Here is a 230,686-nt window from a genome sequence, read left to right as displayed (position 1 = left end):
CTAACTTCTGAAAAGGCGAGTTTTGATTCTGAACAAAGAGAAAAATTTAAGCAGCATAATATAAAAATCATAGAAGCTGAGATATCCGAAATTGAGCATGACAATGGTTACGTCAAGAATGTGATTTTCACTAATGGCGATAAAGCTCCATTTACTGGTATTTATGCCGCTATCCCATTCACACAGCATTCAGACATTCCGGCTTCATTAGGATGTGAGCTCAATGAAAATGGATATATAGAGGTCAACTTCTTACAAAAAACCACTATTGAAGGTGTATTTGCTTGTGGTGATAACTCAGCCATGATGCGTTCTGTTGCTACTGCAGTATATGGCGGAAACCTTGCAGGCGCTATGGTAAATAAAGAGTTGGTGGACGAACAATTTTAAGTCAAAGGCAAAATCAATGGTTATGATAAATGTAGAACTAATTGCCTCATCGATAAGTAGTTAAGTAGTATAATTTTTGGAAAGCCAACTTTACGGTAAAGCAAGAAACATAGAGTCTAAATCAGGCACATCAAATGATCAGCTTAATGCCTTTATTACTTCGGGCTTTCTTTAAAGGATAAGCACACTTGTGCATTTTCTACTTTCAACTGCCCTCAGTTAAACCGTATCACCCAAAAAGTCCCATATTTCATAAAAAGGTATTTTTACGACCTGAATTACATTACAGTACGACCGTTTTTTGTAAGCAATCTACCTTTGCTTAAACATTAAAACTTATTACCGATAACTTGTAAAAATGAAGGATTCAAAAACAAAGACAGAATCAACGATTAATCAAAAAAAATTCCCTGATCCAAATCAAACATTTCCACTCAAAGGGTACGAACAACTATGCTTCTTAAAAAACATAATTCGAAACCCAAATATTATTGTAGGCGACTTTACCTACTATCACGACTTTGAGGATGTAAAAAACTTTGAGCGAAACGTAAAGTACCATTTCGATTTCACGGGCGATAAATTGTTTATAGGAAAATTCTGCATGATTGCCTCAGGAGTGAAGTTTATAATGAACGGAGCAAACCACCTATCAGAGGCCATCAGCTCCTTCCCTTTTGCTATTTTCGAAGGCTGGGAACACGCTATGGACGGAAAGGCATATCCCTATAAAGGAGATACCCATATTGGAAATGATGTTTGGTTAGGTAATGACGTAACCATTATGCCCGGAGTGACAATAGGAGACGGAGCCATTGTAGGGGCAAATTCTGTAGTAACCAAAGATGTTCCTGCTTATAGTATAGTTGGGGGCAATCCGGCAAACATTATTAAAATGAGGTTTAGTGATGAACGCATTAAAGAATTGCTAAAAATGGCTTGGTGGAACTGGCCCATTGAAAAAATCAGCGCTCATGTATCTGAGCTAACAGGTAAGGATTTTATGCAAAACCACACATTGAAGACATCATCAAAAAAGGAATAATAGGTTTTGAGTTGGTATCATGACTTTAACACCAAATACTAAACGCAATATTCAAAGAATTGCTCCATTCGGGATAATTTGGCTTATCACGGGTTGGGTTTTTCTTTTGATTGAGTCTGCTGCAACTGGAAACCAGAATTTGAATCCAGAAGAAGTAATTACGCTCAGTCCTAAAGTATTCGTTTTTGCTAGTATAACCATTACCGTAGTTGGGCTATTAGTGGGAATTGCCGAAGTCATGCTCCTTCACAAACTCTTTGATCGATACAGCCTATCTACTAAAATTCTGCTGAAATTCGCTTTTTACCTATCTTCCTTATTTCTAGTAGTAGTTATTCTTTACCCACTGGCCGCAAGTATAGAGCTAAATTTAAGCCCACTTGACAAGCAAGTTTGGCTTAAATTCAAGAAGTATCTTTTGAGTATTGTCTTTCTAAGCAACATAGTCCAAATATCCTTTTCGCTCATATTAAGCTTATTGTACGCAGCCGTCAGCGACCACTTAGGTCATAACGTTCTACTCAACTTCTTTTCAGGAAAATATCATAAGCCCATTAAAGAGCAACGCATCTTTATGTTTTTAGACATGCGTTCATCTACTTCAATTGCCGAAAAACTAGGGCATGAAAAGTACTTCGAACTGCTGAAAATGTACTACCAAGCAATGGCTCGACCCATCATCGACCATGAGGGAACTGTTTATCAATACATTGGAGATGAGGTAGTGGTTACTTGGAAAAAAGAGGTTGGACTGAACAACGCTAACTGTATCGCCTGTTTTTTCGCTATTCAGAAAAGTATTCAAAGTCTAAAAGATAAATTTCAAAGTCAGTTTGGTTTAGTTCCTAGTTTTAAGGGAGGCCTTCATTTGGGAGAAGTAACCATAGGTGAGGTAGGTGCACTAAAGAAGGAGATTGTTTTTACTGGCGATGTACTCAATACTACAGCACGAATTCAGTCCTTATGCAATGAATATAAGCACGACTTAATAATTTCTGGCGATTTGAAATTAAATCTGAACTCATATCAAGCCTTCAAGTTCACATCCTTGGCCTCACTCAACCTAAGAGGTAAATCAGAGCTCACCGAACTCTATGCTGTAAACCTTCCTAAGCCTAACCTTTTACTCTAATAAGGTGCGGAATTACGCTAAAAAAGTACGAAAAGGTAAATCAAGACGATAAGCCCCTTCATCCATTCCATTTTTGAGTCACAATCAGCCCGAAGGCTATTTCAAACTCAAAAACAAAAACATTATGAAAACAACGTTCAAACTAAGTGTGGTGCTTATCATCTTCATCAGTGCGTGCTCACCAAAAATCAATTACATCGGTAATCAATACAACCCCACCTCAGAAGTTGAATTATTTTTTGACTCAAAAGACATAAAGCGTGAATATACGGTCATGGGTTTTATGCAAAATGAAGGTCGAGAATTCGCTAATGACCCAGAAGACATTAAGGTTGCGCTAATCGAAGAAGCAAAAAAAAGAGGCGCAGATGCGATTCTTTTTGGCGATGGTTACCAAGAGCTTATAAACAGCACTGATGGTATAGGCTTTGGAGAAAAAATAGGAAACGGTGACGTTCTTGGGCTCAACTCCGGTTTCGTCAATCGAGTAAAAGTATTCAAAGTTAAACTGATCAAATATCAGTAGTGCATTTATTCACAAAACAGGTAGTTAAACTCATTAGTTGATTTTAACTACCTGTTCAAAAAACCATAAACAAAAGGGTTTGCAGTAACACCAAGTTGCTTTTCAAGCCACAAAAACTACTTATCGCCACTTTCTTCAGACGGGATAAAGAGAAAATACAGAAGGTATTTAGAGTTTAAAAAAACACTTTTGTATTTTCGGTCAAGGATCAATTAATTTCCCCTTGATTAACCAAAAATCTATAGCTGTTCTTCCGTTCGACAACCTAAGCTCTGATCCTGAGAATGAATATTTTTCGGATGGTATGACGGAAGAAATAATCAATGCGCTAAGCAAAGTAGAAGGCTTACAAGTAACTGCTCGCACTTCTTCATTTCTATTCAAAAACAAGAAGGAGGATGTTCGGCACATTGGAAATAAATTAGGCGTTTCCACGGTTTTAGAGGGCAGTATTCGCAAATCTGGCGACCGAGTTAGAATTACCTCTCAACTGATAAGAACGGATAACGGCTTCCATATTTGGTCAGAAAATTTTGACCGTAACCTCACAGATATTTTTGATCTTCAGGATGAAATTAGCTTACTAATTGCAGAAAAAATCAGAGAGACTTTCGGTCACCTTGAAATTAATGAGCATTTAGTTTCTCCTTCAACCCAAAACATTAAAGCCTACGAAGTTTTCTTAAAGGGAACTTACCATTTTAAAAGAAAGGATTTTGATGACATTCAACTGGCCTTAAAGCTTTTTGAAGAAGCCGTTACGCTCGATCCAAATTATGCAGAAGCCTACGCTTACATGGGTGAAACATACATTCATTTGAGCGGGTTTAATTTGTTGACGCCAGAAGAAGGTTTTAAAAATGCCCGAAAATCTGCCGAAAAGGCCATTGAAATCAATAAAGAAGAGGCACGCGCCTATAAAGTGATTGCCAATGTTGACCTTTTTTACGACTGGAAATGGGATGAGTCCATCGCGGCATATAATATGGCCATCAAATATGGAATGGCCTCAGATAATGACTTCATTTCTTACTATTACATCTTCATTCAAAAAGATTATGAACTGGCCATTAGTATAGCAAAAGAAACGGTAAGCAAAGACCCCCTACATGCCATAACCCATTGGCAACTTGGTTTATGCTACTATTTTGCCCAACAATTTCAACCCGCATTGGAGGCCTTTAAAGCAAGCATTCGGTTAGACGAGAATTTTGCCGAGTCTATGCGATGGGCTGGCCTAGTTTACGCCTGTTTAGGTGATTTCGAAAACGCTTTTGATTATGTGAATATGGCCTTAAATAAAATGCAGGGTCAAGGTCTTGCTAATATAGACCGCCTTAGTATTCGCATTCTCAGTGGCGAAAAAGAAAATGTAATCGAGGATATTGAAAACCTAAACACGCCAGATCCTTGTGATAAGGCTCAGTTATATAGTCTTCTGAAAATGCCAGAAAAAGCGGTTCCACTTCTAAAGAAAGGCTTTGAAACTCGCTCTACCATGCTGGTTACCTTAAAACATTATTGGATTTGGGATAATATTCGTGAAGATCTAGGTTTTAAAGAAGTGGTGAAAGCCATGAATTTTGGCGACCAAAAAACGCACAAACCTCATCAACAAACCTCTCAGTTGGTTCCGGTAAATAACTATGGGCTAACAGAGGGCGATATTGAGCAGATAATGACAGCTCTTAATGAAGCCATGAATCATGAAGAGTATGTTACAGATCATGAATTATCTTTAAGAAAACTGGCAGAGTTAATCAACCTCCACCCCAACAAGTTATCATGGGTTTTGAACGATCAAATGGGTAAGAACTTTAACGAGTTTATCAACGAACACAGATTAACACTTTTTCAACACAAAGCTAAAGACCCCGCCAACAGCCATTTTTCAATCCTCGGCCTTGCTTATGAAAGCGGATTTTCTTCAAAATCAGTTTTTAATGATTTCTTTAAAAAGAAGATGGGCACCACTCCAAAAGTTTGGATGAAGCAGTAATATAATGACTGATACAAGCATTAAGGCAGCCCCACTTAACAGATATCAGGTACTAATAACGGTAATCATAGTCCTACTCCTGTTTACCATTGTGGTGGACTACATGTTACTTTCTGCCCTTAGCGCCATTCTTTTACCTGCGCTTAACTTAAGTACTGAACAATTTGGGGCCTTGGCTAGCGCCTATGCTTTCAGTGCTGCCATCTCCAGTTTTATTTCAACAGGTTTTGCCGATCGGTTTAATAGAAAATCTTACCTGCTTTTCTTTTATTTTGGTTTTATACTAGGTATCGTTTGCTGTGCCTTGGCTCCCTCATATTGGGTTTTATTAGCAGCCAGAATAGTAACCGGCATTTTTGGTGGAATAGTAGGTTCTACCTGTTTTGCAATTATAGCCGACCTTTTTCTACTAAACCAAAGGGGGCGAGTTATGGGCTTTGTTCAAATGTCGTATGCTGCTGGTCAAATCGGTGGCTTGCCATTGGCCATGTACGCAGCAAATGAATTTACTTGGCAAGCACCATATTGGATTATCGCTTTTTTAGGCTTAGGAATAGGTCTAGCCTTATTCTATTTTATGCAGCCGCTAAAAGAGCACTTAAAGCAAGTTCAAAATCAAATGCCTTGGCAAAAAGTGCTTCAAGTTATTCACAAAAAAAACCATTGGAATGTGTTTTTGAATAACGCCCTTCTTGTAATAGGCGATGTATTAATACTCACTTTTGACGCTGCTTACATGGCCAATAACTTAAAGTTAAGTTTAGAAAAAATTCCACTAGTTTATGTAGTTACTGGTGGTGTTACTCTACTATTTGGCCCCATTTTCGGTAGGCTTTCTGACAAACTCGGTAAGTTGAAGGTTTTTACTATTGGAACTGTGCTCTCAATCGGGGCGATTGCCATGTACTCTAACCTGCAAGAAGCTACTTTTGCAATGATAATAATCATTCACGCCTTGCTATTTATCGGTATCAATGCCCGAATGGTATCTTCTACAGCCCTAGGAATGGAAGTGCCAAAACTTAAAGACCGAGGTGCCTTTATGGCTTTTGACTCTTCAGTACAACAATTGGCCAGTGCCCTAGCCGCAGCATTTGCTGGCTTGGTTCTCTACACAACTGCAGACGGTTCTCTAAGCCGCTATTGGTTACTAGGCCTTATCGTAATTTCTTTTATGCTCACTACCCTATTTTTCATGCAACGCATACAAAGCACTATTCACAAGGCGTAGAATTCCTTTTAAAAGAAGTCCTAAATCTCATTCCAATGTACTGTATATGCTAGTACGGACGATTGGCATAAGCCTTTGCCAGACATTTGAAAGAAAAAAAGGCAATGAGAAAAACAACACCATTATTCACACAACTGGCTTTAGTAATTATAATGTGCTTAGCCAGCAATGAAACTAACGCGCAAACACAAGGCATCCGTCTCAGCAACGAGGTAAGACAATTTACCCTTTATGTTCCTGAAGGCATTGAAAAAACTGACCCCACGGCTTTAGTTATCAGTTTACACGGTTCGGGAATGACAGCCTTAGAACATATGTTTTATACTGAAATGAACAAAACTGCAGATAAAAAAGGCTTTATCGTAGCTTATCCGCAGGGCAAAAACAACGACTGGAATGTAGGTTTTGATCAAGAATATGATTCAGGAAACGATGTTGAATTTATCGACTCTCTAATCAATAAAATAAAGAAACACTACCATATTAAAGACCAAGAAGTTTTTGCCGTTGGCTTATCAAGAGGAGGCTTCTTTGCTCAACGATTGGCGACTGATTTACCAGATGCTTTTACAGCCATTGCCAGCATTGGCGCTCCTATTTCTGACAAAGTGATTGAAAGGTTTCCTGAGCAAACCAATACTGGTTTTTTACTTGCCCACGGTACGGCAGACCAAATTGTAGCTTTTAATGGTAAAAAAGGTGCATACTCCTCAGCCGAGGAAACAATTAATTTTTGGAAGGCCAAACTCAACCTCAATCAGAAAGCGAAAGTAACCAAGCACAATTCTCGAGAAGACGCCACACAAATTGAGCTAGAGGAGTTTTGTGGAAAGAAAAAAGTTGTTTTCCTCAAAATTATTGAAGGTGGACATACCTGGCCTAATGCCTCTGACTTCAATGTGGGTTTTCCTTTGGGACGAACTACACACGACCTAGACTTTAACGCATTCTTATGGGAATTCTTCCAAGGCAACCTGAAGTAAAAGTCTGAATCGCAACAACGCTAACCTTTAGGTATGAAACTTAAAAAAGCACTTAGCATTATTTGGCTTATCGGCTTTGAGAATATGGTAATAGCCGAAGCAATCACTTATGCAACTCCCAAGATTCTCCAAGCCATATTAAATACGGTTGGCGGGAAAGAATTTTCATTAAAAGAACTTCTCTTTTTGGTTTTGTTCATAGAGGCTTCCGTAGCCACATTCTTCATTTGCAGACTTTTAAAAGGGAAAATCAACAAGTTAAACAACATTCTTGGCGCGGGTATCACGCTGTTAGTCATCATCAAATTAGAGTCTATGAATTCAGAATATTGGTTGTTTGCCATTATTGAAACCGCCTGTATGGTCTCTATAATTATACTCTGTTTCCTATTGTCACCAAAAGCACAAGAGGATTCAACTTATAAAATAAAAAAGTCCGACTTCTCATAATTGAAGGCCTGAAATAAAACCTCGGACGATTACGGTCGATTGGCTCCCCAACTTTGAACCATCAAATTTTTAAAGATCAAAAACTATGAAAACAACAATTAAACAATTATTCATTTTAGTCATCATCGCATTGGTTACGGCATGCAGCGATGACGATAAGCCAATACCAGATTATACAAACGCTGAAGCCTTATTAGAAGAGAATGGTTTTCAAGGAAGTATACTTATTAGAAAAGGAAACACCGACTTTCTAAGAAAAGGATTTGGAATGGCCGATGCGCAAGAAAACATCACCAATGATCCTAGCCTAATTTACCGAATTGGCTCTGTAACCAAAACTTTCACAGCCATGGGGCTTGCCGCTCTAAAACGCGATGGACTTATTGATAGCTACGATCAGACCATAAGCGATTTTGATGATGAGTTTCCCAATGGAGACAAAATTACTTTAAGGCACTTGCTCACTCATTATTCAGGTATTCCTGATTATACAAGTGCTGTGGAAGAATCGAGCATATTTTTCACTCCAAATGACATATACGATTTACTAAAAGAGTCTGCCGAAACAGACGGTCTTCTGTTCGAGCCAGGTTCACAGTTTGCCTACTCAAATTCAAACTACCTCATTTTAGGTTTATTGATAGAAGCCCTTTCCGATATGAGCTATCATGAATACCTACAATCCAAAGTATTCGGTCCGCTTGATATGGAAAACACAGGAAAAGGAGAAAATGAAATTGAAGGTGAAAACTTTGCAAAAGGCTACCTAAACGGTGTTGAGGTAGCTCCTTATCAAATGCAAATTGCATACAGCGCTGGCGACTTAATAAGCACCATTGGTGACCTTGAAAAATGGGCCGATGCAATGATGGGCGACAGCTTTATTTCCGCACCAGAGAAAGCAGAAATATTTGCCGAACCACATTCAGAAGATAATTTCTTTACCCCAGGCTTAGGCTGGTACACCATAAAAGTAGACGGTACGCTCATTTATAACCATGGGGGAAATATTGACGGTTTCACTTCAATCATCGCCCTACTTCCAGAAACCAACAGCATGATCATTATGCTCAGTAATCAAGATAGCTGGGAGCCGATTAATGAAGTATTAGATGCCTTAATCAACAACGAATTTTAATTAGAAAACAGGTCATGGTTGTCGAAAATCGATTCAGACAACAATCAAATTCAATCTCAAACAATAAAACTCAAAAAAATGAAACGTTTATTATTAATTATGTTGGTGCTACTATGCACCAACATAGCGGTCAACGCTCAAGATAGCTCCGCTACCCAAACCATTCGCGGCACCATTGTAGATGCTGACAGCAAATCAGGAATTTATGGGGTGAATATCAAAATCGTAGACAGTAACCCATTAAAAGGAACCATCACAGACCCAGACGGAAACTTTAGGATAGAAAATGTACCGGTTGGTCGTGTTTCGCTTCAGTTAAGCTTTGTAGGTTACGAAAGCAGAATCATATCAAACATCATTGTTAATGTAGGCAAGGAAGTGGTCTTGGAACTTCAAATGCAAGAAGTGGCCATAGACCTTGATGACATAGTGGTTACTCCAGAAATTGAAGAAGGCGTGCCCGCTAATGAAATGGTTTTGATCAGTGGCCGGTCTATTTCTATGGAAGAACTAACACGAATGGCAACAGGTTTTAACGATCCTGCTATGATCACGTCAAACTTTGCTGGTGTTGCGAACGCAGGAGATGGCGGAAACGATATTATAGTAAGAGGAAACTCGCCAAAATATGTGCAATGGAGACTAGAAGGTATGCCAATGACCACTCCCAATCACTTTGGTGATCAAGGAATGATTAATGGTACCACCGGAATATTGAACAGTAATCTGTTAGCCAATTCCGATTTCTTTACGGGCGCTTTTTCACCAGAATTCGGAAACGTAATTGGAGGTATTTATGACATCAAATTGAGAAAAGGTAATAACGAAAAGCAAGAAGCTATTGCTGGTATTGGTTTATTGGGTACAGACCTTACTTTAGAAGGGCCTCTAAAAAAAGGGTACAATGGTTCTTACCTAATCAACTATCGTTACTCAACTGCGGATGTATTAAATCAATTGGGGGCTTTAGATGTAGAGGGAAATCCTAAATTTCAAGATGCCGCGGTTAAGTTTCACCTGCCTACAAAGAGAGCTGGGCTCTTTTCAATATACGCTTTAGGGGGAATAAGCAGCCTTGGTTTTGACGATGTTCAACCAGACGACTGGAATATTCCTGGATCAGACGAAATGATTCCGAACCTTCAAACTGAATTTGACAAAAAGTCTTTCCTACTCAATACAGGAGTTAGCCATACCTACTTTTTTACAGATGATAACTTTATTGAAACTGGGCTTTCGGCCACTTTTGATGGAGTAAAAGATGATGTGTTCCGCAATGAAAGCGATACAGAACGTATTCATAGTTTGAAAAGTGATTTACAAAAATCGGCATATAGAGCGCAGGCAAACTATCATCATAAACTGAATGCAAAAAATAAAATTCAGGCGGGAGTGATCTACACACTTTTTGATTATAAGAATCAACAAATCCGTCAAGATTTTGGCGAAAACCAAGCTACTCCGGTGTTAGATTTTAACGAAAACATGGGCAATATGAGAAGCTATATTAGCTGGAAACATCGTTTCAATCAGGATGTTACCCTTGTAGCAGGGGTACATAATACCAACGTTTTCTTCAACAAAAAACACACACTTGAGCCAAGATTAGCCCTAAGCTGGCAAATGAGCCTAAAGAGCAAGCTTAATTTCGGTTATGGAAACCATAGCACCATGGAAGGAGTGAATCATTATTTCGCTCAAATAAGAGATGGGAATGGCAACCTTACACAGCCCAATTTAAATCTTGATCTTTTAAAAGCACATCATCTAGTATTGGGTTACAACTACAAAATCAATCAAAACTGGGATTTCACCCTAGAAATGTACTATCAAGATCTTTATGATCTACCCGTTGAAAACAATGTAAATAGTATTTTTTCTACCGTTAATGAAGACCTAGATGTTACCTATGTAGCCCTAGTAAATGAAGGCAAAGGAACAAATACCGGTATTGAACTTACCATAAACAGAAGCTTTGCCAATGGCTACTACTTTATGGCCAATACCTCTGTCTTCGAATCTCACTATACGGCTTTAGACGGTGTGGAGCGTAGTACTCGATTTGATAGTGATTACCGCATCAATATTTTAGGCGGACGAGAGTTTTCAGGTTTAGGTAAAAAGAAAAACCAGACGATTGCCATTAACGCTAAACTCTTTTTCCAAGGAGGACAAAAAATACTACCCCTACTTAGAACTGAGTCAGGCAGCTTAAACGTAGACCCAGACAATAATAAGTTTTGGGATTATAGCAAAGCCTACCAAAATAGTTTAGAAGACCTTTATGCCCTTACACTTTCCGCAAGCTTTAAATGGGACAAAAAGAGAACTACCCACGAACTGTTAGTCAACCTAGAAAACATAACCGACAATAAAGGGAAACTGAGAGAGTATTACGATGCAAGTGAGCCAGGAGGAGTTGGCTATACCACTCAGTTCGGTTTGCTACCAAATCTGATGTACCGAATCTATTTTTAAGTAAAGAATCATGAAAATTAGAATACTCATTTTAGGCATTCTCGTAGCGGTTTTTCTTATCAGTAGCCACTTAAAAGGACAAGAAGCGCAAACAAGAACTAAGCTAATCAAGGAAGTATTCCATACATATACTCAGGAAGAAGGCGTGCATAATGCCTTCTTCCAAATTGAGTCAGCCGAATTAGAAATAAATGAAGGCTTCGTTTTTGGAGCTTTCAAAAATGGAAATAAGGTTACTTCCAATACACCATTCTATACGGCCAGTATTGGTAAAACATTCACAGCTGCGGCCATAGCTCAACTTGTAGACGCAGGAAAACTCGGCTTTAACGATAGAGTTGTAGATTATTTAGGTGATTTGATTAGTGGCCTTCATGTAATTAATGAGCAAGACTACACGAATGAGCTAAAAATACATCACTTGCTAAACCACACTTCTGGGCTGGCCGATTATTTTGAGGATAGACCTAAGGGTGATCAACCAAATATGATTCAAGGACTCTTTGTAGAACCAAATCGTTTTTGGACGCCACAAGAATTACTAACCTTTTCGAAAGAGAATTTTTCAGCACTATTTAAACCCGGGTCGGGCTACCATTATACCGATACAGGATATGTTCTCCTTGGTTTGATTATTGAAAAAATCACTGGAAAAAAGCTGCACGAATACTTTGAAGAATCATTGTTCAAACCCCTTTCTCTAGAATTAACAAGTATGAATTTAAGATCAGAACCCATTCAACAACCTGATTTCCCTTTAGCTGAAATCTATGTCGGCCCAACGGAAATAAGTCATTTCAAAAGCCTAAGTACCGATTGGGCTGGTGGAGCGATAAGAAGTACTGGAAAAGACTTAAATGCATTTCTAAAAGCGCTATTAAATGGCGATTTAATCAAAGGCATAACCCTAAGCCAAATGCAAAAGTGGATTCCCGAAAGCAAGGGTACTTATTATGGTTATGGCTTACGAAAATGGGTGCTCAATGAGCTTTCTAGTGAACTACCAAAACTCACAATTATTGGCCATTCGGGCCTTACAGGGTCGTTTATGTACTACTGCCCAGAATTGGATACTTACCTCAGCGGCACATTTAATCAAACTGAATTATTACAAAATCACATCGTCTTTATTGCCGAACTACTGACAAAGCTAAAAGCAAATAATTAGAAAATTTAGCAAAATGAATACAAGAAGAATTATCGTAGCAGGATCGACCGGCTACTTGGGAACACATATTATTAAAGAGCTACAGTTTAGAAATGCTGACTTTGAAGCAATCACTCGAAACGAAATAAAACTACAGGCTTTTGGGTTAAAGCCTCAGCAAATTATAACCGCTGAAGTAACCCAACCAGCAACTCTTAATGGTGTTCTTCAAGGAGCAGACGTACTCATTTCAACAGTAGGTATAACTCGCCAAAAAGATGGTGCTACCTATATGGATGTAGACTATCAAGCCAACATGAATCTGCTCATCGAGGCCAAAAAAGCTGGCATAAAAAAGTTCATCTATATCTCAGCCATTAATGGCGAACAAATGCAGCACCTCAAAATTATGGCTGCTAAAGAAAAGTTTGTAAATGCCCTAAAAAACTGGGGTGGCGATTACTGTATTATCCGGCCAAATGGCTTTTTTTCTGACATGAAAGACTTTTTAGAAATGGCTAGAAAAGGAAGAGTCTACTTATTCGGAAACGGTGAGTTTAAGCTTAACCCTATCCACGGAGCAGACCTTGCTAAAGTAGTAGTAGATGCAGCTTATTCTAATCAAAAGGAAATTGAAGTCGGTGGCCCAGACATTCTTACTCAAAACGAAATAGCAAAACTAGCCCTTAAAGCTTGGAAAAACCCTGTTAAAATTACCCATATACCCAACTACTTAAGAAAAATGCTCATTGGGTTCTTAAGAGCATTCACCTCACAAAAAACCTACGGGCCATATGAGTTTTTTCTCACCATGATGGCCCAAGATAATATAGCACCGCGCTATGGAATTCATCGTATTGAAAGTTTCTTCGAAAAAGAGGTCGACCAATTAAGTAAAATGAATTAGCGCTGATAGGTGTAACAGTCTCTTGCATGGCCACAATTATGTAGATGACCGTCCCGACCGTTAATTTGTAATTATTGAGAAAAGCAGTTTATTCCCTCACTTGGCAACTCGGTTCGTGCCGAACAGGGAAATTACAGGAATTGGCAATGAAGCAAAGCTCATTAGCTTTATAATGCAACTGATTTGCTTCTTCAGTTCTATTTTTGTCTGTAATCGTAACGGTTGGTCTAAGAATTACTTTGGTAAATCGGCCACCGCCATTGGGCGTTTCTTCCATTGTACCCGAAGCATTATCAACATAATCTACCACCGTAATTCCAGCGTCCGCACATAAGTGCAAATAAAATAGCATATGGCAGGCCGACAGCGAAGCCACCAGCATATCTTCTGGATTGTGCTTGGTGTTGTCGCCTCTAAAAGCAGGATCGGACGAACCTAAAATTTCTGGTTTTCCTTCTACCTGAATACTATGGCTTCTTTCATAAGCTCGGTATGAACTGGTGCCCGTTCCTTTATTTCCAGTCCATTCTATTTTTACATTGTAGCTGTGATGCTTTGGCATTGCACTAGATTAATGGTGGTTAAATCAAAAGCCAATTTACATGGCCTTACCTTAAATTCGCTCTACCTCTATTAAATATATTTCTTAAGTAATAGCTCAGCCTTTTACGAAACTGCCAATTGCAATGTGAGAGTTTTAGGTGATCAAAATAAAAGGCAATAGGTAGAAATATCAACAAGCCTTACCCTTCGCAAAGCCAGGTGAAAAATGGGTGTTGGAGAGGGTTTTTGGGTTGTAGTGTTACGGAAAACTATCGGTGTTTAGGAATATTTTATTTACTAAAATATGGAAGTATTAGTTTGATCCATCCAGCAGTTAATAACAGAAAAGAAATTATCCGCAAAGTGTTGTAGGAAATATCAATCCACTTATACATTCTATTACCCTCGTCAATTTGTTGAGAGAATTTAGAGAATCTGGATGAATAGCTAATTTCAATTTCATTCCATGATTTTAGATTCATAGAATCTGTAAATTCATGGACAGGTGCTTCTAAATCACGAATTATATTCAGGAAATGTTGGGACTTCTTTTGTTTGTAAATATTAGAAATAAGAGGCCATCCAAGGTTAATAAAAATTACTACTGAAAATAGCCAGATCTCAAATGAGGTGCGATGATTTATTGAGTAGTTAATTCCGAGTGAAGAAAATGACAGAAAAGCTGCCATCATAGCGGTTTCTGACTTAGCTAATGATGAATATAGGTGTTCAAAATACTTGTACTGGAAAGCTCTCGTATTGTCCAGGTGTTGGTTCAGAAGCGAGATCCTTCTCTTTTGTATTTCATCCATGTAATTTGTGTTCATATATGTCTATACCTTCAATGGTATCTTGATGTGGGTAACGTTATATAACGCCCACTTTTACAATTTCCAGAAAAGCATGATGGGTGTAAGCGGGAGGCATGTTTTTCTATGATAAAGAAAGACATTTAAGAGAATATTTACAAGGGATAAGCCGCATCTGTCACTCCTATATTTCAGAGGAAGTCCAATACATTTATCGGGGTAATTTTTAGTTGCTATAAGCTGGAAAGACATTCGGAAAAATAGAAGCCAGTAAGTGGCCCTATGCGCATCACTGCTAGCGCTTGTTGGCATCAGTTAACTTATCTAGTAGTTTATCTGAATTTTGCCGATTATCCCAGATCACAAGTAGTTTGATATATTTGGGAGTATTCGTATAAAACAGAGAAACCGTTTTATGTATTACCAGTTTCCTGATTTGAGTATTTTGAAAAGCCGTGCCAAGTTCAGGGTTGTTTTGAAGCTGGTTTATTCGATATTCCAGTTGTTCAACAAAACCATCATTGACGTTGGAATTCCATAGTTCGAGAATAAAATCTGAAGTTTCTTGAAGGGTTTTCTTGGCGGTTTCAGTCCACTGAACTTCTTTCATCGCATATTCAGAATATCCCTAACACTTGTATGCTTAATGAGATTTTCCTCCGGCTCAGCTTCTGCCATTTTAAGTAATTCTACTATTGCTTTAGGAAGCTCATCCAAAGAAGACTTTTGAAACCCTGTTATTTGATCAATTATCGCCTCGTCTTCAAGGTTTGTTATCCAGTTAATAAGCGATATTTTCTTTTGTTCGATCGTCATGAAGTAAAGATAAAGATTTTCGTCATCAAGTCAATTGAAGCAAGTAAGGTAAAGTCAAAGCCCTCCACCATAGACTAAACATTCCAACTCATTTCTGTAAATTGACCCTTTCAACAAGCCCTGTCCATGGCAAAAGAAAGCGTAAAGTGGAGGGCTATTTTTTTGAATTAAGAGAATAAAAAACCGATGCTCAAAAAACGAATTTTCAGTTTAATCATACTTTGCCAAGTAGTGGGCATATCACTATTTGCCCAAAAATACCCTTACCAAAACGCTAAGCTTCCGGTAGAAGAAAGAGTTTCTGACCTTCTTTCAAGAATGAGTTTGGAAGAAAAGGTACGGCAGATGGACATGTACAACGGAGCAAACCTTAAAGAAGGAGAAGTCTTTTCACTCACGTTGGCCAAAAAGTTAATCGGAGAGAAATTGGGTGCAGGCGCGGTACATGATTACTATCCGAAAGACGCCAAAGCAGCCAATCAACTTCAAGAATTTATCATCAAGAATAACCGTTGGGGAATTCCCGCATTACTCATGTCTGAGTTTTTGCACGGTTATATGGGTGAGGGCAGCACTGCTTTCCCCATGAATATTGGCCTTGGCGCTACTTGGGACAAAGCCTTAATGGAAAAGGTGGGGCAGGTCATTGGCACTGAAGGCCGGGCGCATGGCGTACATTTCGGTTTAGGCCCCAACCTCGATTTGGGCAGAGAACCTCGTTGGGGAAGAATTGCGGAAACGCTGGGAGAAGACACCCACTTATCTGCTGTACTCGGTACCGCCTTGATCAAAGGCATCCAAGGAAAAGACTTGAGTTCTGACCGCTCGATGGTCGCAGAACCCAAACATTTTGCCGCCCACGGATCTCCACAATCGGGAGGCAATGCAGGACCTGTTTTGTTGGGAGAAAGATCCGTAAGACAGAATTACCTTCCCGTATTTAGAAAAGCATTTATGGAAGGAGGCGCTTTGGGCACCATGGCCGCGTATTCCGAAATTGATGGAATTCCCAATGCCTCGAATGAATGGCTAATGACGGAAGTGCTCCGAAACGAATGGGGCTTTAAAGGCATCGTGGTTTCTGACCTTGGCGCGATTCGCTTTTTGCAGAGCAGCCACAAATCCAGCGATTCTCCTAAAGAATCTATCCGGCAAGCCATTTCCGCAGGCATCGACATGCAGTTCTACGACTTTCCAAATGATCAATTTCAGCAAACCATTATAGAACTGGTGAACGAAGGAGCACTTGATATTTCTAAAGTGAACAGAGCGGTATCAGGGGTTTTAAGGTTGAAATTCTTGTTGGGATTATTTGAAAATCCATATACAGAACAAAAACTTATTGACGAAAGGCACCACAATCAGGAAAACCAAAACCTGGCATTGGAAGCAGCCTTAAAATCGATGGTATTGCTTAAAAATGAAGGTGATTTATTACCCTTCAGTAAAAACCTGAAGAAAGTGGCGGTGCTTGGGCCATTGGCGAATGAGTCCGTTTTGGGTGGCTATTCTGTAAAAAACAAAAAAGCCATCACGGTTTATGAAGGGGTGAAGCAATTGCTCGGAGCGAATACGGAAGTAGTGTATTCCGAAGGGGTTCCCCTTATTTATAAAGGTCAACCCATTCCGATGGCCAACTTTAAAACCAAAGACAAATCGCAAAACGGATTGAATGCCAGTTTCTTCAACAATAGAAATGTAGAGGGCGAACCTGTGCTCACTAGAATTGACAAGCAAGTAGCGTTTGAATGGCCGGGCTCTCCAGGCGAAGGAGTCGGTGAAGATCACTTCTCTGTCACATGGGAAGGTTACCTTCAACCAGATGAATCATTTAGCGGATGGTTGGCCGTAAGTTCAGACGATGGCGTAAGGCTTTGGGTAGACGACAAACTGGTGATTGACAATTGGCAAAAGGGAGCGACAAGCATTGAAACCACGCCAATGGATTTTGTAAAAGGCAAGGAATACAAAATCAGAATGGACGTTTGGGAAGGTGGTTATGGCGCCAAAGCCTATCTCAACTGGAACATGCTAAAGCCCGATTTAACAGAAGCGATCGCGCAGGCAAAATCATCAGATGTGGCCATTGTGGTGGTCGGTGAATCGAACGAACTAGTTGAAGAGAATAAAGACGTAAGCAGTCTGGAGCTCTATGGCCTTCAGAAGGAATTTGTAGACGCCATTCTTGCTACTGGAACTCCCGTGGTGTGCGTTGTGCTCAACGGCCGCCCTTTATCCATTAACAGTTTAGATCAGAAAGTGCCTGCCATTTTAGAGGCTTGGTTTCCTGGAGAAAAAGGAGGCTTGGCGGTGGCACAAACCCTATTTGGAGACTATAATCCTGCGGGTCGTTTACCTGTTACGGTTGCCCGAAGCGTAGGCCAATTGCCCATGTATTACAGTGCCAAACCCACCAGAAACCACCGCTATGTCGATGAGAAAATTACACCACTCTACCCTTTTGGCTACGGTTTAAGTTATACCTCTTTCGATTATAAAGACCTTCAGGTTACGAATCAAGGAGAAGGTAAAATTCACATCGAAGTAACAGTGACCAACACCGGAAATCAATCGGGTGAAGAAGTCGTACAACTCTATCTAAGCGACTTGATTAGCTCTGTAACCACAGCGGTAAAAGAACTCAAAGGTTTTCAACGCATCCACTTCAATGCTGGAGAAAGCAAGCGCGTGAGTTTCGACCTAAACCCTGAAGATCTCTCCCTTTGGAACAGGAAAATGGAGCGTGTAGTTGAAGCGGGCAAGTTCCGAGTTATGGTTGGAAAGAATTCTCAGGAAGGGCAAAGCGATACTTTCACTATAGAATCAACGATTAAACTGAAGAATTAAATAGTAAAACCTATATTAAGGCGTTGTTCAAAGCAAACTGCACAAGTTGTGATGTGTTATGCAACTCTGTTTTTCTCAAAATATTCTTTCTATGTGTTTTAACCGTATTTTCAGAGATAAACAGTTTTTCAGCAATCTGCTGACTAGTAAGTCCCTCAGCCAGTAATTTGATAACTTCAATTTCCCTATCTCCCAATTTGTATTGGGTTATTTGATTTTTGTTCTCATTAAAAGTCTGGATTAAATCATAGTAAGACTTCCCACTACTCACCCTTAAAATGGCCTCTTTCAGTTCTTTGCCAGTATTACTCTTTAATAAAGATCCATCTATTCCAATTTTTAACATCTCCTCAATAAATGACTTTTGAGCATACATGGTAAGAATGATAATCTTAATTTCTGGATAAGAAGTCTTAATCCGTTTTGCGCAGGTGAGCCCATCCATTACAGGCATGTTGATATCAAGCACTACAACATTAATGTCGTTTCGACCCTGTAGGATACTAAGTGCCTCCTCTCCATTATTGGCTTCACCGCAAATATCAATCTCTTCATGACCATCAAGCACGGCTTTTAATCCCTCAATAACTATGGCATGATCATCTACAAGTAGAACTTTGATTTTCATTTTAGTGGGATTTCGATTACTACATTAATTCCTTTCTCCTCTGACTCAATAGAAATATCTCCTCCCATTTTATGTACCCTTGATTTAATATTTATCAGCCCAGCTCCTGAAACAGTTTGGCTTTGATTAAAGCCAATACCATCATCTGTATAAATAAAGCTTAAATATTCATTAGCAACCTCATGCAATTCAATACTAATGTGTTTTGCTCCAGCATGTTTTAAAGTGTTGTTAATTAATTCTTGGGTTATTCTGTAAACGTTCAAAGAAATTTCTCCACTGATAGAGTTGTCTATCAAAATACTGCTTTTTACTTTAATATGCCGCGTATCTTTGATAGCACTCACCAAATCATCGAGTGCGGTTTTGAGGCCAAAATGCTTTAAAGAAACAGAGTCAAGCCTATGCGATAACTTACGTGTTTCATCACTGGCCTTCGTTGCAATTTCACTAATGCGGTTGATTAGTTCATTTTTACGCTTTATGTCGGTAGTAGACAGAGCGGTATCAGTGTACATATTCAGTGTAACCAGTATGCTGCCCAAATTGTCATGAAGCTCTTCGGCAATTCGCTTACGCTCTAGGTCTTGACCCTGCATTAATGCGTAAGTTGATTTTAATTCCTGCTCTTTTAAAAGGTCTTCAACCTCCTGAAATGCAATCTTTTTCTTGAGCAGTTTACGTTGATATAAATAGATAAAGAGCACCACTGCGCTAGCCAATAATAGCATGCCCAATGTGCCTAAATAGACGAAAGTCCTGTACGCTATTTCTTGCTCGCTTTCCATAAGCCAATGGCTAAAAACACATTTTTTAGAACATTTGATATATTGTGTAAAATCCAGAGTGGTGCATCTGTCAAAATATATTTACTAAGCGTAAAAGTGAAAAATGCGCCCGAAAAGTACACTAAAACCCCAATGGAGATCCAGAATATTGGAGATCGATCAATGAAAATATCTTCTTCCAGTTTAAAGAATTGATAAAACAACCGGAGGGATAAAAAGATCATTATCAAACATTCAACTGACCTACCAATAGTATTAAATACACCCCATTCAAACCAAATAGAATTAATCAGGTAGAATACTGAGAAAGCTATGGCCAAAAAAGGAATCCATTTTTGGTTTTTTATTACGGTATTGAAAAACCAAAAGAGTATCAGCGCTTCTAAAAATCCATACAGATGAAGCACTGTGTAATTATTCCCAAACAAGAACACAGATACCAAATCAGTTAAAAATGAGAGGGAAATAAAAAGTATAATGATCCTCAAAGGAGCATTATACCTTCCTCTCAGTAAAAAAAATAGGGGTATAAGCGGTGAAAACACCGAACTATAAACAAAAAAGTAATCCCAATTGGTCATATTAATTTTGACAATTGTTAGGGCATGGGGCGGAGGTGTTTAGGAGCATATCAATCGAATCAGTGTCCATAGTTCTGTTGTAAAAAGTTTCATCGAAATAGTCTTTACCACCGTTTTTTACAGGGATAAATTGCAAATCCAGATGATGCGTTAATTGATCATTGAAATCTCTCGATTTTCTCCTTGATAGGTAAGCCCTTACGCCAATAATCTCATCCCCGTTGCCATTGGCATTAACAGAGTCGATGTCATTTAAGAGTTCTCTGATTCGATATTTGCCAAAATAAAACCCATAAGGTCTAATTTTTCTTCTAACCCTTAATGGCCAATTGTTCCATGTATCAAATGAATCTCTTTTATCTTTTGCACGAACATAAGGTAGGGGTTTCCCAGTCATGGAGTCTAAATCAGACAATAGCCACTCACCGTCAAAATCATTCCCAACATCTAAGAAATCAAAAAATTCAATTAGTTCTTCTTCAGGAATATCATCCATAAGATTCGCATAAAGATTAGTTTTCCTTTCGAGAAGATTCTGATAATAAATCACTACACCTATTAAGGCAATTAATAGTAAAATGGTGGAGGTTTTGTAAGGATTTTTCATAAAAAACTGGTTTTGGTTGACTGCTAAATTCTCTTTAAAAATGATGCTCTTCAATACCTATCTGGGGGTAATTGGTATAAAAAAATTGCTATAGGCTATAGTATCCCTTCCTTAATAAGTCCTGACTCTATCTTTTTCCTAATAAGGTAATAATAAATACCTATAAAATAACCTTAGATGCCGCTAGGTGGGTATTGTAGCTGGATCGAAGTGGTTTTAAGTTTGAAAAAACATTTTTAATTAAAACAATAAAGTCATGAAACAAGAAGAGTTTTTTTTCAAAAGAGTTGAAAATTTGGAATTAGATGAAGTTAAATACTTGTCTGAAATTCCAGAATTTAATTTGGACGCGGATAACTATGCCGATTTTCAATTGCAAAGCTGTTGGTCTTACGGACCATTAGGGATTTGTATGAAACAAGAAGGAGATAAAATTAGGGCTTATTTCTATATCTATGGAGTTCAGGTTGGTAGTGCAACGTTACTCAAAACAAAACCATGTGCTGGGTGGAGTTATGATAAAAATGGGGTCAAGGTTTCAATAGAAGTATGTGCTGATTTCAACAATAGAAGGGTCATTGCAAAAGGAAAAGTTTGCCTATTCATTGCGTGCGTTGAATTCAACCAAGTTATATTTAACTGGTAACTACTTTGATTAAAACAACACTAATACCAATTGGTTAAAATAGTCAATTGGTATTAATTTTTGGAAAAACCTATAAAGAACAAAGAGGCTTGGGTGTTTAAGGTTGAAATTTTCTGAAAGCAATTAGCTCTTTTTCATATCTTGAATACTTACTCAAAGGCGAATGATGAAAAAAAGCAAAACGTACTCCTTACTTACTAGCTATTTCATTTATGTAACAATAATAATGGGCTGCTCAAGCCCTGAGTATATTCAGCCTCCAGAAGGTATGCAGTACATTCCAAAAGGAAAATCAATTCCTGCGTTTTTTATGGATACCTCGCCTGTAACGGTCGCTCAATTTCGTGCCTTTGTGGAAGCCACCGAATACGTTACCGAAGCCGAAAAATTTGGAAACTCTGGAGTCTTTACCATTGAACAAAACTGGTTTCTAGAAGAAGGTGCCGACTGGCAATATCCACAAGGGGCAAATGCTGAAAAAGCCAATGACGATCATCCCGTTACCCAAGTATCTTATAACGATGCGCTCGCCTATGCCAACTGGGCTGGCAAAAGGCTTCCCTCTCAAGCCGAATGGCAGCATGCTGCTAAAGATGCGGATGACATCAACACCATTTACAATTGGGGCGACCAGCTGGTGGTAGAAGGAAAATACATGGCCAATACTTGGCAGGGTTCTTTTCCGTTTGTCAACCTCAACAAAGATGGTTTCGCACTTACTTCGCCCGTAGGTGCCTTCGGAAAAACCAAGCTTGGCCTTACCGATATGGCGGGCAATGTTTGGGAATGGACCAGCGATTGGTTGATTCCTTACGGAGTTAAACCAGAAAATTTTGTACCGAACCAAACCAGTCAGAAAATATTAAGGGGAGGGTCCTTTCTCTGCGAACCAAGCTTTTGCCATGGTTATCAAATTACCGGCACCAGCGAATCGACTCCCGAAACCAGCTTAATGCACACAGGTTTTAGGTGTGTAAAAGATATTTAGTTATCGAAGCCTAAACTATAAATCAACTTTAGACCATGAAACAGCTCCTCGCCTTATTGTTTATTTCCGCCATTTGTTTTGGTTGTGAAAAGCCAGAACAAGCTCCTTCCAAACCCAATATCATTTACATTTTAGCCGATGACCTTGGCTATGGTGAACTGGGTATTTATGGCCAAACCAAAATCCAAACGCCCAATATCGATGCGCTGGCCAAATCGGGCATGATGTTTACCCAGCATTATTCTGGCGCTCCCGTCTGCGCCCCTGCCCGCTACATGCTGATGACCGGAAAACAACCAGGTAAAGCTTATATCCGCGGGAATGACGAATGGGCAGAACGAGGGGAGGTTTGGAACTATGAAAAAGCAGTGAATGACCCTAATCTAGAAGGTCAACGACCTATTCCCACAAACACTGTCACTTTAGGCAAGGTATTACAAAGCACTGGTTATAAAACGGGCATCGTTGGTAAATGGGGTTTGGGTGCTCCCTTGTCAGAATCAATTCCCAACAACATGGGTTTCGATTTCTTTTACGGCTACAATTGTCAGCGTCAAGCCCATCAGTTATATCCAAAACACCTCTGGAAAAACGAAGAAAAAGTATGGCTAGACAATGACTTGGTGAAGCCTAGTCAGAAGTTGGCTGCCAATTTAGACCCAATGGATTTGGCCAGTTACGACATGTTCAACAAGCAGCCCGACTATGCGCCTGCTCTAATGCAAACCGAAGTGCTCAACTTTATTGAACAAAATAAGGATCAGCCATTCTTTATGTATTACGCTACGCCAATCCCACATTTACCTATTCAGGTACCGCAAGAATACACCGACCGCTATGTGAAATTATGGGGAGAAGAAGAACCATATGTGGGCGACAAAGGCTACTTCCCTAACCGATATCCAAAGGCAGCTTATGCAGGAATGATTACTTACTTGGATGATCAGGTAGGCGAAATTGTAGCCAAATTAAAGGAGCTCGGACTGTATGAAAATACGCTCATCGTGTTCACCAGCGATAATGGACCCACCTATACTGGCGGAGTAGATGCGCCCTATTTTGAAAGCGCGTCTCCTTTCGAAACGGAGTATGGCCGCACCAAAGGCTTTACTTATGAAGGTGGAATTCGTGTACCAATGATTGCTGCTTGGCCAGGTCAGATTGAGGCGGGCGCCAAAACCAATCATGTTTCTGTGTTTTGGGATGTAATGGCTACCGTGGGTGAACTTACCAATACTGAAATACCCAAAGACACCGATGGCATCAGCTTTCTTCCTACCCTAACGGGCAAAGGAACCCAACAAGACCGTGAATATTTGTATTGGGAGTTTCCTGAATACCAAGGTCAGCAGGCCATACGAATGGGTGATTGGAAAGGGATCAGAAAGGACATTAAAAAAGGGAATATGGCCATAGAGCTCTATAACCTTAAAACCGACCCAGCCGAGCAAACCGATATTGCCGCGCTTCATCCTGACATTATCAAACGCATGGAGGAAATTATGATCAAGGAACATACCTCTGCCGAACTCGACCGTTTTAAAATGACACAATTGGGCGATGTAATAACCGAAGGAAAATAATTGAGCAAACTCTAATGCGCTAGCTTGTCTCGTTTTAAAGTTGCAGACAAGGGCTATTCTGGAATGGTTTATATCCCCCGCTGACGGGGTAGGGGGTGGAAAATCACACTTCATAAATTACTTAGTCAATCAGCATACACCAAACCCCTTTAAGTGAATAGTGATTTATTCTTAATTCTTCATAAACCAAAACCTCCTTCCTTGGTTAATTAAAAAGCATATTTCATCACCGCTATGGAGAATTATGGAGTTATTTGTACAGGATAAAATTTACATTGAAGAGATTAATTAAGAATCGTTTTTTAAGAATACTGACCCGAGTCATCATCGGTGTGCTTATTTTTTTCGGTTTGCTGGTTCTTTTTATTCGAAGCCCATGGGGCCAGAATATAATTGTTAATAAGGCGGTAAGCTTTATCGCTGACAAAACAGGCACCCAAGTAAGCATCGATAGGCTGTACCTCACATTCTCGGGTAATCTCTATGTAGAGGGGCTTTATTTGGAAGACGAGCAGCAAGACACGCTTGTTTATTCTAAGGATTTAGAAGTGTCGGTGGCGCTACTTCCCTTAATCAAAGGCGATCGCATCAATGTGAAATCTGTTGACTGGGATGGATTGAAAGCCAATATTCACCGACCCGCTTCAAGTGAAAATTTTAACTACAATTTCTTAATCGAGGCCTTTGCTTCTACCGATACTACCACAACAGCCAACACTCCTCCCTCGGCCAGCCCTGAGATTGTGATTGGAAAAATAAGGCTCAGCAACTTTAATATATCGTATAACGATGAGCTTTTAGGCATCAAAGCCACCGCGCTTCTAGGTGAGCTCGATTTGGAAGTAGACGCCTTGGACCTAGAGCAAATGATCTATGAAATTGATGAACTCTCCATTGCCGATAGTCAAATCAAATATGAGCTCAGCAAAGCAACTGCGGTAGACACAGCCCAAACCAATAACAGCCAAACTGAAGATTCTGTCCTACCCACCCTTTCTCTAGGTGCATTAGTACTGAAAAATGTAAGCCTAGATTATAATGCAATTCCCGACCGAACTTCTGCAAAACTTGAGATTGGAAATTTTCGGGTTGAACTGCCGACAGCCAACTTAGCAGAACAAAGAATTGTATTGGATGAATTGAGCTTAGATAACTCCAAAGTTTTTGTAAAGCAGCTGTCAAATAATACCCAAGCAGTTCCGCAGGACTCAACAACATCAGAACCCATCAGTTTTGAATGGCCGAATTGGAACGTGGAGGTCAACGAAATTTCGTTCAGTAAGAATGACATTACCTTTCAAACTACAGACAGTTTACCCGAAAATGGAGTTTTCAACCCCAATTGGCTAGAAGTCGAAAACTTCAATTTTGACGCAGATGACATTGCATACCAGCCGGGCAAAGCCAGCATGTCCGTCAATGGCTTTTCCTTTACCGAAAGAAGCGGGCTTGCACTTAATAAACTGGCTTTTGATTTAAATGTAACTGACGAATCACTTTCAATTGAATCGCTAGACTTTGCCACCCCAAAGAATATGCTGTCGGGTGACTTGAGTCTGCAATATGCCTCGTTGACGGACTTGATAAACTCGCCCGATGCGACTTCAATTTCTGCCGATTTAGACAAGTTTGGAATCGACTTGCTCGAAGCAGCAGTCTTTAGTCCAGAGCTGACTCAGAATGAATCCCTTCAGTCGCTTTCCAAAAGGAAAATCACTGGGCAGCTGAATGTAAATGGCAGCCTAACCGACTTACAAATTTCTGAGGCTTTGGTGAATTGGGGGAAGCAGACCACTGTCAATATTGCTGGCCGAGTAACCAACCCAACAGACCCCTATCAGTTGAGGTTCGACCTGCCCACATTGAGCGCCAAAACCACCAGGATCGATATTTCTCAAATCATTGACACCACAGCTTTGGGCTTGGGTTTGCCAGAAAACATGGCCTTAACCGGATCTTTCAAGGGCGGGCTGAATGATGCACAAACCAACCTCACACTCAAAACCACAAGTGGAAATGTTGAGGTAAAAGGCCAATTCAGCCAAAACGAAACCATCACGTTTGACGCATTGGTTTCTGTAAAAGAACTTCAACTCAATCGATTGCTTCAGAATGAACAACTCGATACGCTAAGTTTTACTCTGGACCTAAAAGGAAGCGGAGCCAGTCTGAATGATTTAACTGCAGAGCTAAAAACAGATTTCGAGCGACTGAAATACAACGACTACGATTTTTCTAATCTGGAATTGTCGGGTAAAATCACCAACGGAAGTGGCAATATCGATTTGCGTTTTAAAGACGAAAACCTAGACATGGCCATGGAAACTAAGCTAGCGCTTGATTCTGTTGCGCCAAAAATCAATACCAATCTAACTGTGAAAGGAGCCGATTTGTACGCCTTGGGTTTGAGTCCACAAAACATAAAAACTGCCTTTGTTTTAGATGCTAGCTTTGAAGGCAATGCTTCAAGTTTCGATTTAAAAACTAAACTGAATGATGGTATAGCAATTTATAACCAAGAGGCTTACACTTTCGGAAGCTTCAATTTGGTGGCTAAATCTGCTGCCGATACTTTAGGTATAATGATCGACAGCCAAACCATTGATGCAAAAATTGTGGCCAATAAAAGCCTAATGGAAATTCTTCCGCTATTGCAAAAAGAGTTTACCCGCTACCTCGAAAATGGTGGAAATTTTTCAGACCAAGATTCGCTGAAAACTGATGCCACCTTAAAAATGACGATGGTGGCAAGGCCAACAGCCATAATTTCTGAAGTGTTTTTGCAAGGCTTAGAACGCATGGATACGATTGCTTTCGAATTTGATTTTGATGCGATGACTAACAAGCTTTCAGCAGAACTAATGGCGCCATACATCAATTTTCAAGGAACCGAAATTGACAGCTTGGGATTCAAAATAAATGGAAAAGACGATTATTTAGACTTCCTTTTGGGTTGGTCACAGGTAAGTGCTGGCCCAGTTACAATTGACAAAACCAAACTGCAGGGCAAGGTAGATGCAGGTACAGTTACTTCTCGTTTCAACATTATCAGTAATCAAAAAACACTTATCAACATTAACTCGGAAGTAAACCTTACAAGCGACACCATTCAGATACACTTTATTCCTGACACCCTAATATTTAATAGTGAACAATGGAATATTTTAGAGAGCAATCAGGTTACGCTGGCCAGTAGTTACATCAACATCAATGGTTTTGAACTTTCCAACGGAGCGCAGAAGGTAACATTAAGCACAACATTGCCTGGTCATGAACAGAAACACCTAGGGGCTGTTTTTAGTAATTATCAGTTAAGCACAATCACCAGCCTTTTTAATGCCGAAAAGCCACTGGCTACTGGAATACTCAATGGTGATATTATCATGGAAAATCCCTTCAGTGGTTTTGGAGTAATTGCAGGGCTAAATATTTCAGATTTGGCGGTTATGGAAGTGCCTTTCGGACAGCTGAAATTAGAAGCAGAGGGAGCAGGCGTTGAAAAATATCAGGTAGATCTTTCGTTGAAAGGTGATAATGCAGACCTAAATCTGACGGGAAATTACACTGCTTCGGCTACCGGTGGCGATTTAAATCTCAACCTCGACTTGAACGAATTAAAAATGTCGGCCGTAGAGGCTTTTTCAAATAATAGCCTTTCCGAATCGAAGGGTAGCCTTTCCGCAAAAGTAGACGTTTCAGGAAATGTGAATGAGCCAAAATATGCGGGAACGCTCAACTTTAGCCAGGTTGGTTTTTTGGTGAATGAATTGAACGCACGCTTTGCCATTGCCAATGAACAGTTAAAGGTTGATAACTCGGGGCTATTTCTCGATAGCTTCACCATAACCGATGGCAACAATAATGACTTTGAACTGGCAGGAAAAATTTTAACCGATGACCCAGTAAACCCAACCTTCGACCTTAAAGTACAGGCCAATAATTTTAGGGTTATAAATTCAGATAAAGAAGACAGCAACCTTTTTTATGGGCAGTTAAATGTTGGGGCAGACCTCACCATTACTGGCGACTTAAACATCCCAAAAATTAGAGGAAATCTAGAAGTAATAGATGGTTCAACGCTCACATTTACGGTGCCCGAATCGCAGTTAGAGCTAAAAGAACGTGAAGGAGTAGTACTTTTTGTCAACCGAGAAAATCCTGATGACATTTTAACTAAAGTGGATCAGAGCGAGGTCTCCGCAAACTCTGCCGTAATTGCTGGCTATGACATTGAAACCATTATTTCGATAGGAGATAATTCTGAATTCAACATTATTATTGATGAATCTACAGGTGACAACTTACGTGTAGTGGGCGATGGGGATTTCAACTTAAATATAGAACCCAACGGCAGAATTGGTCTTTCTGGTAAATATGAATTAAGTGGTGGCCATTACGAAGCCAATGTTTTCAACTTGGTAAAACGCAGGTTCGAAATTGCACCGGGCAGTAGCATTTCGTGGTCGGGCGACCCCTACGATGCCGAACTTGACGTAAGCGCGATATACAACATCAAAACATCGGTTGAACCTTTGATGGCAATAAGAACATCTGCCGAAGCTACTGGTGCCGAAGCTTCTTATCAGCAGCGGCTTCCGTTTGATGTATACATTAATGTAGATGGTGAATTGTTGACCCCTACCATTTCCTTCAATTTAGACATGCCAGAAGAAGAAAGAGGCTCCTTAAGCGGAACCGTTTACAGCCAAGTTCAACAACTGAATAGTCAAGAAGAAGAACTGAACAAGCAGGTGTTTTCATTGTTGGTTTTAAACCGGTTTTTCCCAAGCTCAGGAAGTGACGGCAGTAGCGGAGGACCTACTTCTATGGCTTTAGATAATGTAAACAATGTGCTTTCTGGCCAGCTTAATAATTACTCCGAAAAAATCTTTGGCAATACAGGTATCGATGTGGGCTTTAATCTGAACAGTACCGCGGGCAACGCAGATAATGGTGGGCAGTTACAAACTCAACTTGGCATTACCGCCAAAAAGGAGTTTTTCAATGATCGACTGATTGTAAAAGTAGGTAGCGAAGTAGATGTAGCCGGTAGCCAAAGTGCTTCGGAAGGAGCACCAATTATTGGCAATGTGAGTTTAGAATACCTGCTAACGGAAGATAAAAGGTTGCGCCTCCAAGGTTTTAGTAGAAACCAATACGAAGGCGTAATTGATGGTCAATTGACGGTTTCGGGTATTGCGCTGGTGTTTACCCGCGAGTTCAATAAATTCAAAGAACTCTTTGCCAAACAGGTAAAAGAAGAAGTAGAGAAACAGGAAAAAGAGAATAACAATAAATGAGTTTTCGTCAGTCATCGGTTCGATTAATTTTTGCATTGCTCGTGAGCCTAGTATTGTTCAGCTCTTGCAGTGTAAGGCGGTTTATTCCTACAGACGAATACTTATTGAAATCGTCTAGTGTTTCAATTAGCGCTCCTGATTCGGTGAAAAATATAGGGGGGGTTGAAGAAGAACTGGAGGGACTTTTACGGCCAGAACCCAATTCTATATTTTTGGGCATGCGCGTGGGTTTAAATGCCCATTATAAATCTCAAAGAGAAAACCCCGGCTTCATAAATAAATACTTAAACAGAAAGTTTGGCGAAGAACCGGTTTACTTATCTGATGTAGACTCTAGCCGTACCATGGACTTAATTACCAACAGGCTAGAAAACAACGGTTTTTTCAATGCCAAGGTGTCCTCTTTAACCACTACAAAAAAGAAACTGGCCAGTGTAAAATACAGCGTAGAATTAGGCCAACCCTATACTTTGGAGCGGTTTGAACTGGACTCCGCAGCAGGTACAATTTACGAGGGCATTGCACAGTCATTAGAAGAAAGCAAGATTATTAAAGGTAGCCGCTTTAGCTTAGACATGATGCAGCAAGAACGTGAAAGAATTGATACCTACTTAAAAGAAAGAGGCTACTATAACTTCAATGCAGACTTCCTGATTTTCGAAGCCGACACTAACCAATACAATAGCAGGCGATTCAACCTGTTTTTAAGGTTGAAAAAAGAGGTGCCACAAAAAGCTCTATTGCCTTATAAACTCAATAAGGTTTACGTTAACCCAGATTACTCCTTTAACAACAAGGCATCGAAGGCAGACGCCTATGCCGTAAACGGAATTAACTTTATTCAAGACCCAGAGTTCTTCAAACCCAACCGAATGACTCCCTACATATTGTTTAAAGAAGACCAAGTTTATAATCCAAAAATTTCTCGACTCACCAGTAGCCGCTTGGCTTCCATTGGCGCGTATAAATTTGTAAATATCCGCTACGAACCCGCTTTTGACGAAGTAACCGATCAAGACACTCTAGGCTTAGAGGCCAATATTTACTTATCACCCTTAAAGAAACGGTCTGTTCGGGCAGAGCTAAAAGCAGTCACCAAATCGAATGGTTTTGCGGGTCCTGCCTTGGCGGTGGTATACAGTAATCGTAACCTTTTTAGAGGCGGAGAAACACTTAACCTTTCTGGAAATTTTGGTTATGAAGTTCAATTGGGTTCAGGAGAAGCAGAAGGTTTGAGCAGTACACAATTTGGTTTAGAAACGGGACTTGTAATTCCCCGCTTACTCCTTCCTTTTAATGTAAAGGATACTGTGCTTTATGCGGTGCCGAAAACCAACATTAAGCTTGGTTACGATTTATTTAGCCGCAGCGACCTCTATAATCTCAATGCGCTAAATTCCAGTTTTGGTTACAACTGGCGAAATACTCAGGCCATTTACCATGAGTTCAACCCCATAAATATCAATTATGTAAACACCTCTAACATTACTCCAGCCTTTCAAGAAATTCTCGATCGAAACAGCTTCCTTCAAAGTAGTTTTGAACAACAGTTGATTACTGGAACCACTTATAGTTTTATTTATAATCAGCTTACAGAAGGCAAAAAGAGAAACCCTATTCTGCTAGTCACCAACTTTGAGTTTGCAGGAAATGCGCTGGATTTGGTAAGCAAAGATTCCAATGGCGATGGGCAAGAAACGCTGTTCGGAATTGCATATGCACAGTTTTTTAAGGCAGATTTAAACTTTGTATACAATTACCGACTGAGCAGCAAACAAACCATAGTAGGACGAATTTTTGGCGGTTATGGCTTGCCTTATGGTAACTCCGAAACGCTCCCCTTCTCAAGACAGTTTTTCTCTGGTGGTCCTTCGAGCGTAAGAGCATTTAGGTCCCGATCACTTGGGCCGGGCTCCTATGACCCTACCGTAGAAGATCAAGGCGCATTCTTCGACAGGGCTGGCGATATTCGTTTAGAAGCCAATATTGAATACCGTTTCCCTATCTACTCTTTCTTAAAAGGGGCGCTCTTTATTGATGCCGGTAATGTTTGGCTCAATAATGAAAATGCTGCCTTGCCGGGCGGAAAATTCAGTAAAGATTTTATTAAGGAACTGGGTATTGGCTACGGTGCAGGCCTAAGGGTCGACATCCAAAACTTTGTCATCCGACTCGATTTGTCCAGTCCATTCAGCAAACCCTATTTACCTGTTGGCCAACGCACCGGCTTCGACCTCTCAGAAATACTCTTCAATTTTGGGATTGGTTATCCTTTTTAACGGTTTAGTCAAGAATGGCTATTGTATCCGTTTATGCCTCATGCCCCCCATCTGACCTTCGATACCGATGGGCTTACCGTCAGTACCGTAGGTCGGACGGGAGATTGTAGATGAAACATACTATTCCTCTCAGCTTCCTAATTGCATCAATAAAACAGGCTTTACAGTGATTGCTAATAGATTTTAGCTAATTTCTAAAATTCATAGCTCACTTTTACGCCATTACGTGAGCTATAAAAATATTTTTATAGCTCATAAATTAGCTATATCTTGAGCTATAAACCTGTACTTTATAGCTCATGCAGTGGAACTGGCAACAAAAAGACTGGCCTAATTTTGTCTATAACGAAGAACAATTCTCAAGTGATGAGAATCGATTTCTGCATAATGCAGGCCTTCTACTTGGCAGCATGAAACACATTAGTGTTGATGATCAAGAGATTTTAAAAGTCGATCTGATCATGAATGAGGCTTTGAAAACCTCAGAAATTGAAGGAGAGGTTCTCAACCGAGACTCCTTACAATCCTCCATCAGAAAGCATTTTGGTTTAAAAACAGACCAAAGAAGAATTTTACCAGCCGAACAAGGCATTAGTGAAATGATGGTTGATCTTTATTCCAACTACAAAAAACCTTTGGATCATGAGCAGCTTTTTGCTTGGCATGAAATGCTCACAAGAGGTCGAAGAGATTTACTAGACATTGGCCAATACCGTACTCATGACGACCCGATGCAAATTGTTTCTGGCTCCATCAACCAGCCTAAAGTTCATTTTGAAGCTCCGCCATCAGATAGAGTGAAACAAGAAATGGATGCCTTTATAGAATGGTTCAACACCGCTAAAATCGAAAATGTACTTATCCGTTCTGGCATTGCACATTTATATTTTGAGAGCATTCACCCTTTTGAAGATGGTAATGGCAGAATTGGCCGAGCGCTTTCTGAAAAGGTACTTTCTCAACATTTAGAGCACACCACGCTAATTGCCATTTCTCAAATCATTCAGTCTGATAAAAAGAGTTACTACGAAGCATTACACGCCAACAGTTTTAAGCTAGACATTAACAAATGGCTTAAATACTTCTGCAAAATGGTATTAGAGGCACAAGATTATACGCAAAGGATGATCGATTTTCTGATTCAAAAAGGAACGTTCTATCATCGTTTTGATGTAGATCTCAATGAGCGACAAAGCAAAGTGATTGATCGCATGTTTAGAGAGGGTATTGAAGGATTTAAAGGCGGCTTGAGTGCTGAAAACTATATCCGCATAACTGGAACAACCAGCTCTACGGCCACCAGAGATTTGCAAAAACTAGTAGAGCTTGGTGCCCTTCTTCGAAAAGGCGAAAGAAAGAGTACACGTTATTTTCTTAATTTGAAGTGATTCCACTTCTCATAAAATTAGGCCATAGGGGTTCTTTAGCATTGATTAAAGCACTACTGCATTGCATCATTAAGCCATCCATCTGACCTGCGGTACCGATGGGCTTACCGTCAGTACCTCAGGTCGGACGAGAGATTCATCTGTATCTCTAGTCTTATAAATTAAGCTTCCTCAAAACCCTAATCTTTTGTATGTTTAAAATGTAAACAGTTACATTTTTAAAAACCAACCCTATGGCTACTCCTGAAGAAATGGCGCAAACCATGATCAATAACCTTCCCGAAAAAACCGGGAAATCTATCACCGAATGGAGGGCTTTGCTGGCCACTTCTGGATTACAAAAACACGGTGAAATCATAAAACTGCTCAAAGGCGAACATGGGGTAACTCACGGTTTTGCCAACCTGATTGCACAGCTTTACCTTAAGCCTGACTTGCTCGAAAACAAAGTCGCTGAAAATCCTGATGAAGATTTGCTGGCAGGAAAAGAGGCCATTGCAGAAGTGTATAAAAAAGCCAAAGCACTTTTTGAAAATGCAAATGGCGAAGTAGAATTTGCGTATAAGAAAACCTACATCAGTCTTCGGACACCCAAAAAGCAGTTTGGCTTATTACAGCCCAGCACCAAAACTAGGGTAGACATTGGTCTCAATTTAAAAGGGGTTGAGCCCGAAGGAATAGTGGCAGCGGCAGGCAGTTGGAACAGCATGGTTACCCACAGAATCAAACTTTCTTCGGTGGAAGATGTGGATGCTTCTTTGGCCACTTGGGTGCAAAAAGCCTACGATGCCAACAGTTAATGAATAAGTTTCAGCCTGTCGACTTTCAGGATTTAGATGATCTTTTCGCCTTTCTTCCTGAGCATGAACTCAAGATCGTTGAGGCTTTAAGAAATTTGGTCTATGAATGTATTCCTCAAGTAAAAGAGAAGCTTTCTTACAATGTGCCGTTTTTTCGCCTACGCAAAACCGTTTGCTTTATCTGGACCGGAGCTGTGCCTTGGGGTGGCACTTTCGAAGGCGTTCAATTCGGTTTTACTTATGGCCATTTGCTCACCGATGAAAATGGGTATTTAGCTGCTGAAAAAAGGAAGTTTGTCCGCACCAAAACTTTCAAGTCTTTGAAAGAAATTGACTTCGACCAATTGAGAATCTTACTTTTTGAGGCCGCAGAAATTGACGCCCAGAAAAGGTAATTGCAAACAATTTTTTAAGGAATGTGAGATAATATCAATCGGCATTGATTAAACTTATAGTGTGAATCTGGTTAAAGCAGAGTAACCCTCCAAAAGTTGTTATAATTAGAACTTCCGTGGTAAATTATTCCATCTAAAGTTGAAGCGAGAACTTTTGGAGGGTTCTGTCAATCGAGACTGTCCCAAAAAATAACCGGAATTTTATTTCAAACCCTAAAACAGCAATTCCATGTCGAACCAAGGTTTAATTATTGAAGAACGCAGCCGAGATATTGGCGATTTTATAGTCGGCAGACTGATTCCGTTTAGGAAAAAGCGCATGGTGGGTCCGTTTATTTTTATTGACCATATGGGGCCTGTCACGATTAAGCCCGGGCATTATATGGACGTTGGACAGCATCCGCACATTGGCCTTTCTACCCTCACTTATTTATTGGAAGGCGAAATTACTCACCGCGATACCCTGGGCACTGAGCAACTGGTCACTCCGGGTTCGGTGGGTTGGATGACGGCTGGAAAAGGAATTGTACATACCGAACGCACTCCCCAAAACAGACGAGACGGCAGCGAATTTACCGCCCACGGTTATCAAATCTGGGTCGCCCTTCCGAAGGAATTGGAGTTTATGGAGCCGCAGTTTTCTTATACACCTAAGGAAGATTTACCAACCTGGGAAGAAAAAGGTTTGCAGTTTAAACTGGTAGCGGGGCAAGGTTTTGGACGCCAATCGCCTGTGCCCGTTCATTCCGAATTGTTTATGGTAGAAGTAAAATCTACCGCGGAAGCCCTACTAAATATTGATGGGCAGCTTTCAGGGGAAATAGGAATTTGCATTGTGGAAGGGCATATTATGGCTTGCGATGAGCGTGTAAACAAAGGCAATATGTTGGTGTCGAAAGAAGAAGATCTTTGCAAAATTACGCTGGGAGAAAACACACACTTATTGATTTTCGGGGGTCAGCCTTTTCCAGAAGAAAGGCACATCTATTGGAATTTTGTAGCCTCAGAAAAAGCCACACTTGAAGTCGCCAAAGAACGCTGGAAGGCCAAAGCCTTTGATATGGTACCCGGTGAAACGGGTTATATTCTGTTGCCGGGTTAAGAAATATTACGTTTATCCCCTTATAAATTTAAACCTTATGTTCGAAGCCAAAGTAAAAGGAAAATCTGACCAAGAGCTGGAAGATATTGTCAACCACCCGAAAGATTATCAACCCGAATTTCTAAGCGCAGCAATAGAAGAAATTAAAAGTAGAGGGGTTAAAATTGACACTTCGAAAACTGAATTCGTTATAGCTGAAGAACAGCAAGCCAAGGTTGATTCAGCCCAAAGATGGAAGACTCCTGAAAACCTTCATCCAACGATACGGCTGGCTTCAAACCTTATATTCGCTTCTTTAATCCTTTGGATAATCCGTACATTCTTCGCTCAATCATCTGTCAATATAAATGGGCTTTCTGATGATGGACTATTTAGTGGTCTCGTTGTTATTGCTTTAGCATACGCCATTAGGCTAGGTATCTCATGGATAAGGGTAGTTTTACTCGTTTTTATGATCTTTGGCCTTCTTTTAGAAGTTTTTTTTGTGCCTTTCTACATTGACCATGCTCCAATTGCTGGTGTTTTAGAACTCTTACAAACACTAGTTCAAGTGTACGCTTTGGTTCTTCTTTTCCAAAAACCAGCAAGACAGTGGTACAAAGAGAATCAAGGTTCGTTTTCAAGTTAGACCGTTTATCTCGATATTAAAATATGCCCACCTACGATTCCCTTATTTCACGACTACAGGAAAAGCTTCAAGAGGAGAAACACTTGACTTGTCATAAAATCATTAGGCAGTTTATTCATCTTTTTGAGCAATTAAAAACGCGTGAAATTCCGATTGAAGAACTTGGAGAACCCATTGACAGACTTGACAAGTTTCTGGAAATAGAACCCTTACGTTTTGGGCAACTAAGAACACTCAAGGCTAATATTCATGGTGTATTGAAGAAGAAATTCGAAATACTACCTCCACATTTCTATAGAGGTCAATGGATGTCATTAGGAATGGTGATTTTTGGAATACCATTGGGAACCGCATTAGGCAATATTGGTTTTATGGCAATCGGTATTCCCATTGGACTCGCCATTGGTGTTGCCAAAGACAAAAAAGCCCAGGAAGAAGGTAAAATGCTAACAGATATTTAGCCCTTCAAAGCTTCTTTAATTCCATTATAAATTGTTTCTATTTCAGCAATACGAATGCTGAGCTCATCAAAGGTTTCTTTATCGGCTTTGGCTTGTAATGCTTCTAACGCTTTTACTAAATCTGTAGCACTGAGGTGACGCGCTGGAGGAAGCATTTTATGGGCTTCGTTTTTAAGGCTCTCTCTAATTTTAAGCTGAATCGCTTTCTTTAAATTCTCTATACTTCTGGCAGAACTCGACTTAAAAATGGACACCATTTCTTTTACAAAATCGTCATCGCCCATTTCGCGCAAGCCAGAGAGATCAAACTTGGCTACTGCTTTTACCATTTTAGGGGCTGATGAACTCTTCATTTTGGTTTTCATCGTTTCTACACGAATCATTTCAAGCAAAGCATTTTCATCAAATGGTTTTCTCAATACTCGATTAAAGCCAGAAGCCAAGCTCTCTTTCATTTCTTGCTCAGAAACAGTAGCGGTAAGGGCAATCATTGGGGTTTGACTGTTCTTTCCTTTTCCGGCCCGAACTTTCCTTACTACCTCTAAGCCGCTGAGCCCTGGCATTTTAACGTCTAAAATGGCAATATCAAACACCTGGGTTTCAAGTGCTGCAAGAGCTTCGGTTCCATTATGTGTCTGTACCATTTTTATATCGTGAGTTTTAAAAATGGTTTCTAAAAGTTTTAGGTTGAAGGGCTCGTCATCGGCAACCAAAACCGCAATTCCTGATAAATGAATTAGGTTTTCATCTTTCGATTTTACCTCTTCTTTTATGCTTTGGCTAAGTGTAAAAGGCAAAATTAGAATCATTTCTGTGCCTTGGTCGGGCTCGCTTTCGATTAAAAACTCACCCTCATGTAGTTTTACCAGCATGGCAGAAATAGCCAAACCAAGTCCGGTTCCTTTGGCTTCATCGGCCACTGTGGCTTGTTCAAACTCTTCAAAAATTTTGGCTTGTTTGTTCTTTGGAATACCCACACCACTGTCCTTCACCGATATTCGTAAACTCACATTTTCTGCTGACTTAGACACTACAGAAGCACTCAGTTCGACATAGCCTTTTGGGGTAAACTTAATAGCGTTATGCAAAAGGTTAAGTATTATTTGACGTAACCTGTGCTCATCTCCTATTACATAATTCGGAATGCCATCGAAAGACGTTTTCAATTTCAAACCCTTTTCATCGGCCATTTCCTCAAAAATGCGCATGGTATCGTTGAGCAATAATTTAAGGTCGAAGGCTTCCTTATTCAGCTTTACCTTATTGGCGTGAAGTTTAGAAAAATCAAGAATGTCGTTCAGTAAATGCAACAGGTGATCGGAAGAACTTTTAATTATTTCTAATTGGTCTTTTTGTTCTCCAGGGGCTGTAGTTTTTAATAACTGATTAGTAAAACCCGAAATGGCATTCATTGGTGTACGGATTTCATGACTCATATTGGCTAAGAATTTCTCTTTAGCATCGGCCAGTTCTTCTGCGTTCTTTTTGGCTTCGCGAAGCACTGCTTGGTATTTTCTATTTCTACCTACATAATTCAACTGGCTGATTAATGTAATAAGCAAAAGCGCGCTTGATAATGCTGAAAAAATAACCACTTCGCGGTTGGTGTCATTGGCCAAGCCCTGAATATCTTTTACATGATCTCTACCCTCTTCAAGTTCGTGTGATTCAAGCGCATTAATTACATCTATAATTTTATTCTGAAATACCTGAGATTCTTTTTCCAAGGTAGAAAGCTGATAACGCAATTCAGACCCTTTTTCCTTACTCTCTTCTTTCGCTTTGGCCAGTTCTGACATAATTTCGGTTTGGAGAATCTCTGATTGAGTTGGCGCTACGGTGGTATCTGCTTTTATTCTGTTCTCTTTTTTTCTAAACAAATTCGTGACCTTTGTCCCAAAACCTATTTTTCTTGTAGTTTCCTTGAGTGTATCCGCCTCAGAGATTGCCTTTGGCAACGCCTCTATTTTCTGAGTTAAATCTTCCAATGTGTTTTCAAGCAAATCCGAATTAATAGCCGTCAATTTGGTCTGTACTTTGGCTCGTTCTTTTATCAAAAAGGAAAGGGAATCGCAGAGGGCGATCATTTCATCTTTTGTATAATTTGCTTTAAGTGAGTCAATCAAGTACTGACTGTTGTCTAAAGACGCATTAAAATTTCGGATATAATCGGGTTTGGAATTATTTCGATAAGCATCAATTTGAGTTTCCATCTCGTTAACATAGAAGGATACATCCTTCAAAATCAATAGATTAAAGTTTTGCTCTGCATTTTGCTGCAGCTCACTCACCATGTTGTTCAATCTTTGGTATGCCTTATAGCCTGCCACCGAAATAACTACGGTAAGCACGATCAAAGCCAGATTTACAATCCATGCTAAAGTGAGTCGGTTATTGAGTTTGAAACGAGCCATCTATCGCCTAACGTTGAAAAAATAAAATATTGAAAATTACTTTCTCAATATACGCTAGATAACCTTCCGGTAGACAATATGTTCAACTCAAAAAAGAGAAAGGCACCCAACTGAAAGTATTCAGCAGGCGCCTTTCGTTAATCAATTATTGAAATAAGTTGATTAGTAAGTTGGTTACTATTTTTGCTTGTACTTCAATAACTGATGTGGTTTCACCATCTATTGAAACTTCAACCTGCGTGGCTGATTCAAACTTTAATTCACCACCTAAAAGTTGATCTCTTTTATAAGAGGCTACAATTAGCTCATAATCACCTTCTGGCATAAAGGCCAAGGTAAAGTTTCCGCTAGCATCTGCTACAGCACTATTTACTGAATTCTCAAATCTTGAATTTCCATCAGTCGGCTCGTCCATTTCAGAGTCTTCAAAAGTACCTTCTAAGTATGCATATACAACTACTTTGTCAGCATCATCCATATTGTCTTCATCTACGGCTCCTTGAATCATACCTGCAGTAGATTTAGTAATCAATCTGGCTGTTGGTCTTAAATTGAATTCACCACTACCCTTTTTAACAAGAGCTTTTCTCAAGTCTACATCAAGTACAAGTTCATTCATGCTATTGGCCATTACTTCAAAATCGCCCGTAATTGCATAGCCCGAAGTTGATCCATTTGGCACTACAACTTCTTCAGTCGATCCATTAAGATACTTCACATAAGCTTCGTTAGAAGAAGTCAAGATCAAACGAATTTCATCGTAAGCGCCAGCTTCCAATTCAGTTTCACCCAAAATATAGGTTTCACCATTTTGGTAATCCATCAGGTTAAACTCTTTTGGAGATTCAAACATGATTGAATTCTGAATTTGACCATTGGCCATAAATTGCGCTTCGTCTACAGACAAGAAAACGCCAGTGATATTCTCTGCATCCACTGCAGCATCGGTTGCTTCTAGCCTAGCGGTTCCTGTTCCGTCAAGCTCAATTGAATTGTCGTCATCGCAACTCGTAAACATTAATGTTGGAATGATTAAGAGTGTAGCGGCTAGTGATTTTAGATATTTCATAACTTTCAGTTTTAATTTAGAATTTAACTCTTGGCCATTAGGCGAACATGATGCCATTCATGCCAAAGGCCTTTAATTGGCCTATTTTGGACTTTTCAGAAAATTCAACCTCAAGATTTTTTTCACATTGAAAAAAGCTTTGTCATTTTGATAAAGGAGTACCAAAAACTATATTTTTCGTTGTCCCAGTGCTTGTCTAGCAATACAACAAACCTTCTATTTCCAGACTTTTATAAATAGGAAATTGAAAGCGCAGTGGATTTTTCTATTTTTGAAGAAGCACAAAAATCAAATTCAATTTATGGCGAAGGCAAAGGCAGAAGTGAAGGAAACCCCGTTGATGAAGCAGTACAATGCCATCAAAGCCAAACACCCTGAGGCGCTGTTGCTTTTTAGGGTAGGCGATTTCTACGAAACCTTTGGCGAAGATGCTATTAAAGCCAGCAAGGTGCTTGATATTGTGCTCACCAAACGCGCCAATGGCTCTGCCAGCCATATTGAATTGGCCGGTTTTCCGCATCATTCCTTAGATAACTACCTGCCTAAATTAGTTCGAGCCGGAAACAGAGTTGCCATTTGCGATCAGCTGGAAGACCCAAAGTCGGTAAAAGGAATTGTAAAGCGCGGGGTTACTGAATTGGTGACTCCTGGTCTTTCCTTCAACGATAACGTGCTCGATAAAAAGCGAAACAACTACTTGGCTTCGCTCTTTTTCGATAAAGACCAAGTGGGTATTTCCTTTCTCGACCTTTCTACGGGTGAGTTTTTAACGGCACAAGGCTCTAAAGAATATATAGACAAACTCGTACAGAGTTTAAATCCTTCAGAATTCATTTTTTGTAAATCGAACCGAGAGGTTTTCTACGATCGCTTTAAAGAATCCCACAATACCTACCATTTAGATGACTGGGTTTATGCCTATGATTATGCTTACGAAAAGCTGACTAATCATTTTGAAACCGCTAACCTTAAAGGTTATGGTATAGAAAGCCTTGGCTTAGGCATTATTGCTTCGGGCGCTATTCTTCATTATTTGGAAGAAACAGAGCATAAGGAAGTAAAGCACATTGCCTCAATCAGTAGAATTGAAGAAGATAAATACGTTTGGCTCGATAAATTCACCATCCGAAACTTAGAATTGGTTTACCCGCAACAAGAAGGCGGAGTACCCTTAATTAATATTCTAGATCATACCTATACTCCAATGGGTAGCCGTTTAATGAAACGCTGGATGGTGCTTCCGCTAAAGGAAAAAAGCAGAATTGAAGAACGCCTTTCTATTGTAGATGCTTTTGCAGAAAACACTGAACTGCGCGATGAAATTTCTGCCCACCTTAAGCAAATTGGTGATTTGGAGCGATTGATTTCTAAAGTAGCTGTTGGTAGAATTAACCCTCGCGAAATGAATCAGCTGCGCAAAGCTTTGGAGAATATTCGGCCAATTCAGGGTTATGCGGCCAATGCGCCACACAAAGCATTGCAAGCTTTGGCAGACCAACTAAACCCTTGCGACAAACTATTAGAACGCATTCAAGAGCAGTTAAAAGAAGAGGCTCCTATGCTAGTGCACCAAGGCAATTTTGTGCAAGATGGCGTAGATGAAGAGCTAGATGAGCTTCGGAAAATATCGCATTCTGGAAAAGATTATTTGCTGCAAATTCAGCAGCGAGAAACGGAACGCACAGGCATTACTTCGCTAAAAATTGCCTACAATAAAGTATTCGGTTATTACTTAGAGGTTACCAATTCGCATAAAGACAAAGTGCCTGCGGAGTGGATCAGAAAGCAAACCTTGGTGAATGCAGAACGCTACATTACCGAAGAGCTAAAAACCTACGAGGACAAAATCTTAACTGCCGAAGATAAGATTCAAGCCATTGAGCAGCAGATTTTTCTCGACTTGGTTTCATTTGCGGCTGAATACACTGCTCAAGTACAGCAAAATGCCAAGGTGGTGGGCATGTTAGATTGCCTCATTTCATTTGCCACCGTAGCCGAGATTAACCATTATTGCCGTCCGCAAATCAATGACAAAATGATCATTGATATTCAGGAAGGCCGCCATCCTGTGATTGAAAAGCAATTGCCTGTGGGTGAAAGCTATGTGCCGAATGATGTTTTCTTGGACGACCAAACGCATCAAATTCTAATTATTACCGGGCCAAATATGGCGGGTAAATCTGCGCTCTTGCGCCAAACGGCCCTGATTGTGTTGATGGCGCAAATGGGTTGCTATGTGCCGGCCAAAGCCGCTATTTTAGGCATTACCGATAAAGTATTTACAAGAGTAGGCGCCAGCGATAACCTGTCGAAAGGCGAATCTACATTCATGGTAGAAATGACCGAAACGGCAAGCATACTTAATAATTTGAGCGATCGAAGCTTGGTGTTAATGGACGAAATTGGTAGAGGAACAAGTACTTACGATGGAATTTCCATTGCTTGGTCGATTGTGGAATACTTGCATAACCACGACAAATTCAAACCTAAAACGCTTTTTGCTACGCATTACCATGAGCTGAATCAGTTGCAAGAAGACTTTCCTGCGATTAAGAACTTCAACGTTTCGGTAAAGGAAGTGGGCAACAAGGTGATTTTTATGCGCAAGCTCAAAGAAGGCGGCAGCGAACACAGTTTTGGTATTCATGTAGCGCAAATGGCGGGTATGCCAAACCCCGTTGTCATTCGCGCTGCGGAAATAATGCATCATTTGGAAAAGGACAAAATCCGCAACCAAACGGACGACAAGATCAAGGATATGCCAAAGAACAACTTTCAGCTGAACCTCTTTGAAGCCGACCCAACTTTCAATGAAATCAAGGAAATTCTTGAGACGCTAGACATCAACACCATTTCGCCAGTAGAAGCATTGCTCAAACTAAATGAGATTAAAGGAAAGTTGAAGAAGTAGATTTTCGTTATTTTTGACAAAAAAGACCCGTATGAGCAGCGCAGATATCAGGGAGAAATTACACGACTTTATCAACAAGGCAGATGACAAAGCACTTGAAGCGCTGTATTCAATCGTGCAATCTGGTATAGATGAATCAGATTATACCCTGAGTAAAGAACATAAAGCTCTTCTTGAAGAAAGACTTGAAGAACATGAAAAGTACCCAAACTCTGGTTCAAGTTGGGAAGAAGTTAAAGATCGAGTGAAGCTGTTAGTTGTTTAGCATTTCCGCTCTAAACAGACAGACTCTAGCGGTTTCGATTTACAAACTCAACCTCAGAGTGACGGTTAATAAACGAAAAAAGCCCTCTTTCAAGGGCTTTTATAATCTTCAATTTGTTAGAGTTCTACTCCTTTCCATAAAGCGCTTTTCCTGTTTCGTAGTATTTATCACTTTCAATCCAGAACGGAGTTTCATCTGCATTTCCGATAAGGCGTGAAGCCAATACGTAACTGCTGAAGAACTTAAATAGATAGTCGTAATCTACTGTTTCGGGGTTGTCTCCTGGTTGGTGATAGTATTTGGTTACATCTCCATCAAAAGCACGGAAGCCCAAGCTATAAGTAGGTGCTGGAATTCCCTTTCGTGCAAAGCTCACATTATCCGATCTATCGAATAGGCCTTGCTCACCCGCAGGATCATCAATGGCAGTAAGGCCATAAGCCGTGTTGGCGTCCTTTATCAATTGTGGCACTACGGTAAATCTTTCCAAGCCTACGACAGTAGAAATGGTGGTATCGTTATAGCCAGCGTTGTCGCTATTCCAGCAAAACACAATTTCATTTAAAGGCACAATTGGGTTATCGGCCATCCATCTACTTCCGATAAGACCTTTCTCTTCGCCTGTGTACAACACAAAAAGCGCAGATCTTCTCATTGGGTACTTACCAATATTCTCTGCAGCAGAAAGCACCGTTACTGTTCCAATCGCGTTATCTCGAGTACCGTTGTAAATAGAGTCTCCTGTTTCGTCTGGTCTTCCAATGCCTACGTGATCGTAGTGTGCAGAAAACATGATGAACTCATCTTTCAATTCAGGATCAGTACCCTCAATCATGGCCAAGACGTTTTTGTCTTTGGTCAGCTCATTCACCATTCCCTTGATTTCAATATTCGCTCTTTTGATGCTGCGCGTCATCATAAACCTTTGGGTAGAATTGTCGGCATCCTTCAACCAAAGCTGAGGAATGATTTTTCCTTCATCACCATCAGGATCGATACTCAAGCTAGTGCTTCTGAAACGGGCTCCTACTTGTTCGAACGAAGTAGGAAGGTTATAGAATTCTACGATTCCAGCTGCTCCATTTTCTAAAGCCAATTGGTATTTCTGACGGCTGAACTGAAGAATTTGACGTGTGTCAGTAGCTTCCCCATCGCCAATTTTTGCGAATACTATTTTGCCCTCTACATCCTTTCCTTCATAATCGGCTGCCAATGCATAATTGAGGTATACGATTTCGCCTTCCACTTTTTCGCTTTGGCCTTCTAATACTAAAAGGTTGGTTCCTAGTTCAAAATTCTTACCCGAGAAATCTAAAGTAGCAGACTCCGCTGGGCTTTTCTTTCTAATTGGTACAGCCTGAAAATAACCATCGGCACCTGGCACAGGTTTAGCACCATAAGCTTTCAACTGATCAGCAATGTAATCTGCTGCTTTTAAAATTTCTGGTGAGCCAGTATCGCGGCCTTTCATTTCATCTGAAGCCAAGTAGTAAATGTGCTCCTTGATGGTTTCTTTGTTTACCGTAGCGTCTGTTTTTTCTTTGTCAGTAAGAGGACTGCAGGCGCTACCAATAAACAGCAACAAGCCTGAAAAAAGGAGTGTCTTTTTCATATTACTTCAATTCAAAATATTTAAAAACAGGGTATTCAACAGCTTTTTGATCAATGCCATTTTTTTGGAAATACTCATCAAAGAAATTCCAAGTTACTAACCCATCATCTGATTCTGGTTCTAACATATAGAAAATAAGATTGGCCAAAGGCTGAGCTAAGTCTACCCAATAATCGCCTTTACCAAATTTCTTAGTGGTGTTTTCAAAGGCTCCTTCAATAGTCGCCATGTTGTGCTTTTCGAAAGGTCTTTGCGCTAGCGCTAATTTTGTCGCTTTATATGCCTGACCTGTTGCTCTCACATTCTTTTCAAGCTTTGTCACCTTCACCCCGTTCTTCATTAGGTGTTCGGCAATGTTGGCAAACTCGGCCGGAATAATGTAGCCCTTTGGTAAAATGGCAGTAACTGTTGGGGTAAACGCACTGTAATTCACTACATCAGGCAACTCAACAATTTCTGGCTTTCTCAAGTAACGTTTTCCAGGTCTATTGCCTTCAGTTTCTTCATACTCAACGTAATTGTATGCTCGGTAAGCAGGAATTTTTTCTTCCAAAGGTGTCATTTCAAACCTTACTCCTTTGCTTACTTTGCCACCTTGTTCTTTTACCAATTGAATGGCTGCGGCTTCGGCTTGGGCATTTACCTTCAACATTTCCTTTCCATTCTTATTGGTGAATTCCAAAATCTCTCTTATAAACGCATAGGTAGAATTGATACGTTGGTACAAACGCTCATGAGCAAAGGCTTCACTCAAAATTGCCATTCTATTTCTTAAACCAAACTGGTTCACCAAATAACGTGGGTGGTGATTATAGGTACTAATAGACTTAATCGGCCAGCCTTCTCTCTGTGGGTAGAAGTAACCATATGGGCCGAGGTATACATTATCTTTCTTCTTTACTTGCTCGGTTACCTCTGGAAGAATTCTATCCCAAGTAAAATCATATGGCGCTTTTTCGCCAGCGGTATGGTAGCTAGGTGCCCAAGTAAGTGAATAGCCATGCCAAACACCGTTAGTGGTGTGTAGGTCTACGAAAAGCGCAGGGTCCCAAGGCACAATGATATTTTGAATAAGTCCGTTGGTTTCTAAGGCTTCTTGTTTAATGCCATCACGGTTCAAATCCCAGCCTTGGCTATTTTCTCTAATTCCTACTTCTTTTGGGCTGTCTTCTTGCGAAGGTCTACGGCCAGCTTCCATTTTATCGTTAGAATCGGTATTGTAGATAGGCGCAAAAAGGATGATTTGATTGTCCAAAAGATAACCCTTGTCTCCGTGAAGGATTTCGCGAAGCATTACCTGCACCGCTTCTTTTCCTTCTACTTCACCCGAGTGAATATTTCCTTGGATATAAATGATGGGCTTGCCACTTGCTTTTGCCTCGGCTGGCGTGCTCACTTTTGGGTTTGCCAACACCAACACAGGAATGTCTTTTCCTTCTAAACTCTTACCCATAGAAATACGGGTTATCTTATTGCTTCCTTTACTCACGGCATCTATAAATGCCATTACATCGGCATAGCTAGAGGTTTTCTCGTAGTTTGAAAGTTCTGGTGTGGTTAATAATGCTTTTGGTAGGTCTTGCGCAGTTACTGAAAAGGCAAAACAGCTCAACATCAAAAGATAAAAAAGTCTCATAATTATCAATTTAGGGTCGGTGAAATTACCAAAAACAAGCAGATGTTTTGCTATGTTCAAATTGCTTTTATTTCGCTTTTATATAGGCGGTACTGCCTTTAATCGTATCCTTTTATAATTTCAATTGACCAATTCTAGCCTATATGAACAGACGTAATTTTGTAAAACAGACAAGTTTAATTACCGGCATTGGCGCCACAACGGGCTTCTCCTTTTTAAGCGCTTTGTTTGATCAAGGGGGTTATAAAATGAATCCATTAAGAAATAACGTGGGCTTTTTTACTGAAAAAGGCGGAACGATTGGTTGGATGGCTTCTAATAATGGAATTGTAGTGGTAGATACGCAGTATCAAGATTCTGCTGCTCATTTGATTGAAGAGTTAAAGAAAAAAACGAGTCGACAAATCGACCTTTTGATCAATACGCATCATCATGGCGATCACACTTCGGGCAATATTGCTTTTAAAGGCTTGGTTAAAGAGTTTGTTGCTCATGAAAACTCGAAATCTAATTTAGAGCGAACCTCAAGAAATCCGGAAAGTACCCTCTTGCCCGATACCACCTATAAGTCTGGAAAATGGAGTAAAAAAGTAGGAGACGAAACCATGGCGCTACATTATTTTGGGGCAGGTCATACAGATGGAGATTCGGTGGTTCACTTCGAAAACGCGAATATCGTTCATATGGGCGATCTGCTTTTTAACAGAAGACCACCCTTTATTGATAAATCCGCTGGGGCAAATATGGCCAATTGGCAAGTGGTTCTTGAAAAAACTTATAATACCTTTGACAACGATACGATTTTCGTTTACGGACACGCTGGAGATGGTTATAATGTTCAAGGAAAGCGCGAAGATTTGAAGGCTTTTAGTAACTATTTGGCCAAATCATTAGAGTACGTTAAAAAAGGAATTGACGGAGGAAAGACAAAGGAAGCTTTGTCGGATGTGAATGAAATACCAGGTGCTCCTGAATGGAAAGGAAACCAATCTAGAACAATTGATGCAGCCTATATGGAGCTGTTTGAAGGAAAATAATGATTTTAAAAAAACTTACTTTATCTGTTTTATTCATACTTTTTGCCCTTCCTACTGAGCAAAATGGTGTTGGCCTAAGCTTACTGGAAAAAATGTACGAACGCTACCAAGGCAAATGGTATAAAAATCTCACTTTCGATCAACAAACCATTAGATACGATGAAGATGGAAATGTAGTGAGTGAAAATATTTGGTATGAAGCCATCCAAATGCCCGACAAGCTGGCCATCAAGTTTGATGAAATAGACAAAGGCAACGGAATGATTTTCAGAAATGACTCTATCTATCAACTGAAAGAAGGAGTTGTTACGGCTTCAAGAATAATGTACCACCCTTTGCTAATTTTAGGCTTTTCTGTATACGATCAGCCGGCTACAAAAACAGCTAGGGCTCTTACTATTTTGGGATTTGACTTAGAAAAGGCTTACCAACGAGACTATAATGGTAAAAAAGTATATGTGGTAGGAGCGCTAGAAGGAGATGAAAGTTCGAACCAATTTTGGATTGATAAAGAAACGCTTCTGTTTGTTAGAATGACGCAGAACTTTGGAAACGGACGAAATCAGGATGTCCATTTTGGTAAATATGTGAAAGTTGGTGGGGGCTGGGTGGCCACTGAAATAAAGTTTTATACCGACAACAAGTTGAGGTTATTGGAAACCTATTCCAATATCAAATCACCTAAATCGCTTTCTCCTGAAATATTTGAGCCCAAAAATTTTGAAGGCGCCAAGTGGATGCCTTAAATGCTTGTATAACATTAGAGCATAAAAAAATGTCTCTCAGAATTAATTGAGAGACATTTTTAATATTTGTCTATAAGGTTTATAAATCGAATAGATGAGTATTTAGCTTTTTAAGCGCTTCCTCTTTAGAGCCCTCATCTGTCAATAAAGAAATATTATGTCGGCTACCTCCGTAGGAAATCATTCGAATTGGAATGCTGGTTAGGGCTTCAAAAATATTATTGACTACCCCTTTTCTTTCGGCCACAAAATTACCCACTACACAAATGATGGTTTGATTCTTATCTACCTCCACGGTTCCAAATTTCTCTAGTTCGGTAAGAATTTTATTCAAATAAGTATCGTCATCTATGGTTACTGAAACCGCTACCTCAGAGGTAGTAATCATATCGATTGGTGTTTTATACTTCTCAAAAATCTCGAACACCTTTCTTAAGAAACCATAGGCCAATAGCATTCGGCTCGACTTGATCTTGATGGCGGTAATTCCATCTTTTGCAGCCAAGGCCTTCACATCATCAGAAGTAGTTGCCGTGCTAATCACTGTGCCTTTTGCCTCTGGCTGCATGGTATTCAACAAACGCACTGTAATTCCCATTTTCTGCGCTGGCCAAATAGAAGCAGGGTGTAAAATCTTCGCTCCGAAATAGGCAAGCTCAGCAGCTTCGTCAAAAGAAAGCTCGGCAATCGGAAAAGTTTTATCTACCACCCTTGGGTCATTGTTGTGCATTCCGTCAATGTCGGTCCAAATTTGAATTTCGGTGGCATTAATGGCTGCGCCTACTAAAGAAGCCGTGTAGTCACTTCCTCCACGCTGCAAATTGTCAATTTCACCTTTATGATTCTTGCAGATATAGCCTTGTGTGATAAATATTGTAGCGTCATTTTCCTTTGCCAAAATAGCTTTTAGCTTTTCAGAAATGAGATCTAAATCTGGCTCTTCTTCCTCATTGGTACGCATAAACTCTAAGGCTGGAAGCAGCTTTGCACTTACCCCAATCTCTTCTAAATAAAGCGTGAAAAGTTTGGTGGACATCAGCTCACCTTGTGCCAAAATATCTCTGTTCAGCGCCTCATTGAATGATATTTTGAGCGTAATGAGCAAAAACTCAAAGTGCTCATCAATCATTTCTTGTGCTTCTTCAGTCTTTTCTGAAGTAGAAAATAAAGCTTCTATAAAAGTAGCATAATGCGCCCTAAGAGACTCAATCTTAGATTTAGCTTCTTCCTTATCGCTTTTGGCCAATGACTCACCAATGGAAACAAGAGCATTGGTAGTACCTGAAAGGGCCGATAAAACAACAATTTTTGAGTGCTCATCTTTTGTAATGAGCTGAGCCACTTGGTGCATTCGTTCCGGTTTTCCAACCGAAGTTCCTCCGAATTTTAAGACCTGCATAAATTGATCTGGAAAAGTAAATAGTGAAAATTATTAATTAGAAGCCGAGCATTTTCACCGCAGTAATTGCGGCTTCATCTCCTTTGTTACCATGTTTTCCTCCAGCCCTATCTAAAGCTTGTTGTTGGGTGTTTGGGGTAAGTACACCAAAAATCACAGGCTTATTGTACTTTAACGACACGTTGGTAATGCCATGCGCTACGGCATCGCAAATAAAATCGAAATGACGCGTTTCGCCCTGAATAACACAGCCCAAGCAAATGACGGCATCAATTTCTTCTTTTTGGGCCATCCATTGAGCGCCCATTGAAAGCTCGAAACTACCTGGTACCATTTTCTTGATAATGTTTTCCTTGGTTACTCCGTTGGCAATTAGGGTTTCATATGCGCCTTGGTAAAGCGATTCGGTTACTTCTTCATTCCATTCTGAAACCACAATGGCAAACTTTTTCTTACCCATATCGGTAAGGTTTTTATCGCTGTAATCGCTAAGGTTTTTAAGGTTAGATGCCATAATTTTTATCGTGTATTGCTGTAGGTTTATTTCTAATTTAAAAAGTGAGTTTAGCCCTATGCTAAATAAAAAAGGTAAGACCTTACGACCTTACCTTCATTGTTAATTTTTTTTGAATCAAGAATTAACTCCCGGCAAGACCTTCTAGGCGAGCCTTATGCTTTCGTGCGCTAGCGTACTCAGCAGTTCCAAAGTGATTCTTAATAATATCGTCTAAAGGCTTAATAGCCGCTTTAAGGTCTCCTTGTTTTTCGTAAGCCAAAGAAGCTTTCAATAAATAAGCTGGAGAAAAAGCATCGTCATCAGCAGTACTTGCTGCTTTTTCGTATTGGCTTGCTGCATCACTGAAATTACCCAATTCCATGTAAGCATCACCTGTTAGCTTATAAGCTCTTGCTTGAATCAATTCTTCAGAAGAAGAAAAGTCTTTCAAATGATCTAAAGCCAATTGAAATTTTTGCTCTTTTAAATAAATCGCTCCAACATAATAGTTAGACAAGTTTGCTGCTTCTGTTCCACCGTAAATATCGATGATACTTAAGAAACCAAGGTTTCTACCGTCACCATTTAAGGCCAAATCAAGGCTGTCTTGCTCGAAGTAATACTGCGCCTGAAACATGTCTGCCTGAGCGCTATCGTTTTTATTCGACTTACTATAATTAAGTAGGAAAATAGCGCTGGTTACTACAATAATTACCAAGCCCACTATCATACCAACAAAACCTGCTGGTCCTAGCTCTTTCTTCATTTTTCCAACTGCTGAGTTGGTATCGTTATGCTCGTTGTGTGCTTCTTCTGAAGTCTTTTGTGCCATCTCTTGAAAATTAGGTCGCAAATATAAGGAAAATGTTGAACAACAAGGGATTAAATCCTATTCGGTGATGAACGGGTAATCCTCTTGTACATAAACGTCTTTGTAAGCCTCAGACGGATCTGGATAATCAGACTCTTCTGCAAACTTAACCGACTCTTCCACAGTAGCTTTGATCTTCTTGTCTATCTCTTTCAATTCTGCTTCAGTAGCCCATTTGTTCTCCAAAATCTTAGCTCTTACTTGCTCAATTGGGTCTCTATCTTTGTATTCGTTTAATTCCTCTTTAGTTCTGTATTTCGCAGGATCAGACATTGAATGCCCTTTATAACGGTAAGTTCTGAATTCCAATAAAGTTGGGCCATCTCCTCTTCTTGCTCTGTCGGCAGCTTCTTCAACGGCAATGTGAACGTTTTCGGGGTTCATGGCATCAACCGCAGCAGAAGGCATATCATATGATTCACCTAAAGTATGAAGGTCGGTTACGTTAGAAGTTCGTTGTACCGAAGTTCCCATGGCGTAACCATTGTTTTCGATTACGAAAATCACAGGCAATTTCCAGTTCATGGCCATGTTGAGCGCTTCGTGGAATGCTCCTTGACGCACAGCACCATCACCCATCATACAGATACAAAGCTTACCTGTTTTATTATATTTTTCGGCAAAGGCAATACCTGCGCCCAAAGGCACCTGCCCACCTACAATACCATGACCGCCCATAAATCCAACTTCTTTGTCGAACATGTGCATAGAACCACCTTTTCCTTTAGAAACACCTGTTTCTTTGGCCATCAGCTCGGCCATAATTGCATTAGGGCTAGTGCCCAAAGCCAATGGCTGACCGTGGTCTCTGTAAGCAGTAATCCACTTATCGCCTTTTTCTAAGGCTGTAACCGAACCACTTGAACAGGCTTCTTGGCCAATGTATAAATGGCAAAAACCTTTAATTTTTTGCTGTCCGTAAAGCTGTCCTGCTTTCTCTTCGAACCTTCTTTGTAACAACATGTTCTCGAACCAGAACATATAAGTCTCCTTAGAGAACTTTGTCGCCTTTGTTGCTTTTGCTTTAGATGTTGCTTTAGTTGCGGCCATTCGTCAATATATTTGAAGGAAATCTCCGTTTCCTTTGCTTGTACAAGTTTAAATCGGAGTGCGAAAATAAGACAAAAACGTTCAACTTCGAAATTAATGCATCTCGAATCTATCGGCCTTAATAATTTCAAGAACTACGAAAGTTTAAAGATCGACTTTTCGAAGGAAATTAACTGCCTTGTGGGGAAGAATGGAAGCGGTAAAACTAATCTGCTAGATGCCATTTATTACCTCTGCATCACCAAAAGCGCCTTTAACCCACAAGATGTTCAATGTGCCCTCCACGGACAAGACTATTTTTCTTTACGAGGAAAAATTTCTCTGGGCGAGCGAACTCACACCCTTGTTTGTGGTTTGCAACTGGGAAAAAAGAAATTAATTAAGCTGGATGAGAAGCCTTACAAGAAAGCGAGCGAGCATATTGGTAAGTTTCCGGTGGTACTTATTGCGCCTAACGACACCGATGTAATCCGCAATGGTAGTGAAGACCGAAGGCGGTTTTTTGATGGAATTATTTCACAAACCAGCCAAAGTTACCTCAACGACCTTATTCAATATAACCACGTACTCAAGCAGCGCAACAGTTTGCTAAAACAGTTTGCCGACCGTGATTTTTTCGATGCGGCTCTGCTTCAACAATATACCGATCAACTCATTGAAATTGGCCAGCGCATTTACCAAGTAAGGAAAGGCTTTACTCAGGCTTTCCGTCCGTTGGTGCAAAAGCATTATGCCCTGCTTTCAGAAGAAAGTGAGCAAGTAGACTTACAATATGAGTCGGACTTTGGGCAGGACATTGCTGCCATGTTTAAGCAAAATCAGAAAAAGGATTTAATTCTGAAGCGCACCAATGTGGGCATTCACAAAGATGAGTTTCTATTTGAAATGGAAGGCGAACTGATTAAAAAGTTTGGGTCGCAAGGGCAGCAGAAGTCTTATTTGATTGCACTTAAGCTGGCGCACTTCGATTATATTTTTACCGAAACAGAGATTAAGCCCATGCTGTTGCTCGATGATATTTTCGATAAGCTAGATGATTTCCGCATTACCAAACTGATGGAAATGGTGGCCTCCGATGCCTTTGGGCAGATTTTCGTTACCGATGCCCGCCCCGAGCGCAGCCAAAAGATATTCGAAGCCATTGGCCATGAAGTAAGGTTTTTTGAGGTAGAAGGAGGAGAAATTGAAGCTACTAATCCCTAACTTTCGATTATGGAAGACATCATATACTTAGACCATAACTCTACCACACCTCTAGACCCACGTGTTTTAGAGGCTATGATGCCTTATTTGACTAACCAATATGCCAACGCCTCCAGTAATCACATATTTGGGCACGAGGCCAGTCAAGCGGTTAAAAAGGCCAGCAACCAAATTGCCGATCTGATTCACTGCCAACCAAATGAAATTGTCTACACCAGCGGTGCAACGGAATCCATTAATTTGGCGATAAAAGGAGTAGCAGAATCTTATATAGGAAAAGGCAACCACATCATCACCGTACAAACTGAGCATAAAGCTGTATTGGATGTTTGTGAATATCTAGAAACAAAGGGTTTTGAAGTTACCTACCTTCCGGTGCAGCCTGATGGCCTTATAAGGCTTGAAAATTTGAACGCAGCAATCAAGGATACCACTATTCTTGTTTCAGTAATGGTTGCCAATAACGAAACAGGAGTAATTCAGCCTATCCAAGAAATAGCAGAAATTACACACAATGCAGGAGCATTGTTTTTTACAGATGCCACACAGGCTTTTGGAAAAATCCCTTTGAATGTGGACAAGATGGGAATTGACTTGATGGCTTTTTCAGGGCATAAAATATATGGCCCAAAAGGAGCAGGAGGGTTATTTGTAAGAAGCAGAAGGCCAAACCGTGTAAAGCTAGAAAGCCAAATCCATGGAGGTGGACACCAAGGCAGAAAACGAAGTGGAACGCTGAATGTACCGGGAATAGTGGGCTTGGGGACAGCTGCCGAACTAGTTAGGCAAGAAATGGCACAAAATGCCAAGCACACTTCCGAACTGAGAAACTATTTAGAAACTGAGCTTTTAAAAATTCCAGGCACGAAAGTAAATGGCAACAGAACCCATAGACTCCCAAATACCACCAATATCTACTTTGAAGGAATAGACTCGGATGCTTTAATGATGGGAATGCCTAATATTATGGTTTCAAATGGTTCTGCTTGTACCTCAGCACTAATAGAGTCCTCTCACGTCCTTCATGCGATGGGGTTAATGGAACTAGAAGCCTTTAATTGTTTGAGATTTGGCTTAGGAAAACTAAATATATTAGAACATGCTCAAAGAACTGTCACTCAATTATCCAAAACTTGTTATTCACTAAATAAATTAGTATAATTGACCTAATAATTTTGGCATTATGATTATTCAAGAAATTTCACAGGGAGCAACTTCTTCAGGTCCAGTATGGGCGGATTCTGCAATTCTGGCAGCAGCAATTGGTGCAATAGGTGCATTTATTGTCGGTATAGTTTCACTAATCCTCAATTATAAAACGCATAAGGAGCAAATTACCGAAAAGAGAAAAGAGGAAAGAAGACAAGAAATATATAAAAAGCTGAATGATTTCTATGGCCCCTTTCAGTCCTACCTTAACGCAAGTAAAGAGTTTTACAAAATTTTCATGGTTGGTAAACCAGCTGAATTTAGAACTTTAACTTTCCTTTTAAACAAAGAGCAAGAATATCAATTTCAAGATGGCACTACTCGCAAAGTGGCACTAAACCAAACTGACAAAGAGCTCTTAGAACAAATTTTATATATCGGTCAAAAATTAGAGGATTTAATCATTGAGAAGGCAGGCCTAGTTGATGACCCAGAGCTTAGATATGATTTCAGAACGGATGCAGATGTAACAGATGCAGCTTTAGAAGGCAACGGTCTATTAGCTTTCGCAAAAACACATTTTCAAATAATTAGATTAGCACACTTAGGAAAATTCAGTGGAGAAATCGATCGGTTTAAGAACTATGTTTTTCCGAGACAACTTCCCATTAAAATTGAGGAGAGGATTGTAGCTCTTCAAAATGAAATTAAAGAACTGAAATACTAATCGCTTCTGTAATTGAAGTGAGCTGTTATTAACTAAATTTGAGGCCAAACAACTCGTTAAATACATGCTCAACGATTTTCCTGAAATCATCTACTTCGTCATCATTTAGTGTGGTTGAAGCCTTTTTATGAATTAAATCACAGCGATGATTATAGTACCAACGTATACTATTCCATAAATCCTGATCGAAGTTTGTATGCTTTTGAATTTCTAAGTGTACTTGATTCCGATCTTTAAAAATATTTTTTAAACGATCCTCGCTGTAGGCATCAGGAGCCTCATAAACCAAAAACTCTTTAAAGCCTATTTCAAGCGAACTATCAAGGATTATCAAGAGTACTCTGTTTTTTTGAGAAATATCTAGTTTTTGTATAGCCTTGTATGTAATTATTGTTTCATACAGGCCACGGGTATATTTCTTTTTTTCAACAACTTCTTTGTTGAGCGATTTAAGAGTATCCGAAAACTTCTTTTTAGAGGTGATTATAGGCATTAAATATTTGTTAATTGACACTCTGCCTACATCTATAGTGCTCGTTACTAACTCTCCATTTTTATAAGGAAACACATTGTCCTTCCAGCCTCCTTCACTCCTTTCAAAACTCCTTGATACCTTCACCCAATATGTTGTCAATTCAATGATCTTTTTTTGAATTAACTTGAAGCTCTCATTATGATAATTAAAGCGACTTTTACTACTATCCCATGGCATATATTTAGCTGGCCCTTCAAGCTCTACTATCACGCGCATACTGTTTAAGTGATCGGAAGAACCAGCGTTGCTTTTCACATACCCTACTTCTGGACTTCTTTCCGCCTTTACTATTAATCGCTTATTGCAATATAAATATACTCCATGTCGTCCATCACCAGCGCATCCTTCTTTCAATAGGCCTCCTGTTATTCTAGCTTTCACGCTCCGATTCTCCTCTACCAAAAAATGCATATTAAAACTTTGCGGGGGATTACTGTCTGGGTAGGCCCAATCAGTATCAAATGCTAAAGGGCTTATTTCAGTATTATTCAAAACAATACTTACATGTCGTTCGGTTAGATATTTAGAATAAACTTGACCAAGATGACCTCTTAAAATACTTTCAGAGTTTTCTTCTATCTCCTTTCTAAGAGTACTCAAGTAAAGTTCCGTATTCCCCGCTAAAATCGAACGAGTCTTTCTTAAAGGTAGATTCCAAGAATCTTCTTGGAGCCAATCGGTAGTTATCTCAACCAAATGAGTATCGGGTGAATCAATATGATGGGAGAGTATTTTTGTATTCTCTGACAATGCTACTATTGCCCTTTTGGAACCCACTCCAAAAATGCCTATCGAATTATCAAGATCAGAATTACTTGATGCTCCAGGACAAACTAATAGCCGCATTCCTTCAGCGGTGACACCTCCAGCATTATCTGTAAATAGAATAGTCTGCTGACGTTTATCTAACTCTATATTGATACAAAGTAAACTTGAAGAATTACTTTTATCCCAGTGATCGATTGAATTATCTATCAATTCACATATTGATAACTTTAAATCGTAATCATTTACTATTGAGAAAAATGACCTTTTTTCTGGAGTTGCATCGATGTTTTTTATGAATTTATCCACGACCGGAGAATTGTGACAGCTTAAAGTTGCTGAGACTCTTGTATTCAGCTAAATTGGACAGAGACTCCCCCTTTTGAATCTTACCCATGTTTTTAATCAAAGCATTATGCTCTTTCTCACCAACCCCTAAAAACTTACTCATCAAGCGAACATTACTTTTATCCTTAATATCTAACAAGAAGGCTGTTTCACAGTTGCTTGAGAAGTCAATATCGGGTTGGTTAAACTCTTCAATACCTTGAGAAAGTAGAAAAACAGAAACTCCTTTTGAGCGTATTTCTCTAAGGATTTTGTCTAGTAAACCTTGTGCCTTTTTGTTGTTGAAAACATTGTGTGCCTCATCAATTAAAAAAACATATCGCATACCCACTTTCCCATCTTCAACAGGCGTGTTGGCCATGTTCATAAAGGTGTTGTATATATAATTGATGATCAGGAATGTAGCGGTAAAACGTATTTCAGAGGGTAAGTCTCCGGAAAGAGAGAAGTAATAGTTTTTATCTAAAAATGTATTTAAGGGATCTACCTCGGTTTCAAAAATAGTATAATCACTTAAGGTAAAAAGTATGTTACGAAGGGTGCTTTGCTTATCCCCCTCAATCTCCATAGCAAAATCAAAGATTTCCTTCATGCTAGGGTATTTGCCATCTTTCACATGGCTGTCGAAAGCCGCTAAGGTGGCCTCTCTTAAAGACTGTTCTTTGTTCTTGCCAATGTTGGCAAAGCTTGAAATGATATCCACAAACTTTCCAACCCCCATCTTCTTGTTGGTATCATTGTCTTTATCTATAAATGACAATGGATTTAAAGGAAACGGCTTTTGCGGACAGTCAATGTAGGTGGTGTTTGTACTGTCAAAAAATGGTTTGAGATAATTTAAATCATCTCCTTTTAAGCCTTTGAAATCCAGATAAACAAAATTGACAAGACCTTTAGAGGCTTCGTTCATTTGTCTTAAAAACTCAAGAGCAAACTGGGTTTTGCCTGTTCCAGAAGCACCTGCTACAGCAATATGTTGATTGTTGTGGATGTTGACATCATTGATTTTAAACTTGATGGGTTCGGCCTCATCTAGCGTTTGCCCTACAATGATTTCGATTAAGTCTTGATAGGCAGCCTTATCCTTTACTTTCAGGTGTTTGCTACCCTCACCATAGATAATCGGCTCAAAAGAAACATCAGAAGATTCTAAGGCCTCTATACCTTTTTCAAGCTCGGCTGAAAGAAAATCAAAAGCCGTAAAATGAGGGTTTTCTTCAAAAATGGTATTGATGCGTTGCAAACCATCATCGATGTGCATTTTTATGTATTTGCCTATGTTAGGGTCGGATTTGTGTAGATTATAATGCTGACATGTCAACGCAACGTAGAAGTCCTTATATCTCCCAAACAAAACGTCATCCTTATATTCTTTACCCTTGCTATCCGTAAAGTCCTTATCTAAATTGAGTGTTATGTTTTGGGCAATAGAGTAACTGAAAGCAATTCTGGAAATCACATTCTCAGATGCCAAACTAAGCTTATTGCTAAGGCTGGTAACTACCTGCCTATTCTCCTCTGATGTTTTAATATTAAACTGCATCTGCACTTATTTCTTCGAAAGCCTGAAAAAGGTCTTCTGGATTTTTCACTTCTTTAAATTCAGAATGGTCATTCCCTAAGTTATGGATCAAATAGACATTGGATACTCTTGGTAGGATAATATCATATTCATCTTGAGTCATCTCCTTTTTAACCAGTGGGAAAATCACAACTTGATCACTAATACTTGGATAAAAATAGCGCACAATGTTCTCCGCATGCTTAACATCAAACTTCTGCATTGGACTATCAATAAAAACAGGGAATTCAATATTCGATTCCTCTACAAGGCCTTTAAGCAAAGCCGAAGCATACATTTGTTTTTCTCCGTTCGAAAGACCTTCCTTTCTTATGACTTCATTGCGTTCATTTCTCAATTGAATATCTATCTCATCTCCGATAATATCTACATCCACTTTCTTGATAAAGCTCTTTTTATGCATCAGGCTATTCAATCCAGAAAGAATTTCTCTTTCTAGAGACTCTTTTTTCTGCTTTTTAAACTCCTCAATAAAAGTCTGAAGCTCTCCAATTAATCGTTTTGTAGTTTCATCTTTTGCTTTCAAAGACTTAGACACTTCAATCTTTTGAGAGATATTGTCTATCCTCCTTTTTAATTGACCTTTATTGTTATTTGCCGCACCAATTTCTTGGTGTAACGAGTTAACTTTTGCAGTTAGAGATTCTATATCATTATCAATCTTCTTTTTCTTTGTTCTAAGTGCTGAAATAACGGGGTCTTCTGCATTAGACTCGGCCAACTTTAGTTGCCTCCTAATTGTAGAAAGTTCGTTTTTACTATAATTGTAGTCACCATTTATTCTACGAAATGACTCTTTAAATGAGAGTTTGAGGCTGTTCACTAAAGCCCCTAGTTCATTTTTCTCAGTATCCGAATAGTCATGAATAAATTGAAATTCAGGATCAACTGTTGGTACGCCAGAAAAGAAGTGTTTTCTAATAAGACTCTTGATAGTAGTTTTGTAGAAGTCCTCAACTCTATAGTCAATTACTACATCCTTAGGTTTCGGCTGAGCAATTAAATCATTGATTATTTTGTCGGTTGAATCCTTTACTTGTTCCTCACTTAACTGCGCATTTTTGAGTTCAGACTCAATATCCAGTTGATTTAGTACGCTCAATAATTTATCTCCAGCAATTGCAAATGGTATTACATCATAAGAGGACTTTAGTTCGTCTTGTAAAATTTTCAATTTGGACTCAAGGGTAGCCGCTTTTCCTCTAAGTTCCTCAAGCTGCTGAGCAGTCATTTGATTCCCTTCTCGAATCAATTTTTCTTGAATTTGAGTAGCCTCAAATTCCAATTTTTCAATGTCACTTGTATTGTTATCTATTTGTTCTGTTTTGACTTCAACTTCAATGTTAATCTGATTATACTCAGCTTGAAGTTTTTCTAGTTCCATTCTTTCATTGGCACTAGCTGAATCTTGGCGGATTCTTAAAAGAACCTCCTCTAATTCAGCTTTGAGGTCTTCGTACTTCTTTATCCCTAAAACCTCAGAATAAGCTCTATTTAGACTTACTCGCTGTTGCTTATCAGCAACCTCAGCTAGGGTAATGATTTTTTCCGCATCAAAGAAAAAGAACTTGGCAATCTCCATCGGCATGATAAAATCACGAATAAAGATTTCTTCAGCAGTAAGCTTTGTATCTCCAAGGCCTTTCACGAGTTCGCTTTCATGGCCATCAATAAGTATTTGCACCTTATCAGAGGCACTTGTAACTACATCGTATGCTCTCGTGATTTTTATTTCCTGACAAGGTATCTCAGGAATATTGAGATCCGTGATAACAATAGAAACTGAAAAAACAGTACGTCCTTCTTTTAAAGCAAGTCTATTTAAACTGTTACCTATATACTTATCATAACCACCATAACTCTTGATTTCCTTCTTGTAAAAATCATCCACTTGATCCATTTGTCTGCCATAGAGACACCAAACCAAGCCCATTAAAAAAGTAGTTTTACCAAAACCGTTCATTCCACTAACTACAGTGATGTTTTTGTCAGCGGATGGGGCTAAATAGATTGGGTTATTGCCCTTATAAATCCGGAAATTATTGAACTCTACCTCTGTGAAAATCATTTATTGTCCTTTATGAATTTCTCAATATGCAAGGTTATATCATCTTGCAGTCCTCTTTTCTTAATCATGAGAGTTTTGGTTTTTTGAAGCTTTAGTAACTCTTGAATCAAGCCAAAATCCTTTTCGTTTTTTCCACAAGATTTTTTGAGCAGTTCTTCTTCCTTTCTCAGTTTTTGTTCGTGTTCACCCATAGCAATTTCTTTTTTATAGACACGGTTGTATATTTCAGCTACTTTGTATTTAAATAAGCTATCTCTGTACCAAGCCAATTGAATGGCCACTAATTCTTGATGTCTTATTAGCTCCATTTCGGGTTGCTCCTGTTGAATTTCAAACTGTGCTTCTAATAGCTTCTCCAAAAGCATCGCTCTAACCCATTCCCTGTAAGGTCCTGGGCCTTCTTGCCCATTCTTCCTAAACTCCTCTCTCCACTCCGGATTACTTCGTTCGTCTGCAATCAGATTTCTGATCTCTACCAATGGTAACATCCATTCTTCACCGTTATCAATCAAGCCTTCCATTGACTTGTCCTTCTTAACGACTGTACAAACCCAACAGCCAAAACGACTACTACCACATGAAGGAGTAGTTTTGTCGATTACCAATGGACAATCATCAGAATTGGCATTTCTATAGAGTGTAACCAGCTCTTTATGTGAGCCTCCCCATGGAGGAGACATTTGCATTAAGTATTGCCAAACTTCATTTGTGGTTACATCTTTAATAGGAGCAAAAACATACGCATTTGGCAACACATGCTTTCTCAGGCGCGCCTGTCCATACTTTTCATGCTTCTTCATTGATTTCGCCCTCGAGCTACTTTCATCTGAACGAGTTCCAAGCAATATTATAGCCTCTCCTTGTTTTTCAATTATACTTTGGATGTATTTCGTAGTAGGCTTTATTTTTAACCTATCTGTACACCATCTAAAATTAGAAATCGGAGCTGGATACCCTCTTCCCACAAGATTTACCCAAAAACTATCGCTTAATTCAGGTGTTGTTTGCACAACATAAAATGGCATACTTTGCTCGGCAGCAGCCTTTTGTAATCTATCTAATGTCCGGTCAATAAAAGATAAAATTCTTGGGTTCTCTACCAACGTATTATTACAAACGATATGAACCTCTCTGCTTCTTAATTCACTTGGGATCTTTTTTAAGACATTCCAAACAAGTTGTAAAAGTAAAGTAGAGTCCTTTCCCCCACTAAAGCCAATAACCCAAGGTCGCTTCTGATTTTCATCATATAAATACTGACTTGTAATCTCAGACTCGATTTCTTGTATTTGATAGAAAAGCATTAAGTATACTGTATAAAAGAATGAATGTAATAATTGTAATCCTTTAAAAAAAGTTCGGGCGATTTTCCCCTTGATATTGAAGGCAAATTAATTGAAATTAATCCGTTCAAGGTGGAAAAACAATAATATATACCGCAGATAATTTTCAAAAAGATCGAATAATCGACAACCAAATACGTAATCACTTACGTATATACCCTATTTACTTTATACTACCACTTATGAAAAATAAGCTAAAACAAACTCCCCTGTTGGTCTTAGTACTCTCCGTATTGGCCATTGGGCTTGTCAGCGCCAACTTAAAACCAGCAGATGGCGGTTATGATTACCTCAAACAAAGGCTAGAAATTACCAAAGCCTTCACTATTGAAGTGTTTAATGCTATGCCAGAGGCAGATTACAGCTTCAAACCCAATGATGAACAACGCACATTTGGGGCACAGGCCTACCACATTGCCTATAGTATCGATTATTATCGTAGGGCTTTCCAAAACCGAGGGCAAGCCGAATGGAGTCCTGGCGATGAAAATATTAAAAGCAAAGCAGAGCTGATCAAATGGGCTAGAGAGCAATTTGATGCCATGCACAAATTGATTCTTGCGAGTGAACAAAATGACGCAGTTACGGCTCTAGTAATTTCATACTTAGACCATAATGCCCACCACCGAGGCCAAATGGTAAGTTACTTAAGAATGAAAGGAATTAAGCCTCCTGCTTATCGTTAAACGAATTGTATTGTGTATTGGAATGGGCTGTGCCGAAAGGTGCGGCCTTTTTTTGTTACTCAGGCCCAAGAATTACCCAGCCTTGTTAATTCCATGGATATTACGTTTATTTAATCTTTGTATAGAGAAATTATAATGCGATATAATCCTATTAAAATACTTTTGGCTGTATTACTACTTAGTTCTTGCGGAGGAACTGAAAAAAGTGAGAAAACCGATAACATAATAGCCGAAAGAAAGCCACTTGAGCTTATTGATAAAGGAATCAAGACTTTCGCTCTGGATGACGAAACCAATTTTGAGCGGCTCATTGATCTAAAATTCAATACAATTGAAGGAGTAGATTACTTATCATTCTTTGACAGACAAGCATACTCCATATACATGTATGATTATAAGCAATCTACCCCAGTTCGTAGAATTCAATTGGAAAAAGTTGGGCCAAATGGAATACAAGAATTCTTTACGTTTCAATTTTTCTTCCACGCTATAGACTCCATCTTTATTAGAGTTCCATTGATAGGTCAATATCTAATCAATGATAAAGCAGAAGTTATAGATAAACATGCAGTCGAAGGTTTAAAGCTCTCTCAAAATGAAATGAGAAATGCTTCTTACGATGGCGCTAGTTATTACGAAAATGGCAAAATCAATACCCTGTGGACTAACTCCAATCAGAGCAAAAATCAAGAGCAAACATACCTAAGAGCAGTAATAGATTGGAAAAATGACTCTATTGCTTCAAAGAATATTTCTGCCAATCAGGTCTTTGCAGATTATCCAAAAATCAAGGAGATGCTGAACCGTAAGGATAAAACATTCATCCCCATTAAAGTCCATTTTTTAAGAAGTTCCGAATTCCTATTTGCCAGTACACCAATCTCTGATAGTATTTTCCTTTTTAAGGACAACCAACGGGTAAAGTCTATTTATGCAGGTAACCCCAACTATAACATCGCTGATTACGAAACTTTCTTGAAATTAAGAGAGATCAAAAACATTCGTTCTGGGTCAAGTGGAAGCGTTTCAAAAGTTCAGGAACCTATTCATCCTCCATATTACGGAGACAATAGTATTTCCCCAGATGGAAAATACATCTATCGTGTACTTTCACATGGAACCAAGCCCCTCTATAATGAAGTGCTCGAACGAGATATACCCGATGTAATTGGCGCAACATTGATTGTGGTAAACACAGAAACAGATGAGATAAGCTACTTCGAACTGCCTATCGATGAAATTGACCTAAAGGTGCCAGAAAGCCCTAATGTATTTACTAGCAATGAGGGCATTCATTTTCGCGTAAAAGATCAACAAAACGAAGACGAGATCCAATTCAGAGTTTTTGGTGTGAAGTAAACCCACTACAAAACAGCATTACATCTTCTCAACAGTTCAGTGCAGACAAATTACAGTTCATTGCATTGCGGTTTTTTCTTGCGCGGCATCTTCCCATCATTGTAAGGTCGATTAGCCATTTGGCGCATCGGCAAGAGGTCAAGCCCGATAGGTCATCGGGAACTCAAAACAACAAAGACAGTTGAAAGGCAGGTTTGGTCACCTGCCGGCAACTGCCTAAAACGAAACAAACTATGAAAAACCAAAGCACAAAAACTCGAAGTATAATTATGGGAATGGTCGTTGCCCTATGGGCAATGCTTTCCATGGCCAATGATCTTTCCGCCCGACAGATTACTATTTCAACCTCTAGGTCAAATTCCAACTCAACAAGCATTTCTCAAAAAAATGGCACCTATCGCTATAGCAGCAAACAAGGCAGCAATGGTATTGAAATAGAATATGAAGGCGACATCGCATTTACGGATGATGATAAAGCCATCAAGTCCATTTCCCGAGACGGTTATATCAAAATAAGAAAAACCTCTTTTGGCGAAAGAAGAGAGTTATTGGCCGAAGGAAATGCAGATGGAACCATTGACTATCAGTTTTACGAAGGCCGAAGAAAGGCCGATTTTGATGCCGCTGCCCAAAAATGGTTAGCCGATGTGCTGCTCGAAGCCATTCGCGCCACAGGCATTGGTGCCGAAAGCAGAACCCAAAGAATTTACGCCAAAGGTGGTCTTGATGCGGTTTTAAAAGAAACCAACGAAATCAAAAGTGACCATGTAAGCCAAATGTACCTTAAAGCGGTGCTCGGCAAACAAAACCTGAACAACAAGGAACTGGTAAAAATTGCGGCTTATGTACCTGCTAACTTAAGTTCCGACTATTATATCACCGAAGTTTTTAAGGATTACAGCACGCTCTTTTTAAAGAACAACGAAACCACAGAGGCTTTTTTAAGCGCCATTGGTCGAATGGATTCTGACCACTATATAAGCACTATTTTAATGCGTGCTTTGAAAGAAGATTTGAGCGATGCCATGATTTCTAAAGTACTAGATGCTGCAGAAAGAATGGATTCTGACCATTACAAAACTGAAGTGATCAAAAGAGTAATGGATAGAAAAGAGCTTTCGAGTAGCGCAGTAAATAGAATCGTAAAAGCTACTTCCGACATTGATTCGGATCATTATTCTACTTTGATTTTACGAGAGGCCCTTGACAGACCAAACCTAACAGATGAAGCTTTTGAAAGCCTAATGGATGCTATGGCGAACATTGATTCCGATCATTATGTAACCGAAACCATGCGTAGCCTTTTAAGACAAAACAACCCTTCCGACAGGGTAGTAGAAGCGGTGATAAAAAGAGTAGGGCGAATGGATTCTGATCATTACCGAACATTGATAATCAATGATTTAATGAAGAACCAACAGGTTTCTAAAAAATACTTCAATGACTTATTGGTAACCGTTAATGATGTTGACTCCGACAATTACGCTGCCCAAATATTGAAAAGCGTATTGCGCGAGCAAGATCTTTCAGATGAAAACTATGATAAGGTGTTGAGCAGAGTAGCCAACATTGATTCGGATTACTACAAAGTAAACATATTACAAGATGTACTTAAGGCTAGAAATTTGAAAAAAACGCACATGATCAGCATCTTGAAAACGGTGTCCAGCATCGGCTCAGACTACTACAAATCCGAAGTATTGAAAGGCGCTTGCAGTTCAGTAAGTAGCGCTGACGCAGAAGTAAAAGACTTGTTCAGATCGGTAGCTAAAACCATTAAATCAGATACCTATTATGGCAAAGTAGCCCGCTGTATTGACTAAGATTTTCTGTCCAAAAGAGAGGGAAGTGCAAATGCGGCTTTTGAATATATTTCGATAGACCGTTATTTTGCCCCTCTCTTTTTCTTAAATTTCTATCCAACCAACTCTAAAATATGCCCAAGCTTATCCGGCTTGTACTTTTTACCGTCATAGGAATTCTATTTCTAGAATACCTCTATTATAGCGAATACGATTTATTACCTAATGTATATAAAGAGGCTCCGCTATATATATTTACTATTGTTACCAGTATTATCTCTGGCTGGGTTATTAGCAGCATCAACCTAAAGCTCAACGAAAAACTACCTTGGCGCAAAAGCATAATGCAGCGATTTATCGCTGGACTGGCCTTTGATTTTCTAGCCCTCGCCATTATTCTTTTAACCTTAAACTGGTTGGCTGGTGTTTCAGGAATGATTGATTTTCACTTGTTTGAAGCAGCACTCACCGAAAGTCAGCTTGAAGTAAAAGTGATTATCCTAAGCTTTATTCTGCTGTTTATTGTAACACTGGTAGAATTCAATACTTATTCCTACAGCGAATTTTCTGTGGGGCAAATCCGGAAGTTAAAATCGGAACGAAAACAACTTGAATTTCAGTTTGAAGCCCTTAAAAGCCAGCTTAGTCCGCATTATTTGTTCAATAGCATGAACACCATTTCATCGCTCATTTATCGCGATCCTCAAATTGCAGAGAACTTTATCCGCAACCTGGCCGAAACATTCAACTATGTTTTGAATACCAAAAATGTAAAGCTGGTCAGTCTAAAAGAAGAAATTGAAGCCCTGAGAGATTTTAACTATTTGTTGGGCATCCGCTACGGAAATGCGCTGGATCTTAAAATTGAAATTGATGATGCTACGCTCTCTTACCCTATTCCCCCTTTGAGCCTTCAGCTTTTGGTGGAAAACGCGGTAAAGCACAATGTAATTTCTGATGACGAACCGCTGAGGATCAACATTAGAAATGATGAACATCACATCATTATTTTGAACAACAAAACCGAAGCGCCTACCAAAACCAGCTCACATAAAGTGGGCCTCGACAATATAAAAAAGCGATATGCCTTTTTTACCGTGCTCGAAGTAGAGGTAAAAGACGAAGATTATTTTGAAGTGAAACTGCCGATTCTAAAAGATTCATGAAAAAGAACCTACTAGATCAGCCGCTTTTCCGCATTACCGTGCCGCCCATTTATGGGCTGATGATGTATTTTCTGATTCTGTTGCTCAACAACAGCCTTGCTCAAATCACGGACACCGTCCTCACCCAAGAATTACTGCTTTGTGTAGTGCTGGCTTTTCTTACTTCTGAATCGCTACGGCTTACCATTGTGCTCTTCGAGAAAAAAGTGGGGCATGAATTAAGGAGAACGGGCAATATTACTTTACTCTTTTTTACTTCTTTACTGATTTCAGCAGCGATCATCTTCGCTGCCGTGTATTATTACTTTTCTGAAATTGAAGGCAATTCCTATTTCGTTCTTTTTAAATCGAACTTGATAAAACTTGTTTCCATTTACTCTATTAGCGGCCTGCTTTACACACTTTTCTACCTGAGCATTTATTTCCTTTCCGTAAAAAACGAAACTGAAATAAAGCGCGAAGACCTCAAGCGCCAAAACCTCGAACATCAGCTCGAAATCTTCAATAATGAAATCAACCCGAGCCTACTTTTCCAAAGTCTGGAAACGCTTATTTCGCTGGTGCATCACAATATAGACGCTGCCGAAGATTTTGTGGACAGGCTGTCGCTGGTCTATCGTTACATTTTAGATAACCGAAAAAAGGAATTGGTAAAAGTGGAAGATGAGCTTCAGGCCACCAAAAACCTATTCCTCCTTTTCAAAGAAAAGTATCCTGAGCAAATCAGCTTAACTATTGCGCCTTGGACTGGGGAAAAAGGAAAATTATTGGTGCCGAATTCATTGCCGATGTTGCTCGATTGTGTGGTCAACAGTACCATCATTTCAGGCTACCAACCTTTAAATATTCGAATTAGTTTTGATGAAGAAGGTTACCTAGTACTTCAATACCAAGAAAATGATAAATTGAGTTTGGATGCAATGATTAAGAAAAGGCATAAAAACCTGCATCAGGCCTTTGCTTATTTTTCGGACAAACCCGTAATCCAAATCAAGGCCTATGGTGACGCCTTTATAAAACTGCCATTGCTCGAATTGAAAGAAGAACTATGAAGGTATTTATTATAGAAGATGAAATTCCGGCAGCCGAAAAGATTCAACGCTATTTAAAGCGCTATGATGAAAACATAGAAATCTTGGGTCAGGCCATGAGCGTAAAACAAGCCGTAAGTTGGCTTGATGAAAATCATGATGTAGACCTGCTGTTAATGGACATTCAGTTGACAGACGGCCTCAGCTTTGATATTTTCAAGTCGGTTAAAATTGACATTCCCGTGATTTTCACCACGGCTTATAACGAATACGCCATCGAAGCCTTTAAGGCCAACGGCATAGACTACCTCCTCAAGCCTGTTACTTTCGATGCCATTTCGGAGAGTTTGGATAAATTCAAAAACCTTAAAAACCGACTTTCAGAACAAGGAAAAGTAGAAACTGAATCGGTCATTGATTTACAAGCGGCCCTACAAATGCTGAGCAAGCGCGAATACAAAACGCGTTTTATGGTGAAGATTGGAGAGCACATTCGCTCCGTAACCACCGATACCATTCACCTGTTTTATGCCGAAGGGCGAAATGCTTATATCGTTACTGAAGAGGGCAAGCGCCTGATCATTGATTACAAGTTGGAAACGCTGGAAGAAATGCTCGACCCCAAAAAGTTCTTCCGGGTAAACCGAAGCTATATCATCGAAATCAATGCAATTAAAGATGTGCTGGTTTATTCGAACAGTCGCCTGAAAATCATCCTTCACCTAAATTTCGACCGAGAGATTATCGTAAGTAGGGAAAAAGTAAATGCTTTTAAGACTTGGTTTGATGGGGAATGATTTGGTCATTGGTTGATTAGTCATTGGTCATTAGAGAGACTCATTTGCCCTAACTTTGCGACAGGAATTGTAGAAATTTGCCCTAACTTTACAACAACACAGGTCATAACTATTTGTTAATAAGCGAGTTAATCGACCTTTCCTTTTTTACATCTATTCCTCAAATATATCATCTCATTTAGGGTCTACTTTGTGAGGAAATTTGGTTGTTCAGCAGTCACTCATTTCATTTTCAGCCAAAGTATCGCTATTTTGGTTTATGAAATTTTTAGGAATAAGTAATAGGATTAGATTTTTTTCACTGGGCTTCTGTATCATTTCCTTCTCTCTTCAGGCTCAGACAGAGAAACAAGTAGTTTACGGAGACGACTTTGTTTTCAATTTGGATTACGAAACCTCCTTTGAGGCATTCGGCCCTGTGCGGTATAAAGATCATTTTGCTTTTTACAACCCCGTAAATTCCAGCTTAAAGCTTTTTGACCAAAAGTCTCTAACAGTTGCTAGTACAATTAATATTGTGAAAGAAGGGCCAAAGAGCACCGCGAAGCCCTTTGGAGTATTTAGTAATGGAATGGGTGTATTCACGTTAGACTTTTACAAACAAGTGATCAATCAAATTGACGCAAACGGATTTGTTATAAAAACTTACAATATATCATCCCAGGCAGTAGGCTCTAATGATGGTTTACTGCCGCTACCCCTCAGTAGTATATATTTTCAAGGCCCTTACATCTACATCCCTATTCCAGGAGGTATTTCCTTAAAAACCAATTTTACGAACCATAGCCGTAAAACCATATTGAGGGTAAATAAGGAAAATGGGACAAAGGATACATTTCTCAATTACCCTGAAAATTATAGCCATAATATTGGTGGAGGCAGACCTTCAATATTGGCCACAACTTCTAATTCAAAAAGCAAATCCTTGCTGGTGAGCTACCCGCTCGATCATCGGATTTTTGAGTTAACCATAGAAGGAGAGATAAAAGTACATATGGCAAAGTCATCCGATTTTGATGACTTTGATGATTTTTATTACAAGGAAGACAGAATAGATGATGGTGGTAGTAACGGGACTTTAAAAAAATGGCTAGGCAATTACAGTTACTCCTTTCTTTTTTATGATGAATTCACGGACACTTATTGGCGCTTTGTGAATTTACCGTTGAGCTATGCTCAGTTGAACCAAAAGGAAGTTATTGAAGCTAAGTTTCGAATTTATAAAGTTTTGGTTTTAGACAAAAATTTTAAAAAAGTAGCAGAGAGCGATGAACTTCAAGGGATTGATCTATCCCTTATGAGTGGGAAAATATTCTCCACAGAAAAAGGAATTCACATCTACGCTAAAAATCAAGAGAACGAAGAAGAAATGAGGTTTAAAACGCTGAAGATCAAGTAAACCAATTCAAAATATATAAGTGGTTACCTTTTTTTAGTGAATCGAAGTAATTTTGTTTAAGCAACCATATTTTATGTTGAAAACTCTTTTTTACTCGGTCATTGCGTTTGTTGTTCTTTTTAAATTTCAGGCAAACGCTCAAGTTAAGTCGGTCTATGTAGAAACACCCCCAAAAATAGATGGGGTTTTAAATGAAGACATTTGGAAAAATAGCCCCAATGTAACTGGCTATAAAACCTTTGTGCCAGATTTTGGAAAGGACATGCCTTTTCAAACCATCGCTTATATGGCACATGACGATGAAAACTTATACTTCGCCTTTAAGTGTTTTGACGACCCCAAATTGATTAAAACATCTATTGCAGCACGCGATAAAATTTCGGCCGATGATTGGATTTGCATCAACCTCGACTCGTTTAACAGTGCCCAATCACTCTACGGCTTGTACGTAAACCCAAATGGTATTCAAATGGATACGCGATTTGCCGCAGGTAATGAGGATGTTGGTCTAGATTTGATTTGGTACAGCGCGGCTAAAATAGTGGATGATGGCTACGTGGTAGAAGCCAAAATTCCTTTTAAAAGTATTCGCTATACTGTTAAGGACGGCCAGGTAGAAATGGGTGTAATTTTCGAACGAAGGATTAGCCGTTTTTCTATTCAGGGCACTTTTCCGGCACTCGACCCAAAACAGGGCTTTGCTTTTCTTACCCAAATGATGCCGATACAGTATGATAGGGTAAAGAAACCCAAATTAGTGGAGATATTGCCTGCTGTTACTTACGCCATCAATAAGGAACATATAAACGGAGCATACAAAAAGGAGTATAATTTTGAACCCAGCCTAACGGCTAAAATTGGTATTACGCCCGAATTGGTTTTTGATGCTACCATCAACCCAGATTTTAGCCAAGTAGAATCTGATGCGCAACAGGTAGAAGTAAACCAGCGCTTTCCTGTTAACTATCCTGAAAGAAGACCTTTCTTTTTGGAAGGAAATGAGAACTTCAATTTTGCTGGAACAGGTGGTTTCTCTCCTGTAAGCTCAGTGGTCAATTCTAGATCAATTGTATCTCCGAAAAGAGCCGCTAAACTGACGGGTAAGATTGGCGATAAAAACATTATTTCAAGCATATATGCAGTAGACAGAGCAGATGAACATTTACCAGATTTTGCCCAAGATGAAACTGCCGATGTTGGTGTAATGCGCTATATGCGCTCGCTTTCTCAAGACAGCTATGTAGGCTTAATTGGCACAACCCGTAGAAGAAATGGGGCTTCGAATGATGTATTAGGTTTTGATGGCCAATACCGTTTCAATCAGTCGAACCAAGTGACAGGTCATTTTTTGAATTCTAGAACCAAACTTACGGAAGACGGCCCTTTGGCTAACAGTATTTCTAGCTCCATTAGTGTTTCAAAAAACACCCGAAATTTCAATGGTTCTTTTAGTCTGTTAGATATTGGTGAAGACTTTAGGTCAGAGGTAGGCTATATTACCCGAACAGGCATTAGTCGTGCTACGCTAAGCTTAAACCCAAAAATATTTCCAAAAGGAGATGGTTTAATCAAGCGCATAGATCCACAGCTTTATACCTCCCTCACCAAAGACAAACCCAGCGGACTTAATGAGCATGTGCTTTACCTTTCATTGGCAGCTACACTGCCCCGAAACACACGTTTGTCTGTTTCTGCAGACCATTCTTCGGAAATTTACTTAGGCCAAGAATTTAAAGACGGAACCATTAGCCTACAGGCGAGTTCTCAGATTACAAAACGCATTTTCTTTAAAACTAGCTACGACTGGGACAACGGAACTTACTACAGAGAATTGGCCCAAGGGTATGGCAAGCGCATTAGCAACAACCTTACCCTTCAGTTGTCCGACAAGTTTAGCGCGCAGTTCACCCATACTTTTAACTCGCTTTACAATTCAGACACGGATGTAAAATACTATGATATTCACATTGCTCGTGGACGCGTAGTTTACCAAATGAATAAGTACCTGTTCTTTAGGGGTATTGCCCAATACAATAGCCTTTCTAAAGTATTTAGCCCTAATTTCTTGGTGTCCTTTACCTACATTCCTGGTACTGTAGTTCACCTTGGCTGGGGCTCCGTATATGAAAAAACCCGCTGGGATGGCGCCCAGTACGTAAACGATGACCAATACCTACAAAAAGCCAGCGGCTTCTTTTTTAAAGCCAGCTATTTGTGGAGATGGTAGGCGGGTGTGTAGTTAAGAGGGATTGGTTAGGGGTTATGGGGTGTGGTATAAAGAGCTTATGAAGTAGTAATAGCGTTGAAAAGTAAATTTATTCAGAAGCCTGAACTGGATAAATACCTTTTTCAAGCATCCACTCCATGGCTCTATTTATCTCCGACTCCGAAAACTTCTTCTTTTCATCAGCCCAATTATAAAATTTGGAGTGAAGTAGTTGACTGTTAAAATCATTACCCTCTTCGAGAATCTCTTTCCAGCAAGCAAAAATTGTTGCTATCAATTCAATTTCACTAGTCTTTGTTTTCCTAAATATTCCGATCAAATCATTAATTTGAATCAGCTTATCTTTATAATATTTCTCAAACCATTCTTTATGACCTCCTGACTTTGCAAGCGGCCAATATTTTTGATTTGAGCCTCTTCTAAACTCAAACCATTCATTTTTCTTAAACTGGGAATCGATTGACCTCATCAAACTAGGATCATATGGTCCCATTGCTTGCTTTAAGAAATTCGCATGAATAGCCATACCCAATGAATTCTGACATAAGAACATTAATTTTTGCAACTTTACATGTCCCAATGACCATTCATGGTGTAATTGATAAACTATCTCTGCAGCAAGGACAGTTCTTTTATGGTAATCAATCCCTGTTATTTCTTTAGTTGATTTCTTAGAGGCTAATAAAATCGCAGTAGGATCAATTTTATTAATATCAGCCTTAAACTCAAAACTCTTGAAAGTCAGTCTAAACTGATCAATCTGATCTGAAGATTCTGGAAACCCAAAACCGGTACTATTTAGAAAAGCACTTATCTTATCCATTTTCATGTAAATCAGATTCTAAAGCTCTGAGACCTAATAGAGCAATGCTAATTTTATCGAGAGTTTCCTTTTTATAAGTTCTTATTGTTCCTTGTTCTATGCCCAAATGCTCACGCAGCTCTTTTAAAAGCTTTCTTGGGAGATTACAGCCTGCATTTTCATAAGACTTATAGGTTAAGTAAATCACTTTATGACTGTATGGTAGTGAACATAACACTTTATAAACTATTTGGTTTTCCAAGGATGCCTCAGTCGGCAACTTTGGTAATTCCGTTATAATAACCTCTGATCCGTCTGACCAATTACCCTCTTCCTTACGTTTCTGTATTCGATAGAAATCGGTAAGGTTGTTTTTCGCAATTGCAGCTAAATATATAATAAAGGAATCATCATCAGTCTTTCCCTTTGCTTCTTTTAAATCAAAGCCAGGTTTCTTGGCGTAAGACTCAAAAGTCTTAAAAACAATTTCCTCAGCTACTTCATGCGATTGACCAAACTTTCTACACCTCATCTCACAAAAGTTGAGTAAGTCCTGTCTAAACCTCAAAACCAGTACAGAAAATGCCTCCTCACGATTAGGGAGATCCACGTTTTGATAGGTGTCAATTAAGTCCTGAGTAGATTTCTGATGGTATGTCATCAACTCTTCATTTGGTATACGCAAAAGCGTTGGGAACCTATTTCAGTAATTCAAGTAGAGCGCAACTACTTAAACACAATTATATGATTTTTAAATTAATTTTTATGTCATATATAAACAAAGTTCAGGACTGAGAGAATAGGAGATGGTTCAGGACCTGAAAGTATAAAAAGTTATTGAACCAAAAGAGATGCTATTAGACAAGAAAAGGAGATGACTTTTTAAAAAAAATTACGGGAAGAAAAACAAATTACTATATGCTTATTACATCAAATGCAAAAACCCAGTTAGAAGACACCCTCGCTAAAATGGCAGAAGCTGCCGAACTGGATAAAACACGTTGGAGTCGATTGAATACCGCCTATGAAGCCATCAGCAAATGGCTTAGTGATGACCCCGAGTTTTTCGGAGGTGTAGAAATTGAAATTTATCCACAAGGATCGGTATCCATAGGAACAACAACGAAACCTTATGGAAAAACTGAATTTGATTTGGATGTGGTTATCCACATCAAATTACTCTCATCCAATTATGATCCTAAGACCATTTTTAATGAGGTGGTACGAAGACTTAACGAAAACGAAACTTATCGTAAGATATGTGAGCCTAAGTCAAGGTGTGTAAGACTAAATTATCAAGGCGATTTCCATCTTGATGTTGTACCTGGTTGTATGGTGATAATTTACAATCACGAACTTATAGATATAACAGATCAAAAGAATGAAATATGGCTCAGGTCAAGCCCAAAAGGTTATCAGAAATGGTTTTTGGATATTGCTAATCGAGTAGAACTTACACTACTAGAAATGACTTTTTCTGCTCATAAAGTAGAGATTGAAGAATATGCAAAAAAGAAACCTCTTCAAAGAGCTGTACAGTTGATTAAAATGAGAAGAAATATCTATTTCGATCAAAACCCAGAAAATGCGCCAACCAGTATAATTCTTACAACACTTGCAGCTCAATTTTACGAAGGGCAATCTTCAATTTCCGAGACCTTTGAAGGCATCATTTCGAAACTCAAGAACCACATAGAAACCCTATTTCCTAATAGACCTTTTGAACTTCCAAACCCTGTAAACCCCAGTGAGAACCTGGCAGATATTTGGGTTGACAAACCAGAACTATATAAGCATTTCATTTCCTTCATTAACAATCTCCACAATGAGTGGCAAGACCTTAAAAAGGCACATGGAATCGAAGAAGAAGCCATATTAATGAAGGGAATGTTTGGCAATGACCCTTATATCAAGGCTATGGAAGCAAGAGCTGAAACGGTAAACCAAAAAAGGGGAAACGGATTGGGAATTCTAGCAACCGGTGTAATGGTTGATAGAGCAGTTGAAAAGAGTTTACCAGTTATGCCCAATACATTCTATGGAGATTAAAGATATTCCCATTCACTTTCAGCATGCCGCTTTGAAAACTAAGATTAAAGAATGTGATCTCTTTTTAGATAAAAACTATTTGCGTGTTAGGGGCAAATTAAAGCCGACTTCTCGAAGTTGCTGGTACTCTTATGAAATAAAATATTGGTATCGGGAAAAGATCAAAATATTTATCAGAGAGCCCATGATAAAGACTGAACTGGATGGCAAAAAAGCTGAGCACTTATATAAAGATGGAAGCCTGTGTCTATTCTTTCCAAAAGCAAAAGAGTTTGATTCAAAAAAGTTAATAGTAGACTACATCGTGCCATGGGTTTCATTGTGGCTCTTTTTCTATGAAATATGGCTTGTTACAGGAAAATGGCAAGGTGGCGGAATTCATCCAAATTAAGACAATCATGAAAAATGTAATTGCAAATGTTTCGACTGCTATAACTCTAGCTTTAATGATCCTTTGGATAAAGTATCCTAATAGAATTGAATGGGAAGCTATAATAGGAATTCTTTTAGTTATTAAAGAGGTAACCATAAGATGGCAAATAGGAAAAATAGAATCCCTTGAGTTTTCACCCGCTATATCTTTAGCTCATGGTTATGTGAACAACTTCCTAGAGCCTGCAATAAATGAACTCCTTATGAAAGCCAGCAATAATATTAACTTTAGCATCTATATACCACACGACCTAGAGGAGTTAAGCGATCAACAAATTGATAGAATGAAACTACAAATAGAGGCAAATGGCTATCGACTTAAGGAAATTAAGCTCAAAAAGAAAACAGGAAGGCCTCATGACCTCCTTTTAGTTGAAAAACAAGAAGGAACCCTTTCATATTTCGACTTTCCTAGAACTCTCTTATCCCTTCAATCATACATTGATTATAAGGTAGACTCTACCAAGAATGAATTCTCAGAGGAGAAAAAAATAGCAATGGGTGCAAAATTAGTCGATGCTTTTCATAATGAAGTAGATAGACTTATAAAAAAGAAAAACCTAGAAGGAATCGTCACTTTTGTGAGTAAAGACTTAGAGTTATATTGAGAAACTATGGAGTGACTCATTTATCAACATTCTTGCGTCTAAACTAAATCTACCCTCTACGAAACCCTCCCCCAATTCACTAAGGTCTTTTTTAGCTCTAACGTTTAGCTTTCAATAAGAATGTTGCACCCGTTTTTTTGTGCATAACACTAACATGCACAAGAAAACAAATATATGCTTACATGTTTCATGAACGCGCACAAAGAAGTGCCGTTTGTTGTGCACATAGCCGTTTGGGTAGCGCGCTCTATTTATAAACCTTTGTACGCCATCGAAAACAAGAGTAATTTTGTTATAAAAGACTCATCAGCTTGTTGGTGAAGAACATCAACAAGGGCAGAAAAGCTGATGTTTTCATCTTTCCTGATCTACTGATAACTGATTTCTAAACACTACGAAATCCTCCCCCAATTCACTACGGCTTTTCTAAGCGACTTGATGTGGCGTAGGATATTGCGGTTTTCTTCTTTTTCTAGCTTGGGGTCGGCTTCAAGAATATCGCTAGCGGCATTTCTAGCGGCCTGCAGAATTTGGCCGTCTTTGGCGATATCGGCAATCAGTAAATCGAGCACGCCACTTTGTTGGGTTCCGGTAATATCGCCTGGGCCACGGAGCTGAAGATCTACATCGGCAATCTCAAAACCATTGTTGGTGCGCACCATGGTTTCCAGTCGCGTGCGGGCTTCTTTGCTCAGCTTGTACTCTGTCATCAGAATACAATAAGATTGCTCTGCACCACGGCCCACACGGCCCCTCAACTGATGCAATTGTGCCAAGCCAAAGCGTTCGGCATTTTCAATCACCATCACCGAAGCGTTAGGCACATTTACCCCTACTTCGATTACCGTGGTGGCCACCATAATTTGGGTTTCGTGCTTAATAAAACGCTGCATTTCAAAGTCTTTGTCCTGCGGTTTCATTTTGCCATGCACAATACTAATGTGCTGATCGGGAAAAGCCCTGCGAATGGATTCATAACCATCGTCCAAATCTTTCAAATCCAGCTTGGCAGATTCTTCAATAAGCGGATAAACCACATAAATCTGCCGGCCCTTTTTGATTTCTTCCTTCATAAAACCAAACACCTGTAGGCGTTTGGCATCGTACTCGTGTAAGGTTTTAATGGGCTTTCTGCCCGCAGGCAATTCATCAATAATAGAAACTTCTAGGTCTCCATACAGCGTCATGGCCAAAGTACGCGGAATTGGAGTGGCCGTCATTACCAATACATGCGGATGGAAACGTTCGTTTTTGCCCCAAAGCTTCGCCCTTTGCGCTACACCAAAGCGGTGCTGTTCATCAATAATGGCCAAGCCTAAATTCTTGAACTGAACCACATCTTCGAGCAAAGCATGTGTACCCACCAAAATACTGATGCTGCCATCGAGTAAGCCTGCGTGAATCACTTTGCGCTCACTCTTTTTGCTAGAACCCGTGAGTTTTGCAATGCCAATGCCCAAAGCATCGGCAAAGGGTTTCAAACCTTGATAATGTTGGTCGGCTAGAATTTCAGTTGGCGCCATAATACTGGCTTGCGCACCAGAACCTACCACCAAAAGCATGCATATAAAAGCTACAATAGTTTTTCCACTTCCTACATCTCCTTGCAGCAAACGGTTCATCTGTTTGCCCGACTTCATGTCGAAATAAATTTCTTTGATTACCCGCTTTTGGGCATTTGTTAAATCGAAGGGCAAATGGTTATTGTAGAAATCGGTAAGTAAACTGGAGTCGCTATACACAGCTCCTCGGTACTTTTCAGTTCGGGTCAGTTTTAGCTTTAGCAGGCGCAACTGAATAAAAAACAGTTCTTCGAATTTTAAGCGGAATTGAGCTTTCTTCAATAACTCTTCATTGCCCGGAAAATGAATGTGCCAAAGCGCGAGCTTCTTTTCAATCATTCCATACTGGGTCACTAAACTTTGAGGAAGAGTTTCGTTGATATGCGGTTCAGACAAAACCATTACCTGGCGTACCATTTTAGAAATGGCTTTGCTGTCCAAGTATTTGGCCTTCATTTTTTCAGAAGTATGATACACCGGCTGAAGGAATGAAGCTTTTTCGTTTTGAGTGGTTAGCACTTCAAGCTCAGGGTGCGCAATGCTAATTTTTCGACCAAAAGTAGCAGGTTTGCCAAACACCACGTATTCCACCCCCAACTGTATTTTCTTAGCGATAAACTGAATTCCCTTAAACCAAACCAGTTCTAGCGTACCGGTTCCGTCCTCAAAATGTGCAACGAGGCGTTTTTTCCGCATTTCGCCCACGGTTTCAATTCTTCTGATTTTACCTTTAATTTGAACGAAGGGCATATCGCCATGTACTTCTTCAATAGGGTAAAACTTGGTGCGGTCTTCGTAGCGGAAGGGATAATGTTGAATAAGATCACCATAAGTGAATAGGCCAATTTCGGCACCTATCAGCGCTGCTTTTTGCGGGCCAACCCCCTTAATAAATTCTATGCGTGTTTCGAAAAATGACGGCACGGAAACAATTTAATATTTCCATTCTAAAGTGTTCAACATTTCAATTGCATCCTTCTTAATAAATTCAATTATTGGTCGAAGTGAATCGTTTTTGTTGGCGGTGTTGAAATATAATGCTCCTCTAAAAAAATGTGTAGTGCTATCGGTAGTAAAAAACTGAAACTGGCTAGGCACTTCTCCTGCCAACTCGGCTATGCTTGCTACTTGGTTGTTGCGCATTGCAATTATACTTTCCCTAATTGAATAAGCTTTAGGGTTATGTTTCATGGTAAGGTCAAAGGCTTCGGTAAGCAGTTCCTCCACGTTATTATCAGGGTTTTTCAAATCTTTATATGTGATTTGAATGACGGCATCGTAATCGGGGTAAAACAAATTGATGTAATACCTACCCGATTTTGGAAAAGTATCGCGCGATAGCTCTGCATATTGAGAATAAAAAAACTGATACGGGAAAGTATCGGGCAAAACCTGATAAGCTGATTCTGGTAAATCGATTCGATTGTAAGCTTTTGGTTTAGGCAAATAAGTTTGCTCACAAGCCGAAAAGCCAAGCATAAGCACAAATGAAAGCAGTAGTAATTTCTGAATCGACTTTTTCAAACTGAAACTTTACGGTTGATCAAAACTCTAACCCTCTTAATCCTACGAACGTCCACCGCAACTATTGTGAAAAGGAACTTATCGAACTTAATTTTTTCTCCGGCTCTCGGCAGCTTGCTGTGCAATTCGAGTAAGAGTCCACCGAGCGATTCGCTTTCTCCCTTTACCTGATCAAAGTAATACGGGTCGATTTCCATGATTTTACAGAAATCATTTAAGGAGGTTTTGCCTTCAAAAACGTAGGTATTATTGTCTAATTTGTTGAAGGCGATATCGTCATCATCAAACTCATCATTGATTTCACCTACAATTTCTTCAATAATGTCTTCCATGGTAATCAGCCCAGAAGTTCCTCCATACTCATCCACCACAATGGCCATGTGTACACGTTTGTCTTGGAAGTTTTTCAAGAGGCTATCTACCTTTTTATTTTCAGGAACAAAGAAGCCTGGGCGCATCAACTCTTGCCATTTAAAATCTTCTTCCTTGTCTACATGAGAAAGCAAATCTTTGATGTACAAAACCCCTTCAATTTTATCAATTGTCTCGTTATAAACAGGAATTCTAGAAAATCCGCTCTTGTTGATTTTGTCCATCAACTCGTGAAAATCAACTTCGATATCTACTGCGGTAATGTCCATTCTTGATTTCATTACCTGCCGAACAGTAAGCGTACTAAAGTTTACAATTCCCTTTAGTATTCCCTTTTCTTCATCTGTTGTATCATCACCCGTAGTCATTTCAAGGGCCTGATTCAGTTCGTCTACCGTAATATTGTGCCCCTTTTTCTTTACGCGCTTTTCAATAAGTTGAGTGAATTTGATCAACACGTAAGCCACAGGCTTTACAATGCCTTCAAAGAAAAAAAGCATTCGAGCCGTTGCTCTCGAAAATCTTAGGTTGTTCTGGGTGGCAAAGTTTTTAGGAAGTACTTCTCCGAAAAAGAGAATTACAAAAGTAACCACTGCAGTTAAAGCCACTACGATGGTTCCTTCACTGGTTTTCTCACCTATAATTTCCCAGGTTACAAAAGTGGTAAGGGTAACAATGGCAATGTTGACCAAATTATTCATGATGAGAATAGTGGCCAATAAATGGCGCGGCCTTTCCATCAATTGAATAATTAATCGGCTAGCGGGAGAGTCGTCATTTTTACATTCATCAATTTGGTCATCATTCAAGGAAAAAAATGCCACTTCGGAACCTGAAATAAGGGCCGAGAGTATAACCAAAAAAATAAAAACCACTCCATTAACCACTAGGTATGGAGTGGAAACATCTTGAGCTAAGGCCAAAAGGGCCAAACTAGGATAGGGATCGTCAGTTGCTGATTCCAATATTCTATTTTTAACTAATTAAAATGGCAAATCATCTGAGTCGTCCTCAGGAATGCTCGAAACTTCACTAGATTTCTCTGAACTAGGTGAATAAGAAGAGCTACCTCCCCCACCTTCGTTATCAGACTTAGTACCTAGCATTGTTAAATTATTTCCAACAACTTCGGTAGTATATCTCTTATTTCCGTCCTGATCATCCCAAGATCGGGTGGTCAGTTTACCTTCAATATACACCTGATTACCTTTCTTTAAAAATTTCTCGGCAATTTCTGCAAGTGGGCTCCAAAGCACAATATTATGCCACTCAGTTGTGGTTACTCTTTCGCCTTGTTTGTTCTTATAAGATTCGCTCGTTGCCAAAGAAAAATTTGCTACAGCCCTTCCGCTCTCCAAGTGGCGCACCTCTGGATCTTTACCCAAGTTGCCTACTAGTATTACTTTGTTTACTCCTGCCATAATATTTATTGTTTGGTTCTATAGAACAAATTAATTAAAAACATTGATCTTCCAAGTATTTGATAATCAAAACTGGCTTTGGAAGGCTGTTTATTTGTTCTAAAGAGTATTTTTTTAATTCTGGTTGAAGGCGCACTAATCTAGTTTCATCACCTGCTTTCAGTTCAATTTTCACGAAGTTGGCGAAAATACGTTGATGCGTCAAAACATGTTCGTATAATTTTGATTCTTCTCCAATAATTGACTTGGTCAAACCTAACTTTTGAAGTGTTGAAATCACCCCCTCCACATCAATCGGTTTGCTGTCTTCCAACAAATAAAAGTCAAACAAGCCCTGCCAAACATCGCCCTTCTCTCTTTGCTTCATCAAAAACGCTTCTTCCGAATGAAAGGCCAAATAAGTAAAGTATCTTTTTCTAACTTTGGTCTTCTTGGTTTTAACTGGAAGGCTATCAATTTTATTATTGTTGAAAGCAAAACAGTAGTCTTTAAAGGGGCAAATACCACATGCTGGAGATTTTGGTGCGCATTGAATGGCACCAAATTCCATAATGGCCTGATTATATTGATTTGGCCTTTCTTTATCTAAAAGCTCATTCGCCCTAGCTTCAAAAACTTTTGGACCCTGCGTACTCGAAATATCATCTTCAATACCAAATACCCTGCTGAGCACTCTATATACGTTGCCATCTACTACGGCATTGGGCTTATTAAAAGCCGATGACGAAATCGCTGCTGCGGTATATCGCCCAATTCCTTTTAATTTGAGTAATTCGTTAAAGTCAGACGGAAACTCTCCGGCAAAATCGTTAACCACCATTTTTGCGCAGGCATGAAGATTTCTGGCCCTAGAATAATAGCCTAAGCCCTGCCATAAACGGAGTACCTCGGTTTCGGAAGCATTTGATAAATCGTGAATAGTAGGAAACTGCTCGATAAATCGATCGTAGTAGGGCAAACCTTGGGCAACTCTCGTCTGCTGAAGGATAATCTCAGAGAGCCATATTCGATAAGGATCTTTGGTTTTTCTCCATGGCAAGTCTCTTTTATTTTCTTCATACCAGTTAATTAACTGATTTGCAAACACTTTACTATCTAACATAGTGCTATCTTGTGCCAAATTTATACCCCTGCAAGGTATTGGTTAAAATTTGAGGGTTTGTTTTTTAAATTAGAAATGAACTCGTAATTTTGCAGGCCAAAATAACTGGGAATTAGTTTTTTACACAATATTTATAAATCTAAAATTTAACAGCGGTGACGAAAGCAGATGTTATTAACCAAATAGCAGAGAAGACAGGAATAGATCGATCTGATGTTACTACTACGGTGGAAACTCTTTTTACAGTAGTAAAAGATTCAATGGCGGAAGGTGAAAATATCTACGTGAGAGGATTTGGCAGCTTTGTGAATAAGAAAAGAGCAAAAAAAATTGCTAGAAATATCTCTAAAAACACTGCCATCGTAATTGATGAGCACTTTGTTCCAAGCTTTAAGCCTTCAAAGGTTTTTGTAGAGCAAGTAAAGGTGAGTGACAAAGTAAAAATTGCGAACAAATAAGCCTTAGCCTCATTGGCTATTATGAAAAAGAATCAAATCATACTTCTGAGCGTTGGAATTATAGCTGTTGTATTACTATACATGCTACCCACCTCTGTTGTTGACAATAAAGAAAATGAGGCTTTACAGTTTGTTGATGAAAGTAAACCAGGAGGAGAGGTAATTGACCACAGCTCTGAAATCCCTGAAGAAATTCAACCTAAAATTGATTTTTGGAAGGAAAAGCTGGTTTCTAACGCAAAAATTAAGAAAGATGAAGTAGCATTGGATTCACTGATGGTTGTTTTTCAAACCATTAACCAATACGATAGCGCTGCTTATTATGCTGAATCTTTCGCAAAAGAATTTAATACACTTACACTTTGGCAGAAGGCCGGAGACGCCTATTTCGAGGCATTTACTTTCGCTTTAGAACCTCAAAAAGTAGAAAGGCTTGGTATCAAAACCCGTGAAATGTATAGCAAGGTTTTAGAACAAACACCAGATAATCTGGATGTTAAAAACAATTTAGCGATGACCTATATTGCAAGTTCTAACCCTATGCAGGGAATTATGATGTTAAGAGAAATACTTGAAACAGACGAAAAAAACGAAAAGGCCCTATTGAACATGGGTCGCCTTTCAATGCAGTCAAATCAGTTTGATAAAGCTGTAGAAAGGTTCGAAGCATTAGTGGGTTACCATCCTAATAGTTTAGATGGCAACTACCTTTTAGCGGTATGCTATTATGAAACAGGCCAGAACGATAAAGCGAAAGCCCAATTTCAGAAAGTAAAAAACATGGATACCGATCCAGCAGTACAAACAGCTGCTAACGAGTATCTGCAAAGAATTAAGTAAAATATTATTTCATTAAAACATTAGAATTATGCCTTGCGGTAAAAAAAGAAAAAGACATAAGATTTCAACTCACAAGAGAAAGAAAAGACTTAGAAAAAACAGACACAAAACTAAGAAGTAGTACTTCTTAGTTTTGTGCTTATACGCATCACTAGTTTAATTATTAACATTTAACTTTTTTCAAATTGAGCAACGAATTAGTAATTAATTCGACTCAAGATGGATGTCGTATAGCCCTTCTGAAAGATAAAAACCTGGTTGAGTTCCATCATGACCATGATGACAACCAGTTTAAGGTAGGTGATATGTACTTGGGAACGGTTAAGAAAATCGTCCAAGGACTAAACGCGGCTTTTATAGATATTGGGTACGAGAAAGATGCATTTCTGCATTATCTTGACCTTGGTCCGCAGATCAAATCACTGAATAAATACACCCGAATGGCCCAATCGGCCAATGATGTTAATGGCAACTTGAGCAAATTCAAGAGCGAGCCAGACATCAACAAGCTTGGCAAAATGGGCCAGGTGCTGACGCGTGGTCAGCAAATACTTGTTCAGGTTGTAAAAGAACCTATTTCAACAAAAGGGCCACGACTCTCTTGCGAGTTGTCTATAGCTGGGCGCTATATGGTTTTAGTGCCTTTCTCCGATTCTATCAATATTTCTAAGAAAATCACTGATGGAGATGAGAGAAAAAGATTGATGAGATTGATTTCATCGATCAAACCCGAAAAATTTGGTGTCATCGTTCGCACAGTTGCGAAAGGAAAAGATGTGGCCGAATTAGATAAAGACCTCCGAAACCTTGAAGAAACTTGGATTCAAGGCATTAAAAAGCTACATAAAGCTAAGCCAAAAGATAAGGTAATCGGAGAAATGAGTAGGGCTTCATCCTTACTTCGAGATATCCTCAACGAATCTTTTGACAGTGTAACCACGGATGATAAGGAAATCTATAATGAGATTAAATCCTACATCCATAAAATTGCTCCAGACAAGGAAAAGATAGTAAAGCTTTACTCTGGTAAAGCGAAAATCTTTGAAAGTTTTGGAATCGAAAAGCAGTTTAAATCGCTTTTTGGTAAAACAGTAAGCTTGCCAAAGGGCGGCTATTTAATTATCGAGCATACCGAAGCCCTTCACGTTATTGACGTGAATAGTGGCAACAAATCGAATGCAGGAGAAGATCAGGAAAGTACCGCACTTGCTGTAAATATTGAAGCCGCAAGAGAAGTAGCTCGCCAATTAAGGCTGCGCGATATGGGCGGAATTATCGTGATCGACTTTATCGATATGCGTAAAGCTGAAAATAAAAAAGAGCTTTACAGAGTAATGCGTGAGATTATGGATGAGGACCGTGCTAAAAACACCGTTCTTCCCATTACCAAATTTGGCTTAATGCAAATTACACGTCAGCGTGTGAGGCCAGAAATGAACATTACTACCCGTGAAAATTGTCCAGCATGTGGAGGAACGGGAAAAGTAGCTGCTACAATACTTGTATCAGATACGATTGAAAAGAACATCGATTACATTCTTGGTACCCAAAATGAAAAAGGCATTACATTAATTGTACACCCCTTTTTACATGCTTATTTCACTAGAGGAATTTTCTCTAAAAGGTGGGAATGGTACAAGAAATACCGCACTTGGGTGAAGATCGAAAAAGATAGCTCTTTGAGTCTTTCGGCTTATACCATTAACAATAAGCTTGGCGAAGAAATAGCCATTACAGCTTAAGTTTAAAACATCAAATCAAACAAAAAGGGAACCTCAAATGAGGTTCCCTTTTACTTTATCAGTCTACTTGGTTGTTCTTACGCGAAATAATAAGGGAATTTACCCTTAGCAATCATTGTATCGGCTACTTGTCTACGAAGTTCTTTGGTGTTCACTAAGTCCATTTTCGTAAAGCGTTTTAAGCCCATCAACATCACTTTTTGTTCATCGCCTTTGGTGAATGATGCTATTGCCTCTTTGGCAGCTGCGTTCACTCTATCAACTGCTTCAGCCATATAAATCTGCGTCATGGCGATATAATCCTTACAAGCTTCCTCACCTCTTTGACTCACTAATTTCTCTGTTCTTAACATAGAAGATTCAACAGCGTAAATCTCAATCAGGATGTCCGCAAGGTTCATCATTACCTCTTGCTCGTCTTCAATTTTATCTTGAAGTGCCATGGCGGCTTTTCCGCCCACCATTAGGAAAACTTTCTTCAAGTTTTTCACTACTTCTTTTTCAGCATTAAACAGTACTGACTTATCTATTGTAGTGAATGAAGGTACAGAAACAAGTTCTTTAGAAACAGCCATTGCTGGTTCGAACATGTTTAGTTCGCCTTTCATTGCGCGTTTCAAAAGCATTCCTATCATCAACATACGGTTGATTTCGTTGGTACCTTCGTAAATTCTGGCAATTCGAGCATCTCTATAAGCTCGTTCCATTGGGGCATCAGCAGAATAACCCATACCGCCATATACTTGAACGCCCTGATCTACCACATAATCCAATACTTCAGAACTGTGGATTTTAGCAATAGCGCATTCGATGGCAAACTGTTCAACACCTTTTAGTTTGGCTTTGGCCTCGTCCATTCCACCCGCTATCAGGTCGTTAATTTTATCTTCGATGTTCTGACCTGCTCTGTAATCTAAAGATTCCGTTACATAGGTTTTAGTGGCCATTTCAGCCAATTTACTTTTAATGGCACCAAAGCTTGAAATTGACACGCCAAACTGCTTGCGTTCGTTGGCGTATTGAGTAGCATGAGAAATTACAGTTCTGCAACCACCCAAAACTCCTGCTCCTAATTTTACACGACCAATATTCAAGATATTCACCGCGATTTTGAAACCATTTCCTCTTTCAGAAAGCATGTTTTCAACTGGTACTGGGCAATCGTTAAAGAATACCTGACGAGTTGATGAACCTTTGATTCCAAGTTTCTTCTCTTCTTCATTCATTGTGATTCCACCGAAGGTTTTCTCAACAATAAATGCAGTCAAATTTTTATCATCTTCGATTTTAGCAAACACAATAAACAAGTCAGCGAAACCTGCATTAGAGATCCACATTTTCTGACCTGTAATATTATAGTGCTTTCCATCTGCAGAAAGCACTGCTTTCGTTTTTCCTGAATTCGCATCAGAACCCGCGTCAGGCTCTGTCAAGCAATAACAAGCAGCCCATTCGCCAGTAGCGAGTTTTGGTAAGTATTTTTCTTTCTGCGCCTCAGTTCCATAATAAAGAATTGGTAAGGTTCCGATACCCGTATGAGCACCGTAAGTGGTAGAGAAAGAGCCAGCAGCACCAATCACATCAGCAATTAACATACTTGTGTTGAAGCTCATGCCAAGCCCTCCATATTGTTCGGGCACAGTAATACCTAAAAGACCTAGCTCACCTGCCTTCTTAAAAATATTTGGAACCAAATCTGGTTCCTTCATGCTATCGATTCGATCGGCATTAGGCGTAATTTCGGTTTCGATGAAGTCGCTACAGGCTTGCGCCATCATTTTTTGCTCTTCACTAAACTCTTCAGGAATAAAAACCTCCTGAGCTGGGGTTTCTCTTACGAGGAATTCTCCTCCCTTGATTGATGCTTTTATTGTTTCGCTTGACATGTTCTTATATTTTATTACTCCTTACTTCAAAAACTCATAGATACCCGCTACGCCTTGGCCACCGCCTACACAAGCCGTTACCATTCCGTATTTAGCATTGCCCCTTCTTCTCATCTCGTTGAAGAGTTGAACTGAAAGTTTTGCTCCTGAACATCCAAGCGGATGACCTAAAGCAATTGCCCCACCATTAACATTCAAAATTGAGCGATCTAAATCCAGCTCTTTGATTACCGCTAATGATTGAGCACCAAAGGCTTCGTTTAATTCAATTAGATCAAGATCAGACTGTTTCAAACCGGCTTGCTTTAGTGCTTTTGGCACTGCATCTACTGGACCAATTCCCATAATTCTTGGGTGAACTCCCACCGCAGTGTAAGTAACCATTCGGGCGATAGGCTCTAAACCGAGTTCTTTTACCATTTTCTCAGACATTACCATCACGAAAGATGCACCATCTGAAACCGGAGAAGAATTACCAGCCGTAACCTGACCACCTTGCGCAAATACAGGTCTTAATCCTGCCAATACTTCCATTGAAGTGTCTGCTCTTGGACCTTCATCTTTATCTACGGTGTAAGACTTTTCAGCCACCTTACCATTAGCGTCAACGAATTTTTCCTTCACTTTAATCGGAACGATTTCATCATCGAACTTGCCATCTGCTTGGGCTTTCACAGCCTTTTGGTGTGACTCAAAAGCAAATTGGTCAGATTCTTCTCTGGTAATGTTGAACTCTTTTCCAACTTGCTCGGCAGTTAAGCCCATACTCAAGTAGTAATCTTTATGCTCTGTAGCCAGCTTGTAATTCAAAGCCGTTTTATAACCCATTACCGGCACTTGGCTCATAGATTCCGTTCCACCAGCGATAATACAATCTGCAGTACCTGCATGAATTCTAGATGAAGCCAATGCAATAGCTTCTAGACCAGAGCCACAATAACGGTTAACCGTTACGCCTGGCACAGGAATAGGTAATGACAACAATGAAATCATTCTTCCCATTTGCATACCTTGCTCTGCTTCTGGCACAGCGTTACCCACAATCAGGTCATCTACTCTGGTTGGGTCGAAGTTGGCCACCTGACCCACCAAGTGTTTAATTACTTCAGCAGCCATGTCGTCAGAACGTACACTTTTGAGTACACTGCGCTTGCCACGTCCTACGGCTGTTCTATATCCTGCAACTATATATGCGTCCATATTTTTAGATTTTAGAGGTCAGACATTAGATGTCAGACTAATTTTTTAATGATCGATTTTAGTTTCTAAGTGGCTTACCTTTAAATAGAATGCTGTGAATTCGCTCTAAGGTTTTTGGCTCGGCAGTAAGTGCCAAGAAAGCTTCACGCTCTAAATCAAGAAGGTATTGTTCTGAAACTTCTTGAGGAACAGTTAAATCTCCTCCACACATTACGTAACCGACTTTTCTAGCAATTTTAGCATCGTGCTCAGAAATATAATTACCGAAAAGCATTCCATTAATCCCCGCTTCGAACAATGCTAAACCTGTAACGCCTTGTACCTTAATGTCTGTTCTTTCCACTGGCTGGGTATATCCCGCTTCATAAAGTTCGAGCACTTTTTTCTTGGCATCAGAAATCAATCGTTTTCTGTTCATTGTAATGCCATCTGTAGGTCGAAGAATGTTCATTCCTCTGGCTTCTTCAGCTGAAGTAGCAACCTTAGCAGTCGCGATATTCATAAAGGCTTCTTGAAGTCTGTTCAGTTCAGGGTCGCCAGCTACGTAAGAATCTGCAGCTCTTAAAGCAAGCTCCTTAGTTCCTCCACCACCAGGGATAAGGCCAACGCCTACCTCAACCAAACCAATGTAGGTTTCAGCATGGGCTTGAATGGCATCACAATGCAATGACAATTCACAACCTCCACCGAGCGCTAGGCCAGCTGGTGCGGCCACTACCGGTATTGATGAAAATTTAGCCAACCTCATTGTATTCTGAAATTGCGCAATCATTAAGTTGATTTCGTCAAAATCCTGATCACCTGCATACATAAACAGCATGGCCAAGTTTGCACCTGCCGAGAAGTTTGGCCCTTCATTTCCAATTACCAAACCTTTATAATCCTTCTCTGCCATAGAAATAGCCGTTTGGATTCCTTCAATGACCTCGGCACCCATTGAATTCATTTTGGTATGGAATTCTAAACAAAGTACTCCATCTCCGATATCGAAAACAGATGCACCCGCATTACCCCAAACCTTATTGGTTTCACGGATATTTTCTAAGATGATGAGCTCATCCAAGCCAGGAATAACTTTGTATGATTTTGAAGGAATGTCGTAATAGTGCTTAATTCCTTTTTCGATTTTGTAGAAGGAATCATTCCCCGCTTCAAGCATTTCATATACCCAAGCCGCTGGCTTTAGGTCCATGCCTTCCATTTTATCAACGGTAGCTTTAACACCCAATAAATCCCAAGTTTCATAAGGCCCTAATTCCCAACCAAAACCAGCACAAACGGCTTGATCTATTCTGTAGAGTTCGTCTGAAATTTCTGGAATTCTAAACGAAACGTATTTGAAAGTATCGTAGAAGGTTGTTCTGTAGAATTCGCCCGCTTTGTCATCAAAATTAACGAGTGTTTTGATTCTTGCTTTTAGATTTTCTTCCTCCTTAACGGCCTCAAGCGCTTTAAAATTCGCTCTTGTTCTTTCACCGTATTCGTAAGTTTTTAAGTCAAGCTCAAGAATTTCTGTTTTACCGTTGGCGTCTTTCGTTTTCTTGAAATAGCCTTGTTTAGACTTATCGCCAAACCAACCTCTTTTATGTACTTCTTCAACAATACCAGGGAGAACAAACTTTTCTCTGGCCTCGTCATTCTGCAAGCCTTTATACAAGTTGTTGGCAACATTAACCGTAGTGTCAAGACCAACAACATCCATAGTACGGAAAGTGGCAGATTTTGCACGACCGATAATTGGTCCAGTCAATCTATCAACTTCGCCCACTGTAAGCCCCATTTCTTCAATGGTATGCATTGCCGACATGATGGCATAAATACCAATTCTGTTGGCAATAAACGCTGGGGTATCTTTACAAAGCACGGTTTCCTTTCCTAAGAAAAGGTCTCCGTAATGCATTAAGAAATCAATGATTGCTGGATCTGTTTTTGGTCCAGGAATAATTTCCAACAAACGTAAATACCTTGGGGGGTTGAAGAAGTGAGAACCACAGAAGTGTTTCTGGAAATCTTCGCTTCTACCTTCGCACATCAAATGCATAGGAATACCCGATGTATTCGATGTAATGAGCGTGCCTGGCTTTCTGTGTTTTTCAACTTGATCGAAGATGATCTTCTTAATATCGAGTCTTTCTACCACCACTTCAATAATCCAATCCACTTCAGCAATTTTAGACATATCGTCTTCAAAATTTCCAGTAGAAATTCTATTTGAAAAACTCAAGTCATAAATGGGAGATGGCTTTGATTTTAATGCCGTTACTAATGCATCGTTTACCAGTTTATTTCTGGCCGCCTTATTGGATTTTTGATCTTCAGGTAAATCCCTGGGTACCATATCCAATAACAATACTTCTACTCCGATATTAGCGAAATGGCAAGCTATTCGAGAGCCCATCACTCCAGAACCTAATACCGCGACTTTTCTAATCGATCTGTTCATGTGTTCTAAAAGATTGATTTTTTATCTATAAGATTATTTATCTGTTCTATTACCTCGAAAAAGGTATCTAATTTTTCTTTGTCTATTAACTGACTGGCAGTGGTATTAAACTCCAAAACCGTGGCTCGAGATATCTCTCTCTTTTGCTTTCCTAAGTCAGTCAAGAATATTCTAACGGATCTGCCGTCATTAGGGTCTTTCTCTCTGTAGATAAAACCTTTTTCCTCCATACTCTTCAACATACGAGTAAGGCTACGAGACTCAAGCCCCATAAGAGGTGCAATTTTGGTTGCAGGTGTACCTTCTTTACTATTTATAATAAGAAGAACAAAACCAATTGAAGTGGTAATATCGTGTTTAACTGCTTGCTGGTTATACATGCGGTAAATCGCATGCCAAAGCATTTTTACGTTGTGGTCTATGGTTTCTTCTCTCTTCATAATCCTGTAAGGGTTACGAAGTTAAAGAAAATTTGTTATGCATGCATACTATTTATTAGAAAAAAGTATGTTACTAAATTATGAATACGTTTGCTTATTTTATACTCTGAACCAGGACAATGGTGGTTAAGGTAGAGCTTACGATTGCGGCAATTGTCCCAAAATTTTCCAAAAACTTACCGTTATCACGGGGTTCTTTAGGGGGTTTAGCTGAAACTGTAATAACTGATCCGTCCAAAACTTTTGGGTTAGAAAGGAAGCCAACCTTTCGGGTAAAGCCATTGGGTTGAGTTAAATAAATACTTTCACCATTTTTTGTTTTACCTCCGGCATTCTTCACGTAAGCTCGAACCGTTTTATTTTCAAGATACTTTTGAAGCGATGGATTGGCAACTTCTCCTTCCACCTTAACAGTATAAATAGACTCAGGAAAGTAAATGCTATCTGCATTTTGGAGGATGATATCAAATTTTTCGTTTTGTTCCCCCAAGGCTTTTTGAAAATCAAATGCCAGTTGTTGGCCATTTCTGTATAAACGAGCACCCGCCAAATACACATTAGGAGATACCCCTCCCGCTCTTTCTATAACTTCCGTAAGCATATCCCCTTTTGACTCTAAATAGTAAGTTCCCGGAAACTTAATCTCACCTGTCAGCTGCACCGCTCTTTGTTCTGATGAACCAGGGATGTAGCTTACTGAAACTTGATCATTGTCTTGAAGAATATAGTTTGATGACGACTTTTTACTTGATCCCAAAAGATAATTCAGGTCTAAATCAACATCTGTGTTGAAGGCAATTTTATTTCCGGTAAAATCAAAATTTTCACGTGATACAGTCACGCTCTCACGATATGACTTTTTAAGAAAGCCACCCGATTGGATTATTAAGTCTTCGACAGTCATGCTATCGGTGAGTAAGTACTTTCCTTCATTCTTAACTGCTCCTTTGACAAATACATATTTATCCAAAGTCTCTGTAATGTCCTTACTATATAAAATCACTCTATCCTTTGGTTTGAGTACAGCATTGAACTTCTTATCCAACACTTCATCTAGATTAAAAGGAATAACTTGATATTCAAGTTTACCTTGCTGATATCGCAATAAATCAGCTCTACTGGTTAGAATACGGTTTCTATATTCTAAATCCTCTACATTGGCCGACATGAAAATGAGATCATAGAGACTCAAATCTTTTCTCCATAAAATAGTTTTAGGCTCCGATAAAAACCCTTCTATTGAAACCGTTTCTAAAGACTTAAGCTCTTCATTATTATATACTTTTAGTGAGTCGTCTGCCTGAAGAACAATGTTTTGTGATGAATTAACATCTGCCATAATTTCGGATAAGGAGAAAGACAAAAACTTAAGTTCTCCATTTCGATCTTTTCGAAACACATCTATTTTATCGAGATACGTATTTGGCCTAATACCCCCAGCAGAATTAATGAGTTCTCGGATTTTTAAGTCATTATTTAATTGATAATCACCTGGCCTGAACACTGAGCCAGCTATTGTGACCAAATTATCATATTTGTCAAGTACCTCACCAAACGTTACTTCATCTCCATCTTGTAACCTAAAGTTTATTCCGTTTCTTAAAAGACTATCATAGTTCACAGAAACGATTTCTCGATCAAAAGAGCTACCATTTGAACGATTATTAGTAGCACGAATTCTCTTTACTGTTACTGTTTTTGTAAAAGCAGTTGGCTTAAGGCCTCCAGCAAAACCAATTAAATCGAGTAAGCCTTCATTATCTTTTAATTCATAAATCGCAGGTTTATTTACTTCACCTTTAAGCCTGATGGCATTCATTCTGGTAGGAATGAAAATCACATCATTATTCATTAATCTTAAGTCTTCACGAAGCGCTCCTTTTACTAAATAATCGTATAAATCGACATTGGAAATAAAACGGTTGTTTCTGAAAACCTTAATATCACGAAGAGACCCTGAGGTTTGAATTCCTCCAGAAACATAGAGTGAATTTAAGGTGGTAGCAAAAGAGTTGATAAGGTGTGATCCTGGGTTTTTCGATTCCCCCATTACCACAATTCTTATGGGTCTTAGTTTGGTTAGCGAAACATCTAAAAATATTTTTGGGGGATCTTTCTTTAAGCCTGAATAAAACTTAGAAAGAAATTCTTTCATTCTTACATTCAGCCCTTCATATGAGGTGCCAGCTACAAATACCTGCCCTACATTTGGAATAAATAGATTACCATTAATATCTACTTTTCCTTCAAATTGAAATTCCGCTTCTCCCCAAAGGTAAACTCTTAATTCGTCTCCAGGCCCGATCAAATAACCTGGGTCAATATTGCCCACTAATGCTTGTTCGTTTGCGAAAGGGTTATTGTTGAAAATATTGTAACCGAAATAATCCAACCCTTCCTGTTTCTGCTCTATCTGAATTGTCTCAGCTTTTTGACTGTTATTGTCTTGCCTTTCACTATTGTAATCAATAGTGTCTCTTTCTATTTTCTGTATTGACTCTAAAGAAGTTGGTTCTTCATTTTTTGAGATATACTTTCTTATGTACTCATCATAATCTAAACCATAGAGGCGGGCTTGCCTACGTGCGTCATCTTCTGACATTCCTCGCTTTCTCAGTTCGGAAAGTATTTCTTCTTGGGTATTGATACCTCGTTTTTCAAGTTCTTGTTTTACTTGCTGTTCAGACTGTGAATATCCATTTGAGCATATGGTCAGCAAAAGCAATAACAGGCAGGTAAACGAAGATTTTGTTCTCGTTATTTTCAAGGTTCGGTATCTGTTTGGTATCTGAGGTATGTATCTCACAAATGTGAGATGCAATATTCTGCATCAAATTAGCAAAAAAAGATCTGTAACTAAAGCAATTTTATTAGTACAGCCATTTGATAACAGATATTTAATCATATATTCAATTCATCAATATCGAAATCATCTCCTTTTCCATATTGAATTAAGCTAAAAAGATTATAGTATTCTAATGTATTTATATCCTTCAAACGACAATCTCCATTTTCAAATATCTCTATTACTTCAAATTCAAAAGTCTCTAAAAAATTGAGAAGCGTGAATTTTTTCCCTACTCTTAAATTATTAAACGATTTTGCCATTGGGCGAAGGTATTACACTGAGTAAATCTTCTGTATTAGATCGGCATATTTTTCTTTTATAATGCGCCTTTTGAGTTTTAATGTTGGTGTAAGCTCTCCAGATGCTATACCCCATTGATCGTTTATTATTTCAAATTTCTTCACCTGTTCCCAATGGCCAAAACTCTGATTAGTAGCATCTACTTCTGTTTTAAACTTATTTATGACCTCAGTATTTTTCAATAATTCGGGATCGGTTTTGTTCAAACCATGACGTTCTGCCCAAGCTCCAACTGCTTCTAAATTAGGAACTATGAGTGCTGCTGGAAATTTTCTGTTTTCACCTATAACCATTACTTGTTCTATAAGAACGGACTCTTTCAGTTTGTTTTCCATTACCTGTGGGGCTATGTATTTACCTCCTGAGGTTTTAAACATTTCCTTTTTTCGGTCGGTGATTTTTAAAAAATTATCATCTGTTAACTCCCCAATATCGCCCGTATGAAACCAGCCATCTACAATTACCTCATCTGTTTTTTCTGGGTCTTTGTAATAACCCATCATTACGTTAGGTCCTTTTACTAAAATTTCTCCGTCATCGGCTATTTTAACTTGCACACCTGTAAGTAGTGGGCCAACGTAATCCAGTTTAGCCTGAATCGGGTCTGGCATACCAATACTAATACCTGGAGATGTTTCGGTAAGTCCGTAACCTTCTAAAATTTTAATATCTGCCGCCCAAAACACTCTTTTTAATCGGGGTTGAATTGCAGATGCTCCAACTATTATATGCCTAACATTTCCTCCTAAAGCTGCTTTCCATTTACTGAAAATAAGTTTTCGTGCTATCTTCAGTTTAAAATCATATGCAAATCCCATTTGCTGATCTGGATTATATTTAAGACCCAAATTTACAGCCCAAAAGAATAACTGCTTCTTGATTCCAGAAAGTGCGAAACCCTTGGCGATAATTTTATCGTAAATTTTTTCGATGAGCCTAGGAACTGTATTGAAGCCATGCGGCTTAATTTCTTGCAGATTATCACTAATCGTTTCTAAGCTTTCGGCATAATGAACAGATAAGCCAAGCTGAAAGTAGAAGTAAATTGCGGTTCGCTCAAAAATATGGCACAAAGGCAAAAAACTAAGCACTCTGTCATGACCATTGTTATACTCCGCTCTTTCTGAAACTGCTGTGGCGTTAGAAATAATGTTTTTATGATTAAGCATTACTCCTTTAGGACGACCAGTGGTGCCAGAAGTATAAATGATAGTAACAAGGTCGAGTTCGGTAATTTGACCTTGTATCTCAGCCATTTCCTTTTTCTGTTCTGCAGAACCATCGGCTAAAAGTGAAGACCAATGCTCTGTAAGTTTAGACTCATCAAAAATATAAATCGGTAAATCAAGATTTGCCTTTTGTGCACCGTTTTTCGCTTTAAGGTATATCTCTTCTGTAGAAACGAAGACCAGCTTTGTTTCGGAGTGTTCAAAAATAAAAGCGTAATCGTCATCAGAAATGGTGGGATACATCGGTACGCTGATGGCTCCGATTTGCTGAATGGCTACATCTGCAAAATTCCATTCTGTTCTATTCTCACTTATAATGGCTACTTTTTCTCCGGGTCGGATGCCCTTATTCATCAAGCCAAACGAAAGTTGAGTTGATTTATCTATTACTTCCTGAGTAGAAAATTTTCTCCACTTGCCATTTTTTTTATCGGCAAGGCAAACATCAAGATTATACTGTTCTAACTGCTTAGGAAGCAGTTCAAAAAGGCGGGTAGCAGTGTTCATAATTATCGACTAATGTTGATCAAGATAATAAAATATGGGAGCAGTAAAAATTAACCAAAGTCTCCTCGCAGTTCTCGCAGCCTTTTTCTGGCTTCGGAAACGAATATGCTTCCCTTATATTTTTCCAGCAGTTGAAGGTAAACTTCCATTGCTTTTTCATTGTCCTTCAAGTCATCTTCTAAAATAACCCCCGTTAGAAAAAGAGCGTCATCTCCTAAAATTTCGAAATAATGCGTCTGATTTATAACACCTAAAGCAGCTAAAGCTTTATCAAAATGGCCAAGCTCTCTTTCTGTTTTCGCCATTAAAAAATATACCTCATCAATAATTGAGTGTTTAGGATATTTTTCAATCATTTGGTTTAAGGCAACAATAGCTTCATTTTTTTGATTCTGAAAGAGTTGTAATTCAATATTGGCGTATTCTTGCATCACCACATCTGTAGAATCAAAAACGGTATTATTTTTAATTAGAATACTGAGGTTTAAGGCATCATTTGCAATTTCTCGAGATGTAGCAAGTTTTAGAATATCTAGGTGACTTTGGGCAAGCTCAAACTCTCCTTTGAAGTAAGAAAGCTTGGCACTCTTCAGTTTTGCCTCATAACCTAAAGGCTCATCTTTAAACATTCTTTCTACCTGAGCATAGAGTAAAATAGATTCCCAAGGTTCTTCATTAAGTAAATAGATATCTGCCAAATCCATTTTTGATTCTGCAATTACCCGATGTTTACCAACTGGTTGGTTCACATTCTCTGTAAGAATTTCGATGGCTTTTGGTATTTCGTTTAAATAAAAAGCATACAAATGGGCAACTCTCCTATTGGCATCAATGATATTAAATACGTCTCTTAAGTTTTCCTTATAGGCATCATATTTCACAATTAAACTCCTAATTGCAGTAGTATCCACAGGATAGGTTTGCTTTACCACTTCTTCATCGGCCAATAAAACATAACGCTGTGCTAAATTTTTACTCGGACTATCAGGAAACTCCGTAAGAACATAATCAAATGCTTTTTGCGCTGTTTTGTATTCTTGATTTCTGAACGCGATCAAACCCACGTTAATAATATTTTCTGCATTATTCTGAAGCCTTCTATCTAAGGCTCTAGCCTGCCGTAAGGCAGCCGCAAAATTTTTCTGTTGTAGGTGGGTCCAAACCAATAGATCGTTGTAAATAGGGTTACCTGCGTCTTTCTGAATGAAATCGTAAAGCGTTGTTTCAAGTGTATCTAAATCTTCAGGTTCTGTAAGTACTCTTTGAAATGAATTTTTAACATAGCTCAGATTTTGGGGCTGCGATTTTGAAAAAATGAGATATTCCAAAACCATCTCCTGCTTTTGATTCATCAGCTGATACGCGTTGGCCAATTCTAGTGAAAACATATCAGGCCGATTCATTGCTTTTCTTCCTTCTTGATAAGTTTCTAGCGCTTTTTCTCTCAGGTTTTTTTCAAAGAATACCTGAGCTAAAAATCTTATGCCATTTGTTTTCTGATTTTCTCCGGCATCTTTCGCTTGTTCAGCAATTATGTCATTAAATACTTTCTCTGATTTCTCTTCTTCTTTTTGACTTTTGTAGAGCATTCCCAAATCTACCTGATAGAAGAAGTTTTCTGGATTATCTTTAATTACACCCTTTAAGTACTTTTCGGCTTCTTTAAATTCTTCTTCGCTTAAAAGTAATTTTAAATAGTTGTCGTGTATTCTAGGAATGTTTGAGTTGTTCTTGGCTAATTTTTTATACTCAGTTAATGCTTTCTCAAACTCTCCTTGCTCATAGTATTCATTTGCAAGTGCAATAGCATCGACCTGCGAAAATGCGGCACTAGTCATCAGTATCATAAATAGCAAAAGAGCTGTCTTCCTCATAGTTGTTAACATTTTCAACACGCTAGTAATTAAATATAGTTAATTGATTAAAGATAATTATTCTCTATTAAGACTGTGGATATGTGTACAACTTGATTCCCCACATAAGTTCTTTAAAACTGTTGGTAAGTTGTACAGAGCATTTCGTTTATAAACATCTTATCAACTTCTAATTTATTGATTAATAATCAGTTAATTTTTTTCTGTGAATATCGATCGATTTTGTGGATAATAAATACTGACTTTTAAAATGTGGATGGGGTTCTGAAAATTACTTGAAAGGTTACGAATTTATCCACTTGGCTCTAAGTGGGTACTGAAGAATGTGGAGTAGTGTGGATTGAGGTTGGTCTATCCTCGTTCTTATTCACAGTTAATCCTTGTTATTCACAGTGTGAGAAATATTGATATCGCCTATTTCCCAGTTCTTTTTAACGCTAATGGTTTTGCTTTTTGAAATGGGATCTGTGTAGAATATTATGGATTCTGAAGGTGTTCTTGTAAGTATATTTCCAACATCATGTCTTTTATTATTGTTGGTATCGATAATCATTCTCACTTTATAATTACCTGCATCAAGGTTGTTGAAGGTGTAGTTCTTATTGTTGTACAGCTCACGAATTACGTTTCCTTGATTATTTAATAATTGTATAATGAAGTGAGGCGCATCTGTTGTTATGGTTCCTTGAATTAGCCCGGAGTCTTCTGATTTGGCTACTTGAAATGTTTTTTGAATGAGAGATGATGTATCTGCTTCAACACTTACAAATGCTCCTTTTTCGAATATGGCTTGTAATTGCTCACCAGGTTTGATATAGTTGCTTCCATTTAAGATCCAGGAAATTTCTGTTTTTGATGTGTTCCATGTCATCAATGAATCAGGTATAGAAAATTGATTGAGACTATCTTTTTGAAGGATTACTTTCTCAGAATTATAAGTTATGATGGGTTTGTTAAAGGCTACTTTAAGATTGAAGATATTAGAAATATAGGGGCTTGATGGATATATATTGTGTGTTAGTTTATCTCCTTCCAAATTAGATTCGTTGAAATAGAGTTTGACAATTTGTTTCAATCTACTGTCGATAGAATCATTTGCATTTATGACCAAGTTGGTGGAATCACCATAAGTTTCCATCGTATTGTAAATTCTAATTTTGTCCGGACTATATAAATGATGGGCTAGAGGTATATCACTTTCTAATTCATAAGATGTAATTGGTTTGTTGAAAGTGATATCGTAGTATTTTCCGAAATGGCGATTTGTTTTAATAGACAAAGGAAGAACATTGAGTCTTTGTAATGAGAATGATTGTTGAGCGATATTCTCTGTTAGATTTACCGTGTCCATCAGAAAACCATAAAGCTCTTTATCAGTATCGGCTTTAGAATTATTGTTTTTATCGAGTGCTGCATACACTAAGAAATTTCCAGAAGGAAGGTTTTGAAATTTATAGTTTCCTGCCGTGTCGGTTTTTGTTAAGTATAGAGCTGCTCCAGAAGTTATATTCAATGTGTCTGAAGCTGGATACAATGAAACAAGTGCTTGTTTTACTGGTTCAGATGTATATAAATTGGTTATTTTTCCTGAAATGGATAATGAGTCAATTGTTTCACCAGTTGAAAAACTGAGATAAAGGTTTTTAGGAATATTGCCTTCATTTAGGTCTACTATTGTATTTCCGAAGTTAAGGGAATAAGTAGTGTTTTCTCTCCACGCGCTATCGAATAGCAATTGGACTGTATTACGTTTGATTCTTGTCTTGAAGTTACCGCCTATTGAAGGTGTAATGATCAGGTTGTTCTCAATAGATTTTGTAGTAACTGCTTCGTTAAAAACTAGTGTTACTGTTTTTTGATTGAATTGAGTTTGACCATCACTTGGGTTGGAAGAAATTAGTATGGGTGGATCTTTATCTTCCGGTCCCCCAGTTGGTGATGATATACGGGCACAACCTAGTAGTGATAATAGTATGGCAGTGAAAAGAATCTGTATTCTGGTCATTTTCTGAGGATATAGATTAAGCTACTGTATTCGCCACTGTTGTTTGCTTTGCTATTGGATTTAAATCCATTTAACATTCCGCGGACTAAGGTCATGGAATTTCCCACATATTTTTCTGAAAGCATACTTACGTAAAAAGCATCGAACACCATTGGTTCGATTTTATCAATTTTTAGGCCATGTTGTTTAGCTAATTGATTTACACTTTTTCTATCGAAATGATAAAGATGTCTGGGTACATCATAACCAGCCCAATGCTGTTTGTAGTGTTGAGCATCATATGATTTATGATTAGGAAGTGCTAATAATAATATTCCCTTTGGTTTGAGTTGTTTGATTAGTAATTCTAATACAGAATTGAGATCATGTACGTGTTCCAAAACATGAAATAAGGTGATTACATCGTAAGTATTATGTTGAATTGACTCGAAATTATGTAAAATCAATTTCTGAATTGATTTATTATTATGCGATAAGGCATTTTGATCTGGTTCGTAGCCTTTAGATATCCAACCTTTATTTGAAGTATAATCTATAAAGTGGCCAGTTCCAGAACCGTAATCCAAATGATGGACTTGTGAGGTCTGGTGGAGCTGCGATTTAATGAGTCTATATTTTTTGCCAAGAGTATATGATCTTACTAGTTTGTATAGAAGACTAGAAAGACTTTTGGTTTTATTGGAATGCGAAATATAATCTAAGGATTTATAATACGGGGCTATTTCAGCTTGTGTAGGTCTTGGATTGGTAAAGACTAAATCGCATGAAGAGCACTTCTGAAGTTGAAACTCTTCATGGCTCAAGAAATGATCATTGATTTTCAAATAGCTTTCAAACTGGGCATTTCCACAGAGTGGACATTCCTCTAATCTTTCCATTTTTTATTTACCCATATAAACCATAAGTACTGAAATATCTGCTGGTGAAACTCCACTTATTCTTGAAGCTTGCCCAATTGTAGATGGCTTTATTTTCTTGAATTTCTCTCGAGCTTCTGCAGATAAAGCACTAATGGAATCAAAGTCAAAATCGTTTTGAATAGTATGGTTTTCTAAGCTACTGATTTTATCAGCCAACTTTTCTTCTTTATCTATATAGTCTTCGTATTTGATAAGAATATCAACTTGCTCTAAAACTTCATGATCATACTTTGCCAAGTAGTTTGCAAGCTCTTCATCGAATGAAGGTAGATCATAAATATTGATTTGTGGTCGCTTTAACAGCTTGGCATAATTGGTTCTGTGTTCTATGATTGCTGTACCAAGCGCAGCGAGAGCTGGGTTGGCTTTATCTGGATCGATCTTCTTTTGTCGAATATCATTTAGCAGTTTCGAAACAGACCTCTTTTTCTCTTCAACATTTTTAAGTCTTTCGTCTGAGGCTAATCCAAGCTTATGACCTTTAGCCGTAAGGCGAATATCTGCGTTATCTTGGCGCAAGAGTATTCTGTATTCGGCTCTAGAAGTGAACATTCTGTAAGGTTCATCGGTACCTTTATTAATCAAATCATCAATTAATACTCCGATATAGGCTTCAGACCTTCCTAAAACAAAAGGTTCTTTATCGTGTGTTTTATTATGCGCATTAATTCCAGCCATCAATCCTTGGCAAGCTGCTTCTTCGTAACCGGTGGTTCCGTTAATTTGACCAGCAAAGTACAGGTTTTGAATAAGGTTGGTTTCGAGAGTAGTACTTAACTGTGTTGGGGGAAAGTAGTCATACTCGATAGCGTAACCTGGTCTGAACATTTTGGCATTTTCAAAACCGGCTATTTTACGTATTGCCTTGAACTGTACGTCTTCTGGTAATGATGTTGAAAATCCATTGACATAGATTTCAACTGTGTCCCACCCTTCTGGTTCAACAAAGATTTGATGTCTCGTTCTTTCGGAAAAACGATTGATTTTATCTTCAATAGATGGGCAATAGCGTGGTCCTAAACCTTGAATTCTACCATTGAACATTGGCGATCTGTCAAAACCAGTCTCCAAAATTGCGTGTACTTCTGGGTTGGTATAGGTGATATAGCAACTTTTCTGTTGAAGCAATGGTGTGGTTGAAGGAGAAAAAGAGAATTTCCCTGGTACCTCATCTCCCTTTTGTTCTTCCATTTTGGAATAGTCTAAAGATCGTCCGTCTACTCTTGGAGGTGTTCCGGTCTTCATTCTTCCTGATTCAAACCCAAGTTGAACGAGTTGTTCAGTGATTCCTTTAGATGCTCCTTCTCCTGTTCTACCACCGCCAAATTGTTTTTCACCAATATGAATGAGTCCATTTAAAAAAGTGCCATTCGTAAGCACAACGGATTTTGATCTAATCTCAATACCCATTCCTGTGGTGATACCGACTGCAGTATTGTTTTCTACAATAATACCTGTGACCATTTCTTGCCAAAAATCGATATTAGGATTGCGCTCTAATGCTAGTCGCCATTCTTCCGCAAACCTCATTCGGTCACTTTGAGTACGTGGGCTCCACATTGCCGGACCTTTGGACTTGTTGAGCATACGGAATTGAATCATAGATTTATCGGTAATGATTCCCGACATACCTCCAAGTGCATCTATTTCTCTTACAATTTGCCCTTTTGCCACTCCGCCCATTGCGGGGTTACACGACATTTGAGCTATGGTATTCATGTTCATGGTTACTAAAAGAACCTTTGAACCCATAGTTGCAGCAGCATTTGCAGCTTCACAACCAGCGTGGCCAGCACCAACAACTATGACATCGTATTGATTGAACATATAATTTTCTTCTTGATGTTTCACGTGGAACAGTTCTACAATGCTAGTTGATTGCTTTATAGTGTTTCACGTGGAACAGTTGATTTATTAATTGATTTGCAAAGATAGATAAGCTTCTTCTTTTTCTCTCATGAGCTGTTGCTCTTCTTCTGTCTTGTCATTATAACCAATAAGATGAAGCAAGCCATGGGCGAGAACTCTTTTGAGCTCAAGTTCGAAGGATACATTTTGATCAGAGGCATTTTCTGTTACTCTGTCAATCGAGATGAAAATGTCAGATTCTATCGGGTCTTCAGGGTTATCACGATTATCAAATGTGATAATGTCTGTATAATAATCGTGATCTAAATACTCTTGATTGATTTTTAATAGATAATCATCGGAGCAGAAAACATAGCTAATCTCTTCTATGGAACTGTTTTCGGCCTCTGCAATGCGTTGAAGCCAAATAGCAATTTGATCTTCTTTTTTTAGGCTGAAGTCTATGTCTTCAGAGAAGAAGTTAATGTTGTCCATTAATTGAGGTAAAAGGTAAGTTTAACTTCTTGGCCGTTATCATTAAAAGCTACTTCATCAGCCAAATGCTTCATTAAGAAGATACCTCTTCCACCTGGTTTAGCTAAGTTTTCAGGTGCTGTTGGGTCTGGTAAGTCATTGATAACGAATCCTTTACCTTCGTCTTTTATTAAAAATGTAACCGAAGTTTCTTCTAAAATCATAGAAAGATGCACGAACTTGCTTTTCTCTAATTGGTTACCATGAATAATGGCATTGTTAACCGATTCAATGACGGCAATCATGATGTTTCCGTAAAGGTCATCATCTAACTGATACTTTTCTTTGGCGTTGTCTATAAAACTTTCGACAATCCGAATGTTCTCAACTAGAGAAGGAATTTCAATGCTAATAGTGTTCATGTAGAGAATTAATTCTTCTGCTTTATTTTTTTGAAATACTTATTGGTTTCTTGCTTGTAATATGGATTAAGAACAGCAGGAATAGTTTTTAACAATTCAATTTCTTTTTCCTTTGCCTTAAGGTATTCGTTTAAAGATTCTGGTACTGATATGTCATAGTCAGTTGCCGTCTCTCCTTTTCTTTCTTCATCTTCACCCCTTTCGTTCATTGCGTTTTCAGCTTCTAACAAACGGGTAAGTATTTCTTGTTGTCTTTCTACAGTTTCTTCCGTCAGGTTTTTATTGATAAGGTCTTCCTCATTCTTTTCCATCTGGTTAATGAGCTTATCAATTTTCTCGCCTAAATTATCTCCATCAACTCCGGTTTCAAAATTTTCAAGTGTATTTCTCAAACGTTGCTGCTCTGCTGCTAGTTTTGCTAATTCTTCAGAAAGTTGTCTTCCAGATTTTCCGCTTTGTTTTAGTTCACTTATTTGTTCACTAAGCTGTTTCTGAAGTTCACTTAAACCACCAGGCATTGGCTTATTCTTTTTATTGCCTTTGTTAGAAGAACTGGCCATTTGGTTTTGCATTTGCTGAACGATATCATCTAATAACAAGGCCAAATTGTTGATAGAAGTCATTGTAAACTGCTGTTTTCCAGTAGCTTGATTGATTCTTTTTTCTTTCAATTCGTCCAAAGCGCCATCCATCTGTCGGTTCATTTCACTTACCTCTCTCATTACAAATGACGAGATTTGGAATACCCGTTGAGAAAGGGAAATTAAGCTATCCTGAACGATTTTAGAGTCGTCTTTAAGCTTGAGTTGCTTTTGAGTAAGATCTACAAATCGAGGGTCACTCTCGCGTATTTCACGGAAAGAATTCATCAGGTCTTCCTGATTGAAAGAAAGCGTAACAAGGTTATCTACAAGCTCTTTTAAGAACTCTAGGTTTTCTTGCTGCTGTTCCATTTCCATACCACCTTGCATTGATTCAAGGTTCTTTTTCATTTCCTTCATTTTCTCAGCTGCTTTTTGCTGAGCTTTTGTTGCGTTTTGTCTTTGCTGCGAAGGTTTACCCTTTTGTTGTTCCTGTTCACTCTTCTCGTTTTGCTCTTCTTGTCCTTTTTCCTGTTCTCCTTCAGATTTCTCTTGGCTATTTTCTTGCTCAGATTCCTGTTGAAGTTCTTCTTGCGCTTTTTCTTGCTCTTCCTTTATTTCCTCAAATTGTTCTTTTAAGTCGCTAGGTAGGTCATCTGGAGTTTTTCTTTCTTCGTTTAGCTCATTTAGCTTCTCCATTTGCTCTTGAAGTTTTTCGAGGTCTTTCTTTTCTTGAGCTTGTTTTTGGCTGAGAGAATCTGAACTTGATTTTTCGTTTTGAGTTTCTTCAATCAGCTGTTCTTGGTCTTTAATGGCTTGCTCTAATTCCTTTATGTTTTGCTCCAATTTCATATCGAACTGAAGTTTTTTGAATAATTCTAAAGTTCTTTCTATCTCCTTTTCAAGGTCGCCACCCTTGTTTTTCATCTCTTCTATTTTATCTCTGAACTCAGAAATATCACCTTGTTCTTCAAGAAGTTCTTTCAATTCATCATAGAGTTTTTTGGTTTCATCATCTAGGATTTCGTTCATCAACTCTTGTAGTTGATTCATTTTTTCTTGAATCTTATCGTTTTGAGGAGAGAATTGTTCTTTCTTCATGTTGTTGAGCTGATTTTCTTTCTTTAACTCCTCCAACTTCTCTGCTAGTTGATCTTTCTGCTTAAGAATATCTTGCATCAATTTTTCGTCTTGCCAATCCAATTCTTTTTTAGTCTTCAAGCGTTCATCTACCTCACTTAGTTTTTCATTAAGCTCTTTGGCCTCTTTTAAGGTTTTATCTATGTCTTTCTGAACCTTTTGTGAGGTGCGATCAATTTCTTCTTCAATTTCTTCCTTTGAAGGTATTTTGAAAGAATAGGTACTTGTTTTTACAGATTTTGACCCATTAACTCCATCATTATCAGAAACTTGTACATAATATTTGATTTCTGCACCAGCAGTGATTTTAGCTGAATCTAAGTTGAAAACTTTGTAGTAACTCTGGTTATTCAAATCTTTATTCAGTTCTAAAGGAAGTTCTTCAAAGTTTTGGTCGTTCTGATATTGGTAGAAAATAGAAAGACGAGAAAAGCCATGATCATCAGTAATATTTCCACCTAAAACTAGAGATTTGAATAAGATGGTATCTTGATATTGATCTAAGGTGATTTCGGGATAACGATCTTTTACTGCTTCAACTGCGAAAGCAAGCGAGTCGCGGTTGAGGCTATATTCATTCTTGAGTTGGATGGAATAACGGCTAGATTTACGGATTTTTTGTTCGTAGCTGAAAGTGCCGTTTGAACTCCTTTTTGCCTTTTCATATATGTCAAGCTCTGGAAAATTGAGCTTTACTTCATCTGTATTATCGGTATCGAATTTCCATTTAACAATGGTGCCTTCGGGTACAGAAACGTTTCCAGAGTTTTCTAACTGCTCTTTTTCTCGTTTTAAATACTTCGGAAACTCAAGTTCAAGGTTGAATAGTGAGAGTGAAGGTCTAGAAACAACTTCAATTTTATATTCTGAGGAAGTAATACTTTCCGCTTCTAACGAAAACTTGGTATCTGCTTGAACTCTGGTGAATGTGTACTCAAAGCTTTCTGGGCCTGTTTTATTGGCTTTTACCTTACGGTTATTTGTCCATACATAAAGATTTTGAGGAATAGAACGTCCTTCAGTATTTACTTCTAATGTAAAGTTTTCACCCTTAAAGGCTTTAAAATCGGTGTTTTTAATAGCAAAAGAAAATGGAGCTTCAGGAAGGAACTCAGTATTATAGTTGATTATTCTTGTAGAACTTTCTGTAAGAAACTGGGGAATGAAAAGTAGTAGAATAACGATAATGGCACCCGGCCCAATCACATATCGGAGGTATTTTCGATTTCCTTTATAGTCTATGGCATTCACAAATGAAATCTTACCAACTTCTTTGCTTTTCTGCTCTATACTGGCTAGAAGCAACTCGTTTTGTACTGTATTGAGCTTTTCTAACTGAATTATGTTTAAAAGCTTGTCCGAAATTTCTGGAAAATGGGCTCCAATTTGTTTAGAGGCCTCTTCATTCGATAAGTGTTTTTGTGCGTTTCTTAAGTGATATAAATTTTTACCAACAAACCAGAAGAAAGCTAATAAGCTTCCAAAAACGAAAGAAAAGAAAAGAATAGCTCTACCTCCGCCACTTAGGCGCGCTGAAAACTCAAAAGCATTGGCTAAAATAAAAAGGCTAAGAAAAAAGGCTAAGAACAGAATAGAGCCTTTGATCAACCGGTTAGTGTAGAACTTTTTTTTATATGCCTGAAGTTGCTGCTTTAGTAATTGGTTAGATCCCATCTCCTGAATTTAAACTTGTAAATACTCATACGTGATTAAAACGTATTTGATTGTATAACAATTGACTAAAGGAGAAATATACGATTTAAATTATCGAATTTCTAGGAGTATCGGGCAGTGGTCTGAATGAATAGCATCGTTTAAGATAGATGCACTCACTAATCGGTCTTGCATTTCAGCTGTGGCCATGTGATAATCGATTCTCCAGCCCTTGTTATTTGCTCTTGAGTTTGCTCTGTAGCTCCACCAAGAATATTCGTGCGGGTTTTGATTAAAAATTCGGAAGGAATCAATAAAACCCGCTTCTGTATATTTTGTCAGCCATTCTCTTTCTTCAGGCAAGAAGCCAGATGAGTTTTTGTTTGAAACGGGGTTATGAATATCAATGGCCTTGTGAGCAATATTGTAATCTCCGCTGATAATTAAGTTAGGAATGGTTTTTCTTAATTCATTAGCGTACTCAAAAAAGAAGTCGAGCCATTCATATTTGAAGTCTTGGCGAATGTCTCCGCTTGTTCCGCTTGGCATATAAACGCTCATAACCGAGAAATTTTCATAATCGGCTCTGATTACCCTTCCTTCAGTATCATATAAAGGGTTTCCGCAACCATGTTCCACGTGAAGCGGTTCAATTTTACTGAAGATCGCTACTCCACTGTAACCTTTTTTTTGTGCAGGCTCCCAATATAAATGGTAGCCCAAAGCCTCAAATTCAGAAGTATCTACTTGATCGGGTAATGCTTTTAGTTCTTGCAAACAAAGAATATCAGGGTTTTCGGTTTTTAGCCAGCCCACAAAGTCTTTTTTCATGGCGGCTCTAATTCCGTTTACGTTATAGCTGATAATCTTCATAATTCAATTTTTAATTCCGTCTCAAAATATTCAATTACATGCATTTTGAGAAGCTTTTCTTGGTCCATTAGGTCGAAATGAGGCAGGGAAACATCTGTTTTTTTCCAGTGAGGCCAACCTTCAACATCAATTCCCTCTAGTTCATAAAACCCTGAAAGACTTAATACTTTGCAAATAGCAATGTGCATCAAATCTTGCTTTTCTTCCTTAGTGAAATTTTGTTTGCCGTTGCCAAGCTCTTGTACCCCAATAAGAAATAGAACCCCATTAAGATCTTTGGGCCTTTTGCCCAAAAGCTGCTCTAAATGGGTAAGCAACCTTGCCCAACTTCTCTGAAGTTCTAAATCTTTTTTATACATTATTTATTGAGCTCCTCCCAAAATTCAACTGCCCTTCTAAGGTGAGGAATTACAATGGTTCCGCCAATCAAGTTTGCAATTGAAAAGACTTCGAACACTTCTTTAGTGGTCACTCCCAATTCGTGGCATTTTCCTAAATGGTATTTGATGCAGTCGTCACACCTTAATACCATAGAGCTAGAAAGCCCGATTAGTTCCTTTACTTTTCCATCCAATGCACCAGGAGCAAAGGCATTAGTGTCTAGATTAAATAATCTTTTCAACACAGTGTTGTTCTCTTCCAAGATTTTTCCGTTCATCTTGGCGCGATAATCATTGAATTCTTCTACAATAGTCATTACCTTAATATTTCGTCAAATATAGTTTCGTTTTCTGAATGCCTAGCAAGATAAATTTAATCTTGAACGACTTTGTTGCTCTCTTTTTCCCAAACATTTGTATTGGGTGTAAAGGGTCGTTACCCAATGGTATGAATCATATTTGTCCGACTTGTCAATACGATTTGCCGAAAACAAATAACTATAAGGAAGAGGTTCCGCATATTTATCAAAAATTGGCCGGCTCTATTCGGTTTAATCACATGCTAGCTTACCTCCATTTCCAGAAAAAGGGAATTGTTCAGCATATTTTGCATGAATTAAAATATAACCATAAAGAGGATGTTGGCCTTATGATGGGTCGATGGTATGGTCACGATTTATTGCTAGCCGGCTTTACCAACGAGTTCGATCTGATTATTCCAGTTCCATTACACTCGTCTAAGCAAAGAAAAAGGGGCTATAACCAAAGTGAGGCTTTTGCCAAAGGGCTTTCAGAAGTATTGAAAGCAGAAGTTTGTCTTGGGCTTAGTAGGGTGGCTGCCAGTGAAACGCAAACGAGAAAGAGTAGGGTCGAAAGACTGGAAAATGTGAAATCAATTTTTGAAATAGTAAACGCCTCGGAACTTCATGGTAAACGGGTTCTTTTGGTGGACGATGTAATTACTACGGGTGCTACTTTGTTGGCTTGCGGAAATGTATTAATCGAAGCAGGTATTAAAGAACTCAGCTTTGCTGTAATTGCTGCTACTCGCTGACGGGTGTAAAACAAAAAAGGCCGATTCCTTTGTAGAAACGGCCTTTTAATAACTTTTCTTCTATTTATTCTTTACCTCCAAAAATTCCACCACCACTAGATTTCGGTTCGAAACCAATAGAAATCATAGCACATCTAAAACCAATGGTATTTGTGGCTTTATCTTGATCTAAAAATCTTCTTGTTCCTGGCGACATCCAGTAAGCTACATCTTTCCAAGAACCGCCCTTGTATACTTTCGCTCTGTCGTTAATTAATGATCTGAAGTCGGTTCTATCTCCATCCCAACCGTAAAGTTGCTCCCCATCGGCCGTTCCATCTTTTCTAACTGGGTTTAGATCGTCTACTGCTTGGAATGAAAGTGGTCGGTAGGTATCGTTTACCCACTCGCTTACGTTACCCGCCATGTTGAATAAACCGAAATCGTTTGGCTCATATCCTCCAACCGGGCGTGGAATTACATCTCCGTCATTATTAATATTTCCGGCAATACCAGCATAATCGCCTCGGCCTCTTTTAAAGTTGGCCAAAAGCTCACCTCTTCTTTTACCGTATGGATTTCTTACTCCTCTGCCATCCCAAGGGTAAATTCTACCATATTCTTCGTTTTCATCTAGGTATTGAGTTCCGATAGTCGCTTTAGCAGCATATTCCCATTCGGCTTCATTTGGTAACCTAAATTCAGGTAGGTAAATACCTCTTTCGATAAACAACTTTTTATTCGCATTGATAAAGGCGATTTGATCTTGCTGAAGATCATCTAATTCTTGTGGTGTAATTTGAGCACCACCAGTAGAGCTATTTCCTCCAGCACTTCCAAGAATTTGTAGTGTTCCATCCGGGTCATAAAACTGTAATTTATAAGCATCGGGAAGATCTTCGAATGGTAACTGGCTGATAGTAATGTAATTAACAAAATCCGTTCTCCATTTACAGTAGTCTACAGCCTGTCTCCAAGTAACTCCAACAACTGGGTGGTTATTGTAACCCGGGTTGCTATAATAATTTTCGCTATACACATCATTGAAAGAAAAATCACTAGACCAAACGCTATCGTTTGGAATTAAGTCTTCAAGTGTTTGTCCGTTATGCGAAGTAGTTGGCGGAAGAAATGGGTTAGCAGGATCATCCACTATTTCAATATCCTTGCCTAAGCTTAGTGGTATAGGGTTGAATTGGTAAAAAACATATTCTTTCCAATCCTTGTTCGTCACTTCAGTTTCGTCCATATAGAAAGAATTCACTGTTACGGTTCTTTCTATGTTGTCTCTGGTGCCTAACAAATCTTCTTCAAAAGAACCTAAAACGGTTCTACCTCCTTGAATATAAACCATTCCTGGAGGGTTAGGTAAGTTTTTTGTATCGAATGGGGTAAAACTGAGGGTGTCTTTTGAGTTACCATAAGCCATACCAGTTGTAGAACTCACTCCTCCTTTATTTTTATTAAAAAGGAAGCAAGAAGATAATAATGAGGTTGACAGTAGTATAAATACTGAAACCTTCAAAAACCCAGCTGTATTTTTCATGTTAGTGTTTTTATTCAGACCTTTTAGGTGAATTAAGGGGGCTAATATACACTTATCCCTTATGTTTAACAAAGGTGTAATTCACTCATTGTTATGCCTAAACGTTGGTTCTAATTACATATTTTACAATTCAGCATCAAAATGCAAGATTGAAAATAATACAATGGATGAAAAGACAGCGTATAATTAACCATTATTTAACCCGAACAGGTTAATCAATGAGCCTTTCTATTTCTGATCGGGCTTATTTTATGGTTAATCCGAATATTAAACCTTTCAGTAAAATGATCGGAGAGGTGTTGAATAAATGTATTTGCTTTAGGTTATGAAAAAGAATCAGCTGTATTGGATGCTCCAAATTGGAGGTTGGGGCGGGCTCCATATAACCAGCTTTTTGGCTATTGCTTTTGTTCTGCCTTTTTGGGCCTCTGTCATTTCTACCATAGTCAGTGTTCTTTGTGCTGTTCTTATTAGTCATTTGTACAGGCTTTACGCAAAAAAGAAAAAGTGGAAAGACTTAAAAATCGTAAAGCTTATTCCTCGCGTATTTTTTAGTAGTATTATTCAGGGGGCGCTCTTGGCCATTCTTACCTTTTTGGTTGCTATTGGTTCTGTTATGTTATTGATCAAGGTAGATCCCAATTTAATGGATCATTTTACAGGACTTTCTAAAATGGAAGGTGTGGATGAAGCCACCCTTGAAAAATTAAGAGAAGTAAATCGTGGCATATTTACGCCCAGCACCCTAATTATAATGGCGGTAAGCTTTATTGGCAGCTATTCGGTATATTTTATTAGTTGGTCGTCTATCTATTTTGCGTACCAGTTTCTTCAGAAGAATAGAGAGGTTGAAATTGAAAAATGGAAACTTCAAGCTACAGTTAAGGATGCAGAACTGAGTGCTTTAAAGTCTCAGATCAACCCACACTTTATATTCAATAGCCTCAACAATATTAGATCTTTGGTAGTAGAAGATGCCGAAAAAGCTAGAGATTCAATTACACACCTTTCTGATCTTTTAAGATTTTCCATTCAATTCGATCATTACGAAAAAGTGAGCCTTGAGAAGGAAATGGAAGTTGTGGCTCATTATTTAAACCTTGAATCTATTCAGTTAGAAGATCGACTGAGGTACCAGTTTTTGATTGATAGTGAAAGTAAAGATGTCGTTGTTCCGCCAATGATTATTCAAACCTTGGTTGAAAACGCCATTAAACATTGTATCAATAATTTACCTGAAGGAGGAGAAATCATAGTGGAGTCAAAAATGACAAATAACTTCCTAAGTATTTTTGTGAAAAACACAGGCCAATTGAAAGGGCCAAATGGTACTAAGCGAAAAGGAATTGGAATTGGAAACGCGAGAGAAAGACTACGCTTGCTATATGGAGATAAAGCTTCTTTAAATATTGAAAATATGAATGAGCACATGGTCTGTGCAACGGTCAAAATTCCATTAAATTAAAACCTCAAAATTAAGCGATATGAAAACTTTAGTAATAGACGATTCAAGACTTGCCAGAAACGAATTAAAAAGACTGCTCAAAGAGTTTGATAATGTTCAGGTTGTTGGAGAAGCGGCAAGTGTTGATGAAGCAATTGAAAAAATCACCGAACTAAAGCCCGACTTAATTTTCTTGGATATTCAAATGCCAGGCAAAACAGGTTTTGATTTGCTTGAGGAGCTCGAAATTGTGCCAGAGGTAATTTTTTCAACTGCCTATGACGAATATGCGCTAAAAGCTTTCGAATACAATGCACTTGATTATTTGGTAAAGCCCGTTCAGAAAGATCGGTTGGCGGGAGCCATTTCTAAGGTGATTGAAAAAGTAGAGAAAAAGGAAAGAGATAAAGAAAACGGAAGCGATAAACTTACAATCCACGATCAGGTTTTTGTAAAAGATGGCGAAAAATGCTGGTTTGTTCAGTTGGCCGATATCCGCCTTTTTGAGGTAAGCGGAAACTACACCACCGTGTATTTCGACAAATCGAAACCGATGATTACCCGAACGCTAAACTATTTAGAATCAAGACTAGACGAGAAAACCTTCTTTAGGGCTAATCGTCAACAAATCATCAACTTAAAATGGATAGAAAGAATTGAACCTTGGTTTAGCGGTAGCTTAAGAATCTACATGAAAGGGGGCGAAGAAATCGATGTTTCGCGTAGGCAAACCCTGAAGTTTAAAGATATTATGAGTTTCTAGATTTTGCTGCTAATCATATTCAAACGCTCCAAATGTAAATTTTGGAGCGTTTTTCTTTTTAACCTAAGCACTCATATTTTGTAAAACCTCTATTGCTTTTCCGATAGATAGTACCTCGTCAATTCGTAGAATCAATCGGGTTTTATGCTCCTTCATATGGCAGCTTTTTGGATGCGATTGAACATAAGCAATTACTTTTCCGAAGGCAGCCGATTGGAAATAGCGCTCATTGTCAGAAGGTAAAAAGTAGCATTTCATCGATTCGTTTTTGATAACCACTTTTTCAAAACCCAGATTTTCAGCCAACCAACGTAGTCTCACCGTTTCGATTAAATCTAAAACAGGCACAGGAATAGGTCCAAAACGATCTTTAATGCTGGCCGTAAACTTGGCCAATCCTTCTTCATTTTTAATGTTATCGATTTTGGAATAGAGGCCAAGTCGTTCCGAAATATTCGAAACGTAAGTCTCTGGAATTAGAATTTCTAAATCGGTTTCAATCGAAGTATCTACCTTCACTGCTTCAGCCGCTTCTTTCACCAAATCCTTGTAAAACAGGTCCTTGAATTCTGTTTCTTTCAATTCTTGAACGGCTTCGTCTAGAATTTTGTGGTACATCTCAAAACCCAAATCGGTAATGAAACCCGTTTGTTCGGCTCCTAATAAATTACCTGCTCCGCGAATATCTAAATCGCGCATGGCCACTTTAAAGCCATCGCCTAAATCAGAAAATTCTTCCAAAGCGCTCAAACGTTTTCTGGAATCGGAACTAAGCCCGATAGACGGAGGAGTTAATAAGTAACAGAAGGCTTTTCGGTTAGAACGCCCGACTCGTCCACGCATTTGGTGTAAGTCGGAAAGCCCAAACATGTGTGCATGATTAATTATAATCGTATTGGCGTTCGGAATATCTAGGCCAGATTCAATGATATTGGTAGAAATCAGTACATCGTATTCGCCCTCAATGAATTTTACCATGCGCTTTTCAAGAACACTTCCTTCCATTTGACCGTGCGCCACGCCAATTCGGGCATCTGGCACAAGCTTCAGAATAATATTTCCTACCTGAACAATGTCTTTAATTCGGTTATGCACAAAGAAAACCTGACCTCCACGCCTTAACTCAAAACTGATGGCATCGCGAATAACGGTTTCATCAAAAGTGTGAATTTCCGTAGTAACAGGCTGACGATTTGGAGGAGGCGTAGCAATCACGCTTAAATCTCTGGCGCCCATTAAAGAGAAATGCAAAGTTCTAGGAATTGGCGTAGCTGTAAGGGTAAGCACATCCACATCTACTTTAAACTCTTTCAGTTTATCTTTTACCCGTACCCCAAATTTCTGCTCTTCATCAATAATTAGAAGGCCTAAATCCTTGAACTGAACATCCTTATTTACGATTCTGTGCGTACCGACCAATATTTCGGTTTTTCCTTCTTTTACCCGTTGAAGGGTTTCTTTAATTTCTTTGGCGGTTTTAAATCGGTTGATGTATTCCACATTGACCGGGAAATTCTCCAGTCTTTCAGCAAAAGTACGGTAGTGCTGCATGGCCAAAATTGTGGTAGGTACTAAAACCGCCACCTGTTTTCCGTTGGCGCAAGCTTTAAAAGCTGCACGAATGGCCACTTCTGTTTTACCAAAACCTACATCGCCACAAACCAATCGGTCCATTGGGTGAGGCAATTCCATATCGGCTTTAACATCTTCGGTCGCTTTGGCTTGATCAGGAGTGTCCTCATAAATAAAAGAGGATTCCAGTTCGGCCTGCATAAAACCGTCAGGCTGAAAAGCAAAACCGCTCGCACCTTTCCTTTTCGCGTAAAGTGCAATCAGGTCTTTGGCTATGTCTTTAACCTTCTTTTTAACCTTCGATTTCTTGGTTTCCCATTCAGGAGAGCCCAATTTACTCATCGTAGGCGGTGTGCCTTCTTTGCCAGAATATTTTGAAATTTTATGAAGGGCATGGAGACTGACATAAAGCAAATCGTCATCGCGATAGACCAAACGAATGGATTCTTGTTGATTTCCATTCACTTCCACTTTTTCCATTCCCGCAAAACGCCCTACGCCATAATCAATGTGGGTAACGTAATCTCCTGGGTGCAAAGAGCGCAGTTCTTTCAGGGTTAAAGCCTTCGATTTACTGTGTTTTGTTCGGCTTTTGTATTTGTGAAATCTATCGAAAAGCTGATGATCTGTATAGCAGAGCATCTGGAGCGTTTTATCGATAAATCCTTGCCTGAGGCCGATATTAAGGGGTTGAATCTTGATGATAGGATTCAACTCCGTAAATATTTTTTCTAATCGGCCAATTTGAGTTTCAGATTCCGCAGAAATTAAAAGCGTATGATTCTTCATTTGCCAACCGGCAAGGTTATCGGCAATGAGGTCGAAATTTTTGTTGAAGGATTGCTGTACTTCTGCTTCGAAGCGATATTCAAAACCAGATTTTTTGGTAAAGCGATTTCCAAATTCGATTTGAGCAAGACTAGCGATTCCCTTTTTAAATGATTTTTGAGTTTCGAAAAGCGCATCTGGGCTGAGCACTACTTGGGCATCGGTAACGGAAAGTACTTCGTCAAAATTCGCAGATGCTTTTTCGAAGTATTTTTCGATCGTGTCTAAGGTTTGTTGGTAATCCTTAAACCAGATTTTGGTGTTGTTCGGAATAAAGTCTAAAAACGATTGCCTCACTTCTTGCAACAATCGGGTTTGAATATTCGGAATGATGTTGATGTGTTTTACGCTCTCCTGACTGAGTTGAGAAACGGGATCGAAAGTTCTAATGCTTTCTACTTCGTTGCCAAAAAGCTCGATTCTGTAGGGCAAATCGTGAGCGTAAGAATATACATCTACAATACCACCTCGCACCGAAAACTGGCCTGCTTCATAAACAAAGTCGGTTTTTTCGAAATCGTAGGTCATCAGCAGCTCTGCCAAAAACTCCACATCAATTTCTTCCCCCACTTTGGTAGAAAAAGTATTGGTGGCTAGGGCCTTTTTGTTAATCACCTTTTCTGTAAGCGCTTCGGGGTAAGTAACGATGATTTCACCTGTGGAAGCCTTATGGTTAATCCTGTTTAGGATTTCGGCACGCATGAGAATGTTGGCATTCTCGGTTTCATCAAACTGATAAGGCCTTTTGTAGGAAGTAGGGAAAAGCAAAACCTCTTTTTCACCTACCAAATTCTGCATGTCGTTATGAAAATAAGCAGCTTCTTCTTTATCGTGCATTACAAAAAGGCAAGTTTGCTTATTGTGTTGATATATGGCAGCCGCCACAACGGCATCTAAACTACCTACCAATCCCCTAAGCTGAATGGTATTTCCCTCATTGGGCTTGATTCGCTCGGCAATGGTTTGAATGATAGGGTCTTCCCTATAAATTTTTATGAAGTCTTTTACTTTCAAGGTTTTTGCTAAAAAGAGGGGGCAAATGTAAATAATTCTGAAGCCATTCGTGACAAAACAGTGTAAGCAATCAATAAATTAACCGACATTTAACCCAACTCTTTAATTGCTTTTATTGTTAGAGCATTTGTAGTGAAAAAAGAAAAAGTTAGAATCGGCTTGAGGCGCGAAGCCTTTAATAAAATGGAGCAGATACATCCGCATCAAATAATGCTCTATGTAGCTTTGATTGGTAGCTCTGTGCTTTTCCTCTTTTTAGTGGTTGCTTTTACGGCTAGCAGACCGATTCATAGTGATTTCCTTAAAATTGAATTTCCTAAATTCTTTGTGGTAAGTACGGTACTGATGCTCCTTTCGAGTTTTTCGGTGTCCAAAATTATTCCGGCTTATGAAAAGGACGAGCTGGAAGAGCTGAAAAAATGGCTTGGAATTACTTTTTTACTGGGTTTGGCTTTTGCCACCTCGCAGTTTTTAGGATGGCGCGAACTACAAGAAAATCAGATTCTTTTTAGCGGAGTACGCTCTGGCGCTTATCTCTATGTAATTACTGGCTTACACGTAATACATGTGTTGGCTATTTTACTTTACGCGGTTCGATTGCTGGTAAAGTGTAATAAAGTTTCGCTCGATGCTGTGCAAAGTTTGATCTACTGCACCAATCCTTACCAAAAAATCAGGTTCAAAATGCTCACAGACTTCTGGCACTTTGTAGATGTACTTTGGCTGCTGTTATTCTTCTATTTGCTGTTTAGTTTTTAAAAAAAAAGGCCACAACGTAGTTGCAGCCTTCCAAATGACCTGTATATGTTTCTGACTTTTGGGCTTAGTTAAAGTTGATCTGCTTAATGTTTTCGTATTTCACGTAAGTGGGCTTTCCGCTTGAATTGAAAACCAAAACGCCTTCATTTTCATCGCTTACATCTCTGCCCGAACCAAGGGTTAATTCTTTACCGCTTTTCAACACAATTCTTGCGTTATCGTAATTTCTTGGGCTGAAGGATTTGATGTTTGCAATTGGAATAAAGTATTCAATGTTATCGTCCTCTCCTTGAATTATCTCGAAATTGTATTCTTCATCTAGATCAAAAATGATCTCGCCAGAAAGGCTTTCTCCTTTGGTTGTTTCTACTGTTCCTGAGATTTTCTTGACTTCGTAATCCGAATAAGCTTTTCCAGAATTTGGTGCATTTGTAAATTCAACACGCTTAAATTCTTTCCATGGAATATCTACTCTCCCGAAATCGGTACTAACGATAATTCCACCGTTCGAATTGTCAACATCATTCGAACCTCTCAAATAAAGCTCTCTGCCAGATTTAGTCACCACATTACTACCAGAGCGATCTCTTTCGATGGATTTAATATTGCCAAATTCGATTTTCATGTCGCCATCGCGGGTATCGCCATCGAGTACATTTGTGGTATAGCGCTCATCGTGATCCCATTGAACAAACCCGGTTATTGAACCCCCGTAATATTCAACCGTTCCGTACAGAGGATCGCCAATTCTGCTAGTGAGCTTGCTTGGCGTATCGATAAACTCTATGGTTTCAATTCTGCTCCAGTTGAATTTCATGCTTCCTAATTCTTGATCAAGAACTGTGATTGTTCCTCCCATATCGTCTGAGCCATCTTTTACAAAAACTCTATCCCCATTGCGAAGCGTTAACTCTACTTCGGAACGTCTGTTAATATCGATTCTGGAAATGTTGCCAAATTCCGTTCTGAATTCGTGCGTAGTTTCCCAGCTGCTGTTTCCCCAACTAATAGTGAAGCTGCCCCAGCTGCTATTTCTTCTTCTTTGTTCGTCCCTTAAATCGTTTTTTTCTTCTCTCGTCAGGTGACGATAATTATCGTTTTCTTCCTTGTTTCCATTAAAATGGTCTGTCCAATAGCCTTCTCCGCGATCGCCCCAGCGCATTTGACCTGTGTAGCTCTTGCCATCAATGGTTGTAAGTTTTCCATAGATGAATCCTTCATCTTGTGCATTGGCCGTAAGAAATGGGGCTGCAATGAGCCCGAGAAAAAGGGCAGATTTTGAAATAATTGATTTGATCATGGTTGTGTTGTTTGAGTTTGATTCATTTTGACGAATCAAAGATGTAGAATGACATCTTGCCAAGAAATGCGGATTGGCTCTATCTAGTTATTCTTTAACCGAAACGGGAGGAGAACTTACTGAACTGGAAATGATGGTTGAACTCTCCAAAAGCTTTGATTCTAGATTCTGAGAAAAAGATAGCCATTAGGGAATTATGACACCAACTTTTGGAGAGGTGTTTTTAGTTATCTAACCACTGTTTGAAAAGCGGTGTCTTTTCCGAACTCACCACAATGTCTTCATCAATTTCTGGGCTAAGGCTCAGTTTTACTCGGCCTTTAAAGTAAGGGTGAATGTCGCTCACGGCATCGAAATGCACCAAGAATTTACGGTTTACCCTAAAGAACTGTTTTGGGTTGAGCATTTGATCTACTTCTTCAAGCGTGTTATCGATAATATACTTTTGCTTTTCAAAGGTGACGATGTAGGTAAGCTTATTGTGGGTATAGAAATAGGCGATTTTTTCTGTAGGAATGGCACGAATTCGCTGACCAATTTTGGTGAGGAACCGTGATTTATATTCTTTGTTCTGTTCGTTAATTAGCGCTTTGATTTGGTTAAGATCGAACGCTGGAGAAGAAGAAATGGCGGATTGCTCTTCAATTTTTTCTAGGGCTGTGGCCAGCTTTTCGCGCTGAATGGGTTTAAGCAAGTAATCCACACTATTTACTTCAAATGCTTTAATCGCATATTGATTGTATGCTGTTGTAAAGATTACTTTACATTTTGGTTTGTGTTGTTCAAAAATTTCAAAGCTCGTTCCGTCAAGCAACTGAATGTCGCTGACAATGAATTTGGGAGGCTCATTATTTTCGAACCAAAGCAAACCAGCTTCTACCGATCTGATGGTTCCTAAGATTTCCAGTTCAGGTTTGAGTTCTTTTAGCAGTTCAATTAACCTTTCTGATGCCAGCCTTTCGTCTTCGATTATCAGTACTTTCATTCGCTTAGCTTTTAAGGTTAAATTTCAGAAATATTGATGAGAGGAACACGAACGATGAATGAGTTTGGATTCTTAATCACTTCAACTTGTTTTGAAGTAAAGTAGGAATACCTGCGTTTAATGTTTTCTAAACCAGTTTGCCCGCTGTTCGGCAATTCAACTTTCTTTTCCTGCAGGTTATTTTTTACTGAGATATAGCCTTTCTGACTTTCAACATGAATTTTTAATGGGCGTAATTCCGAGATAGTATTGTGCTTAATGGCATTCTCAATAAGCATTTGCAGGGTAAGCGGAGGCAAGTATAAAGCTTCGTCTTTTTTATCTATGGCCATGCTCAGCTGAATGGTGTCTTCAAACCGAATTTCTAACAAATACATATATGCACTTATAAAACTGAGCTCCTGTTTCAACTCCACCAATTCTTCGGAATTGCTTTGAAGAATAATACGATAGACTTCCGCAAACTTTTCCAGATAAGCCTGTGATTGCTTTTGGTCTTTAGAAATGAGTGAAGAAAGAATGTTGAGGTTGTTGAAAAGAAAATGCGGATCTAGGTGATTTTTTAAAGTGTTAAGCTCTGCTTTGATTGATTCTTTCTGAAATTCTTCCGAAGCCAATTGAGCGTTTTTCCAGCGTTTCAAAAACTGAATTCCAAAATTGATTGAAATGATGGGCAGAAGAATTAAAATTGATAATGCGTTGATGGTCGCAATTTGACTTCCAACAGGAGGGTCTTCGGTGAGGGTAATCTTGAACAGAAAATAACTAATGTTGATGATGACTAAAGAGACCAATACACCTATACCCAATTGGGAGTAAAAACGCTTATTGCCGTGGGTAAGCCAAGGCAGTTTTCGGTCTAAGGAAATAGTTAAAGCACGGTTGGCCAACAAAATCAAAAGCAACACCGCAACAATGAGTCCTGCTGTTAGGTAAAGTTCTCGGGGTGCTGAAGTGGCGTATAGAAAAACAAAAACGCCCACCACCAAACTGATGGCAATACTGTTTTGGATGATTTGACCGCGACTAAATTTCAATGTGTTTTACTCAATCAAAGATGATTTCGTCAATTTGTGACCAACGTATGTAAGTTGGTTTGGCGTCTTTCGAAGTAAATATAAGCACTCCATCATTGTCTTCTGACACATCGCGACTTTCTCCCAGTAATAGCTCTTTGCCATTTCTCAGAATGACCATTGAATAGCTGTAATTCTTAGGAATGATGTTTTTGATATTTCTGAACGGGATTTTGTAAACCACTCTGTCATCTTGCCCATCTAAAGTTTCATATTCCCAAGCCTCATCTAAATCATAGGCAATGAGGCCGCTTATTTTTTCACCATCTCGGTTAATTACCGTTCCTCGTAATCCAGTGGAGGGTGGGAATTCACTATAAGAAGGTCCTTGGTTGTTCGATTCAATAATTTCCAGTTCTTCGAAATCGCGCCAAGGAACCACGATTTGACCAATTTCTTTATCGTTGATTAAAACGCCTGAGTTTTCGCTATTTACATCGTTCGAGCCAGTTAAAAAGAATTCTCTTCCCGATTTTAGGGTAACATCTACCCCATTTCGGTTTTTTACAATTTTGGTAATCGACCTGAATGGAATGTTTTTATCGCCATCACGGTCTTTACCATTCAGAATGTCTTCTAAAAAACGCTCATTGTGAGTGTTTTTGCTTGTGCCTTGGTCCCACTGAATAGTTCCTTCAAATACGCCTCTTCTGCCGGCTTTTACTTTTCCGTAAATGGCTTCACCAAAGAGCGATTTCGGTCTTTTACCACTTTCTAAAAACTCAACTTTTTCTATTCTTGCCCAATCTAACTTTACGATACCTAATTCTTCATCGTACACGCTAACGCTTGCGCTAACATCTTCGAAACCACTACCACTTACTTCGACAATTACTCCATTTTTTAACGCCACTTGCGCCCGACTTCTGCCCGTAGGTTTAATGCTTTTAATGTCGCCAAAACGGGTATCGAATTGGTGAGCTGTGCGACTATATTTATCGTCCCAAATGCTCAGTATACCAAGGTCAATGCCTAGCCATGAGCTTCCGCCTTCTTGATCTGAAATCTGTTGTATTTCTTTTTTTGAAAGGAATTTTAAAAAATCGCTTGAGGTTTTTTGTGCATTAAAAAGGTCGACCCAATACACCTCATCACCTCCCCAACGCAAAGCACCTTGGTATTTGTCTCCATTAATGGTGGTCACTTTTCCGTAGAGGTAAATGTTTTTTTCCTGCGACTTGGCTTCAGAAACCATAATCAGCAAACCCACCGCAATGCCAATCCAGAGCATCACCTTTCTCTCAACGTTATGTTGCAGACTACCCATGCAACAAACGTAATTTGAATTGTCGGTAGAAAAAACGTTTCCAGACTGTACTAGCATATTCAAACCCTGAATCGGGAAAAGTGCCACTTCAAATAATTTCTATCTCGGAAAAGCAGAAGCGTCAATACCGGGTACTAAGCGAATTGCATTCTTGTAATAGATCTTTTTTAGCACTTCATCAGACAAGCCGAGGCCGTACATTTTCCAATAGGCGTGGTACTTTTTGTAATAAGGAAAATATTCATCGTTCGTTTCCAGCACTCTAAAATAGGTGGCGTACTCCTCAGGGTTGTAAGCATCTTTTCCAAACAACACGCGGTCCTGATATTTGGTGAGGAAAGCATTTGCCATACGTGGTTGGCGACCTAACTCAGCGATTACCGCTCCAATTTCCACATTCATGTTTGGCATTTCGTCCAATAGTTTCCCTAAATGGGCTAAGTCGTTACCATACCAACCTAAGTGCGCTGCAATAAATTGCGTATTTTTATGCTTTTTGAAAACGTTGTGTTGTTCTTGAATTAGGGTTTCCCAAGGCACGGGATTATCATCTTCTCTTTTTCTATTGGGATGTGTTTTCAACTCCAACCATCTTTCATTTTCAGCGTCAAAAGGTGCCCAAAACTGTTTTGGATCTGCAGTGTGGATAAGTACAGGAATGCCCAACTCGCCACATTTTGCCCAAATCGGGTCAAGCCTTGGGTCGTCCACCGCTACGCGATTACCGTCTATATCTTTTACGGAGAAGCCTAAGCTTTTGAATATTTTAAGTCCCCGTGCACCTTGGTTATAATCCCTTTCTAGTTGGGCAGCGGCCCTTTCTCCCCAGCCTTCTTCGCCTACATTAATAAAATTTACATTGGCGAAAACAATAAAACGTTTGGGTTGATTGGCTTTTATATTTGTGGAGGCGTCTGCAATTGATTTGCCGCTACCACCACTTAGGTTAACCATAAGCCCCATATTGATTCCATCCATTTCGGCTGCAAGTGCATTTAAATCCTGTTCACCCATTCTTCTTTGATGACTATGGATGTCGATAAAAGGAAATTTAGATCGGGTGATCGGGTGTTCAGGAACAACGAGTGTTGATGGTGGATTATAACCCTCAAAGTCCATTGTTTGAGCGGTTATTGTGGTTCCGAAAAATAGACCAATGGAGCAGGCAATCAATTTGATTTTCATGGCTTAAGATAGTTTTTAGCTTAATCGAAGTAGAATATTAAAGGTTTTGCGCTTGTGATCAAAATGAAAACAACTGCTTAAGATAGAATGATTCAGCCTTTTCTAAACCAAGAAATGATTTTGACGGTAAGAAAGAAGCCTAGTTTTTCAATTAATTTGAAAGGAATAAATAGATTGAATCATGGAGGTTTCATTAAAAGGCAAAGTAATATTGGTCACGGGCGGTTCGAGGGGCATTGGCCGCGCCATTTCAAAACAGCTTTCAGACTCTGGCGCTGCAGTGGCTGTTCACTATAATTCAAATAAAGAACAGGCACAATCCATTCTAAAAGAGTTGAATTCCGATAGTCAGCTTTTTCAAGCCAACCTTTCTGATGCATCGGAAACGATAAACTTGTTTAAACAAGTAGTTGAAAAAATGAATGGTTTAGATGTGTTGATTAACAATGCTGGAGTAGCCATTTATTCGGATTTAACAAAAAAGGATGACGACTGGCTAAGCGACTGGCAGTTTACAATGGACGTGAACCTAAGAGCAACAGGACTTCTGTGCAAAAAGGGCATTGAGCATTTCTTGGAGAATGGAGGAGGAAGAATTATCAATATTTCATCTCGCGCTGCTTTTCGTGGAGATACTTCGGATTACTTGGCCTATGCGGCTTCCAAAGGTGGAGTAGTGGCGCTTACGCGTTCGATAGCTCGGGCTTATGGAAAAAATGAAATTAAAGCATTTACCATTGCGCCTGGTTTTGTAAGAACCGACATGGCGCAAGATTTTATGGATCAATATGGCGAAGGGTTTGCCCTGAACGATATTGCATTGAATCAATTGACTGAGCCGAAGGATTTGGCACCCTTGGTTACGTTGATGGCCAGCGGATTAATGGACCATGCAACGGGTTGCACGATTGATGTGAATGCCGCCAGTTATGTGCATTAACTAGTAAATATTATTTCAATAGTAAAGCATATTTTACTTTTTGAAAGTAAAAACTGGTAGTTATGCTTTTCTATCACCTGCTTCGCAATCTGTAATCCAAGCCCCATTCCTTTCTGAAGCGAATCGATATTTTCGGCAATTCCATTTTGAATATGTAAGGTAAGCGCCTCGTTTTGTTCCGAAATTTCCACCGAAACGGGCTGTTTACTTGCTCCATATTTTCGGATGTTATCGAAGAGGTTGACCAATACTCCTTCTAGCTTTTCTCTATCTGCATTTATCGTTAGACCCTCAGGATTGGCATTGATGGAAAGCTTGATGTCGAAATTCTTGGTGGATAAAGTCGGGCGCATTCTTTCCAACATGTCGTAAATCAAATCGTCTAATCTGAAATTGGATTTGCGTAACACTAGCGTTTCAGATTTGAGCTGACTCATCAGTAGAAAATCTTGGACAATGTTTTTGAGCCTAATCACTTCTTCGCGTAAGCTATTGAGAGTATCCTGGCTTAGTTCTTTTTCAGACGAACCCATTCGGTACTCCAATTCCGACTGCATATTGGCCAAAGGCGTTCGCAGTTCGTGGGCGGCCATGGCAAAAAACTGATTCTGGCTACGAATAGAAGTTTCAATTCTTGAAATCATTTCGTTCATCGTAGCCGAAAGCTGAGTGATTTCGTCATTGGCAGAAGAAACGGGTAAACGATCCATTTGAGGCGAGGCCTTTACACTTTGAGCCTTGGCAATTAATTTTTGTAGTGGGGCTAAAGTGAAATGAGCAATTAAAACGGCAGCGATAAATGCAATTAGCGCGGCACCAAAGTTGGCAAAAATCAACCTGGACTTTAAGGCTGAAATTTCATCATAGACAACTTGATTGTTTTTGGCCAGCACCAAACTGATTTGCGCACTAGTGCTTTCATCCAAAGGTCTTCGAGCAATGCAATAAGTGAACGAATCGATCTTGATGAATTCCATCAGCGAAACCTGCTCGTCTGAGGTGGGTTGTTCTATTTCAATAAAAACAGAAGAGAATATTTCGGGGAAATCGGGCCGCTCATACACCATTTGGCTTTCGAACATGTTGCCAAACCATAGTTGAATGGGCTGGTCTTCTTGCGTAACGGGGATTTGTGTCAGCTCATCATCCACCCCGTTTAAAATACTTAGAGCTTCAACTTTTCCACTATTCTGAAAAGCATTGATGAGGCTGTTTCGGATGGATTGAAAAAGGGAATAGTTAAAGGCGAGCGAAATGCCGAAAAAGACAACGAAGAAGGCCGCAGCAATCTTAAACCGAATACTTTTAAAAAATTGAATCTGCGGCAAGCTTAACTTTTTACGAGTTCACCTTGAATTTTATAGCCGTAACCTACTTGTGTTTCAATCAGCTTGGGCTCAAAATCAAAGTCTATTTTTTTTCTGAGTTGATGCATATGCACTTCTACCACATTGCTTCCTCGATCGAAATTAATGTTCCAGATTTTCTGGGTAATCTCTGATTTAGAAAGCACGCGATTGGTGTTGCTCAACAGCAGTTCTAAGATAGAGAACTCTCGCTTACTTAACTCGATTAATTGATCGGCTCGGGTTACTTCGCGCTTGATTAAATCTACTTTAAGGTCTTTTACCTGAAGAATTGAAGCCCGTGTTGAGCCGAATTTCCTTTGCACATTTCTTACCCTGGCCTTTAACTCTTCAAAATCGAAAGGCTTTTTTACGTAATCAATCGCACCTAAATCCAGCCCCTTGATTACGTGTTCACTTTCATTCAAAGCACTCATAAAAATGATGGGCGTATGAATGGAAAACTCACGCATGTTTTTCAATACTTCAAAACCACTTTGCCCAGGCAGCATAATGTCTAAAAGAATCAGGTCGAAATCGTTGGTGGCTGCGGTTTCTAATGCTTCGCTGCCATTGGTTTCATGCGCAACGGAATAGCCTTCCTCTTCTAAGCCTTTTACTAAAAAATTACCCAGCTTAACTTCGTCTTCAATCAACAGAATTTTCATAGGGAGCGAGTAAGGTTTACTTGGTCTTTAAAAGTTGTTCCGTCTACAGTGATTTTGGAAGGGATAAAAATACTGTAGCCCAATTTATTAATTTCTCCCTCAAGCCCTTTTCTTTTCCAACCTTCGATTTTAATCGTTTTGCCCTCTTTAATTAGGTTTGAAATAGAAGAAGCGATTCGGGTACTAATCTTAATGTAAGACTTGTCATCTAAAACCACGCCTCTTAATACATCATCTTTATTTACTCGCTCCAAGTCAATGCTGGTTATCACTCCATTTACTTCTTCAGACTCAGTTTCGTAATTTTCTCTTCCTTGGGCAAAACCGTATAAACGGAGGGTGTCCTTATTTGTACATAAGGCATAAAGAAAATTATAGTGTTCACTACGGAAATAGCCATTGTTTGTGCGGTTACGATAGAAAAGTGAAAGCTCTTCGTTTTTGTGGTTCTGAATGAAAGAATCAATTGCTTTTGCATCGTTTTCACTAAACCTATAAGTAACCTTTTCACTGTCTGATTTCGTTTCCAAATAAGAAATTAGCCCAAGTTCATTCGGAACAAGGTCATTTGCAATGCCTGTTTTATGATCTAAGAACATAGAAATTTGTCCGAAAGAAGGCATTATAGAACTTCCATACTTTGTGCCAATGATCATTCCATGAGCCATTTCTAGGGTGTTCTTAGTTTTTACTACAGAACCAGCAATATAGTTTTTAACTGGGCGAACATAGCTTACAAAAGCTGATTCAATATGATCGTCATTGTTTGATATAGACTTTTTGGCGAGCAAACTATCTCCGTTTTCCAAAAACAGTAAATATTCACGTCCTTTAATTTTTGCGCTACTTAATACTTTAGCCGCTATCACTGTTTCAAAAGTTTGACTATTTCTTAAACCTGTTTTATTTGCTTCAATACTGTTTCGTTCGATTAAAAAAACTTCTTTTTTCGTTCTCACTTCTAGTAAAGAACCTATTCCTGAAATCTTTTTACTCAGCTCTTTTTCTGCTTTTCTTGTAGAAGTGGTTTTATAGGGAGCTTTTTCTAAAAACTCTTGGTCTCCACTTACTTTAATCTCAACAGTTTCCTTTAAAGCAATAAGAGGTTTCATCATTGCCCCATTTTCAGCCGGGAAGGTTAGGCTTAATAAGTCTCCATTTTCTTTTTGGAAAACAGTACCAATTAAATAACTTTCTATAGTCCTATCACCATAAATGGATTTGATAAACTTTCCACGGTAGGTTACCTCTATATGCTTAGACTTATCATTAAAGCGTTTTGCATAATCAAGCATTTTAGAAGGAATTTCTTGACCCACTATTGGAATAGAAAGTAGTAAAGCGAATAACAAAAAAGTAAACCGATTTTTCATAACCTTAATTTTCTTCGAACCTAAAACACTCTTATTAAAACTAGCTTAAATTCAGATTAATATTCCTTAATTTCATAATATGGAAAAACGCTGCACTTGGTGCGAAAACACCTTTGAAGAATACGAGAAATACCACGATGAGGAATGGGGCGTGCCTGTGCATGACGATAAAACGCATTTCGAGTTTTTAACTTTAGAAGGTGCACAAGCAGGTTTAAGTTGGTCAACCATTCTTAAAAAGCGAGACGGCTATCGTCAGCTATTTGCTGATTTTAATGTGGAGGCCGTTGCGGAATTTACTCCAGCTGAAGTAGAAATTATACTTCAAAACCCCGCCATTATTCGAAACCGACTAAAGGTGGCTGGAACGGTGATTAATGCCCAGAAATTTATAGCAGTGCAAAAAGAGTTCGGTTCTTTCGACAAATACGTATGGTCTTTTGTAGGCGGAAAGCCCATTGTGAATTCTTGGGAAAGCATGAAGCAAGTGCCTGCCACTACCCCTGAGTCGGATGCACTGAGTAAGGATTTGAAAAAGCGAGGTTTTAAATTTGTTGGCAGTACAATAATGTACGCCTATATGCAGGCCTGCGGCTTGGTAATGGATCATACCACAGACTGTTTTAGATACAAGGCGCTAAGCGAAAAATAGCCTTTATTGGGAAACGCTCAAAACAATCGTTTTACGCGGAATTTTTATGTACCACATTCCCACTTCTTTGCCTTCTGCTACCATAGCAGATGAATACAACACAAATTGAGTGTCTTCCATAAACTGCACGTTTGCAGGCGATTTAATGTGGTTTTGACTATTGTATTGATAGGCTTCATAAATGGCTTTTCCTTTTCCCTCTAAGCTATTTTCTTCATTGAAAGGAAAACCTCTTACTTCAATATTTTCTGATTCGACTGCTGTCCAGACTACTTTTTCTTCTTCAAGATTTACCTTGAGTTTAGCGGAAATACTATCACCTATATCCTTAGCTTTTTCAATGATTTGCACATCCGACACCACCTGAATTTCCTGGCTTTTCATGTCTTGAAGCGCCTTTTTTGTATCTACCTTTTGGTTAGAACAGTTGAAAGCCAAAAGAGCGAGAATTACGATGCTAAGCTTTTTCATGAAATAAAATATTTACTCAGTTGGGTGTAAAATTAACAGCCTTGTCAATTGTTTGTTAATTTTGTGGATTAATTCGCATAAATATGATTGACAAGCTAGAGACACTCAAAGCACGATTCGAAGAAGTAGGTCAGCTCCTTGTACAGCCTGATGCCATGACAGACATGAAGCATTACTCTAAACTGAACAAGGAATACAAGGACTTAGAGAAGATTGTGACGGTCTATGATGAGTATATCAATGTGAATGAAAATATTGAGTCTTCTAAAGAACTTCTGAAAACTGAAAAAGATGAAGAGTTTCGTGAGATGGCCAAAATGGAAATCAGTGAACTGTCTGAGCGAAAAGAGGAAATAGAAGAAGAGCTAAAAGTAATGCTTATCCCTAAAGACCCTGATGACTCTAAGGATGTAATCATGGAAATTAGAGCAGGTGCTGGTGGTGATGAAGCTGCAATTTTTGCTGGTGATTTATACCGAATGTATGACAGGTACATTGAAAGCAAAGGCTGGAAGAAGGAACTCATCAATGTAAACGAGGCGGCTTCTGGTGGTTTTAAAGAAATCACTTTTGGCGTTTCTGGTGAAGATGTTTACGGAGCGTTAAAATTTGAATCGGGCGTTCACCGTGTGCAACGTGTTCCTGTAACCGAGTCGCAAGGGCGAGTACATACTTCAGCTGCTTCAGTAGCAGTTTTACCCGAAGTGGAAGATGTGGATGTTCACCTCGATATGAAAGATGTTCGAAAAGACACCTATCGTTCGTCAGGTGCGGGTGGTCAGCACGTAAACAAAACGGAATCCGCTGTTCGACTGACGCACATACCTACGGGTATTGTGGTAGAATGCCAAGATGGGCGTTCCCAACATAAAAACTTCGATAAGGCACTGAGCGTTTTGCGCTCACGTATGTACGAAATTGAGTTGAAAAAGCAGGAAGACGAACAGGCAGGAAAACGTAAATCTTTAGTAGGCAGTGCCGATAGGTCCGATAAAATTAGAACTTACAACTATCCTCAGGGCCGTGTTACAGATCACAGAATTGGTTATTCTCAACACAATTTACCGACCGTAATGGATGGCGAAATTGGCGAGTTTGTAGAACGTTTAAGAATGGCCGAAGCCTCTGAAAAAATGGCCCAAGACAGTATGGTTTAATTACTTAGCTTGGTAATCCATTGGTTCAAGCTCGAACAATCGGTTTACTGTAGTATTGAAAATCTCAGAAATTTTAAGGGCCAGAGTGGTAGATGGCGTGTATTTACCGCGCTCAATGGCATTGATGCTTTGTCGCGATACTCCTGCAAGGCTGGCCAATTGTTCCTGAGTTATTTTTTTTCGCTTGCGCTCTTCGCGGAGTGTGTTTTTCATTTTGATTCCAATTCTCACGTAAAACTAGAACGATCAGCCCTTTGAACGGCCTTTTAATTAGTTAAGTTTATATTACATTTTTGTTCCTAAAACGAACAGAATGTTACAAGCCTGTTAAAAATTCGTGAACAGTTTCTTAACATTGGCATTTTGATTTATCTTTGCCCCCCATAATAAAAGAAGAAACTATGTTATTCGACCCACCAATTGCTTCTGGAGCAAATACCTTTCTTTGGATTGTTGTTGTCCTTATCGGATTTGTTGCTGCTTTAAGCCAGCATGATGCCCTATTTAAAGGAAAGAAGAAGAAAGAAGGAGAGCACTAAGTCTATTCCTCTCCATTTCTTTATTGCATAGGTCAACTTAAAATTGGCCTTTAACCACAACCTTCTGGCTAGTATTTGCTGGCCAAAACTTCTTTTGCTTTTTCTTGAATTAAAGCCCAAGCGTTTTCTACATGTTTGGCTTCAAGGTTTGTATTTCCAAAGGCCAGTCGTAACGAAAACTTATTGTTCAATTTGGTTTGGGCAAAAAAGAGCTTTCCAGTAGCATTCACCCTGTTCATTATTTCTTCATTCAAACTATCCAGTTTGTCCTCGCTAATATTTGGAGCGAACCTAAAGCATACCGTATTTAGCGGAACTGGCGCTAAAAGCTCAAAATCAGGGTGCTTTTCAATTTCGGTTTTCAGCCATTGACCAAGTGCAATATGCTTTCTGATTTTGGCTTGAATGCCTTCAACACCCATTTCGCGAATTACAAACCAGAGTTTGAGTGCTCGGAATCTTCTCCCTAAAGGCACGCCCCAATCACGGTAATTTTTTACCTCATCGTCTACTGAGGTTTTTAAGTAATCGGGTGAAATAGCGAAGGTATTGATTAAGGCACGAGGGTCTTTTACGTAATAAGCCGTGCAGTCAAAATTGGTGAACATCCATTTATGTGGGTTGAAAACGAAGGAATCTGCCAATTCAACACCCTCTGCCATCCAACGCATTTCAGGTAATACCAAAGCGGTGCCTGCATAAGCCGCGTCTACATGATGCCAAATATCATACTTCTGGCAAATTTTGCTAATGGCCATTATTGGGTCGATGGCCGTTGTGCTGGTGGTGCCTATGGCAGACACTACACAAAGTGGCTTTCTTCCTTCAGCAATATCTTTTTCTATCAATTTTTCTAAATGCGCTGGGTCTAAAGCAAAGGCATCATCTACATTTACCTTGCGAAGATTATTCGAACCTATGCCTGCAATTTTTACTGCCTTATCAATGGAAGAATGAATTTGGTTTGAAGCGTACACTATGTATTTCTCCGCTCCAGAGAAGCCTTCTTCATTCACTTTATAACCCGAAGCTTTTTCTCGCGCAGTAAGAATGGCACAAAGCGTAGCGGTAGAAGCCGTATCTTGAATTACACCAGTAAAATGCTTTGGCAAGGCCAGCATTTCTTTCATCCACTCCATCATTTGTTCTTCAAGCTCGGCTGCGGCAGGCGAGGTAAGCCAAATCATGCATTGCGCACCTAAAGTAGCAGTGAGCATTTCGCCCAAAATGGAAGGCATACTTTTATTGCCTGGGAAGTAAGCCATAAAATTGGGGCTCTCCCAGTGGGTCATTCCTGGCACAATTTGTTGCTTGAAATCGGCAAAAATGGCCTCAAATTGCTCCGACTGCTCGGGAGGGAGTTTCGGAAACTGTTTTTTTATATCGCCCGGCTTTACATTGGGTAAAACAGGATATTCCTCTACATTTTGTAGGTAATCGGCCATCCAGTCCACAAGGCTGTGGGCGTGTTTTCTAAAAGAATCGTTATCCATTATTTTATTGCTTTCTACTCAATATTGAATGTGACCAAAGATAACTGAAGATACTTAATGGAATCGGCTTCAAACTTTCGATTTACTATTTTCCATAGAATTCGTTACTTTGATGTATGGATATTCAGGCGGAAAAATTAAGGTTGATTGAATGGCTGGCTAGTTTGAGGGATTCGAATACTATTTCTGAGTTAGTGGCTTTTAAAAAATCTAAAGAAATAGATTGGTGGGATGAAATTAGTGAGGATGAAAAGTCTGAAATAAACGAAGGTATGGCGCAGGCTGACAAAGGAGAGCTAATACCACATGATAAGGTAATGTCTAAATACGACAAATGGCGTTAGAGATAGTTTGGACAAAGCGCGCAATTGCTGGCTTCGATAATACCATTAAATATTTAGAGAAGAACTTTACTGATAAGGAAGTAAAACGCTTTGTTAAACAATCCACAGAATTTTTTGAGTTGCTTAAACTCTATCCAGAAATGCTTGAAAAAACGGAAAAGCAAGAAAACGTTTATCGAGGCCCAATTAATAAATACACCATACTCACTTACAGGCTAGTTAAGAAAACGAATCAAATACAACTTATCAATATTCGTTCGGCAAGAAGAAAACCATTGAAAGGATAATCTTTAACTATTACAGCGATCACAACTCTGTTTTCAATACGTTTATCCGCCATATTGTCCGAAAACAAAGTTAGCATATATCTTGCAGGCCTAAGAACGTACTTTAATCTAAAGCACTAAAAATTATGAAAACGAAATGGATTGTTTTAATCGTTGTTGCTCTTGTGGTCATCATCGGTTACTCTACTTTTAAAGGATCTTATAACGGAATGGTTCAACGCGAAGAAAGCATCAGTGGTGCTTGGGCGCAAGTTGAAAACCAATATCAAAGAAGGTCAGACCTTATCCCCAACTTAGTAAACACTGTAAAAGGCTATGCCGATTTTGAGCAAGAAACTTTAACAGGTGTTATTGAAGCGAGGGCCAAAGCTACTTCGGTTAGCATCAACCCAGAAAACTTAAGCCCAGATGCCATTGCCCAATTTGAGCAAGCACAACAAGGCGTGAGTTCAGCTTTGAGCAGACTTTTAGTAACGGTAGAACGTTACCCTGATTTAAAGGCTAGCACACAGTTTAGCCAGCTTCAAGTTCAATTAGAAGGAACAGAAAATAGAATTGCTGTAGAAAGAAGAAATTTCAACACAGCGGTTCAAGGATACAATACTTTCATCAAAACCTTCCCTAAAAACATCATTGCGGGTATGTTTGGCTTTGAGCAGAAAGGATACTTTGAGTCAAAGCCAGGGTCTGATGTAGCACCAGAAGTAACTTTTGACTAATGGCCGAGGATTTATTCAGTAGCGACCAGAAAAAGAGAATCAAAGCGGCAATTCAGGAAGCTGAATTGAACACCAGCGGAGAGGTTCGAGTACATTTAGAAAACCATTGCAAAACGGAAAATGTACTCGATAGAGCCTCCCAAATGTTTTCTAAGTTGCAAATGCATAAAACGGATGCTAGAAATGGCGTATTGATTTACATGGCGGTGAAAGATCACCGCTTTGCCATTATTGGTGATGCCGGCATTAATCAAAAAGTGGGGGACGATTTTTGGGATGCCACCAAGGATAAAATGTTGGCCCATTTCAAAAACGGGAATCTTACTATGGGTTTGGTGGAAGGAATCCTATGTGCGGGAGAAAAGCTTAAAGAGCATTTCCCTTACCAAAAGGACGACAAAAACGAACTGTCAGATGATATCTCATTCGGAAAAAACTAATATGCGATACTTACTTACGATAGCCTTAATCTTCAGCCAAGCACTTGCTTTTGCGCAGGGAATCCCAGAGAAACCCAGCCAAAAGCGATTAGTGAATGACTTTACGGGCACAACCTTATCGACCGCTGAGGCCAATGCGCTTGAGCAAAAGCTTTTGAATTACGAGGACACCACTTCAACTCAAGTGTCAATTCTGATTGTAGAGTCACTGGGTGGATACGAGGTAGTAGATTTCGCACAGCAAACAGCCGAAAAATGGGGTGTTGGCCAAGCGAATAAAGATAATGGGATCTTTATAGTTGTATCCATTAATGATAGAAAAGCGGCCATCGTAACAGGCTACGGTATGGAAGGTGCTATTACCGATGCTGCTACTTATACCATTCGTGAAGACTATATGAATCCACGTTTTAGAGAAGGCAACTTCTATCAAGGTTTGGACGATGCGACAACCGTTATTTTCAAACTGGCTTCTGGCGAATATACTTCTGATGATGTAGCGAGCGGAAGAACTGGTGATGGCGGTGGTGGTTTTCCATTCTTCACGCTGGTTATTCTTTTCTTCTTTATCATTCCGGCTTTGGTGGGAAAAAGAAGAGGTAATAGTCATGGTTCGCGAGGTATTCCATGGTGGGCTTGGCTTATGATGGGCAGTGGTGGAGGAAACCATAACGACAAATGGGACAATTTCCGTGGAGGCGGAGGCTCATTTGGCGGAGGCTCTGGCTTCGGTGGCGGAGGCGGCTTTGGCGGTTTCGGAGGTGGAAGCTTCGGAGGAGGCGGTTCTGGCGGAAGTTGGTAAACTTAATTCACTTAAAAAGATATTTGAACCCCTTTCAAGAAATTGGAAGGGGTTTTTTTGTTTGAAAAATTGGTTTTGAAAGGCATATTCAGATTGTTCACCTCCCAACCCTCCTCAAGGAGGGACTGCTATGAGAGTTGACAAAAAAGGTGGAACACAAAAGTATCAACTGAATCTGATTTAATTATTCCCCGCTGGCGGGGGCAGTGGCTGGACTTTCTTGTCCTAAAATAGGTTGAAAAGCTTAAAACGGTACATCTACACCTCAACACACAAACACCTCAATACTTCAACACCTCTTTCAACTTACTGTGGCCGCTGCGGCTTACGGGCAATTGAGCGCCTGTTTTTAGGCTGAGTAAATAAGAGTCCTTTTCGTAGAGCTCCAGTTTTTCAATGTGCTTAATGGAAACGATGTGAGAACGATGGACGCGAATAAAATCACCAGAAGGTAGATTATCTTCCAGGTGCTTCATTCGCATCAATTTCAAAAATTTACCTTGGTCCGAATGAATGGCTACGTAATCATCTTGTGCCTCAAAATGTGCAATTTGGTCCAAGCCTAGGATATGGATTTTGTTGCCAGTTTTCACCACCAAACGATCAATACCTTCCGAAAGCTCTTCACGTTTTTCTGTTAAGGATTCAATTTCTTTTTGGGCAGAAGTTTTGGTTTGAATTTTATCAATTGCCTTTTGTACCGCTCCTTTAAAACGCTCTTCGGCATAAGGCTTTAGTAAATAATCGGTGGCATTCAGTTCAAAAGCTTTGATTGCATATTGATCGAAAGCGGTGCTGAAGATGACCACTGGAGGGTTTTCAATTAACTCTAGCATTTCAAAACCCGTGATTTTGGGCATTTGAATGTCCAGAAAAAGCAAATCAGGTTCGTGTTCCTGAATGGCCTTTAAACCCTGAAAACCATCACCACATTCTGCAATCACTTCCACTTGAGCAAAGTTTTGCAAATAGGCCTTGATAATATCGCGGGCTAATTTTTCATCGTCAACTATTATGGCTTTGATCATTTTTCGCTGGGTTGAGGAATGTCCAAACGGACGGTAAATAGATTTTCGTTGGTTTCGGTAAACACCAATTTCGGTACACCGTAGATGACGCGCAAACGTTCGCGCACATTTTTAAGCCCAATACCTTTGCCTTTTTTGCTCACGGCTTTCGGGTCGAACTCGTTGGTCATGGAAAGGCGAAGAATGCCATTTTCGGTTTTTGCTGTTACCCGAATGGTCACATCTTCTAAACTTTCGTAAATGCCATGCTTAACAGCGTTTTCAATTAACGGCTGTAATATCAGGTTGGGTAAAGTGAGGTTTAAAGCGTCAATTTCAATTTGAGTTTCTACTTGAAGTCGATCGCCAAAACGGACTTTCTCTATTTCTAGGTAGAGCATCAGATTGGCCATTTCTTCTTCCAAAGTATTCAGCTGATGGTTTTCCTTACCTAAGGAATAGCGAAGAAAATCAGAAAGCTTTACCACCATTTCGCGTGCTTGGTTTGGAGCAGTTATGGTCAGCGATGCGATGGAGTTAAGGCTATTAAAAATAAAGTGCGGATTGATCTGTGACTTCAGCATCTCCAACTCCGACTCCTTGAGCATGGTTTCAAGCTGGGCTTGCTGTTGGCCTCTATCCCTTAAATCATCATAATATTTTATAAGGTGATAGACTAAAATAAGCACCGCGTAATAGAGCAAACCTAAACCCGACCGCCAAACGATAGAGCTATTCAGATAAATCAACGATTCCTCAGTTTGTGGTAATATGTTTTTTAAAACTGTTATTGTAATAAAAACCCCAGCGGCTACTGAAAGTGCTGCTGCGGCCAAATGACTTACAATAAGGTTGAGAATTTGGGAAGAATCAAATGAATTATAACGTACTACAAACCAAAAGGCGAGGCCTAAACAATAGAAAGTACCGTTAAAAATGAAGCTATCAATGTTTGCCTCTTTTGTACTGAAATCGTAAAAATACCTTAGCGCCAGCCCAAATAGAATGGCAATGAATAACCACGCTGCGGTATAAAAAATAATGCCTTTGTTCTTTATAAAAGGGTGATTCATAGAAATCTAAACGAAACGAAAATTAGCGATTTCTTTTAAGGCTTTGGTAAAAAATAAAAAGAGTATTGAATCAAGAGCGACCAACTCTAACTCAATACTCTAGATTTAAGCTACCGTTTTACCTTACTTCGCCTCCACCAAAAAGCACCAATCCTTTTACTACTAGTTCTTTTCCGTTGTTGGCTTCGTTTTCGGTGATTACCTTTCTTTCGTCTGAAAAGCCACCAAAAATTGCAGTTACCTGTACTTTCACATTCATGTCGGACGGAACTCTAATTTCAGTTCCGCCAAACAATACAAATACATCCAAAATATTCGTGCCGCTGGCAAGTTCTGCGTTTAGAAGGTTCAAGTCGGTTCCACCAAAAATGGTAGTCAACTTTCCTCCTCTAAACTGTTTCGAGGTAACTTTTCTTTCTGCTCCACAAAAAATCGCGATTTCATCTACGCCATCTATTTCTGACTCAGTATTTTTTTTTTCACTAGAACCGTCTTTATCTATCCCCCTTCTGAAAAGAAGCGACCCACCGATAATGATGAAGATAACAGGCCAGAATTCGAAGATGTCTCTAAAGTCAAGATAGTATACATCTCTTATTAAGAAGGCGGCTCCTATGGCTACCAACGTTAAGCCCAAACCTACTTTTTCTCTTACTGTGGCAATTAAAATACCGATAAGAATTAGAATTGAATACCATTCGGTAAAGTACCAAGGAAGACGAATGTTAAGGACACCAATGTTATCTAAAGTCCAAAGAGAACCGATGACAAGAAATAGCGCTCCGACTATGTACCTTTTACTAGCTGACTGTGACATAATTTTTTTAGTTAAATGCAGGCAGAAAAAGTTCTGCCTGCTGTGGTTGTTGTTTTGAGTAATTGTTGTTGTTTAATTGACCAGTGTTTTTTGACCTTTGGGCTTGAAACACATTCAAATGTACGTGGCTTTAGCCTGTCTTTGTTGGCGGAATTCGGTGAACGAACGCCTGAACTCGGTAAACACACAATGTTTTCGACCATCTTATTCGGCAGTTTTAAATAATCGGTGAATAACATTTCCGAATTACTTTCTAACTAGTGCTTCATTGCCTAATTTTGAATTGAATAAAATCTCATCACATGGAATATAGAATAGAAAAGGATACCATGGGGGACGTTAAAGTTCCTGCAGACAAGTATTGGGGAGCCCAAACTGAGCGCTCTAGAAACAACTTTAAAATTGGTCCAGAAGCCAGTATGCCACTTGAGGTAGTATATGGTTTTGCATATCTTAAAAAAGCCGCAGCCCATACCAACCACGCTTTAGGAGTTTTGTCGGTAGAAAAGCGCGACCTTATTTCAAAAGTGTGCGATGAGATTTTAGAAGGAAAGCATGATGACCAATTTCCGTTGGTAATTTGGCAAACAGGTTCGGGTACACAATCAAATATGAATGTGAACGAAGTAGTAGCCAACCGCGCACATGTAATTGCTGGGCATAAATTAGGTGAAGGTAAAACAGAAGTTCACCCAAATGATGATGTGAACAAGTCGCAGTCGTCTAACGATACCTACCCAACAGGCATGCACATAGCGGCCTACAAAATGATTGTAGAAACTACCATTCCGGGAGTGGAAATGTTAAGAGATACGCTTCAGGCCAAATCTAAAGAGTTTATGAAGGTGGTGAAAATTGGCCGTACCCACTTAATGGACGCGACACCTCTTACTTTAGGACAAGAATTTTCGGGCTACGTTTCTCAATTGAATCATGGCTTAAAAGCCTTAAAAAATACTTTAGAACACCTTTCAGAATTGGCTTTGGGGGGTACTGCAGTAGGAACGGGAATTAATACTCCAGAAGGTTATTCGGAACTGGTAGCTCAGAAAATTGCAGAGTTCACAGGCCATCCTTTTATTACTGCTGAAAATAAATTTGAAGCACTAGCTGCCCACGATGCCTTGGTAGAAACCCACGGAGCTTTGAAGCAAATGGCTGTTTCATTGAATAAAATTGCCAATGATATTAGAATGTTAGCCTCTGGGCCTCGTTCGGGAATTGGTGAAATCATTATACCATCAAACGAACCTGGCTCTTCAATTATGCCGGGTAAAGTAAATCCAACACAGTGTGAGGCCATGACCATGGTTTGTGCTCAGGTAATGGGTAATGATGTGGCTGTTTCTGTTGGGGGTGCACAAGGGCATTATGAACTGAATGTGTTCAAACCAATGATGGCATACAATGTATTGCAGTCGGCACGTTTAATTGGTGATGCTTGCGTTTCTTTCACAGAGAATTGCGCAGTTGGAATTGAACCAAACTATAACAGTATTCAACAACATTTGAATAATTCGCTAATGTTGGTTACGGCCTTAAATACCAAAATTGGTTATGAAAAAGCCGCTAAAATTGCGAAAACCGCGCATGAAAATGGAACTACCTTAAAGCAAGAAGCCGTTAATTTAGGATACCTAACAGCCGAAGAATTTGACGAATGGGTAAGACCAGAAGATATGATCGGAAGTTTGAAAAGCTGACATTAAAGTTATAATTTGTCATTTAATGGGTTTCACTCAAATAAATCAAAGATAAGATGAAAACTTCTAAAGTATTTTTCACGCTTTTGCTGGGCATGTTTATTGCCACGGCCGCTATTGGTCAAGAAATGACCAAAGCTGAAAAAAAGGCTTTCAAACAAGAAATGAAGATTTGGAAGAAGAAGAAAAAGGCCATGTCTCCAGAAGATTTTAAGGCGCTTTCTGAGGAACATCTTAAACTAAAGGCAGCTAATGCTGGAGCTTTGAGTGATATTCAAACGCTTGAAACACAGCTGAGCGCTAAGGATGGTCAGATTGGTGATTTGCAAAAGCAAGTAACTAGAATGCAAGCCGCCTATCAAGCTTCCCAAAAAGAAGTAGAGAACCTGAAGGCTCAAAATGACAAACGTCCTGCTTATAACCCCGACATCATCAATGGCGAAGATTTCAGCATTGGTGTTGTATTCAAGGTACAAGTAGGTGCTTTTAGAAAAGTAGACTTAAAGAAATACGCAGATACTTCTAAAGATTTTGCAGAAGAAGGAGCGGATGATTTACGCAAATATGTTATTGGCAACTTTAGGAATTACGAGGACGCCAATGTTCTAAAGAGATACCTAAGAGAAATGGGTGTTGAAGATGCTTGGATTGTACCTTACAGAGATGGCAAAAGAGTACCACTCAAAGAGGTGCTTCCTACTGCAGAAAAAACGAAGTAAACTTTTCATACATAAGAAATTAGCAGTGCTTTATTCATTGAAGCACTGCTTTTTTATATCCTTTTTAGGTTCAATATTTACTATTTTTATACATGGAAAAGAGGTGGCTATTTAATAATGAAGCAGATGCAGAGTTGGTACAGTCCCTTCAGGAAAACCTTGGCCTATCAGAAAATCTAGCTTTTTTATTTGCTCAAAAGGGAATCAAAAATTACGAAGAGGCCAAAGCTTATTTTAGGCCTCAGTTAGATCAATTGCACGACCCTTTTCTGATGAAAGACATGGATCGTGCTGTAGATCGGTTGTCTTCGGCACTCGAGAATGGTGAGAAAATACTCGTTTATGGCGATTACGATGTAGACGGAACCACTTCTGTGGCCACGTTTTACGGTTTTCTTTCCGAGACACACGATACACTTGAGTTTTATATTCCAGATAGATACAAAGAAGGCTACGGTGTTTCTAAAACCGGAATCGAGTATGCCATTGAAAACGGCTTTACACTTATTGTTACGTTAGATTGTGGCATTAAAGCCCACGACAGAGTTGCCCAAGCCCAAGCAGGTGGGATTGATGTGATCATTTGTGACCACCATACCCCAGGCGATGAGCTTCCAGCGGCTTATGCTGTATTAGACCCTAAACGAACAGACTGCGAATATCCTTATAAAGAACTTTCGGGCTGTGGTGTGGGCTTTAAGCTGTTGCAGGCTTATTGCCAAAAGAAAGAAATTTCACAAGAAGGCCTTTTTCAGTACCTCGATTTGCTGGCAGTGAGTATTGCTTCTGATATTGTTCCAATTACTGGGGAAAACAGGGTGCTCACCTATTTCGGTCTCAAAAAACTAAACCAAGACCCAAGACCTGGATTGAAGGCCTTGGTAGATCTCTGTAAGAATAAAAATGATTTTACGGTTTCGAGTATCGTTTTTGGTATTGGACCAAGAATAAATGCCGCTGGCCGAATGGATCACGCAAGAGCTTCGGTAAAACTACTTTTAGCTAAAACCGAAGTAGATGCAGATGCGAAAGCCTCGCTTATCAACGATAAGAATGACGCCCGTAGAGATTTCGATAACACAATTACAGAAGAGGCATTACAAATGATTCAGTCGAATGAGGTGCTTCTTAATGCAAAATCAACCGTGCTGTATAAAGAAGATTGGCATAAGGGAGTGATAGGTATTGTTGCTTCTCGCTGTATCGAAAAACATTATCGTCCAACGGTAATTTTGACAGAGTCCAACGGAAAAGTAACGGGTTCGGCTCGTTCAGTAATGGGTTTCGATGTTTACAATGCCATAACCGAATGTGCCGATTTACTCAATCAATATGGTGGACATATGTATGCGGCTGGTGTCACTATGGAAATTGAAAATGTGGAAGCTTTTCAAGAAAGATTTGAGTCGGTAGTGGCTAGTACGATTTCCGAAGAACAGCTTGTTCCAGCCATCAAAATTGATTTGGTCATTTTTTTAGACGACATCAATTTTAAATTTTATGAGACTATTAGGCAGATGGGGCCATTTGGGCCGCAAAATATGCAACCCGTTTTTGTTTCTGAAAACGTTCATGCTGAAAATGTAAAAGTGTTGAAAGAACAACACCTTAAGTTTACAGTAAAACAAGAGGGAACTAACGCTTCAATTGACGCCATAGGTTTTGGTTTGGGCGAATATTTTGATTTGGTAAAATCTGGCATGAAATTTCACATGGCCTATACCATTGAAGAGAACGATTTTAGAGGGCATAAAAGTCTTCAACTCTTCATTAAGGATATTAAGTTTGAATGATTATTCTATTTTTGCCATTCCATCATGAAGTTAAGAGCCGACAATCTCGTCAAGACATATAAAAAAAGAAAAGTAGTTAACAATGTTTCCGTGCAAGTAGAGCAAGGAGAAATCGTTGGTTTACTTGGGCCAAATGGAGCCGGAAAAACCACTACATTCTATATGATTGTGGGCTTGATTAAGCCAAATGAAGGAAATATCTATCTTGAAGATGAAGATATTACCCCTCTGCCTATGTTTAAAAGAGCCAAATTAGGTATTGGATATTTGGCCCAGGAACCCAGTGTTTTCAGAAAACTTACGGTAGAAGAAAATATTATGGCAGTACTTGAAATGACAAAGCTGCCTAAAAAGCTTCAGAAGGAAAAAATGGAATCTCTTTTGGAAGAATTTAGCCTTACCCATGTAAGAAAAAACAAAGGACAGGTGCTTTCTGGAGGAGAAAGAAGAAGGACAGAAATTGCAAGAGCCTTATCTGTAGATCCTAAGTTTGTATTGCTTGACGAACCCTTTGCAGGTGTTGATCCCATTGCTGTAGAGGAAATTCAGTCTATAGTTTTTAAGTTGAAGCAACGAAACATAGGCATTCTGATTACAGATCACAACGTAAATGAAACCCTATCCATTACCGACCGCGCCTACCTAATGTTTGAGGGTAAACTTTTGAAGGCCGGTACGGCAGAAGAATTAGCAGCTGACGAACAAGTTAGAAAAGTGTATTTAGGTAAAAATTTCGAACTCAAGCGGAAAATATAAGTGGCAATCATTAATTCGATACTAACATGGGTAATGAAAAAGCGGATGTACCAAATCGGCCTTTTCATGAAATACCCTTTGGAGGTTCAAGATGAGTTATTTAAAAAACTGATTACCACGGCTAGAAATACGGAATTTGGTCGTACTCACGGCTTCGCAGATATTCAAAATCAAGAGCAGTTTAGAAAGAACGTTCCCATCTTCTCTTATGAAGAAATCAACCCCTACATAGAAAGGAATATGATGGGTGAGCAAAATTTGCTTTGGCCATCAGATATAAAGTGGTTTGCTAAATCATCGGGAACTACCAATGCAAGGAGTAAATTCATCCCTGTTTCTTATGAGGCTTTAGAAGAATGCCACTTTAAAGGAGGCAAGGATATGCTTTCTATTTACTGCAATAACAATCCTGAAACCCGGATGTTTGATGGCAAAGGGCTGACGATTGGCGGAAGCCAGCAGGTAAACCAATTCGATACCAGCCAAGAGTCGTTTTATGGAGATGTTTCTGCAGTAATCATGTCCAACCTTCCATACTGGACTAGATTTGTCCGTACCCCTGCGTTAGATATTGCCCTAATGGATGAATGGGAAGCGAAGATCGAGTTGATGGCAAAAACCACCATGGACGAGAACGTAACCAGTATTTCGGGTGTACCTACTTGGACAATTATTTTGCTTCAGAAAATAATGGAGCTGAAAGGAACAGATAATATTCTTGATGTTTGGCCCAACTTGGAGGTCTTTTTTCACGGGGCCGTGGCTTTTGGCCCTTACAAAAACATCTTTCAGAAAATGATTCCTTCGAGCCAAATGCACTACATGGAAACCTATAATGCATCGGAAGGCTTTTTTGGTATACAAGACCAAATGGACTCTGACGAGATGTTACTTATGCTTGATTATGGGATTTTTTATGAGTTTATACCCTTTGCTGAAATCCACAGCGATTCTCCCAAGGTAATAGGTTTGGAAGAGGTGGAGGTAGGCGAAAATTATGCTTTACTCATTTCTACCAACGCTGGTTTATGGAGGTATAAAATCGGAGACACTGTTCAGTTTACCTCTATTTCACCTTATAGAATTCGAATTTCAGGTAGAACAAAACATTATATCAATGCATTTGGAGAAGAGTTGGTCGTGGAAAACGCTGAAAGAGGTATTGCCTCAGCTGCAGAAAAAACGGGTGCTTTGATAAACAATTTTACTGCGGCTCCTAAATACTTTAGCCAGGATGAAAAGGCTGCTCACGAATGGGTGGTCGAGTTTGAAAAAGAGCCCTCTAGTCTAGAGGATTTCACAAGGTTTTTGGATGAAAAGCTTCGCGAAATCAATTCAGATTATGACGCCAAGCGTTATAAAGACATGGCATTGACCACCCCTATAGTTCATAAAGCCGAAGTGGGCACTTTTTATAAGTGGATGAAGAGTAGAGGTAAGTTGGGCGGCCAAAATAAAGTACCACGACTTTCGAATACGCGAGAATATCTAGATGATATTTTGAAGATACTAGAAACACACTCTACACAAGTTTAGCCTTTTATTTTATAGTACAGCCAATGGCCTTGGTGTTGTTAGTTTCAATGCTTTGCCCATTTAAAAGGGCATCTACTGCACTCTCTACATAACGTTTAGTCGCGGCTTCTGGATTGCGGCTGTTGTTATCGATGGCTCCAATATAGCCAACCCTAAAGCCAGAGGTTTCCTTATTCAACACAAACACTTGAGGCGTGTTTGTTGCTCCATAAGCGGCTGTGGTTTCTTGGATATCGGTGTCTATTAAATAGGCAAATGGAAATTCCTTATCATTAGCCCTTTCTTTCATTTTAGAATAAGAATCTCCTACAGATACTTCCGGGTTGTTGGGCTGAATTGCAATTACAGGATAGCCCAAAGCTGAGTACTTGTTGTGTAAAGCGATGATTCTATCTTCATACATTTCTGAGTAGGGACAGGTGTTGCAGGTAAAAACAATGATGTAGCCTTTTGCATTCTTGTTGGTGTTGAGTGAAACGATTTTGCCATCTACGTTTTTAAGATTAAAATCTGGAGCGATATCTCCTATTTTAACACCTTGAGGAGTCTGGCTTGTGCCTCCAACTATTAAAAGGAAAGAGATTAATAATGCTTTAGTATAAACCATAATACTTGATATTTATTGGCAATCCTGTTTTCAACCGTTGAAGCTCGTCATTATCCTTCTTTGATTCAACATATTTTATAAACTGTTGTTCGTAAAACTTTGATTTAACTTAACCCAATGGTATTTCGATTCCGAATTTGAAAATATAAATATTCCAATATATGCTCAAAGCGCCTTGTTCGCTTTCATTTCCCTTTTTTTGGATACCATCTACAAAAGGATAATGTGGCCATATGGGCATAATATTGGGTTAACATTGTGGTTAAAATAATCGGGTCTATTTGTGTTTTGGTTTGAGTCAACTCCTGCTCACAAAAATACAATTGAAATTTGTAAGAAGAGGCGCATTTCTGGTTCAGAAATAGACTTTAAAAAACCGATGATTGGTAAACTATTTAGACAAAACAAAGATTGATGAAAATCAAATAATCTTTTCCACAAAATGGAAAAGTTGTCCACACTTTTTGAGACTTTCTACGTAAGTATCTGATTAGTAGATATGTATAATAAACAAGTGGAATTTGATTTTTGTTGATAAGTATTTAAAAAATGAGCCTGTAGCATTCTGAGGCGAGGTATTCCCAATTTCAGCGAAAAAAATATCCCAAAATCAGTTAGTTATTTTCAGAGCAATCATTCTTTATTTTGACGCTTGAGTTTAGTGCGGTACGCATTGAAAATTCGTGACTTTGATACAATTCCAACGTATTTATGATCCTCAATCACAGGGAGGTTCCATGCACCTGTTTTTTCAAATTTGGTCATTACCTCCTCCATTTTATCACTCAGAAAAACCGTTTCAGGGGGTTTGTGCATTAAGGTCGCAACAATTACACTTTTTTGAGAAGCAGGGTCAAACATAATTTCTCGAATGTCGTCTAAGGTTATTATTCCTTGGAGCTCATTCCTGTCGTTCACTACAGGGAAAATATTCCTTTTCGATTTTCTTACTAGGGTCACTAAATCTCCAAGCGTTTTGCCTTGGTGAATGGTGAGTAAATCGGTTTCAATCAGCTTTTCAATTTTTATTAGGCTTAATACCTGCCGGTCTTTGTCATTGGTTATAAGGTCACCAGCTTTAATTAAGCGGCCTGTATAAAACGAATACTGCTCGAAATAACGTGAGGTACTTAGGCCAATGGCTGAGACCAACATGAGAGGTAAAAACAGAGTATAACCACTGGTAATTTCAGCAATAAGAAATATGGCGGTAAGAGGAGCATGCAATACCCCACTCATTACCCCGCACATGCCTACCAATGTAAAATTGCTAATCGAAAGGGTTTTGCCTATACCTAAAAAGTTAATGGTTTGAGAGTAGATGTAGCCCGTAATCGCTCCAATAAAAAGCGAAGGAGCAAAAATTCCACCACTGCCTCCAGCCCCTAAAGTAAGTCCAGTGGCAATTGGTTTGATGAGTAAAATTCCTAATGAGAAAAGAATGAGAAATATTGTGCTGTCTTCATTCTTTAGAAAAAAGCTTTCTTTTAAAAGTGCTTCAGGGTTTCCATTCAAAATGGTGGTAATTGAATCATAGCCCTCTCCATAAATAGGATGAAAAACGAAAATGATTATTCCCAATGCTAATCCACCAACAATGGCTCGGCCTGTTTTATTTTTAATTCTAACAGCTACCGATTCTGTAAACTGGGTGAGCCGAGTAAAATAAACAGAAACCAAGCCACATAAAGCGCCTAAAACCAAGAAGTATGGAAAATCTGAGGCTAAAAAAGGGTCTGTAAGGTTGAAAGAGAATAGTACATCTGAACCTAAAGTGAGCATAGATACAAGAGAGCCTATTACCGATGCAATTAATAAGGGGATAAAGGCTGCAATAGTAACATCCGTTAAAATAACTTCGATACTAAAAATAACGCCAGCTACTGGGGAATTGAAAATCCCTGAAATTGCAGCAGCAGCTCCACAACCAATCATCAGCGTACGCTGCTTATAACTAAGGTGCATTAATTGGCCTATATTAGAGCCAATGGCAGAGCCTGTAACCACAATTGGTGCCTCTAATCCAACCGAACCACCAAAGCCTACTGTAATGGCAGAAGTTACCATACTACTGTAGGTTTTTATTCGACTGATAATGCTCGACTTTTTCGAGATAGTGTATAGAATACTCGTAATGCCATGGCCCAATTTTTCCTTTAGCAACTTATCGGCTACGATTGAAGTAATTACGATACCGATAAGAGGGTAAATTAAAAAGAGGTAATGAGCGACATCTTCCCTAAAATCACTGAGGGTATGCTGAATATAATGAACGGTACTTTTTAGAATTACAGCTGCAATTCCTCCTGCAAGCCCTATTACTCCACTCAGAATCATAAGGAAGTTACGCGTGCTAATGTGGCGTATTCTCCAGATTAAAAACTTTGAAAGGGTCTTGTTGAATTTCATAAGTACTTCAATGCAAATCTCTAAAGTTTCTTAGCCCTTTCCCAATATTTATCCATTTCCTGTAGGCTCATGTCCGCTATGTTTTTTCCGTCCTTTTTAGACTCAGACTCTAAAAACTGAAAGCGCTTTATGAATTTAAGGTTCGTTCGCTCCAAGGCTTCTTCAGCATTAATGTCTATAAATCGTGAGTAATTAATGAGTGAGAAAAGCAGGTCGCCAAACTCGGCAGAGGCCTTTTCTTTATCAATTTTAGCAGTTTCTTCTATGTTAAATTCATCTTTGAACTCCTGCATTTCCTCTTCTACCTTTTCCCAAACTTGCTCTTTCTTTTCCCAGTCGAAGCCTACACCTCTGGCTTTGTCTTGAATTCGCATGGCTTTTACCATGGCTGGCAAGCCTTTCGGAACACCGCCTAAAACGGAAGTGTTTCCTTTTTCTTTAAGCTTAATTTTCTCCCAATTTTCTTTTACCGCCTGTTCGTCTTTGGCTTCTACATCTCCATAAATATGAGGGTGGCGATGGATAAGCTTATCACAAATGGAGTTTATACTATCAGCTACGTCAAACGCATTTTGCTCATCGGCTATTTTAGAATAGAAGACCAAATGGAGCATTACATCTCCAATTTCCTTTTTGATTTCATCCAAATTGTTTTCAAGTATGGCTTCTGAAAGCTCATATGTTTCTTCGATGGTTAAGTGGCGGAGGCTTTCCAGTGTTTGCTTTTTGTCCCAAGGGCAGTTTAAGCGCAACTCGTCCATAATGGTCAGCAGCCGATCGAAGGCTTCTAGTTTTTCTTTTCTACGAAGGTCTTTTTCGGATTTAAGCATTTAGATAAAGGCTTTTTGGGAAACTTACTGTTCAAAGGTAGCGTTCTACGCACAACTATCTTAAATTTGCAGAAAATTAGTCTACTATGACAACTTTATATTTGACCTTAGGACTTGTAGGATTGTTTTTCGTGTTTATGTCTGTTCGCTTGATTTTCTTGAAGAATGGAGAGTTTAAGGGCACCTGTGCTTCACAAAACCCTTTCTTAAACAAAACCGGAGCTCCTTGCGGATATTGTGGCAAAACTATACAAGCAGGAGAAAGCTGTGGAAACCCCGATAATGAGGTAGATAAAGTGCTCTCTAAGTTCAAGTAAGCTTCGATTTTTCAAGGGTTTCAAAAGTCGATTAAAAGCGACTGTCATATTCTGTTTTTGCTAGCTTTGTAATTACAATCAACCAAATATATACGTGACCTTAATCAAATCTATTTCAGGAATAAGAGGAACCATTGGTGGTAAAGTAAATGAATCACTTACACCAATTGATGTTGTTAAATTTTCTGCTGCTTTTGGCACTTGGGCAAAACAAAAGTCTAAGCAAAACACCATTGTTATCGGTCGAGATGCCAGACCTTCTGGTGAAATGGTTTCTAACTTAGTTTCCTCTACATTGAGGGGTTTAGGCCTAAACGTGGTTGACCTCGGACTTTCTACAACACCAACCGTTGAAATGGCTGTTGCAGCTGAAAATGCTTGTGGAGGAATTATTCTAACCGCCAGTCATAACCCTGTGCAATGGAATGCGCTAAAACTTTTGAATGCAAAAGGCGAGTTTATTAGCGGTGATGACGGAAAAGAAGTATTAGAAATTGCAGAGAACGATGCCTACGAATTTGCCCCTGTTAAGTCTATAGGCAAGTATAGAACAGACGATACGTATATTCAAAAACATATTGATGCTATTCTCAAACTTCCATTGGTAGATGTTGAGGCGATAAAAGCGGCAAAATTCAAAGTGGCCATTGACTGTGTAAACTCAACAGGTGGTATTTCACTTCCTCCCTTATTGAAAGCGCTGGGCGTTGTGCAAGTTGAAGAACTTTATTGCGAACCAAACGGGCATTTTCCTCATAATCCCGAACCGCTTCCTGAGCATTTAGGAGACATTACCAGAATTATGCAGAAAGGCATTTATGACGTTGGTTTTGTAGTCGATCCTGATGTAGACCGTTTGGCAATGGTGTCAGAAAATGGAGACCCATTTGGCGAAGAATATACCTTAGTAGCGGTGGCCGATTATGTGCTATCGCAAACCAAAGGTAATACTGTTTCAAATCTTTCTTCAACCAGAGCATTGAGGGATGTAACCGAAAAAAGAGGAGGTACTTACGAAGCCGCTGCTGTAGGCGAAGTGAACGTGGTCACTAAAATGAAAGAAACGAATGCGGTAATTGGTGGTGAAGGAAATGGTGGAATCATTTATCCTGAATTACATTATGGTAGAGATGCCCTAGTAGGAATCGCCCTTTTCTTAACTCACTTGGCTAAAAGTGGAAAGAAAATGTCTCAATTGAGGGCCAGCTACCCTAACTACCATATCTCAAAAAATAAAATTGATTTATCGCCAGAGATTGATGTAGATAATGTGCTAGAAGGCATGCAAAAGCGCTATGCTAAGCAGCCAGTAAACACCATTGACGGAGTTAAAATAGAGTTTGACAAAGAATGGGTACATTTGCGAAAGTCGAACACAGAGCCGATTATTCGTATTTATTCTGAGTCTGAATCTCAAGCAACTGCCGAATATTTGGCCAATAAAATTATTACAGATATTAAAGAAATCGTTTCGTCAAAATCTTGATAGAATGAAAAGGATATATTTAGACAACGCTGCTACAACACCATTGGATCCTGAGGTTTTTGAGGCCATGAAGCCAATGATGCTTGAAATGTATGGTAATCCATCGTCTACTCATGCCCATGGCCGTGAGGTAAGAACGAAGATTGAACGTGCAAGAAAAACGGTAGCCGAGTTGCTAAATACAACTCCTTCTGAAATCTTCTTTACTTCTGGCGGAACTGAGGCCGATAATACTGCCATTACTTGCAGTGTAGAAGCCTATGATTTAAAGCATTTAATCACTTCGAAAATTGAGCACAAGGCGGTTTTGCAAACAGCAGAAAAGCTTGAAGCACAAGGTAAAGTGAAGTTGAGCTTTGTAGATCTCGATCACCAAGGCCACATTGATTATGACCATTTGAATAGCCTACTTAAGGACAATTCTCGCTCAATGGTGTCTATTATGCACGCCAATAATGAAATTGGAACATTAAACGACATTGCCAGAATTGGCGAGATGTGTAAAGAGTACGATGCCGTTTTCCATTCCGATACGGTGCAAACCATGGGGCATTTCAAACATGATTTGCAGGCATTGGCTTGTCACTTTATTGTTGGTGCAGGGCACAAATTCAATGGACCTAAAGGTGTTGGCTTTTTAAGGGTGTGTAAGAGTAAAAAAATTGGTCGTTTTGTAGAAGGCGGAGGCCAAGAAAGAAACCACCGAGGCGGAACAGAAAATGTTTACGGCATTGTTGGTTTGGCCAAGGCGCTAGAAATTGCTTATCGCGATATGGAAAGCCACCAAAAGCATATTCAAGGTTTAAAAACCAGAATGATTGAAGGCTTGAAAAACAATATTTCTGGAATAGAATTTAATGGCGACATCAGAGAAGGGCATAGCCTTTACACAGTATTGAACGCAAGTTTTCCTGCCCACGAAGACAATGATATGCTGCTTTTCAATTTAGATATTAATGGAATTTCTGCTTCTGGTGGAAGCGCCTGCTCTAGTGGAGCCAACACGGGGTCACATGTGCTAACAGGAATAAAAGCAGACCCAGAAAGACAAGGTATCCGTTTTTCTTTTGGTAAGTATTCTACCGCAGACGAAGTAGACTATACTGTGGAAAAACTCGTTGAGATTCTAAACCCAGTACACGCATAGAATTGATGAACGAATTTCGTTCCATATTACATAAGACTACAACAAGGCCAATATATCTGTTGGCCTTGCTTTCTTTTTTTCTTTTCAGTTGCTCTGACGAGGACATTTATATTTCTGAACTCAGAGGTACCATTGTTGAAGGAGCTACGGTTAGTTTGAGCTGCGAATATATTTTCCAAACCGATGGTGGCCGATATTATGTTCCCACATTTTTACCCGCCCAATACAAGCAAAATGGAGCTTTGGTATTCATTAAAGGAGAAATTCTCGATGAACTCTCTGACTGCGCGAACCTATCAGGGGACGGAGCTTTTATCCGAATAGAGCAAATCAGCACTGCGAATTAGTAGACTTAAGCGTTTTCTACCATTTCTTTCAGTCCTTCAATCCAAGTTGGGGAGTTATTAAGGCTTGGTACTAAATCCCAAACTTCTCCGCCCGCTTCCATAAAATCTTCTTTAAATTGTTCGCCTACTTCAACAGTAGTTTCAAGGCAATCGGCAATAAAAGCAGGGGAATAGGCTAACACTTTCTTTATGCCTTTTTTGGGAAGGTCTTTCAAAATTTCATCAGTGTAAGGCTTAATCCAAGGATCTTTGCCCAGTCTTGATTGAAAGCTAATGGTATATTGATCTTCGCTTAAACCCAGTTTTTCAGCCAAAAGGCGCGAAGTATAAAAACACTGTGCTCTGTAGCAGTAACGGTTCTTTTCATGAAACTTATTACAGCAACTGCCCAGTTGGCATTGGTTTCCATCTGAACCTTTTTTGATTTGGCGTTCGGGTAAGCCGTGGTAACTGAAAACCACATGATCGTAATTAGTGGTTTCCATTAGCTTAAGTCCGTTTTCCGCAAAAGCCTGAATAAACTTAGGGTGGTCCATAAACTGGTTGATATAACTCATGGAAGGAATCACTTGCCATTTATTAACCACGTCATTCACCTCTTGCACAGCAGAGCCTGTGGAGGCCGATGCATACTGAGGAAACAGTGAAATCACAATAATTCGACTTACGCTGGCTGCTTTTAATTCGTTTAATGCCTCTTCAATACTTGGGTTTTGGTAACGCATGCCCAAAGCCACTTTATAGCCAGGCCCTAATAACTCTTGCAGAGAATCGCGAACATCGTAGCCGTAAAATTTCAAAGGGCTTCCTCTTTCAACCCAAAGCTTGTCATATTCTTTTGCCGATTTGGGCGCTCTTAAAGGGGCTATAATGCCCTGAACCAAGAGAAATCTAGAAAGAAAAGGAATATCAATTACTCTTCCATCCATTAAAAACTGGCGTAGGTATTTGCGAACGTCTGATGTGGAAGGACTATCTGGTGTGCCTAGATTAACGAGTAATACACCAATTTTTTCTTTTTGCATGGTAGGAATTTAGCCTTGATAAACCGTTTGCAAAGATATTTGTTTTAAGCGGCTAGGCCAATTGATCTTTTCAATAGAAAATAAAAAAGCACTATCGGTTAAGATAGTGCCTCATCTATATCGTTCAAATTTGTTGTTTTGTTCTTCTATCGGACTCCTCTTCCTTTAGAAATTTATTTGAGCGACCTTTTTTATAGGTAGATTTATTAGAAAACAAGGCTTTTGGTATTTACCCTTACCTATGCCTAAAAAATAAATCTTTAAATAGAGGCTCTTAAGAGCACAACTTGTTAACGAATCAAACACTTTTTGGTTATAGGTGTATACTCTTGCTTTCGTTTTACAGATTAACCTTAAAAAAACAAACCTACAATGGCCATGAAAACGATTAAACTTCAATTCAAAAATGCTGAAGGTTTTCTGCTTTCTGCAAAACTCGAACAGCCTGTAGATAGGAAACCCGTGGCCTATGCTTTGTTTGCGCATTGCTTTACCTGTTCCAAGAATTTAATTGCTGTTACCAACATTAGCAGAGCATTAACCTCGAAAGGAATTGCGGTGTTAAGATTTGATTTTACGGGTTTGGGCGAAAGTGAAGGTGATTTTGCGGACACTAACTTTTCTGGGAATGTTCAAGACCTTATTGTAGCTGCTGAATATTTGGCCCATAACTACGAAGCACCAAGTATTTTAATTGGCCATTCACTGGGAGGTGCAGCGGTATTGATGGCCGCCAGCCAGCTGGACTACATTAAATCTGTAGTTACTATTGGTGCACCGGCAGATACACCTCATCTAAAAAAGCTTTTTAAAAGTTCGTTAGAAGAAATTGAAGAAAATGGTAAGGCGGTGGTTTCATTGGGTGGAAGACCATTTACGATCAAGCAACAGTTTATAGAGGATCTGGATAAAACAGAACTTACTTCAGTCATTAGTGAGTTAAGAAAGCCTCTACTTATTTTCCATTCTCCGCAAGATGAAACGGTGGACATCACAAATGCAGAAAAGATTTATGTTGCTGCGCATCATCCAAAAAGCTATATATCATTGGATCAGGCAGACCACTTACTATCTAAAAAGGCAGACTCACTTTATGTAGGCGAAACAATTGCCACTTGGGCTAAGCGATACGTGGATTTTGAAGTGAATGAAGAAGGGCTAGAAACTACACATCAGGTGGTGGTAAGAAATGAGAAGGAAGATGGTCTCTTTTCTGAAATAATGGCCAATAAACACTACTTAATTGCCGATGAACCCAAGGCTGTAGGCGGTACCAATTTAGGAGGAACCCCTTATGACTTGCTTGTTTCTGCACTGGGCGCTTGTACGGCCATGACCATAAGGCTCTACGCCAATCATAAAAAGATGGAGCTCGATGATGTGAAAGTACACCTAACATTTGATAAGCGCCATGCTGACGATGCTATAGATGGTGCGCCTGCACAAATGGAGTTTATAGACAGAGAAGTAGAACTAACAGGGAATTTAAGTGAAGAACAACGTGAGCGAATTTTGCAGATTGCAGATAAATGTCCAGTACACAAAACGCTTACTAAAGGCTTAAATATTGATACCAGATTAAAGCAGCTGAAATAGAGTTATAAAATTTAGTGTAGACGAAAAATGAAAAAGGAGCCAACCTTTCGATCGACCCCTCTTTACAAAACAACCACATATTACACTTATACAAATCTTTAGTTTCCTCCGTCTTTTTTAGGCTCGTTTTTTTCTTTGGCCCTTTCTTTCATTTCGGCAACGCGTTTTTTAATTATCATACGCCTGCCTATATTTCTTCTGTTATTCTGTGGTGAAAAGCGACTCTCATTTCTATTTGCCCTTCCTCTAATTTCTCCTTCGTTTCTTTGATCTTGAATTCGGCTTCTTTGACCATTTTTCGAAGCCTCTTTTAATTTTGTGTATTGCTCTTCGGTTAGAATTTCCTTAAGTCTTTCTTCTTTGGCTTGCCTTTCTACAAAAGCATCGCGTTTCATTTCTTCTCTTAAAGCCCTCATTTTTTCCATAGAGGCTTTACGCTCCGTTTGCGCTGCTTTCAGTTCCTTATCCAGCGCTAATTTCTGTTGCTCATTTAAGCCGAGCTTAGCAGCCATTTGCTCCGTTTGCAACAAAGTTTTGTTAGTGTTCTGAGCTAACATTTGGTTTGCTGATATGCCAATTAAGCTTACCATCAAGATTTTAATTATCGACCTCATTTCCTTTTTCGTTTGTTGTGACTCTTTGATGGAAAAGGCAGAGCAAGGTTTAATGAGCCCAGAAAAATGTAGAAATAGACCAATCTTGAAGCAGTAATTATTTCTACTTATCAGGCCTGTAAAAAGAAGGAATAAAATTTAAGGGGAATTTAAAGTACTTTAAACGGAGTTGAAACTTTAGTCTTATCCCATGCCATAATAAGCACGGGCCCTCCGTTTTCTTCAGAAAAATCAATGGTAAACTGTTCAACCACTTCGGGCAACTCTTCTACTTTTGCTGCTACCCTTAGCTCATCATCTTCAGGAGTATAAACAGTACCCCAATCATGAATCTGATTATTGAAAATGATTTGCCATTCTGTTTCTCCAGGAATAGTTACTAAAGAATATAAACCTGCCTTTAGGGTTTTTCCAGAAAAGGAAACATCTCTAGAAAGCTGAATAGTGGTAGCTTCATTAGCACCAGTTCTCCACCATTTGCCATAGGGAACAAGCTTGCCAAAGATCTCACGATCTTTCTTAAATGGCCTACTGTAAGTAACCTCAATATTTATGGCATTATTACTATATGATGCGATTTCAGCGGGACTGTACTGTTTTGTTTGATAAAGCTGATACTGTTGAACGCCAACAATACCACCAACAATGACGGCCAAAATAAGTACTGCTGTGGAAAGCTTTCTTTTCATACCAAACAAATATAAGGATTCTGACTTCTAAGACTCGCAAAAAGCCTCAAGGATTATGCCGAGACTTGATGAACGGAAGTTTCCTTTTTCGGTAATGCATTGCACATGTTGAAAGCCTTTTCTATATCTTTGCCGCATGGCACAAAATGACGATAATCAGCTGAAAAAAATCGCTGGGCATGCGAAGGAATACGGTTTTATTTTTCAATCGAGCGAAATCTATGATGGACTTTCTGCCGCTTACGACTACGGTCAAAACGGGGTTGAACTAAAGAACAACATCAAGCAGTATTGGTGGAAAGCCATGGTGCAAATGAATGAAAACATTGTAGGAATTGACTCCTCGATTTTCATGCACCCTACCACTTGGAAAGCCTCAGGCCATGTAGATGCCTTTAACGATCCGATGATTGATAACAAGGATTCGAAAAAAAGATACCGTGCGGATGTTTTGGTAGAGGAATACCTCGATAAAATTGAAGCAAAAATTACCAAAGAAGTTGAAAAGGCTGAGAAGCGTTTTGGTGATGCTTTCGATAAGGAGCAGTTTATGGCTACTAACCCTAACGTACTCAGAAATCAAGAAAAAATAGACGAAATCAGCCAGCGTTTAGGCAATAGCTTAGAAACAGAAAACTTGGCCGATGTTAAAGCCCTTATTGAAGAGTTAGGAATTGCCGACCCAGTTTCGGGCTCAAAAAACTGGACAGACGTTCGTCAGTTCAACCTAATGTTCTCTACAGAAATGGGCTCTGTGGCCGAAGGCGCAAGCAAAATCTATTTACGACCAGAAACAGCCCAAGGAATTTTCGTCAACTTCTTGAACGTTCAAAAATCTGGTAGAATGAAGGTGCCTTTTGGTATTGCCCAAATTGGAAAAGCATTCAGAAACGAAATTATTGCGCGTCAATTCATTTTCAGAATGCGTGAGTTCGAACAAATGGAAATGCAGTTTTTTGTAAAGCCAGGCGAAGAATTGACTTGGTATGAAACCTGGAAAGAAAAACGAATGAAATGGCACAAAACCCTTAGCTTGGGTGATGAAAACTACCGTTTCCACGATCATATTAACTTAGCGCACTACGCTAATGCCGCAGCCGATATTCAGTTCAATTTCCCGATGGGCTTTAAAGAGCTGGAAGGAATTCATTCTAGAACCGACTTTGATTTAAAAGCACACGAAGAATATTCAGGAAAGAAACTTCAGTTTTTCGATACGGTCGATAATGAATCATTTGTGCCTTATGTAGTTGAAACCTCAATTGGTTTAGACAGAATGTTTTTGGCGGTATTGAGTGCTGCTTATACCGAAGAAACATTAGAGGATGGCAGCGAAAGAACAGTATTGAAAATACCAGCAGCGTTGGCCCCTTATCAAGTGGCAATTTTGCCATTATTGAAAAAGGAAGATTCAGGACTTCCACAAAAAGCGAGAGAAGTTTTGGCTGATCTTCAGTTTGATTTCAATTGCCAATACGATGAAAAAGACGCCATTGGTAAACGTTATAGAAGACAAGACGCTATTGGAACACCATATTGTGTAACTGTCGATCATCAAACTTTGGAAGACAATACAGTTACAATTCGTGATAGAGATGATTTAAGTCAAATCAGAATTTCTGTAGAGGAGCTAAAGTCTAAACTTACTGAAGTTACCTCTATCAATAACTTACTTAGAAAGCTGTAAGTATAGTTTCTTTACTAGTTGAATTTATTTAGGTCTGATTTTCATTTTGAAAGTCAGACCTTTTTTGTTGCACTCTCAGAAGTGGCAATTTAGGGTGGGCGTTATGTACTGTTTGAAATAAAACCTATATTTCTTCCACCACAAAACACACTAGAATGAAACATCTTAACTTCTTCAAGGCCTTATGCTTTTCTATGGCCTTCCTTCTTATTTCTGCAAACAGTTTTGCACAACGCAATAAAAAAGAACAAACCAAGACCGATGTTGATGACCCTTTAAAGGGGATTTCTCTTGGTACACTTAAATTCAGAAGTGTTGGGCCAGCGCTTACTTCTGGTAGAATTGCCGACATAGCCGTGAACCCTTCAAACCATAGCGAATTTTATGTAGGCGCAGCAGCAGGCGGTGTTTGGAAAACCACCAATGCGGGAACCACTTTCACCCCAATTTTTGATGGACAAGGTTCTTATTCTATCGGAACGGTAGAAATCGACCCGAATAACCACAATGTAGTTTGGGTAGGTACTGGAGAAAACAACAACCAGCGTTCCGTTTCTTATGGCGATGGGGTTTATAAATCAGAAGACGGGGGTAGCTCATGGAAAAACATGGGTTTGAAAAATTCAGAACACATTGGAATGATCGCCATTGACCCTCGAAATTCTGATGTGGTTTATGTAGCTGCATACGGCCCGGTTTGGAGTGCAGGCGGTGATCGTGGCCTTTATAAAACTACAGATGGTGGCGAAAACTGGGAGAAAGTTTTAGAAATTAGTGAACACACGGGAGTAAATGAGGTACACTTCGACCCGAGAAACCCAGATATACTCTATGCCACAGCCCACCAAAGACGAAGAAGACAATGGACTTATTTAGGTGGAGGCCCAGAGTCGGGTATTTACAGATCGATGGATGCTGGTAAATCTTGGGAAAAAATAAACCGTGGATTGCCAGGCGTGGACAAAGGCCGAATTGGAATGGCCATTTCGCCAGCCGACCCAGAAGTTTTGTATGCCGTAGTTGAAGCGCAAAGTGGACAAGGCGGGTTTTTCAGAAGTACCAACCGAGGAGCCTCTTGGCAGAAAATGAGTAGTACTTCTTCTAGCGGAAATTACTATCAAGAAATTGTGGCCGACCCAGTACATGTAGGCCGTGTTTACCTTTTGGATACGTTTACACAAATTACAGAAGACGGTGGAAAGACATTTTCTGGGCTAGGAGAGAAAAGTAAGCACTGGGATAACCACGCCCTGTGGATTGACCCAAACAATACAAATCACTTATTGCAAGGCTCTGATGGTGGTGTTTACGAATCGTTTGACAGGGGCGAAAACTGGAAGTTCTTTAGCAATTTACCAGTTACTCAGTTCTATAAAGTTTCAGTAGACAATGAATATCCTTTCTATAATATTATGGGCGGAACCCAAGATAACTACAGCTTGCACGGCCCTTCACAGACGCTAAGTCGTCATGGCATTGTAAGTTCCGATTGGATTGTAACTCAAGGTGGAGACGGTTTCGAATCGGTTCCAGACCCTGAAGACCCGAACATTATATATTCTCAATCGCAAAATGGCGGAATCGTTCGTTTCGATAGAAAAAGTGGCGAAGCGGTGAGCATTCAGCCTAAGCCAAGAAAAGACGAAAGGCAGTATAATTTTAACTGGGATTCTCCATTAATGATCAGCCCACACGATCACAAAACGGTATATTTTGGGGGAAATAAGCTATTCAAAAGTACAGACCGTGGTGATTCTTGGGAAGTAATAAGTGGTGAACTTGACCAGAACATTGACAGAAATTTATTGCCGATTATGGGCAAAATTTGGCCTATGGATGCCGTTGCGAAAAACGGATCTACTTCACGATATGGTGCTGCGGTTTCTCTGGATGAATCACGTTTGCAAGAGGGTTTACTTTATGTAGGAACTGACGATGGCCGAATCAACATCACTGAAGATGGAGGCAACATTTGGAGATATGTCACTCGTTTTGCTGGCGTTCCTGAAAACACCTATGTGTATGATTTAATTGCTTCGAAGCACGATGTAAATACGGTTTACGCAGCTTTTAATAACCATAAAAGTGGCGATTTCACCCCTTATGTGTACAAAAGTAACGATAAGGGAAAAACGTGGTCAAGTATTTCTTCCAACTTACCCAAAGGCGCTGTTTATGCTTTAGAACAAGACCACGTGAATGCGAATATCCTATTTGCTGGAACTGAATATGGTGTTTTTGTTTCGATGAATGAAGGTGGAAGCTGGACGAAGTTATCCGCTGGGCTACCTGCGGCTGTGAATGTACGCGATATTGCCATTCAAGAAAGAGAAAATGATTTGGTACTGGCTACTTTCGGAAGAGGTTTTTATGTGTTGGATAATTATGCGCCACTTCGAGAAATGACACAAGACCTGCTGGCCAAGGACGGTCATATTTTCAAAATTAAGGATGGTTTGATGTACAACACTTGGCAGCCGCTGGGCAGTTTGGGTAGTTCAGACAAAGGTTTTCAAGGCGAAATGTTTTTTGCGGCAGACAACCCAACCAGAGGAGCAACCTTTACTTACTATGTGAAAGAGGGCGTAAGTTCTTTGAAAGCAGAAAGGTCGAAAAGAGATGCGGAAGCCTTTAAGAATGGGCAAGCGATTCCTTACCCCACTCTAGAAGAACTCAAAGCAGAAGAAAGTGAACTTCCTTCCTTCTTAATTTTCACCATAAAAGATCAAACGGGTGATATTGTAAGTGAATTGAGAAGTCCGTTGAGAAAGGGCATTAGTGAAATTACATGGGATATGACTTATGCGGGCTTTGGTCCAGTGAATGAACGACAAGCGTCTGTCACTAGTAGTTTGCCTTCTTCCAATGTATATGTTGTTCCAGGTAACTATACAGTGAGCTTATCGCAAAATATAAAAGGTGAAATCAGTGAATTGGCTGAGCCGGTAAGCTTTATAGTGAAAGATATCGACAATAAGACCATTCCAGCAGATGATTGGCTTGCTATGGCAAATTTCAAAAAGAAGGCAATGGCTTTAATGCAAGCTGTTAACTCAACTCGTTCCGTATTGGGCGAAATGAATGGAAAAATTGCTAGCTATAAAGCAGCTGCCAAGGGTTTTTCTGCTAGAGAAAGCAATGAGCTGATGAAGGAAATTCTAGTTTTAGAGAACAAGGTAAAAGCCCTAAATATTGAACTCAATGGAGATTCTGACTACGGCCAATTAGATATGGATGGTGAGTACGCTACAAGCCAGCGGGCGCAAAATGCAGTGTATGATATTTTTGGTTCTACCTCTAATGTTACGGGAACAGCCAAGACCAATTATGATATTGCTGCCAATGAGTTTGCTCCAATTTTGCCAAAAGTGAAAGCTTTGGTGAGTGAATTTACTAGAATGGATGGAAAGTTGGATCAACTAGGAGCACCACTTACATCAGGTAGACTCCCCAACTGGAAAAAACAATAGCTAAAATACCATGAGGGACATATTAAATATGTCCCTCAATATTAAATTTCATATATTTGACTGTTCTGTTTTTTTAGAACCGATCCTTTACCTCACACCCTCTCCAATAACATTTGTTTTTAAATGGACTTTGACTGTTTTTGGTCAAGTTCAGCACTGAACCCTATGGCTAGCGGAATGCAATAAGTCTGATCTGGAATTTTGATGTTTAGCTATAAAATGCTTATTTCTGTATTCCATCAACAGCTATTGTGGCTTGAATGTAAATTTATTCATTGTTTGATTTTATATACTTGTTGAAAATATAATGCCCACTATTACAATATTTCATATTTTCACGTGTCGTTCCATTTAACCGATTTGAGGCTAACTATTACCATACTATTTGCGCTGCTTACCGGTCCTAGTTATTCTCAGGACTTGGTGACTGTGGCAAGTACTTTTTTGAATGACAACAAGTATGTAGAGGCTAAAGAAACTATAGATGAGGTTTTTGAAAGCCCCGATGGAGATAAAAGTGCCAGAGCTTGGTATACCAAAGGCCGCATTTATCATGAAATTCTCAATAGCGATGCTCCTGAGTTTCGCAAATTAAAACCAGACCTTAAAGATTTTGCTGGTGAAGTAGCCTTGTGCTATAATAAAACCAAAATACTTACCGAGCCGACAGACAATCTTTATCGCCTTGCAGACAATCAATTAGAAATCCTATGGGCCGATGGGATTAATAAGGGGTATAAAGATTATCAAGAACTGAAATTCGAATCAGCCGCAAAGTATTTTGAGATGGCACAGGCCGTTAAGCCACAAGATACTACGGCCTATTTATATGCAGGGCTCAGTGCACAAAACGCTCAAAATTATCAGCAAGCCATTAAGTATTATCTGGCGATGAAGTCTTTTACTAGATTAAGCAAAACAGTTTATAACAGCCTGATTACTTGTAATCAAGCTTTAAACGTTCCGTTAGAAGAAAGGCTAGATATGATTGAAGAAGCGCTTTTTGAATACCCCGATCACTTGCCTTACATTGCCGAAGAAGTAAGAGCGCTAATTAGGTTGAATAAATTTGAAGAGGCTGAATCTCGATTAAATACCGTTCTCAACCGCATTCCGAATAATTATGAATTGAGATTAAGGCGTGCAGACCTTTTCGATCGCATTTTTAAAGACGCTTACGCTAATGGGTTGCCAGAGCGTTCCGAAAAGTATTTCGAGATGGCTTCTGAAGATTATGAAATCTACCTTGATAAGTATCCCAAAGATTTTACCGCCAATTACAATTACGCGGTAATGATTAACGAACAGGCCAATCGAGTATATGACCGAATTAATTTAATGAGCGAGGAAGAATACGTTATTAGTGGGAAAAATACAGAAGAAGTAGGCCATAACTGGACGAGAAAGGCATTGCCTTATATGGAAATGTGTAGAAAAATTAAGCCGGATGACCCCGGAACAATCCGCGCACTCAAGGTTTTCTACGAACGTCTGAAAATGACAGATAAGCTTGCAGAACTGAATGGAAAGGGATAATTAAAAATGATTAAGGTAGTTATAGCCTCTCAAAACCCGGTAAAAATTAAATGTACCGAAAGGGCTTTTCAGGAAGTATTCAAAAATGAATCATTTATTTTTTCAGGAATAAATGTTCCCTCCAATGTGGCAGACCAACCAATGAGTGATTTGGAGACGCTCGAAGGAGCAAGAAACAGAGCAAAGAATGCGCAGTCTGCTGAGCCCAAAGCAGACTATTGGGTTGGAATAGAAGGAGGAATTTCTGAAACAGAAGCAGGCGAAATGTTAGCTTTTGCATGGATAAGCATAATTTCTAATGACCAAAAGGGCGAATCTAGAACCGCCACCTTTACTCTTCCACCAAAAATTGTAGAACTAATACATCAAGGAATAGAATTGGGTCTGGCAGATGATATGGTGTTTAAGCGATCTAACTCTAAACAGTCTAATGGCGCGGTGGGTATTCTAACTCATGATTTGATAGACAGATCGGAATACTACAGGCCAGCCATTGTATTGGCGCTAATTCCTTTTATCAACCCAGAGCTTTATTGACGAAGCTATCAAAGAAAAAGGCCTTATCTTTTACAGACAAGGCCTTTCGCTATTTCTAAATCTAATACTACTTATTAAAACTCTTTCGGTTTTCTAGGCATTTTAGCATCCATGTTAGCAGTTTGCATTACTAAAGCGGCAATGATTACTGCGTTCTTTTTCAAATCCACTTCTTCTAAAGCTTCAAATACATCCATATTGGTATGGTGTGTTCTTGTGCTATAAGCAATTGGATCTTGAATAAATTGGAAGCCAGGTAAGCCAATACCGTCAAACGCAAGGTGATCGGTACCGCCTGTGTTGTTTACTGTAATTGTGCTTGCTCCTATATCGTGGAAAGGCTTGAACCATTCTTCGAAAAGACCTTTTGTAGCCTCGTTACCTTGTAAGTAAATTCCTCTAATGGCTCCTGTTCCGTTGTCCATGTTATAATAAGCAGAGAAGTTCTGGTGAGCAGCGTTAGGCTTTTTGTCTGTCATGAATGTGTTTTGAGCATAATTTCTTGACCCAAAAATACCTTGCTCTTCACCACTCCAAAGAGCAATTCTTACTGTTCTTCTTAGCTTTACGCCTGATTCTTTTAAGATTCTCATCGCTTCCATCATTACAGCTGATCCGGCAGCGTTATCTGTAGCGCCTGTTCCTGCAAACCAAGAATCGAGGTGAGCACCTAACATAACTACTTCATTTTTCAATTTAGCATCAGAACCTTGAATTTCTCCTAATACGTTATATCCTTTGGTATCATTCTTCAAGAAGCGAGTTTTAGTTTCTGCTTCAACCATTACTTTTTCGCCTTTCTGTAGCAAACGAACCATTCTGTTATAATGCTCAGGAGCCATTTCCATTTCTGGAAGAGCGCTGTCATCATTTCTCGATCCGTTTGAAGTAAAGAATGTTCCTTGTCCTCCACCTCGGCTAGTATTCAAAATCATTGCAACGCCTTCTTCTTTTAACATGGTATAGGCGGCTCTTCTTAGGTTAGAAGCTCTTCTGAACTCAGACATTCTGCTGGCACTGAAGTTACCACCACCTCCGCCACCTCTTACAGTAACTTTAGTAAGGCCTTCTAATTCTTCTTCGGTATATCTCCGTGCATCGGCTTCATAACCGTTTTCAGCATTGATTGTAGTAGGCATTAAAACTACTTTGCCTTTAAGGTTACCTTTGTATTTGGCTAGGTCTTCTTCAGTATTAACCTCAACATAAACCACTTCTGCTGTAATTTCTTTACCAGTACCAGGTGTCCATGCTTTTGGAATAGCAATCATGGCTTGATAATAAGGAACAGTCATGGCAAGGTAGTTTTTGTCTACTTCCCATCCTGGACCAAAATCGCCCCAAGCTTCAACTTTAACATTGGTTAAACCCCAATCTTTGTACATTTGAGAGGTCCAATCATAGGCTTTTTTCAAACCTTCAGAACCTGTAAGTCTTGGTCCAATTCTGTCAGTTAAGTTCCAAGCAATGTCCATTACCTGACTGTTGTTGAATCCTTCATCTTTGATTTTGTAGATAGATTCGTAATCTACTTGGGTGTTCTGAGCTAGTGCTTGCAGCCCTAAAAATAGAAACCCTAATACTGCTGATATCCTCATTTGTTTAAGTTTTAATTTATGAGGAAGGTAGCTAATCGTACTTTTAAAATCTTTCTAAAATATACCGATGGGCAATAATGTGTTCAATCGGGTTATTTACCCCTCATATTGTTGATTTGAGTAATAAATGAATTAAGGGCTTGATTCCAGTTTTCTTTGGCATCCCAACTACTTCCTAAAAAAGCAATATTGGTTCGGGTATCGCGTAAAAAGAATTTTACTAATACACCTGTTTTGTTTTCCTCACGTTTTTCGAAGGGTAAAAAGGTGTAGACATTTTGGGCGTTGGCTTCAATATAATGAAGTACATAATCTACTCTAGCGCGTCTTAAATCAGCATCGGTTTTGTTTTCAACATTTATAATTTGGAACAAAGTAGAATCACTGGCAGCTAAGGCTTCGAAGGAGTTTTTTCGGTTTAAAAGCTCCTTTTTAAATGCATTTGCCGATGTGATGGCTTCAATGCCCAAAGCCTGCGGATTGGGTTGTGCAAACGGGTCTGTTTCTATTTGGGGAATAGCAATTTTTTTGCCTTCAAACTCTTTAGGTAAGGTAATATAGGCTTGTTTAAAACCAGAAACAGTAGGCTCGAAAAATTCTGCTGAATTACTTAGAAGAAGGTTTTCTTTCGGAAATTCATCACTCTTTAACCTTGTAGTTAATTCACTGAAAACACTTTTTAAATCGTTCGTTCTTCTTAACCAAAATATAGCTCCTTTATCATAAAAGCTGTTTTTGCCATTGAATGGGCCCATGCCTAACAGAAAATCATTTTCTGGGTTCAGAACGGTAAGAAAAATAAGGTTCTTAAAATCTCTTCTTAAAATAAAGTCTGGAATTTGCTCTTCCATTCCGCTAACGGAGCTAAAACTGTTGATTTGGAAATACGCTGCGGCATCAATACCCACCTCGGCAAAAAAGGCTTGCAACTCATCCGCTAATTTCAACCTTTCCTCCACTGACATACCCTTTGGTACATCCATTAATACAATTGACTTAGTACTTAGAATATCTTGTGGAGGATCGTAAGCCTCATTCATGTGAAGTAAGGCAGACAACGTAGCATTCGTTCCCTGAGCGTTCAGTGGTGAGCTGCCGAGTAAAAGCAGTAAAAGAAAATTATATATTATGACCTTCAAAACTTACTATTCAATTCACTAAGTTTAACCTGAAAAGAACCGAAATATTGAATGTTCGATTCATTTTCGTTCGAACTTAACCAAATAAAAATGAAAAAGCATATCCTCCATCTTGCCCTTATTGTATTATTTGTTGGTGCGCCAATTAGCGCTTATTCACAAAACGATCTGGACACAGAAATCATGTTAGAAGATTTAAGAAAACTTTCACATGATGCTGCTGAGGGCAGAAAAACTGGAACCAAAGGCGCTGAAGCTGCCCGCCAGTTTATCATTAAACAAATGGATGCCGTTAATCCAAAAAGTTTGGTGAAGGGCTACCGCCACCCATTCTCTTTTGTGAGCCGAGGCGACACCATTAAGGGCGAAAATATTATAAGCTATATCCAAGGAGAGTCAGATTCTGCTTTTATCATTACTGCACATTACGATCACGTTGGGGTGAGAAATGGTGAAGTATTTAATGGCGCAGACGATAACGCTTCTGGAGTAGCGGCCATGCTCGCCATGATGGAATATTTTAAAAGTAATAAGCCAAGACACGCTTTGTATTTTGCGGCACTAGATGGTGAGGAAATGGGCCTTCAAGGAGCAAAAGCAATTTTTAATGATCCTGAGTTTCCTATCGAGAATGTAATTCTGAATGTTAATATGGACATGATCAGTATTAATGATAAAAACGAGCTTTATGTAGCAGGAACCCATTTCTACCCTAAGTTTAAATCTATTTTGGAAAAGGTAGAGGTGCCGCCATTGAAATTACTTTTTGGCCACGATTCTCCAGATTTAGGTAAAGACGATTGGACGATGCAGTCGGACCATGGGGTTTTTCACAAGAACAATATTCCCTTCCTTTATTTTGGTGTAGAAGACCACGAGCATTATCACAAAGCCACTGATGAATTTGAAAATGTAAATCAGGCATTTTATATAAAAGCCGCACACGCAGTTCTTTACTCTATTATAGAATTGGATAGAAATTTAAACTAAGCCTATGATTAGCCAGCTTATAACGCACATTTGGAAAAAGGAATTTCGCTCGCCTGTTTGGGCAAAGAGCCTTCTTACTAATGTTTTCTTAGGTTTTGCGGCCCTAATGATGTTGGCCTATGTGCTAATTGCTGGTGTGGCAATGGACAAACTTGTTAGGGAGTTCTTCCCTGATAATGACCCGCTGGTTTTTGTGAATGGCTTTATTCTCTACTATTTTCTGGTGGAGTTTATGCTCAGGTTCTTTATGCAGAATGTACCTGTTTTAGAAATTCAGCCTTATTTACACCTGCCAATTAGAAAAGGAAAGATCATTCACTTTATGTTTAGAAAGAGCCTTTTCAGTGCTTTCAATCTGTTGGCTGTTTTGCTGTTTCTTCCTTTTTCAATCATGCGAGTTGGAGCCGATTATGGGGCGGTAAGTGCTGCAGGCTGGTTGGCCTCAATTGTTGGCCTTTCAATTACCCTGCATTTTGTGGTCATTCTCTTTAAAAAGAAGATGAATGACATCCCAAATTTATTTATCGGCCTTCTGGTTTTTGTGGCAGCTCTGGCAGCGCTTGATTACTTTAATGTGGTTTCTTTCTCAGATTTATCTTCTGCCGCTTTTGGCTTTATTCTGGAACAGCCAGCCTTGGGTGCCATTCCCGTAGTATTGGCCTTTGTGTTTTACAGGCTCAACTACAATTTCTTGGTGAAGAATACTTACCCAGAGGAATTGGCCATTAAAAAGGAAGAAAAGGTAACAGGAGATTTCGGGTTCTTAAAACAATATGGAAGAATTGGTGAGCTGATTCAGCTTGAACTGAAATTGATTTTGCGCCACAAACGCCCAAGAAATACTTTGATCATGAGCGGGGTATTATTACTCTATGGACTGATTTTTTATACTAATGATGTCTACCAAGAGATGCAGTTCATCTTCATGTTTGCAGGCGTATTTATCACGGGTATTTTCTTTATCAATTATGGTCAGTTTTTGTTGAGTTGGGAGAGCGGCTATTTCGATTTTATTCTGACCAGAAGGGTTACTTCTAGGCAGTTTATAGAATCAAAATACTGGCTGTTTGTGGCTACATCTACCATTGCATTCGTAGTTTCATTGGCCTATGGCTATTTCGGATGGAAGATCGTTTTGATTAACCTGGTAGCTTACTTGTTCAACATTGGCTTGAACGTGTTCGCTGTAATGCGACTGGCCATGTTCAACCCAAAAAAGATAGATTTAAATAAAGGAGCCGCTTTTAATTATGAAGGCGTGGGCGCAGCGCAATTCCTCATTATGATTCCTATGATGATTTTGCCCTACATACTTTACGCTCCATTTTTAATACTCGGTTACGAAAATTTAGGGCTGGTTCTAACAGGTTTGGCGGGGCTCATTGGCCTCTTATTCCGTGATAAAACGCTGAATGCCCTCACCCAGTTTTTCATTAGCCGAAGACATAAATTTGCCGCAAGTTTTAGATCCCAATAAACCATTAAGATGATTGACGTAAAAACACTTTCGAAAAGTTATAAAGGAGTTGAGGTTGTCAATATTCCTGAAATGCACATTGCCAAAGGCGAAAGTTTTGGCTTGGTTGGAAATAATGGTGCGGGAAAAACCACCTTCTTCAGAATGATTTTGGACCTGATTAGACCCTCGACAGGCGAGGTGCTTTCTAAGGGCGAAAACGTTCAGAATAACGAAGATTGGAAATACTATACAGGCTCCTTTTTAGACGAATCTTTCCTTATAGACTATTTAACACCAGACGAATATTTCGAGTTTATCGCTTCTTTGCACAATTACTCAAAAGGCGATTTACAAGAGTTTTTAAATCAGTTCGATGATTTGTTCAACGATGAAATCAGAGGGAAGAAAAAGTACATCCGCGACCTTTCGAAGGGAAACCAAAAGAAAGTAGGCATTGTGGCGGCCTTAATGGGCAATCCTGAAATCATATTGTTGGACGAACCTTTTGCTAATCTTGACCCCACAACACAAATTCGTTTGAAGGTGATTTTGAAAAAGCTAAAGGAGGAAAAGGATATGACTTTGCTTATTTCTAGCCACGACTTGAACCACGTAACGGAAGTTTGTGAACGCATTGTTTTGCTTGAAAGGGGCAAAGTTCAGAAAGATATCCAAACGAGCGAAACTACTTTAAAGGATTTGGAGGATTACTTTACGGCTTAAAAACGCATTTTAAAATGCTTGATGAATACATCCTCGTTATAAACGAGGATGAGATTAGAGCCGCTTTAATCTTTTAACTGAAACTTGATTGTACTGTCTGAGGTGATCACTTTTAAGTGTTGGTCATCACCTGAGTCGACAGCCTTCTGTTCTCCAAAGAAGTAAACGGCTTGTCCCCAATGCACCATTTCTCCATTTGGGCCAGAGGAATAGGTAGATTCTTCATCCATATTCAGTTCAAACCAAAACGCGATAGCTTGAATGCAGCCTTTAGCAGTAATATTCACCTCCTTTTCATCTTCTTTAAATTCAGTATCTCCCATTTCTGGTAGTTGCTGAAAGTCATATTTTGCGATGAAGAAAGGCTCGCTCAGGGCTGTGTATTCTTCATTTTCTAATAGCACTCTGCCATATTCCTCTACTGGTCTAAACTGATCGAAAGCACTTAAATCGAAGCCAGAAATTTGTTTCACGGGGTTAACCAAGTACTTCTTTGGTATTTCGATCAACTGCCCAAATAGTGACATTCCTGCCGGGAGCATGATACCGCCCGTTTTCATAAGGTTCTTTTTTGCATGACGAAGGGAAGGAACAACCCCTTCACCCAAACCACCACAATCTAGAATTTCGGAAACAATCAGGTCGAATTTCTCGGTATAATCTACCTCTTTGTCAAGGTCAGTTGACTTTTTATTGATTACTTTGATTTTATCCTCATAGCCATTTGCCTTAATGATTTCCTTGGCCACTCCTGCCAGTTCGCTGTGCATTTCGCAGGCGATAACCTCTGAGGCGCCTGCGCGTGCGGCCATCATGGCCAACAGGCCCGAGCCAGTTCCAATGTCGAGCACACGTGCATTAGGCTTTTTCTTTAAGGCTTTTTCAATGGCGGCTTGGTAAGCATCATTTCTGGCTGTGTCTTCCAGCATGTCGAAATGCCAACCCGGAATTTTATACGACCGTAGTTTACGTAGGCTTTTTTGTGCTTCGGCATGGTCGGGTTCTTTCTCTAAAACACGGAGAAAGTACTTCTCGGCTTCGATAAATTTATAGCGCTCTTGCAAATAGCCACCCATGTTCATTAACCCTCGAACGTCATTGCTATCAAGCCCTAGTACTTCGTCTGTATTGTTATCTTCTGTTGTCGAAGCCTGAGGAACAACTGGCGTTTCTACCGCAGTATTTACTTCTGGAGCGATATATTCTCGGCCTTGTAATGCTACCAATTCCTTGAGTTTCTCTACAAGTTGTGGGGAATCCTGTTTGCTTAGAATACTTCTAATGGCCGCTTCGGCTTTCGCCAATTCATTCTGTTCTTTGTAAATATTTACAAGTTGAATTTCGGCTTGATAAATACTCGAGTCTATCTCAACGCACTTTTTAAAAGCAGTTTCGGCTTTGGCTAAATCCTTTTGTTCTAAATAAATGGTGCCCAAATTAAAATGAATATCTGGCCGATTAGGCAGACGCTTGATGGCGTTATTCATCAATTCAATCGCTTTATCGGCTCGGCCTCGTGCTTTTTCTACCGTTCCGATATTAATCAGCGCATCTTCATTATTGGGGTTGATTTTAAGAGCTTCCTGATAGGAACGGAAGGCATCTTTGTATTTCTTTTTGGCATAAAGCACCGTGCCTAAAAGGCTCAAAATCTGATCTGACTTTGGAAACTTGCTTTGCAGTTCACGTAAATCTTTTTCGGCAGCATTTAAATCGCCTGTTTGATAGTTTTGAATGGCCTTCATCAAACGCTGTTGAGCCATAATTGCTTCGTTCATTTTTCTGGGGTAATGGATTTAATTTCGCCTACATTCCAATCGATCACCAAGCCTCCTGCCACACCATCGGCTGCTTTTTTTCCGTATAAAAATTCTACTAAGTACAAGGCTGGATCGTAAGACTTGGCGCCACCCGATGAGGTGATGGCTTTGCCGTCATGCACAAAGCTTACGTTTTCATAAATATCTAAATCAGGAAAAGTCTGTCTGAATTGGCCAATGTCGCTGGGGAAGGTGGTAGACTTTACTTCATTTAAGAGGCCTGCTTTGGCCAGAATAAATGCACCATCGCATAAAGACATAATGTACATGGCGCTGCCTCCTTTTTCCTTCACAAAGTTGATCAGGCGTTCGTCTTCCAAGTCCGAACCCATGTTGTTTTCGGCACTGGGAACAACGAGAATGTCAATATTCGGTACGTCATCAAAATCGTAATCGGGTAAAATGCGAATGCCTTCAAAAGTCGTAATTACTTCTTTGGTGGGAGAGACAATAAAGGGCTTCATTCCTTTTTCTGTATGAAAAATGGTATGCTGAAAAATATCGAAAGGCGCCATTAGCTCTGAATTATATACTCCGTTGATGGCCAAAAAAGCTACGTTCAGTTCTTTGCTGGGTTTATTTTCTGGCTTGAAAACCTGTTTAGTTGTCTGTGCAACTTGTTTGTTTTCTTGTGGTGACTGACAGGCCACCATGAGCAGAATACAGAATACAGGAAGTAGCTTTTTCATTAATTTTCGTTTTTCAAATCCTTATTTATGCTCTACTATTTAGCAAAAATTTGGCTGGTGTCTTTAAAGGCTTTGAATTCTAAAGCATTTCCGCTGGGGTCGAGAAAGAACATAGTGGCTTGTTCGCCAACTTGGCCTTCGAAGCGAATGTAAGGTTCAATCACAAACTCGGTTCCGTGGGCTTTTAGCTTGTCGGCTAATGTGTGCCATTGGTTCCATTCTAAAATGGCTCCGAAATGGCGAACAGGTACATTTTTGCCATCTACAATATTGGCATGCGCTTGGGCCAGTTCTTCCGGCTTTACGTGTGCACTCAATTGATGACCGAAGAAATTAAAGTCGATCCACTTTTCTGTAGAGCGGCCAATTTCGCAACCTAGCAAGTCACCAAAGAATGATCGGGTAGATTCGATGTCCTTTACGGGAAAGGCCAAATGAAAAGGAGTGTTCATAGTATTAATATTTACAGCAAAATGCTTAATTATCTATTGGCTTGCAAGAATAGATTATATTCCGTCACATTGTTTTGGGCTTTGGTCACATTTATTTTTTGAAGATGATGTTGCCCAGTATCATTGAAGAAAAAAAGATGAAAAACACATATATAGTTAAGAGCATTGTCATTGGCCTGTTTCTTTTTGCCGTTATGGTGGGGGTTGTTATATTTTTTAATCAAGGCTCCTACATAGTTGACCAAGCTATTCAATCCGGGAAGAATTCAGAGGAAGCCAAGTCCATACTGATTAACTCAATTATTGCTAAAGGTATATCAGTGTTACTGCTGGTTGCCTTGTTTTGCTTTGGAAGCATTATATCGAAAAAATCAATAGAGAAATCTAGGATTCGATTCTTACCATTAATGTTCATGCTATTTGCTATTCTTTATGGTGGGATGTGTGCTTTGGTTCATGAGTTTTTAAACCCATTTTATGAGTTTAGTTTACTAAGAGGCGCTCTGAATGATTCTCAAACTTTTAAAGCATTACCTCCATTCATTTATTACTCAATCATTGGGTTAGGCACACTATTTTCTTCAATGACTTTTTCATTACTAACGATTCAAAACACTAAACCTATAGGTGCTAGCTTAAAGTCCTTTGGATCAAGATTTTGGGTAGTCAACTATTTTTTGAACTTTCTTATACTAATAGTAACCTACTTTGCGACTATTGGAATTCAGGTGTTTTCCTTAACCTTTATTTTTTTAATCCTTAACCTTTTAATTTCTGCTTTAGTAGCTACTTTTATTGGCTCTCTCGTTCTTTCCACTATTCTGGAGAGCGGTAAGTGGGCTTTTAACAATTTATCAGAAAGAGTAACTCTTGTTTTCGTTTCCATTTTTGGAGTTTTTTCTTTTGTGCTTATTTTAGGGGTCATCGCTTTTGGACTTGACTCCTCCTTTTTAACATCCTTAGATCAAGTACCCTCAATACTTGTTCGGCTTTTAGTTTTTGCCATTATATCTGGAACCGTAGCCATACTAGTTTGGAAATTCAATTTGGCAGGGGTAAGAACTCAATTACAAATAGCGAGCTCAGAGTCCGAACTCTCCCTGCTCAAATCTCAAATTAATCCGCACTTTCTGTTTAACTCTTTAAATACGGTGTATGGCTTGGCGCTGAAAGAGGAAAGCCCAAAAACGGCTCATGCGGTGCAGCAGCTGAGTGAGATGATGCGTTTTATGCTCCACGAAAACCACGCTGAGAAAATTCCTTTGCAGAAGGAAATTGACTACCTCCGTAATTACATCGAACTTCAAACTTTACGAATTTCACAGAAGGATCATTTTCAATTGGAAGTAGATGTGGCTGAGGGTTGCCAAGGAGAAATTACGCCTATGGTACTTATTCCTTTTGTTGAAAATGCTTTTAAGCATGGGGTCAGTTTTCAGAAACCCTCTTGGGTAAAAATAAAATTAACTTGTAATGCGGAAGAGGTGCATTTGAATGTGCAAAATAGCGTTCACAAACATGGGGAAGATCCTGAAAAAGGAAAATCGGGAATAGGACTGGAGAATGTGAGAAAGCGTTTGGGCATTCTTTATCCTGAAAAACACCTATTTCAAATTTATGAAACGGAAGACAGCTTTGAGGCCAACATTAAAATCACCTTGATATGATCAGAGCCATTGCCATAGATGACGAACCGATTGCGCTGGATATTATCGAGAGTCACGCCAATAAAATTCCGTTTTTGGAATTGAAAGCGAGCTTTACCAATGCCTATCAGGCCCTTGAATTCCTAAAAACCAACTCTGTTGACTTGCTGTTTTTGGATGTAAAAATGCCAGATATCTCTGGAATGGATTTTCTGAAAAGCCTTTCGAAAGCACCTTTGGTGATCTTTACCACTGCTTATCAGGAGTATGCGCTAGAGAGTTACGATTTTCAAACCGTAGATTACCTACTCAAGCCATTCGATTTCGGGAGGTTTTTAAAGGCGGTAAACAAGGCCAGCGAACGATTGGAACAAAAGAACGATCAGCACCTTTTTCTGAAAACAGGTTATGAATATATGCGACTTGAAATAGCGCAAATCAAATACGCCAAAGCCGAAGGCAACTATGTAAAGTTTGTGACGGAAAGCGAACAAGTCCTCAGCCGAATGACAATGCAACAAGCGGAGGATTTACTCTTGCCACAGGGCTTTTTAAAAACCCACCGCTCGTTTTTAGTCAATAAGACCTTTATCAATAAAATAGAAAAGCATCAGTTAAGTATCGGTAGCGAGATAATTCCCATTAGCTCCATTTACTATCAATTGTTGGTGGAGGCTATTTCTTGAATCAATTATTGGGAAAGTGGATAGTTATCTTTTTCAACAGCTTATTTGAACTTGGCTCTGATAAATTTTCTTTTAAACTCTCCAAAGGAATATTCATCCGGAATTTTCGTCTTTAATCCCATAAACATCAGCCGTCCACCTTCGAATTGCCAAACAAGATTATCTCCGTCAACCTCTTTAGGTAATGCAAGGTCAGAGTTGTAATGCCCTAAAAAGACGTCATTCCTAAAGAAAGTTGTGAGAAAGACACCTCGACAACTTTCTCCAAGGCCATATTCAATATTGTAAATACTTATGTTCAAGGTAGGAGTTGACCCAAGAGAAGAAATTTTCAAGTCACATATTTGATTGTTTTGTGCGATCAGTTGAATGGAGTCAGATTGTAGAGATGCCAGTATTTTTTTCAAATGGACTGAGTCACCATCGTACTGAAAGTGAGGTTTTGCTAATTTTAAGTCACTTTTTTGAGCATAAGCGGAATGAATCAATAGAAAAGCGAAGAGAATGAAAGACCCTATTCTTACCTTTTTGAATAAAGAGGTTATGAATCTAATGCTAGTATTGAAAATCAAAATAACCATCTAAAAAGGCAGCTTCCCTAAATCAACATTACCACCGCTAATTATGATGCCTACTTTTTGACCAGCAAATTGGGCTTTGTATTTTAATAGGGAAGCAAAAGGCACAGCGCCAGAAGGCTCCACCACAATTTTCATTCGCTCCCAAATCAGGCGCATGGCATCAACTATTTCCTGATCGTTTACTACCAGAATTTCTTTCACCAGTTTCTGAATAATGGCAAAATTCTTATCACCCACGGTCACCAAAAGGCCATCGGCAATAGTGTTCGTGGTTGTATTCGGCACAATTTCACCTTTCTGCATCGAAAGAAAAGTATCCATTGCACCTTTCGGCTCACCGGCAAAAACTCTGATTTTTGGTTTTAAATAGTGAGCCGCCAATGCGGTTCCAGCCAAGAGGCCACCCCCACCCACGGGCGTCATTAAAACTTCCAAATCAGGCTGGTCTTCCATAAACTCTATGGCCGCAGTGCCCTGCCCTTCGATGACTTTGTAATCGTTATAAGGAGAAACATAAGTAGCCCCAGTTGCTTCCATAATCAGATTGGCGGCTGCTTCGCGAGCGGCTTGAGTGGGTTCGCAAAAAGTAATTTCTGCGCCATAACCCGCTACGGCTTTTTTCTTTACCTCAGGTGCGGTGTTGGGCATTACGATGTAAGCAGGAATGCCGCAGGTTTTGGTTGCCATGGCCATGGCCTGTGCGTGGTTTCCCGAACTGTGCGTCACTACGCCCTTCGCCCTTTGTTCCTCAGAAAGCGAAAGCACAGCGTTTAAACCTCCGCGTGCTTTAAAGGCCCCAATCTTCTGTAAGTTTTCGCACTTGAAATACACCTCGCAACCCACAATGGTATTGATACTTTCCGAAGTAAGAATCGGTGTGCGATGAATGAACGGCTTGATGCGTTCGTGTGCTTCGCGAAGCTGTGCTAAACTGATTGGTAGTTCCATAGTGGTTTTAAATATGGTAAAAGCCCTCCAAAAGTTGATGCTTTGATATGCTCAGAATTTATTAAAAACAGCTGACCTCTGTATCTGAACTTTTGGAGGGTTGAGTAAAATAAACAAACTATCAATGCGCTTTCAGCCAGTTGTCGCCCACGCCTACTTCCACTTCCATAGGAACGGAAAGCTCAATGGCCGATTTCATTAAAGCGGGAATACGTTCTTTCATTATCTCAAGCTCGGGTTTGTACACATCGAAAACGAGTTCATCATGTACCTGCATAATCATTTTTGATTGAAGCTTTTCTTTCTTCATCCAATCGTGAATGCTGATCATGGCCACTTTAATCATATCGGCAGCGCTACCCTGAATGGGTGCGTTAATAGCGTTTCGCTCTGCATGGCCTCTGCCTACCATATTTTTAGAATGAATGTCGCGCAAGTACCTTCTTCGGCCTAAAATGGTTTCTACATAAGTAAACTCGCGCGCTTTGTTCACTTGGGCATCCATGTATTTTTTCACACCAGGAAACTCATTGAAATAAGCCGTAATGATTTGCTGGGCTTCGGTGCGGGAAATGCCAATGTTTTGTGCCAAACCAAAAGCTGAAATGCCATAGATTAAACCAAAGTTTACTTCTTTGGCTTTCCTTCGCATGTCGCGATCTACTTCTTCTAACGGAACGCCAAACACTTTTGAGGCTGTGGTAGCGTGAATATCTCGCCCATTTTTAAAGGCATCCATCATACTTTCATCTTCGGCAAAAGCGGCCACAATGCGCAATTCTATTTGCGAGTAATCCGCAGCCAAAAGAATGTGGTCTTCGGAACGAGGAATAAATGCTTTTCTAATTTCACGCCCTTTTTCAGTTCTGATTGGAATGTTTTGGAGGTTGGGGTTATTGGAACTCAAACGCCCCGTAGCCGCTACCGCCTGACGGTAATCGGTGTGCACCAAACCATCAATCGGACTGATCATTTTTGGAAGTGCATCTACATAAGTAGACTTTAATTTTTGATATTCCCTGAATTCTAAAATGATACGGGCAATGTCATGTTCTACCGCCAGTTTCGAAAGAATATCTTCGCCTGTAGCATACTGACCCGTTTTAGTTTTCTTCGGCTTTTCAATCAGTTTCATCTGATCGAAAAGTATTTCACCCAACTGTTTTGGCGATGCAATATTGAACTCGACACCCGCCAATTCGAAAATTTGAGTTTGGGCTTTTAAGCTTTCCTCTTCCAGTTCTTTCGACATAGCGGCTAAGGCATCTGTATCGATTTTTACGCCATTGTATTCAATGTCGGCCAATACGTTCACCAAAGGAATTTCTACCTCATCAAAAAGCTTGGTCACTTTGTTTTCTTCCATCATGGGAGCAAAAACCTGCTTTAGCTGAAAGGTGATGTCGGCATCTTCACCTGCGTATTCCGCTACTTTGTGAATGTCGACATCTTTCATGTTGCCTTGTTTTACTCCTTTTTTACCGATAAGTTCAGTAATCGAAACTGGCGTATAATTGAGGTAATTTTCAGCCAGCACATCCATATTATGGCGCGTGTCTGGATCGATCAAATAATGGGCAATCATGGTATCGAAGATTGGCCCTTTGACTTCAACACCATAGTTTTTCAATACCTGAATATCGTATTTCGCATTTTGAGCAATTTTCAGAATGGCTTCATTTTCGAAAACAGGTCTGAATTCCTCAATAATGGCTTGGGCTTCTTCGCGATCTTGCGGGGTGGGCACGTAATAAGCTTCGCCTTTTTTGTATGAAAAAGCCAGCCCAACCATATTGGCTTCAATCGGTTCTAAATTGTCAGTTTCCGTATCGAAGCAAAGCTCTTTCTGCACCATCAAGTACTTGATCAGTCGCTTTCTCTTTTGAGGCGTATCAATCAAGTGGTAATCGTGCTCGGTGTTGGCTAATGTACCTTTTTCCGAAGTAATAGGTTCATCTGGTCCGTTGGAAAGGGTTGGCGTAGCATCGCCAAAAAGTCCCATTTGTGAAGTATTGGCAGCCACTTTTGGCTTTGATGCCGTTGGAGTAGCAGCGGCTTCTCCCAAAATCCGTTTCAAAGTGGTGCGGAATTCTAGCTCTTCAAAAATCTCCGTCAGCTTTTCTTTATTTGGCCCTTTGTATTCCATCGTGGACGAATCAAAATCGATGGGCACTGTAGTGCAAATTCTGGCCAATTCTTTCGATTGCAAACCTTGGGCGCCAAACTCTTCTACACGCTCCTTCAGTTTTCCTTTTAGTTCATGCGAATGTGCAATGATGCCCTCTACAGTGCCATAATCCTTCAATAGTTTTGAAGCCGTTTTTGGACCCACACCTGGTATTCCAGGAATGTTATCTACAGCATCCCCCTGCAGCCCGAGCATATCTACTACTTGATCAATTCGTTCTACATCCCATTTGGCCAACACTTCTGGAATTCCCATAATATCTACCCCATTGCCCATAAATGCAGGCTTGTAGAGGTATACATGCTCTTCCACCAATTGACCATAATCTTTGTCTGGGGTCATCATAAAAACTTCAAATCCTTCGGCAGAAGCTTTTTTGGCAAAAGTGCCAATTACATCATCGGCTTCATAACCATCGAGTTCCAAAACAGGAATATTGAAAGCCCGAACGATGTCTTTTACCAAAGGAATAGCAATACGGATATCTTCGGGCTGGGCATCGCGGTTGGCTTTGTAAAGGGGATAATCTACATGCCTAAAAGTAGGAGCTGGGGTATCGAAAGCTACTGCAATATGCGAGGGCTTTTTCTTATCTATAATTTCGAAAAGGCTATTGGTGAAACCAAAAGCGGCACCTGTGTTTAATCCTTTTGAACTAATTCTTGGGTTTTTACTGAAGGCAAAGTGGGCACGATAAATCAGCGCCATGGCGTCCAATAGAAAGAGTGTTTTTTCGGGTTTACTCATTCAATAAAGGTAAGTAATCCGAGTACTTAGGGAAACAGAATTTTGATTAATTATGAGCTAAAAAGCTGGTGGAACAATTTACTGACCTAAAGAAGTGCTGGCCACCAAATTAGGTTTATGAGCAATTAGGTCGAGCGTGAAGTTGAAAACCGCATCTTGCTTATTGATTAAGTCTGCATAGGTTTTCTTAACCGTGAAATCAGGAAACACACCACGTCCTTTTTCGTTTTTGTCTCCTTTATTTTGGAAGGTTTCTGAAATTACGGGCACTTGAACCATTAGGGCTGAATTTGGCAAGCTGTAATTCAATAGCATATTGGCTGTTCTGCCTGCGTTTGCACCTCCCGTTTCTTCACCAACAAGAATCACATTGTCTAATTGGCCTAAAATTCTAGCGAAATCGGCAGCGGCAGAAAAGGTCTTTCCTGAGGTAAGTACATACACTTGGCCTTCGAATTTCATATCCTTTAAATCGAAGCCTAATTCGAATTCTTCGTGCCAATTTTGGGTGTCATTTACAAACTCTCCTTTGGCATTTGCGGAGAAGTGTTTTTCTAAATACTGCTCTGCATTTGCAACCACTTCTTCGGAACCTACAGCGCCATTGATGCCTCTTAACTGGTCTTCGTGCGTAATTTTTAGGCTTCTAGTAGAAGTTGAAGAGGGGTCTACCAAGTCAGTACCAGCGATCATTTTGTAAAGAAAATTCAAAAGTCTACGGTCGCCACCTTCATTATTTCTAAGGTCAAGCACCAAGTTATTGACGCCCGCACCTTTAGAGGCAGCAGAGTATTGATCATAAATTTTCTGGAAAAACCATTCCGGACTGGCTTGGAAAGTGTTTAGGGTAAGAACTAAGGTTTGAAGGGAGTCAATTGCATCCACATGTGTAAAGTGGATGTATCTTTCGTTTGTTTGGTAAACTGGGCGCATGTAGTTGTTCGCCATCATTTGATTACCAGGAATGCCTTGAATAGTGGTGGTGTTTGTTTTTCCATTTAAATTAGAATTAACATTAAATTCAGGCGAAGCACCGTATTTAAGGAAAAAATAGTAACCGAATTTCTGTTCTACTTCTCTGAATTTTTTGGTTTCTATAAACCCATCAGTTATGGTCAAGGCAGTAAGTTCTTTCAACAGTTGTTGCGAAGGAATTCCATTAATAGAAACTATTTTACTGCCTAGTGGCAAAGTTCCTCCTTCGAAATCGATATAAACTTCATTGTCGATTATCGAAACCGGATAAGGAAAGAAGTCGCTCTTTTCAGTAGCCGTTTTCAGAATCTGAGTGTCTATGGATACCGCAGTATGACCACATCTTAACTTCTGATTTAGCTCAATAACCAAATTAGAGAAGTGCTGATAGCTAATGATTTCTGGAAGGCTGTTAATGTTTGCATCTACAAGCTGCTTAAACTCTGCTCTTGAAATGTAAGCGTATGGATTTCCATGTTGCTCGTCAATTAGTTTGAAGTAAAAGGAAAGATCTTGTGCGGCTTGTTGCTTAGAAAGAGAGTGATCGAAACCGTTGTTGGCAAAGGCAGACAGACTCAAAACCATCATCATAATGATCGTGAATGTACTTTTTAAAACCTTTATTGCCGTATTTCTAATCATTCTATTCCTGTTTTGGTCATCAGGGTGAATGATTGGATTCAATTCGTAAACCTTGATGTTCAGCGAATTGAAGATCGGCTTAAGGCCTTGTGGCTCTGTTAGCGATTTACTAATTCCAATATTTCGGCATTACCTCTAGAGTATAGGTGTAACGCCTAGCACACCCTGTGTGGCAGGGTATAGAAATGAGTAAATACGAGTGATTGAAAAACGTATTTACGTTAGTTCGATTGATGTTTGGTTCAGTAATCTAGGAAATGCAATAAGCGGAGAATCACCGCTAGGTGTTTGCTGAAAGGAATACAAATATACAGAAAAATGCTTTTCATACAATTCATGGCGTTGTTTGAATACAATTTTATGGATTTCACAAACAGTTACAATGTACGGACACACATTATTATTTTGAGTAAATAGAAATACGAAATAGATTATTTGGCAAATACCTCAATAAATGCTTGTATGTTACTGATTCTGTGCTTTTTACGAAAAGCACAGAATGGTTAAAATAATTCTTAGAAATTAGCGTAGTTTCAGTGTTTCAAAGATATTTCGGCTCCATTTTGCGATTTGTACTTTCTTTTCTGACGCTTTTATTGCCCCAACTTATTATGGGTCAAAGTTTTAATGGATACATACATTCCGATTTTTCTGGGATCATTGGAGCACAATTTCAGCCAGCAAACTTGGCGGGTTCTCCATACAAGTATGACATCAGTTTGGTGAATGCGAATTACTTCCTCACCAATAATATCACCTACATAAAAAGTACAGAAACCAGTCGGGGGTTTGTTAGGTATTTGAATGACGGACAAAGGTTTTTGCACTCGAATATTGCTTTAGGGGGAATCTCAGGGATGGCCACTTTGCGAGGTGACGAGTCGATAGGTTTTACCTATCGGATGCGCGCACACGGAAGTGCCATTGATTTCAGTCCGGAGTTTATCACCCAAATGGGAAGGTTCACACAGTCTCAGTTTTTCAATACTCGAGCGACTGATCAATCAGGCAAATTTGCGACTGCGCTTTGGAGAGAATATGGTCTTACCTATGCTAAAATTTTAAAGGATGATGATTTTCATCGTTGGAAAGCTGGAGCCACTTTTAAGCTAATCAACCCCAGAGGAAGTGCTTTTCTGGATATTAAAGACATTAGCTATTCAACCGATAACGCTGGAATTACTGATTTAACGAATGCCGAATTGGCCTTTGGTTATTCTGCTAATCTCAACAGCTTTGAGCAATTTGATGGCACCGAAAAACTGGATCGCTTGCCTGACTTAATTGGCAACCATTTTGGGTTTGATTTTGGGCTAGTTTACGAAAGAGTAACATTTTGGGAAGCGTCAAAAGATGAGAATGGTACGAACCGAAACAGGGATATTGATTATGAGTTTAAACTCAGCGCAAGCATCACGGATGTTGGAATGATGAAGTTTCAATATGGAAGCGCTTCAACCCAAAGCCTAGGTTTGTTGGGCAATGTAAATGCAGAAAATTTAGACACGCTTTTTAGCGGAATCGCCAGTTTTAGAGGAGTTGCCGATAGCTTGGCAACTGTAGCCCAAACTTCTTCACTAAACGGAGAATACACCGTGAGTTTGCCTACCACACTCAATCTTGGTTATGACTACAATTTTGGAAACGATTATTATTTGGGCGCTTTTGCCAGAATTGACCTAACCAGCTTTTCTAAAGCAGATTACCGACTTAATTACCAACATAGCCTAACCATTTCCCCTCGTTGGGAAAAGGAAAAGAAAGCCATTTACGCACCATTATACATCAATCAACAAGGGGCATTTCATTTGGGCTTGGCGGCTCGTTATGGGGCTTTTACACTCGGTACTCAAAGTTTAGGGTCACTTTTGAGCAGTGAGCCTAATACAGGCAGTTTCTTCTTCAGCATCAATATCAGCCAGCTTAAAGCAAACGCCAAAAAACCTTATTGCTTTGGGCCATCTCGCGGAACTTCAATGACCAACACCAAGCGCACTCCGATCTACAAAAGGAAGAAGTGGATTTTCTTTTAAGCTCTTACGTAAAAAATAAAATCACTTACTGGCGGTGTAATATCTTCTTGACGAAGCAAAGTAGCCAACTGGCCTCTGTGGTGTGTTCCATGGTTTGCTACATGGGTCAGAATATCAGAAATTCGAGTTTCGTAAGTATCACCTTTTGAGTTTTTGTACTCAATTACATCTTCATATTCTTCTTGAGAATAGATGAAATCTAACCATCGTTGGCTGCTTTTTTTTACCAGTTCAATGGCCTCAATTGAGCTTCCTTCAGCCCAAACTTCTGGAACGTTTTCTTCAGTGTGCGTAATTCTGTCAAGCCAAATCAGCTGGGCGTTTCCAATGTGATGGAAAAGCTTCGTGATTTTATCGTTTTTATAGGTGTTTGATTTGATCACATCGGCAAATAGGTTATTCGCCCAAATATTGTATTCGAAAAGTCTGGTAAAACGTTCTTTCATGTTTTTTAAATTTAAAACTCACAACAGAAACAATTAAAATTCAGCTATTTACTGGCCTTGTAGGCCTTACCTTTTAGAGCAATCGCGATGAGGAAAGGAATCCAAATTCCATCATTCATAATCAGGTGAAACAAGCCTTGGTCGCCAACTTTTCCTTCTAAAATCACCGTGTAAAACCAAATGGCACCCCCGATTTTAGTGAGCGCTCCAACAAGTGCTAAGTACCAAAGCCTTCCAGGGTGAAGTGCTGTTGCGAAATAAACGAAGCCCAAAATTAACACTGCTCTACCTTGCCAAATAAGAATTTCCGGAGTCGAATTTTGGCTTTCGGTTACCCAGTGGTAAAAGCTTTCGGGAAACCAGGCGATGAAAATGCCCCAAAACATATTATAAACGCAGGCGATCAGTAAGAATCCGCGCATCCAGTTAGGAAATAGCGTTTGTTGTGTTTTCATCGTTTTCATAACTTAAAACTTTAGCAGATTGTTAGCTTTGTTATTGTTCTGCAAAGGACGGCAAAACATTTAAATTAAACCTATGAAACAGCCAAATCCCCGTAAGTTCAGAATTCCGATTGCCGCTTTATTGGCGGTACTATTGGTTTCTTCTGGTTTTGTAATGGGCTACAAAGTAGCTCAAGAAATCAAAATCGAAAAGGCCGATGTGCAATCGGCTCAAAAAATAATTGACCTGCAACTGACTGATGCTGAAATTGAACAGCTACTTCCTAACCTGAACAGGGGTTTGGCAGATGTCCGCGAACTGCACGAATACCCATTAGATAATGCTACGCCACCAGCCGTTTTGTTCAACCCGAATATTGGGAAAACGAATTTTCCAGCTCAAAAGAAAATTGAATGGTTTTTGCCGAATGAGGTAGAAATGCCAAAGGATAAAAATGACTTGGCTTTTTATACCGTGGCGCAACTTTCTTCCCTTATTAAAAACAAGAAAATCAGCTCCGTTGAACTTACCCAATTCTTTCTCGATAGATTAGAAAAACATGGGGGAACGCTAGAGGCCGTTATTACCATTACCAAAGACCGCGCTTTAGCGCAGGCCAAAAAGGCGGATGATTTATTGGCGAAAGGCACTTATTTGGGGCCGCTGCATGGAATTCCTTATGGAGCTAAAGATTTGCTTGCCGTTCCAGGTTATAAAACTACTTGGGGAGCTGGACCTTATAAAGACCAAGACCGTGGTGATGAATTGGCCACCGTAATCAAAAAATTGGACGATGCTGGAGCAGTTTTAGTGGCTAAACTTACCTTGGGCGCTTTGGCCATGGGCGATGTTTGGTATGGCGGAACTACCAAAAACCCATGGAATTTAGAGCAAGGCGCGAGCGGATCTTCAGCCGGTTCGGCTTCTGCAACTTCGGCAGGTTTGGTGCCTTTTGCTTTGGGCACAGAAACCTTGGGCTCTATTGTTTCGCCTTCTACACGAAACGGGGTGACTGGCCTTCGACCTACTTTTGGTCGAGTGAGCAAAGCCGGTGCGATGGCGCTCAGCTGGAGCATGGACAAGATTGGTCCGATTGCTCGAAATGCCTTCGATTGTGCTTTGGTTTTTGAAGTCATTCGCGGTTCTGATGGGATCGACCTTTCGGTACAAGACGCCCCTTTCAACTATAATGGAAAAGTAGATTTATCGAAATTAAGAGTGGGCTACCTCAAGTCTTATTTCGATAATACCCGAAACGAAACCCAGAAGAAAAACGATCAGCAGGTGTTGGACGAGTTGACAAAGTTGGGCGCAGATTTGAAACCCGTAGAATGGGTTTCTGACCTTCCTTTTGGAGGAATGTTGAACATTCTATCGGCCGAGGCTGCTGCCGCTTTTGATGAACTGACGCGCTCTAACCGAGACAGTCTTTTGGTCCGACAGAACTCAGGCGCTTGGCCCAACTCCTTCCGCGAAGCGCGTTTTATTACCGCGGTAGATTACATCAACGCCAATCGCGTGCGCTATGAAGTGATGCAGAAGGTGAATGAACTGATGAAAGATTACGATGTAATCATTAGCCCGAGTTCAGGGAATAATCAGCTTTCGACAACCAACCTCACGGGGCATCCAGCTGTGGTCATGAAAAATGGCTATAACCAAAATGGTAGTCCAACGAGTATTTCGTTTATTGGGAACTTGTATGATGAAGCCACGATTTTAGCGGTGGCCAGGGCTTATCAAGAAGCCACGGGTTTTGATGAAGAGAACCCGCCTCTGTTTGTGAAAAAATAGACGTCTTTTGGGTTTATAATTTGATGCTTAAAAATTGAGAAAATGCTCTTAGCCATTGATGCAGGGAATACCAATATTGTTTTCGGAGTTCATGATGGAAATGCGTGGATTCACGAGTGGCGATTTAATACGCTCCCGATAAAAAATCAGATCGAATATGAGGTGTTTTTGCGTCTCAATTTTATGGAAAACGATCTCAAATTGAGCGATGTTGACGGCATCATTATTTCATCCGTAGTGCCACAAATGAATGGCATTTTGGCTGAGTTTTGGTCGAATTTAATTGAATGCGAACATGTGTTTATTGGGCCGAAATATTACGATCAATTACCGATTATCACCAGCAACCCCCACAGCATTGGCACGGACTTAATGGCCAATGCTATGGCGGCCCATTGCCTTTATAAAACCGATTGTATTGTGGTGGATTTTGGCACTGCTCTCACCTTTACAGTGGTGGAGGCTTCGGGTAATATTCACGGGGTAAATATTGCTCCAGGCTTAAAAACAGCCATTAAAGCTTTGGTGGGAAATACGGCACAGCTGCCAGACGTACCTTTGGAATTACCCACTTCGGTGATTGGAAAAAATACGGTGCATGCCATACAAGCAGGCGTGCTTTGGGGTTATGTAAGTATGGTGGAGGGAATGCTTGATCGAATTCAAAAAGAGATGGGTAGAAACTTCAAAGTAGTCGCTACGGGAGGTCTTTCTTCAGTGCTTACCCCGCTCCACGAACGCTTTGACGAAGTAAACCGCCACCTTACGCTTGAGGGTTTAAGGCTGATTCATGAGCGGTTGAAGTGAGATTAATGTTGTAGACTTTTTCATCCTCAACGCTTCACTCATCTTCGTTTATAACGAGGAGGAGAAAGTTTGCAATGATAAGTACTGAAGACTATTAGTAAGCTTTTAAGGTAGCACGAGTTGTCATTACTTCTAAATTATAAACTTCCGAAATAAGTTGGTTTATAGTGCTTTGAATTATTTCCAATCCAATGGTATATGGAAAGGTTGCAAAGTATGTTTCTTGCTTATAAAACTCGACTCTTTGAAAATTTTTAGAGAGGCTTGAATTTAAGAATCTACTTAAATTAGCGCTGTTTTCAGTTTTGTTCTTGTTGAAAAGAAGTTGAAATATGAGCGCCTCTTTTGTTACATCAAACTCGATGTTCCAGTTTTTAACATCCTCTGATTTAAAAATCTGCAAGAGAACTTCACCATTGTCTCGAAAGATATCGAGCTGCATATTTTTTTCGTTACTGGCTGATATTTCGGTTAAGAAATGCATTAGGGATAACTCAATCATGATAATCTAATTTAAAGTCTTTTCAGCACTATAGAGTTAGCTTGACTCTGAACGGTATAATAATTAGCAATGCACTTTGGGCTAATTTTTCCTTACTAAAGCTACATTAAAAGTACATAACAAAATGGCACTCAGCAATGGGGTGCTACAAAGTGTAAACCGCATTAAAAATGCTTTCGTGGTTCCTCCTCGTTGTAAATGAGAAGGATTGAGTCTAACTCTACATATAATCACTTCCGCGTTTTCGTTAATAAATATCTATAACCAAAAAACTGAAGGGTTGAATTGACAGGTATTAACAACAGTAATATCATATCGAAATCACCTTTAAAGAAGAAACCAGTAGGTGCGCCAAGAACATATTTTAGAATAAAAATCATTCCATTATTAACAGGATTTACCCCTTCTGGATTTCCATCGTCCCATGCGGTAAAAAGAAGGACTGTAAATGCGACTCCATTCAGTAGAACGATTAGTAGTAAGTACTTTATAAAGGCCTTTTTCATACGTCAATTTTCAGGCTTCAGTGCCTAATCTATTGTTATTGTTTAACAAAGACCCTCTCATAACTCAAGTATATGTCGAACTCTATACCCTTCTTACCTAGAATACCAACATACTCTCTTTCGCTATAAGGGACACCGTATTCCCACTTGGGAAGGTTAATCTCATCCTCAGGTCTCTTGTTTAATGGAATTGGTTTTTCGTATAACTGATCTTCCTGAACTTTAAGGCTAAATTTTATTGTATCACCAGCAAAGGATAGGTTCTCCATTTTTGCCACAAAAAAACCAGGAAAATACCCTTCTCTAGCCTGATCAAAGTCATCTGTAGTACCAAAATACCACCCAACAAGGTCGATGTTAGTTTTCTCAATAATCATATAATGATGCTCCTTGAGTTCCTCGCTAGGGTGGGGATCACTAAATTTCCATTCCCCTAGAAAGTCGTCTGGACTATTGACTTTTGGCTCTGGCGCTAATGGCTTTTCTTCTACAATAGAAGTATTGGTTTTTGCTCTTTCCTGTTGACATGAAGGAAATAGAATGACGATTAAAAAAAGGAAAGTGCTAAAACTCTTCATTGCTTACTAATCCATTAAGTAAATGTTCATTTCAATATATGATTTCTTTCCCAACTGGCGCTCCATTAACCCTGGTTTGTAACGAAGATGATGAGTGTTTTTTACTGCGCATTATTGGGTGTATTGAGTAGCACTTGATAAAGAAGCCCACCTAAGCCATAGGCAAAAAAGTCGTAAGGATCGAAATGGAACTTGGCAGAAAGTAGAGGGAAAAGAAACTCACCTACGGAGGCTACATATATGGTCATGGCAATTATTTCTGCTGGGTGAAGCAGCAAAGCGATTTTTTTACCAAACAGCCATTTACGCTCAAACTGCCATGCCCCAAGTAATACAATTGGGGCTAAAAGAGGGTCTAAATAACTATCAACTATTGGAACACTTAATTTGAACCCGTATTGTAAAATTTGATGAAGGATGAACAAGCCCACAAATAGCCAATAACGCTTTGAGTATACCGCCAAACGTTTCATCCTGCCGCTACGAAAGAGATCAATAGAAGAATAAAAACAATAGGCGAAAGGGTAATTACCAATATGCTTACAATAACGCGAGTTAAAATGTGGAGTAATTTCTGAGATAAGTTTTGATTAGGACGTATTTTCAGCCATTTAGAATATTGATTCATCCACTCCCGAATTTTTTCCCTTATCAAATCCGAAAACGCTTTCTCTTCTTCTGGTTCGCTCATATTCTAATAATTCGTCAAGCCAAATATTGTTTCAATTCTTTGTAACGAAGATACTGCAAAATATTAAGCGCATTAAAATGCTTTAGCATTTCCCACTCATTGCAAACGAGCAGGAGGATATCAATACTTAAAACAAGGCAGTATCGTATCTCTACGGGTGCGTTTTACGATTTGACCAAAGTTGAGGGTCAATGAAAATTCATGAGCACCACCTGTGGAGCCCGCCAGACTAGAAACGGTAAAATCATAGCTATACCCGATAGACATGTCTGGGGTGATTTCTAAACCTAAAAGGGCAATGATGGATTCGTTTTTAACCACTTTGTCTACCGTTTGCACAGGGATTCCTCTGTACCAACCGCCAATTACCAAAGGCTGAAAATAGAATTGCATGCCGGCATCTAATTGGTTAAAGCCCGCCTGTTTTTTATAGTTTACTGCAAAAGTGACTGACCTTTCTTGAAACTGATAAGACACGGTGCGGAGTCTTCTTCCATCTCCTAAATTGAGCTTATACCCTGCATGTAACGAGAATTTTCTAGCCAACCTGCTTTCTTCTCCTAAGAACGATTGATTAGGTTCGTTGATGTGATGGACTGCCGCGCCAATCCATAATGCGTTGGTATAAAACAAACCGCCAGCAGAGGCGCTGATAAAATCTACTTTTTCGCCACGATCAAAAGTTTCGCCCGAAGGTCCAATCACCTGACCATTGTCAATATCGATTTGATTGCCGAAAACCAGTTTTTCAAAGTTGAGGTCTTTACTAAAGTAGGAAAGTTGAATGCCTGAACGCATGACCAGCCCATCTGAAATTCGCATTTTGTAGGAATAGGCCATTCCAATTTCGTTGGACTGATAATCTAAAAAACTCTCCTTGTGCTGGTTTACAATAATGCCTACCCCGCTTTCCATGGCTTTTGAAAAGAAATCGGCATAAGCCGAAATGGTGGTGAAAGAATGGGCAAGCGAAGGCCATTGATTACGGTAATTCACACCTACCCTGCCACGGTCTGCGGAACCCACCAACGCAGGGTTGAGGTACATGGGCGAGGCATAAAACTGCGAAAACTGTGGGTCTTGCGCCTGCACTTTTTCTGTCGATAAGAAGCCAATTAAACACAAAACGAGGGGTAGAAGTCTTTTCATAAGGTTGGTGTTTAAAGTGTTTATTTAATCAGCGCGAAAACTCCGTTTCGCTCTACTTTCAATCCGTTTTGGGTAAAGCCAGAAATCTTATATACATAGTTTCCATTTTCGGCCGGTAGCCCTTTCACTACTCCATCCCAACCTTTGGTTTCTAAATCGCTGGTACTGAAAACCAATTCGCCCCAAGTATTGAAAACCGAAAACTGTATGGTGGTCAAGCCTAAGAATTGCGGACGGAAGAAATCATTATTACCGTCTCCGTTAGGGCTAAATGCAGTTGGTGCCATAATTCGGTAGCCCTCTGTTATTTCCAAAACAGTGGTTTTAAAAGAAGTACAACCAATATCGTCTGTAGTAATTAGCGTAACCGTGTAGGTACCTGGGGCGTCATAAGTATGAATTGGGTCAATTTCATCTGAGTCGAAACCATCGCCAAAATCCCAGTCCCAGTCAATAATATTTCCTACAGATTCATCATAGAAATTCACAGGGTCGTTGGCGGCTAAATCACCCATTTCACGCAACGATTCTGCGTTGTAAGAGAATTCAGCCTCGCCAAATTCAGGAATGGAAATATCTATGGCTTTGGACTGAATACAACCGCGGTCGTCTAAGATTTCTAGGTTCAGTCTTCCTGGTTGGGTAAGGAAAATTTCATTATTGCTGCTGCTGCCTAAACTCCAGTTGTAGGTGTAATTGCCAAAACCACCTGTTACATTGGCTTTAACCCTTACGCCTGCCACTCGGTTTTCGCAGTCCACTTCGCGCACAGAGGTAAGCCCAATACGCAAAGGTTCGGGCTGCTGTACAATATAAGTGCCCTGCACTTCGCAACCGTATCGATCTGATACGGTTACCACGTAAGTTCCTGGCAAAACATCTACCAATTCAGAACCCATTTCGCCATTGTTCCAACGGTAGGTGTACGGTTCTCTTCCTCCCGAAACAATCACATTTATCCTTCCGCTTTTCGGGTCGTTACAGCGGGTGGCATCTTCAATATAGGCATCTAAAGTAAGTGGCAATGGTTCAATAATGTTGAACAGCTTTTGGATGGTGCAGCCTTTCTTATCGGTGATGAGCACATTGTATTGACCAGGTGCCAAATCGGTAATCACTTCTGAATTTGCTCCTGTGTTCCATTGGATGGAAACTGGATCAATGCCGCCTTCAATATTGAGCGAAATGGAAGCGTCATTCGCTCCCACACAGCTTATTTCTGAAATAGAAGGTGCAGCAATAAAACGCTCAGGGGTACTGAGGGTGTAGACACCTTGTACAGAGCAGCCATTGGCATCGGTGATTTCAACCGTGAAAGTTCCGGCCGTAATACCTACTAGGTTTTTGGTGGTAGCTCCATTGCTCCATTGATAGGTATAAGGGAAAGCACCACCGCTAACATCTAGACTGATAGACCCATTTCTATCGTCAAAGCACTGACTTTCGTTTACCCTAGCATCGGCAATTACTAAGGGACTTGGTTCTTCTACTGAGAATACTTTTTCAGTAATACAGCCCTTGGCATCTGAAACTCGAACGGTGTAATCTCCGGCAGTTAAATTTTCAATTTTAGAAGCTGTACTTCCTGTGCTCCAGAGGTAAGTATAAGGTGCTGTGCCTCCTTCTACATTCAGTTCAATGGCACCGTTTCCATCGCCAGCACATGATAATTGAAGGCCGCCAGTAACGCTGATATTGATAGGTTTTGCTGGTTGCTGAATGCTGAAGCTTTGTTGAACCAAACAGCCATTGGCATCGGTAACGCTTACGGTATAATTGCCTGCGCTTAAGTTGTTGATTTGTTGAGTACGAGCGCCATTGCTCCATAAATAAGTGTATGGTGCAACTCCGCCAGAAGGAATGGCTTTGGCAAAACCTGAATTTTCACCAAAACAAGCAAACTCAGTGGTTCGGTCTACAGTAAGCCCAAGAGCAAGTGCTGGTTCAGAAATAACAACAGAAGCAGTGGTGGCACAACCTGCGGCATCGGATATTAACACACGATATACACCAGCGGAAAGGTTGGTGAGTACCTTTCCTTCCGAGCCGTTGTCCCACACATAGGTGTACGCACCACTACCTCCAGTAACATTGAGCACAATGGCTCCAGTAGACTCTCCTTTACACAACACGTCTGTTTTTTGAATGCTTACATTCAAGTTTCTGGAATCACCAATTTCTACTGAAGAAGTGCTTGAGCAGTTATTGGCATCGGTAATGGTGAGGTTATAGGTTCCCCCAGGAACATTGATTAGGTCTTTGCTTGTTGCCCCGTTGCTCCATATATATGTATAAGGAGCTGTTCCGCCATTTGGGCTTACAATGATGCTTCCATCGGTGTCTCCAAAACAGGTAGTATTGGTGACTGCAAAGTCAGCCGTGATGGCGTTGGGTTGGTCAATAGCATATGAAGCGGAGAAAGTACATCCATTATGGTCTGTAATTGTTACTTGATAATCTCCGGCAAAAACATTCACTAAATCTCTTTGTACCGAACCATTGCTCCATAGGTAATTATAGGGCGCTGTGCCTCCCGTGACGGTTAAGTCAATTCGTGCATTTGGTAGGCCATTACAGGCAGCATCGATAATGGTAGCCGCGGCATTAAGTGCCGAAGATGGTTCGGTTATGGTGATGGTTTGGGTGGTTTGGCAACCATTGGCATCGGTGACGGTTAACTCATAATTTCCTCCGGTTAAGGCTGAAATGTCTTTGGTAGTGGCTCCGTTGCTCCAAGCATAAGTGTAGGGTGCTGTTCCGCCCGATACTTGGGTGGTAATATTACCATCGCCAGCTTGAAAACAGGACACGTTATTAGAAACATAATTCAGTGTCAGAGGCAAAGGCTGGGTAATGTTAAAGCTTCGCGAAATGCTACATCCTTGTGCATCGGTTACCTGCACTTGATAGCTTCCGACTGCCAAATTGGAAAGGTCTTCGGTGGTCTGTCCGTTGCTCCACGAATAAACATAAGGCGCAGTTCCACCTGTGACGGTTAAATCGATGAAACCATCAGTAAGACCATAGCAACTGATGTTTTGTGAAGTGCCGATTGAGGTTAGAGGATCCGGTGTGGTGATATTATAATTGCCTTGAATTGAGCAGCCGTTGGCATCGGTAATAGTAACTTGATAGGCACCTGCCGCCAGTGCGTAAATATCTTCGGTGTTTAAACCGTTATTCCAATTGTAGGTGTAAGGCGCAGTTCCGCCCGTTACTAAAAGCTCTATTGAGCCATCATTTGCACCAAAGCAAGTAAGGTTGGTGATTGATTCTACTACGGTTAAGGCTGCTACTGGCTCTACAACATTAATGGTCTGAGAAATTTGACAACCGTTAACATCTGTAACCACTACCGTATAATCTCCGGCACTCAATCCCGAAATATCTTCCGAAGTAGCTCCATTTGACCAAGCGTAAGTGTAAGGTGCAGTACCCCCCACAATGCTGATGTTGATAGAAGCATCACTACCTCCAAAACAAGAAACATTAACTTTACTGTGAGAAAAAGCAAGAACTGTTGGCTCCGTAATCGTAAAGCTTTCAGTTTTAGCGCAGCCATTAGCATCGGTAATTTGTACTGAATAATTGCCTGCTGCTAATCCAGAAATATCTTCAGTTCCAGCCCCATTTGACCACACGAAAGTATAAGGTGCGGTTCCACCCGTAGCAGTAATATTGATAGTGCCATCTGCAGCACCAAAGCAACTTATATTGGTTGTCGTTCCACTTAACGTGAGTTCATCTGGACTTGTAATGGTATAGCTTTTTTGAATAGAACAACCGTTGGCATCGGTGATGGTGACATCATAAACTCCTGCCGCCACATTGAAATTATCTTCTGTGGTTTTACCATTACTCCAACTGTAGTTGTATGGCGCTGTTCCCCCCGTTACGGTTAAGTCGATGGCTCCATCATTTGCTCCAAAGCAGGTTAAATTGGTTGTGGTTTCTGTAGCAGAAAGCGCAGCAAGCGGTTGAGTGATTTGAATGCTTTCTGAAACTGAACAACCATTAACGTCCGTTACCACCACAGAATAATTTCCAACGGCTAGGCTCGAAAGGTCTTCCGAAGTAGCACCATTCGACCATGCATAAGTGTATGCGCCAGTTCCCCCAGTGACAGTGATGTCGATTGCACCAGTAGAATTACCAAAGCAAAGCACATCGGTTTGGATGTAAGTGAGTTGTAATAGAGCTGGCTGAGTAATGGTAAAGCTTTCAGTTTTAGCGCAGCCATTGGCATCGGTAATTTGTACCGAATAATTGCCTGGTACTAAGTCAGAAACATCTTCCGTTCCAGCGCCATTGGACCACACAAAAGTATAAGGAGCGGTTCCGCCCGTAGCAGTAATATTTATGGCACCATCGTCAGCACCGAAGCAACTAATGTTGGTTGTGGTTCCGCTTAAAGTCAGTTCATCTGGACTTGTAATGGTATAGCTTTTTTGGATTGAACAACCGTTGGCATCGGTAATGGTGACATCATAAACTCCTGCCGCTGCATTGAAATTATCTTCTGTGGTTTTTCCATTGCTCCAAGCATAGGTGTAAGGTGCTGTTCCCCCCGTTACGGTTAAGTCCATGGCTCCATCATTTGCTCCAAAGCAAGTGAGATTAGTTTTAGTTTCTGAAACCGCAAGCGCAGCAAGCGGCTGTGTGATTTGAATGTTCTGTGAAACAGAGCAACCATTGACATCTGTTACGGTAACGGAATAATTTCCTGCTGCTAGGTTCGAAAGATCTTCTGAAGTAGCACCATTGCTCCAAGTATAAGTATAACCGCCAACGCCACCTGTGACTGTAATGTCAATTGCACCCGTAGAATTTCCAAAGCAGAGCACATTGGTTTGAGTATAGGTCAACTGCATGGCAGCAGGCTCCGTAATTTGGAAACTTCTAGAAATCACGCATCCGTTAGCATCGGTGATTTGTACCGAATAATTGCCAGGTGTTTGTGCTGAAAGGTCTTCTGAAGTAGCCCCATTCGACCATAGGAAAGTATAAGGTGCTGTACCGCCCGAAACGGTCAAATCTATGACTCCATCGTCAGCACCGTTACAGGTAATGTTAGAAATGGAAGCATTGGCTTGTAACAAAGTTGGAGAGCCAATAGTAAATGGAACAGCTACGGTACATCCCCTGGCATCGGTAACGACTACTTGGTAATTTCCAGCAGTAAGACCCGCCACATCTTCGGTGGTTCGGCCATTGTTCCAAGCGTAAGTATAGGGCGCTGTTCCTCCCGAAACGGTTAAATCTACCGTTCCATCATTTCCCCCAAAACAAGAAACATCTGTAGAGGTTCCGCTGGCCGCTAAAGCAGAAAGCGGCTCATCAATTACAACAGTTTCTACTGTTTGGCATCCATTATTATCGGTAACAGTTAGGGTGTAAGTTCCACCAGAAATATTAGCCAAATCTTTTGTAATGGCGCCATTGCTCCATGAGTAAGTGTATGGGGCAATTCCCCCAGAAATTGTTACATCAATATCTCCATCGCCTTGCCCAAAACAGGTCACATCTTGTTTTGTAATGCTGGCCACTAAAACGAGCGGTTCGGTGATGGTGTAAGTTCGGGTAAGCGAACAGCCATTGGCATCGGTAATAAAGACTTGGTAAGTTCCTCCAGAAATATTGGTCAGGTCTTCCGTGGTTTCTCCGTTGTTCCAGCCGTAGGTATAAGGTGCTGTTCCACCCGTTACGGTCAAGTCAATTGCTCCGTTCATCGTTCCGTTACAGCTTAGGTTTGAGGTGGAGGCCGTAACGTCAAGGGCTGTTGGCATAGTGATGTTGAAGGTTTCTTGAAGCGAGCAGCCATTGGCATCGGTTACTGTAACTTGATATGCTCCGGGGGTAAGTCCAAAAATATCGCGGGTGGTTTTACCATTGCTCCAAGCATAGGTGTATGGTGCTGTTCCGCCAGAAGTGACCAAGGCAATCGACCCATTATTCGACCCAAAACAACTTAGATCGGTAACTGTATTGGTGATGGCCAAAGCGGCTGCGGGTTCATCAATAACAATGCTTTCGATGGATTGACAGCCATTTCCATCGGTTACGGTTACGGTATAATTTCCCGCCACCAAATCAGTAATATCTGCCTGCGCCTGGCCGCTATCCCAATTATAGGAATAAGGAGCCGTTCCGCCTGTAACGGTCAGGTCGATGCTGCCGTCATTTCCCCCAAAACAGTTTACATCTGATTTGGTATAGGCAATATTAAGAGCAGTGGGCTGACTTAGGTTGAAGTTTTTAGAAATAGAACAACCACGATTATCTATTACTTGAACAGTGTAAGCTCCAGGAGCCAAACCTGAAACATCTTCCGTATTATCTCCATTCGACCAAACGAAAGTATAAGGTGCTTCGCCACCGCTTACAGTAATGTCGATCTCGCCATCATTTGCGCCAAAGCAAGTGACATCGGTTTCTGTACCAGAAAGATTAAGAATTGGCGGGTCGGTGATATCGTATGAGCCAGTTACTTGGCAGTTGTTAGCATCTCGGATAATGACGCTATAGGTTCCGGGCGAAAGACCGCTTAGGTTCTGGCTCGTAGCTCCGTTCGACCAGTAATAAGTATAAGGCGCTGTTCCGCCTGATACGTTTAGACTGATGGCACCATCCGCTGCACCATTGCAGGTAATTTGCCCTACTGTTGGGGTAAAGGAAAGGGCTGAAGCAGGTTGATTAATTTGAACAGTTTCTGTGGTAATACAGCCTTTTGCATCGGTAATAGTAACTGTGTAGTTACCGGCTACTACGCCATTCAAGTCTTCCGTAATATCACCATTTGACCAAGAATAAGAATAAGGTAACGTTCCGCCAGAAACGGTGATATTGGCTACTCCTGAAGCATCACCAAAGCATAAAACATCTTGCTTTACGTTGGTAACACTCAAAACAAGTGGTTCAGAAATAGTAATGTTTTGAATGTTGTGGCAGCCATTGGCATCGGTTACGGTTACTGTATAATTTGCGGCTGAAAGTCCTGTTCTGTTTTGACCAGTATCTCCATCATTCCATAAATAAGTGTAAGGAGCAGTTCCTCCGCTAACATTCAGATTGATAATTCCATCATTGGCGCCATTGCAAGTAATGTCGGTTTTTGATGGATTTACAGCCAAAGCGGCTGGTTGGGTGATGGTAAACGAATCGAATTTTATACAGCCATTGGCATCGGTTACTTGCACTGTATAAACTCCCGGAGAAAGATTACTTAAGTCTTGAGTAACGGCTCCAGTATTCCAAGAGTAAGAATATGGAGCAACCCCACCAGTTACCTCAAAATCAATGCTTCCATTAGCCGAGCCATTGCAGGTTACATTGGTGGCTGTTCCGCTTAAAACCAAAACTTCGGCTGGTTCAGCAATGGTAATGGCTTTAACAATTGAACAGCCTGAAGCATCGGTAATGGTGACAGAATAATTCCCTGCTGGCACATTTGTTAAGTCTTCAGAAGTAGCCCCATTCGACCAAAGGAAAGAGTAAGGTGCTGTTCCATCGGCAGGGCTAAGGTCAATTGACCCTGTAGATTGGCCTTTGCACAAAACATCTTGTTTTATCACGGTAGAGGTGAGCGGATCGGGTTCTACGATGGTGAAAGATTCGAAAACGGAACATAAGCTGGCATCGGTGATGGTTACCGAATAACTGCCAACCGTTAGTCCTGAAATATTGTCGGTTGTTGCCCCTGTGTTCCACAGGTAGGTATAAGCTCCTGTTCCGCCAGTTGGAGTCAAAGTTATGCTTCCATCTACTTGGCCATTACAGCTAATGTCTTCCACTATGGCATTCGCAACAATCAGGTCTGGTTCGCCTAGGGTTACATTTTGGGTTGTAGAACAGGTGGTGCCATTGTCTGTAACCGTTACAGTATATGTTCCAGCAGGTACATTACTTAATGTGGGCCCGGTATTTCCTCCGCCCCAATCGTAGGTATATGGGCCAGTTCCGTTGCTAGCGAGTACAGTGATGCTTCCGTTTGCGCCTCCATTACAAGTGGGTTCGGTGAGCACTGTAGGTGTAACCATAATTTGTGGTGGGTCAGTTACCGTGTAGCTGTTGGTGAATGTACAGCCATTATTATCTGTTACGGTTAACGTATAAGTTCCAGAAGTTAAGCCAGTCGGGTTGGCAGTGCTGGCTCCGTTGGACCAAGAGTAACTATACGGGGCAGTTCCGCCTTGCATTGCGATGTTTAAACTTCCGTCATTTTCTCCGAAGCATGAAGGAGAATTATTTGTAACAGACTGAACTGAAAGCGCAGCTGCTGGCTCATTGATGGTATAAGAGCCAGAAACAGTACAGCCGTTGGCATCGGTAACGGTTACCGTATAATTACCGGCAACCCTGTTATTTAGGTTTTTCCCTGTATTTCCTGTAGACCATAAGTATGTATAAGGAGCGGTTCCGCCTGAAGGGTTTGTTCGAATTCTACCTGAGTTATCGCCAAAGCATTTAACATCGGTAATGGTTGGGTTTATGGCCAAGACGATTGGTTCACCCACTGTAAAGGTTTCCGTATAATTACAGCCTAGATTATCGGTAATAGTGACGGTGTAATCACCTGCGGTTAAACCTGAAATGTCTTTTGAAGGGGCTCCATTGCTCCAGCTATAAGAATATCCTCCGTTTCCTCCAGTTACTGTAATGGCAATAGCGCCATCGTTTCCTGAATTACAAGAGGCATCAGTAATTGAAGGAGTAATGGCAATGGCATCTGGAGAACCAATGGTGTAGGTTCTGTTGACTACACATCCGTTGTCATCGGTAATGTAAACTCGGTAAGTTCCAGGAAGTAAACTGTTGATTGAGGCTCCGTTTCCTAGGAAAGCACCACCTGGTTCGGTATACCATTGGTAAGTGTAATTTCCCCAACCACCGGTTCCAACAACTTCAAGGCTTCCGTTGGCCAAATCGCTGCAAGTAGCATCGGTTTGAGAAACTAAATTAGCGCCTAAGAAATCAACTGGTTCTGTTACAGAAAAGTTGATAGCTCCCGCACAACCGTCTTCATCTGTCACTATCAGTTGGTAATTATCTACTCCCAGCCCACCAATGGTGATTATGGTTCCGCCTACATTTCCAGTGCCTACAATATTGCTTGCGCTGTTGGTGAGCACCCAAGCATAATCTGGGTTTCCGTTGGCCATAGTTACCACCACTTGGGCATCTGCACCACCCTTACAACTTACATCGTTGACTACTACTGAGCCAACCAAATCGGGCGGGTCTGTGACTGTATAAACTGCGGTGGTCATGTCACCATTCCCATCGGTAACCGTAACGCGGTAGTCGTCAGCACCTATACCGTTTAGCAAAAATGAGTTTCCACCTACGGGGTTTCCGCCTGAATCTTCCCAAGCGAAAGTGTAAGGCAAAACACCATTGGTAACGCTAATCCTAATTTCCCCTACACAGCTATTAATGGTAACGCTTGAGATAACTGGCCCCTGTGAAAAGACACTATTCGACAGCCCCATAAGGGATGTAAATAATATAATTATTCTAATGAACCACATTTTACTGTGAGTAATCAGCATAATAGTTGGTGTCCAAGGTGATAGGTGAAATCGAGTCTAACTATGGCTAAAGTATGCGTATAATTGCCAAAAAGCAACTTTTTAAAAATTATGGCAACTTAGAATAACACAAGTTTTAGACTTGTTGATCGTCTTAGTAATTTCGATAAAATATAATTATGCAAAGATGACTAGCGTTTGAGGAAATGTCAGCTACAGAAAGCCGTATTTCAATGGCCTATTAAAAAACGAGTGTGTTTTTGGATAGAAATTAGTTTTGAACCAAAACTTTTTTTTCGCTCAGGTTAATTATTGTTAAAAGGAAATGGAAATCCCTTTTATAAAGTGAGAAAAGACCGATATTCGCCTTATTCTACCAACACTGGAAAACTTTAACATCTCGTTCAAGTATTGACCCCAGTAATTGATCAAAATTTCTAATTTAGAGCCCTTTAACAAATAAGTTGACAATGGAAGCGGTATCAGCAGAATTGGCTAAAATCCACCAAGAAAAAATAAGCAGAGTAGCATCGGAAGTAAGTAAAATCGTTGTAGGTCAGGAATACATGGTAAACCGACTGATGATTGGCTTATTTACCAACGGACACATTCTTTTAGAGGGTGTTCCGGGTATTGCGAAAACGCTCACTGTAAATACACTTGCAGAAGTACTTCATTTGGATTTCCAAAGAGTTCAGTTTACACCAGATCTTCTTCCTGCCGATTTGATCGGTACTATGATTTACAATCAGAAGAAGGCTGAATTTGAAGTAAAAAAGGGGCCTATTTTTACTAACGTAGTTTTGGCCGATGAAATTAACCGTGCACCAGCCAAGGTACAGTCGGCATTGCTTGAGGCCATGCAGGAAAAAACGGTAACCATTGGTGAAACAAGCTTTAAGCTGGACAGACCGTTCTTGGTATTAGCCACTCAAAACCCAGTAGACCAAGAAGGAACTTACAGTTTGCCAGAAGCGCAAATTGACCGTTTTATGCTAAAGGTAAAAGTAGATTACCCAACTAAAGAAGAAGAGTTAGAAGTAATGCGTAGAATGGCCAATATGGCATTTAAGCCTGAGCTTGAAACGCTTTTGACCAAAGAAGATATTTTCAGTATTAGAAATGAGGTAAACCAAGTTTCTATTTCTGAATCACTTGAGAAGTACATTATCGAGCTGGTATTTGCTACTAGAAACCCTAAGGATTTCGGCTTGAATGAAGAAGCCTACTACATGCAATTTGGGGCTTCGCCAAGGGCAAGTATTAACTTGAACCTAGCTTCCAAAGCACATGCCTTTATGAATGGCCGAGATTACGTGTTACCAGAAGACATCAAAGCGATTGCGATGGATGTATTGAACCACAGGATTATCCTGAACTATGAGGCTGAAGCTGATGGTATTACTACCGAGCACATTATAGGTAAGCTTTTAAAGAAGATTCCTATTAATCATTAATCTATAAAAAAGGTCTTGCCTTGAAGGCAATTATTACCCAAAATTCAGTGAGAAATTAGAGAGGAGTATTCTCTCTAGATTACTGCATATTTGGCGAGGAATAGAAGGATAGCATGCGTTTTTTTGTTCCTCGTAACGCTTTTATTATCTTTGATCCATAAATAAGATTTTTTAGAGTTTTATTTGCCTCACCCAAAGCCACCACATATACAGTCGAATTATTCGATTGGAGTGGTATTCACCTAAACACTGGGCTAAGTTGAAAACTATTGTTCATGACCAGAAACGGTCAGGAAAAATAAATGAGGTTACCCATTCGGACAGATCGGGAATTCGCCCTGACCCTGATTCTTTAACTGGTGCTGTCTGTTCTTTTTTCAAATCTAAATTTTATTGGTTCAAAATGAGCACCTTAACAAAGAGTGTTGATGCTTCTATTTTTTCACCATTCCACCGAAATTCATCCCTCAATTTGTCACTTTCCAGAGTGAGTTTTAAGATTCTCCTTTTCATTTTCCTTTGCTTTGGGTTAAAAACAAGTGTTTATGCTCAAATTTCAGATACATTTTACTTTGTGTCAGATGATGATGATAACCTATATACAATTAATAGAAATACAGGTGTAGTCACTTTAATTGGAGATACAAACGTTTCAGATATTGAAGCCATTGCCTATTACCCTATCCCTGGCTCAAAGACCTTATACGCTGCTGACGGGGGAGATTTTGGCACGCTGAATAGAACCACAGGCGCTTTCACACTGATTGGTGAAATTGATGGGGGTGGTACAGCAAATGGCTCTGCGGGCCCTCAAACACTAAATGATGTTGATGGACTGATGCTTGATGGTCAAACCTTGATCATGTGGGCTGTCGAACGAAATGATGGAGCTCCTGATTTATTGTTTCAAATAAATTTAACAACGGGACGATATGTGCCAAGTGCTTTTGGATCTGGGATAGACTATCTAGAAATAACCGGAGATGGAATTGATGTTGATGTTGATGATATTGCTGTAGACCCAATTAGTGGTGAAATCTATGGCGTTTCAAATGATAATGGGTCAAATGACATACTATTCAAAGTAAATAAAACCACCGGTGAATTTGAGTTTGTTGTTACACTAGCTGAAGATGATGTAGAAGGCTTGGCCTTTAATAATGATGGAGGCCTTTATGGTGCTGAAGGCGATGGTGATAACCGCCTAGGTTTGATCAATAAGACTACTGGAGCCATGACCAACTTTAAGGCTTTTGGTGGTGGTGGAGATGTGGAATCACTAGCCGCATTGGTGGCCAATGCCAATGAAATAACAGGAACCGTCTATGAAGATGATGACCTAGATGGAGTAAAAGATGGTGGAGAAACGGGCTTAGAAAATGTACGTGTCTATCTGTATCTAGATCAAAATGGAGATGGGCAAGTTGACCCTGAAGACACAAGGATACAAAGTGCTCTAACAGACGTTAACGGTGATTATAGCTTCTATTATGTAACCACCGGAACATTACTAACTACCACACAGTCAGCCTCTTATCCTGCTGGTTACTCGCTAACTACAGATAATGTAGAGACCATGACCTTCACTGATGGAGTAGATTTTGGTGAAAGCGATACGGGGAATGATTTTGGATTAGGAACAGGAGCTGATTGTGATGGCGATGGTTTGACGGACTTCTTTGAAGGAGAGCTCGATTCGGATGGAGATGGTATTTTGGATAAATGTGATCTTGATTCAGATAATGACGGCATTAGAGATGATGTTGAAGGCACCGAAGATTATGACGATGATGGAATCCCTAATTATAGAGACAGGGACTCAGATGACGATGGTATTCCTGATGCTATCGAGGCCAATGGAGGAATAAGACCAGCGGAATATGTTGCTTCACAAGGTAACTTATCTGGTGCTGTAGGAGCGAATGGAATTGTAGATACAAGAGAAACTTCTGCTGAAAGCGGAGTAATGTTGGCAACAAATCCTGATTCAGATAATGACGGATTTAAAGACATTCTCGACTTAGATTCTGACAATGACGGTATTCTTGACATTCGCGAAGCAGGGGCTACAGTAGATGCTGATGGCGATGGTCAGGTCGATGGAATTGTGGATGCCAACAACAATGGCTATGCAGATGCACTAGAAAGCAGTCCATTGCCTGTGACCAATACAGACCTTTTTTACGAGAATAGCAATGGTCAGACACAACGACCAAACTACATTGATATTGATTCAGACGCTGATGGTATAGATGACACAAGAGAAGGATTAAGCACAGTTGGGTATAGATTTCCAACACTTTTTGGAGATGATGATGAAGACGGAATTCTAGATTTCTGGGATGTGTCAAATGGCAACAACCCAATAATACCTGTTGATACTGACTCAGATGGAAATCCAGATTATGTGGACACTAACTCAGATAACGACCCTGAATCCGATTTTATTGAAGGCAATGATGCCGACAATAATGGTCTTGCCGATGTTGCAAACTCAGGCTTAGATGCCAATGGAAATGGATTGGACGATGCCTTCGATGGTGACTGTCTAAATACTTCTGAGATCAATTCCATAGCCACTGACCACGCGGAAGAAGACAATTCAGATGGAACGGTTGATTTGTCGAGTGGTGATTTAGAATTGGTGAATGAAACAGAAAATCAGACTGTAGGGGTTTATTTTCCAAACATTGTAGTTGCTCAAGGAGCAACCGTAAGCTCTGCCTTCGTGCAATTTGAAACTGATGAAACGTCAACTGGATCGATCACAATCACTATTGAAGGAGAACTTATCGCCAATGCAACTACCTTCACTACGGCTGTGAACAATGTAAGTTCGCGAGATCGCACAATTGCTGATGAATCTTGGAGCCCTGCCAACTGGAATTCAGGGGGTGAAATTGGGGCAGCGCAAAAGACGGTTGATATCTCTTCAATTATTCAAGAAATAATAAACCAAGGTGGTTGGTCTAGCGGAAACTCAATCGTCATCATTTTTACCGGTCCATCGGGGAACACAAGAATTGCGGAAGTAGATCCATTATTGGTCATTAATGTAGAAGGTTCCGTAGTTGTTTGCTCATCAAATGTGGCGCTCCCAGATACAGATGCTGATACTGAATTTGATTTTAGAGATTTTGAAGGAGTAGCATTAGATACTGATGGAGATGGCGTGCCGGATTCTATAGACATAGATGATGATAATGATGGAATTAAGGATGTAGATGAGGGCGAAGCAACCGATACAGATGGAGATGGAATTCCCAATAGCCTTGACCTTGACTCCGATAATGATGGAATCTTTGATATTATCGAAGCAGGTGGTGTAGATACTGATGAAGATGGAAGAGTAGATGATGATACCGATGGCGATGGTGATGGTTGGGCTAATACATTCGATTCTGATAATGGAGGAACAGCCTTAGCCAATCCTGATACCGATGGAGATGGCATCCGGAACTTCCTCGATTTAGATAGTGATAATGACGGAATAGTAGACTTAATTGAATCACAAGCCACTACAGGTACTCCAATTATTCCTGTGGGTACTGATACCGATGGTGATGGAATTGACGATGCCTTTGATGATGACAATGGTGGCACATCAACTGACCCTGAAGACACAGAGTCTGACGGAACACCAGACTATATAGATACCGATTCAGACAATGATGGGTTCCTCGATATTCTCGAAGCTTGGGACACTGATGGAAATGGAATTGCCAATACAGTACCTACTGGTATTGATTCTGATTTAGATGGTCTTGATAATGCTTTCGATAATGTATTTGGTCCTAACAGCACTACGAATATCTATAACAATGAAGATGCGCTTGATTTCCCTAATGTCACCACTTCGGGGATGACCGCTGAAAGAGATTGGCGAGAGGATAATGAAGTTGATTCAGATGGTGACGGGTACATTAACTCGGAAGATATTGATGACGATAATGATGGTATTCTAGACGTAGATGAGGGAATAGAAGACTTCGATAATGATGGTATTTCCAATAACCTTGATTTAGACTCTGATAATGATGGTATTCCAGATATCATTGAAGCTGGCGGTGTCGATACAGATGATGATGGTAGAGTAGACGATGATACCGATGGGGACAATGACGGCTGGGCAGATACTTTTGATAATGTAGGTGTTGGTCAGACAGGAACTCCTTTGGTTAACCCTGATACCGATTCAGATGGCAATAAGAACTTCCTAGATATTGATAGTGATGGAGACGGAATTGTAGACCTGATTGAATCACAAGAAACTACGGTGGGCCCTACCGTTCCTTCTGGCACAGATACGGACCTAGATGGCCTAGATGATGCTTTTGATACGGATCATGGAGGAAGTCCAACTAGTGACCCAGAAGATACTGACGGTGATTTAACTCCAGATTATCTTGATTTGAATTCTGATAACGATTCATTCTCGGATGCTCAGGAAGGCTGGGATACTGATGGCGACCTTACTGCCAATACAGTGCCATCTGGAACAGACTCTGATGATGACGGTCTCGATGATGCTTATGATGATGTGGTTGGCCCTAATAGCACAACGAACTCTACTAATAGCCAAACTGCATTTGCCTTTCCTGATGTGACAACAGCAGGAGATAGCGAAAGAGACTGGAGAGAAACAAATGCGGTTGACTCTGACTTTGATGGTATTCCTGATGTTGATGACATTGATGATGACAATGACGGAATATTGGATGTTGATGAAGGCTCAGGGATAAGCAGAGACACTGATGGAGACGGAATTGAAGATCGCTTGGACCTTGACTCTGACAATGATGGAATTCCTGATATCATTGAAGCTGGTGGTGTAGACACTAACAATGACGGAAGAGTAGATGACGATACCGACACCGATAATGATGGTTGGGCCAATACTTTTGATAGTGATAATGGAGGAAACGCTTTAGCGGACCCAGATTCAGACAATGACGGTTTTGAAAATCGAATTGATTTGGATTCCGATAATGATGGAATAGAAGATATTATTGAAGCAGGAGGGGTTGATGCCAATGATGACGGAGTAGTTGATTCCGCAACAGATTCTGATGACGATGGTTGGGCGAATACTTTTGATAGCGACAACGGTGGTACCGTCTTGGCTAGCCCAGATACTGATGGTGATGGGTTAGAGAACTATATAGACATTGATGCCGATGGTGATGGTATTGTAGACCTCATTGAATCTCAGGCAACAACAGGTACTCCAATCATTCCTGTAGGAACAGATACGGATAATGATGGAATCGACAATGCCTTCGATGATGACAACGGTGGAACCCCTACCGATCCTGAAGATACAGACGGAGATTCCATCCCAGACTACATTGATTTCAATTCAGACAATGATAGTTTTTCTGATGCTTTGGAAGGTTGGGATACCGATAATGACCAAGTGGCCAATACGGTTCCTGCAGGTTTGGATAGTGATGGAGATGGTTTAGACGATGCCTATGACGATGTGGTAGGACCGAACAGCACCAACAACCCTTATAATGATCAAGATGCAAATGATTTCCCTGATGTTTCAACTTCTGGCTTGACCAGCGAAAGAGATTGGAGAGAAGAAAATACACTTGATGCCGATTTTGACGGAATTCCAGACGGCACCGATATTGATGATGACAATGACGGGATTCTTGATGTAGACGAAACAGGCGATACCGATGGTGACGGGATCGTGGACAGACTCGATTTGGATTCAGATAATGATGGAATTCCAGATATCATTGAAGCTGGTGGCGTTGACAATGACAATGATGGGCGTGTGGATGTCGATACTGACACGGATAATGATGGCTGGGCCAACACTTTTGATTCCGACAATGGAGGAACCGCCTTAACCGACCCTGACTCTGATAACGATGGTGTTAAAAATAGAGTGGATCTTGACTCCGACAATGATGGGATTTTGGATGTCATAGAGGCCAATCATACAGACGCCAACGGTGATGGTGAAATTGATGGCTTCCTAGATGCAAATGGGACAGGTTATGATGATGGTGTTGAAGGCTCAGTTTATGTGCTACCCAATACCGATTTGGCTTATGAAAATGCCAATGCTCTGCCTAACCTTCCGAACTACATAGACATAGATTCAGATGCCGATGGCATTGATGATACGCGAGAAGGGTATAGTACAGATGACTATCAATTCCCTACAGACTTCACCGATTCTGATGGAGATGGTATTCTCAATTTCTGGGATGTAGACTCAGGAAATTCGCCAATCGACCCTGTAGATACCGATGCAGCTGGACTGGATGATTATGTGGACACCAACTCTGACAATGATTCGCTCTCAGACTTTATTGAAGGAAATGACTTTAACGGAGACGGTATCGCTGATGCGGCTAATACAGGCTTAGATACCAATGGTAACGGTCTGGACGATGCTTTCGATCAGGAATGTTACGGAGGAGTTTCCAGCGTTTCTTCAGATTACGCAGAAGAAGACAACTCTGATGGTTCAGTAAATTTAGGAAGCTCAGACTTAGAGTTGTTGGATGACGGTGTAAATCAGACTGTAGGTGTTTATTTCCCAAATATTAATGTGGCGCAAGGCACAAGCATTAACTCTGCTTATATTCAATTTCAGGCAGATGGAATTCAAACGGGGACTGTAAACATCACGATAACAGGTGAATTGAGTACCAATCCATCTACTTTTACCACGACAACTGATGACGTTAGTGATAGATTGACTCCAGGAACAACGGCAAGCGAGTCTTGGTCTCCAGCAGATTGGAACATAGATGGAGAAATTGGCGCAGCCCAACGTACTGTTGATATTTCCTCAATTATTGAAGAGATCGTTGGACAAGGGGGCTGGGTTAGTGGCAACGCAATCGTGATTATTTTCTCTGGCCCTGACGATTCGAATAAACGTAGAGCAGAATTGAATCCTGTCTTGTATATAGATGCTAGCAGTGGTGTTACAGCCTGTTCTTCTAATGTGGCTCATCAGGACAGTGATTTAGATGGCGAGGACGATTTTAGAGATAGTAATGGTATTCCAGCACCAGTGGATACCGATGCTGATGGTGTACCTGATATTGATGATATCGATGATGACAATGATGGTATTTTGGATGCTGATGAAGGTTGCGTAGATACAATTGTAGCAGGAGGAACAGGTACGTCAGCAACAGAATTTGTGACCGAAGTTCAGAATCCAGGTAATGCCATTGATGGCGATGGTGGAACATTTGCCGCATTCAAAGATGACGAATCAGCCATGGATGTGGAACTCCGAGGTGGAGGGATAGTGGTTGCAGGAACTGTCGTGACAGTTAACGCACAAAAAAGAAATGATGGTGACAACTTCATGATAATCAGTGAATCAACAGATGGAGTAACATACATAAATTCGATCGAATATGAATTTGATGTCCGTAGAGAAGACCAAGACAAAGAATATACTTTAACTACTGATGCTACTCATATTAGAATTACATACTCCAGAAATGGAGGAGACTTAAGAGTAAATGAGGTAAGTTATGATGCATTTATAATCCCATGTACAGGTATTGATACAGATTCTGATGGTATTTCAGATCACTTAGATATTGATGCCGATGGCGATGGAATTGTAGACTTGATTGAGTCTCAAGCTACAACAGGCACTCCCGTTGTTCCCGTTGGAGTTGATACCGATGGTGATGGTTATGACGATGCCTTTGATGGCGATTGTGCTCCTTGTGGCGCTATCACTGGAGTGCCAACTGGAGCAGGGGAAGATACCGATGGAGACCTTATTCCAGATTTTCAAGATTTCAATTCGGATGGAGATACTTTTTCTGATGCACTAGAAGGCTGGGATACGGATGGAAACCTAGTGGCCAATACTGTTCCTACGGGTACCGATACAGATGGTGATGGACTGGATGATGCCTATGATGATGTGGCGGGAATTAACAGTACTACCAATGTGTACAATAATCAAGATGCTTATGATTTTCCAGATGTAACAACTGGTGGAAATATTGAAAGAGATTGGAGAGAAGAAAATGCCGCAGATTCCGACTTCGATGGAATCATTGACACCAATGATATTGATGATGATAATGATGGTATACTGGATGTTGATGAAGGCTGTGTAAACAATGCGGCATCTCCTTCTGGCCCAGTGGATAGTCAGTCTGGTGCGGGTGGAAGCCTCACACTAATCAATGATGGAAATTTTGATAATGATAATGGAGTTATTTTAAATGCAGCTGGAGAATACATTATAGTTGATTTAGGTTCAGTAATTCCAGCAGGTGTGGATCTAGCCTTTACACTTTGGAAAAGTAGCGACAACAATAAGACCCTTCGTTTTGCTGAGTTGCCGAATAATACTGTTGACTTAGGAGGGGGTACAAACCCTATCACTATCGATGATACTGACATTGCCGGAGGTGGCAGTGTCACAAGCTTGACCTATACATTGGATGCTGATACTCGATACATCCAAATTGAAATGACTTCAAGAAGCGGGGGCCGAATCGAAATCGTTGAAGCCACTATTCAGGCTTATACCGTTTGTGATCAAGATACAGATGGAGATGGAATCAACGATAGTCTTGATTTGGACTCTGACAATGATGGTATTCCAGATATTGTAGAAGCAGGTGGTGTAGATACTGATAATGATGGTAGAGTTGACAACTATGTTGAAAGTGGCTCAAATGGTTATGCAGACACTTTTGATAATGTAGAAACAACAGGAACCCCCTTGGCAGACCCTGATACCGATAATGATGGTGTTGATGACCGTTTAGACCTTGATTCAGACAATGACGGCATCGAAGACATTATTGAGGCAGGAGGAGTAGACACAGATGATGATGGTGTGGTAGACTCAACAACTGACAGCGATACCGATGGTTGGGCCAACACTTTCGATAGCGACAATGGCGGAACTGCCTTGGCCAACCCTGATACCGATGGAGATGGAATTGCCAATAACTTGGATATTGATAGTGATGGAGATGGTATAGTAGACTTAATCGAATCCCAAGCCACAACTGGTTCACCTGTTGTTCCTGGAGGAACAGATACGGACGGAGATGGTATTGATAATGCCTTTGATGACGATAATGGAGGCACGCCTACCGTCCTAGAAGATAAAGATGGAGATGGTAAGCCTGACTATCTAGATTTCAATTCAGATGGAGATAGTTTCTCAGATGCTATAGAAGGCTGGGATACTGATGGCGATTGGATAGCCGATACGACTCCAACGGGAACAGATACAGATGGAGATGGTTTGGATAATGCTTATGACGATGTTGTTGGTCCTAATAGCACCACTAATGTTTACAATAATCAAGACGCCAATGATTTTCCAGATGTAACTACTTCTGGAGAAACATCTGAAAGAGACTGGAGAGAAGCCAATGTACTAGATACTGATGCCGATGGAGTAGCCGATGTCGATGATATTGATGATGACAATGACGGAGTCTTGGACGTTGATGAAAGCTGTACGGATGTTTCAATAGTTGGGGCAAACGCATCATCTGCTACTGAAATAGTCACGAGGGTTGAAACCCCCGAGGATGGAGTAGATGGAGTAAATGCAAGCTATGCTCGATTCAGAGATGATGGTGCTCAAATGCAGGTGGTTCTTCGTGGCGGAAGTATAATTACAGCCGGTACCGATTTAACAATTCGCGCTCTAAGGACAAATAACAATGCAGCCAACACCATGACTGTAACTGAGTCAACAGATGGCATCAATTTTTCCAATTCCCAAATATTTTCTTTTGCCTCACAAAACACTTATGAAAACGAAACTTATACGCTAACTACTAATGCCACACATATTAGGATTACTTTTAATAGATCAGGGGGCGATTTGCGAGTCGATAATGTAAGTTATGCCAGTTTCGCGGTTCCATGTACCGGAAATGATACGGATAATGATGGTATTCCTGATCACCTAGACTTAGACTCTGACAATGATGGTATTCCAGATATAGTAGAAGCAGGAGGTGTAGACTCCAACAATGATGGAAGAGTTGATGGTTCAACATTTGGGGCGAATGGTTGGGAGAATACGTATGACAATATTGAAACGACAGGAACACCGTTAACTGATCCAGATACCGATGGTGATGAATTGGAAAATAGGATTGATGTGGACAGTGATGGTGATGGAATTGTAGATCTCATAGAATCTCAAGCTACCACAGGAACTCCGGTAATTCCACTGGGCTCTGATCTAGACGCGGATGGTATTGATGATGCTTTCGATGTTGACTGTGTGCCTTGTGGAGGTATTACGGGAGTGCCAACCGATCCGGTGGATACTGACGGGGACTTAACAGATGATTACTTGGATATTGATTCAGACAATGATGGTTTGAATGATATAATAGAAGCTTGGGATGAAGATGGCGATTACCAAGCGGACATTACTCCAAATGGTCAAGATGATGATGAAGATGGATTGAACGATAATTTTGATAATGTTGTAGGGCCGAACTCAACCACTAATGTTCATAACAATGAGACGGCTAATTCATTCCCAGACATCACTACGGCCGATGAAACGACCGAAAGGGATTGGCGTGAAACTAACGAAGAACTATGTTCACCAGGTGGAATTGATACCAACTTTTTATTATGGTTAAAAGCAAATGATGGTGGGTCTTCATGGCAAGATGTTTCTAATAACTATGTATCGGTCAGTCCTTTTGGAACACCCAACAGTGGTTCATTGATCAACTTTAATCCATCCAATTACTTCGATGGTACCGATTTTTATAATACTACACTAAGTATAAATTCTGATACTTATGCAGATTTAGCGGTTATTGTAGTCTATCAGCCATCAGAAAACAACGCTGGCTCTGTTTGGGGTGAAGACAATGGTAACTTCGATCGTTTTATGTTAGATGGAGGAGGAACCAATGAAAACAATGCGGTGAGTAATGGTACAAGCACAGAAGATGACATTACGGGTTTTTACTCTACACTTAGCACCACCCTTTCGACTGTTGTGTTTGATGAAGATGAAGTGGATGGGTCAAGTGTGTTTATCAATGGGAGTAAAGAAATTAGTTTTACCGCAGACCATGGCGGTGAAACTTCCAACAACTTACAAATTGGAGCAAAAGGCGATGGAACGAGGAGATTCAATGGCCTAATTTCAGAAGTGATTGTTTACAATCAGTTGTTAAGCCCAGTGGCTACACGTCAGCGAATTGAAAGTTATTTGGCCATTAAATACGGCATTACGCTTTCATCTGACACCGATGGAGATGACACTGCTTTTGAAGCAGGAGAAGGAGATTATCTAGCGTCTAATGGAACTATTTTTTGGGATGCTTCTGAAGTAACAGCTTTCCAAAACAATGTAGCAGGTATTGCCAGAGATGACGCAAGCTGTTTAAATCAACTTCAATCGCAAAGTGTAAACCCAGATGCTATTGTGGCGATGGGCTTAGATGACGATGTTGATGGTCTGGAGAGCAGTAATGTTCAAAATGGCAGCGCATTTTCAGCGGATTTATCGGCTTTGGTTTGGGGGCATGATGGTGCTCCATTACATAATCAAGAAAACAGAGAGTTTGATAAACTTCAAGTAAACAGTAGACTCAATAGAGAATGGAGAGTTCAAGAGACCGGTACTGTAGGTACGGTTACTGTTCGTTTTGATGTATCAGGATTGCTCGGTCCTGATGAAAACCTTGGTACCAATGATGAAGCACAAATTGTTATGCTGGTAGATGCCGATGGAGATTTTTCAGCAGGTGCTAGCATCGTTACACAGTCGTTTGTAGTCGATTTAGACGGTTTTGTAACTTTCCAAGTTGATTTAGCTGATGGCGCTTATTTCACCTTGGCTTCAAGTGAACAATACGCTTTGCCAATTACTTTGCTTTCGTTTGAAGCTTTTGCTGAGACCGACCAAATTGTATTGGAATGGACAACAGTGAGTGAGGTTGAAAACAGTCTCTTTAGAGTAGAGAAATCGGCTAACGGAATTGATTTTGAAGCATTAGGTTATTTGGATGGTTCTGGAACTTCAGAAAACATCAATAATTACGCTCTTATCGATAACAAACCATTCAATGGGAAGAACTATTATCGCCTGATAGATATCGATCATAATGGGGTTGAAAATGCGTCTGAGATTATAATGGTTACTTATTATAAGGAATCTAATATCGAGATAAAGCCTTATCCTAACCCTCTGCAAAAAGGACAAACCTTATACATAAGCCTTGATCAAGAAGCAGAATTGGGTGAGGTTCGATTACACCAAATGAATGGAACGGAAGTACAAATAGAAATAGAAAGAACAGAGAACCGTCTGGAGGTTAAGACAAGCCGAATCAGCCAAGGAGTTCATCTTCTTACCATTATGGTCAATGGTAAGCTGCATAAGTTTAAGATCGTAGTAACCGGTTAAGCAAGAATAAATCAGAGTGAAAAACATCAAAGGCTGCAATGAGAATTGTGGCCTTTTTTGGGCTGTGAAAGGAGGGCTAGCAATTGTTATATCAAACCAGAAATCCTCCTGAGCCAGAAAAAATGTCTAAAACAGTTCATCTTACTTGAGCTTATTAATTTTAAACGAATCTTTTTGATGGCCTTCTTCAATTTGAATTGACCCTTTATACTTTAAAACCTTATCAAGCTGCTCCGATTTGTGCTTGTTATTGATTTTGGAAAGGGTAATTGCTCCAAACCAACTAATCAATGTAAGTATGATCAGACCCCAACCCCAACTTGTTATCTCTATTGATACTATCCATTCCATTGCCTACGCTTTAAAGTGTTTTCAATTTCCTTTCAAGTATACTTTTGAGTAGCACTCAGCAATAAGCAACAAAAAAGGGACTGATTTTCAGTCTGTTAAAACCTTAAATCGCGTCCCGCTATAAATGTACTGACTTAATTTTACTCTTGTCAAGTAAAAACCCCAGAACTTACCCACTACTTTTACACTTGATTTACAATTATCTATTACATTATAAATCAATGGTTTAATTTGATTGTTCATGGTGTTTCGAATTATCAAATACCTCCAAAACCAAAAAAGACGCCCATTGCTGAGCGTCTTCTCTGTGAAATATATGCTAACCTTCTAATGAATTAGAAGCTAAAGCCAGTCCAAGCAAAGATTGAAGTGTTTACAACAGAAGTTGTCCCTGAAGTAATAGTAACTGTACCGTTTGATGTAGTAGGTACATTATCTACATCAGTAGTTCTTTTAATATCAGTAATATCTAACCCGTTAGCAGGATTAGCAGTACCTGTAATTGAAGTGGCATCAATTGCAACACCTTTTCCATCTGTTAAATCAACCAAGTCACCAGCAGTAGCGCCAGCACCTAAAGCCACATAAAGGTTAGTGATAACCGCTCCTGAACCTCTTCTGATTTTTACCATGTCAGACATTTCAACTGCAGCATTGTGGATGATAGTGATACCATCAATTTTAGGGTTAGACTGACCAGCGTCTTGTGGAGAGTTACCGTCTAAGTTACCATCGGCTTCGATACCACGTGGGTCAGAAGTTACAGCCACAAAGCCAGCTTGTCTGATTCCGTAAAAGTTAGTGTTGTTTTGACCAACATAACCTTGTGTCCAGTCGAACATGTCGTCTTTAGCGTTAGCTACCAAAAGGTTGCTTACACTAACAGATCCACCAAACCACTCAACAGCGTCATCGTCACCGTATAAAACAGCAAGGTTGCTTACTGTTGTTCCAGAACCAACACCGTAGAAAGTTACACCGTTAAATTCTTTGTCACCGTTAATACGAGCACCAGTGTATTCAACAATTAGATAAGTGATGTCACCTGAATCGTCAGTAGCGTTAGTTCCACCATAAGTGTAATCTACAACTTCCGTAGTAGCAGTTCCGCCACCAGAAATTGGAGCATTACCCATGATTAAAAGGCCGCCCCAGTCGCCTGAAGCAGGGTTAGCAGCACCTGAAGTCATTTTTACAGGAGCAGCAGCAGTACCATTCACAAAGATTTGAGCGCCTTGCTCAACAGCAATGTAAACGTTAGTTCCGCCCGCCTGAGCTTTGATAGTAGTACCGGCATCGATTGTTAATTTAGCACCGCTAGCTACACTCAAAGGGCCAGTTAATACCCACTCTTGGGCGTTTGACAAAGTAATACTAGAAGTGATTTCTCCTTTTAAGTCAGCAGCATCTAGATCAACATCGCTTTGTGATGAAATCACACCGTCCTTAGTTTGAACTGGAGCAGGATCGTCATCAGTACATCCGAAAATAACGGCACATAGTGCGGCCATTGCAAAGTAATTCTTAAGAGTTTTCATAAAAATGGATTAGAATTTTTGATTAGGTTTTGTTTTAAAATGTATAATTGATTCCGAAAGAAACGTTCATGCCTCTTTTATAGCTATTAATGATGGTATCGCTACCGTTGTTAAGTTCTTTGGTTAGTTTAAACGCTGGGTTCAATAAGTTTTTTAAGCTCAGGTTTAGTCCCAAGTGCTGTCCTAGTTTTGTTCTTGTGATAAAGTCCAAAGTAGGAACACCTTTCTCCATAATATTCTGGCTTCCGGCCGTTCCTAAAGAGAAGATTCTATCGCTGAAGTAATTCATTACTACTGAAGTAGTAAAATCAAGTCCTTCTCTTTCAATCTGGTAAGTAAGGTCTGCATTGATCAATAAAGGAGAAGCACCTTCAAGTTTATCTTCTGCATTTGTAAATCTTACTGTTAAAGCATCGGTTGGAACATCAACCAATTTTTGATTTGAATAGAGGTATGAAACGTTCAAACCAAAGTTTAGAAGCTTCATGCTATTGTCGTCACCATATTGTTGGATCAACGATTTTTTTAATTCCAATTCAACACCCGCAACATTGGCGTTTCCGGTGTTTACATAAGAAAGCTCGTTGGCCGCTGAGTTTACTTGAACCCTGTTCAATGCATCTTCAACTCTTTTGTAAAAACCTGTAACAGAAACTAATTCTGTGTTGGTGAAGTACCAGTCATACTTAAGGTCGAGGTTGTAGTTGTTCGATGGTCTTAAGAATGGGTTACCAAAGCTTGAGAAGTTTACATCCTCATAAAGGAAAGGCGCCACTTCTTTAAATTGAGGCAAGGTATAGGTTTTGCTACCTGCCAGTCTCACTACTTTATCGTCTGTGATGTCGTATTTTACATTAACGCTTGGAAGAACGTATGATTCCGAAACCGTGTTAATGTTATTGTTGAAAGTGTTACGGTCAAGGTTGGTGTCCCAAATTACATCTTGCTCAATTTGCTCATAACGTAGACCAAAGTTTAAAAGTAAAGCTGAATTGAACTCACGAGCGTAGTTGACTAAACCAGCATAAATTCTTCTGTCACCGTTATAAGTTATCGGAACGAAAGCGTCTACACCATTTCCGTTGGCTGTTAGAATGTTGAACACACCATTGTCTAAAGACGGTTGGTTGAACAATCCATCAGGATTATCTCTATCTACATCTGTAGGTGCATCAAAATTGAAGTTGAATTGCATTGCAGAGAAGTCTCTTTTGGTATTTCTGTAGTTAGCACCAAACTGGAATTGGTTGAGCGATTCTTCAGAGTTCATTTTCACGGTTAACAAAGCGCGAGCCGCGTAATCTTTCTCTTCTAATTCAGAATAGAATCTGTGGTTGGCTGCTGCAGAACCAGAAACGGTTTCGTAGTTAATGCCATCAAAAGCGTAGCTATTGGTTCTTCTGTCAGGCTCATTTCCTTGTACTAAGTTGTATGAAGCACCTAAGTCAAGCGAAATGTTTTTGTTCAACTCAAAGTAAGAAAGCAATTGGTTTACATAGAGTCTGTTATTGTTTTCTTGCTGTCTTCTGATAAATGATTTTTCAGCAATAGGGTTGCTAGCATCATCGTAAATACTTGCATGAAAACCATTGAAATTACCTACGCTTTGGTTGTTGTCATGAATGTAAGTTCCGTTGTATGATACGAAATTGTTTTCGCCTATTTCGTATTTCAAGTTGCCCATTAATACCTGAGAAACATGGTATTCGTATTTATCAAAAGTAAGGTCTTTACTTCTTCCACCTTCAGGGGTAATATCTCTTGTAACACCATTTTGGTAAGTGAAGTCAGAGCTATGAGAAGCCACCAAGAAGGTGCTTAACGCATTGGCTCCTAGCTGAAATTTCTTTCCGGCATTTAATGATAAACCAAAGTTGATTGGAGTACCAGCTTTAGTTGGCTCGAATGAGTTTTTAAAATCGTATTTATTTAAATCCGTAATTGGGCTTGTTGGGTTATCTACCGTTCCGAATTTGCTAGTTCCGCTTGCACTATAAAAGTCTTCAGAAATGGTTTGTGTGTTGATACCAGAAGAAACTCCGATTTGAAAAATGTCTTCGTTACCTAATTCCTTTGAAGTAATGTTAATGTTTGCTCCAGCTACATCGCCATAAAGGCTTGCACCAAATGCTTTGTTTACATCAATGCTGTTAATGATGTCTGAAGTAAAAAAGCTTAATGCTATGTTTTTGTATTCAGGGTCTTCAGACGGAAGCGGAAGGTTGTTTAATGATGTGCTGTTGTATCTATCGCCTAAACCACGAACAAATACGTTTTTAGCTCCTTGTTGCTTACTTACACCAGTTACTTTAGTAACAGCACCTTCGGCATTGCTCACTCCTTTTCTTGAAAGTTCTTTTGCTCCAATAGACTGTAGCATTTGTAAAGACTCTCTCTGAAGCATAATCATGGCAATATCAGAGTCTTTTTCTGTTTTAGCTGTAACCACCACATCTTCTAGATTAGTTGATCCAGCACTCATTGAAGCAGTGATTTCAGTTACTTTTCCTGCAGTAACTACTATGTTTTTTAATTCTAAAGTTTCGTAACCAACAAACCTTACCTCTACCGTGTAAGTACCTGGAGTTACACCATCAATTCTGAAAAGGCCATCGAAATCAGTGTTTGAACCTTTCTGGGTTCCTTGAATTAATACCGTAGCAAAAGGAAGTGGCTCATCATTCGCGTCTTTGTCTGTAATCTTTCCGGCTATTATTCCGACTTCTTGAGCTGTCACCATCCATGACCAACTCATCATTAATAAAAACAAAAATAATCTCATAAGTACTGTTCTATATTTCACGGTACAAAGAACGTGTACTGAGGTAAAGTGTAGGTTACACCTGTATTAAACGTTTATGAGACTAATGTTATATTCAGAAGTGTTAGCTTAACATTAGCGTAACGTAAAGTAGTCAATACATTGAATATGCCAACTTTAACGATTAACTGTTCGTAATACAGGCTAGATCGTTGATTTTTATAAACTGCGAGTTTGGCTAAAACCATTCTGTTTTTGATGGGTTAGTATAGGTATTAGCTCATACCAACTTTTAAAACCACATAATTATGTCTAAGTCAATATTAATTTCTGGAGGAACAGGGTTGGTAGGTTCCGAGCTGGTTACTCTTCTAAAAGGAGCAGGGCACCAGGTGCGTTTGCTAAGTCGTTCAAAGGGCAAAGGAGAAAGCGTTCCTGTTTACCAATGGGATTACAAGAATAACTATATAGAAGAAGGTGCTTTTGATGGGGTAGATACCCTTGTACATTTAGCGGGGGCTGGGGTTGCCGATAAGCGATGGACAAAAGAACGAAAAGAGGAAATATTAAAAAGCCGCACGCAGACCTCTGATTTGCTTTATGAAAAGCTCAAGAACACAAATCATTCGGTAAGAACTTTGGTGGCGGCATCGGCTATCGGCTATTATGGCATGGATACTGGCGATGTAAATCTTAGAGAAGATTCACCAGCAGGGCACGATTTTTTAGCCGATGTTGTTACGGCATGGGAAGATTCAACTAGCCGATTTACAGAACTTGGTATTCGTGTGGTTCAAATTAGGATTGGGGTGGTGCTGAGTAATGATGGGGGCGCTTTACCAAAGCTACTAGCCCCACCAGTGGCGGCTCCATTGGCCAGTGGTAAACAATATATGAGCTGGGTACATATCAGTGATTTGGTTAGAATATTATGTAAATCAGTGGAGGATGTAAATATGATTGGCCCGTACAATGCAGTAGCTCCTGAACCTTTAACTAATAAAGAATTTACGAAAAGGGCGGCAAAAGCATTTGGGAAACTCTATTTGCCAATTCCTGTTCCAAAATTTGTTTTGCACCTAGTATTAGGCGAAATGGCACAGGTGGTAACAGGAGGCAATAAAGTGAGCGCTTACAAAATCAATAAAACTGGTTATGACTTTAAATTCACAAGGCTGCAAAATGCTTTGGAAGATTTAGCAAAAAACAAGTAAGTTGTAGAATGGTCACATTTTTAAATGTTGAAGAGCCTTCTTCCATTTTTGTTTCAAAATTCAATTTGACCTAATTATTATATTCAATAAAATAAGGCTGGCGAATAAGGAAAAGCCCTTTAATTTGCCTGCCATTAATTAAATAAAGAAAATGACAGACGAAGATAAAATTAAAAGGGCGTTTCAAGACAGAGATTGGAACGAGATTAAAACCCATGATTCTTGGGTAATTTTTAAAGTGATGGCCGAATTTGTAGAAGGCTTTGAAAAAATGGCCAAAATTGGCCCTTGCGTTTCCGTGTTCGGTTCGGCCCGTACTAAGCCAGATCATCCATACTACAAAATGGCCGAAGAAATTGCCGCTAAATTGGTGCGCCATGGTTATGGAGTTATCACTGGGGGTGGCCCAGGTATTATGGAAGCCGGTAATAAAGGGGCAAAATCTGAAAATGGTAAGTCGGTTGGGTTAAACATAGAATTACCCCATGAGCAAGGCAGCAATGTTTATATCGATCCAGATAAACTCATTTCTTTCGATTACTTCTTTGTAAGAAAAGTGATGTTTGTAAAGTACTCACAAGGCTTTGTAATTATGCCTGGTGGTTTTGGAACGCTAGACGAAATGTTTGAAGCCATTACCCTAATTCAAACCAATAAAATCGGAAAATTTCCAATTGTATTGGTAGGTAAAAAATTCTGGGCCGGCTTGTTCGACTGGGTTAGAGATGTAATGCTAACAGAAGGTAATATTAGCTCACCAGATTTAGATCTTATTAACTTAGTAGATACACCAGAAGAAGCGGTAAAGGTAATTGACGACTTCTATTCTAAATACTTACTTACTCCGAACTTCTAATCAGTGAAGCATATCATTTTTGATTGCGATGGAGTATTAATTGATACAGAAATAGTAGCGGCTGAAGTAACGGTAGATTGGTTGAGCAGTGAAAAGGTGAACATCTCGGTGGAGGAGTTTATTATTCAGCATACTGGTAAAACCTTCACCAATATTATTAACCAACTTAAGGCAGAAGGCCACTTAAAAGCAAGCTTGAAAACAGAGGCCATTGTGCCTCTGCTTGATGAGCAAATTAAGGCTAAAGTCAGACCTATTTTGGGAATATCAAATTTGCTCACTCAGGTTTCTATTCCAAAATCAGTGGTATCAAACAGTGCCGCGCATTATGTAACCGAAGCCCTTGAGAAAATAGAGGCAAGTCATCATTTTGAAAACAGGGTGTTTTCGGCTGAAATGGTTGCTCAAGCAAAGCCCAGCCCTTTGGTGTATCTATTGGCCATTGATAGGATTCAAATTCCGAGAGAAGAAATCATTGTAGTGGAAGATAGCTTTACTGGTGTTCAAGCTGCGTTGGCAGCAGGTTTAACCACTATTGGTTTTTTAGGGGGAAGTCACATTCAGCCAGGCCATGGTGAAAAGCTGAAACAGTTGGGCGTTTTTGATTTAGCCCATAGCCACGAGGAATTGGCTAGAAAAGTTAAGTTAATGATAAAGCAATAGTTAACCCTCCAAGGGTTTCAAACTCTTGGAGGGTTCATTTAAATTTTCAGCCCAAATTAAAATATGCCGAATTTGACCATGATATTAATGCTCAAGCCATCTAAGCCATTTTTGTCTAAAATCGGTTGATCAGTAGATTGGTATTTTAGGTTTGCACTTGATGCATCTCTGTAAGTTGCTCCAAATCCCACACGCAAATACTTGATCACATTCATTTCTAAATAGGCTCCAGGTTCAAAAACAAAAATTGTTCTTTGGTCTTCAATAGTGTTTAAGCCGGTGAGCGGTTGTAAACTATTATACATTACCTCTCCTAAGCCAAAGACTACCGGAAATGAAAGATGGAATGCTTTGTCTGGAAACAATGTAGCTTCTAAAAGTAACCCTCCGTAACCTCCAGAATAAGAATAATCAGCACCCAATTCCGTATCCGGTTCATTTCTGGTAAGAAACCCTTTTCCAGCTACCCCAATACCAAAATTCTTTGTGGGATTATACACCAAATGGCCTCCAAGAACAATAGCGTCCCGATCTCCAATTTCAGAATAGCCAACGGTTGGCGCTAAGTTCATTCTAAACTTATTATCCTTTGCTGGTTTCTCGGGCTTGGGTTCCTTCTCCTTTTGAGGTACTTCTTCCGTCACAATTTCACCTTTGAATTCGATAGGGAGCATGACCCTTGGGTGTACTTCATAAATGGGCACAAAAATTAAGGAGGCAAGCGTATAGTTCTCGTAAGCGGCTACTACTGTCTTAGTCTGCTTTCTTTCTTCTTGGTAGTATTCTGCTCTGGAATTTTCTAACACTAATGCTTCTGTAGAAGGACTTGAGTTCCCAATGGTCGATTTACTACTCTGTTCAGTTATGGCAGAAGTTACCGTTTCTTTTTTCGCTTCTGTTACTGAGGTTTCTTCGCGCTCTTTTTCAATAACCGGGCTTACTACTTTTTGAACGGAAGTCTTTATAGGCGGTGTGGAGGTGGTTTCCCTTTTCGTAGTGTCTGATTTTGGCACAGTTTCTTTCGGAACCCTTTTCTTCCTAATCAACAATTTGTTCCCCAGCTGCTGGCATTCCATGCCTTGGCCTCGAAACAAGATTTCTAGAACATTGCCAATGGTTTCGTCCTTCACATTGAGGGAGACCCTTTTCTTCACATCAAATACTTCTGCCGAATAAGTGAAAGCAAAATCTTCAGTTTCAATGCGTTTCAGAATATCTTCAATGGAGGTGTCATGCAGGTTTAAGGTCACTTTTCTTGAAAGCAGACTTTCCCTTTCTTGACTTAAAACAAGGAGCGGAGAAGTGAGAAGCGTTAAAAGCAAAAGTGTTTTAAGATACATTTCGGTTTGAATAGTTCTGCTTTAAAAACCAAAAGCCCAGTATAAATTACTGGACTAAAGGTCGGATTTTATTTAAATAGTTGGGTTTAACAATTTCTTAAAACTTACCGAATTTAAGGCTTATGGTTCCGCTTAATCCGCGCAAGGCATCTTTATCCATAATTGGAGCGCCAGTATCTAAATACGTTAAGTCGATGTCAGAAGTATAACGGTAATGTGCACCAAACGAAAGTCGCATAAACTTGATTACGTTTATTTCTATTTCTGCTCCAGCTTCGGTTACAAAAAAGGCTTGGCTGTCTTCTTCCCTCGCAAATTCATAGTCTCTGCCAGCTTCAACGTAAGTAACCCCGCCAGCGCCAATGAGTATCGGAAACGAAAGGTGGATTGGACTGTTTGGCATGGCAATGAACTCCATTCTAAGACCTCCATATCCACCCGCTACAGAGTATCTGTCGTTCAATTGCGTGTCGGTTTTGCGTTCGGTAACAAAGCCGGTTCCGCCAAAACCCAAACCAAACTGATGGTTGATAAGCCAAGCGCCATGGCCACCCATTAAAATGGCATGTCGATCGGCAATTTTGGAGTAGCCAGTAGTTACGGCTCCGTAACCGCCATTGCTACGAATGCCGTTGTTGTTGAAAATGGTTCTGAATTCCTGATCGGGCTCTTGGGCAAATGCGCTAAAGCCAATAAATAGAAGTGCGATTGTTAAAACTGTTGTTTTCATAATTTTTGTTTTTGACTGTTGTTGAATTGTTTTTTGAGTTTTTGACCTTTTCACTTTGCTTCCGCGAACGACCAATTCTTGAAAAGCAATGCGTTTATGTTGTTTTGATAATTGATTCTACATTAACATCCGTTTCCTTTAATAATATATGCTCCGTTATTTTCTTCTATTTCTATATCGAATAGGGCTTCAATGGCTTGCAACACATTTTCTATGGATTCATTTTCGAATCTTGTCGTCAGTGGGCAATTCATAAAGGCTGTATTTTCGAATTCATAGCCAATCCCATAAGCATTCGCAATGTCCTCCATTACTTGTTTCATTGGCGTGTTTTCGAAAACCAAAGTGCCTGTTTTCCAAGCCAAGAAATTTCCGTTTGAATTTTCCTTTTTAGATAGCTTTCCGCCTTCATCAATCACTACCTGATCGCCAGGGGCTAAAACCACCACCTCTTCTTGGGTAGAAAATCTTACTTTTCCTGTTATTAAAACCAGTTCAATTCTTTCCCCTTCTTGCGAAGCATTTAAATTGAAAGAGGTGCCTAAAACCCGAGTTTCTGTCTGTTTGGCCTTTACAATAAAAGGTTGTTCAGGATTATGTGCCACCTCAAAAAAGCCTTCCCCTTTTAAGATTACTTCTCTTTCCTTGGAAGAAAATTCTTCTGGAAAAGTGATTGAAGAGCCTTCTTTTAGCCAAACCTGCGAACCATCTGGGAGTACAGCAGCTTCACCGTTTAAGCTGGCCGCCATTAGGCTTTGCATTTCTCCAGCAGAATTGTTCATAAATTCCCTTCCTAAAAACGCTACCGTAGCAATCAGCAAAATGGCTGCAGCCACGCGCCATATTTTTGGCAACAAGAATACCTGCTTTGCTTGTTTAGGTTGAATCTTGCCTTGCACTTGCGACCAATTTTTGTCTACATCAATCGTAGTAAAATCAGCCATGGCATCAGCATGTCGCCAAGCCTGTTTCCATTTGTTAAGCAAAGCAGCATTGCCTTCATCCAGCGCCAACCAAGCTTCCACTTGCTGAAGTTCAGCCTCGGTGGCCTCTCCCTTTAAGTAGGAAAGTAGCAGGTGTTCGTCTATGGTGCTTCTGTTTTTCATTGAGTTCAGTAATATGACGGCCTAGTGATAAAACACACGTAGACCCAATTGAAAATTTTATGAAAGAATTTCTAAAGCAATGATTATCAATGCTTTTAGGTATTCAAAAAGATCGAGGCGAAGGCGTTTGAGCGCATTGCTGATCTGGGTTTCTACCGTGCGTTTCGAAATTCCGAGCTCATCGGCTATCTCTTGGTTCTTCTTTCCTTCTAATCGACTCATCTTAAAAATGAGCTGACATTGTTCGGGCAACTGGGCAATAGAATTGTAAATCATTTGTTCCAATTCCGCCTGCTCCATAAAATCAGAAGTATCGATATCGGCTCCGAAAGAAGCCGCTAGAATATTGTCGTGGTGGCCGCTACGGGTTTGTGTACTGCGGATTTGGTCCAAGCATCGATTGCGCACCGATTGGTACAGCAGCGCCTTGAGCGAAGTATGAACTTCTAGTTTTTCTCTCTGCTCATAAAATTTGACAAAGACTTCCTGAACGATGTCTTGCGCAGCATCTAGATCATTCAGAAATTTCTTAGCGAAAACAGAAAGCACTTTAAAGTACTCTCGAAATAGGCTTTCGAAAGCACTTTCGTCTCCGTTTTTGATTTGGTCAATTAATGCTTTATCGGTCAAAATATGCTCGGTTAAAAATGCTTATTCAATAAGCGCCTGAATGATTGAACCTCAGAAGTCTACAGCAAAACCTTGCTTGGACTTCTTGCTGCAAAACTAGAACATTTTTTTGGGTCGATAATATTAAGCGCTTAAGAGAAGTGGACTTTTGGTTATTAAGGAGTAGCTTGAACAACTACCGTAGTTCTTTATTTGTCGCTTTTCTGTTTTTTAGATGAAGTATAAATCAGTATCAAGAACGCCACACCAACAGCAACAATGACATAAGACCTGATTACTTCGAAGAAATAGTATTTGTGGTGTAGGCCAAACACCAAAGTCAGGATAAACAATACAGGATAAACAATATTAGAAGTACTAATAGAATAGCGGCTATAATCCTGCATGCGGTATTATTCATTACTGTGTCTTTGTTTTGATCTATTTTTCAGCCCAAGAGCAATGATGATTATAGCAGAGGCAAGAAGCACATAGGAAAAGATTTTTGAGGAGTTATTGTCTGTATTAACAAGGTTCGAGATAATGGCTATTGTTGTTAAAATCAGCCCCACAATCCAGTAATAGTTCTTTTTCATAATTCTTAAATTAAGAATGCTTGGTTTTTCTTTTAAAAGCAAAGTAACTCACAATGAGGCAAAATGGAGGAATAATGTAGGCGAGCTTAAAGTAGACAGCAGTCGATTCATTTTTTGGCATTAGAACAATAGTGAGCAGGCTAACCAAGCCTAGTATTAAAAAAACAAATCCTAATAATTTTCTTGTGTTCATCAGTGTAGTTGAATGACTCACTTCGTTTAAACTACTTGCATAATCATTTTCTAACATAGAATCGATCTATCCTAAAGGACAATTATACATATAATATTCAATTTAGTAGAGATGTTGAATTGGTAGAAGGCAAAGGTTTTTTCTTCAGATAATATTGCATCATCAAAACAAATCATTTACTTTGTGACTCAAAGTACTTTTAATATGAATAAGGATTACTTGAAAGACATCTCTGAGATTCGCTCCATTATGGAGAAATCCTCACGCTTTATTTCCTTAAGTGGGTTAACGGGGGTTTTGGCCGGAATTTATGCGTTGATTGGTGCATTCATAGCCAATAAGCTGATTTATAACAGCAGTACCATTCTCTACCACGACATGCTCAACCAGCGGCAAGTGTCAGAAAACTTGACTTGGCTAATTGTAGATTTAGTGGCCGTTTTTGTTTTGGCCGTGGGCACAGGGGTGTACTTCACTACTAAAAAAGCAAAGAAGCACGGTGTTAAAACTTGGGACGATAGCGCCAAAAGAGTAATTCTAAACCTGATGATTCCGCTGGTAATTGGTGGGCTTTTCGTGATGATTCTGTATACTCGTGGCTTTATTTCGCTTATGGCTCCAGCCACGCTTATCTTTTACGGTATGGCATTGATTAACGCCAGTAAATATACCTTTAGAGATATTCGCTATTTGGGCATTATTCAAGCAGGTCTTGGGCTTTTGGCTTGTCTTAGTCCTGGTTATGGTTTACTCATTTGGGCCTTGGGTTTTGGCGTAATGCACATTGTATACGGTGCGGTAATGTACTTTAAATACGAACGTTGAAAGTTAACATACATACATTAAATAAGGCCTTTGAAAACAGGGTGAGGTTGGGCATCATGAGCGCATTGATTGCAGGCGAAGAGATGGACTTTAACCGCCTGAAGGAAATACTGGAAGTAACGGATGGTAACTTGGCCAGCCATTTAAAGGCCTTGGAAAAAGAGGAATATATAGAAGTACAGAAATCATTTGTGGGTAGAAAACCGAATACGAAATACGTGGCCACGAAAGCTGGCAAGGTGGCCTTTATGGCGCATATTGATGCGTTGGAGGCTTTAATTAAAGAACAGACAGGTAGAGGGTAATATTTTTTTATTCCTATACTTTGAAATACAAAGTACTTTTAAACTCAATTATCATGGAAGAAAAACAAGAGTCAATTTTCGAAAAAATTAACAACAACATTAAAACCTCAGTAAGTATAAAATTGCTGTCCATCGGTTTTCTAATTGCCGTATTATTAATCCCCAATTCAATGATCAAATCGTTGATCAGCGAAAGGAAAATTAATCAGATTGAAGCGGTGGAAGAGGTTTCTCAAAAATGGGGTGCACCATTGGAGATCACTGGGCCTATTCTCACCATTCCGTTTAATAGAACTCACAAAGGAGTTGAGGGTCCTTATACCACCAAACACTATGCTCATTTTCTTCCCTCACAGCTGGATGTAAAAGGTAAGCTGAACCCTGAAAAACGGAAACGAGGTATTTACGAAGTAATCGTTTACAATTCTGAGCTTAGTGCAGAAGGTCAATTTGAGGCCTTGGACTTCAGTAATTTTCAAGTGGAAGAGGAAAGCATTCTTTGGTCAGAAGCTTTTGTGTCCATCGGTATTCCAGACATGGCGGGCATCCAATCTGATATTCAGATTCAATTTGGAGAGAATACCTATCGTGCGGGTTCGGGAATTCCTGTTCAAGATTTATTGAGCTCGGGTGTTAATAGTAAAGTCGCAATTGATTCGGAGAGTAAATCCATTCCCTTTTCCTTCGATTTAAATATCAACGGAACCGAGTCGCTTTCCTTCAATCCAATTGGCAAAACCACGAATATTAGTTTGGCTTCTACTTGGCCGCACCCAAGTTTTGGTGGTCAGTTTTTACCCGATAGTTATAACATTACCGACAATGGTTTTACCGCGGAATGGTCGGTTTTCGATTTGAATCGAAATTACCCACAACAATGGGAGGGTAAGGCACATCAGATAAGCAATTCTAGTTTTGGCGTTGACCTTTATCAGCCAGTCGATAATTATCAGCGCAACACACGGTCAGCTAAATATGCCATCCTCATTCTGTTTCTCACTTTCATTACCTTCTTCTTTGTTGAAATTCTGAATAAAAAGCGGATTCATCCTATTCAATATATTCTTGTTGGGTTGGCTTTGACCGTTTTCTACACCCTGTTGCTTTCCCTTTCGGAGCAAGTTGGGTTTAATAATGCTTACCTAATCGCCTCGGCCATTATTGTGGGTATGGTTTCGCTCTACGCTAAATCAATATTACAAAGCTCGAAGCTGGCAATGGTCATGTTCGGCTTCTTCACCCTTATCTATTCCTTCATTTTCATCATCCTTCAACTCGAAGATTTTGCCCTTTTAGTAGGCAGTTTTGGCCTCGTGTTGGTTCTCGGATTCTGCATGTATTTATCTAGAAAAGTAGACTGGTATAATATCAAATCTAAAGAAATCATTAGCCATGCGTCATAAATTAAAACTCAAAATATTAATCCGGATCGGGCTTTTCTTGCTCAGAATGTACTGCCTTATGCGTCAGCCTAAAAACAAGGAAAGGGCTTTGGCGGCTGTGCTATTATTGCCTGCGCTTTTACTGCTGATCCCAACCTATACCTTTACACTTACCCTGTTTCAATCCTTCTTATTTCAGGCCATGTTGGTTTATGGCCTTTTGAGTATATTCTGGATTATTAAGCACCATTACCGTTTGGCGGGCATCAACTTTTCTATTTATCTGTTGCTGTTGATTAAGATCAATAGCCCCATTGGTCTGGGTTATCAAATTACTCAAGGCAAAGAGCAGATGACAGTGCTTCAATTTAATGTGTTGGCTACCAATGAAGCCTATGAAAGCACCATTGATAGAGTGATTCAGCTATCACCCGATTTTGTTTCCTTTCAGGAAGTAAGTGCGGAATGGGCAACCGAATTAAAGAAAGGGCTAGCCATTGATTATCCGTTTTCTAAAGTGGTGAGTAATGATGATGCCAGCCAAGGCATTGCGGTGTTCAGCAAACATCCATTAATCGATACTGAAATCGTGGAATGGGCGGGCACTACCAATATTATTGGAAAGGTGAAAATGCATGAGGAGGAAATTAACTTTCTGGCCTTGCATACCCGTTCGCCAACCACTCGATTAAAATGGAATACCCGCAACGAACACTTGAATATAGCTAAGGAATACATCAGTGAAAAGAAAGGCGAGTTTCTGGTATTAGGTGACTTCAACACTGTGCCTTGGGACAACCGCTTGAAGAACTTCAAATCGACTACCGACTTGCAAGATAGCCGTAAAAAGCTGACGCCAACTTTTCCTGCTTGGAACCCTTACTTGGCCCAAATCCCGATTGACTATATCTTCCATTCTAAAGGGATTGGCTGTCGTTCTTTGGACTCTGTCAAAATTACTTCAGATCATCTCGCCATTATGGGCACTTATGAATTGAGGGGGATGTGATGGATAGAGAATTGGCAATGAGAAGGGTTTTCAAACTCTGTTTGTGCTACATACCTTTGATGTTGGGGTATTTATTATTGAGACAGTATTCGCCCATTATTTTTAAAGACTATGAGTTAGAAGAGAATTTTCTGACGTTTATTGTCTTTAGTATTCCCGTTTTAGCAATATCGATTTTTGTCATAGACTATTTCAAAAATTGGAGAGACAGATATTGGTTTGCTAGCTTTTTTCTAGCAGTTGGATTTGCCTTCTTCACTTGGCTCACGGCCATGATTTTCGTTTTTCTCGGTGAAGGCTCCAACGATCGAGAAAGAATTCTTTATGAACACAAGTACTATTCGGATAGAAAGATCATTCTTGAGGAGAACTATGACTCACATCAAAGGCGAATTATCATGGTCTCTGATTTCACACCTTGGTTTCAATGGGTTCGAGAAGTTGATATAAACAAGGTGGATCTCAAACGTTGGAAAAAAGTGAGCCGTTGATACACCTAATAATTAGCCCTCCAACTCCAAACATTAATAATCAACCCTAAGTTGTAATTCCATCTGTAAATCCTGACCTTTGCCAATTGTCTGTTTTTGGCAGCACATCCATGGAAAAACTCAAGGAAAACGTAAAAATCGATCTCGCTCCAATAGACCTTTCTGGTCATGAAAACATAGAAATTTTCGGGGCGCGAGAACACAACCTCAAGAACATTGACACGGTAATTCCGCGAAATAAACTGGTCGTAATTACTGGTATTTCCGGCTCCGGAAAATCATCCTTGGCTTTCGATACCATTTATGCCGAAGGTCAGCGCAGGTACATGGAAAGTTTTTCGGCCTACGCCCGTTCTTTTATTGGCGATATGGAACGGCCCGATGTAGATAAAATCAACGGCCTTAGTCCGGTAATTTCCATCGAACAAAAAACCACTTCGAAAAACCCGCGTTCTACGGTGGGTACACTTACTGAGATTTACGATTTTCTCCGCCTCTTTTATGCCCGGGCGGGCGAAGCCTATTCTTACAATACAGGCAAAAAAATGATTCGTCAGTCAGAAGATCAAGTGATTGACCACCTGATTGAAAATTTCGAAGGAAAGAAATTGATTCTTTTGGCGCCAGTGGTCAAAGGTAGAAAAGGGCACTATCGCGAACTCTTTGTGCAGATTCGCAAAATGGGCTTCACCAAAGTGCGCATTGATGGTGTGGTGCTTGACATGGAGCCGAAGATGCAAGTGGACCGTTACAAAACCCACGATATAGAAATTGTGGTCGATCGAATTATAGCCAAAAAAGAAGACCGTTACCGCATTGCGCAAAGCGTAAAAACCGCCATGACCCATGGAAAGGGAGTGATTATGGTGCGCGATGAAGAAGGAACTGTCCATCATTTCTCTAAGTATTTGATGGATCCGGAAAGCGGCTTATCATATGATGAACCTGCCCCAAATTCCTTTTCTTTCAATTCGCCTTACGGTGCTTGCCCAAGCTGTAACGGGTTAGGGAAAGTAGAAGAAATCAGTCGTGAGGCCGTAATTCCAGACGATAAGTTGAGCATTAGCCGTGGGGGAATTGCGCCCCTAGGCGATTACCGCGACATCTGGATTTTCAAGAAAATTGAGGCCATTCTCAAACGTTATAAAGTTAGCCTGAGCACACCCATAAAGAACATTCCCGAAGAAGTAATGCACACGCTTTTGTATGGCGATGATGTGGCAGTGGCGGTAAGTTCTAAGAAATATCCGGGCACGGAATGGAACACCAAATTCGAAGGCATAATTTCTTTTCTAGAGAAACAAAAAGACGAAGGAACGGAGAAAACCCGCAAGTGGATTGAAGACTTTATGTCGGTAAAAACCTGCCCTGAATGTAATGGTGCAAGGCTAAAGAAAGAATCACTGCATTTTAAAATTGCAGAAAAGAACATTTCAGAACTGGCCCAAATGGACATTGACACCCTTTGGGACTGGTTCGAAAACCTAGAAGAGCGACTGACGGATAAGCAGAAAATCATTGCTACGGAAGTACTCAAAGAAATCAGAAAACGCATTGGCTTCTTGCTGGATGTAGGTTTGAATTACTTGATGTTAGACAGACCCCTCAGAACCCTTTCGGGTGGTGAGGCACAACGAATTCGTTTAGCGACCCAAATTGGCACACAGCTAGTTGGCGTACTTTATATCATGGATGAGCCGAGTATTGGCTTGCATCAGAGAGACAATGTGAAACTGATCAAAGCCCTTCAGGACTTACGCGATATCGGCAACACGATTATCGTGGTGGAACATGATAAGGATATGATGTTGGCTTCGGATTACATTATCGATATTGGGCCGGGCGCGGGTCGTCATGGGGGAAATGTGGTGGCTGCAGGAGAACCCGATTCATTCTTGTCGCAAGGCAGTACCACAGCTGATTATTTAAAAGGCTTTAAGAAAATTGAGGTTCCGAAAGAAAGAAGAGAGGGTAACGGAGAAAAGTTAGTGCTGAAAGGTGCGAAGGGAAACAACCTCAAAAACGTAACGCTCAAGCTCGATTTGGGCAAAATGATTTGCATTACGGGCGTTTCTGGAAGTGGAAAATCAACTCTGATTCACGAAACACTTTTTCCAATTCTGAACCAGTATTTCTTCCGTTCCAGAAAAACACCAATGGAGTATGACAGCTTCGAGGGCATTAAAAATATTGACAAAGTAATTGAAGTAGATCAGTCGCCAATTGGAAGAACGCCACGTTCGAACCCCGCTACTTACACTGGCGTTTTTAGCGATATCCGTTCGCTGTTTACCGAATTGCCAGAAGCGAAAATTAGAGGCTATAAGCCGGGGCGTTTCTCTTTCAATGTAAAGGGTGGCCGCTGCGAAACTTGCGAAGGTGCTGGAATGAAGTTGATTGAAATGGACTTTCTGCCCAACGTTCATGTGCCTTGCGAAACCTGTAAAGGAAAGCGCTATAACCGCGAAACTTTGGAGGTGCGCTACAAAGGGAAATCGATTTCTGATGTACTCGACATGACGGTTGAACAAGCGGTAGAGTTCTTCGAGCACATGCCGAAAATCTTGCGTAAAATTCAAACCCTAAACGATGTTGGTTTGGGCTACATTTCGCTTGGTCAGCATGCCACTACGCTTTCGGGTGGTGAGGCGCAGCGCGTAAAACTGGCGACAGAACTTTCCAAAAAGGACACTGGAAAAACGCTCTATATTTTGGATGAACCCACCACGGGCCTTCACTTCCAAGACATTCAACATTTACTAGATGTACTCAACCGATTGGTAGACAAAGGCAATACGGTTTTGGTGATTGAGCACAATATGGATGTAGTGAAAGTGGCCGACCATGTAATTGACTTAGGTCCAGAAGGCGGAGACAAAGGCGGAATGATTATAGCCGAAGGCACACCCGAAAAAGTAGCCAAAAGCACAAAAGGCTATACCGCTAAGTTTTTACGAGACGAGCTAGCTATTAGTTGATTGGGAAATTTGTTAAGAGTTGATCGGTAAACGGGGAATCAGTTTGATCAGGGATCAGAAATCGGTAATCATTGCAGATTTCATGCTCTTTGCAAGAATGTAAACTTTTGGCTGTCTTGTCCTGAAATAGGTTTACACAAATAAGTGTAAG

183 protein-coding genes (1 of these 183 cut by a window edge) are annotated in these 230,686 nt (G+C 39.8%); 91 read left to right on the top strand and 92 right to left on the bottom strand.

Annotated features, from left to right (window positions below):
* The 12 genes from MB14_RS03910 to MB14_RS03855 form a co-directional block, all read left to right on the top strand.
* On the top strand, positions 1-390 hold the end of the coding sequence (locus MB14_RS03910) for an NAD(P)/FAD-dependent oxidoreductase (protein WP_062588932.1). The gene continues 519 nt to the left of window position 1, outside the view; 390 of the gene's 909 nt are visible here — the last part of the coding sequence; its start codon lies off the left edge, out of view; it ends in the stop codon at positions 388-390.
* A gap of 358 nt (positions 391-748) precedes the next feature.
* Positions 749-1,435, top strand: coding sequence for a CatB-related O-acetyltransferase (locus MB14_RS03905; RefSeq protein ID WP_062588930.1), 687 nt, complete (start codon positions 749-751; stop codon positions 1,433-1,435).
* Positions 1,436-1,454: 19 nt separating this feature from the next.
* A complete protein-coding gene (locus MB14_RS03900; RefSeq protein WP_089082147.1) occupies positions 1,455-2,567 on the top strand; it encodes an adenylate/guanylate cyclase domain-containing protein in 1,113 nt (370 codons plus the stop codon).
* A 124-nt stretch (positions 2,568-2,691) separates the two neighbouring features.
* Positions 2,692-3,093, top strand: coding sequence for a hypothetical protein (locus MB14_RS03895; RefSeq protein ID WP_062588928.1), 402 nt, complete (start codon positions 2,692-2,694; stop codon positions 3,091-3,093).
* A 223-nt stretch (positions 3,094-3,316) separates the two neighbouring features.
* A complete protein-coding gene (locus MB14_RS03890; protein ID WP_062588926.1) occupies positions 3,317-5,092 on the top strand; it encodes a helix-turn-helix domain-containing protein in 1,776 nt (591 codons plus the stop codon).
* A 4-nt stretch (positions 5,093-5,096) separates the two neighbouring features.
* The gene (locus MB14_RS03885; protein WP_062588918.1) at positions 5,097-6,323 is read left to right on the top strand and encodes an MFS transporter; all 1,227 of its coding nucleotides are present in this window, start codon (positions 5,097-5,099) and stop codon (positions 6,321-6,323) included.
* Positions 6,324-6,427: 104 nt separating this feature from the next.
* Positions 6,428-7,306 (top strand): CE1 family esterase, encoded by an 879-nt coding sequence (locus MB14_RS03880; RefSeq protein WP_062588916.1) that lies wholly within the window; start codon positions 6,428-6,430, stop codon positions 7,304-7,306.
* Positions 7,307-7,339: 33 nt separating this feature from the next.
* Positions 7,340-7,756, top strand: coding sequence for a hypothetical protein (locus MB14_RS03875; RefSeq protein ID WP_062588914.1), 417 nt, complete (start codon positions 7,340-7,342; stop codon positions 7,754-7,756).
* Positions 7,757-7,841: 85 nt separating this feature from the next.
* Positions 7,842-8,894, top strand: a complete 1,053-nt coding sequence (locus tag MB14_RS03870) for a serine hydrolase domain-containing protein (protein WP_062588912.1) — start codon at positions 7,842-7,844, stop codon at positions 8,892-8,894.
* 78 nt (positions 8,895-8,972) lie between these two features.
* Positions 8,973-11,372: a TonB-dependent receptor gene (locus MB14_RS03865; protein ID WP_062589037.1), complete on the top strand. Its 2,400-nt coding sequence runs from the start codon at positions 8,973-8,975 to the stop codon at positions 11,370-11,372.
* 10 nt (positions 11,373-11,382) lie between these two features.
* Positions 11,383-12,540, top strand: a complete 1,158-nt coding sequence (locus MB14_RS03860) for a serine hydrolase domain-containing protein (protein WP_084375952.1) — start codon at positions 11,383-11,385, stop codon at positions 12,538-12,540.
* A 13-nt stretch (positions 12,541-12,553) separates the two neighbouring features.
* Positions 12,554-13,426 (top strand): SDR family oxidoreductase, encoded by an 873-nt coding sequence (locus MB14_RS03855; RefSeq protein ID WP_062588910.1) that lies wholly within the window; start codon positions 12,554-12,556, stop codon positions 13,424-13,426.
* A gap of 88 nt (positions 13,427-13,514) precedes the next feature.
* Here MB14_RS03855 and MB14_RS03850 read toward each other — a convergent pair whose 3' ends face one another.
* From MB14_RS03850 to MB14_RS03835, 3 genes are all read right to left on the bottom strand, one after another.
* Positions 13,515-13,988, bottom strand: a complete 474-nt coding sequence (locus MB14_RS03850) for an OsmC family protein (RefSeq protein ID WP_062588908.1) — start codon at positions 13,986-13,988, stop codon at positions 13,515-13,517.
* A gap of 1,085 nt (positions 13,989-15,073) precedes the next feature.
* The gene (locus MB14_RS03840; protein WP_062588905.1) at positions 15,074-15,388 is read right to left on the bottom strand and encodes a type II toxin-antitoxin system RelE/ParE family toxin; all 315 of its coding nucleotides are present in this window, start codon (positions 15,386-15,388) and stop codon (positions 15,074-15,076) included.
* A complete protein-coding gene (locus tag MB14_RS03835; RefSeq protein ID WP_062588903.1) occupies positions 15,385-15,594 on the bottom strand; it encodes a hypothetical protein in 210 nt (69 codons plus the stop codon). Before MB14_RS03835 ends, MB14_RS03840 begins: the two co-directional genes overlap by 4 nt.
* Positions 15,595-15,780: 186 nt before the next feature.
* Here MB14_RS03835 and MB14_RS03830 point away from each other — a divergent pair, with 186 nt between their 5' ends.
* Positions 15,781-18,441: a glycoside hydrolase family 3 protein gene (locus tag MB14_RS03830; RefSeq protein ID WP_062588901.1), complete on the top strand. Its 2,661-nt coding sequence runs from the start codon at positions 15,781-15,783 to the stop codon at positions 18,439-18,441.
* Between the two features lie 10 nt (positions 18,442-18,451).
* On the opposite strand, the gene MB14_RS03825 is transcribed toward MB14_RS03830, so the two are convergent.
* From MB14_RS03825 to MB14_RS03810, 3 genes are all read right to left on the bottom strand, one after another.
* Positions 18,452-19,069, bottom strand: coding sequence for a response regulator transcription factor (locus tag MB14_RS03825; protein ID WP_062588899.1), 618 nt, complete (start codon positions 19,067-19,069; stop codon positions 18,452-18,454).
* Positions 19,066-19,857, bottom strand: a complete 792-nt coding sequence (locus MB14_RS03820; protein ID WP_062588896.1) for a sensor histidine kinase — start codon at positions 19,855-19,857, stop codon at positions 19,066-19,068. Before MB14_RS03820 ends, MB14_RS03825 begins: the two co-directional genes overlap by 4 nt.
* A 582-nt stretch (positions 19,858-20,439) precedes the next feature.
* Positions 20,440-21,045, bottom strand: coding sequence for a hypothetical protein (locus MB14_RS03810; RefSeq protein ID WP_132644065.1), 606 nt, complete (start codon positions 21,043-21,045; stop codon positions 20,440-20,442).
* Positions 21,046-21,301: 256 nt separating this feature from the next.
* Here MB14_RS03810 and MB14_RS03805 point away from each other — a divergent pair, with 256 nt between their 5' ends.
* From MB14_RS03805 to MB14_RS03755, 11 genes are all read left to right on the top strand, one after another.
* Positions 21,302-21,691 (top strand): hypothetical protein, encoded by a 390-nt coding sequence (locus tag MB14_RS03805; RefSeq protein ID WP_062588890.1) that lies wholly within the window; start codon positions 21,302-21,304, stop codon positions 21,689-21,691.
* Positions 21,692-21,854: 163 nt separating this feature from the next.
* Positions 21,855-22,679: a formylglycine-generating enzyme family protein gene (locus MB14_RS03800; RefSeq protein WP_084375951.1), complete on the top strand. Its 825-nt coding sequence runs from the start codon at positions 21,855-21,857 to the stop codon at positions 22,677-22,679.
* Between the two features lie 35 nt (positions 22,680-22,714).
* Positions 22,715-24,262 (top strand): arylsulfatase, encoded by a 1,548-nt coding sequence (locus tag MB14_RS03795; protein ID WP_062588885.1) that lies wholly within the window; start codon positions 22,715-22,717, stop codon positions 24,260-24,262.
* Between the two features lie 275 nt (positions 24,263-24,537).
* Complete coding sequence (locus tag MB14_RS03790) at positions 24,538-29,562, top strand: translocation/assembly module TamB domain-containing protein (protein ID WP_132644064.1); 5,025 nt, start codon at positions 24,538-24,540, stop codon at positions 29,560-29,562.
* Positions 29,559-31,841 carry a translocation and assembly module lipoprotein TamL gene (gene tamL, locus MB14_RS03785; protein ID WP_062588880.1) on the top strand — a complete coding sequence of 761 codons (2,283 nt, stop codon included), beginning with the start codon at positions 29,559-29,561 and terminating at the stop codon, positions 31,839-31,841. The genes MB14_RS03790 and tamL overlap by 4 nt, the downstream gene beginning before the upstream one ends.
* A gap of 299 nt (positions 31,842-32,140) precedes the next feature.
* Entirely contained in the window at positions 32,141-33,229 is a 1,089-nt protein-coding gene (locus MB14_RS03780; RefSeq protein ID WP_062588878.1) for a Fic family protein, read from the top strand.
* Positions 33,230-33,462: 233 nt separating this feature from the next.
* Positions 33,463-34,029, top strand: coding sequence for a DUF4287 domain-containing protein (locus MB14_RS03775; protein ID WP_062588876.1), 567 nt, complete (start codon positions 33,463-33,465; stop codon positions 34,027-34,029).
* Complete coding sequence (locus tag MB14_RS03770) at positions 34,029-34,424, top strand: DUF1801 domain-containing protein (RefSeq protein WP_062588874.1); 396 nt, start codon at positions 34,029-34,031, stop codon at positions 34,422-34,424. The genes MB14_RS03775 and MB14_RS03770 overlap by 1 nt, the downstream gene beginning before the upstream one ends.
* A gap of 229 nt (positions 34,425-34,653) precedes the next feature.
* Positions 34,654-35,526, top strand: a complete 873-nt coding sequence (locus tag MB14_RS03765; protein WP_062588871.1) for a pirin family protein — start codon at positions 34,654-34,656, stop codon at positions 35,524-35,526.
* 37 nt (positions 35,527-35,563) lie between these two features.
* Positions 35,564-36,154, top strand: a complete 591-nt coding sequence (locus MB14_RS03760) for a hypothetical protein (protein WP_062588868.1) — start codon at positions 35,564-35,566, stop codon at positions 36,152-36,154.
* Between the two features lie 23 nt (positions 36,155-36,177).
* On the top strand, positions 36,178-36,615 hold the full coding sequence (locus tag MB14_RS03755; RefSeq protein ID WP_062588866.1) for a hypothetical protein: 438 nt from the start codon (positions 36,178-36,180) through the stop codon (positions 36,613-36,615).
* Here the strand turns inward: MB14_RS03755 and MB14_RS03750 are convergent.
* Both MB14_RS03750 and MB14_RS03745 read right to left on the bottom strand, forming a co-directional pair.
* Positions 36,612-39,029, bottom strand: coding sequence for an ATP-binding protein (locus tag MB14_RS03750; protein WP_062588864.1), 2,418 nt, complete (start codon positions 39,027-39,029; stop codon positions 36,612-36,614). The two genes, MB14_RS03755 and MB14_RS03750, sit on opposite strands and share 4 nt — an antisense overlap.
* Before the next feature lie 145 nt (positions 39,030-39,174).
* Positions 39,175-40,098, bottom strand: coding sequence for a DUF4382 domain-containing protein (locus MB14_RS03745; protein WP_157716538.1), 924 nt, complete (start codon positions 40,096-40,098; stop codon positions 39,175-39,177).
* Positions 40,099-40,399: 301 nt separating this feature from the next.
* Here MB14_RS03745 and mutS point away from each other — a divergent pair, with 301 nt between their 5' ends.
* Positions 40,400-43,009 carry a DNA mismatch repair protein MutS gene (mutS, locus tag MB14_RS03740; RefSeq protein WP_062588860.1) on the top strand — a complete coding sequence of 870 codons (2,610 nt, stop codon included), beginning with the start codon at positions 40,400-40,402 and terminating at the stop codon, positions 43,007-43,009.
* Between the two features lie 31 nt (positions 43,010-43,040).
* Entirely contained in the window at positions 43,041-43,274 is a 234-nt protein-coding gene (locus MB14_RS03735; RefSeq protein WP_062588858.1) for an addiction module protein, read from the top strand.
* Positions 43,275-43,398: 124 nt separating this feature from the next.
* Here the strand turns inward: MB14_RS03735 and MB14_RS03730 are convergent, their stop codons facing one another.
* Positions 43,399-44,886, bottom strand: a complete 1,488-nt coding sequence (locus MB14_RS03730; RefSeq protein WP_062588856.1) for a M28 family peptidase — start codon at positions 44,884-44,886, stop codon at positions 43,399-43,401.
* A 1-nt stretch (position 44,887) separates the two neighbouring features.
* Complete coding sequence (locus tag MB14_RS03725) at positions 44,888-46,522, bottom strand: M14 family metallopeptidase (protein ID WP_062588854.1); 1,635 nt, start codon at positions 46,520-46,522, stop codon at positions 44,888-44,890.
* Positions 46,523-46,665: 143 nt separating this feature from the next.
* Here MB14_RS03725 and MB14_RS03720 point away from each other — a divergent pair, with 143 nt between their 5' ends.
* Together MB14_RS03720 and MB14_RS03715 are read left to right on the top strand one after the other, a co-directional pair.
* A complete protein-coding gene (locus MB14_RS03720; protein ID WP_062588852.1) occupies positions 46,666-47,559 on the top strand; it encodes an MBL fold metallo-hydrolase in 894 nt (297 codons plus the stop codon).
* A complete protein-coding gene (locus MB14_RS03715) occupies positions 47,559-48,305 on the top strand; it encodes a hypothetical protein (protein ID WP_062588849.1) in 747 nt (248 codons plus the stop codon). Before MB14_RS03720 ends, MB14_RS03715 begins: the two co-directional genes overlap by 1 nt.
* Before the next feature lie 79 nt (positions 48,306-48,384).
* Here MB14_RS03715 and MB14_RS03710 read toward each other — a convergent pair whose 3' ends face one another.
* The 4 genes from MB14_RS03710 to pdhA all read right to left on the bottom strand — a co-directional run bounded on the left by MB14_RS03710 (position 48,385) and on the right by pdhA (position 52,121).
* Positions 48,385-49,704 carry an aspartate kinase gene (locus tag MB14_RS03710; RefSeq protein ID WP_062588847.1) on the bottom strand — a complete coding sequence of 440 codons (1,320 nt, stop codon included), beginning with the start codon at positions 49,702-49,704 and terminating at the stop codon, positions 48,385-48,387.
* A gap of 37 nt (positions 49,705-49,741) precedes the next feature.
* The gene (gene ribH / locus MB14_RS03705) at positions 49,742-50,218 is read right to left on the bottom strand and encodes a 6,7-dimethyl-8-ribityllumazine synthase (protein ID WP_062588845.1); all 477 of its coding nucleotides are present in this window, start codon (positions 50,216-50,218) and stop codon (positions 49,742-49,744) included.
* A gap of 124 nt (positions 50,219-50,342) precedes the next feature.
* The gene (locus MB14_RS03700; protein ID WP_062588844.1) at positions 50,343-51,032 is read right to left on the bottom strand and encodes a tetratricopeptide repeat protein; all 690 of its coding nucleotides are present in this window, start codon (positions 51,030-51,032) and stop codon (positions 50,343-50,345) included.
* A 57-nt stretch (positions 51,033-51,089) separates the two neighbouring features.
* Entirely contained in the window at positions 51,090-52,121 is a 1,032-nt protein-coding gene (pdhA, locus tag MB14_RS03695) for a pyruvate dehydrogenase (acetyl-transferring) E1 component subunit alpha (RefSeq protein ID WP_062588841.1), read from the bottom strand.
* 96 nt (positions 52,122-52,217) lie between these two features.
* Between pdhA and recF the strand changes: the two genes are divergently transcribed.
* Genes recF through MB14_RS03680 form a run of 3 tightly spaced genes read left to right on the top strand, consistent with a single transcriptional unit; the run spans position 52,218 to position 55,200 of the window.
* Positions 52,218-53,324 (top strand): DNA replication/repair protein RecF, encoded by a 1,107-nt coding sequence (gene recF / locus MB14_RS03690; RefSeq protein ID WP_062588839.1) that lies wholly within the window; start codon positions 52,218-52,220, stop codon positions 53,322-53,324.
* A gap of 9 nt (positions 53,325-53,333) precedes the next feature.
* The gene (locus tag MB14_RS03685) at positions 53,334-54,485 is read left to right on the top strand and encodes a cysteine desulfurase family protein (protein WP_062588837.1); all 1,152 of its coding nucleotides are present in this window, start codon (positions 53,334-53,336) and stop codon (positions 54,483-54,485) included.
* Between the two features lie 22 nt (positions 54,486-54,507).
* Positions 54,508-55,200, top strand: a complete 693-nt coding sequence (locus MB14_RS03680) for a hypothetical protein (protein WP_062588834.1) — start codon at positions 54,508-54,510, stop codon at positions 55,198-55,200.
* A gap of 28 nt (positions 55,201-55,228) precedes the next feature.
* Here the strand turns inward: MB14_RS03680 and MB14_RS03675 are convergent, their stop codons facing one another.
* The 4 genes from MB14_RS03675 to dndC are packed head-to-tail and all read right to left on the bottom strand — an operon-like array spanning position 55,229 to position 61,802.
* A complete protein-coding gene (locus MB14_RS03675) occupies positions 55,229-56,809 on the bottom strand; it encodes an ATP-binding protein (RefSeq protein WP_062588832.1) in 1,581 nt (526 codons plus the stop codon).
* Positions 56,802-58,391, bottom strand: a complete 1,590-nt coding sequence (locus MB14_RS03670; RefSeq protein WP_062588831.1) for a DndE family protein — start codon at positions 58,389-58,391, stop codon at positions 56,802-56,804. Before MB14_RS03670 ends, MB14_RS03675 begins: the two co-directional genes overlap by 8 nt.
* Positions 58,381-60,498, bottom strand: coding sequence for a DNA sulfur modification protein DndD (dndD, locus tag MB14_RS03665; protein WP_062588829.1), 2,118 nt, complete (start codon positions 60,496-60,498; stop codon positions 58,381-58,383). The genes MB14_RS03670 and dndD overlap by 11 nt, the downstream gene beginning before the upstream one ends.
* Positions 60,495-61,802 carry a DNA phosphorothioation system sulfurtransferase DndC gene (gene dndC, locus MB14_RS03660; RefSeq protein WP_062588827.1) on the bottom strand — a complete coding sequence of 436 codons (1,308 nt, stop codon included), beginning with the start codon at positions 61,800-61,802 and terminating at the stop codon, positions 60,495-60,497. The genes dndD and dndC overlap by 4 nt, the downstream gene beginning before the upstream one ends.
* A gap of 221 nt (positions 61,803-62,023) precedes the next feature.
* Here dndC and MB14_RS03655 point away from each other — a divergent pair, with 221 nt between their 5' ends.
* The 8 genes from MB14_RS03655 (at position 62,024) to MB14_RS03620 (ending at position 72,308) form a co-directional block, all read left to right on the top strand.
* Positions 62,024-62,527, top strand: coding sequence for a DinB family protein (locus MB14_RS03655; RefSeq protein WP_062588824.1), 504 nt, complete (start codon positions 62,024-62,026; stop codon positions 62,525-62,527).
* A 135-nt stretch (positions 62,528-62,662) separates the two neighbouring features.
* Complete coding sequence (locus MB14_RS03650; protein ID WP_062588822.1) at positions 62,663-63,886, top strand: DUF4221 family protein; 1,224 nt, start codon at positions 62,663-62,665, stop codon at positions 63,884-63,886.
* Between the two features lie 233 nt (positions 63,887-64,119).
* On the top strand, positions 64,120-65,709 hold the full coding sequence (locus MB14_RS03645) for a hypothetical protein (RefSeq protein ID WP_062588820.1): 1,590 nt from the start codon (positions 64,120-64,122) through the stop codon (positions 65,707-65,709).
* Positions 65,710-65,822: 113 nt separating this feature from the next.
* Positions 65,823-66,854, top strand: a complete 1,032-nt coding sequence (locus MB14_RS03640; RefSeq protein WP_062588818.1) for a sensor histidine kinase — start codon at positions 65,823-65,825, stop codon at positions 66,852-66,854.
* Positions 66,851-67,906, top strand: a complete 1,056-nt coding sequence (locus MB14_RS03635; RefSeq protein ID WP_062588816.1) for a histidine kinase — start codon at positions 66,851-66,853, stop codon at positions 67,904-67,906. The genes MB14_RS03640 and MB14_RS03635 overlap by 4 nt, the downstream gene beginning before the upstream one ends.
* Entirely contained in the window at positions 67,903-68,682 is a 780-nt protein-coding gene (locus MB14_RS03630; RefSeq protein ID WP_062588814.1) for a LytR/AlgR family response regulator transcription factor, read from the top strand. Before MB14_RS03635 ends, MB14_RS03630 begins: the two co-directional genes overlap by 4 nt.
* A gap of 259 nt (positions 68,683-68,941) precedes the next feature.
* A complete protein-coding gene (locus MB14_RS03625) occupies positions 68,942-70,081 on the top strand; it encodes a DUF4221 family protein (RefSeq protein WP_062588811.1) in 1,140 nt (379 codons plus the stop codon).
* Between the two features lie 73 nt (positions 70,082-70,154).
* Positions 70,155-72,308 (top strand): carbohydrate binding family 9 domain-containing protein, encoded by a 2,154-nt coding sequence (locus tag MB14_RS03620; RefSeq protein ID WP_062588806.1) that lies wholly within the window; start codon positions 70,155-70,157, stop codon positions 72,306-72,308.
* Between the two features lie 88 nt (positions 72,309-72,396).
* On the opposite strand, the gene MB14_RS03615 is transcribed toward MB14_RS03620, so the two are convergent.
* Together MB14_RS03615 and MB14_RS03610 are read right to left on the bottom strand one after the other, a co-directional pair.
* Positions 72,397-73,131 (bottom strand): hypothetical protein, encoded by a 735-nt coding sequence (locus MB14_RS03615; protein ID WP_132644063.1) that lies wholly within the window; start codon positions 73,129-73,131, stop codon positions 72,397-72,399.
* Positions 73,124-73,771: a sigma-70 family RNA polymerase sigma factor gene (locus tag MB14_RS03610; RefSeq protein ID WP_062588802.1), complete on the bottom strand. Its 648-nt coding sequence runs from the start codon at positions 73,769-73,771 to the stop codon at positions 73,124-73,126. The genes MB14_RS03615 and MB14_RS03610 overlap by 8 nt, the downstream gene beginning before the upstream one ends.
* Before the next feature lie 257 nt (positions 73,772-74,028).
* Here MB14_RS03610 and MB14_RS03605 point away from each other — a divergent pair, with 257 nt between their 5' ends.
* The 3 genes from MB14_RS03605 to MB14_RS03595 are packed head-to-tail and all read left to right on the top strand — an operon-like array spanning position 74,029 to position 76,199.
* Positions 74,029-75,159: a nucleotidyltransferase domain-containing protein gene (locus MB14_RS03605; protein ID WP_062588800.1), complete on the top strand. Its 1,131-nt coding sequence runs from the start codon at positions 74,029-74,031 to the stop codon at positions 75,157-75,159.
* Entirely contained in the window at positions 75,149-75,550 is a 402-nt protein-coding gene (locus MB14_RS03600) for a type II CBASS E2 protein (protein WP_062588772.1), read from the top strand. The genes MB14_RS03605 and MB14_RS03600 overlap by 11 nt, the downstream gene beginning before the upstream one ends.
* Before the next feature lie 7 nt (positions 75,551-75,557).
* Complete coding sequence (locus MB14_RS03595; protein WP_132644062.1) at positions 75,558-76,199, top strand: STING domain-containing protein; 642 nt, start codon at positions 75,558-75,560, stop codon at positions 76,197-76,199.
* 392 nt (positions 76,200-76,591) lie between these two features.
* On the opposite strand, the gene recG is transcribed toward MB14_RS03595, so the two are convergent.
* Genes recG through mutY form a run of 5 tightly spaced genes read right to left on the bottom strand, consistent with a single transcriptional unit; the run spans position 76,592 to position 82,180 of the window.
* Entirely contained in the window at positions 76,592-78,685 is a 2,094-nt protein-coding gene (gene recG / locus MB14_RS03590) for an ATP-dependent DNA helicase RecG (protein WP_062588768.1), read from the bottom strand.
* A 9-nt stretch (positions 78,686-78,694) separates the two neighbouring features.
* The gene (gene gldD, locus MB14_RS03585) at positions 78,695-79,285 is read right to left on the bottom strand and encodes a gliding motility lipoprotein GldD (protein WP_245620755.1); all 591 of its coding nucleotides are present in this window, start codon (positions 79,283-79,285) and stop codon (positions 78,695-78,697) included.
* Positions 79,282-80,622: a gliding motility-associated protein GldE gene (gldE, locus tag MB14_RS03580; RefSeq protein ID WP_062300985.1), complete on the bottom strand. Its 1,341-nt coding sequence runs from the start codon at positions 80,620-80,622 to the stop codon at positions 79,282-79,284. Before gldE ends, gldD begins: the two co-directional genes overlap by 4 nt.
* An 18-nt stretch (positions 80,623-80,640) precedes the next feature.
* On the bottom strand, positions 80,641-81,078 hold the full coding sequence (locus MB14_RS03575) for a single-stranded DNA-binding protein (protein WP_053221674.1): 438 nt from the start codon (positions 81,076-81,078) through the stop codon (positions 80,641-80,643).
* Between the two features lie 34 nt (positions 81,079-81,112).
* Positions 81,113-82,180: an A/G-specific adenine glycosylase gene (gene mutY, locus MB14_RS03570; RefSeq protein WP_062588766.1), complete on the bottom strand. Its 1,068-nt coding sequence runs from the start codon at positions 82,178-82,180 to the stop codon at positions 81,113-81,115.
* Positions 82,181-82,335: 155 nt separating this feature from the next.
* Here mutY and MB14_RS03565 point away from each other — a divergent pair, with 155 nt between their 5' ends.
* The 3 genes from MB14_RS03565 to MB14_RS03555 all read left to right on the top strand — a co-directional run bounded on the left by MB14_RS03565 (position 82,336) and on the right by MB14_RS03555 (position 85,220).
* Positions 82,336-82,638: an HU family DNA-binding protein gene (locus tag MB14_RS03565; protein ID WP_053221676.1), complete on the top strand. Its 303-nt coding sequence runs from the start codon at positions 82,336-82,338 to the stop codon at positions 82,636-82,638.
* Positions 82,639-82,659: 21 nt separating this feature from the next.
* On the top strand, positions 82,660-83,478 hold the full coding sequence (locus tag MB14_RS03560) for a tetratricopeptide repeat protein (protein ID WP_062588764.1): 819 nt from the start codon (positions 82,660-82,662) through the stop codon (positions 83,476-83,478).
* 185 nt (positions 83,479-83,663) lie between these two features.
* Complete coding sequence (locus MB14_RS03555) at positions 83,664-85,220, top strand: Rne/Rng family ribonuclease (protein ID WP_062588762.1); 1,557 nt, start codon at positions 83,664-83,666, stop codon at positions 85,218-85,220.
* 77 nt (positions 85,221-85,297) lie between these two features.
* On the opposite strand, the gene MB14_RS03550 is transcribed toward MB14_RS03555, so the two are convergent.
* From MB14_RS03550 to MB14_RS03470, 17 genes are all read right to left on the bottom strand, one after another.
* On the bottom strand, positions 85,298-87,106 hold the full coding sequence (locus MB14_RS03550) for an acyl-CoA dehydrogenase FadE (RefSeq protein ID WP_062588760.1): 1,809 nt from the start codon (positions 87,104-87,106) through the stop codon (positions 85,298-85,300).
* Positions 87,107-87,127: 21 nt separating this feature from the next.
* Complete coding sequence (locus tag MB14_RS03545; RefSeq protein WP_062588759.1) at positions 87,128-88,306, bottom strand: thiolase family protein; 1,179 nt, start codon at positions 88,304-88,306, stop codon at positions 87,128-87,130.
* A 58-nt stretch (positions 88,307-88,364) separates the two neighbouring features.
* A complete protein-coding gene (locus MB14_RS03540; RefSeq protein WP_062588757.1) occupies positions 88,365-90,749 on the bottom strand; it encodes a 3-hydroxyacyl-CoA dehydrogenase/enoyl-CoA hydratase family protein in 2,385 nt (794 codons plus the stop codon).
* Between the two features lie 5 nt (positions 90,750-90,754).
* Positions 90,755-91,189 (bottom strand): MarR family winged helix-turn-helix transcriptional regulator, encoded by a 435-nt coding sequence (locus tag MB14_RS03535; RefSeq protein ID WP_062588754.1) that lies wholly within the window; start codon positions 91,187-91,189, stop codon positions 90,755-90,757.
* Between the two features lie 94 nt (positions 91,190-91,283).
* Positions 91,284-93,956, bottom strand: a complete 2,673-nt coding sequence (locus tag MB14_RS03530) for an SLBB domain-containing protein (RefSeq protein ID WP_132644061.1) — start codon at positions 93,954-93,956, stop codon at positions 91,284-91,286.
* A gap of 134 nt (positions 93,957-94,090) precedes the next feature.
* Positions 94,091-94,297: a hypothetical protein gene (locus MB14_RS03525; protein WP_062588749.1), complete on the bottom strand. Its 207-nt coding sequence runs from the start codon at positions 94,295-94,297 to the stop codon at positions 94,091-94,093.
* 12 nt (positions 94,298-94,309) lie between these two features.
* The gene (locus tag MB14_RS03520) at positions 94,310-96,073 is read right to left on the bottom strand and encodes an AMP-dependent synthetase/ligase (protein ID WP_062588747.1); all 1,764 of its coding nucleotides are present in this window, start codon (positions 96,071-96,073) and stop codon (positions 94,310-94,312) included.
* A 50-nt stretch (positions 96,074-96,123) separates the two neighbouring features.
* Complete coding sequence (locus MB14_RS03515; protein WP_165899474.1) at positions 96,124-97,947, bottom strand: tetratricopeptide repeat protein; 1,824 nt, start codon at positions 97,945-97,947, stop codon at positions 96,124-96,126.
* Positions 97,948-98,320: 373 nt separating this feature from the next.
* A complete protein-coding gene (locus MB14_RS03510; RefSeq protein WP_062588743.1) occupies positions 98,321-99,952 on the bottom strand; it encodes an Ig-like domain-containing protein in 1,632 nt (543 codons plus the stop codon).
* The gene (locus MB14_RS03505) at positions 99,949-100,830 is read right to left on the bottom strand and encodes a class I SAM-dependent methyltransferase (protein WP_062588740.1); all 882 of its coding nucleotides are present in this window, start codon (positions 100,828-100,830) and stop codon (positions 99,949-99,951) included. Before MB14_RS03505 ends, MB14_RS03510 begins: the two co-directional genes overlap by 4 nt.
* A 3-nt stretch (positions 100,831-100,833) precedes the next feature.
* A complete protein-coding gene (mnmG, locus tag MB14_RS03500) occupies positions 100,834-102,699 on the bottom strand; it encodes a tRNA uridine-5-carboxymethylaminomethyl(34) synthesis enzyme MnmG (RefSeq protein ID WP_062589033.1) in 1,866 nt (621 codons plus the stop codon).
* 87 nt (positions 102,700-102,786) lie between these two features.
* Positions 102,787-103,215: an rRNA maturation RNase YbeY gene (ybeY, locus tag MB14_RS03495; protein ID WP_062588739.1), complete on the bottom strand. Its 429-nt coding sequence runs from the start codon at positions 103,213-103,215 to the stop codon at positions 102,787-102,789.
* Entirely contained in the window at positions 103,215-103,616 is a 402-nt protein-coding gene (locus MB14_RS03490) for an ATP-binding protein (RefSeq protein WP_062588737.1), read from the bottom strand. The genes ybeY and MB14_RS03490 overlap by 1 nt, the downstream gene beginning before the upstream one ends.
* Positions 103,617-103,624: 8 nt before the next feature.
* Positions 103,625-107,011, bottom strand: coding sequence for a DUF4175 family protein (locus MB14_RS03485; protein WP_062588736.1), 3,387 nt, complete (start codon positions 107,009-107,011; stop codon positions 103,625-103,627).
* A gap of 90 nt (positions 107,012-107,101) precedes the next feature.
* Positions 107,102-107,863: an exodeoxyribonuclease III gene (locus tag MB14_RS03480; RefSeq protein WP_062588734.1), complete on the bottom strand. Its 762-nt coding sequence runs from the start codon at positions 107,861-107,863 to the stop codon at positions 107,102-107,104.
* Entirely contained in the window at positions 107,860-108,222 is a 363-nt protein-coding gene (locus MB14_RS03475) for a hypothetical protein (RefSeq protein WP_062588732.1), read from the bottom strand. Before MB14_RS03475 ends, MB14_RS03480 begins: the two co-directional genes overlap by 4 nt.
* Positions 108,222-108,560: a carboxymuconolactone decarboxylase family protein gene (locus MB14_RS03470; protein ID WP_062588729.1), complete on the bottom strand. Its 339-nt coding sequence runs from the start codon at positions 108,558-108,560 to the stop codon at positions 108,222-108,224. The genes MB14_RS03475 and MB14_RS03470 overlap by 1 nt, the downstream gene beginning before the upstream one ends.
* Before the next feature lie 242 nt (positions 108,561-108,802).
* Here MB14_RS03470 and MB14_RS03465 point away from each other — a divergent pair, with 242 nt between their 5' ends.
* On the top strand, positions 108,803-109,297 hold the full coding sequence (locus MB14_RS03465) for a ComF family protein (RefSeq protein ID WP_157716537.1): 495 nt from the start codon (positions 108,803-108,805) through the stop codon (positions 109,295-109,297).
* A 64-nt stretch (positions 109,298-109,361) separates the two neighbouring features.
* Here MB14_RS03465 and MB14_RS03460 read toward each other — a convergent pair whose 3' ends face one another.
* Positions 109,362-110,822, bottom strand: coding sequence for an SUMF1/EgtB/PvdO family nonheme iron enzyme (locus MB14_RS03460; RefSeq protein ID WP_062588725.1), 1,461 nt, complete (start codon positions 110,820-110,822; stop codon positions 109,362-109,364).
* A gap of 325 nt (positions 110,823-111,147) precedes the next feature.
* Here MB14_RS03460 and MB14_RS03455 point away from each other — a divergent pair, with 325 nt between their 5' ends.
* Positions 111,148-112,287 (top strand): sensor histidine kinase, encoded by a 1,140-nt coding sequence (locus tag MB14_RS03455; protein ID WP_062588722.1) that lies wholly within the window; start codon positions 111,148-111,150, stop codon positions 112,285-112,287.
* Between the two features lie 19 nt (positions 112,288-112,306).
* Positions 112,307-113,029, top strand: coding sequence for a LytR/AlgR family response regulator transcription factor (locus tag MB14_RS03450; protein ID WP_062588720.1), 723 nt, complete (start codon positions 112,307-112,309; stop codon positions 113,027-113,029).
* A 63-nt stretch (positions 113,030-113,092) separates the two neighbouring features.
* Here the strand turns inward: MB14_RS03450 and mfd are convergent, their stop codons facing one another.
* Complete coding sequence (gene mfd / locus MB14_RS03445; protein WP_062588718.1) at positions 113,093-116,443, bottom strand: transcription-repair coupling factor; 3,351 nt, start codon at positions 116,441-116,443, stop codon at positions 113,093-113,095.
* Between the two features lie 132 nt (positions 116,444-116,575).
* Here mfd and MB14_RS03440 point away from each other — a divergent pair, with 132 nt between their 5' ends.
* Positions 116,576-117,202 carry a cytochrome c oxidase subunit 3 gene (locus MB14_RS03440; protein ID WP_062588716.1) on the top strand — a complete coding sequence of 209 codons (627 nt, stop codon included), beginning with the start codon at positions 116,576-116,578 and terminating at the stop codon, positions 117,200-117,202.
* A gap of 64 nt (positions 117,203-117,266) precedes the next feature.
* Here MB14_RS03440 and MB14_RS03435 read toward each other — a convergent pair whose 3' ends face one another.
* The 5 genes from MB14_RS03435 to MB14_RS03415 all read right to left on the bottom strand — a co-directional run bounded on the left by MB14_RS03435 (position 117,267) and on the right by MB14_RS03415 (position 123,015).
* Positions 117,267-118,502 carry a hypothetical protein gene (locus MB14_RS03435; RefSeq protein WP_062588714.1) on the bottom strand — a complete coding sequence of 412 codons (1,236 nt, stop codon included), beginning with the start codon at positions 118,500-118,502 and terminating at the stop codon, positions 117,267-117,269.
* Positions 118,503-118,725: 223 nt separating this feature from the next.
* Positions 118,726-119,487, bottom strand: a complete 762-nt coding sequence (locus MB14_RS03430; RefSeq protein WP_062588712.1) for a LytR/AlgR family response regulator transcription factor — start codon at positions 119,485-119,487, stop codon at positions 118,726-118,728.
* 17 nt (positions 119,488-119,504) lie between these two features.
* Positions 119,505-120,524 carry a sensor histidine kinase gene (locus MB14_RS03425; protein ID WP_062588710.1) on the bottom strand — a complete coding sequence of 340 codons (1,020 nt, stop codon included), beginning with the start codon at positions 120,522-120,524 and terminating at the stop codon, positions 119,505-119,507.
* A gap of 10 nt (positions 120,525-120,534) precedes the next feature.
* Positions 120,535-121,830: a hypothetical protein gene (locus MB14_RS03420; protein WP_132644059.1), complete on the bottom strand. Its 1,296-nt coding sequence runs from the start codon at positions 121,828-121,830 to the stop codon at positions 120,535-120,537.
* A 99-nt stretch (positions 121,831-121,929) separates the two neighbouring features.
* Positions 121,930-123,015 carry an amidohydrolase family protein gene (locus MB14_RS03415; protein ID WP_062588706.1) on the bottom strand — a complete coding sequence of 362 codons (1,086 nt, stop codon included), beginning with the start codon at positions 123,013-123,015 and terminating at the stop codon, positions 121,930-121,932.
* 181 nt (positions 123,016-123,196) lie between these two features.
* Between MB14_RS03415 and MB14_RS03410 the strand changes: the two genes are divergently transcribed.
* Positions 123,197-123,955, top strand: a complete 759-nt coding sequence (locus tag MB14_RS03410; protein ID WP_062588704.1) for an SDR family NAD(P)-dependent oxidoreductase — start codon at positions 123,197-123,199, stop codon at positions 123,953-123,955.
* Here the strand turns inward: MB14_RS03410 and MB14_RS03405 are convergent.
* From MB14_RS03405 to MB14_RS03395, 3 genes are read right to left on the bottom strand one after another with little or no spacing between them, the layout of a single operon-like run.
* A complete protein-coding gene (locus tag MB14_RS03405; protein WP_062588702.1) occupies positions 123,952-125,283 on the bottom strand; it encodes a sensor histidine kinase in 1,332 nt (443 codons plus the stop codon). The genes MB14_RS03410 and MB14_RS03405 overlap by 4 nt on opposite strands.
* A 2-nt stretch (positions 125,284-125,285) precedes the next feature.
* Positions 125,286-125,969 (bottom strand): response regulator transcription factor, encoded by a 684-nt coding sequence (locus MB14_RS03400; protein ID WP_062588700.1) that lies wholly within the window; start codon positions 125,967-125,969, stop codon positions 125,286-125,288.
* Positions 125,966-127,342, bottom strand: a complete 1,377-nt coding sequence (locus MB14_RS03395) for a hypothetical protein (protein ID WP_062588699.1) — start codon at positions 127,340-127,342, stop codon at positions 125,966-125,968. The genes MB14_RS03400 and MB14_RS03395 overlap by 4 nt, the downstream gene beginning before the upstream one ends.
* Before the next feature lie 79 nt (positions 127,343-127,421).
* Between MB14_RS03395 and MB14_RS03390 the strand changes: the two genes are divergently transcribed.
* Entirely contained in the window at positions 127,422-127,994 is a 573-nt protein-coding gene (locus tag MB14_RS03390) for a DNA-3-methyladenine glycosylase I (protein ID WP_062588698.1), read from the top strand.
* Between the two features lie 3 nt (positions 127,995-127,997).
* Here MB14_RS03390 and MB14_RS03385 read toward each other — a convergent pair whose 3' ends face one another.
* Positions 127,998-128,465: a hypothetical protein gene (locus MB14_RS03385; protein ID WP_062588697.1), complete on the bottom strand. Its 468-nt coding sequence runs from the start codon at positions 128,463-128,465 to the stop codon at positions 127,998-128,000.
* 83 nt (positions 128,466-128,548) lie between these two features.
* Between MB14_RS03385 and prfA the strand changes: the two genes are divergently transcribed.
* Complete coding sequence (gene prfA / locus MB14_RS03380; RefSeq protein WP_062301020.1) at positions 128,549-129,622, top strand: peptide chain release factor 1; 1,074 nt, start codon at positions 128,549-128,551, stop codon at positions 129,620-129,622.
* Here prfA and MB14_RS03375 read toward each other — a convergent pair whose 3' ends face one another.
* On the bottom strand, positions 129,623-129,835 hold the full coding sequence (locus MB14_RS03375) for a helix-turn-helix transcriptional regulator (RefSeq protein WP_053221714.1): 213 nt from the start codon (positions 129,833-129,835) through the stop codon (positions 129,623-129,625).
* A gap of 188 nt (positions 129,836-130,023) precedes the next feature.
* Between MB14_RS03375 and MB14_RS18910 the strand changes: the two genes are divergently transcribed.
* Complete coding sequence (locus MB14_RS18910; protein ID WP_157716536.1) at positions 130,024-130,161, top strand: hypothetical protein; 138 nt, start codon at positions 130,024-130,026, stop codon at positions 130,159-130,161.
* A gap of 68 nt (positions 130,162-130,229) precedes the next feature.
* Here MB14_RS18910 and MB14_RS03370 read toward each other — a convergent pair whose 3' ends face one another.
* Positions 130,230-131,654 carry a pyridoxal phosphate-dependent decarboxylase family protein gene (locus MB14_RS03370; protein WP_062588695.1) on the bottom strand — a complete coding sequence of 475 codons (1,425 nt, stop codon included), beginning with the start codon at positions 131,652-131,654 and terminating at the stop codon, positions 130,230-130,232.
* 116 nt (positions 131,655-131,770) lie between these two features.
* Here MB14_RS03370 and MB14_RS03365 point away from each other — a divergent pair, with 116 nt between their 5' ends.
* The 5 genes from MB14_RS03365 (at position 131,771) to MB14_RS03345 (ending at position 134,246) form a co-directional block, all read left to right on the top strand.
* On the top strand, positions 131,771-131,998 hold the full coding sequence (locus tag MB14_RS03365) for a hypothetical protein (RefSeq protein WP_062588693.1): 228 nt from the start codon (positions 131,771-131,773) through the stop codon (positions 131,996-131,998).
* Positions 131,989-132,285 carry a type II toxin-antitoxin system RelE/ParE family toxin gene (locus tag MB14_RS03360; RefSeq protein ID WP_053221717.1) on the top strand — a complete coding sequence of 99 codons (297 nt, stop codon included), beginning with the start codon at positions 131,989-131,991 and terminating at the stop codon, positions 132,283-132,285. Before MB14_RS03365 ends, MB14_RS03360 begins: the two co-directional genes overlap by 10 nt.
* A 125-nt stretch (positions 132,286-132,410) precedes the next feature.
* On the top strand, positions 132,411-133,004 hold the full coding sequence (locus MB14_RS03355; RefSeq protein WP_062588691.1) for a LemA family protein: 594 nt from the start codon (positions 132,411-132,413) through the stop codon (positions 133,002-133,004).
* Complete coding sequence (locus tag MB14_RS03350; protein WP_062588688.1) at positions 133,004-133,444, top strand: TPM domain-containing protein; 441 nt, start codon at positions 133,004-133,006, stop codon at positions 133,442-133,444. Before MB14_RS03355 ends, MB14_RS03350 begins: the two co-directional genes overlap by 1 nt.
* 1 nt (position 133,445) lies before the next feature.
* Positions 133,446-134,246, top strand: coding sequence for a TPM domain-containing protein (locus MB14_RS03345; RefSeq protein ID WP_062588687.1), 801 nt, complete (start codon positions 133,446-133,448; stop codon positions 134,244-134,246).
* Between the two features lie 281 nt (positions 134,247-134,527).
* Here the strand turns inward: MB14_RS03345 and MB14_RS03340 are convergent, their stop codons facing one another.
* The 3 genes from MB14_RS03340 to MB14_RS03330 form a co-directional block, all read right to left on the bottom strand.
* Positions 134,528-135,274, bottom strand: coding sequence for a LytR/AlgR family response regulator transcription factor (locus MB14_RS03340; protein ID WP_062588684.1), 747 nt, complete (start codon positions 135,272-135,274; stop codon positions 134,528-134,530).
* Positions 135,271-136,326, bottom strand: a complete 1,056-nt coding sequence (locus MB14_RS03335) for a sensor histidine kinase (protein WP_062588682.1) — start codon at positions 136,324-136,326, stop codon at positions 135,271-135,273. Before MB14_RS03335 ends, MB14_RS03340 begins: the two co-directional genes overlap by 4 nt.
* Before the next feature lie 118 nt (positions 136,327-136,444).
* A complete protein-coding gene (locus MB14_RS03330) occupies positions 136,445-137,143 on the bottom strand; it encodes a LiaF transmembrane domain-containing protein (protein WP_062588680.1) in 699 nt (232 codons plus the stop codon).
* A gap of 302 nt (positions 137,144-137,445) precedes the next feature.
* On the opposite strand from MB14_RS03330, the gene fumC reads away from it, so the two are divergent.
* From fumC to MB14_RS03305, 5 genes are all read left to right on the top strand, one after another.
* Entirely contained in the window at positions 137,446-138,846 is a 1,401-nt protein-coding gene (fumC, locus tag MB14_RS03325) for a class II fumarate hydratase (protein ID WP_062588678.1), read from the top strand.
* Between the two features lie 56 nt (positions 138,847-138,902).
* Entirely contained in the window at positions 138,903-139,565 is a 663-nt protein-coding gene (locus MB14_RS03320) for a hypothetical protein (protein WP_053221725.1), read from the top strand.
* Between the two features lie 92 nt (positions 139,566-139,657).
* Positions 139,658-141,358, top strand: coding sequence for a single-stranded-DNA-specific exonuclease RecJ (recJ, locus tag MB14_RS03315; RefSeq protein ID WP_062588676.1), 1,701 nt, complete (start codon positions 139,658-139,660; stop codon positions 141,356-141,358).
* A 24-nt stretch (positions 141,359-141,382) separates the two neighbouring features.
* On the top strand, positions 141,383-142,114 hold the full coding sequence (gene lptB / locus MB14_RS03310) for an LPS export ABC transporter ATP-binding protein (protein WP_062588674.1): 732 nt from the start codon (positions 141,383-141,385) through the stop codon (positions 142,112-142,114).
* Complete coding sequence (locus MB14_RS03305; RefSeq protein ID WP_062588671.1) at positions 142,115-143,650, top strand: GH3 auxin-responsive promoter family protein; 1,536 nt, start codon at positions 142,115-142,117, stop codon at positions 143,648-143,650.
* A gap of 4 nt (positions 143,651-143,654) precedes the next feature.
* On the opposite strand, the gene MB14_RS03300 is transcribed toward MB14_RS03305, so the two are convergent.
* The 4 genes from MB14_RS03300 to mazG form a co-directional block, all read right to left on the bottom strand.
* Positions 143,655-144,257: a thioredoxin family protein gene (locus MB14_RS03300; RefSeq protein WP_062588669.1), complete on the bottom strand. Its 603-nt coding sequence runs from the start codon at positions 144,255-144,257 to the stop codon at positions 143,655-143,657.
* Between the two features lie 109 nt (positions 144,258-144,366).
* Positions 144,367-144,498: a hypothetical protein gene (locus tag MB14_RS19125; protein WP_260310519.1), complete on the bottom strand. Its 132-nt coding sequence runs from the start codon at positions 144,496-144,498 to the stop codon at positions 144,367-144,369.
* Between the two features lie 392 nt (positions 144,499-144,890).
* Positions 144,891-146,666, bottom strand: coding sequence for a chloride channel protein (locus MB14_RS03295; protein ID WP_062588667.1), 1,776 nt, complete (start codon positions 146,664-146,666; stop codon positions 144,891-144,893).
* Positions 146,667-146,686: 20 nt separating this feature from the next.
* Positions 146,687-147,496 (bottom strand): nucleoside triphosphate pyrophosphohydrolase, encoded by an 810-nt coding sequence (mazG, locus tag MB14_RS03290; protein ID WP_062588665.1) that lies wholly within the window; start codon positions 147,494-147,496, stop codon positions 146,687-146,689.
* An 86-nt stretch (positions 147,497-147,582) separates the two neighbouring features.
* Here mazG and MB14_RS03285 point away from each other — a divergent pair, with 86 nt between their 5' ends.
* From MB14_RS03285 to MB14_RS03270, 4 genes are all read left to right on the top strand, one after another.
* Positions 147,583-147,813: a hypothetical protein gene (locus MB14_RS03285; RefSeq protein ID WP_062588663.1), complete on the top strand. Its 231-nt coding sequence runs from the start codon at positions 147,583-147,585 to the stop codon at positions 147,811-147,813.
* Positions 147,814-147,907: 94 nt separating this feature from the next.
* Positions 147,908-149,299, top strand: a complete 1,392-nt coding sequence (gene glmM / locus MB14_RS03280) for a phosphoglucosamine mutase (RefSeq protein WP_062588661.1) — start codon at positions 147,908-147,910, stop codon at positions 149,297-149,299.
* Between the two features lie 4 nt (positions 149,300-149,303).
* Positions 149,304-150,446 carry a cysteine desulfurase family protein gene (locus MB14_RS03275; protein WP_062588658.1) on the top strand — a complete coding sequence of 381 codons (1,143 nt, stop codon included), beginning with the start codon at positions 149,304-149,306 and terminating at the stop codon, positions 150,444-150,446.
* Positions 150,447-150,451: 5 nt separating this feature from the next.
* Complete coding sequence (locus MB14_RS03270) at positions 150,452-150,793, top strand: hypothetical protein (protein WP_132644058.1); 342 nt, start codon at positions 150,452-150,454, stop codon at positions 150,791-150,793.
* Between the two features lie 5 nt (positions 150,794-150,798).
* Here MB14_RS03270 and hemH read toward each other — a convergent pair whose 3' ends face one another.
* Positions 150,799-151,818, bottom strand: coding sequence for a ferrochelatase (hemH, locus tag MB14_RS03265; RefSeq protein WP_062588654.1), 1,020 nt, complete (start codon positions 151,816-151,818; stop codon positions 150,799-150,801).
* Between the two features lie 378 nt (positions 151,819-152,196).
* Between hemH and MB14_RS03260 the strand changes: the two genes are divergently transcribed.
* On the top strand, positions 152,197-153,414 hold the full coding sequence (locus MB14_RS03260) for a bifunctional alpha/beta hydrolase/OsmC family protein (RefSeq protein ID WP_062589031.1): 1,218 nt from the start codon (positions 152,197-152,199) through the stop codon (positions 153,412-153,414).
* 98 nt (positions 153,415-153,512) lie between these two features.
* Here MB14_RS03260 and MB14_RS03255 read toward each other — a convergent pair whose 3' ends face one another.
* The gene (locus tag MB14_RS03255; protein WP_172796096.1) at positions 153,513-153,926 is read right to left on the bottom strand and encodes a hypothetical protein; all 414 of its coding nucleotides are present in this window, start codon (positions 153,924-153,926) and stop codon (positions 153,513-153,515) included.
* A 251-nt stretch (positions 153,927-154,177) separates the two neighbouring features.
* Positions 154,178-154,717: a DUF2911 domain-containing protein gene (locus MB14_RS03250; protein ID WP_062588650.1), complete on the bottom strand. Its 540-nt coding sequence runs from the start codon at positions 154,715-154,717 to the stop codon at positions 154,178-154,180.
* A gap of 136 nt (positions 154,718-154,853) precedes the next feature.
* Here MB14_RS03250 and MB14_RS03245 point away from each other — a divergent pair, with 136 nt between their 5' ends.
* The 4 genes from MB14_RS03245 to yjjX all read left to right on the top strand — a co-directional run bounded on the left by MB14_RS03245 (position 154,854) and on the right by yjjX (position 161,947).
* The gene (locus tag MB14_RS03245; protein WP_062588648.1) at positions 154,854-156,404 is read left to right on the top strand and encodes a glycine--tRNA ligase; all 1,551 of its coding nucleotides are present in this window, start codon (positions 154,854-154,856) and stop codon (positions 156,402-156,404) included.
* Positions 156,405-156,559: 155 nt separating this feature from the next.
* Positions 156,560-159,874, top strand: a complete 3,315-nt coding sequence (locus MB14_RS03240; RefSeq protein ID WP_062588647.1) for a WD40/YVTN/BNR-like repeat-containing protein — start codon at positions 156,560-156,562, stop codon at positions 159,872-159,874.
* 360 nt (positions 159,875-160,234) lie between these two features.
* Complete coding sequence (locus MB14_RS03235; RefSeq protein ID WP_062588645.1) at positions 160,235-161,410, top strand: tetratricopeptide repeat protein; 1,176 nt, start codon at positions 160,235-160,237, stop codon at positions 161,408-161,410.
* A 6-nt stretch (positions 161,411-161,416) separates the two neighbouring features.
* The gene (yjjX, locus tag MB14_RS03230) at positions 161,417-161,947 is read left to right on the top strand and encodes an inosine/xanthosine triphosphatase (RefSeq protein ID WP_062588643.1); all 531 of its coding nucleotides are present in this window, start codon (positions 161,417-161,419) and stop codon (positions 161,945-161,947) included.
* A 74-nt stretch (positions 161,948-162,021) separates the two neighbouring features.
* On the opposite strand, the gene MB14_RS03225 is transcribed toward yjjX, so the two are convergent.
* Both MB14_RS03225 and MB14_RS03220 read right to left on the bottom strand, forming a co-directional pair.
* Entirely contained in the window at positions 162,022-163,545 is a 1,524-nt protein-coding gene (locus MB14_RS03225) for a M20/M25/M40 family metallo-hydrolase (protein WP_062588641.1), read from the bottom strand.
* Positions 163,546-163,637: 92 nt separating this feature from the next.
* On the bottom strand, positions 163,638-164,684 hold the full coding sequence (locus MB14_RS03220) for a hypothetical protein (RefSeq protein WP_132644056.1): 1,047 nt from the start codon (positions 164,682-164,684) through the stop codon (positions 163,638-163,640).
* Positions 164,685-164,774: 90 nt separating this feature from the next.
* Between MB14_RS03220 and MB14_RS03215 the strand changes: the two genes are divergently transcribed.
* From MB14_RS03215 to MB14_RS03205, 3 genes are read left to right on the top strand one after another with little or no spacing between them, the layout of a single operon-like run.
* Positions 164,775-165,674 carry a M28 family peptidase gene (locus MB14_RS03215; protein WP_084375956.1) on the top strand — a complete coding sequence of 300 codons (900 nt, stop codon included), beginning with the start codon at positions 164,775-164,777 and terminating at the stop codon, positions 165,672-165,674.
* Positions 165,675-165,678: 4 nt separating this feature from the next.
* Entirely contained in the window at positions 165,679-167,151 is a 1,473-nt protein-coding gene (locus tag MB14_RS03210) for a DUF5687 family protein (RefSeq protein WP_062588637.1), read from the top strand.
* 9 nt (positions 167,152-167,160) lie between these two features.
* Positions 167,161-167,856 carry an ABC transporter ATP-binding protein gene (locus MB14_RS03205; protein WP_062588635.1) on the top strand — a complete coding sequence of 232 codons (696 nt, stop codon included), beginning with the start codon at positions 167,161-167,163 and terminating at the stop codon, positions 167,854-167,856.
* Positions 167,857-167,921: 65 nt separating this feature from the next.
* Here MB14_RS03205 and MB14_RS03200 read toward each other — a convergent pair whose 3' ends face one another.
* Genes MB14_RS03200 through MB14_RS03190 form a run of 3 tightly spaced genes read right to left on the bottom strand, consistent with a single transcriptional unit; the run spans position 167,922 to position 170,817 of the window.
* On the bottom strand, positions 167,922-169,634 hold the full coding sequence (locus MB14_RS03200; protein WP_062588633.1) for a tetratricopeptide repeat protein: 1,713 nt from the start codon (positions 169,632-169,634) through the stop codon (positions 167,922-167,924).
* Positions 169,631-170,365, bottom strand: a complete 735-nt coding sequence (locus MB14_RS03195; protein WP_062588631.1) for a DJ-1/PfpI family protein — start codon at positions 170,363-170,365, stop codon at positions 169,631-169,633. The genes MB14_RS03200 and MB14_RS03195 overlap by 4 nt, the downstream gene beginning before the upstream one ends.
* Before the next feature lie 35 nt (positions 170,366-170,400).
* Complete coding sequence (locus MB14_RS03190; RefSeq protein ID WP_062588629.1) at positions 170,401-170,817, bottom strand: VOC family protein; 417 nt, start codon at positions 170,815-170,817, stop codon at positions 170,401-170,403.
* Between the two features lie 137 nt (positions 170,818-170,954).
* Here MB14_RS03190 and MB14_RS03185 point away from each other — a divergent pair, with 137 nt between their 5' ends.
* Positions 170,955-172,484 carry a sensor histidine kinase gene (locus MB14_RS03185; protein WP_157716535.1) on the top strand — a complete coding sequence of 510 codons (1,530 nt, stop codon included), beginning with the start codon at positions 170,955-170,957 and terminating at the stop codon, positions 172,482-172,484.
* Complete coding sequence (locus MB14_RS03180; RefSeq protein WP_062588625.1) at positions 172,481-173,149, top strand: LytR/AlgR family response regulator transcription factor; 669 nt, start codon at positions 172,481-172,483, stop codon at positions 173,147-173,149. The genes MB14_RS03185 and MB14_RS03180 overlap by 4 nt, the downstream gene beginning before the upstream one ends.
* 41 nt (positions 173,150-173,190) lie before the next feature.
* Here the strand turns inward: MB14_RS03180 and MB14_RS03175 are convergent, their stop codons facing one another.
* The 4 genes from MB14_RS03175 to MB14_RS03160 all read right to left on the bottom strand — a co-directional run bounded on the left by MB14_RS03175 (position 173,191) and on the right by MB14_RS03160 (position 179,230).
* A complete protein-coding gene (locus tag MB14_RS03175; protein WP_132644055.1) occupies positions 173,191-173,556 on the bottom strand; it encodes a hypothetical protein in 366 nt (121 codons plus the stop codon).
* Between the two features lie 174 nt (positions 173,557-173,730).
* Entirely contained in the window at positions 173,731-174,678 is a 948-nt protein-coding gene (locus MB14_RS03170; protein ID WP_062588620.1) for a pyridoxal-phosphate dependent enzyme, read from the bottom strand.
* Between the two features lie 121 nt (positions 174,679-174,799).
* Entirely contained in the window at positions 174,800-177,613 is a 2,814-nt protein-coding gene (polA, locus tag MB14_RS03165) for a DNA polymerase I (protein ID WP_062588618.1), read from the bottom strand.
* A gap of 78 nt (positions 177,614-177,691) precedes the next feature.
* On the bottom strand, positions 177,692-179,230 hold the full coding sequence (locus MB14_RS03160; RefSeq protein ID WP_132644054.1) for a S41 family peptidase: 1,539 nt from the start codon (positions 179,228-179,230) through the stop codon (positions 177,692-177,694).
* A gap of 611 nt (positions 179,231-179,841) precedes the next feature.
* On the opposite strand from MB14_RS03160, the gene MB14_RS03155 reads away from it, so the two are divergent.
* Positions 179,842-181,263, top strand: coding sequence for a DUF5723 family protein (locus tag MB14_RS03155; RefSeq protein ID WP_062588614.1), 1,422 nt, complete (start codon positions 179,842-179,844; stop codon positions 181,261-181,263).
* Here MB14_RS03155 and MB14_RS03150 read toward each other — a convergent pair.
* Both MB14_RS03150 and MB14_RS03145 read right to left on the bottom strand, forming a co-directional pair.
* A complete protein-coding gene (locus MB14_RS03150; protein ID WP_062588612.1) occupies positions 181,260-181,709 on the bottom strand; it encodes a DinB family protein in 450 nt (149 codons plus the stop codon). The two genes, MB14_RS03155 and MB14_RS03150, sit on opposite strands and share 4 nt — an antisense overlap.
* 44 nt (positions 181,710-181,753) lie before the next feature.
* Positions 181,754-182,173, bottom strand: coding sequence for a hypothetical protein (locus MB14_RS03145; RefSeq protein ID WP_132644053.1), 420 nt, complete (start codon positions 182,171-182,173; stop codon positions 181,754-181,756).
* A 73-nt stretch (positions 182,174-182,246) separates the two neighbouring features.
* On the opposite strand from MB14_RS03145, the gene MB14_RS03140 reads away from it, so the two are divergent.
* Together MB14_RS03140 and MB14_RS03135 are read left to right on the top strand one after the other, a co-directional pair.
* Positions 182,247-183,947 carry an amidase gene (locus MB14_RS03140; RefSeq protein ID WP_062588608.1) on the top strand — a complete coding sequence of 567 codons (1,701 nt, stop codon included), beginning with the start codon at positions 182,247-182,249 and terminating at the stop codon, positions 183,945-183,947.
* A gap of 42 nt (positions 183,948-183,989) precedes the next feature.
* Positions 183,990-184,754: a type III pantothenate kinase gene (locus MB14_RS03135; protein ID WP_062588606.1), complete on the top strand. Its 765-nt coding sequence runs from the start codon at positions 183,990-183,992 to the stop codon at positions 184,752-184,754.
* A gap of 94 nt (positions 184,755-184,848) precedes the next feature.
* Here the strand turns inward: MB14_RS03135 and MB14_RS03130 are convergent, their stop codons facing one another.
* The 7 genes from MB14_RS03130 to MB14_RS18875 all read right to left on the bottom strand — a co-directional run bounded on the left by MB14_RS03130 (position 184,849) and on the right by MB14_RS18875 (position 197,668).
* A complete protein-coding gene (locus MB14_RS03130) occupies positions 184,849-185,256 on the bottom strand; it encodes a hypothetical protein (protein WP_132644052.1) in 408 nt (135 codons plus the stop codon).
* 230 nt (positions 185,257-185,486) lie between these two features.
* A complete protein-coding gene (locus MB14_RS03125; protein WP_062588604.1) occupies positions 185,487-185,762 on the bottom strand; it encodes a hypothetical protein in 276 nt (91 codons plus the stop codon).
* Between the two features lie 35 nt (positions 185,763-185,797).
* Positions 185,798-186,340: a hypothetical protein gene (locus MB14_RS03120; RefSeq protein WP_062588603.1), complete on the bottom strand. Its 543-nt coding sequence runs from the start codon at positions 186,338-186,340 to the stop codon at positions 185,798-185,800.
* A gap of 101 nt (positions 186,341-186,441) precedes the next feature.
* Positions 186,442-186,804 (bottom strand): hypothetical protein, encoded by a 363-nt coding sequence (locus MB14_RS03115; RefSeq protein WP_132644051.1) that lies wholly within the window; start codon positions 186,802-186,804, stop codon positions 186,442-186,444.
* Positions 186,805-186,809: 5 nt separating this feature from the next.
* The gene (locus MB14_RS03110; protein ID WP_062588600.1) at positions 186,810-187,031 is read right to left on the bottom strand and encodes a hypothetical protein; all 222 of its coding nucleotides are present in this window, start codon (positions 187,029-187,031) and stop codon (positions 186,810-186,812) included.
* A gap of 120 nt (positions 187,032-187,151) precedes the next feature.
* Positions 187,152-188,180 (bottom strand): PorP/SprF family type IX secretion system membrane protein, encoded by a 1,029-nt coding sequence (locus MB14_RS03105; RefSeq protein ID WP_062588597.1) that lies wholly within the window; start codon positions 188,178-188,180, stop codon positions 187,152-187,154.
* Between the two features lie 20 nt (positions 188,181-188,200).
* Complete coding sequence (locus tag MB14_RS18875) at positions 188,201-197,668, bottom strand: PKD domain-containing protein (RefSeq protein WP_062588595.1); 9,468 nt, start codon at positions 197,666-197,668, stop codon at positions 188,201-188,203.
* A gap of 539 nt (positions 197,669-198,207) precedes the next feature.
* On the opposite strand from MB14_RS18875, the gene MB14_RS03095 reads away from it, so the two are divergent.
* Entirely contained in the window at positions 198,208-199,164 is a 957-nt protein-coding gene (locus MB14_RS03095) for an AAA family ATPase (RefSeq protein ID WP_053221806.1), read from the top strand.
* 403 nt (positions 199,165-199,567) lie between these two features.
* Positions 199,568-211,588: a DUF8202 domain-containing protein gene (locus tag MB14_RS03090; RefSeq protein ID WP_132644050.1), complete on the top strand. Its 12,021-nt coding sequence runs from the start codon at positions 199,568-199,570 to the stop codon at positions 211,586-211,588.
* A gap of 141 nt (positions 211,589-211,729) precedes the next feature.
* Here MB14_RS03090 and MB14_RS03085 read toward each other — a convergent pair whose 3' ends face one another.
* The 3 genes from MB14_RS03085 to MB14_RS03075 form a co-directional block, all read right to left on the bottom strand.
* Complete coding sequence (locus MB14_RS03085; RefSeq protein ID WP_062588591.1) at positions 211,730-211,939, bottom strand: hypothetical protein; 210 nt, start codon at positions 211,937-211,939, stop codon at positions 211,730-211,732.
* 335 nt (positions 211,940-212,274) lie between these two features.
* Positions 212,275-213,477 carry a beta-helix domain-containing protein gene (locus MB14_RS03080; RefSeq protein WP_062588583.1) on the bottom strand — a complete coding sequence of 401 codons (1,203 nt, stop codon included), beginning with the start codon at positions 213,475-213,477 and terminating at the stop codon, positions 212,275-212,277.
* Positions 213,478-213,511: 34 nt separating this feature from the next.
* Entirely contained in the window at positions 213,512-216,259 is a 2,748-nt protein-coding gene (locus tag MB14_RS03075; protein ID WP_084375945.1) for a TonB-dependent receptor, read from the bottom strand.
* Positions 216,260-216,546: 287 nt separating this feature from the next.
* Between MB14_RS03075 and MB14_RS03070 the strand changes: the two genes are divergently transcribed.
* The 3 genes from MB14_RS03070 to MB14_RS03060 all read left to right on the top strand — a co-directional run bounded on the left by MB14_RS03070 (position 216,547) and on the right by MB14_RS03060 (position 218,971).
* Complete coding sequence (locus tag MB14_RS03070) at positions 216,547-217,452, top strand: TIGR01777 family oxidoreductase (RefSeq protein ID WP_062588580.1); 906 nt, start codon at positions 216,547-216,549, stop codon at positions 217,450-217,452.
* Between the two features lie 151 nt (positions 217,453-217,603).
* Positions 217,604-218,308, top strand: a complete 705-nt coding sequence (locus tag MB14_RS03065) for an LOG family protein (RefSeq protein WP_062588578.1) — start codon at positions 217,604-217,606, stop codon at positions 218,306-218,308.
* A 3-nt stretch (positions 218,309-218,311) separates the two neighbouring features.
* Positions 218,312-218,971 carry an HAD family hydrolase gene (locus tag MB14_RS03060; RefSeq protein WP_062588576.1) on the top strand — a complete coding sequence of 220 codons (660 nt, stop codon included), beginning with the start codon at positions 218,312-218,314 and terminating at the stop codon, positions 218,969-218,971.
* 56 nt (positions 218,972-219,027) lie between these two features.
* On the opposite strand, the gene MB14_RS03055 is transcribed toward MB14_RS03060, so the two are convergent.
* The 6 genes from MB14_RS03055 to MB14_RS03035 all read right to left on the bottom strand — a co-directional run bounded on the left by MB14_RS03055 (position 219,028) and on the right by MB14_RS03035 (position 223,352).
* Entirely contained in the window at positions 219,028-220,311 is a 1,284-nt protein-coding gene (locus MB14_RS03055) for an STN domain-containing protein (protein ID WP_062588574.1), read from the bottom strand.
* 97 nt (positions 220,312-220,408) lie between these two features.
* Complete coding sequence (locus tag MB14_RS03050; RefSeq protein WP_132644049.1) at positions 220,409-221,041, bottom strand: hypothetical protein; 633 nt, start codon at positions 221,039-221,041, stop codon at positions 220,409-220,411.
* A gap of 122 nt (positions 221,042-221,163) precedes the next feature.
* Positions 221,164-222,147: a FecR family protein gene (locus tag MB14_RS03045; protein WP_062588570.1), complete on the bottom strand. Its 984-nt coding sequence runs from the start codon at positions 222,145-222,147 to the stop codon at positions 221,164-221,166.
* 57 nt (positions 222,148-222,204) lie between these two features.
* Positions 222,205-222,777, bottom strand: coding sequence for an RNA polymerase sigma-70 factor (locus MB14_RS03040; protein ID WP_062588568.1), 573 nt, complete (start codon positions 222,775-222,777; stop codon positions 222,205-222,207).
* A gap of 188 nt (positions 222,778-222,965) precedes the next feature.
* Entirely contained in the window at positions 222,966-223,163 is a 198-nt protein-coding gene (locus MB14_RS18905; RefSeq protein ID WP_132644048.1) for a hypothetical protein, read from the bottom strand.
* 6 nt (positions 223,164-223,169) lie between these two features.
* Entirely contained in the window at positions 223,170-223,352 is a 183-nt protein-coding gene (locus tag MB14_RS03035) for a hypothetical protein (protein ID WP_062588566.1), read from the bottom strand.
* 397 nt (positions 223,353-223,749) lie between these two features.
* Between MB14_RS03035 and MB14_RS03025 the strand changes: the two genes are divergently transcribed.
* From MB14_RS03025 to uvrA, 6 genes are all read left to right on the top strand, one after another.
* On the top strand, positions 223,750-224,370 hold the full coding sequence (locus MB14_RS03025; protein ID WP_062588563.1) for a hypothetical protein: 621 nt from the start codon (positions 223,750-223,752) through the stop codon (positions 224,368-224,370).
* A complete protein-coding gene (locus tag MB14_RS03020) occupies positions 224,367-224,675 on the top strand; it encodes a winged helix-turn-helix domain-containing protein (protein ID WP_084375943.1) in 309 nt (102 codons plus the stop codon). Before MB14_RS03025 ends, MB14_RS03020 begins: the two co-directional genes overlap by 4 nt.
* 53 nt (positions 224,676-224,728) lie before the next feature.
* Positions 224,729-226,078 carry a cell envelope integrity protein CreD gene (creD, locus tag MB14_RS03015; protein WP_062588559.1) on the top strand — a complete coding sequence of 450 codons (1,350 nt, stop codon included), beginning with the start codon at positions 224,729-224,731 and terminating at the stop codon, positions 226,076-226,078.
* Complete coding sequence (locus MB14_RS03010; protein ID WP_084375942.1) at positions 226,068-227,066, top strand: endonuclease/exonuclease/phosphatase family protein; 999 nt, start codon at positions 226,068-226,070, stop codon at positions 227,064-227,066. The genes creD and MB14_RS03010 overlap by 11 nt, the downstream gene beginning before the upstream one ends.
* Positions 227,067-227,125: 59 nt before the next feature.
* On the top strand, positions 227,126-227,557 hold the full coding sequence (locus MB14_RS03005) for a hypothetical protein (RefSeq protein WP_221405453.1): 432 nt from the start codon (positions 227,126-227,128) through the stop codon (positions 227,555-227,557).
* Positions 227,558-227,667: 110 nt separating this feature from the next.
* Complete coding sequence (gene uvrA, locus MB14_RS03000; RefSeq protein WP_062588553.1) at positions 227,668-230,535, top strand: excinuclease ABC subunit UvrA; 2,868 nt, start codon at positions 227,668-227,670, stop codon at positions 230,533-230,535.
* Positions 230,536-230,686 lie beyond the last annotated feature (151 nt).

This window comes from Roseivirga ehrenbergii (assembly GCF_001593005.1).
In the GTDB taxonomy this organism is placed as follows: Bacteria; Bacteroidota; Bacteroidia; order Cytophagales; family Cyclobacteriaceae; genus Roseivirga; species Roseivirga ehrenbergii.
Note: the sequence above shows the minus strand (reverse complement) of the source record. Positions and strands in the feature narration are given on the sequence as shown.

Coding starts and splice junctions, on each gene's coding strand:
- MB14_RS03905 (WP_062588930.1), top strand. CDS start 749: ATGAAGGATTCAAAAACAAAGACAGAATCAACGATTAATCAAAAAAAA.
- MB14_RS03900 (WP_089082147.1), top strand. CDS start 1,455: ATGACTTTAACACCAAATACTAAACGCAATATTCAAAGAATTGCTCCA.
- MB14_RS03895 (WP_062588928.1), top strand. CDS start 2,692: ATGAAAACAACGTTCAAACTAAGTGTGGTGCTTATCATCTTCATCAGT.
- MB14_RS03885 (WP_062588918.1), top strand. CDS start 5,097: ATGACTGATACAAGCATTAAGGCAGCCCCACTTAACAGATATCAGGTA.
- MB14_RS03880 (WP_062588916.1), top strand. CDS start 6,428: ATGAGAAAAACAACACCATTATTCACACAACTGGCTTTAGTAATTATA.
- MB14_RS03875 (WP_062588914.1), top strand. CDS start 7,340: ATGAAACTTAAAAAAGCACTTAGCATTATTTGGCTTATCGGCTTTGAG.
- MB14_RS03870 (WP_062588912.1), top strand. CDS start 7,842: ATGAAAACAACAATTAAACAATTATTCATTTTAGTCATCATCGCATTG.
- MB14_RS03865 (WP_062589037.1), top strand. CDS start 8,973: ATGAAACGTTTATTATTAATTATGTTGGTGCTACTATGCACCAACATA.
- MB14_RS03860 (WP_084375952.1), top strand. CDS start 11,383: ATGAAAATTAGAATACTCATTTTAGGCATTCTCGTAGCGGTTTTTCTT.
- MB14_RS03855 (WP_062588910.1), top strand. CDS start 12,554: ATGAATACAAGAAGAATTATCGTAGCAGGATCGACCGGCTACTTGGGA.
- MB14_RS03850 (WP_062588908.1), bottom strand. CDS start 13,988: ATGCCAAAGCATCACAGCTACAATGTAAAAATAGAATGGACTGGAAAT.
- MB14_RS03840 (WP_062588905.1), bottom strand. CDS start 15,388: ATGAAAGAAGTTCAGTGGACTGAAACCGCCAAGAAAACCCTTCAAGAA.
- MB14_RS03835 (WP_062588903.1), bottom strand. CDS start 15,594: ATGACGATCGAACAAAAGAAAATATCGCTTATTAACTGGATAACAAAC.
- MB14_RS03830 (WP_062588901.1), top strand. CDS start 15,781: ATGCTCAAAAAACGAATTTTCAGTTTAATCATACTTTGCCAAGTAGTG.
- MB14_RS03825 (WP_062588899.1), bottom strand. CDS start 19,069: ATGAAAATCAAAGTTCTACTTGTAGATGATCATGCCATAGTTATTGAG.
- MB14_RS03820 (WP_062588896.1), bottom strand. CDS start 19,857: ATGGAAAGCGAGCAAGAAATAGCGTACAGGACTTTCGTCTATTTAGGC.
- MB14_RS03810 (WP_132644065.1), bottom strand. CDS start 21,045: ATGAAAAATCCTTACAAAACCTCCACCATTTTACTATTAATTGCCTTA.
- MB14_RS03805 (WP_062588890.1), top strand. CDS start 21,302: ATGAAACAAGAAGAGTTTTTTTTCAAAAGAGTTGAAAATTTGGAATTA.
- MB14_RS03800 (WP_084375951.1), top strand. CDS start 21,855: ATGATGAAAAAAAGCAAAACGTACTCCTTACTTACTAGCTATTTCATT.
- MB14_RS03795 (WP_062588885.1), top strand. CDS start 22,715: ATGAAACAGCTCCTCGCCTTATTGTTTATTTCCGCCATTTGTTTTGGT.
- tamL (WP_062588880.1), top strand. CDS start 29,559: ATGAGTTTTCGTCAGTCATCGGTTCGATTAATTTTTGCATTGCTCGTG.
- MB14_RS03780 (WP_062588878.1), top strand. CDS start 32,141: ATGCAGTGGAACTGGCAACAAAAAGACTGGCCTAATTTTGTCTATAAC.
- MB14_RS03775 (WP_062588876.1), top strand. CDS start 33,463: ATGGCTACTCCTGAAGAAATGGCGCAAACCATGATCAATAACCTTCCC.
- MB14_RS03770 (WP_062588874.1), top strand. CDS start 34,029: ATGAATAAGTTTCAGCCTGTCGACTTTCAGGATTTAGATGATCTTTTC.
- MB14_RS03765 (WP_062588871.1), top strand. CDS start 34,654: ATGTCGAACCAAGGTTTAATTATTGAAGAACGCAGCCGAGATATTGGC.
- MB14_RS03760 (WP_062588868.1), top strand. CDS start 35,564: ATGTTCGAAGCCAAAGTAAAAGGAAAATCTGACCAAGAGCTGGAAGAT.
- MB14_RS03755 (WP_062588866.1), top strand. CDS start 36,178: ATGCCCACCTACGATTCCCTTATTTCACGACTACAGGAAAAGCTTCAA.
- MB14_RS03750 (WP_062588864.1), bottom strand. CDS start 39,029: ATGGCTCGTTTCAAACTCAATAACCGACTCACTTTAGCATGGATTGTA.
- MB14_RS03745 (WP_157716538.1), bottom strand. CDS start 40,098: ATGAAATATCTAAAATCACTAGCCGCTACACTCTTAATCATTCCAACA.
- mutS (WP_062588860.1), top strand. CDS start 40,400: ATGGCGAAGGCAAAGGCAGAAGTGAAGGAAACCCCGTTGATGAAGCAG.
- MB14_RS03735 (WP_062588858.1), top strand. CDS start 43,041: ATGAGCAGCGCAGATATCAGGGAGAAATTACACGACTTTATCAACAAG.
- MB14_RS03730 (WP_062588856.1), bottom strand. CDS start 44,886: ATGAAAAAGACACTCCTTTTTTCAGGCTTGTTGCTGTTTATTGGTAGC.
- MB14_RS03725 (WP_062588854.1), bottom strand. CDS start 46,522: ATGAGACTTTTTTATCTTTTGATGTTGAGCTGTTTTGCCTTTTCAGTA.
- MB14_RS03720 (WP_062588852.1), top strand. CDS start 46,666: ATGAACAGACGTAATTTTGTAAAACAGACAAGTTTAATTACCGGCATT.
- MB14_RS03715 (WP_062588849.1), top strand. CDS start 47,559: ATGATTTTAAAAAAACTTACTTTATCTGTTTTATTCATACTTTTTGCC.
- MB14_RS03710 (WP_062588847.1), bottom strand. CDS start 49,704: ATGCAGGTCTTAAAATTCGGAGGAACTTCGGTTGGAAAACCGGAACGA.
- ribH (WP_062588845.1), bottom strand. CDS start 50,218: ATGGCATCTAACCTTAAAAACCTTAGCGATTACAGCGATAAAAACCTT.
- MB14_RS03700 (WP_062588844.1), bottom strand. CDS start 51,032: ATGGCACAAAAGACTTCAGAAGAAGCACACAACGAGCATAACGATACC.
- pdhA (WP_062588841.1), bottom strand. CDS start 52,121: ATGGCCGCAACTAAAGCAACATCTAAAGCAAAAGCAACAAAGGCGACA.
- recF (WP_062588839.1), top strand. CDS start 52,218: ATGCATCTCGAATCTATCGGCCTTAATAATTTCAAGAACTACGAAAGT.
- MB14_RS03685 (WP_062588837.1), top strand. CDS start 53,334: ATGGAAGACATCATATACTTAGACCATAACTCTACCACACCTCTAGAC.
- MB14_RS03680 (WP_062588834.1), top strand. CDS start 54,508: ATGATTATTCAAGAAATTTCACAGGGAGCAACTTCTTCAGGTCCAGTA.
- MB14_RS03670 (WP_062588831.1), bottom strand. CDS start 58,391: ATGCAGTTTAATATTAAAACATCAGAGGAGAATAGGCAGGTAGTTACC.
- dndD (WP_062588829.1), bottom strand. CDS start 60,498: ATGATTTTCACAGAGGTAGAGTTCAATAATTTCCGGATTTATAAGGGC.
- dndC (WP_062588827.1), bottom strand. CDS start 61,802: ATGCTTTTCTATCAAATACAAGAAATCGAGTCTGAGATTACAAGTCAG.
- MB14_RS03655 (WP_062588824.1), top strand. CDS start 62,024: ATGAAAAATAAGCTAAAACAAACTCCCCTGTTGGTCTTAGTACTCTCC.
- MB14_RS03650 (WP_062588822.1), top strand. CDS start 62,663: ATGCGATATAATCCTATTAAAATACTTTTGGCTGTATTACTACTTAGT.
- MB14_RS03645 (WP_062588820.1), top strand. CDS start 64,120: ATGAAAAACCAAAGCACAAAAACTCGAAGTATAATTATGGGAATGGTC.
- MB14_RS03640 (WP_062588818.1), top strand. CDS start 65,823: ATGCCCAAGCTTATCCGGCTTGTACTTTTTACCGTCATAGGAATTCTA.
- MB14_RS03635 (WP_062588816.1), top strand. CDS start 66,851: ATGAAAAAGAACCTACTAGATCAGCCGCTTTTCCGCATTACCGTGCCG.
- MB14_RS03630 (WP_062588814.1), top strand. CDS start 67,903: ATGAAGGTATTTATTATAGAAGATGAAATTCCGGCAGCCGAAAAGATT.
- MB14_RS03625 (WP_062588811.1), top strand. CDS start 68,942: ATGAAATTTTTAGGAATAAGTAATAGGATTAGATTTTTTTCACTGGGC.
- MB14_RS03620 (WP_062588806.1), top strand. CDS start 70,155: ATGTTGAAAACTCTTTTTTACTCGGTCATTGCGTTTGTTGTTCTTTTT.
- MB14_RS03615 (WP_132644063.1), bottom strand. CDS start 73,131: ATGGATAAGATAAGTGCTTTTCTAAATAGTACCGGTTTTGGGTTTCCA.
- MB14_RS03610 (WP_062588802.1), bottom strand. CDS start 73,771: ATGACATACCATCAGAAATCTACTCAGGACTTAATTGACACCTATCAA.
- MB14_RS03605 (WP_062588800.1), top strand. CDS start 74,029: ATGCTTATTACATCAAATGCAAAAACCCAGTTAGAAGACACCCTCGCT.
- MB14_RS03600 (WP_062588772.1), top strand. CDS start 75,149: ATGGAGATTAAAGATATTCCCATTCACTTTCAGCATGCCGCTTTGAAA.
- MB14_RS03595 (WP_132644062.1), top strand. CDS start 75,558: ATGAAAAATGTAATTGCAAATGTTTCGACTGCTATAACTCTAGCTTTA.
- MB14_RS03575 (WP_053221674.1), bottom strand. CDS start 81,078: ATGGCAGGAGTAAACAAAGTAATACTAGTAGGCAACTTGGGTAAAGAT.
- mutY (WP_062588766.1), bottom strand. CDS start 82,180: ATGTTAGATAGTAAAGTGTTTGCAAATCAGTTAATTAACTGGTATGAA.
- MB14_RS03560 (WP_062588764.1), top strand. CDS start 82,660: ATGAAAAAGAATCAAATCATACTTCTGAGCGTTGGAATTATAGCTGTT.
- MB14_RS03550 (WP_062588760.1), bottom strand. CDS start 87,106: ATGTCAAGCGAAACAATAAAAGCATCAATCAAGGGAGGAGAATTCCTC.
- MB14_RS03545 (WP_062588759.1), bottom strand. CDS start 88,306: ATGGACGCATATATAGTTGCAGGATATAGAACAGCCGTAGGACGTGGC.
- MB14_RS03540 (WP_062588757.1), bottom strand. CDS start 90,749: ATGAACAGATCGATTAGAAAAGTCGCGGTATTAGGTTCTGGAGTGATG.
- MB14_RS03535 (WP_062588754.1), bottom strand. CDS start 91,189: ATGAAGAGAGAAGAAACCATAGACCACAACGTAAAAATGCTTTGGCAT.
- MB14_RS03525 (WP_062588749.1), bottom strand. CDS start 94,297: ATGGCAAAATCGTTTAATAATTTAAGAGTAGGGAAAAAATTCACGCTT.
- MB14_RS03520 (WP_062588747.1), bottom strand. CDS start 96,073: ATGAACACTGCTACCCGCCTTTTTGAACTGCTTCCTAAGCAGTTAGAA.
- MB14_RS03515 (WP_165899474.1), bottom strand. CDS start 97,947: ATGAGGAAGACAGCTCTTTTGCTATTTATGATACTGATGACTAGTGCC.
- MB14_RS03510 (WP_062588743.1), bottom strand. CDS start 99,952: ATGACCAGAATACAGATTCTTTTCACTGCCATACTATTATCACTACTA.
- MB14_RS03505 (WP_062588740.1), bottom strand. CDS start 100,830: ATGGAAAGATTAGAGGAATGTCCACTCTGTGGAAATGCCCAGTTTGAA.
- mnmG (WP_062589033.1), bottom strand. CDS start 102,699: ATGTTCAATCAATACGATGTCATAGTTGTTGGTGCTGGCCACGCTGGT.
- ybeY (WP_062588739.1), bottom strand. CDS start 103,215: ATGGACAACATTAACTTCTTCTCTGAAGACATAGACTTCAGCCTAAAA.
- MB14_RS03490 (WP_062588737.1), bottom strand. CDS start 103,616: ATGAACACTATTAGCATTGAAATTCCTTCTCTAGTTGAGAACATTCGG.
- MB14_RS03485 (WP_062588736.1), bottom strand. CDS start 107,011: ATGGGATCTAACCAATTACTAAAGCAGCAACTTCAGGCATATAAAAAA.
- MB14_RS03480 (WP_062588734.1), bottom strand. CDS start 107,863: ATGAAGATTATCAGCTATAACGTAAACGGAATTAGAGCCGCCATGAAA.
- MB14_RS03475 (WP_062588732.1), bottom strand. CDS start 108,222: ATGTATAAAAAAGATTTAGAACTTCAGAGAAGTTGGGCAAGGTTGCTT.
- MB14_RS03470 (WP_062588729.1), bottom strand. CDS start 108,560: ATGACTATTGTAGAAGAATTCAATGATTATCGCGCCAAGATGAACGGA.
- MB14_RS03465 (WP_157716537.1), top strand. CDS start 108,803: ATGCTAGCTTACCTCCATTTCCAGAAAAAGGGAATTGTTCAGCATATT.
- MB14_RS03460 (WP_062588725.1), bottom strand. CDS start 110,822: ATGAAAAATACAGCTGGGTTTTTGAAGGTTTCAGTATTTATACTACTG.
- MB14_RS03455 (WP_062588722.1), top strand. CDS start 111,148: ATGAAAAAGAATCAGCTGTATTGGATGCTCCAAATTGGAGGTTGGGGC.
- MB14_RS03450 (WP_062588720.1), top strand. CDS start 112,307: ATGAAAACTTTAGTAATAGACGATTCAAGACTTGCCAGAAACGAATTA.
- MB14_RS03435 (WP_062588714.1), bottom strand. CDS start 118,502: ATGATCAAATCAATTATTTCAAAATCTGCCCTTTTTCTCGGGCTCATT.
- MB14_RS03430 (WP_062588712.1), bottom strand. CDS start 119,487: ATGAAAGTACTGATAATCGAAGACGAAAGGCTGGCATCAGAAAGGTTA.
- MB14_RS03420 (WP_132644059.1), bottom strand. CDS start 121,830: ATGGGTAGTCTGCAACATAACGTTGAGAGAAAGGTGATGCTCTGGATT.
- MB14_RS03415 (WP_062588706.1), bottom strand. CDS start 123,015: ATGAAAATCAAATTGATTGCCTGCTCCATTGGTCTATTTTTCGGAACC.
- MB14_RS03410 (WP_062588704.1), top strand. CDS start 123,197: ATGGAGGTTTCATTAAAAGGCAAAGTAATATTGGTCACGGGCGGTTCG.
- MB14_RS03400 (WP_062588700.1), bottom strand. CDS start 125,969: ATGAAAATTCTGTTGATTGAAGACGAAGTTAAGCTGGGTAATTTTTTA.
- MB14_RS03395 (WP_062588699.1), bottom strand. CDS start 127,342: ATGAAAAATCGGTTTACTTTTTTGTTATTCGCTTTACTACTTTCTATT.
- MB14_RS03390 (WP_062588698.1), top strand. CDS start 127,422: ATGGAAAAACGCTGCACTTGGTGCGAAAACACCTTTGAAGAATACGAG.
- MB14_RS03385 (WP_062588697.1), bottom strand. CDS start 128,465: ATGAAAAAGCTTAGCATCGTAATTCTCGCTCTTTTGGCTTTCAACTGT.
- prfA (WP_062301020.1), top strand. CDS start 128,549: ATGATTGACAAGCTAGAGACACTCAAAGCACGATTCGAAGAAGTAGGT.
- MB14_RS03375 (WP_053221714.1), bottom strand. CDS start 129,835: ATGAAAAACACACTCCGCGAAGAGCGCAAGCGAAAAAAAATAACTCAG.
- MB14_RS18910 (WP_157716536.1), top strand. CDS start 130,024: ATGTTATTCGACCCACCAATTGCTTCTGGAGCAAATACCTTTCTTTGG.
- MB14_RS03370 (WP_062588695.1), bottom strand. CDS start 131,654: ATGGATAACGATTCTTTTAGAAAACACGCCCACAGCCTTGTGGACTGG.
- MB14_RS03365 (WP_062588693.1), top strand. CDS start 131,771: ATGGATATTCAGGCGGAAAAATTAAGGTTGATTGAATGGCTGGCTAGT.
- MB14_RS03360 (WP_053221717.1), top strand. CDS start 131,989: ATGGCGTTAGAGATAGTTTGGACAAAGCGCGCAATTGCTGGCTTCGAT.
- MB14_RS03355 (WP_062588691.1), top strand. CDS start 132,411: ATGAAAACGAAATGGATTGTTTTAATCGTTGTTGCTCTTGTGGTCATC.
- MB14_RS03350 (WP_062588688.1), top strand. CDS start 133,004: ATGGCCGAGGATTTATTCAGTAGCGACCAGAAAAAGAGAATCAAAGCG.
- MB14_RS03345 (WP_062588687.1), top strand. CDS start 133,446: ATGCGATACTTACTTACGATAGCCTTAATCTTCAGCCAAGCACTTGCT.
- MB14_RS03340 (WP_062588684.1), bottom strand. CDS start 135,274: ATGATCAAAGCCATAATAGTTGACGATGAAAAATTAGCCCGCGATATT.
- MB14_RS03335 (WP_062588682.1), bottom strand. CDS start 136,326: ATGAATCACCCTTTTATAAAGAACAAAGGCATTATTTTTTATACCGCA.
- MB14_RS03330 (WP_062588680.1), bottom strand. CDS start 137,143: ATGTCACAGTCAGCTAGTAAAAGGTACATAGTCGGAGCGCTATTTCTT.
- fumC (WP_062588678.1), top strand. CDS start 137,446: ATGGAATATAGAATAGAAAAGGATACCATGGGGGACGTTAAAGTTCCT.
- MB14_RS03320 (WP_053221725.1), top strand. CDS start 138,903: ATGAAAACTTCTAAAGTATTTTTCACGCTTTTGCTGGGCATGTTTATT.
- recJ (WP_062588676.1), top strand. CDS start 139,658: ATGGAAAAGAGGTGGCTATTTAATAATGAAGCAGATGCAGAGTTGGTA.
- lptB (WP_062588674.1), top strand. CDS start 141,383: ATGAAGTTAAGAGCCGACAATCTCGTCAAGACATATAAAAAAAGAAAA.
- MB14_RS03300 (WP_062588669.1), bottom strand. CDS start 144,257: ATGGTTTATACTAAAGCATTATTAATCTCTTTCCTTTTAATAGTTGGA.
- MB14_RS19125 (WP_260310519.1), bottom strand. CDS start 144,498: ATGCCCATATGGCCACATTATCCTTTTGTAGATGGTATCCAAAAAAAG.
- MB14_RS03295 (WP_062588667.1), bottom strand. CDS start 146,666: ATGAAATTCAACAAGACCCTTTCAAAGTTTTTAATCTGGAGAATACGC.
- mazG (WP_062588665.1), bottom strand. CDS start 147,496: ATGCTTAAATCCGAAAAAGACCTTCGTAGAAAAGAAAAACTAGAAGCC.
- MB14_RS03285 (WP_062588663.1), top strand. CDS start 147,583: ATGACAACTTTATATTTGACCTTAGGACTTGTAGGATTGTTTTTCGTG.
- MB14_RS03275 (WP_062588658.1), top strand. CDS start 149,304: ATGAAAAGGATATATTTAGACAACGCTGCTACAACACCATTGGATCCT.
- MB14_RS03270 (WP_132644058.1), top strand. CDS start 150,452: ATGAACGAATTTCGTTCCATATTACATAAGACTACAACAAGGCCAATA.
- hemH (WP_062588654.1), bottom strand. CDS start 151,818: ATGCAAAAAGAAAAAATTGGTGTATTACTCGTTAATCTAGGCACACCA.
- MB14_RS03260 (WP_062589031.1), top strand. CDS start 152,197: ATGAAAACGATTAAACTTCAATTCAAAAATGCTGAAGGTTTTCTGCTT.
- MB14_RS03255 (WP_172796096.1), bottom strand. CDS start 153,926: ATGGCTGCTAAGCTCGGCTTAAATGAGCAACAGAAATTAGCGCTGGAT.
- MB14_RS03250 (WP_062588650.1), bottom strand. CDS start 154,717: ATGAAAAGAAAGCTTTCCACAGCAGTACTTATTTTGGCCGTCATTGTT.
- MB14_RS03245 (WP_062588648.1), top strand. CDS start 154,854: ATGGCACAAAATGACGATAATCAGCTGAAAAAAATCGCTGGGCATGCG.
- MB14_RS03240 (WP_062588647.1), top strand. CDS start 156,560: ATGAAACATCTTAACTTCTTCAAGGCCTTATGCTTTTCTATGGCCTTC.
- yjjX (WP_062588643.1), top strand. CDS start 161,417: ATGATTAAGGTAGTTATAGCCTCTCAAAACCCGGTAAAAATTAAATGT.
- MB14_RS03225 (WP_062588641.1), bottom strand. CDS start 163,545: ATGAGGATATCAGCAGTATTAGGGTTTCTATTTTTAGGGCTGCAAGCA.
- MB14_RS03215 (WP_084375956.1), top strand. CDS start 164,775: ATGAAAAAGCATATCCTCCATCTTGCCCTTATTGTATTATTTGTTGGT.
- MB14_RS03210 (WP_062588637.1), top strand. CDS start 165,679: ATGATTAGCCAGCTTATAACGCACATTTGGAAAAAGGAATTTCGCTCG.
- MB14_RS03205 (WP_062588635.1), top strand. CDS start 167,161: ATGATTGACGTAAAAACACTTTCGAAAAGTTATAAAGGAGTTGAGGTT.
- MB14_RS03200 (WP_062588633.1), bottom strand. CDS start 169,634: ATGAACGAAGCAATTATGGCTCAACAGCGTTTGATGAAGGCCATTCAA.
- MB14_RS03195 (WP_062588631.1), bottom strand. CDS start 170,365: ATGAAAAAGCTACTTCCTGTATTCTGTATTCTGCTCATGGTGGCCTGT.
- MB14_RS03190 (WP_062588629.1), bottom strand. CDS start 170,817: ATGAACACTCCTTTTCATTTGGCCTTTCCCGTAAAGGACATCGAATCT.
- MB14_RS03185 (WP_157716535.1), top strand. CDS start 170,955: ATGAAAAACACATATATAGTTAAGAGCATTGTCATTGGCCTGTTTCTT.
- MB14_RS03180 (WP_062588625.1), top strand. CDS start 172,481: ATGATCAGAGCCATTGCCATAGATGACGAACCGATTGCGCTGGATATT.
- MB14_RS03170 (WP_062588620.1), bottom strand. CDS start 174,678: ATGGAACTACCAATCAGTTTAGCACAGCTTCGCGAAGCACACGAACGC.
- polA (WP_062588618.1), bottom strand. CDS start 177,613: ATGAGTAAACCCGAAAAAACACTCTTTCTATTGGACGCCATGGCGCTG.
- MB14_RS03160 (WP_132644054.1), bottom strand. CDS start 179,230: ATGATTAGAAATACGGCAATAAAGGTTTTAAAAAGTACATTCACGATC.
- MB14_RS03155 (WP_062588614.1), top strand. CDS start 179,842: ATGGGTCAAAGTTTTAATGGATACATACATTCCGATTTTTCTGGGATC.
- MB14_RS03150 (WP_062588612.1), bottom strand. CDS start 181,709: ATGAAAGAACGTTTTACCAGACTTTTCGAATACAATATTTGGGCGAAT.
- MB14_RS03145 (WP_132644053.1), bottom strand. CDS start 182,173: ATGAAAACGATGAAAACACAACAAACGCTATTTCCTAACTGGATGCGC.
- MB14_RS03140 (WP_062588608.1), top strand. CDS start 182,247: ATGAAACAGCCAAATCCCCGTAAGTTCAGAATTCCGATTGCCGCTTTA.
- MB14_RS03135 (WP_062588606.1), top strand. CDS start 183,990: ATGCTCTTAGCCATTGATGCAGGGAATACCAATATTGTTTTCGGAGTT.
- MB14_RS03130 (WP_132644052.1), bottom strand. CDS start 185,256: ATGATTGAGTTATCCCTAATGCATTTCTTAACCGAAATATCAGCCAGT.
- MB14_RS03125 (WP_062588604.1), bottom strand. CDS start 185,762: ATGAAAAAGGCCTTTATAAAGTACTTACTACTAATCGTTCTACTGAAT.
- MB14_RS03120 (WP_062588603.1), bottom strand. CDS start 186,340: ATGAAGAGTTTTAGCACTTTCCTTTTTTTAATCGTCATTCTATTTCCT.
- MB14_RS03110 (WP_062588600.1), bottom strand. CDS start 187,031: ATGAGCGAACCAGAAGAAGAGAAAGCGTTTTCGGATTTGATAAGGGAA.
- MB14_RS03105 (WP_062588597.1), bottom strand. CDS start 188,180: ATGAAAAGACTTCTACCCCTCGTTTTGTGTTTAATTGGCTTCTTATCG.
- MB14_RS18875 (WP_062588595.1), bottom strand. CDS start 197,668: ATGGGGCTGTCGAATAGTGTCTTTTCACAGGGGCCAGTTATCTCAAGC.
- MB14_RS03090 (WP_132644050.1), top strand. CDS start 199,568: ATGAGCACCTTAACAAAGAGTGTTGATGCTTCTATTTTTTCACCATTC.
- MB14_RS03085 (WP_062588591.1), bottom strand. CDS start 211,939: ATGGAATGGATAGTATCAATAGAGATAACAAGTTGGGGTTGGGGTCTG.
- MB14_RS03080 (WP_062588583.1), bottom strand. CDS start 213,477: ATGAAAACTCTTAAGAATTACTTTGCAATGGCCGCACTATGTGCCGTT.
- MB14_RS03075 (WP_084375945.1), bottom strand. CDS start 216,259: ATGAGATTATTTTTGTTTTTATTAATGATGAGTTGGTCATGGATGGTG.
- MB14_RS03070 (WP_062588580.1), top strand. CDS start 216,547: ATGTCTAAGTCAATATTAATTTCTGGAGGAACAGGGTTGGTAGGTTCC.
- MB14_RS03065 (WP_062588578.1), top strand. CDS start 217,604: ATGACAGACGAAGATAAAATTAAAAGGGCGTTTCAAGACAGAGATTGG.
- MB14_RS03055 (WP_062588574.1), bottom strand. CDS start 220,311: ATGTATCTTAAAACACTTTTGCTTTTAACGCTTCTCACTTCTCCGCTC.
- MB14_RS03050 (WP_132644049.1), bottom strand. CDS start 221,041: ATGAAAACAACAGTTTTAACAATCGCACTTCTATTTATTGGCTTTAGC.
- MB14_RS03045 (WP_062588570.1), bottom strand. CDS start 222,147: ATGAAAAACAGAAGCACCATAGACGAACACCTGCTACTTTCCTACTTA.
- MB14_RS18905 (WP_132644048.1), bottom strand. CDS start 223,163: ATGCAGGATTATAGCCGCTATTCTATTAGTACTTCTAATATTGTTTAT.
- MB14_RS03035 (WP_062588566.1), bottom strand. CDS start 223,352: ATGAAAAAGAACTATTACTGGATTGTGGGGCTGATTTTAACAACAATA.
- MB14_RS03025 (WP_062588563.1), top strand. CDS start 223,750: ATGAATAAGGATTACTTGAAAGACATCTCTGAGATTCGCTCCATTATG.
- creD (WP_062588559.1), top strand. CDS start 224,729: ATGGAAGAAAAACAAGAGTCAATTTTCGAAAAAATTAACAACAACATT.
- MB14_RS03010 (WP_084375942.1), top strand. CDS start 226,068: ATGCGTCATAAATTAAAACTCAAAATATTAATCCGGATCGGGCTTTTC.
- MB14_RS03005 (WP_221405453.1), top strand. CDS start 227,126: ATGTTGGGGTATTTATTATTGAGACAGTATTCGCCCATTATTTTTAAA.
- uvrA (WP_062588553.1), top strand. CDS start 227,668: ATGGAAAAACTCAAGGAAAACGTAAAAATCGATCTCGCTCCAATAGAC.